The organism is Falsiroseomonas oleicola (assembly GCF_019029495.1).
Classification (GTDB): Bacteria; Pseudomonadota; Alphaproteobacteria; order Acetobacterales; family Acetobacteraceae; genus Falsiroseomonas; species Falsiroseomonas oleicola.
The window spans coordinates 367,098-591,904 of sequence record NZ_JAERQM010000003.1; the positions used below are offsets into that span (position 1 = coordinate 367,098).

205 protein-coding genes, 1 tRNA gene and 1 pseudogene (1 of these 207 only partly in view) are annotated in these 224,807 nt (G+C 70.5%); 116 read left to right on the forward strand and 91 right to left on the reverse strand.

Going from position 1 to position 224,807, the window contains the following annotated elements:
- From JJQ90_RS12595 to JJQ90_RS12610, 4 genes are all read right to left on the reverse strand, one after another.
- The coding region (locus JJQ90_RS12595) for a hypothetical protein (RefSeq protein ID WP_216875863.1) at positions 1–407 on the reverse strand (407 nt) is incomplete at its 3' end.
- A 102-nt stretch (positions 408–509) separates the two neighbouring features.
- Positions 510–1,118: a nicotinate-nucleotide adenylyltransferase gene (locus tag JJQ90_RS12600; protein ID WP_216875864.1), complete on the reverse strand. Its 609-nt coding sequence runs from the start codon at positions 1,116–1,118 to the stop codon at positions 510–512.
- Positions 1,119–1,122: 4 nt separating this feature from the next.
- Positions 1,123–1,989 (reverse strand): 2-keto-4-pentenoate hydratase, encoded by an 867-nt coding sequence (locus JJQ90_RS12605; RefSeq protein ID WP_216875865.1) that lies wholly within the window; start codon positions 1,987–1,989, stop codon positions 1,123–1,125.
- Positions 1,990–2,016: 27 nt separating this feature from the next.
- The gene (locus tag JJQ90_RS12610; RefSeq protein ID WP_216875866.1) at positions 2,017–3,282 is read right to left on the reverse strand and encodes a glutamate-5-semialdehyde dehydrogenase; all 1,266 of its coding nucleotides are present in this window, start codon (positions 3,280–3,282) and stop codon (positions 2,017–2,019) included.
- A 240-nt stretch (positions 3,283–3,522) separates the two neighbouring features.
- Between JJQ90_RS12610 and JJQ90_RS12615 the strand changes: the two genes are divergently transcribed.
- Entirely contained in the window at positions 3,523–3,882 is a 360-nt protein-coding gene (locus JJQ90_RS12615; protein WP_216875868.1) for a hypothetical protein, read from the forward strand.
- Between the two features lie 70 nt (positions 3,883–3,952).
- Positions 3,953–4,315 carry a hypothetical protein gene (locus JJQ90_RS12620; protein WP_216875870.1) on the forward strand — a complete coding sequence of 121 codons (363 nt, stop codon included), beginning with the start codon at positions 3,953–3,955 and terminating at the stop codon, positions 4,313–4,315.
- Between the two features lie 61 nt (positions 4,316–4,376).
- Here JJQ90_RS12620 and JJQ90_RS12625 read toward each other — a convergent pair whose 3' ends face one another.
- The 4 genes from JJQ90_RS12625 to mutS all read right to left on the reverse strand — a co-directional run bounded on the left by JJQ90_RS12625 (position 4,377) and on the right by mutS (position 12,326).
- On the reverse strand, positions 4,377–5,882 hold the full coding sequence (locus JJQ90_RS12625; protein WP_216875873.1) for an ABC transporter substrate-binding protein: 1,506 nt from the start codon (positions 5,880–5,882) through the stop codon (positions 4,377–4,379).
- Between the two features lie 74 nt (positions 5,883–5,956).
- Positions 5,957–6,658, reverse strand: coding sequence for a DUF4410 domain-containing protein (locus JJQ90_RS12630; protein WP_216875875.1), 702 nt, complete (start codon positions 6,656–6,658; stop codon positions 5,957–5,959).
- A gap of 149 nt (positions 6,659–6,807) precedes the next feature.
- Positions 6,808–9,597: a [protein-PII] uridylyltransferase gene (locus JJQ90_RS12635; RefSeq protein WP_216875877.1), complete on the reverse strand. Its 2,790-nt coding sequence runs from the start codon at positions 9,595–9,597 to the stop codon at positions 6,808–6,810.
- Positions 9,598–9,602: 5 nt separating this feature from the next.
- Positions 9,603–12,326 carry a DNA mismatch repair protein MutS gene (gene mutS, locus JJQ90_RS12640; RefSeq protein ID WP_216875879.1) on the reverse strand — a complete coding sequence of 908 codons (2,724 nt, stop codon included), beginning with the start codon at positions 12,324–12,326 and terminating at the stop codon, positions 9,603–9,605.
- Between the two features lie 155 nt (positions 12,327–12,481).
- Between mutS and JJQ90_RS12645 the strand changes: the two genes are divergently transcribed.
- Complete coding sequence (locus tag JJQ90_RS12645; protein ID WP_216875881.1) at positions 12,482–14,791, forward strand: NADP-dependent malic enzyme; 2,310 nt, start codon at positions 12,482–12,484, stop codon at positions 14,789–14,791.
- A gap of 2 nt (positions 14,792–14,793) precedes the next feature.
- The gene (locus JJQ90_RS12650; protein ID WP_216875882.1) at positions 14,794–15,225 is read left to right on the forward strand and encodes a DUF488 domain-containing protein; all 432 of its coding nucleotides are present in this window, start codon (positions 14,794–14,796) and stop codon (positions 15,223–15,225) included.
- 15 nt (positions 15,226–15,240) lie between these two features.
- On the opposite strand, the gene JJQ90_RS12655 is transcribed toward JJQ90_RS12650, so the two are convergent.
- The gene (locus JJQ90_RS12655) at positions 15,241–15,384 is read right to left on the reverse strand and encodes a hypothetical protein (protein WP_216875883.1); all 144 of its coding nucleotides are present in this window, start codon (positions 15,382–15,384) and stop codon (positions 15,241–15,243) included.
- Between the two features lie 296 nt (positions 15,385–15,680).
- Between JJQ90_RS12655 and JJQ90_RS12660 the strand changes: the two genes are divergently transcribed.
- Positions 15,681–16,514 carry an FkbM family methyltransferase gene (locus JJQ90_RS12660; protein ID WP_216875885.1) on the forward strand — a complete coding sequence of 278 codons (834 nt, stop codon included), beginning with the start codon at positions 15,681–15,683 and terminating at the stop codon, positions 16,512–16,514.
- A gap of 8 nt (positions 16,515–16,522) precedes the next feature.
- On the opposite strand, the gene JJQ90_RS12665 is transcribed toward JJQ90_RS12660, so the two are convergent.
- Positions 16,523–17,497, reverse strand: coding sequence for a Bug family tripartite tricarboxylate transporter substrate binding protein (locus JJQ90_RS12665; protein ID WP_216875887.1), 975 nt, complete (start codon positions 17,495–17,497; stop codon positions 16,523–16,525).
- Positions 17,498–17,714: 217 nt separating this feature from the next.
- On the opposite strand from JJQ90_RS12665, the gene JJQ90_RS12670 reads away from it, so the two are divergent.
- The 7 genes from JJQ90_RS12670 to JJQ90_RS12700 all read left to right on the forward strand — a co-directional run bounded on the left by JJQ90_RS12670 (position 17,715) and on the right by JJQ90_RS12700 (position 25,522).
- On the forward strand, positions 17,715–18,515 hold the full coding sequence (locus JJQ90_RS12670) for a gamma-glutamyl-gamma-aminobutyrate hydrolase family protein (protein ID WP_216875889.1): 801 nt from the start codon (positions 17,715–17,717) through the stop codon (positions 18,513–18,515).
- A 201-nt stretch (positions 18,516–18,716) separates the two neighbouring features.
- Entirely contained in the window at positions 18,717–19,739 is a 1,023-nt protein-coding gene (gene speB, locus JJQ90_RS12675; RefSeq protein WP_216875891.1) for an agmatinase, read from the forward strand.
- A gap of 119 nt (positions 19,740–19,858) precedes the next feature.
- Positions 19,859–20,986 (forward strand): DNA polymerase III subunit beta, encoded by a 1,128-nt coding sequence (dnaN, locus tag JJQ90_RS12680; RefSeq protein WP_216875893.1) that lies wholly within the window; start codon positions 19,859–19,861, stop codon positions 20,984–20,986.
- A 43-nt stretch (positions 20,987–21,029) separates the two neighbouring features.
- Positions 21,030–21,578: a demethoxyubiquinone hydroxylase family protein gene (locus JJQ90_RS12685; RefSeq protein ID WP_216875895.1), complete on the forward strand. Its 549-nt coding sequence runs from the start codon at positions 21,030–21,032 to the stop codon at positions 21,576–21,578.
- A 50-nt stretch (positions 21,579–21,628) separates the two neighbouring features.
- Positions 21,629–22,903: an FAD-dependent oxidoreductase gene (locus JJQ90_RS12690; RefSeq protein WP_216875897.1), complete on the forward strand. Its 1,275-nt coding sequence runs from the start codon at positions 21,629–21,631 to the stop codon at positions 22,901–22,903.
- Between the two features lie 28 nt (positions 22,904–22,931).
- Positions 22,932–23,909 (forward strand): Bug family tripartite tricarboxylate transporter substrate binding protein, encoded by a 978-nt coding sequence (locus tag JJQ90_RS12695; RefSeq protein WP_216875899.1) that lies wholly within the window; start codon positions 22,932–22,934, stop codon positions 23,907–23,909.
- A 2-nt stretch (positions 23,910–23,911) separates the two neighbouring features.
- Entirely contained in the window at positions 23,912–25,522 is a 1,611-nt protein-coding gene (locus JJQ90_RS12700; RefSeq protein WP_216875901.1) for an FAD-dependent oxidoreductase, read from the forward strand.
- Positions 25,523–25,526: 4 nt separating this feature from the next.
- Here JJQ90_RS12700 and JJQ90_RS12705 read toward each other — a convergent pair whose 3' ends face one another.
- Genes JJQ90_RS12705 through JJQ90_RS12715 form a run of 3 tightly spaced genes read right to left on the reverse strand, consistent with a single transcriptional unit; the run spans position 25,527 to position 28,319 of the window.
- Positions 25,527–26,816 carry a TRAP transporter large permease gene (locus JJQ90_RS12705; RefSeq protein WP_216875903.1) on the reverse strand — a complete coding sequence of 430 codons (1,290 nt, stop codon included), beginning with the start codon at positions 26,814–26,816 and terminating at the stop codon, positions 25,527–25,529.
- A complete protein-coding gene (locus JJQ90_RS12710) occupies positions 26,813–27,307 on the reverse strand; it encodes a TRAP transporter small permease (RefSeq protein ID WP_216875905.1) in 495 nt (164 codons plus the stop codon). The genes JJQ90_RS12705 and JJQ90_RS12710 overlap by 4 nt, the downstream gene beginning before the upstream one ends.
- Position 27,308: 1 nt before the next feature.
- Positions 27,309–28,319, reverse strand: coding sequence for a TRAP transporter substrate-binding protein (locus tag JJQ90_RS12715; RefSeq protein ID WP_216875907.1), 1,011 nt, complete (start codon positions 28,317–28,319; stop codon positions 27,309–27,311).
- A gap of 86 nt (positions 28,320–28,405) precedes the next feature.
- Here JJQ90_RS12715 and JJQ90_RS12720 point away from each other — a divergent pair, with 86 nt between their 5' ends.
- Together JJQ90_RS12720 and JJQ90_RS12725 are read left to right on the forward strand one after the other, a co-directional pair.
- Positions 28,406–29,653, forward strand: a complete 1,248-nt coding sequence (locus JJQ90_RS12720; RefSeq protein WP_216875909.1) for a M24 family metallopeptidase — start codon at positions 28,406–28,408, stop codon at positions 29,651–29,653.
- 89 nt (positions 29,654–29,742) lie between these two features.
- The gene (locus tag JJQ90_RS12725; RefSeq protein ID WP_230410608.1) at positions 29,743–30,726 is read left to right on the forward strand and encodes a Bug family tripartite tricarboxylate transporter substrate binding protein; all 984 of its coding nucleotides are present in this window, start codon (positions 29,743–29,745) and stop codon (positions 30,724–30,726) included.
- A gap of 2 nt (positions 30,727–30,728) precedes the next feature.
- Here the strand turns inward: JJQ90_RS12725 and JJQ90_RS12730 are convergent, their stop codons facing one another.
- Positions 30,729–31,508, reverse strand: a complete 780-nt coding sequence (locus JJQ90_RS12730; protein ID WP_216875911.1) for a DeoR/GlpR family DNA-binding transcription regulator — start codon at positions 31,506–31,508, stop codon at positions 30,729–30,731.
- A 73-nt stretch (positions 31,509–31,581) separates the two neighbouring features.
- Here JJQ90_RS12730 and JJQ90_RS12735 point away from each other — a divergent pair, with 73 nt between their 5' ends.
- Genes JJQ90_RS12735 through JJQ90_RS12755 form a run of 5 tightly spaced genes read left to right on the forward strand, consistent with a single transcriptional unit; the run spans position 31,582 to position 36,431 of the window.
- Complete coding sequence (locus tag JJQ90_RS12735; RefSeq protein WP_216875913.1) at positions 31,582–32,208, forward strand: TIGR00725 family protein; 627 nt, start codon at positions 31,582–31,584, stop codon at positions 32,206–32,208.
- Between the two features lie 60 nt (positions 32,209–32,268).
- Positions 32,269–33,423, forward strand: coding sequence for an ABC transporter ATP-binding protein (locus tag JJQ90_RS12740; protein ID WP_329959436.1), 1,155 nt, complete (start codon positions 32,269–32,271; stop codon positions 33,421–33,423).
- On the forward strand, positions 33,420–34,295 hold the full coding sequence (locus JJQ90_RS12745) for a carbohydrate ABC transporter permease (protein WP_216875915.1): 876 nt from the start codon (positions 33,420–33,422) through the stop codon (positions 34,293–34,295). Before JJQ90_RS12740 ends, JJQ90_RS12745 begins: the two co-directional genes overlap by 4 nt.
- A complete protein-coding gene (locus tag JJQ90_RS12750; RefSeq protein ID WP_216875917.1) occupies positions 34,292–35,122 on the forward strand; it encodes a carbohydrate ABC transporter permease in 831 nt (276 codons plus the stop codon). Before JJQ90_RS12745 ends, JJQ90_RS12750 begins: the two co-directional genes overlap by 4 nt.
- A 31-nt stretch (positions 35,123–35,153) precedes the next feature.
- Positions 35,154–36,431, forward strand: coding sequence for an extracellular solute-binding protein (locus JJQ90_RS12755; RefSeq protein ID WP_216875919.1), 1,278 nt, complete (start codon positions 35,154–35,156; stop codon positions 36,429–36,431).
- Positions 36,432–36,532: 101 nt separating this feature from the next.
- On the opposite strand, the gene JJQ90_RS12760 is transcribed toward JJQ90_RS12755, so the two are convergent.
- A complete protein-coding gene (locus JJQ90_RS12760; RefSeq protein WP_216875920.1) occupies positions 36,533–37,165 on the reverse strand; it encodes a fumarate hydratase C-terminal domain-containing protein in 633 nt (210 codons plus the stop codon).
- On the reverse strand, positions 37,162–38,031 hold the full coding sequence (locus JJQ90_RS12765) for a fumarate hydratase (RefSeq protein ID WP_216875921.1): 870 nt from the start codon (positions 38,029–38,031) through the stop codon (positions 37,162–37,164). The genes JJQ90_RS12760 and JJQ90_RS12765 overlap by 4 nt, the downstream gene beginning before the upstream one ends.
- A gap of 76 nt (positions 38,032–38,107) precedes the next feature.
- On the opposite strand from JJQ90_RS12765, the gene JJQ90_RS12770 reads away from it, so the two are divergent.
- From JJQ90_RS12770 to JJQ90_RS12815, 10 genes are all read left to right on the forward strand, one after another.
- A complete protein-coding gene (locus JJQ90_RS12770; protein ID WP_216875922.1) occupies positions 38,108–39,046 on the forward strand; it encodes a 2-hydroxyacid dehydrogenase in 939 nt (312 codons plus the stop codon).
- Between the two features lie 70 nt (positions 39,047–39,116).
- A complete protein-coding gene (locus JJQ90_RS12775) occupies positions 39,117–39,716 on the forward strand; it encodes a glutathione S-transferase family protein (RefSeq protein ID WP_216876325.1) in 600 nt (199 codons plus the stop codon).
- A 2-nt stretch (positions 39,717–39,718) separates the two neighbouring features.
- Entirely contained in the window at positions 39,719–40,936 is a 1,218-nt protein-coding gene (locus JJQ90_RS12780) for a CaiB/BaiF CoA transferase family protein (protein ID WP_216875923.1), read from the forward strand.
- The gene (locus tag JJQ90_RS12785; RefSeq protein WP_216875925.1) at positions 40,933–41,529 is read left to right on the forward strand and encodes a carboxymuconolactone decarboxylase family protein; all 597 of its coding nucleotides are present in this window, start codon (positions 40,933–40,935) and stop codon (positions 41,527–41,529) included. Before JJQ90_RS12780 ends, JJQ90_RS12785 begins: the two co-directional genes overlap by 4 nt.
- Positions 41,526–42,377 carry an amidohydrolase family protein gene (locus JJQ90_RS12790; protein ID WP_216875927.1) on the forward strand — a complete coding sequence of 284 codons (852 nt, stop codon included), beginning with the start codon at positions 41,526–41,528 and terminating at the stop codon, positions 42,375–42,377. Before JJQ90_RS12785 ends, JJQ90_RS12790 begins: the two co-directional genes overlap by 4 nt.
- A 31-nt stretch (positions 42,378–42,408) precedes the next feature.
- Positions 42,409–43,395 carry a Bug family tripartite tricarboxylate transporter substrate binding protein gene (locus JJQ90_RS12795; protein ID WP_216875928.1) on the forward strand — a complete coding sequence of 329 codons (987 nt, stop codon included), beginning with the start codon at positions 42,409–42,411 and terminating at the stop codon, positions 43,393–43,395.
- 5 nt (positions 43,396–43,400) lie between these two features.
- Entirely contained in the window at positions 43,401–44,366 is a 966-nt protein-coding gene (locus JJQ90_RS12800; protein ID WP_216875930.1) for a Bug family tripartite tricarboxylate transporter substrate binding protein, read from the forward strand.
- The gene (locus tag JJQ90_RS12805) at positions 44,363–45,331 is read left to right on the forward strand and encodes a Bug family tripartite tricarboxylate transporter substrate binding protein (protein ID WP_216875932.1); all 969 of its coding nucleotides are present in this window, start codon (positions 44,363–44,365) and stop codon (positions 45,329–45,331) included. Before JJQ90_RS12800 ends, JJQ90_RS12805 begins: the two co-directional genes overlap by 4 nt.
- Positions 45,328–46,098: an enoyl-CoA hydratase/isomerase family protein gene (locus JJQ90_RS12810; protein WP_216875934.1), complete on the forward strand. Its 771-nt coding sequence runs from the start codon at positions 45,328–45,330 to the stop codon at positions 46,096–46,098. Before JJQ90_RS12805 ends, JJQ90_RS12810 begins: the two co-directional genes overlap by 4 nt.
- A 23-nt stretch (positions 46,099–46,121) precedes the next feature.
- A complete protein-coding gene (locus JJQ90_RS12815; protein WP_216875935.1) occupies positions 46,122–47,090 on the forward strand; it encodes a Bug family tripartite tricarboxylate transporter substrate binding protein in 969 nt (322 codons plus the stop codon).
- 19 nt (positions 47,091–47,109) lie between these two features.
- Here JJQ90_RS12815 and JJQ90_RS12820 read toward each other — a convergent pair whose 3' ends face one another.
- Positions 47,110–47,847, reverse strand: a complete 738-nt coding sequence (locus JJQ90_RS12820; protein WP_216875937.1) for a class I SAM-dependent methyltransferase — start codon at positions 47,845–47,847, stop codon at positions 47,110–47,112.
- A 127-nt stretch (positions 47,848–47,974) separates the two neighbouring features.
- Between JJQ90_RS12820 and mutM the strand changes: the two genes are divergently transcribed.
- The 4 genes from mutM (at position 47,975) to dnaA (ending at position 52,016) form a co-directional block, all read left to right on the forward strand.
- A complete protein-coding gene (mutM, locus tag JJQ90_RS12825; RefSeq protein WP_216875940.1) occupies positions 47,975–48,874 on the forward strand; it encodes a bifunctional DNA-formamidopyrimidine glycosylase/DNA-(apurinic or apyrimidinic site) lyase in 900 nt (299 codons plus the stop codon).
- A 53-nt stretch (positions 48,875–48,927) separates the two neighbouring features.
- Positions 48,928–49,704: an enoyl-CoA hydratase gene (locus tag JJQ90_RS12830; RefSeq protein WP_216875941.1), complete on the forward strand. Its 777-nt coding sequence runs from the start codon at positions 48,928–48,930 to the stop codon at positions 49,702–49,704.
- Between the two features lie 118 nt (positions 49,705–49,822).
- The gene (gene rpsT, locus JJQ90_RS12835) at positions 49,823–50,101 is read left to right on the forward strand and encodes a 30S ribosomal protein S20 (RefSeq protein WP_216875943.1); all 279 of its coding nucleotides are present in this window, start codon (positions 49,823–49,825) and stop codon (positions 50,099–50,101) included.
- A 334-nt stretch (positions 50,102–50,435) separates the two neighbouring features.
- A complete protein-coding gene (gene dnaA / locus JJQ90_RS12840) occupies positions 50,436–52,016 on the forward strand; it encodes a chromosomal replication initiator protein DnaA (RefSeq protein WP_216875945.1) in 1,581 nt (526 codons plus the stop codon).
- Between the two features lie 70 nt (positions 52,017–52,086).
- Here dnaA and JJQ90_RS12845 read toward each other — a convergent pair whose 3' ends face one another.
- The 13 genes from JJQ90_RS12845 to JJQ90_RS12905 form a co-directional block, all read right to left on the reverse strand.
- The gene (locus JJQ90_RS12845) at positions 52,087–53,115 is read right to left on the reverse strand and encodes a hypothetical protein (protein ID WP_216875947.1); all 1,029 of its coding nucleotides are present in this window, start codon (positions 53,113–53,115) and stop codon (positions 52,087–52,089) included.
- Between the two features lie 3 nt (positions 53,116–53,118).
- On the reverse strand, positions 53,119–54,096 hold the full coding sequence (locus JJQ90_RS12850; protein ID WP_216875949.1) for a substrate-binding domain-containing protein: 978 nt from the start codon (positions 54,094–54,096) through the stop codon (positions 53,119–53,121).
- The gene (locus tag JJQ90_RS12855; protein ID WP_216875952.1) at positions 54,093–55,262 is read right to left on the reverse strand and encodes an amidase; all 1,170 of its coding nucleotides are present in this window, start codon (positions 55,260–55,262) and stop codon (positions 54,093–54,095) included. Before JJQ90_RS12855 ends, JJQ90_RS12850 begins: the two co-directional genes overlap by 4 nt.
- Positions 55,259–56,719, reverse strand: a complete 1,461-nt coding sequence (locus tag JJQ90_RS12860) for a 4-hydroxyphenylacetate 3-hydroxylase family protein (RefSeq protein WP_216875954.1) — start codon at positions 56,717–56,719, stop codon at positions 55,259–55,261. Before JJQ90_RS12860 ends, JJQ90_RS12855 begins: the two co-directional genes overlap by 4 nt.
- A 1-nt stretch (position 56,720) precedes the next feature.
- Positions 56,721–58,172, reverse strand: a complete 1,452-nt coding sequence (locus tag JJQ90_RS12865) for an NAD(P)-binding domain-containing protein (RefSeq protein ID WP_216875956.1) — start codon at positions 58,170–58,172, stop codon at positions 56,721–56,723.
- A 132-nt stretch (positions 58,173–58,304) separates the two neighbouring features.
- Positions 58,305–59,075: an ABC transporter substrate-binding protein gene (locus tag JJQ90_RS12870; RefSeq protein WP_216875958.1), complete on the reverse strand. Its 771-nt coding sequence runs from the start codon at positions 59,073–59,075 to the stop codon at positions 58,305–58,307.
- An 11-nt stretch (positions 59,076–59,086) separates the two neighbouring features.
- Complete coding sequence (locus JJQ90_RS12875) at positions 59,087–59,869, reverse strand: amino acid ABC transporter ATP-binding protein (protein ID WP_216875960.1); 783 nt, start codon at positions 59,867–59,869, stop codon at positions 59,087–59,089.
- Positions 59,866–61,122: an amidohydrolase family protein gene (locus tag JJQ90_RS12880; protein WP_216875962.1), complete on the reverse strand. Its 1,257-nt coding sequence runs from the start codon at positions 61,120–61,122 to the stop codon at positions 59,866–59,868. The genes JJQ90_RS12875 and JJQ90_RS12880 overlap by 4 nt, the downstream gene beginning before the upstream one ends.
- Entirely contained in the window at positions 61,119–61,772 is a 654-nt protein-coding gene (locus tag JJQ90_RS12885; protein WP_216875964.1) for an amino acid ABC transporter permease, read from the reverse strand. Before JJQ90_RS12885 ends, JJQ90_RS12880 begins: the two co-directional genes overlap by 4 nt.
- A 3-nt stretch (positions 61,773–61,775) precedes the next feature.
- Entirely contained in the window at positions 61,776–62,642 is an 867-nt protein-coding gene (locus tag JJQ90_RS12890) for a polysaccharide deacetylase family protein (protein ID WP_230410609.1), read from the reverse strand.
- A complete protein-coding gene (locus tag JJQ90_RS12895; RefSeq protein WP_216875966.1) occupies positions 62,642–63,661 on the reverse strand; it encodes an ABC transporter substrate-binding protein in 1,020 nt (339 codons plus the stop codon). The genes JJQ90_RS12890 and JJQ90_RS12895 overlap by 1 nt, the downstream gene beginning before the upstream one ends.
- Before the next feature lie 11 nt (positions 63,662–63,672).
- Positions 63,673–64,149, reverse strand: coding sequence for an ureidoglycolate lyase (locus tag JJQ90_RS12900; RefSeq protein ID WP_216875968.1), 477 nt, complete (start codon positions 64,147–64,149; stop codon positions 63,673–63,675).
- On the reverse strand, positions 64,146–65,588 hold the full coding sequence (locus tag JJQ90_RS12905; RefSeq protein WP_216875971.1) for an FAD/NAD(P)-binding protein: 1,443 nt from the start codon (positions 65,586–65,588) through the stop codon (positions 64,146–64,148). Before JJQ90_RS12905 ends, JJQ90_RS12900 begins: the two co-directional genes overlap by 4 nt.
- A gap of 415 nt (positions 65,589–66,003) precedes the next feature.
- On the opposite strand from JJQ90_RS12905, the gene JJQ90_RS12910 reads away from it, so the two are divergent.
- From JJQ90_RS12910 to JJQ90_RS12950, 9 genes are all read left to right on the forward strand, one after another.
- Positions 66,004–67,602: an ABC transporter substrate-binding protein gene (locus JJQ90_RS12910; RefSeq protein ID WP_216875973.1), complete on the forward strand. Its 1,599-nt coding sequence runs from the start codon at positions 66,004–66,006 to the stop codon at positions 67,600–67,602.
- 78 nt (positions 67,603–67,680) lie between these two features.
- A complete protein-coding gene (locus JJQ90_RS12915; RefSeq protein WP_216875975.1) occupies positions 67,681–68,220 on the forward strand; it encodes a sigma-70 family RNA polymerase sigma factor in 540 nt (179 codons plus the stop codon).
- Entirely contained in the window at positions 68,217–68,912 is a 696-nt protein-coding gene (locus JJQ90_RS12920; protein WP_216875977.1) for an anti-sigma factor, read from the forward strand. The genes JJQ90_RS12915 and JJQ90_RS12920 overlap by 4 nt, the downstream gene beginning before the upstream one ends.
- A 95-nt stretch (positions 68,913–69,007) precedes the next feature.
- Positions 69,008–69,829, forward strand: a complete 822-nt coding sequence (locus JJQ90_RS12925; protein WP_216875979.1) for a DUF4394 domain-containing protein — start codon at positions 69,008–69,010, stop codon at positions 69,827–69,829.
- 298 nt (positions 69,830–70,127) lie between these two features.
- Entirely contained in the window at positions 70,128–71,054 is a 927-nt protein-coding gene (locus JJQ90_RS12930) for a ketopantoate reductase family protein (RefSeq protein ID WP_216875981.1), read from the forward strand.
- A complete protein-coding gene (locus JJQ90_RS12935) occupies positions 71,051–71,920 on the forward strand; it encodes an aldose 1-epimerase family protein (protein ID WP_216875983.1) in 870 nt (289 codons plus the stop codon). The genes JJQ90_RS12930 and JJQ90_RS12935 overlap by 4 nt, the downstream gene beginning before the upstream one ends.
- Before the next feature lie 76 nt (positions 71,921–71,996).
- The gene (locus tag JJQ90_RS12940; RefSeq protein WP_216875985.1) at positions 71,997–72,680 is read left to right on the forward strand and encodes a fumarylacetoacetate hydrolase family protein; all 684 of its coding nucleotides are present in this window, start codon (positions 71,997–71,999) and stop codon (positions 72,678–72,680) included.
- A gap of 55 nt (positions 72,681–72,735) precedes the next feature.
- The gene (locus tag JJQ90_RS12945; RefSeq protein WP_216875987.1) at positions 72,736–73,554 is read left to right on the forward strand and encodes an exodeoxyribonuclease III; all 819 of its coding nucleotides are present in this window, start codon (positions 72,736–72,738) and stop codon (positions 73,552–73,554) included.
- A gap of 10 nt (positions 73,555–73,564) precedes the next feature.
- Positions 73,565–74,359 carry a shikimate dehydrogenase family protein gene (locus tag JJQ90_RS12950; RefSeq protein ID WP_216875989.1) on the forward strand — a complete coding sequence of 265 codons (795 nt, stop codon included), beginning with the start codon at positions 73,565–73,567 and terminating at the stop codon, positions 74,357–74,359.
- A gap of 6 nt (positions 74,360–74,365) precedes the next feature.
- On the opposite strand, the gene JJQ90_RS12955 is transcribed toward JJQ90_RS12950, so the two are convergent.
- On the reverse strand, positions 74,366–74,950 hold the full coding sequence (locus tag JJQ90_RS12955) for an HdeD family acid-resistance protein (RefSeq protein WP_216875991.1): 585 nt from the start codon (positions 74,948–74,950) through the stop codon (positions 74,366–74,368).
- A gap of 30 nt (positions 74,951–74,980) precedes the next feature.
- Positions 74,981–75,445, reverse strand: coding sequence for an Lrp/AsnC ligand binding domain-containing protein (locus JJQ90_RS12960; RefSeq protein WP_216875993.1), 465 nt, complete (start codon positions 75,443–75,445; stop codon positions 74,981–74,983).
- Between the two features lie 82 nt (positions 75,446–75,527).
- Between JJQ90_RS12960 and JJQ90_RS12965 the strand changes: the two genes are divergently transcribed.
- The 6 genes from JJQ90_RS12965 (at position 75,528) to JJQ90_RS12990 (ending at position 84,166) form a co-directional block, all read left to right on the forward strand.
- On the forward strand, positions 75,528–78,482 hold the full coding sequence (locus JJQ90_RS12965; RefSeq protein ID WP_216875995.1) for an L-glutamate gamma-semialdehyde dehydrogenase: 2,955 nt from the start codon (positions 75,528–75,530) through the stop codon (positions 78,480–78,482).
- Between the two features lie 70 nt (positions 78,483–78,552).
- Complete coding sequence (locus JJQ90_RS12970; protein ID WP_216875997.1) at positions 78,553–79,803, forward strand: sarcosine oxidase subunit beta family protein; 1,251 nt, start codon at positions 78,553–78,555, stop codon at positions 79,801–79,803.
- Positions 79,803–80,054, forward strand: a complete 252-nt coding sequence (locus tag JJQ90_RS12975; RefSeq protein ID WP_216875999.1) for a sarcosine oxidase subunit delta — start codon at positions 79,803–79,805, stop codon at positions 80,052–80,054. The genes JJQ90_RS12970 and JJQ90_RS12975 overlap by 1 nt, the downstream gene beginning before the upstream one ends.
- The gene (locus JJQ90_RS12980) at positions 80,051–82,972 is read left to right on the forward strand and encodes a sarcosine oxidase subunit alpha family protein (protein WP_216876001.1); all 2,922 of its coding nucleotides are present in this window, start codon (positions 80,051–80,053) and stop codon (positions 82,970–82,972) included. The genes JJQ90_RS12975 and JJQ90_RS12980 overlap by 4 nt, the downstream gene beginning before the upstream one ends.
- Positions 82,965–83,426, forward strand: coding sequence for an aminomethyltransferase family protein (locus JJQ90_RS12985; RefSeq protein WP_216876003.1), 462 nt, complete (start codon positions 82,965–82,967; stop codon positions 83,424–83,426). Before JJQ90_RS12980 ends, JJQ90_RS12985 begins: the two co-directional genes overlap by 8 nt.
- Complete coding sequence (locus tag JJQ90_RS12990; protein ID WP_216876005.1) at positions 83,426–84,166, forward strand: 4'-phosphopantetheinyl transferase family protein; 741 nt, start codon at positions 83,426–83,428, stop codon at positions 84,164–84,166. The genes JJQ90_RS12985 and JJQ90_RS12990 overlap by 1 nt, the downstream gene beginning before the upstream one ends.
- On the opposite strand, the gene JJQ90_RS12995 is transcribed toward JJQ90_RS12990, so the two are convergent.
- Both JJQ90_RS12995 and JJQ90_RS13000 read right to left on the reverse strand, forming a co-directional pair.
- Positions 84,075–84,800 carry a UTRA domain-containing protein gene (locus JJQ90_RS12995; RefSeq protein WP_216876006.1) on the reverse strand — a complete coding sequence of 242 codons (726 nt, stop codon included), beginning with the start codon at positions 84,798–84,800 and terminating at the stop codon, positions 84,075–84,077. The two genes, JJQ90_RS12990 and JJQ90_RS12995, sit on opposite strands and share 92 nt — an antisense overlap.
- Positions 84,797–85,753 (reverse strand): isopenicillin N synthase family dioxygenase, encoded by a 957-nt coding sequence (locus JJQ90_RS13000; RefSeq protein ID WP_216876007.1) that lies wholly within the window; start codon positions 85,751–85,753, stop codon positions 84,797–84,799. Before JJQ90_RS13000 ends, JJQ90_RS12995 begins: the two co-directional genes overlap by 4 nt.
- A 185-nt stretch (positions 85,754–85,938) precedes the next feature.
- Between JJQ90_RS13000 and JJQ90_RS13005 the strand changes: the two genes are divergently transcribed.
- From JJQ90_RS13005 to JJQ90_RS13030, 6 genes are all read left to right on the forward strand, one after another.
- On the forward strand, positions 85,939–86,775 hold the full coding sequence (locus tag JJQ90_RS13005) for a transporter substrate-binding domain-containing protein (RefSeq protein WP_230410610.1): 837 nt from the start codon (positions 85,939–85,941) through the stop codon (positions 86,773–86,775).
- An 18-nt stretch (positions 86,776–86,793) separates the two neighbouring features.
- The gene (locus JJQ90_RS13010; RefSeq protein ID WP_230410611.1) at positions 86,794–87,420 is read left to right on the forward strand and encodes an amino acid ABC transporter permease; all 627 of its coding nucleotides are present in this window, start codon (positions 86,794–86,796) and stop codon (positions 87,418–87,420) included.
- Positions 87,417–88,070 carry an amino acid ABC transporter permease gene (locus tag JJQ90_RS13015; RefSeq protein WP_230410612.1) on the forward strand — a complete coding sequence of 218 codons (654 nt, stop codon included), beginning with the start codon at positions 87,417–87,419 and terminating at the stop codon, positions 88,068–88,070. Before JJQ90_RS13010 ends, JJQ90_RS13015 begins: the two co-directional genes overlap by 4 nt.
- Positions 88,067–88,807, forward strand: coding sequence for an amino acid ABC transporter ATP-binding protein (locus tag JJQ90_RS13020; protein ID WP_216876009.1), 741 nt, complete (start codon positions 88,067–88,069; stop codon positions 88,805–88,807). Before JJQ90_RS13015 ends, JJQ90_RS13020 begins: the two co-directional genes overlap by 4 nt.
- A gap of 182 nt (positions 88,808–88,989) precedes the next feature.
- Entirely contained in the window at positions 88,990–89,916 is a 927-nt protein-coding gene (locus tag JJQ90_RS13025) for an endonuclease/exonuclease/phosphatase family protein (protein ID WP_216876010.1), read from the forward strand.
- 104 nt (positions 89,917–90,020) lie between these two features.
- On the forward strand, positions 90,021–91,541 hold the full coding sequence (locus JJQ90_RS13030; protein ID WP_216876011.1) for a phospholipase D family protein: 1,521 nt from the start codon (positions 90,021–90,023) through the stop codon (positions 91,539–91,541).
- 23 nt (positions 91,542–91,564) lie between these two features.
- On the opposite strand, the gene JJQ90_RS13035 is transcribed toward JJQ90_RS13030, so the two are convergent.
- Positions 91,565–92,293 carry a SapC family protein gene (locus JJQ90_RS13035; RefSeq protein ID WP_216876012.1) on the reverse strand — a complete coding sequence of 243 codons (729 nt, stop codon included), beginning with the start codon at positions 92,291–92,293 and terminating at the stop codon, positions 91,565–91,567.
- Positions 92,294–92,523: 230 nt separating this feature from the next.
- On the opposite strand from JJQ90_RS13035, the gene JJQ90_RS13040 reads away from it, so the two are divergent.
- The 4 genes from JJQ90_RS13040 (at position 92,524) to JJQ90_RS13055 (ending at position 106,451) form a co-directional block, all read left to right on the forward strand.
- Positions 92,524–94,290, forward strand: a complete 1,767-nt coding sequence (locus tag JJQ90_RS13040; RefSeq protein ID WP_216876014.1) for a ShlB/FhaC/HecB family hemolysin secretion/activation protein — start codon at positions 92,524–92,526, stop codon at positions 94,288–94,290.
- 12 nt (positions 94,291–94,302) lie between these two features.
- Entirely contained in the window at positions 94,303–102,618 is an 8,316-nt protein-coding gene (locus JJQ90_RS13045; RefSeq protein WP_216876016.1) for a two-partner secretion domain-containing protein, read from the forward strand.
- Between the two features lie 2 nt (positions 102,619–102,620).
- Positions 102,621–105,668 carry a CHAT domain-containing tetratricopeptide repeat protein gene (locus JJQ90_RS27310; protein WP_216876018.1) on the forward strand — a complete coding sequence of 1,016 codons (3,048 nt, stop codon included), beginning with the start codon at positions 102,621–102,623 and terminating at the stop codon, positions 105,666–105,668.
- Between the two features lie 96 nt (positions 105,669–105,764).
- Positions 105,765–106,451 (forward strand): extensin-like domain-containing protein, encoded by a 687-nt coding sequence (locus JJQ90_RS13055; RefSeq protein WP_216876020.1) that lies wholly within the window; start codon positions 105,765–105,767, stop codon positions 106,449–106,451.
- Between the two features lie 2 nt (positions 106,452–106,453).
- Here the strand turns inward: JJQ90_RS13055 and JJQ90_RS13060 are convergent, their stop codons facing one another.
- The gene (locus JJQ90_RS13060) at positions 106,454–106,666 is read right to left on the reverse strand and encodes a hypothetical protein (RefSeq protein WP_216876022.1); all 213 of its coding nucleotides are present in this window, start codon (positions 106,664–106,666) and stop codon (positions 106,454–106,456) included.
- Positions 106,659–107,531 (reverse strand): SDR family oxidoreductase, encoded by an 873-nt coding sequence (locus JJQ90_RS13065; protein WP_216876024.1) that lies wholly within the window; start codon positions 107,529–107,531, stop codon positions 106,659–106,661. The genes JJQ90_RS13060 and JJQ90_RS13065 overlap by 8 nt, the downstream gene beginning before the upstream one ends.
- A gap of 164 nt (positions 107,532–107,695) precedes the next feature.
- On the opposite strand from JJQ90_RS13065, the gene JJQ90_RS13070 reads away from it, so the two are divergent.
- The 7 genes from JJQ90_RS13070 (at position 107,696) to JJQ90_RS13100 (ending at position 116,201) form a co-directional block, all read left to right on the forward strand.
- Entirely contained in the window at positions 107,696–108,190 is a 495-nt protein-coding gene (locus JJQ90_RS13070; protein ID WP_216876026.1) for a YciE/YciF ferroxidase family protein, read from the forward strand.
- A gap of 19 nt (positions 108,191–108,209) precedes the next feature.
- A complete protein-coding gene (ku, locus tag JJQ90_RS13075) occupies positions 108,210–109,115 on the forward strand; it encodes a non-homologous end joining protein Ku (RefSeq protein WP_216876028.1) in 906 nt (301 codons plus the stop codon).
- On the forward strand, positions 109,115–111,646 hold the full coding sequence (ligD, locus tag JJQ90_RS13080) for a DNA ligase D (protein WP_216876030.1): 2,532 nt from the start codon (positions 109,115–109,117) through the stop codon (positions 111,644–111,646). Before ku ends, ligD begins: the two co-directional genes overlap by 1 nt.
- Entirely contained in the window at positions 111,643–112,236 is a 594-nt protein-coding gene (locus JJQ90_RS13085; protein ID WP_216876032.1) for a cytochrome c3 family protein, read from the forward strand. Before ligD ends, JJQ90_RS13085 begins: the two co-directional genes overlap by 4 nt.
- A gap of 67 nt (positions 112,237–112,303) precedes the next feature.
- Positions 112,304–113,281, forward strand: coding sequence for a cytochrome c oxidase subunit II (gene coxB, locus JJQ90_RS13090; RefSeq protein WP_216876034.1), 978 nt, complete (start codon positions 112,304–112,306; stop codon positions 113,279–113,281).
- Positions 113,278–115,818, forward strand: coding sequence for a cbb3-type cytochrome c oxidase subunit I (locus JJQ90_RS13095; protein WP_329959437.1), 2,541 nt, complete (start codon positions 113,278–113,280; stop codon positions 115,816–115,818). Before coxB ends, JJQ90_RS13095 begins: the two co-directional genes overlap by 4 nt.
- Positions 115,815–116,201, forward strand: a complete 387-nt coding sequence (locus JJQ90_RS13100; protein ID WP_216876036.1) for a hypothetical protein — start codon at positions 115,815–115,817, stop codon at positions 116,199–116,201. Before JJQ90_RS13095 ends, JJQ90_RS13100 begins: the two co-directional genes overlap by 4 nt.
- Here the strand turns inward: JJQ90_RS13100 and JJQ90_RS13105 are convergent.
- Entirely contained in the window at positions 116,195–116,683 is a 489-nt protein-coding gene (locus JJQ90_RS13105; protein ID WP_216876038.1) for a c-type cytochrome, read from the reverse strand. The two genes, JJQ90_RS13100 and JJQ90_RS13105, sit on opposite strands and share 7 nt — an antisense overlap.
- Positions 116,684–116,778: 95 nt before the next feature.
- On the opposite strand from JJQ90_RS13105, the gene JJQ90_RS13110 reads away from it, so the two are divergent.
- Genes JJQ90_RS13110 through JJQ90_RS13130 form a run of 5 tightly spaced genes read left to right on the forward strand, consistent with a single transcriptional unit; the run spans position 116,779 to position 122,741 of the window.
- Entirely contained in the window at positions 116,779–119,496 is a 2,718-nt protein-coding gene (locus JJQ90_RS13110; protein ID WP_216876040.1) for a 4Fe-4S dicluster domain-containing protein, read from the forward strand.
- Complete coding sequence (nrfD, locus tag JJQ90_RS13115) at positions 119,493–120,806, forward strand: NrfD/PsrC family molybdoenzyme membrane anchor subunit (RefSeq protein WP_216876042.1); 1,314 nt, start codon at positions 119,493–119,495, stop codon at positions 120,804–120,806. The genes JJQ90_RS13110 and nrfD overlap by 4 nt, the downstream gene beginning before the upstream one ends.
- Positions 120,803–121,339, forward strand: coding sequence for a DUF3341 domain-containing protein (locus JJQ90_RS13120; protein WP_216876044.1), 537 nt, complete (start codon positions 120,803–120,805; stop codon positions 121,337–121,339). The genes nrfD and JJQ90_RS13120 overlap by 4 nt, the downstream gene beginning before the upstream one ends.
- Complete coding sequence (locus tag JJQ90_RS13125) at positions 121,336–121,743, forward strand: c-type cytochrome (protein ID WP_216876045.1); 408 nt, start codon at positions 121,336–121,338, stop codon at positions 121,741–121,743. The genes JJQ90_RS13120 and JJQ90_RS13125 overlap by 4 nt, the downstream gene beginning before the upstream one ends.
- Positions 121,740–122,741: a hypothetical protein gene (locus JJQ90_RS13130; RefSeq protein ID WP_216876046.1), complete on the forward strand. Its 1,002-nt coding sequence runs from the start codon at positions 121,740–121,742 to the stop codon at positions 122,739–122,741. Before JJQ90_RS13125 ends, JJQ90_RS13130 begins: the two co-directional genes overlap by 4 nt.
- Before the next feature lie 91 nt (positions 122,742–122,832).
- On the opposite strand, the gene JJQ90_RS13135 is transcribed toward JJQ90_RS13130, so the two are convergent.
- Genes JJQ90_RS13135 through JJQ90_RS13145 form a run of 3 tightly spaced genes read right to left on the reverse strand, consistent with a single transcriptional unit; the run spans position 122,833 to position 125,036 of the window.
- Positions 122,833–123,222 (reverse strand): DUF1622 domain-containing protein, encoded by a 390-nt coding sequence (locus tag JJQ90_RS13135; RefSeq protein WP_216876048.1) that lies wholly within the window; start codon positions 123,220–123,222, stop codon positions 122,833–122,835.
- Positions 123,223–123,264: 42 nt separating this feature from the next.
- Positions 123,265–124,356, reverse strand: coding sequence for an isocitrate/isopropylmalate dehydrogenase family protein (locus JJQ90_RS13140; RefSeq protein ID WP_216876050.1), 1,092 nt, complete (start codon positions 124,354–124,356; stop codon positions 123,265–123,267).
- Positions 124,347–125,036, reverse strand: coding sequence for a GntR family transcriptional regulator (locus tag JJQ90_RS13145; protein ID WP_329959438.1), 690 nt, complete (start codon positions 125,034–125,036; stop codon positions 124,347–124,349). The genes JJQ90_RS13140 and JJQ90_RS13145 overlap by 10 nt, the downstream gene beginning before the upstream one ends.
- Positions 125,037–125,116: 80 nt before the next feature.
- Here JJQ90_RS13145 and JJQ90_RS13150 point away from each other — a divergent pair, with 80 nt between their 5' ends.
- Together JJQ90_RS13150 and JJQ90_RS13155 are read left to right on the forward strand one after the other, a co-directional pair.
- Positions 125,117–125,878, forward strand: coding sequence for an alpha/beta hydrolase (locus tag JJQ90_RS13150; RefSeq protein ID WP_216876054.1), 762 nt, complete (start codon positions 125,117–125,119; stop codon positions 125,876–125,878).
- Between the two features lie 11 nt (positions 125,879–125,889).
- A complete protein-coding gene (locus JJQ90_RS13155; RefSeq protein WP_216876056.1) occupies positions 125,890–126,273 on the forward strand; it encodes a VOC family protein in 384 nt (127 codons plus the stop codon).
- A gap of 79 nt (positions 126,274–126,352) precedes the next feature.
- Here the strand turns inward: JJQ90_RS13155 and JJQ90_RS13160 are convergent, their stop codons facing one another.
- The 3 genes from JJQ90_RS13160 to JJQ90_RS13170 form a co-directional block, all read right to left on the reverse strand.
- On the reverse strand, positions 126,353–127,558 hold the full coding sequence (locus JJQ90_RS13160; protein WP_216876058.1) for an MFS transporter: 1,206 nt from the start codon (positions 127,556–127,558) through the stop codon (positions 126,353–126,355).
- 316 nt (positions 127,559–127,874) lie between these two features.
- Complete coding sequence (gene polA, locus JJQ90_RS13165; RefSeq protein ID WP_216876060.1) at positions 127,875–130,709, reverse strand: DNA polymerase I; 2,835 nt, start codon at positions 130,707–130,709, stop codon at positions 127,875–127,877.
- Positions 130,710–130,711: 2 nt separating this feature from the next.
- Positions 130,712–130,936, reverse strand: coding sequence for a zinc-finger domain-containing protein (locus JJQ90_RS13170; RefSeq protein ID WP_216876062.1), 225 nt, complete (start codon positions 130,934–130,936; stop codon positions 130,712–130,714).
- A 154-nt stretch (positions 130,937–131,090) separates the two neighbouring features.
- On the opposite strand from JJQ90_RS13170, the gene JJQ90_RS13175 reads away from it, so the two are divergent.
- Positions 131,091–132,098, forward strand: a complete 1,008-nt coding sequence (locus JJQ90_RS13175; RefSeq protein WP_216876064.1) for an alpha/beta hydrolase — start codon at positions 131,091–131,093, stop codon at positions 132,096–132,098.
- A gap of 3 nt (positions 132,099–132,101) precedes the next feature.
- Here JJQ90_RS13175 and JJQ90_RS13180 read toward each other — a convergent pair whose 3' ends face one another.
- Positions 132,102–133,241, reverse strand: coding sequence for a 2-methylaconitate cis-trans isomerase PrpF family protein (locus JJQ90_RS13180; RefSeq protein WP_216876066.1), 1,140 nt, complete (start codon positions 133,239–133,241; stop codon positions 132,102–132,104).
- Positions 133,241–134,422 (reverse strand): enolase C-terminal domain-like protein, encoded by a 1,182-nt coding sequence (locus JJQ90_RS13185; RefSeq protein ID WP_216876068.1) that lies wholly within the window; start codon positions 134,420–134,422, stop codon positions 133,241–133,243. Before JJQ90_RS13185 ends, JJQ90_RS13180 begins: the two co-directional genes overlap by 1 nt.
- 78 nt (positions 134,423–134,500) lie before the next feature.
- Here JJQ90_RS13185 and JJQ90_RS13190 point away from each other — a divergent pair, with 78 nt between their 5' ends.
- Entirely contained in the window at positions 134,501–135,277 is a 777-nt protein-coding gene (locus JJQ90_RS13190) for an enoyl-CoA hydratase/isomerase family protein (RefSeq protein WP_216876070.1), read from the forward strand.
- 44 nt (positions 135,278–135,321) lie between these two features.
- Positions 135,322–136,302 (forward strand): Bug family tripartite tricarboxylate transporter substrate binding protein, encoded by a 981-nt coding sequence (locus JJQ90_RS13195; RefSeq protein ID WP_216876072.1) that lies wholly within the window; start codon positions 135,322–135,324, stop codon positions 136,300–136,302.
- A 161-nt stretch (positions 136,303–136,463) separates the two neighbouring features.
- On the opposite strand, the gene JJQ90_RS13200 is transcribed toward JJQ90_RS13195, so the two are convergent.
- The 4 genes from JJQ90_RS13200 to JJQ90_RS13215 are packed head-to-tail and all read right to left on the reverse strand — an operon-like array spanning position 136,464 to position 140,282.
- On the reverse strand, positions 136,464–138,137 hold the full coding sequence (locus JJQ90_RS13200; RefSeq protein ID WP_216876073.1) for a gamma-glutamyltransferase family protein: 1,674 nt from the start codon (positions 138,135–138,137) through the stop codon (positions 136,464–136,466).
- Positions 138,138–138,142: 5 nt separating this feature from the next.
- The gene (locus tag JJQ90_RS13205) at positions 138,143–139,123 is read right to left on the reverse strand and encodes an NAD(P)-dependent oxidoreductase (protein ID WP_216876075.1); all 981 of its coding nucleotides are present in this window, start codon (positions 139,121–139,123) and stop codon (positions 138,143–138,145) included.
- A gap of 10 nt (positions 139,124–139,133) precedes the next feature.
- Entirely contained in the window at positions 139,134–139,727 is a 594-nt protein-coding gene (locus JJQ90_RS13210) for a thiamine pyrophosphate-dependent enzyme (protein WP_216876077.1), read from the reverse strand.
- A gap of 3 nt (positions 139,728–139,730) precedes the next feature.
- On the reverse strand, positions 139,731–140,282 hold the full coding sequence (locus JJQ90_RS13215) for a thiamine pyrophosphate-binding protein (RefSeq protein ID WP_230410614.1): 552 nt from the start codon (positions 140,280–140,282) through the stop codon (positions 139,731–139,733).
- Between the two features lie 83 nt (positions 140,283–140,365).
- Here JJQ90_RS13215 and JJQ90_RS13220 point away from each other — a divergent pair, with 83 nt between their 5' ends.
- Together JJQ90_RS13220 and eutC are read left to right on the forward strand one after the other, a co-directional pair.
- Positions 140,366–141,724: an ethanolamine ammonia-lyase subunit EutB gene (locus JJQ90_RS13220; protein WP_216876079.1), complete on the forward strand. Its 1,359-nt coding sequence runs from the start codon at positions 140,366–140,368 to the stop codon at positions 141,722–141,724.
- Positions 141,721–142,458, forward strand: coding sequence for an ethanolamine ammonia-lyase subunit EutC (gene eutC, locus JJQ90_RS13225; RefSeq protein ID WP_216876081.1), 738 nt, complete (start codon positions 141,721–141,723; stop codon positions 142,456–142,458). Before JJQ90_RS13220 ends, eutC begins: the two co-directional genes overlap by 4 nt.
- Here the strand turns inward: eutC and JJQ90_RS13230 are convergent.
- From JJQ90_RS13230 to JJQ90_RS13240, 3 genes are all read right to left on the reverse strand, one after another.
- Positions 142,440–142,766 (reverse strand): cupin domain-containing protein, encoded by a 327-nt coding sequence (locus tag JJQ90_RS13230; RefSeq protein WP_216876083.1) that lies wholly within the window; start codon positions 142,764–142,766, stop codon positions 142,440–142,442. The genes eutC and JJQ90_RS13230 overlap by 19 nt on opposite strands.
- The gene (locus tag JJQ90_RS13235) at positions 142,763–144,112 is read right to left on the reverse strand and encodes an amidase (protein ID WP_216876085.1); all 1,350 of its coding nucleotides are present in this window, start codon (positions 144,110–144,112) and stop codon (positions 142,763–142,765) included. The genes JJQ90_RS13230 and JJQ90_RS13235 overlap by 4 nt, the downstream gene beginning before the upstream one ends.
- A gap of 177 nt (positions 144,113–144,289) precedes the next feature.
- Positions 144,290–144,445 (reverse strand): hypothetical protein, encoded by a 156-nt coding sequence (locus JJQ90_RS13240; protein ID WP_216876087.1) that lies wholly within the window; start codon positions 144,443–144,445, stop codon positions 144,290–144,292.
- Between the two features lie 151 nt (positions 144,446–144,596).
- On the opposite strand from JJQ90_RS13240, the gene JJQ90_RS13245 reads away from it, so the two are divergent.
- From JJQ90_RS13245 to JJQ90_RS13320, 16 genes are all read left to right on the forward strand, one after another.
- Positions 144,597–145,580, forward strand: a complete 984-nt coding sequence (locus tag JJQ90_RS13245; RefSeq protein ID WP_216876089.1) for a TRAP transporter substrate-binding protein — start codon at positions 144,597–144,599, stop codon at positions 145,578–145,580.
- A 71-nt stretch (positions 145,581–145,651) separates the two neighbouring features.
- Positions 145,652–146,167, forward strand: a complete 516-nt coding sequence (locus JJQ90_RS13250; RefSeq protein ID WP_216876091.1) for a TRAP transporter small permease — start codon at positions 145,652–145,654, stop codon at positions 146,165–146,167.
- A 6-nt stretch (positions 146,168–146,173) separates the two neighbouring features.
- Complete coding sequence (locus JJQ90_RS13255) at positions 146,174–147,472, forward strand: TRAP transporter large permease (protein WP_216876093.1); 1,299 nt, start codon at positions 146,174–146,176, stop codon at positions 147,470–147,472.
- 133 nt (positions 147,473–147,605) lie between these two features.
- Entirely contained in the window at positions 147,606–148,448 is an 843-nt protein-coding gene (locus tag JJQ90_RS13260) for an NAD-dependent epimerase/dehydratase family protein (protein ID WP_216876095.1), read from the forward strand.
- The gene (locus tag JJQ90_RS13265; protein WP_216876097.1) at positions 148,445–149,287 is read left to right on the forward strand and encodes an aldose epimerase family protein; all 843 of its coding nucleotides are present in this window, start codon (positions 148,445–148,447) and stop codon (positions 149,285–149,287) included. Before JJQ90_RS13260 ends, JJQ90_RS13265 begins: the two co-directional genes overlap by 4 nt.
- A 42-nt stretch (positions 149,288–149,329) precedes the next feature.
- Entirely contained in the window at positions 149,330–150,469 is a 1,140-nt protein-coding gene (locus JJQ90_RS13270) for an FAD-dependent oxidoreductase (protein ID WP_216876099.1), read from the forward strand.
- Positions 150,466–152,088: an acyl-CoA dehydrogenase gene (locus JJQ90_RS13275; RefSeq protein WP_216876101.1), complete on the forward strand. Its 1,623-nt coding sequence runs from the start codon at positions 150,466–150,468 to the stop codon at positions 152,086–152,088. Before JJQ90_RS13270 ends, JJQ90_RS13275 begins: the two co-directional genes overlap by 4 nt.
- Before the next feature lie 57 nt (positions 152,089–152,145).
- Positions 152,146–153,741, forward strand: coding sequence for a phytoene desaturase family protein (gene crtI / locus JJQ90_RS13280; protein ID WP_216876103.1), 1,596 nt, complete (start codon positions 152,146–152,148; stop codon positions 153,739–153,741).
- 281 nt (positions 153,742–154,022) lie between these two features.
- The gene (locus tag JJQ90_RS13285) at positions 154,023–155,609 is read left to right on the forward strand and encodes a phytoene desaturase family protein (protein WP_216876105.1); all 1,587 of its coding nucleotides are present in this window, start codon (positions 154,023–154,025) and stop codon (positions 155,607–155,609) included.
- A 7-nt stretch (positions 155,610–155,616) separates the two neighbouring features.
- Positions 155,617–156,441: a lysophospholipid acyltransferase family protein gene (locus JJQ90_RS13290; RefSeq protein WP_230410615.1), complete on the forward strand. Its 825-nt coding sequence runs from the start codon at positions 155,617–155,619 to the stop codon at positions 156,439–156,441.
- Positions 156,442–156,444: 3 nt separating this feature from the next.
- On the forward strand, positions 156,445–157,548 hold the full coding sequence (locus tag JJQ90_RS13295; protein WP_329959439.1) for a glycosyltransferase: 1,104 nt from the start codon (positions 156,445–156,447) through the stop codon (positions 157,546–157,548).
- 3 nt (positions 157,549–157,551) lie between these two features.
- Complete coding sequence (locus JJQ90_RS13300; protein WP_216876107.1) at positions 157,552–159,150, forward strand: squalene/phytoene synthase family protein; 1,599 nt, start codon at positions 157,552–157,554, stop codon at positions 159,148–159,150.
- Positions 159,147–160,397 carry a hydroxysqualene dehydroxylase gene (locus tag JJQ90_RS13305; RefSeq protein ID WP_216876109.1) on the forward strand — a complete coding sequence of 417 codons (1,251 nt, stop codon included), beginning with the start codon at positions 159,147–159,149 and terminating at the stop codon, positions 160,395–160,397. The genes JJQ90_RS13300 and JJQ90_RS13305 overlap by 4 nt, the downstream gene beginning before the upstream one ends.
- Positions 160,394–161,740, forward strand: a complete 1,347-nt coding sequence (locus JJQ90_RS13310; protein ID WP_216876111.1) for an aldehyde dehydrogenase family protein — start codon at positions 160,394–160,396, stop codon at positions 161,738–161,740. Before JJQ90_RS13305 ends, JJQ90_RS13310 begins: the two co-directional genes overlap by 4 nt.
- 36 nt (positions 161,741–161,776) lie before the next feature.
- On the forward strand, positions 161,777–162,400 hold the full coding sequence (locus JJQ90_RS13315; RefSeq protein WP_216876113.1) for a GNAT family N-acetyltransferase: 624 nt from the start codon (positions 161,777–161,779) through the stop codon (positions 162,398–162,400).
- A 141-nt stretch (positions 162,401–162,541) separates the two neighbouring features.
- Positions 162,542–162,623 (forward strand) — tRNA-Leu (locus JJQ90_RS13320).
- 142 nt (positions 162,624–162,765) lie between these two features.
- Here JJQ90_RS13320 and JJQ90_RS13325 read toward each other — a convergent pair.
- From JJQ90_RS13325 to JJQ90_RS13360, 8 genes are all read right to left on the reverse strand, one after another.
- Positions 162,766–163,695, reverse strand: coding sequence for an SAM-dependent methyltransferase (locus tag JJQ90_RS13325; protein ID WP_216876115.1), 930 nt, complete (start codon positions 163,693–163,695; stop codon positions 162,766–162,768).
- Positions 163,692–164,054: a DUF423 domain-containing protein gene (locus JJQ90_RS13330; protein ID WP_216876117.1), complete on the reverse strand. Its 363-nt coding sequence runs from the start codon at positions 164,052–164,054 to the stop codon at positions 163,692–163,694. The genes JJQ90_RS13325 and JJQ90_RS13330 overlap by 4 nt, the downstream gene beginning before the upstream one ends.
- Before the next feature lie 9 nt (positions 164,055–164,063).
- Positions 164,064–164,747, reverse strand: a complete 684-nt coding sequence (gene nfi / locus JJQ90_RS13335) for a deoxyribonuclease V (RefSeq protein WP_216876119.1) — start codon at positions 164,745–164,747, stop codon at positions 164,064–164,066.
- Positions 164,744–165,928 carry a CaiB/BaiF CoA transferase family protein gene (locus JJQ90_RS13340; RefSeq protein ID WP_216876121.1) on the reverse strand — a complete coding sequence of 395 codons (1,185 nt, stop codon included), beginning with the start codon at positions 165,926–165,928 and terminating at the stop codon, positions 164,744–164,746. Before JJQ90_RS13340 ends, nfi begins: the two co-directional genes overlap by 4 nt.
- The gene (locus JJQ90_RS13345) at positions 165,925–166,620 is read right to left on the reverse strand and encodes an IclR family transcriptional regulator (protein WP_216876123.1); all 696 of its coding nucleotides are present in this window, start codon (positions 166,618–166,620) and stop codon (positions 165,925–165,927) included. The genes JJQ90_RS13340 and JJQ90_RS13345 overlap by 4 nt, the downstream gene beginning before the upstream one ends.
- Positions 166,617–167,585 carry a Bug family tripartite tricarboxylate transporter substrate binding protein gene (locus JJQ90_RS13350; protein ID WP_216876125.1) on the reverse strand — a complete coding sequence of 323 codons (969 nt, stop codon included), beginning with the start codon at positions 167,583–167,585 and terminating at the stop codon, positions 166,617–166,619. Before JJQ90_RS13350 ends, JJQ90_RS13345 begins: the two co-directional genes overlap by 4 nt.
- Before the next feature lie 95 nt (positions 167,586–167,680).
- Entirely contained in the window at positions 167,681–168,205 is a 525-nt protein-coding gene (locus JJQ90_RS13355; protein WP_216876127.1) for a dihydrofolate reductase family protein, read from the reverse strand.
- Complete coding sequence (locus JJQ90_RS13360; RefSeq protein WP_216876129.1) at positions 168,202–169,092, reverse strand: SMP-30/gluconolactonase/LRE family protein; 891 nt, start codon at positions 169,090–169,092, stop codon at positions 168,202–168,204. The genes JJQ90_RS13355 and JJQ90_RS13360 overlap by 4 nt, the downstream gene beginning before the upstream one ends.
- Before the next feature lie 55 nt (positions 169,093–169,147).
- On the opposite strand from JJQ90_RS13360, the gene leuC reads away from it, so the two are divergent.
- The 5 genes from leuC (at position 169,148) to JJQ90_RS13385 (ending at position 177,988) form a co-directional block, all read left to right on the forward strand.
- Positions 169,148–170,518, forward strand: a complete 1,371-nt coding sequence (gene leuC / locus JJQ90_RS13365) for a 3-isopropylmalate dehydratase large subunit (RefSeq protein ID WP_216876131.1) — start codon at positions 169,148–169,150, stop codon at positions 170,516–170,518.
- On the forward strand, positions 170,518–171,114 hold the full coding sequence (leuD, locus tag JJQ90_RS13370) for a 3-isopropylmalate dehydratase small subunit (protein WP_216876133.1): 597 nt from the start codon (positions 170,518–170,520) through the stop codon (positions 171,112–171,114). Before leuC ends, leuD begins: the two co-directional genes overlap by 1 nt.
- Before the next feature lie 67 nt (positions 171,115–171,181).
- A complete protein-coding gene (locus tag JJQ90_RS13375; protein ID WP_216876135.1) occupies positions 171,182–172,408 on the forward strand; it encodes an efflux RND transporter periplasmic adaptor subunit in 1,227 nt (408 codons plus the stop codon).
- Positions 172,409–172,414: 6 nt separating this feature from the next.
- Entirely contained in the window at positions 172,415–175,570 is a 3,156-nt protein-coding gene (locus tag JJQ90_RS13380; RefSeq protein WP_216876137.1) for an efflux RND transporter permease subunit, read from the forward strand.
- A 90-nt stretch (positions 175,571–175,660) separates the two neighbouring features.
- Positions 175,661–177,988 (forward strand): xanthine dehydrogenase family protein molybdopterin-binding subunit, encoded by a 2,328-nt coding sequence (locus tag JJQ90_RS13385; RefSeq protein WP_216876140.1) that lies wholly within the window; start codon positions 175,661–175,663, stop codon positions 177,986–177,988.
- Between the two features lie 125 nt (positions 177,989–178,113).
- On the opposite strand, the gene JJQ90_RS13390 is transcribed toward JJQ90_RS13385, so the two are convergent.
- The 5 genes and pseudogenes from JJQ90_RS13390 to JJQ90_RS13410 all read right to left on the reverse strand — a co-directional run bounded on the left by JJQ90_RS13390 (position 178,114) and on the right by JJQ90_RS13410 (position 184,867).
- On the reverse strand, positions 178,114–179,253 hold the full coding sequence (locus tag JJQ90_RS13390) for an alginate O-acetyltransferase AlgX-related protein (protein ID WP_216876141.1): 1,140 nt from the start codon (positions 179,251–179,253) through the stop codon (positions 178,114–178,116).
- 10 nt (positions 179,254–179,263) lie between these two features.
- Positions 179,264–180,820 (reverse strand): MBOAT family O-acyltransferase, encoded by a 1,557-nt coding sequence (locus tag JJQ90_RS13395; protein WP_230410617.1) that lies wholly within the window; start codon positions 180,818–180,820, stop codon positions 179,264–179,266.
- Positions 180,821–180,913: 93 nt separating this feature from the next.
- A pseudogene (locus tag JJQ90_RS13400) lies at positions 180,914–181,258 on the reverse strand (argininosuccinate synthase); the annotation flags it as partial.
- Between the two features lie 37 nt (positions 181,259–181,295).
- Positions 181,296–183,383, reverse strand: coding sequence for a leucine-rich repeat domain-containing protein (locus tag JJQ90_RS13405; protein ID WP_216876143.1), 2,088 nt, complete (start codon positions 183,381–183,383; stop codon positions 181,296–181,298).
- A 248-nt stretch (positions 183,384–183,631) separates the two neighbouring features.
- Complete coding sequence (locus JJQ90_RS13410) at positions 183,632–184,867, reverse strand: argininosuccinate synthase (RefSeq protein WP_216876145.1); 1,236 nt, start codon at positions 184,865–184,867, stop codon at positions 183,632–183,634.
- 152 nt (positions 184,868–185,019) lie between these two features.
- Between JJQ90_RS13410 and JJQ90_RS13415 the strand changes: the two genes are divergently transcribed.
- Positions 185,020–186,057: an alpha/beta fold hydrolase gene (locus JJQ90_RS13415; RefSeq protein WP_216876147.1), complete on the forward strand. Its 1,038-nt coding sequence runs from the start codon at positions 185,020–185,022 to the stop codon at positions 186,055–186,057.
- Here JJQ90_RS13415 and JJQ90_RS13420 read toward each other — a convergent pair whose 3' ends face one another.
- From JJQ90_RS13420 to JJQ90_RS13435, 4 genes are all read right to left on the reverse strand, one after another.
- A complete protein-coding gene (locus tag JJQ90_RS13420) occupies positions 186,058–187,563 on the reverse strand; it encodes a tripartite tricarboxylate transporter permease (protein WP_230410618.1) in 1,506 nt (501 codons plus the stop codon).
- Between the two features lie 25 nt (positions 187,564–187,588).
- The gene (locus JJQ90_RS13425) at positions 187,589–188,107 is read right to left on the reverse strand and encodes a tripartite tricarboxylate transporter TctB family protein (protein ID WP_216876149.1); all 519 of its coding nucleotides are present in this window, start codon (positions 188,105–188,107) and stop codon (positions 187,589–187,591) included.
- The gene (locus JJQ90_RS13430) at positions 188,104–189,117 is read right to left on the reverse strand and encodes a Bug family tripartite tricarboxylate transporter substrate binding protein (protein WP_230410619.1); all 1,014 of its coding nucleotides are present in this window, start codon (positions 189,115–189,117) and stop codon (positions 188,104–188,106) included. Before JJQ90_RS13430 ends, JJQ90_RS13425 begins: the two co-directional genes overlap by 4 nt.
- Before the next feature lie 72 nt (positions 189,118–189,189).
- A complete protein-coding gene (locus JJQ90_RS13435; protein ID WP_216876151.1) occupies positions 189,190–190,011 on the reverse strand; it encodes a GNAT family N-acetyltransferase in 822 nt (273 codons plus the stop codon).
- A gap of 46 nt (positions 190,012–190,057) precedes the next feature.
- Between JJQ90_RS13435 and JJQ90_RS13440 the strand changes: the two genes are divergently transcribed.
- From JJQ90_RS13440 to JJQ90_RS13450, 3 genes are all read left to right on the forward strand, one after another.
- Positions 190,058–191,080 carry a Gfo/Idh/MocA family oxidoreductase gene (locus JJQ90_RS13440; RefSeq protein ID WP_216876153.1) on the forward strand — a complete coding sequence of 341 codons (1,023 nt, stop codon included), beginning with the start codon at positions 190,058–190,060 and terminating at the stop codon, positions 191,078–191,080.
- 148 nt (positions 191,081–191,228) lie between these two features.
- Positions 191,229–192,047, forward strand: coding sequence for a sugar phosphate isomerase/epimerase family protein (locus JJQ90_RS13445; RefSeq protein ID WP_216876155.1), 819 nt, complete (start codon positions 191,229–191,231; stop codon positions 192,045–192,047).
- A 58-nt stretch (positions 192,048–192,105) separates the two neighbouring features.
- The gene (locus tag JJQ90_RS13450) at positions 192,106–193,530 is read left to right on the forward strand and encodes an enolase-like domain-containing protein (RefSeq protein WP_216876157.1); all 1,425 of its coding nucleotides are present in this window, start codon (positions 192,106–192,108) and stop codon (positions 193,528–193,530) included.
- Positions 193,531–193,576: 46 nt separating this feature from the next.
- Here JJQ90_RS13450 and JJQ90_RS13455 read toward each other — a convergent pair whose 3' ends face one another.
- Together JJQ90_RS13455 and JJQ90_RS13460 are read right to left on the reverse strand one after the other, a co-directional pair.
- Positions 193,577–194,575: a Bug family tripartite tricarboxylate transporter substrate binding protein gene (locus JJQ90_RS13455; protein WP_216876159.1), complete on the reverse strand. Its 999-nt coding sequence runs from the start codon at positions 194,573–194,575 to the stop codon at positions 193,577–193,579.
- Between the two features lie 108 nt (positions 194,576–194,683).
- Positions 194,684–196,996: a DUF3604 domain-containing protein gene (locus JJQ90_RS13460; protein ID WP_216876161.1), complete on the reverse strand. Its 2,313-nt coding sequence runs from the start codon at positions 196,994–196,996 to the stop codon at positions 194,684–194,686.
- A gap of 136 nt (positions 196,997–197,132) precedes the next feature.
- On the opposite strand from JJQ90_RS13460, the gene JJQ90_RS13465 reads away from it, so the two are divergent.
- Positions 197,133–197,909, forward strand: coding sequence for a GntR family transcriptional regulator (locus tag JJQ90_RS13465; RefSeq protein WP_216876163.1), 777 nt, complete (start codon positions 197,133–197,135; stop codon positions 197,907–197,909).
- A 15-nt stretch (positions 197,910–197,924) separates the two neighbouring features.
- Here the strand turns inward: JJQ90_RS13465 and JJQ90_RS13470 are convergent, their stop codons facing one another.
- The 7 genes from JJQ90_RS13470 to JJQ90_RS13500 all read right to left on the reverse strand — a co-directional run bounded on the left by JJQ90_RS13470 (position 197,925) and on the right by JJQ90_RS13500 (position 203,138).
- Positions 197,925–198,800 (reverse strand): SirB1 family protein, encoded by an 876-nt coding sequence (locus JJQ90_RS13470; protein ID WP_216876165.1) that lies wholly within the window; start codon positions 198,798–198,800, stop codon positions 197,925–197,927.
- A gap of 3 nt (positions 198,801–198,803) precedes the next feature.
- On the reverse strand, positions 198,804–199,184 hold the full coding sequence (locus tag JJQ90_RS13475; protein ID WP_216876167.1) for a histidine triad nucleotide-binding protein: 381 nt from the start codon (positions 199,182–199,184) through the stop codon (positions 198,804–198,806).
- Between the two features lie 302 nt (positions 199,185–199,486).
- Positions 199,487–200,116 (reverse strand): phosphoribosyl-ATP diphosphatase, encoded by a 630-nt coding sequence (locus JJQ90_RS27485; protein WP_216876169.1) that lies wholly within the window; start codon positions 200,114–200,116, stop codon positions 199,487–199,489.
- Positions 200,117–200,887, reverse strand: a complete 771-nt coding sequence (hisF, locus tag JJQ90_RS13485; RefSeq protein WP_216876171.1) for an imidazole glycerol phosphate synthase subunit HisF — start codon at positions 200,885–200,887, stop codon at positions 200,117–200,119.
- A gap of 154 nt (positions 200,888–201,041) precedes the next feature.
- A complete protein-coding gene (locus tag JJQ90_RS13490) occupies positions 201,042–201,902 on the reverse strand; it encodes a GNAT family N-acetyltransferase (RefSeq protein WP_216876173.1) in 861 nt (286 codons plus the stop codon).
- Positions 201,903–202,060: 158 nt separating this feature from the next.
- Entirely contained in the window at positions 202,061–202,558 is a 498-nt protein-coding gene (locus JJQ90_RS13495) for a Fur family transcriptional regulator (protein ID WP_216876342.1), read from the reverse strand.
- A 121-nt stretch (positions 202,559–202,679) separates the two neighbouring features.
- Positions 202,680–203,138, reverse strand: coding sequence for a MucR family transcriptional regulator (locus JJQ90_RS13500; RefSeq protein WP_216876175.1), 459 nt, complete (start codon positions 203,136–203,138; stop codon positions 202,680–202,682).
- A gap of 194 nt (positions 203,139–203,332) precedes the next feature.
- Between JJQ90_RS13500 and JJQ90_RS13505 the strand changes: the two genes are divergently transcribed.
- A complete protein-coding gene (locus tag JJQ90_RS13505; protein WP_216876343.1) occupies positions 203,333–203,590 on the forward strand; it encodes a sulfurtransferase TusA family protein in 258 nt (85 codons plus the stop codon).
- 1 nt (position 203,591) lies between these two features.
- Here the strand turns inward: JJQ90_RS13505 and JJQ90_RS13510 are convergent, their stop codons facing one another.
- Entirely contained in the window at positions 203,592–203,999 is a 408-nt protein-coding gene (locus tag JJQ90_RS13510; protein WP_216876177.1) for a GNAT family N-acetyltransferase, read from the reverse strand.
- Positions 203,996–204,646, reverse strand: a complete 651-nt coding sequence (gene tsaB, locus JJQ90_RS13515; protein WP_216876179.1) for a tRNA (adenosine(37)-N6)-threonylcarbamoyltransferase complex dimerization subunit type 1 TsaB — start codon at positions 204,644–204,646, stop codon at positions 203,996–203,998. Before tsaB ends, JJQ90_RS13510 begins: the two co-directional genes overlap by 4 nt.
- Before the next feature lie 314 nt (positions 204,647–204,960).
- Here tsaB and JJQ90_RS13520 point away from each other — a divergent pair, with 314 nt between their 5' ends.
- The 6 genes from JJQ90_RS13520 to JJQ90_RS13545 all read left to right on the forward strand — a co-directional run bounded on the left by JJQ90_RS13520 (position 204,961) and on the right by JJQ90_RS13545 (position 211,019).
- Positions 204,961–206,289: an aspartate aminotransferase family protein gene (locus JJQ90_RS13520; RefSeq protein ID WP_216876181.1), complete on the forward strand. Its 1,329-nt coding sequence runs from the start codon at positions 204,961–204,963 to the stop codon at positions 206,287–206,289.
- 7 nt (positions 206,290–206,296) lie between these two features.
- The gene (locus tag JJQ90_RS13525) at positions 206,297–207,658 is read left to right on the forward strand and encodes an ATP-binding response regulator (protein ID WP_216876184.1); all 1,362 of its coding nucleotides are present in this window, start codon (positions 206,297–206,299) and stop codon (positions 207,656–207,658) included.
- 52 nt (positions 207,659–207,710) lie between these two features.
- Positions 207,711–208,682 (forward strand): CobW family GTP-binding protein, encoded by a 972-nt coding sequence (locus JJQ90_RS13530; RefSeq protein WP_216876186.1) that lies wholly within the window; start codon positions 207,711–207,713, stop codon positions 208,680–208,682.
- Complete coding sequence (locus tag JJQ90_RS13535; protein ID WP_216876188.1) at positions 208,682–209,689, forward strand: WD40 repeat domain-containing protein; 1,008 nt, start codon at positions 208,682–208,684, stop codon at positions 209,687–209,689. Before JJQ90_RS13530 ends, JJQ90_RS13535 begins: the two co-directional genes overlap by 1 nt.
- An 11-nt stretch (positions 209,690–209,700) precedes the next feature.
- A complete protein-coding gene (locus tag JJQ90_RS13540) occupies positions 209,701–210,528 on the forward strand; it encodes an aldo/keto reductase (RefSeq protein WP_216876190.1) in 828 nt (275 codons plus the stop codon).
- Positions 210,529–210,611: 83 nt separating this feature from the next.
- Positions 210,612–211,019 (forward strand): DUF3775 domain-containing protein, encoded by a 408-nt coding sequence (locus tag JJQ90_RS13545; RefSeq protein WP_216876192.1) that lies wholly within the window; start codon positions 210,612–210,614, stop codon positions 211,017–211,019.
- Between the two features lie 4 nt (positions 211,020–211,023).
- Here JJQ90_RS13545 and nth read toward each other — a convergent pair whose 3' ends face one another.
- A complete protein-coding gene (nth, locus tag JJQ90_RS13550; RefSeq protein WP_216876345.1) occupies positions 211,024–211,671 on the reverse strand; it encodes an endonuclease III in 648 nt (215 codons plus the stop codon).
- Positions 211,672–211,778: 107 nt separating this feature from the next.
- On the opposite strand from nth, the gene JJQ90_RS13555 reads away from it, so the two are divergent.
- Positions 211,779–212,282 carry a DUF2244 domain-containing protein gene (locus tag JJQ90_RS13555; protein ID WP_216876194.1) on the forward strand — a complete coding sequence of 168 codons (504 nt, stop codon included), beginning with the start codon at positions 211,779–211,781 and terminating at the stop codon, positions 212,280–212,282.
- 23 nt (positions 212,283–212,305) lie between these two features.
- On the opposite strand, the gene JJQ90_RS13560 is transcribed toward JJQ90_RS13555, so the two are convergent.
- From JJQ90_RS13560 to secB, 3 genes are all read right to left on the reverse strand, one after another.
- The gene (locus JJQ90_RS13560; RefSeq protein WP_216876347.1) at positions 212,306–212,752 is read right to left on the reverse strand and encodes a helix-turn-helix domain-containing protein; all 447 of its coding nucleotides are present in this window, start codon (positions 212,750–212,752) and stop codon (positions 212,306–212,308) included.
- A 175-nt stretch (positions 212,753–212,927) separates the two neighbouring features.
- A complete protein-coding gene (lnt, locus tag JJQ90_RS13565; protein WP_329959440.1) occupies positions 212,928–214,565 on the reverse strand; it encodes an apolipoprotein N-acyltransferase in 1,638 nt (545 codons plus the stop codon).
- Between the two features lie 14 nt (positions 214,566–214,579).
- Positions 214,580–215,095, reverse strand: coding sequence for a protein-export chaperone SecB (secB, locus tag JJQ90_RS13570; RefSeq protein WP_216876196.1), 516 nt, complete (start codon positions 215,093–215,095; stop codon positions 214,580–214,582).
- Positions 215,096–215,262: 167 nt separating this feature from the next.
- On the opposite strand from secB, the gene trpS reads away from it, so the two are divergent.
- Positions 215,263–216,276 (forward strand): tryptophan--tRNA ligase, encoded by a 1,014-nt coding sequence (gene trpS / locus JJQ90_RS13575; protein ID WP_216876198.1) that lies wholly within the window; start codon positions 215,263–215,265, stop codon positions 216,274–216,276.
- A gap of 12 nt (positions 216,277–216,288) precedes the next feature.
- Here trpS and JJQ90_RS13580 read toward each other — a convergent pair whose 3' ends face one another.
- Positions 216,289–218,226: a polysaccharide biosynthesis protein gene (locus JJQ90_RS13580; RefSeq protein WP_216876200.1), complete on the reverse strand. Its 1,938-nt coding sequence runs from the start codon at positions 218,224–218,226 to the stop codon at positions 216,289–216,291.
- 112 nt (positions 218,227–218,338) lie between these two features.
- Here JJQ90_RS13580 and JJQ90_RS13585 point away from each other — a divergent pair, with 112 nt between their 5' ends.
- From JJQ90_RS13585 to JJQ90_RS13600, 4 genes are read left to right on the forward strand one after another with little or no spacing between them, the layout of a single operon-like run.
- Positions 218,339–218,998 (forward strand): glutathione S-transferase family protein, encoded by a 660-nt coding sequence (locus JJQ90_RS13585; RefSeq protein WP_216876202.1) that lies wholly within the window; start codon positions 218,339–218,341, stop codon positions 218,996–218,998.
- Entirely contained in the window at positions 218,995–219,879 is an 885-nt protein-coding gene (locus tag JJQ90_RS13590; protein WP_216876204.1) for a VOC family protein, read from the forward strand. The genes JJQ90_RS13585 and JJQ90_RS13590 overlap by 4 nt, the downstream gene beginning before the upstream one ends.
- Positions 219,876–220,625, forward strand: coding sequence for an FkbM family methyltransferase (locus JJQ90_RS13595; RefSeq protein ID WP_216876206.1), 750 nt, complete (start codon positions 219,876–219,878; stop codon positions 220,623–220,625). Before JJQ90_RS13590 ends, JJQ90_RS13595 begins: the two co-directional genes overlap by 4 nt.
- Before the next feature lie 10 nt (positions 220,626–220,635).
- Positions 220,636–221,718, forward strand: coding sequence for a glycosyltransferase family 4 protein (locus JJQ90_RS13600; protein WP_230410621.1), 1,083 nt, complete (start codon positions 220,636–220,638; stop codon positions 221,716–221,718).
- A 4-nt stretch (positions 221,719–221,722) separates the two neighbouring features.
- On the opposite strand, the gene JJQ90_RS13605 is transcribed toward JJQ90_RS13600, so the two are convergent.
- The 5 genes from JJQ90_RS13605 to JJQ90_RS13625 all read right to left on the reverse strand — a co-directional run.
- Positions 221,723–222,331, reverse strand: coding sequence for a LysE family translocator (locus JJQ90_RS13605; RefSeq protein WP_216876208.1), 609 nt, complete (start codon positions 222,329–222,331; stop codon positions 221,723–221,725).
- A gap of 4 nt (positions 222,332–222,335) precedes the next feature.
- Positions 222,336–222,938: a PadR family transcriptional regulator gene (locus tag JJQ90_RS13610; RefSeq protein ID WP_216876210.1), complete on the reverse strand. Its 603-nt coding sequence runs from the start codon at positions 222,936–222,938 to the stop codon at positions 222,336–222,338.
- Between the two features lie 93 nt (positions 222,939–223,031).
- Entirely contained in the window at positions 223,032–223,355 is a 324-nt protein-coding gene (locus JJQ90_RS13615; protein WP_216876212.1) for a hypothetical protein, read from the reverse strand.
- Entirely contained in the window at positions 223,352–223,945 is a 594-nt protein-coding gene (locus JJQ90_RS13620; protein ID WP_216876214.1) for a YjbF family lipoprotein, read from the reverse strand. The genes JJQ90_RS13615 and JJQ90_RS13620 overlap by 4 nt, the downstream gene beginning before the upstream one ends.
- On the reverse strand, positions 223,942–224,807 hold the 3' end of the coding sequence (locus JJQ90_RS13625; protein WP_216876216.1) for a TRAP transporter permease. It continues 1,141 nt past the right edge of the window; the window shows 866 of its 2,007 coding nt (coding positions 1,142–2,007); the start codon falls outside the window, past its right edge; it ends in the stop codon at positions 223,942–223,944. Before JJQ90_RS13625 ends, JJQ90_RS13620 begins: the two co-directional genes overlap by 4 nt.

The window sequence follows — 224,807 nt, forward strand, 5'->3', positions numbered from 1 at the left end:
TTGGCGGGCGCCTTGGCCTTTGCGGCGGTCTTGGGAGCGGCCTTCGGCTTCGCGGCGGCCTTGGCGGGCGCCTTGGCCTTTGCGGCGGTCTTGGGAGCAGCCTTCGGCTTCGCGGCGGCCTTGGCGGGCGCCTTGGCCTTTGCGGCGGTCTTGGGAGCGGCCTTCGGCTTCGCGGCGGCCTTGGCGGGCGCCTTCGCCTTTGCGGCGGTCTTGGGAGCGGCCTTCGGCTTCGCGGCGGCCTTGGCGGGCGCCTTGGCCTTTGCGGCGGTCTTGGGAGCAGCCTTCGGCTTCGCGGCGGTCTTGGGCGCAGCCTTCGGCTTCGCCGCTGGCTTGGCCGCGGCCGCGGCCGTGCGGCGCGCGGGGGCGGCGGCGCGGGCGGCCATGGCGGTCGGGCGCTGCGGGGTCACGGGCTCCCCGGTCGTGGACTCGGGGGTTTTGGGCGTGCGGGGAATGGCCGCCTCCTCTTCATGGAAAATGCTGTTGCCGGCGCTGTAGCACAGAAAAGCGATTCACGCCGCGCCTGATGCGGCACGGATCGCCGTGGCGGAAGCGGCATGCTCCGTGGTGGCCACGAAACACCAGGGCGCATGCGCCACGTCGCGCGCCCCCTCCGCCAGCAACGCGCCAGGCCGCCTGCGGTGCCGTGCCAAAGCATGCGCCGCCTGTCCGGCCAAGGCCTTTCGCGTCCAGCCCGGACGCGGCAGCACCGCCACCGGCGTCTTCGCCACGATCCAGCGCCAGCCCTGCCAGCGCGGCAATTGCCACAGATTGTCGGCGCCGATCACGAAGACGAAACGCGCGCGCGGAAAGCGTCGCCGCAGCGCCTTCAACGTGTCGATGCTGTAGCGCGTGCCCATCGCCGCCTCGATCCCCGTGGCGCGGATGCGCTGGCCATCGGCGATCGCGCGCGCCGAGGCCAGCCGCGCTGCGAAGCCCGCCATGCCGCGCGCCGGCTTCAGCGGATTGCCCGGCGAGACCATCAGCCAGACCTCATCCAGCCGCAGCGCCCGCAGCACTGCCCGCGCCACATGCAGATGCCCCGCATGGGCCGGGTTGAAGCTGCCGCCGAGCAGGCCGATGCGCCGCCGCCGGCGATCCCCCCAGGGATTGAGGGTCACGGCCTCATCGCAGGCGGACGGTGACCGAGACGGGCTGCGTCAGCAGCCCCGTATAGGTCGCCGTATAGTCGCGCCCCGCCTGTGCCGGCAGCGCGGGCGAAAAACCGCCGAGCGAGACATATTCGCCCGCCCGCAGCCGCAGCCCCTGGGCGCGCAGATCCTCCACCAGCCAGGCGAGCGCCGCCAGCGGATGGCCGAGCAGGGCGCGGCCGGGGGCACGCGCCACTTCCTGCCCATCGGCGCTCAGCACCACCTGCATATCGGCCAGCGCGGCGGCGAAAGCGGGCGTCGCCTGCACCGGGATTTCATCGCCGAGAACGCCAAGCCGGGCGCCGACATTGATCGAGACCAGCAGCGGGCCGGACCAGTTGGTGCCGGCGCCATGCACCAGGTCGGGCAGCTCGATGAAGGGAATCACCACATCCAGGTGGCGCAGCAGGGCGACGGGATCGGCGCCGGCCTCGTTCACGCCCTCATCCCGCACCCGCACCAGCAGGTCGCTTTCCACGGCGGGGACGATGCCGAATCCGGCCGGGATCTCGGCGCCGGACCGTGCCCGCAGCGTGCCGTGGAAGATGGCGCCGGCCACCGGATGCGGCACGCCGAAACGCGCCTGCGCCGTGGCATTGGTCAGCCCCACCTTCCAGCCGGCACGGTCGCCCCAGGGCTGCGCGAGCGCCGCCACCAGCAGGTTGCGGGCGCAGACTGCCGCCGCCATGTCCAGCACCGGTGGGGCCGGCGGCGCGCGGCGGTCGAGGATGGCGGCGGCAAGGCGCGCCACCTCCGCCGGCTCCGGGCAGGTGGCGGCGGCCAAAGGGGCGGTGAGCGGGGTGGCGAGCACGGCGAGCATCGCGGCGGTGGCTTTCTTCATGGCGACGTTTCCCCTTGGCGGGCGTGGTCAGGGACGTGTCTGCCCCGTGCCGATCACCTGGTAGCGGAAGGTGCAGAGCTGTTCCGGCCCGACCGGCCCGCGCGCATGCAGCCGGCCCGTGGCGATGCCGATCTCCGCGCCGAAGCCGAATTCGCCGCCGTCGCAGAACTGGGTGGAGGCGTTCCACATGCCGACGGCGGAGGCGATATTGTCCAGGAAGTGGCGCGCCACGGCCTCGTCCTGGGTGATGATCGCCTCGGTATGCTCGCTGCCGAAGCGGGCGATGTGGTCCAGCGCCGCTTCCACGCCATCCACCACCTTCACGGACAGGATGGCGTCCAGCCATTCGGTGCCGAAATCCGCCTCCGTCGCCGGGGGCAGCTCGGGCAGGATGGCACGGGCGCCCGCCTCGGCGCGGAAGTCGCAGCCCAGGGCGCGCAGGTCGGCGACCAGCAGCGGCAGCAGGGTCGGCGCGATGGCGGCGTCGATCAGCAGGGTCTCGGTGGAGCCGCACACCCCCGTGCGGCGCATCTTCGCATTGGCCAGCACCTGCCGCGCCATGGCCGGGTCGGCGGCCGCATGGATATAGGTGTGGCAGAGGCCCTCGGCATGGGCGAGCACCGGCACCCGCGCCTCCGCCTGAACCCGCGTCACCAGGCCCTTGCCGCCGCGCGGGATGATGAGGTCGATCAGCCCGGCGGCGCGCAGCATGGCGCCGACGAAGCCGCGATCGGCGGTGGGCGCCACCTGCACGGCGGCGTCCGGCAGGCCGGCGGCGCGCAGCCCTTCCACCATGCAGCCATGGATGGCGGCGGCACTGCGCAGGGATTCCTTGCCGCCACGGAGGATCACGGCGCTGCCCGCCTTCAGGCAGAGCGCGGCGGCATCGGCACCGACATTGGGGCGGCTTTCATAGATCATGCCGATGACGCCGAGCGGCTGCGCCACGCGGCGGATCACCAGCCCATTGGGCCGTGTCCATTCGGCCAGCACGCGGCCGATGGGATCGGGCAGCGCCGCCACCTCCTCCACCGCCGCGGCCATCGCCTCCACCCGCGCGGGCGTCAGCGCCAGGCGGTCGCGGAAGGCGGGGGTGAGGTCGGGTGCGGCCGCCAGATCCTCGGCATTCGCCGCCAGCACCAGCGCTGCGCGCGCGCGGAGCGCCGCCGCCGCCGCCATCAGCGCCGCGTCCCGCTGCGGTCGCGGCGCCACGCTCAGGCTGCGCGCGGCCTCACGGGCGGCACGGGCAGCGGTATCGAGCAGGCGGGCGGTCTCATCGGCCAGGACGGTCATGACGGGTTTCTCCTGATGCGAGAGGTAGCGCGCGGCCGGTGGCGAGGGAAGCGCGCGCATCCTGTCGCAACAGGGGCGGGCGCAACCGTGCTCACGCGCCCGTGTCATCGCTTTCGGTGATGGCGGCGATGCGGTGTGCCGATTGGTGGTGCGAAGGGGTGCGGACTATCTCACGCTCAACGCTGAAGCGGACCGCCAATGTCGCGGAGGGCATCAGCAAGTATGACGAAGGATACGACGATGAACCCCATCAACCGCATCGCCAACGCGCTGTTCGCAGCCGGAGCCCTGAGCTTCGCCGTGCCGGCCCTGGCGAACGACGTTACTTACCCCCGCGTGGTCGGGACTGGTGAGAATGCTTCCGTGGAGTATGGCCCGGCAGCGACGCAGAACATCGTGGGCGGCGGTGCCGTGACCATCGCGACCGGCCATGACGGTGCCTGGCGCGTCACCCACACCGATCCCAGCTTCGCCCAGCGGGCGCCTGCCGGCTTGGTCCCGGTGACCGTCGGCAGTGGCGAGAGCCAGCGCACCGCCTGGGTTCCGGCCGCCGAAAGCCTCCGCCTGCTGGCGCAGGCCGGTGGCCCCACCGGCGGCTGAACCCGCATCCCTGAACAGCGACCGGGCCGCGGCGATCCCCGCCGCGACCGCACGAAGAAGGAAGAATGAGATGACCCGTTTCCATCATATCGCCGCCGCCGCCCTGGCCGCCGGCACCCTGGCCCTGGCCATCCCGGCCTCCGCCCAGACCATCGCCGAGAACAGCTACTTCCCGCAGGTGGTGGGCAGCGGCGAGAATGCCGAGGTGGTCTATGGCCCCGGCCCGGCGCGCAACATCGTCGGCGGCGGCGCCGTGACGGTGACCGAGGAGCCGAATGGCAGCGTGCATATCCGCCACACGGATAACAGCTTCGTCCAGCAGGGCCGCGAGGGCGTGCGCGCCGTGACGGTTGGCAGCGGCGAGAGCCAGCGCACCGTCTGGGTGCCGGTCGGCGCGGCGGCACAGCGCACGGATACCGGCTTCCGCGGCTGATCGAAGCCATCGCTTCGAAGCAAGGGGGCGGTCCGCAGGGACCGCCCCTTTTTCGTGGGCGCTACCTGCCCACCCGCAGCCCGGCAAAGCGGATGATGCCATCCGGGCTGGGCACGAAACCCTCCACCCCGCGCCGCATCGCCCAGAACCAGCGGTAGTGGTACAGCATCAGATAGGGCCGGTCGGCCATCCACAGCGCCGCCGCCTGGCGATACAGCGGCTGGCGCCGGGCGGTTTCCGTCACTGCGCGCGCCGCCGCGAACAGCGCATCGACCTCCGCATTCACGTATTTGCCGCGGTTGAGGAAGCCGTTGGAGGCGACCCAGGGGGCGATATTGCCATCCGGATCGGGCCGGCCGGACCAGATGTTCACCGAGGCCTCGTAGTCCCCGCGCTGCGTCGCGGCGACCAGCGCGCCGGCCTCCATCAATTCGATGCGGATATCGAAGCCGCCTTCCGCCGCCATGGACTGGATGATCTCCGCCACCTGCGCTTCGGTCGGCTGGTTCGGCACCTTCAGCGTGAAGGCCACCCGCTCATGCCCCGCCGCCCGCAGCAAGGCGCGCGCCGCGGCCGGGTCGCGCGGCGGCGCGGCGAGTTCGGGGAAATGATAGGCGGTGCCGGGCGGCTCCGCCTGGTTGTTGGCGGTGAAGCGGCCTTCCAGCGCCACCTGGTTGATGATGGCGCGGTCGATGCTGCGCTCGAAAGCCTCCCGCACCCGTGCATCGCTGCCGAGCGGCCCGGCGGCGAGCGGGCCATGCCCGACATTGATGCTGATGGTCTGGTAGGCGATGGAATCCCCCGCCACCAGCCGCAGCCGCTGGTCACGCTCGACGGAGGGCAGGTCCACCGGCGCCACGCGCTCGATCAGGTCGAGCTGGCCGGCGCGCAGGTTCAGCAGACGGACGTTGTTGTCGGGGATCGGCAGGAAGACCAGACGATCGGCATGGATGTTCGCGGCGTTCCAATGGCCGGCGAATTTTTCCATCTCGATCCGGTCCTGCGCCACGCGGCGCGTCAGCCGGAAGGGGCCGGAGCAGATGGGGTTCTCCCAGACCCGTTCGGCCAGCGGCAGCACGGCGGGGGACAGCATCATGCCCGCGCGATCCGCCAGCACGGAAAGCAGCGGCGCGAAGGGGGCGGAGAGCACGAGGCGCACCGTCCGCGCATCCGGCGTCTCCACCGATGTCACCTGCTGCAACTCCGTGCGCCGACGGCTTTCGCGCGCGGTGCGGTAGCGGTCGAGATTGGCCTTCACCGCCGCCGCGTCGATCGGCGTGCCGTCCTGGAAGCGCGCGCCCTCGCGCAGCGTCAGCGTCAGTGCGCGGCCATCCGGCGCCCATTCCCAGGCGGTGGCGAGTTCCGGGCGGAACTGCAGATCCGGCCCGATATCCACCAGCTTGTCGCACATGGCGGCGAAGACCACGCGTTCGACGAAGGAACTGGATTGCGCCGGATCGAGCATGTTCGGATCGGCGCCAATGCCGATGCGCAGCGTGGTCTGCCCGAGGACAGGCGTGGCGAACAGCGGCAACAGCAGGGCGGCGAGGTGGAGGGTGCGGCGCATCGGCGGGACCTTCGGCCTGGGGAGGGTGGTATCCTGCGCGCATCCCACCCCAGGCCGCAATTACGGCCGTCGCTTCAGCGCCAGCCCTGCGCCGTGGCGAAGGCCAGGATGCGGTCGGCGGCGCCGCGGGCCAGGGTGCCGATTTCCTGCGGGCCACGGGTCTCGCCCATCACGCCGCGGACCGCGGTGCCCGCCACCACCACCGCCGCGCCACGGCCGGCGCCGATCACGCCGCCCGGCATGCGGCCGCTATCGGCATCCAGCGCGAAGCCGTCCACCTGGCGCGGCTCGGTCGCCGGCCCGTCCTGGAAGGCCAGCACCGCATCGCCCGCCACCCGGCTGGCGCCGAGTCCGAAGCCGACGACGGTGCGGCGGGCACGGTTGCCTTCCTGCAAGGCGGTGAAGTTGCCGCGCACCAGAAGGCGGGGCGAGGCGGTGCCAGCCTCGGCGGCCGGCACGGCGACAAAACCGCGCTCGCGCAGGGCGGCGACGAGGGCAGTCTGGAAGCCGGCGATCGCTTCATCCGCCGCCGCGCGGCGGGTGGCGGTGTCGTCGCCGCCCATCGCGCGCCGCGCCCGCAGCAGCGGTGCGCTGTCCAGGGTGACGCGGCTGGGGTCGAGCCGGAAGCGCTCCACCACGATCTGCGCCGGGGCCGGCAGGCTTGTAGCGGCCTGGCCGGCGGCGGGTGCCGGCGCGGCGGCCAGCGGTTCGACCCGCGCCTGGGCGCAGGCGCCGAGCAGCAGAAGGGCGCAGAGGGCGGGAATCGGGCGGATCATGGGGCATTTCCTTCGGCTGAGGCGGCTTCATGCCACCTTTCCGATAAAGAAACCTTCCCAATACGTGCCAGATTCAATCAACGGCCCTACCGCGTGACCGCGGCGCCCATTCGGACGCTCGGACCGGTCAAGAGACCGGTCCGCCGGGATCACACGATCCGCACGGCCCCGTCATTCGGCATGTCCGGCGCGCCGAGCGCCACCAGCAGGGCGCTGCGCAGCGCCGCCAGCTTGCGTTCGTTCTCCACCTTCAGCCCGAACACGTCCTTCACATAGAAGACGTCCACCGCCCGCACGCCATAGGTGGTGATATGCGCGCTGGCGATCTGCAGCCCCTGGCCGCTGATCGCCGTCGTCACCGCATGCAGCAGCCCGGGCCGGTCGCGGCCATTCACCTCGATCACCGTGTGGGTGTTGGAGGCGTGGTTGTCGAGCACCACGCGCGGCGGAATGGTCACCGCCCGCAGCCGCGCCGGCTCGCGCCGCAGCTTGGCGATCTCCGCCTCCAGCCGCAGCCGCCCGGACAGCGCCTGTTCGATCAGTACGGAGAGCCGCGCCAGGCGATGCGGTGCGTCGAAGGCGCCGCCGGCGGCGTCCTGCACCCAGAAGGTATCCAGCGCCATGCCATTGGTCATGGTGTGGATGCGCGCATCGACGATGGAGGCACCGGCCACGGCCAGCGCACCCGCGATGCGGCTGAACAGGCCGGGATGGTCGGAGCAGTAGACGGTGACCTCGGTGACCGACCGGGCCTCGATGACGCGGGACCGGACCGTCAGCGGCGCATTCTCCGCCTCCGCCTCCCGGATCATCTCCGCATGGCGGGCATGGGTCTCGGGGTCGAAGGACAGCCAGTAGCCGGGATAGCCGAGGCCGAGGAAGAAGTCCGTCTCCGCCTGGGTCTGGTGCGTCAGCAGGCTGGCGGCGGCGGCGCGCGCGCGCGCCACGCGGGTGTCGCGTTCCGGCACCGAGAGACCGCCGGCCAGAACTTCTGCCACGCGCCAGTACAGCTCGCGCAGCAGGGTCGCCTTCCAGCCGTTCCAGACCTTTGGGCCGACCGCGCGCATATCGGCGACGGTCAGCACCAGCAGCAGGCGCAGCCGTTCGGGGGATTGGACGGTCTCGGCGATGTCCAGAATGGTCTTGGGGTCGTCGATGTCGCGCTTGAAGGCGGTCTGGCTGATCAGCAGGTGGTTCAGCACGAGCCAGGAGACGGTCTCCGTCTCCTCCGGCGAAAGGCCGAGGCGGGGACAGATCTCCTGCGCCACCTGAGCGCCGAGTTCCGAATGGTCGCCACCGCGGCCCTTGGCGATGTCGTGCAGCAGCACGGCGACATACAGCGCGCGGCGCGACTGGATCTGGCCGATCAGCTCCGAGGCGACGGGCGCGATCTCGTTCAGCGCGGAGCCTTCGAGCTGGGACAGCACGCCGATCGCCTCGATCGTGTGCTCCTCCACCGTGAAGACATGGTAGGTGTCGAACTGCATCAGCCCGACGATGCGGGCCCAATCCGGCATGAAGCGGGACAGGAAGCCCACCTCGTTCAGCACCCGCATGAAGCGCGCCGGGTCGCGGCCGGTCAGCAGGTCGAGAAACAGCGCATTGGCCGGCGGGTCGTCCCGCAGCTGCACCGCATGGCGGGCGTTGCGGATCAGGGCGCGGTGGGCGAGGGGGTGGATTTCCAGGTTGCGGTCCCGCGCCGCGCGCACCAGGCGCAGCATGATGGCGGGGTCCTCGGCGATATTGCGCTCCGGCGCGAACAGCACCTTGCCATCGGCCAGCGCCATCCCGGCCTGGGACAGGGCGGCGTCGCCTGCCGGCAGCACGGCGGGGGGGCCGAGCGCCGCGCGCTCGATCGCCGGTTCCAGCAGGCGGGTCAGGCGCACCACGTCCCGCGCCGTCAGGAACAGGTGCTTCATGAAGCGCTCGACGCCGTCCTGCACACCATGTCGTGTGTATCCCATGCGGGCCCCGACGACGGGTTGCAGGTCGAAGGTCAGGCGTTCCTCGGCACGGCCGGTCACGTAGTGAAGGTGGAAACGGACGGTCCAGAGAAAGTTCCAGGCGCGGCGCACCGCGCGGGCCTCCTGCGGCGTCAGCAGCCCGCCGCCGGGGCTGTTCGCCCCCACCAGTTCCGGCATGCGCTGCACGCCGAAGGCATGGCGCGCCAGCCAGTAGAGCGTCTGCAGGTCGCGCAGCCCGCCGCGGCCTTCCTTCACATGCGGCTCGACCAGGAAGGGACTTTCGCCATAGCGGGCGTGGCGGGCCTGGCGCTCCGCGCGTTTCGCGGCCAGGAAGGGGGCGAGGCCGCTGGCCTGGCGGGCGGCGGCGAAGGCGGCCTCGAAACGCTCGAAGGTCGGGCGTTCGCCGGCCAGGAAGCGGGCATCGATCAGCGCGGTCTGGATGGTGACGTCGCCGCGCGCATCCTCCAGGCATTCGGCGAGCGTCCGGGTGGCATGCCCCACCTTCAGCCCGAGATCCCAGAGCAGGTAGAGCAGGAATTCCACGGACCGCCGCCCCTGCGGGCCGAGCGGCTGGTCCGACAGGAACAGCAGGTCGATGTCGGAATAGGGGGCCAGGACGCCGCGGCCATAGCCCCCGGTGGCGATCAGGGCGAAGGGCGGTTCGGGCGGCGCCTCCGTCGCGCTAGTACAGCTTGCCAGCGTATAGGCGTGGATAGCGGAAACCAGCCCATCGGTCAGCGCCGCCAGCCAACGGGCGGCGCCCAGGCCGGACAGGTCATGCGCCTCGAAGGCCCGCTGCACCCGGCCCTGGATGCGGCCCAATTGTCGGCGGAGCAGGCCGAGGGCGATGTCGCGGGCGACGGGGCGACCGGCCTCGACCAGCCCTGCGATGAGGTCCGGAAGGACCTCGGGCGGTTCGGCGGGTAGCGCGAGTGCGGCCGCCTGGGTGGGCGGTTGGCCGAGGCTGGCGATCATTCCTGTCACACTACCGTGTCACCTGTCTCAGCAACAGGGTTCTCTTGCTGCGCTGCGACAACTTCCGCCGACGTATCGTCTTTTCCAGCCGCGAGCGCCTTCAGCCGGTAGAGCGCATCCTGCGCCTCTCGCGGTGAGAGCGCATCCAGGTCGATCGCGGCAAGCTCCGCGTGCAGCGGGCTGGGCGGCACGGCCTTGGCCGGGAGGGGTTGGGCGAACAGCGGCAGCTCCTCGGCCAGGGTATCGGCGCCGCCAGCCCGGGCGCGGGCCTCCAGCGCCGCCAGCACCTCCGCCGCGCGTTTCAGGACGGGGCGCGGCACGCCGGCCAGCCGCGCCACATGCACGCCCCAGCTTCGCTCGCTGGCGCCGGGGCCGACCAGGTGCTGGAACACCACCTCCCCCCGCCATTCCCGCACCTGCATCCGGGCGAGCTGCAATTCCGGCAGGCGGCCCGCGAGCGCCGTCAGTTCATGAAAATGGCTGGCAAAAATGGCGCGGCAGCGGATGCGGTCGTGCAGCGCCTCCAGCACCGACCAGGCGATGGCCAGCCCGTCCCAGGTGGCGGTGCCGCGGCCGACCTCGTCCAGCACCACCAGGGACCGGGCGGTGGCCTGGTTCAGGATGGCGGCCGTCTCCGCCATCTCCACCATGAAGGTCGATCGCCCGCCGGCGATGTCGTCGCCCCCGCCGACGCGGGAGAACAGCCGGTCCACCAGCCCCATTCTTGCGGCAGTTGCCGGCACGAAAAGCCCGGACTGCGCCAGCACCACCATCAGCGCATTCTGCCGCAGCCAGGTGGATTTGCCGGCCATGTTGGGGCCGGTCAGCAGGCACAGGCGGCGGCCGGGCGACAGGTCGCAGTCATTGGGGACGAAGGCCGGCCCCCGGGCACGCTTCTGCACCGCCTCCACCACCGGGTGCCGCCCGGCGGTGATGCAGAATTCGGCGCGCTCCGTCAGTTCGGGCCGGCACCAGCCGCCCTCGGCGGCCAGCGTCGCGGCGGCGGCGTGCAGATCCAGCTCCGCCAGGGCGCGCGCCGCTTCCGCCACCTGGCTGCCGTGCCGCAGGGCGAGGGTCTTCAGATGGGTGATGCAGGCGCGTTCGCGGGTGGTGGCGCGCTCCCCGGCCTCCGCCACCTTGCGGTCCAGCTCGGCCAGCGCGGTGCAGGTGAAGCGCATGGCATTGGCCATGGTCTGGCGATGGATCGGCGCCATGGCGCCGCTGGCGGGCGGGGCCTGCACCAGCTTCTGGCCGGCCACCGCCGGCACCTCCGCCAGGAAGCCGAACTGCTGGTGGTGGCGGATTTTCAGGCTGGCGACGCCCCAGGCCTGGGCGAGCTCCATCTGCAGGGCCGCCACCGCCTCCCGCGCCCCATCGCGCAGCCGGCGCAGGGCATCGAGCTCGCCGTCATAGCCGGCGGCGATCACCCCCCCATCCTCCAGCCGGGCCGGCATTTTTTCCAGGTTCAGCGCGCGGCCGAACTCTTCCGTCAGACCCGGATCGAGGCGCAGCGCCGCCTGTGCGGCCTCGATCAGCGGCGGGCCCGGCAGGGCGGCCTCGGCCAGTGCCGCCCGCACCGCCTCCGCCCGCGCAAATCCATGGGCGAGCGCGCCAAGGTCGCGCGGGAAGAAGCGATCCAGCGCCAGCCGGCCGAGGGCGCGGGCCATGTCGGGGGCGCCCTTCAGCGCCGCGCGCAGGGCGGCGCGCACCGCCTCCGCCTCCAGCAGGAAGGACACCGCGTCATGCCGCGCGCCGACCGCTTCCGCCTCCGCCAGTGGCGCCGAGAGACGTGCGGCCAGCTCGCGCGCGCCGGCGGCGGTCAGGGTGCGATCGACGGCCACGAACAATGTGGCCTCGGTGCCGCCGCGCTGATCCCGCAGAATCTCCAGGCTGCGCCGCGTCGCCGCATCCAGCGCCAGCGTGCCGGCCGCGCCGGCCTGCGGGCGCGGCGGGTCCAGGCGCGGCAGGGCGCCGGCCTGGGTTTCCCGCACATAGGACAAGGCGAGGGCGGCGGCGGCGAGCTCGGCCTCGGTGAAGCGACCAAAACCGTCCAGCGTGGCGACACCGAAAGCCTCCCGCAGCAAGCGCCCCGGGTCGCGCGGCGGGGCGCGTTCGGCGATGCGGCCGGGCAGGCGCTGGGCGAGGTCGGGCAGTTCGGCCAGTTCGCGCGGCGCGCAGGCCTCCACCGGTTCGATCCGCGCCAGCAGCGCGCCGAGTTCGTCGCGGGGCAGCGCCATGGTCTCGAAACCGCCGGTCGAGACATCGATCCAGGCGGCGGCGAAGCCCGACCCCACCTCGGCCAGGGCCAGCAGCCAGGCGGGGCGGGCGGCGTCGAGCAGCCCGTCCTCCGTCACCGTGGCCGGGGTGACCACGCGCACCACCTCCCGCCGCAGGGTCGTGGCCTTGCGCTTCTTCGCCTGTTCCGGCGTTTCCATCTGGTCGCAGATGGCGACCCGGTGGCCCTGGCGGATCAGCCGGGCGAGGTAGGATTCCCAGGCATGCACCGGCACGCCGCACATCGGTACCGGCTCGCCACGATGCTCGCCGCGGAAGGACAGGGCGATGTCGAGCGCATCGGCGGCGATGCGGGCATCGCCGAAGAACATCTCGAAGAAATCGCCCATGCGGAAGAAGACCAGCGCATCGGGATGCGCATTCTTCGCCACGAACCATTGGGCGAGGGCGGGGGTGGCGCCTTCGGCCAGCGGGATGTCGTCGGGGCTCGTCACCCTGCATCCCTAGACCGCCATGCCCGCGCTGCGAAGAGTGTTGTGTGCTTACGCCGCCAAAGCCCCAGAACGCAGCTGCGAAGCGGCTGTCTTCCCAGGCCAGCCCTGGGCTGCAATGAAGGGGGGAGAGACGTGAGTTGGGGAAGACACGCACCATGGATGACGCGCGCAAGGAACCGGGCGAGGCGCTGGCGGATACCCGCACCGCCCGCATCACCGACCAGGAAGCGCTGGCAATGCATGCCGAGGGCCGGCCGGGCAAGCTGGAGATCCGGCTGACCAAGCCGCTGACCACGGCGCGCGACCTGTCGCTGGCCTATAGCCCGGGCGTGGCGGCGCCCTGCCTGCACATCCACAAGGACCCCTCGCTGGCCTATGACTATACCAGCAAGGGCAATTTCGTCGCCGTCATCAGCAATGGCACGGCGGTGCTCGGCCTCGGCAATCTCGGCGCCCTGGCCAGCAAGCCGGTGATGGAGGGCAAGGTCGCGCTGTTCAAGCGCTTCGCCGATGTCGACGGCATCGACCTCTGCCTGGACACGGAGGATGTCGACGCCTTCGTCAATTGCGTCCGCTACCTCGGCCCGTCCTTCGGCGGCATCAACCTGGAGGACATCAAGGCCCCGGAATGCTTCGTCATCGAGCAGCGGCTGCGCGAGCTGATGGACATCCCGGTGTTCCACGATGACCAGCACGGCACGGCGATCGTCGCCGCCGCCGGCCTCATCAACGCCTGCCACCTGACCGGCCGCGACCTGAAAAGCGTGAAGCTGGTGATCAACGGCGCCGGCGCGGCGGCGGTGGCCTGCGCCGAGCTGGTGAAGGCCATGGGCATCCACCCGCAGCATGTGATCCTGGCCGACACCAAGGGCGTGATCTATCGCGGCCGCACCGAAGGCATGAACCAGTGGAAGTCGGCGCATGCCGCCGACACGGCCTGCCGCACCCTGTCGCAGGCCATGGAAGGCGCCGACTGCTTCATGGGCCTGTCCGTGAAGGGTGCCGTGACGCCGGAGATGGTGCGCAGCATGGCCGCGCATCCGATCATCTTCGCCATGGCGAATCCGGACCCCGAGATCACGCCGGATGAGGCCCGCGCGGTGCGGCCGGACTGCATCATCGCCACGGGCCGCAGCGACTATCCGAACCAGGTGAACAACGTCCTCGGCTTCCCTTTCATCTTCCGGGGCGCGCTGGATGTCCGGGCTTCCACGATCAACGACGCCATGAAGGTCGCCGCCGCCAATGCACTCGCCCTGCTGGCGCGTGAGCATGTGCCGGAGGAAGTGGCGGGTGCCGGCGCCGGCAAGTCGCTGCGCTTCGGACCCGAATACATCATCCCCAATGCCTTCGACCCGCGCCTGATCAGCCGCATCCCGCCCGCCGTCGCCAAGGCGGCGATGGACAGCGGCGTGGCGCGCAAACCGATCCTCGACCTGCACCGCTATGCCCGCGACCTGGCGGGGCGGATGGATTCCACCGCCCATGCGATGGAGGCGATCGCCGAGCGGGTGCAGGCCAATCCGCGCCGCGTCGTCTTCGCCGAGGGCGAGGAGGAACGGGTGATCCGCGCCGCCATCGCCTTCCGCAATGCCGGCTACGGCACCCCGGTGCTGGTGGGGCGGGAGGACCGGGTGAATGCGGTGGTGGCCGGCCTGGGCATACCGATGCCGGAGGGGATCGAGATCCACAATGCGCGGCTGTCGCATCGCAACGGCGCCTATGCCGAATGGCTCTATGCGCGGCGGCAGCGGCAAGGCTTCCTGCTGCGCGACTGCCAGCGCCTGGTCAATCTCGATCGCAACGTCTTCGCCGCCTGCATGGTGGCGGCCGGCGATGCGGATGCGATGGTCACGGGCGCGACCCGCAGCTACGCCGCTGCGCTGGAAGGCGTGCTGACCGCGATCGATCCGGCGCCGGGCACGGTGCTGTTCGGGCTTACCCTGATGCTGGCGCGGCGTTCTGGCACGGTGCTGGTGGCGGATACCGCCATCCATGAACGCCCGGATGCCGCGACTCTGGCCGAGATCGCCACCCAGGCCGCCGCCGCCGCGCGGCGCCTGGGGCATGAGCCGCGCGTCGCCTTCCTCGCCTTCTCCACCTTCGGCGATCCCAAGGGCAGCATCCCCGGCAGCGTGCGCGATGCGGTGAAGCTGCTGGACCAGCGCCAGGTGGATTTCGAATATGACGGCGAAATGGCCGCCGACGTGGCGCTGGACCCGGGGCTGCGCGCCGCGCTGTATCCCTTCTGCCGCCTGACCGGTCCTGCCAATGTGCTGGTGATGCCGGGGCTTCACGCCGCGCATATCCTGACCAAGGCGGCGCCCAGGCTGACCAGCGCGCAGACCATCGGCCCGCTGCTGATGGGCCTGTCGGCACCGGTGCAGATCGTGGGGATGGAGGCCGGGGTGAACCAGATCCTCGACCTCGCCTGCCTCGCGGCGCATGCCGCCCTGCCGAAGTAGACATGACGGGGCCGGTCTTCACCATCGGCTATGAGGAGGCGACACCGGCGCGGCTGATCGCGGCGCTGCGGGCGGCGGGCGTCACCACGCTGGTCGATGTCCGGGCGCTGGCCAACAGTCGCAAGCCCGGCTTCGCCAAGCGGGCGCTGGGCGCGGCGCTGGCGGAGGCGGGCATCGCCTATCAGCACGTGCCGGCGCTCGGCACGCCGGCGGAAGGGCGTGCGGCGGCGCGCGCCGGTCGGCCGGCGGAGATGCGGCGCATCTTCGGCGCCAGGCTCGCCGGGCTGGAAGGCCAGGCGGCGCTGGCCGCGCTCAGCGCCCAGGCAAGGGCGGAACCCGTCTGCCTGCTGTGCCTGGAGGCCGACCCGGCGCAATGCCACCGGACCCTGGTGGCGGAGGCGGTGGGGCTGCCGATCCGGCACCTGGCCCCGTGATGCGGCGCTTCTGATTCAGCGCGGCTGGCTGCGCCCACCAAGATAGCGGCGCTCCGGCCGATAGCTCAGCCAGCGGCGCAGCTTGCGCAGGAAGTCGCGTACCGGGGTGCGGGCGCGGAAGGCCCAGGTGGCAAAGGGTGTGGCGAGGGCGGCGGTCATGGCGGAGGGCTCCCGGTCTCGGGTGCGCCGTCCTGGCGTTGCGGCCATTCGTGCCGCGCTGGTCGGCGGCAGCGGCTGCCGTTCGGACGATCATGGCATGATGACGCTTAAGGCATGATGAGCGCGCGTGCGAAGGCACTGATGATCTGAATCATGCGACCCAAAAGTCCGAGCTGATGCGGGAACGAAGGTGAACGCGTCATGCTCTAACGGGCGGTTGAAGCCGCCGGGCTTGGCCGTCGCGGCGAGACCGCTATGGTGATCGGCGAAGACCTTGTACCGAAGGTGGCCCAAGCTTGTTCAGACGCATCTTCCCCCCCCGCAAGGTGCCGGTCCGGGCCGTGCCGGCGCAGCGCGACACTTATTGCTTCCTCGGCAATCGGGCGGTGGCGCTGACCCATTCGGGGCTGAAGATCTTCCTCGATGTGCGCGATATCGGCATGACGCCGCATATCGCCCTGTCCGGCGAGTGGGAACGCCATGTGGAGCGACTGCTGCGCCGCCTGTTGACGCCGGGCGCGCAGGTGGTCGAGGTCGGTGCCAGCATGGGCTATCACACCCTGGCGATGGCCCAGGCCGTTGGCCCTGGTGGCCATGTGCATTCCTTCGAGGCCAATCCGCGAGTGCTGGCCCTGCTGCGCGACAGCGTCGCGGTGAATGGCTTCAATGGCCGGGTCACGGTGCATGAGGCCGCCGCGGTGGCGGAGCCGGGCCCCATCGCCTTCGCCGTGCATCCTTCCCATATCGGCAGCGGCCATGTGGCGCTGGCGGAGAATGTGGCCGGCTATCCGGAACGCTTCGAGGCGCGGGGCGTGCGCATCGACGACGTGCTGCATGAGATGCCGGAGGCGCATCTGATGCGCCTGGATTGCGAGGGCAGCGAACCGCAGGCGCTGCGCGGGGCGGAGGCGCTGATCCGCCGCTCCCCCGACCTGATCCTGGTGACCGAATGGGACACCCATATGATGGGTGCGCGGGAGGATGTGGGGGCCTTCGAGGCCTGGCTGCACGGCCTCGGCCTGACCCATGTGCAGGAGATCACCGGGCGGGGCCTTCGCCCGGTGGCGGCGGGCGGCCTGGTCGGGCTGACTCATGCCGACCTGCTCTTCTCCCGCCGCCCGGTCGGGTAATGGTGATCCTAGCCGTCGAGGCGGATCCCCAACTCCCGGATCAGCGGCCGCCAGACCGCATTCTCCCGCTGCACGAATTCGCCAAACTGCACCGGGGTCCAGGGCTGGTACTCGATGCCGAGATCGGCGAGGCGGCGGGCGATATCAGCCGAAGTCATGGCGCGCACCATCTCCTCCGCCAGCCGGGCGATGATCGGGGCGGGGGTGCCGGCGGGCACGCTCATGCCCTGCCAGCCATAGGCGGTGGTGTCGGCGAAGCCGAGCTCCACCAGGGTCGGCACCTGCGGGAACAGGGCGCTGCGCGCTTCGCTCATCACGCATAGCGCGCGCACGCGGCCGTCGCGGATGAAGGGCGTGCCGGTGGCGGTGTCGATCACCACCACATCGACATTGCCGCCCAGCAGGTCCTGCATCGCCGCAGGCCCGCCGCGATAGGGCACATGTTCCGCCGCCAGCCCGGTGCGGCGCTTGACCAGTTCCATCGCCAGGTGGTGGGGGGAGGCGACGGCCGGCGTGCCATAGGTGGGCGCGCGGGTCTTCGACGCGGTGACCAGCCCGGCGAAATCCTGGATTGGATCGCTCGCCCGCACCACGATGTACAGCGGGAAGCGCCCGATAAAGCCGACCCCGGCGAAATCCCGGTCCGGATTATAGGGTAGCCGCGAATACAGGGCCGGATTGTAGACCAGGATGCCGTTGTCGACATGCATCCAGGTATAGCCATCGGCCGGGCTGCGGGCGACGATCTCGCTCGCCAGCACGGCGCCACCGCCCGGGCGGTTCTCCACCAGCACATTCTGGCCGAGGCGCGGCGTCATCTGCGCCGCGATCAACCGGGCGAAGGCGTCCGAGGCGCCGCCGGGCGGATAGCCGACGACCCAGCGGAGCGGCCTTTCGGGCCAGGCGGCCTGCGCCTGCGCGCCCGATGCGGCGGTCAAACCCGCCATGCCCAAACCGGCCAGAACCTCGCGACGCCTGAACATGCCCACGCCCTCCATCAGAGGGTCGCATTGTGCGGGCTGGCGTGGCGCGCGCAACAGCGACCATGGCCCGGCGAGCCTTCCCGCGCGTAATTTCGCCAGTCCTTTGGGCGCCACCCGCCGCGAAAAGTGGCAGCGAAGGTCTGCCATGCGTGCGGCGCGCCCCCATCCGGCCAAAGATTGTCTTGATCCCGCCACAGACGGGCATGACATTTCACGCATGCGCGCCATGGTCGGTATCTCCTGTTGTGTGAAAGCCTTTGGCCTGTTCGGCACGCCGAACCATGCCGCCTCGGACAGTTACGTTCGGGTCTCGCTCGGACCCATCGGCGCCGTGCCGGTGCTGCTGCCGGCGGCCGGGGAGGCGCTGGTGCCGGACATCCTGCCCCGCCTGGATGGGCTGATGCTGACCGGCAGCCGGTCCAATGTGCATCCCGACCATTATGACGGCCCCGCCCATGCCGAGGGCACGCCGGAGGATCCGCAGCGGGATTCGACCACCCTGCCGTTGATCCGCGCCGCCATCGCCGCCGGCCTGCCCGTTCTGGCGATCTGCCGCGGCTTCCAGGAACTCAACGTGGCCCTCGGCGGGTCGCTCGACCAGCGGATCCAGGACCTGCCGGGCCGGATCGACCATTCCACCCCCTCCGACCAGCAATTGCCCGGGGTGCGGACCGGCAAGGCGCATGCGGTGCGGATCGCCGCGGATGGCCAGCTCGCCCGCATCTGGGCCGCCGCCGGGCTGCGCGTGCGGCCGGAGGCGGTGCCGGTGAATTCCCTGCACAACCAGGGCGTCTGCCGCCTGGCGCCGCGCCTGGTGGCGGAGGCCTGGGCGCCCGATGGCACCGTCGAGGCGGTGCGCGTGGCCGATGCGCCGGGCTTCTGCATGGGCGTGCAATGGCACCCCGAATATGACTGGGAACAGGATGCGCGGTCCCGCGTGATCTTCGAGGCTTTTGGCGCCGCCACCGCCGCCTGGGCGGCGGGCCGACGCCCCGCTGCCGCCCAGCGTGCTGCCTGACGGGGGCGGGTCGCCGGGCGACTCACAAGTTTTTTTGCCTATCGGCCCCTGCTCGCGCTATGATGGCCGGGCCGGCCGACTATCGCCGGCGGACGCGGCCGGTTCCCCTGCCGGCTCGCCCGACCATTCCGATCGGAAGTGATGAGCGTTGGCGCCCGGTCACCCCCCTGACCGGGCGCTTCGCGTTTGGGAGGCGTGCGGATGGATGCGGAGAGGCTGGCGGCGCTGAAGGCGCGTTTCGGCGCGGGGTCGGAGAGCGAAGACCCGCTGTTCCGCCGCATCATCGAGACCCAGTTCCAGGGCGACCGCCGCGCCTGGCCCTTTGCCGGGCTTGCCACCTTCTGCGGCGCGCCCTTCCAGGCTGACCCCTTCGACAACGCACCCGAGATCGGGCTGGTCGGCGTGCCGATGGACCTCGGCGTCACCAACCGGGCCGGTGCCAGGCTCGGCCCGCGCGCGATCCGGGGGGTGGAGCGCATCGGGCCCTATGAGCCGGCCCTGCACATGGCGCCGCTGACCGAGGCGCGGGTGGCGGATATCGGCGACGTGCCCATGGCCTCCCGCTTCTCCCTCGAATCCTGCCATGCCGATATCGAAAGCCATTTTGGGGCGCTGCGGGCGGCGGGCATCCGGACCGTGGCGGCCGGCGGCGACCATTCCATCAGCCTGCCGATGCTGAAGGCGCTGGGCGCCGGGCGGCCGCTGGGCATGGTGCATATCGACGCCCATGCCGATACCGGCGGCGAGTATGAGGGCAGCCGCTTCCACCATGGCGGCCCGTTCCGGCAAGCCGTGCTGGAGGGCGTGCTGGACCCGGAGCGCACCATCCAGATCGGCATCCGCGGCGGCGCCGGCTACCTCTGGGAGTTTTCGACGGCCAGCGGCATGACATTGATTCAAATGCACGAATTTGCTCAGATGGGCGTTCCGGCGGTGCTGGAGCTGGCCCGGAAGGTGGCGACGGGCCCCATCTATGTCTCCTTCGACGTGGATGCGGTGGATCCCGGCTTCGCGCCCGGCACCGGCACGCCGGAGGTCGGCGGGCTGACGCCGCTGCAGGTGCTGCAACTGCTGCGCGGCCTGGCCGGGCTGGATGTGGTGGGCGGCGATGTGGTGGAGGTGGCGCCGCAATACGATGCCGGCACCGCCACCGCCCAGATCGGCGCCCAGGCCATGTTCCAGATCCTCTGCCTGCTGGTCCAGGCGCCTTCGTTCCGCGGATGACGGTGAAATGGGCCGGAGACCGGCCCTTCAAAGCCTGATTCCAGCCTGTTAGAATGCCCCTCCGCGCGGTGCGGGTAAGGGTCGGCCTGTCGCCGCCAGAAATCGGGAATCCAGGTGCCATGAAATTCACGGTGGACCGGGCGGTGCTGCTCAAGGCGCTCGCGCATGTGCAGAGCGTCGTGGAGCGGCGCAATACCATCCCGATCCTGGCCAATGTGCTGCTGGAAGCGCGGGAGGCCGGGCTGCGCCTGACCGCGACGGATATGGAAATCGCGGTGGTGGAGGATGTGCCCGGCGTGACCGTGGCCCGCCCCGGCCGCACCACGGCCCCGGCCGCCACCCTGTTCGAACTGGTGCGCAAGCTGCCCGACAGCGCCAAGCTGGAACTGGACCATCCGGGTGGCGATGCGCAGATGACGCTGCGCGCCGGCCGTTTCGACGCCAAGCTGTCGGTGCTGCCGGTGGAGGATTTCCCCTCCATGACCGAGGGCAAGCTGCCGCACCGCTTCGCCTTGCCGGCCGGCCAGCTTCGGGAGCTGATCGACCGCACCAAATTCGCGATCTCCACCGAGGAGACGCGCTACTATCTGAACGGCATCTACATCCACGCCACCGAAAGCGGCGGTGCCCCGGTGCTCCGCGCCGTGGCGACGGATGGCCACCGCCTGGCCCGCGTCGAGGAAGCGCTGCCGGATGGGGCGGCCGGGATGCCGGGCGTGATCGTGCCGCGCAAGACGGTGAATGAGCTGCGCAAGCTGGCCGAGGAAGTGACGGATGAGATCGCCGTCGCGCTCTCCGACACCAAGATCCGCTTCACCCTGGGCGCGGTGCAGCTCACCTCCAAGCTGATCGACGGCACCTTCCCCGAATATGAGCGGGTGATTCCGCGCGGCAACGACAAGATCCTCCGGGTCCAGAAGAAGGATTTTGCGGAAGCCGTGGGGCGCGTGGCGGGTATTTCCAGCGAGCGGTCGCGGCCGGTAAAGCTCTCGATCGATCGCAACCACCTGCTGCTTTCCGCCGCCAGCGCCGAGCTGGGCCAGGCGCAGGAGGAGCTGGATGGCGATGTGGTGAGCTACGAAAGCGGCCCGCTCGAGATCGGCTTCCAGGCCCGCTACCTGAACGACATCACCGACCAGATCGTGGAGACGGTGGAATTCCGCTTCTCCGACGGCTCCGCGCCCACCATCGTCACCGACAGCGCCAAGCCCGAGGCGCTGTATGTGCTGATGCCGATGCGCGTCTGACGCGGCTTGCGGTCGGCGCCGTCCGGACCATCTCCGGGCGGCCATGACCCATATGCCACCGCCTGTTGCCAACGCCGACCTGCCGGACTGGCTGGTCGGCGAATTGCGTTCCGACCATGCCGGGGAAACCGGCGCCGTGATGATCTATCGCGGCATTTTATCCGTCGCCCGCGACCCGGCCGTACGCGATTTCGCGCAGCGCCACGCCGCAACGGAACAGGGGCATCTCGACCTGCTGGAAGGCCTGCTGCCGCCGCGCCAGCGCAGCGTGCTGCTGCCGATCTGGCGGGTGGCGGGCTGGTTGACCGGCGCGCTGCCGGCACTGGCCGGCAATCGCGCCATCTACGCCACCATCGATGCGGTGGAGACCTTCGTCGACCACCACTACCAGGCGCAGATCGACCGGCTGGACGCGGAGCGCATTTTTCCGGAGATCCGCGCCCTGCTGGCGCATTGCCAGGCGGAGGAAGTGGAGCATCGGGACGAGGCGCGGGAGGCCGCCGATGCACCGCCCGGCGCATTGCTGCGCGGCTGGGCCTGGCTGGTCGGCAATGGCTCCGCCGCCGCCGTCCATGCAGCCCGGCGGATTTAGCGGGGCCGGCCACCCCTGACGCCGCGCGGCGGGCGGCGTAAAGACGCTGCATGGACCTTGCAGCGGATATCCTGGTCGCCGGCGGCGGCATGTCGGGCACCATGGCGGCCATCGCCGCGGCGCGCGCCGGCGCCGATGTGCTGCTGGTGGAGCGCTTCGGCTTCCTCGGCGGCGCCGCCACCGCCGCGGCGGTGGGCCAGTTCGTCGGCTGGGACACCGCGGCCGGACGCCGCGTTGTGGCGGGGCTGGCGGAGGAGGTGGTGGCGCGGCTTCAGGCGCTCGGCGCCAGCGACGGCCATTCCCACTTCACCATGTCCACCGGCCACCGCATGGACCGCGTCTGCTACGACCCGGAACTGCTGAAGCCGGTGCTGGACGCCATGGCGGCGGAAGCGGGCGTGCGGCTGCTGTTCCACACCGCCATCCTCGGCGCGGAACGCCAGGGCCGCGCCATCGCCAGCGTCGACCTGCTGACCAAGGCGGGGGTCTGCCGCGTCACGCCACGCCTCGTCATCGATGCCAGCGGCGACCTCGACCTGCTGGCGCGGGCCGGCGCGGCGTTCCTGCCGCTGCAGCCGGGCCAGGTGATGCAGCCCGCCACCGCCATGTTCCGCTTCGGCCCGATCGACCTGCCGGCCTTCGACGCCATCCCGCCCATAACCCTGGCCGCGCTGGCGCAGCAGGGCGTGGCGGAGGGCCGGCTGGCGCGCGCCGCGCTGCATGCCAGCCGGATCGAGGGCACGGCCGATGCCTGGTTCAATATCGGCCGCCTCGCCTTCGACGCGACGGACCCGCTGGCACTCTCCGCCGCCGAGGTGGAGGGGCGGCGCCAATCCCTCGCCGCCGCTGATTTCCTGCGCGATTTGGTGCCGGGCTGCGCGGCGGGGCGCATCCAGGCCTTCGCCCCGCAGGTCGGCGTGCGCGAAAGCCGCCGCATCCACGGCCTGCATGTGCTGGAGGAGGCGGAGCTGCGCGCCGGGGAGGCCTTCGCCGACCGCATCGCCTGGGGCGCCTATCCCATGGACATCCACCCGGCCAAGGGCGCCGGCCTGCATTTCGAGGGCTTTGGCGCCGACCACGCCTATGCGATTCCGCTGCGCGCGCTGCTGCCGCGCGGCTTCGACAATGTGCTGGTGGCCGGGCGCGGCATCTCGGCCAGCCACAAGGCGCATGCGGCGATCCGGGTGATGCCGATCGTCATGGCGATCGGCCAGGCGGCGGGGATCGCGGCCGCCATGGCGGCAAGGGGCAATGCGGCGCCGGCGGAGATCGACGTGGCCAGCTTGCAGGACGCGCTGCGCCAGGCCGGCGCGCATCTGCCGTGACGGATTTGGGTGGGGGAAAGGAAACGACATGACGAACAAGAAGCTCATCACGCGCCGGCTGGCGCTGGCCGCGGGCGGCGCGCTGCTGGCAGGCGGCGCCCAGGCGCAGGCGAATAGCTGGCCCACGCGGCCGGTTCGCATCATCGTGCCCTTCGCCGCCGGCGGCCCCGCCGATGCGCTGGCCCGCATGCTGGCCGAGATCTTTGGCCCGCAGCTCGGCCAGCCGGTGGTGGTGGAGAACCGCGCCGGCGCGGGCGGCATCCTGGGCACCCAGGCGGCGGCGCAGGCGAATGACGGGCACACGCTGCTGTTTGGCAGCGTCAGCATGACCATCGTGCCGCATCTGCAACCGCAGCCGCTGGCCTATGACGTGGTGCGGGATTTCGCGCCGCTTGGGCTGGTGGCCTCCACGCCCTTCGTGCTGGTCGTGCCCACGGCCTCGCCGCTGCGCAGCGTGGCGGATGTGGTGGCGGAGGCGCGGAAGGGCGGGATGGCGGCGGCCAATAGCGGCCATGGCACCATCTCCCACCTCACCGCCGAGATGTTCGGCGAGGCGGCGGGCGTGCGGATCGAGCCGGTGGTCTATCGCGGCGAGGGCGTGCTGATGCCGGACCTGCTGAACGGCGCGGTGCCCATGGGTTTTCTCACCTTGTCCACCGTGCTGCCGCAGATCCAGGCGGGGCGGCTGCGCGCTTTGGCCATTGCCGGCGCGGCGCGGCTGGCCGTGCTACCGGATGTGCCGAGTCTGGCCGAGCAGGGTTTTCCGGGCATCGAGGCAGATGGCTGGCAGGCGCTGTTCGCGCCACGCTCCGTGCCGGAGGCGGGAGTGCAACGCCTGGTGCCGCTGCTGCGCGATGCGGTGGCGAGTGCGGCGCTGCGCGAACGCATCACCGGCTTCGGCGCCATCCCCGGCACGCGGGATCGCGCCGAATTCGCGGCGATGTTCCCGCAGGAATACCAACGCTGGGGCGCGGTGGTGCGCGCACGCGGCATCCAGGCGCAGTAGGCGTGGACGACACCTATGATGCGGTGGTGCTGGGCAGCGGTGCCGCCGGGCTGACGGCGGCGCTGACCGCCGCGGTGTCCGGGCTGCGGGTGCTGGTGCTGGAGAAGACGGACCGGCTCGGCGGTACCAGCGCCATGTCCGGCGCCGGCACCTGGATTCCGGCGAACCATCATGCCGAGGCGGCCGGCATCGCCGACAGCCCGGAGGAGGCACTGGACTATATCCGCGCCGCCGCGCCGGAGGGCTGGGCGGTGACGGAGGATGCGCTGTGGCAGCGGCTGGTCACCGCCTCGCCCGCCATGCTGCGCTTCGTCGAGGCGCATTCGCCTTTGCGCTTCCGGCTGACGCCGGAGGGCGACCCGCTGCGCAACCTGCCCGGCGCCAAGCCGCGCGGGCGCATGCTGTCGCCATTGCCGCTCAGCCGGTGGCGCGCGGGGCGTTTTGCGTTTCGCATCCGGCGATCGACCATCCCCGAGATCTTCACCTATCACGAGGCGGTGGAGACGGACCTCTATCACCATCCCTATCGCACGGCGGCAAAACTCTGGCCGCGGCTGGCCTGGCGGCTGCTGGTGAACAGCCGCGGCAAGGGCACGGCGCTGGTCACCGGGCTGCTGCGCGGCTGCCTGGATGCCGGGGTGCGGATCGAACATTCGGCGCGGGCGGTCGAATTGCTGCAGGACGAGACCGGCACGGTGACTGGCGTGGTGGTGACGCAACGCGGCACGCGCCGCACCATCCAGGCGCGGCGCGGCGTGGTGATCGCGACCGGCGGTTTCGAATGGGATGCGGCGCTGCGCGAGGCGCATTTTCCGGGGAAGGTCGATTATCTCGGCAGCCCGCCGGGCAATGAAGGCGATGGCCACCGCATGGCGGAAGCCGCCGGCGCGGCGCTGGCGCATATGGACCAGGCGACGCTGACGCCGGCCGTGCCCGTGCGGCATGAGGGGCACCTCATGGCGCGCCCCGTGCCCTTCCACACCGAGCCGAATGCGATCCTGGTGAACCGCCACGCGGTTCGCTTCGTGAACGAACTGGTCTTCAATATCGGCGAGGCGATGGATGCGCGCGACGCTTCCGGCCAGCCGATCCACCTGCCCTGCTGGGTGATCGCCGATGCGCGGCTGCTGGAGCGGCTGCCGCCGGCGCGCTGGGCGGCGAAGGATGATTCGGGCTGGATGCACCGCGCCGGCAGCCTGGCCGAGCTGGCGCAGGCCATCGGCCTCGACCCTGCCGCGCTGGAGGCGACGGTGGCGCGCTACAACGCCGCCTGCGCCGCGCAGAAGGATGGCGATTTCGGCCGCCCCTCCGCCGCCGATGCCGCCGCCAGCGGCGACAAGCGGCGGCGCGGCGGGTTGCAGGCGCTCGAAAAGGCGCCGTTCCTGGCGATGCCCTTCAACCGCTCGATCCTCGGCACTAAGGGCGGCCCGCGCACGAACGATCAGGCGGAGGTGCTGCGTCCGGATGGCAGCGTGATCGCCGGGCTTTTCGCGGCGGGGGCGTCGAGCGCCAACCCGCTCGGCACCCGCGGCGTCGGCACCGGCACCACCATCGGGCCCTATATGGCCTGGGGCCATGTGGCGGGGCTGCGGCTGGCGCAGCGGAATCCGTGAGGGATCAGCCGAAGGCCAGTGACGGCAGCCAGGTGGCGATGCCGGGAAACAGGCAGAGCAGCGCCACGCCCACCAGCAACGCGATCCAATAGGGCAGCGCGGCCAGTGCCGCCTCGCCCAGCTTCACCTCGCCGCCGGTAATGCCGACGAGCACAAAAAGGTTCATGCCGACGGGCGGCGTCAGCATGCCGACCTCGATCATCAGCGTGACGACGACGCCGAGCCACACTGCGTCGAACCCCACGCCGGTCAACAGGGGAAAAACCAGCGGCAGGGTCATGATCATCATCGACAGCCCGTCGAAGAACACGCCGAGCAGCAGATAGACCGCGACGACCACCGCCAGCAGCAGCCATCGTGAAAGCCCCCATTCGCCGACGGTCGCGAGCAATTGCTGCGGCAGCCCGAGCAGGCTGATCGCCTGCGCCAGCACCAGCGCGCCGATGAACACCATGGCGATGACGGCGAAGGTCCGCACCGTGCCCATCAGCGATGCGCCAACGCCGCGCCAGTCCAGCTCGCCCATCGTGAAGCCGAGCAGCAGCGCGGCGGCGACGCCCACCCCCGCCGCCTCGGTCGGCGTGGCGAGGCCCGCAAAAAGGCTGCCGAGCACGGCGACGATCAGCACGATCAGCGGCAGAACACCGACCAGCCCGCGCAGCGCCTGCCCCAGCGCCACGCGCCTTTCGGCTGGTGCGAATTCCGGGTTGCGCAGGGCGGCCACCAGGATCCAGGCCATGAACAGCGCCGCCATCATCAGCCCCGGCAGCACCCCGGCCAGGAACAGCCGCCCGATCGAGGTATCGGTCAGCGCGCCATAGATCAGCAGCGACAGCGAGGGCGGAATCAGCAGCCCGAGCGTGCCGCCGGCCGCCAGCGTGCCCACCGTCTGCGCCCGGTCATAGCCGCGCGATTTCAACTCGGGATAGGCGACCGACCCCACCGCCGCGGCCACCGACATCGAACTGCCCGAGACCGCGCCGAACACCGCGCAGACCGCGATATTGGTGTGCAGCAGCCCGCCCGGCAGCCGCGCAAAAATCGGCGCCAAAGCGCGATAGACGCCCCGCGCGAGGCCGGAGGCCACCAGCAATTCGCCGAGCAGGATGAACAGCGGAATCGCCGTCAGCGTGAACTCGTTCAGCGTGTTCCAGACGGTCTGCACGCCGATGCGCGTGGAGCCGCCGGCGAAGAAATGCAGGATGGCGAAGCCCGTCAGCCCCAGCGCCGCGCCGAGCACCGCGCCAGACAGCACGGTCGCCGTGACCATGCCCAGAAGAAAAGTCCAGATCACAGATGCTGCGCCTTCTCCGCCGGCAGCGGCCGCAGCGCCGCCCAGGCCGCGACCAGCCCCGTAAGGGCCATCCCCGCCGGGGCCAGCGCCACCCAGGGGGCCAGCGGCAGCCGCGCCTGTTCACTCATCAGCGACAGGCGCCATGTGAACTCGGCCAGCCCGTAGCTCTCCCAGGCGAATATCGCGCAGAAGGCCACCATGATGCCCTGCCCCAGAACCCAGGCGACACGACGCCCCAATGGCGGCAGCTTATCGGTCAACAGCGTCACCCGGATATTCGCATTGCCTGCCATGGCGAAGGGCAGCGCGAGAAAGGCCAGCGCGGAGAGCAGCAGCCCGGCCAGTTCCTCGGTGAACCAGAAGGGCGCGGCGACGGCGTAGCGCATCACCACCGCCGCCACGACCAGCCCGAGAATGCCCGCGCAGGCCGCCGCCGAAAGGGCGAGCAGCGCGCGGGAAATCGCCAGCAAAGCGCGGTCGATCCGACCCAACTCAGTTGGCGCCGAGGGCCGACTGGATGCGGCTGCGCCAGGCGGGGCCCTGGCCGCCGGCCTCCCGCATCAGGGTCTCCCAGGTCGCCATGGCGGCGGTGCGGATCGCCTGCTGCTCGGCTTCGGAGAAGGTCGGGTAGAAGGTCACGCCCTGGCCGCGCAGACGCTCGCGGGAGGTTTCGTCATCCGCCGCATCCTGTTCGAAGCGGGCGCTGCGCTGCTCGATGGCGGCGGCGGAGGCCTGGAGCGCCGCGCGGTTCTCGGCCGACAGCGCCCGGAAGCGCGCCTGGTTGGCCAGGAGGATGTAGGGCGTGGGCGGGAAGGCGAAGCCGGTGCTGGTGGCGTGCTTCGCCACCTCCTGCAGGCTGATGGTGTGGACGATGCGCGGCGGGTACAGCGCGCAATCCACCACACCGGTCTGCATCGCCGCATACAACTCCTGCTGCGGCACGATCTGCGCGGCGACGCCGAGCGCGCGGAAGGTCTCCACCTGCTCCCGCGATCCGACGCGCAGCTTCACGCGCTTCAATTCCTCCAGCGTGCGGACCGGGCTGCGGCAGAAGATGGCGGCGTCCAGCAGGCCGAGCTGCATATAGCCCACCGGCTCGATGTTCCAGCGGCGGATGCCCTGGTTCAGGCTCTCCTGAAGCGCCGGCATCACCCGGTTCAGCTCCTGCGCATTGCGGATCAGGCCGAAGACCAGGATGGAGGACATGGCGGCATCGTCGCGGCCGAGGAAGGGCGGCCAGATGAAGCTCATCTCCGGCGTCGCGCCCTGCATGGTGCGCAGCATGTCGGCGTCCCGCAGGTTCATGGCATTGCCCTCGAAGACATTGAGGGTGAAGCGGCCATTGCTGCGCGTGCGCAGTTCCGTGGCGAGGTCGCGGACATGCTGGCTCTCGATGCGCGTCGGCGCGTAGCTGTTGTGGAAGCGCCATTCCACATTCTGCGCCTCGGCCGCACCGCCCAGGCCGAACAGGGCGGCCATCGCGCCCAGCATCCACTTCCGCATTGTCCCCACTCCACCAAGGTTACGCGAACGATAGGGGGCGGAGGCCGGCGTTGACAATCGCCGGCCAGGGGCAACCCTATGTAACCATGTCAGGACATATCGACCGGGCGCGCGCGGCGCGGCTGATGCAGGTGGCGGGGCTCGATGCGCTGGTGCTGGCCGCGCCCGAGAGCTTCCGCTGGGCCACCGGGGCGCCGGCCGGCGTGGCGGCGAATTGGCGGCGGCTGGGGGCGGCGCTGGCGGTGGTGCCGGCGGACCCGGCGCGGCCGGTGGGGGTGGTGGTGACCGACCTGTTCGCCGGGGCGGCGGAGGCGGCGGGCTGCGCGCCACTGCATCGCCACGCCATCTGGCCGGAAACCGGCGACCTCCGCCCCTTCCTGCCCTTCGCGGGCGATGCGGCGAGCCTGGTGGCGCGCGCCACCGCCGACCGGCCTCCGGGCTTCGCCCGCCCCGCCACCTTCGACCGCGCGACGGCGCTGGCCGCGTTGCGCGCCCTGCTCACCGACCAGGGCCTTTCGAACGCCCGGCTGGGTGTGGAGCTTTCGGCGGTGCCGGCGGCCGATCTGTCGGCGCTGGAGGCGGCCGTCACGCCGGCCCGGATGGTCGATGCCTCGCTGATGGTGGAACGGCTGCGCGCCCATAAATCGCCGGCCGAGATCGCGCTGCTGCGGGAGGCCGGGCTGATCACCGAGGCCGCCCTGCTCAGCCTGCTGCCCGAGATCCGCCAGGGCGCGACGCGGGATGCGCTGGGGCAGCGTTTCCTCGAACTGGTGCGGCGGGTGGCGCAGCAGCGCGGCACGCCCTCGGTGACGGCCTGGGAATATGTCGGCTTCGGCGCCTCCCCCTGGTCCAGCCCGGGCGGCATCGCGCCCGGCGATGTGGTGAAGGTGGATGTCGGTGCCGTGGTCGGCGGCTATTCGGCCGACCTCGCCCGCACCTTCACCTGCGGCGCGCCCGCCCCCCAGGCGCGGCAGGTGCATGCCGCGCTGCGCCAGGCTTTCGAGATCGGCCGGGCGATGTTCCGCCCCGGCGCGGCGTTGCGCGACATCCATGCCGCCTGCCTCGGCGCCATGCGGGATGCCGGCTTTCCCAGCTATGCGCGGGGCCATTTCGGCCATGGCCTCGGCGCCTCCATCTGGTCGGAGGAATTTCCCTATACCGCCGCCGACAGCGACGTGGTGCTGGAGGCGGGGATGGTGATGGCCTTCGAACTGCCCTGGTACCTGGACGGCCTCGGGGGCTTCATCGTCGAGGACGTGCTGCTGGTCACGGAGCAGGGGGCGGAGACCCTGGCCGGCGGCGGCCTGCCCCACGCCCTGGTGGAATTACCCTGAGGCGTCTTCACGCCGGTTTGTTACAGTCCAGCCTTCCTGTCGTTTTGCTGCGGTGCAATATTGGCGAAAATATACCGAAGGATGAGCTGATGATGACGGCGCGTCTGGTCAGGGGGCGGCGGCCTTTGCTGCTGACGGCTGGTGCCGGGCTGCTTGCCGCGCCCGCCTTGGCCCAGGCGCCCTGGCCGCAGCGCGCGGTGCGGCTGGTGGTGCCCTTCCCGGCCGGTGGCGGCACCGATGTGGTGGCGCGGATCTACGCGGCGAAGATGGGCGCCTTGCTCGGCCAGCCGATGGTGGTGGACAATCGTGGCGGCGCCGGCGGCAATTTCGGCATCGAGCATGTGGTCCGCTCGCCGGCCGACGGCCATGCGCTGGTGCTGTCCTCCAACGGCCCGGTGGCGGTGAACCGCTACCTGTATCGCGACCTGCCCTTCGATCCGTCGCGCGACCTGGCGCCGGTCAGCCTGACTTTCCGCATCGAACAGGCGCTGGTGGTGCGGCCCGACCTGCCGGTGGCCAGCCTGGCCGAATTCATCGCCCTGGCGCGGCGGCAGGAACTGCATTGGGGCTCCGGCGGCACCGGCAGCACGCTGCATCTGGCGGGGGAACTGTTCAACCTGCGCGCCGGGGTGAAGCTGGCGCATGTGCCCTATCGCGGCTCCGCCCCCGCAACCAACGACCTGCTTGCCGGCACGATCGATGCGATGTTCGACAGCCTGCCTTCCTGCGTGCCGCTGATCCGCGCCGGGCGCGTTCGGGTTCTGGCGCTCTGCGCCGCCCGGCGCCACCCGCTGCTGCCGGAGGTGCCGACGATGCGGGAGGCGGGGGTGGCGGATTATGCGACCGGCACCTGGGGCGCGGTCTTCGCCCCCAGCGGAACCCCCGCGCCGGTCATCGCCCGGCTGGCCGCCGCCACCCGCCAGGCGCTGGCCGATCCGGCAACGCGGGACCAGCTCGCCCGCGCCGGCGGCGATGCCGAATCCTCGACGCCGGAGGAACTGGCCGCCCTGCTGCGGACCGAGATCGCCATGTGGGGCCAGGTGGTGCGGGAGGCGGGGATCACCGCCGGCTGAACCTACGCCAGCAGGATCGTGACGCCCGCCTGTTCCAGCGCCCGGCCCAGCTTCGGCGGCGCCGCCGCATCGGTGACGAGGGTGGCGAAATCCCGGGCCGGGGCGATGCGGATCAGCGCGTCGCGGCCGAACTTCTCCGCATGGCACAGCAGCACCGTGCGCCGGGCGGCGGCCATGGCGGCGCGCTTGATGGCCACCTTCTCCGGGTCGAAATCCATCGGGCTGCCGGCGGCGTCGAAGCCCGAACAGGCGAGCACCGCCACATCCAGCGACAGCGCCGCCAGCGCGCCGGCCGTCTCCGCGCCCACCAATGATCCGTCGCCGCCGCCCAGCCGCCCGGGCAGCACATGCACCGCCGGATGCTCGGCACGGGCGAAGGCCAGGGCCGCGACCATGGAGTTGGTAAAGACGCGGTCGCCACCGCGCGCTGCCAGCGCCACCGCGGCGGCTTCGACCGTGGTGCCGACATCGAGGAAGATCGACTGGCGCGGCGGCAGATGCGCGGCCAGGGCCGCGCCGATGCGGGATTTCGCCGCCGGGTCGCGTTCCCGCTTCTCCGCATAGCCGAGCCGCACCGCGCCCACCGGCCCGGCACCGCCATGGAAGCGCTGCAACAGCCCGGCCTGGGACAGGTGGATGATATCCCGCCGCGCCGTCTGGGCGGAGATGCCGAAGCGCCGGGCCAGCGCCTCGATGGTGGCGAAACCCTGTTCGGCGACCAGGCGCAGGATGGCCTGCTGGCGGGGGTTGGGCGCGGCGTCTTGCTCGGGCGGCAGGTCCATGGAAGGTTTCTTACATTCTGTGCTTGCCTTGCGGCAAGTTCCGGTGCTGCCATCCGCCTGGGAGAGACGACCAATGGACCTTCGACTGCACGAACAGGCGGGCGATGTCACCCTGCAACACGGCGCGCGGGTCTTCGACCCCTGGCGGCTGGAATGGGCCGAGGCGACGCCGCGCCCGGGCGGGGTGGAGGTGACGCCGGAAGCGGCGCTCGCGGCCCTGTCCGCCGCCCGGAAACTGCGCGGCGTGCCGGTGGCGGTGATCGGGCCGCGGGAGGCGGGGGCGGAGGAGCTGCGCCTGGCCGAGGCGGTCGGTGCCGGTCTCGCCCGCTGCGGGCTGGTGCTGCTGTGTGGCGGCAAGAATGGCGCGATGGAGGCCGCCTGCCGCGGCGCGCAGCGGCAGGGCGGGCTGACCATCGGGCTGCTGCCGGACGAGGAATGGCCGGCCGCCAATGACCATGTGATGGTGCCGCTGGCCACCGGCATCGGCCCGGCCCGCAACGCCATCCTGGCCCGCGCGGCCGTCGCGCTGATCGCCGTCGGCGGCGCCTATGGCACCATTTCCGAAATGGCCCTGGCCATGCAGTTCAACCGCCTGGTGCTGGCCTTGCCGCCGGCGCCGGAGGTTCCCGGCGTCGTCCGCTGCCCGACGCCGGAGGATGCGCTGCGCCGCGTCGCGATGCACCTGCTGCGCATGTCATGAAACGATCATTCGCCAAGGTCATGGAAGTTTTCGTAAACGCGCCGCAGCAAAGGATGCCCCGTGCCCATTGAACGCCGCCCTCCTGCCGGTATCACCCTGCGCGGCATCACCAAGCGCTATGGCGCGGCGACGGTGCTGGACGGGGTCTCGCTGGATATCCGGCCGGGTGAGTTCCTGACGCTGGTCGGCCCCTCCGGCTGCGGCAAATCCACCCTGCTGCGCACCATCGCCGGCTTCGAGCCGCAGGATGAAGGTGAGGTCGCGATCGGCGGCCGCGTGGTGGATGCCCTGCCGCCGGCCGCGCGCGACGTCGCCATGGTGTTCCAGTCCTATGCGCTCTACCCGCATATGACCGTCGCCGGGAACATCGCCACGCCGCTGGAGATGCGGCGCCTGTCGCTCGCCGAACGCCTGCCGCTGCTGCGCCTGCTCTCGCCCCGCCGCCCGCGCATCCGGCGGGAGATCATGGCGGAGGTGGAGGTGGTGGCCCGGCAGCTCGACATCCTGAAGCTGCTGGACCGCAAGCCGGCGCAGCTTTCGGGCGGCCAGCGTCAGCGCGTGGCACTTGGCCGCGCCATGGTGCGCGACCCGGCCGCCTTCCTGATGGATGAGCCGCTGTCGAACCTCGATGCCCGGCTGCGGGTGCAGATGCGGACGGAGCTGGCGGAACTGCACCAGCGGCTGGGCGCCACCTTCGTCTATGTCACGCATGACCAGGTCGAGGCGATGACCATGTCCGACCGCGTGGCGCTGATGGAGGCCGGGCGGGTGCTTCAGCTCGGCACGCCGGCGCAGCTTTACGACACGCCGGCCAGCATCGCCGTGGCCCGCTTCATCGGCAGCCCGCCGATCAACCTGCTGCCCGCCACGGCCCAGGCGCATGGGGTGCTGCAAGCGGAGGGGCTGGTGCTGCAGGCCGATTCGACCGTGCCGCCGGGGCCGGTGACGCTCGGCATACGGCCGGAGGCCCTGGCCCTGGCGCCGGAGGGCGCGCCCGGAACCCTGGCCGTGCGGCTGCGGCGGGCCGAGAATCTCGGCGCCGAATGGCTGCTGCATGCCGAAACCCCGGCGGGCGTCGCGCTGACCGCGCGGGTGCCGGCGACGGAGCCGGTGCCGGAGCGTTTCGGCTTCACTGTCGATCCCGCGCGGCTGCATCTGTTCGGCGCGGAGGGCCAGCGGATCGAGACCCGGCTGGGCGCGATGGTGGCGGCATGAGCAACAGCAAGGCTATCGCGGGTGCTGCCTTCGCCGCCCCCGCCTTCGCGCTGATGCTGGCGCTGCTGATCGGGCCGCTGGTGGTGCTGCTGGCGCTGTCCGTCACCGACTATCGCCTCGGCGCCCTGGCGGTGAACCTCGTCGGCCTCGGCCATTACGCCGCGCTGTTCAGCGACGAGGTGTTCCAGCGGGCGCTGCGCAACACCTTTTTGTATGTCGGCTTCGTGCTGCCGGGCGCGGTGTTCGGCGGGCTCGGCATCGCACTGCTGGTGCATGCGCGGATCAGGACGCGCAGCTTCTATGAGGTGATCTACTTCCTGCCCGTCACCTCCACGCTGGTGGCCATGGCGACGGTTTGGCAGTTCATGCTGCATCCCTCGCTCGGCCCGGTCAGCGCGATTTTTTCCGCATTCGGGCTGGCGGGCGTCGATCTTTTGAACGATCCGGATCTGGCGCTCGGCACGCTGGCGATGATCGGGCTGTGGCAGCAGGTCGGCTTCAACATGGTGCTGTTCCTCGCCGGCTTGTCAGCCATTCCGCGCGATCTGTACGAGGCGGCGGCGCTGGATGGCGCGGGCGGCGGAGCGGATCGCTTCCTGCGCGTCACCTGGCCGCTGCTGGGGCCGACGACCATGTTCGTCACCATCACCAGCACCATCGCCGCCTTCAAGGTCTTCGACACGGTGGCGGTGCTGACCAAGGGCGGGCCGCTGGGCTCGACCGAGACGCTTCTCTACGTGCTGTATCTGGAAGGCTTCCAGTATTTCCGCACCGGCTATGCGGCGGCGATGACCATCGTGCTGCTCGCCTTCCTCATCATCCTCTCCGTCATCCAGGCGCGGGTGATCGACCGCAAGGTGCATTACGCATGAGGCGCCGCGGATTTCTGGGGGCGCTACTGTCCCACGCCGTGCTGCTGGCGGGTGCGGTGCTGATGGCCGCGCCCTTCCTCTGGATGCTGCTGACCTCCATCCGCCCGCCGGAGGAGGTGTTTGGCACGGTCTTCAACCTGATCCCGACGCGCTTCGCGGGGTTCGAGAACTACGCGGAGGCGCTGACCAGCAGCAACCTGCCGCGCGCCATGCTGAATGGCGTCATCGTCTGCGTCGGAATCCTGGCGGTGCAACTGCTGTTCGCGATTCCCTCGGCCTATGCATTGGCAAAGCTGAAGTTTCGTGGGCGGGAGTGGTTGTTCGGGCTGGTGCTGTTCGGCTTGTGCGTGCCGATCCAGGTGCCGGCGCTGCCGCTGTATCTGGGCCTCGCCCAGGCCGGGCTGCTCGATACCTTCTTCGCGCTCATGGCCCCTTTCGCACTCACCGTCTTCGGCATGTTCCTGTTCCGCCAGTTCTTCCGAGGCTATCCGGAGGAAGTGCTGGATGCGGCGCGGCTGGACGGCATGGGTGAATTCGAGATCGTCTGGCGGCTGGCGACCCCCGCCGCGCTGCCGGCGATCGCCGCCTTCTCGATCTTCTCGATCGTGGCGCATTGGAACGACCTCTACTGGCCGCTGATCGTCGTCACCTCCGCCGAGCGGTCGGTGCCGTCACTGGCGATCCTCGCCTTTCGCGATACCGAGACGGGCGGGAATTACGGGGCGCTGATGGCGGCGGCCGCCATCACCACCGCGCCCCTCATCCTCGGTTTCTTCGCCGCGCGCCGCGCCTTCCTGCGCGGCATCACCATGACCGGGCCGCGTTGAGGCGGCCCCAAATCCGGAGAGGACCCACCACATGACGACCCGCAGAACCCTTCTCGCCAGCGGCGCCGCATTGCTCGCCGCACCCGCCATCGGCCGCGCCCAGGGCCAGGTGACGCTGGACGTGCTCTTCGCCAACCCGTCCTTCGCGCGCTTCTTCACGCCGATCGCGGAGGCCTTCACCCGCGCCAATCCGGGCATCCGCATCGTCTTCCGCCAGCCGGCGCCGAATTACGACGAGCAGCACCAGGCGCTGCTGCGCGGCGCGCTGACCAACCAGCTTCCGGACGTGACCTTCCCCGGCTTCAACCGCCTGCCGGAACTGGCGCGCACCCTGGCGCCGCGCAACCAGATCGCCGACCTGGCGCCGCTGATCGCGGCCGAGGGCGCCGCCTGGAAGGATGCGAGTTTCAGCGGGCGCATGCTGGCGCTGGGCCAGGTGGATGGCACGCAATACGGCATGCCCTTCAACGCCTCCTCCCCCGTCGCCTATTACAATCCGGAGCTCGTGCGCCGCGCCGGTGGCGACCCCGAGAACTTCCCGAAGGACTGGGATGGCGTCGTGGCGCTCGGCGGCCGCATCAAGGCGGCGGTGCCGGAGGCGATGGGCGTGTCCTACTACATCAACTCCTTCGACAGCGACTGGCTGTGGCAGGCGCTGATCCAGCAGGGCGGCGGGCGCATGCTGAACGCCGATGGCAGCGTCGCCTTCGGCGGTGCGGCCGGGCAGGCGGCGATGGCGATGGCGCGGCGCTTCGTGACCGATTCCGGCATGGGGCTGATCGGCGCCGACCAGAACCGCCAGCAATTCGGCACCGGCGGCACCGGCGTGATCTTCGACAGCCCGGCGCGCCTCGGCGTCATCACCGGCCTGGTCGGCGGCCGCTTCCCGCTGCGCACGGCGCCCTTCCCCATCACCGATGCGGCGAATGGCGGCGTGCCGACCGGCGGCAATGCCGCGGTGATCCTGACGCGCGATGCCGCCAAGCGTGAGGCCGCCTGGAAATACGTGAAGTACAGCGCGGGGCCGGAGGCGCAGAAGGTGGCGGTGGAAATGACCGGCTACCTGCCGACCAACAAGCTGGCCGAGGGCGCCGATTTCCTCGGCCCCTGGTATGCGCAGAACCCCAATGCGCGGTCCGCCGCGATGCAGGCCGACAAGTCCCTGCCCTGGGAGGATTACGGCGCCAACGGCCCGCGCATCCACCGCATGCAGCAGGAAATCCTGACCAGCGTCATGCGCGGCGACCTGGCACCGCCGGCCGGCCTGACGCGCATGGTGCAGCAGACCACCAGCATGATGCGCGGCTGAATTTGTCAAAAAGCCCTCTCCCCCTGACAGGGGGAGAGGGTTGGGTGAGGGGGGCTCCTGAAAACAAGCGTTTCAGCGCAACGCTGAAACCCCCCGCCTCCTCACCCCACCCGTTCCCGCCCCATCTGCGCCAGGATCTCCGGCATCCTGTCCTGCGCCTGCTGTGACAGTGTCTCGAACAGGCTGTTGCCATGCGCGTCGATGCCGACGGTGACCGGCCCGAGCCCGTTCACCGCCAGCCGCACCAGCCGGTAATGCGCCACCAGGTCGTTCCAGGCGACTTCCTTCACCGCCGTGATGGCGGCGGAATGCAGCGGCGCGCCGCCGCCGAGGAAAGAGAAATAGACGCAGCCGACCTCGGCCATCGCCTCCCGGCACCCTGCATCCAGCCCGCCCTTGCCGCCCACCGCGGTCAGGCCGAAGTGGCGGATCAGGCGCGGCATCAGCGGGTTGAAGCGGGTGCTGGTGGTGGGGTTCATGTACAGAACCTCCAGCCCACCATCCGGCTTGTCCTGGCTGTAGCTGCCGAGATGCAGCAGTGACTGGCCCTGCAGCGGGATGGGCGGGTCGATCCCGTCCTCCACGCATTTCAGGATGCGGTGATGCGTGGGCAGGCCGGCGGTGATGGTGATCTCGCCATCCAGCAGCACCATGTCCCCGGCCCGCAGGGATCGCGCATCCTCGCGCGACAGCGGCATGGTGACGCGGCGGTAGTCGGCAAAGAGCTCGCTCATTCCATCCGCTCCACAGTTCCGTCCGCGTGGATGCGTGCGCGGGTGCGGCGGTTGATCCAGCAGTTGAAGCAGATGGCGACGGGCGTGTAGCCATGCCCCGCGCTGTAATCGACATGCACGGCCAGCGCGGTGGTGTCGCCACCCGTGCCCATCGGGCCGAAGCCGGTGGCGTTCACCGCGTGCAGCAGCCGTTCCTCCATCGCCGCCAGAACCGGTTCCGGATTCACGCTGCCGATGGCGCGATAGGTCGCCTTGCTGGCGATCTTCGCCGCGACATCGAAGGAACCACCGATGCCGACGCCGATGATGACCGGCGGGCAGTGCTGCGACCCCGCCTGCATCACCGCCTTCATCACATAGGCCTCGATATCCGCGAGGCTGGGGAAGCTGAAGGTCTCGGCCTGCGCCCAGCGGCCGGAGCCGAGTGCCTTGGGCTGGCAGGCGATCTCGATCCAGTCGACGCCGGATTCCACCTCCCAGGTCACCAGCGGCATGTCCTTGCCCTTGTAGCCGCGCTCATTGGTCAGCGGGTTCGTGACATGCTTCAGCAAGGGCGGCTGGATGCGGCCGACAAGTTCGTCAAACCCTTCCACGATGGCGGCCTTCAGGTCGCCCTCCCAGCGCGCATTGGCGCCGAGCGTCACCCGGAACACCGGCACGCCGGCATCGGAGCAGACGAAGCGGTCGGTCTGTTCCGCCCGCAGGGCGGAACCCAGCATGATCTCCAGCACCCGCTGGGCACCCTCATGCGTTTCCGTGGCGCGGGCGCGGCGCAGGGCGTCCTTGGTGTCGTCGGGCACGCGGCGCAGCGACCAGTCGTAGAGCTGGGCGGAGAGCGTCTTCACGGCCTCCTGGGTAATCGGCATGGCGGACAGGCTTTCCTTCCCCAAAAAGGTCATTACTCTGGCCTTTCTGGCATCATAGCCCCACAGGACACGTCCCATGCAAGCCATCCAAGGCGAATCCCTTCTGGTCATGACCGCGGTCCCCGCCGATCTGCGCCAGGCGCTGGAGGCGGCGGGGCACAGCCTGGTGGACCTTTCCACGCAACCGCCGGGGCCGGTCACCGGCTTCCGCATCGGCGTGACCAGCGCCATGGCGGGCTGCGACGCGGCCATGTTCGCCCGCATCCAGGGCATGAAGCTGCTGGCCAGCACCGGCACCGGGCTGGACCGCATCGACCTGGATGCTGCGCGCGCGCAGGGCTGCGCGGTGCTGAACACGCCGGATGTGCTGACCGAGGATACGGCGGACTTCGCCATCGCCCTGCTCTATGGCATCGCCCGGCGGGTGGTCTATGCGGACCAGTTCGTCCGCTCCGGAGCCTGGGCCAAGGGTCGGCCGGAGAGCGGCACCCGGCTGTTCGGCAAAACCTGCGGCATTTTCGGGCTGGGCCGCATCGGCGCGGCGGTGGCGCGGCGGGCACAGGGCATCGGCATGAAGGTCTTGTGGTCCGGCCCGCGCCCGAAGCCGGAGGCGCCCTGGGCCTATGTGCCGACCATCGCCGAACTCGCGGAAAAGTCGGACGTGCTGGTGATGTGCTGCCCCGGCGGCAAGGAAACCGCCGGGATCGTCGATGCCGCGTTGCTGAAAAAACTCGGCCCGGCCGGCTTCCTCATCAACATCGCCCGCGGCTCTGTGGTGAATGAGGCGGCGCTGGTCGCCGCGCTGCGGGATGGGACCATCCGGGGCGCCGGCACCGATGTGTTCCAGTCGGAACCGGTGCCCGACCCGGCCATGCTGGCAGCGCCGAACCTGGTGGTGGCGCCCCACTACGCCTCCCTCACCCGGGAGACGCGGGTGGATATCATCCGGATGATTGTGGAGGGCATCGCCGCCTTCCAGGCCGGGAGGCCGCATCACGACGCGACCCGGGGATAGACTCGTCCTGCCGATCCGGCATAAGGTCATAGAACTGACCTAAGTCGGTTCGGAGGAAACAACCGTGTCCATGTTGCTGCACTGGTCGCCGCGCTCGCCTTTCGTGCGCAAGGTGATGATCTTCGCGCATGAGACCGGCCTCGCCGACCGCATCACCACCACCCGGACGGTGGTGGCGATGAGCAAGCCGCATGCCGAGTTGATGACGGAAAACCCGCTGAGCAAGATCCCGACGCTGCGCCTGGAAGACGGCACGGTGCTCTACGACAGCTACGTCATCTGCGAATATCTCGACACGCTGCATGGTGGCCCGCGCCTGATCCCCCGCGAAGGCCCCGCGCGCTTCCTGGAACTGCGCCGCCACGCCATGGCGACCGGCTTCCTCGACCTGCTGATCCTGCTGCGGAACGAGCGGGACAAGCCGCATCCGATGCCGGAACTGCTGGCGGCCTTCGAGGCCAAGGCCCGGGCCGCGCTGGCGGCGGTGGAGGCGGAGATCGACAGCATCCCGCGCGGCCTGGCGCAATTCACCCTGGCGGTGCTCGGCAGCTACCTGGATTTCCGCTTCGCCGATATCGACTGGCGCGCCACCTGCCCGCGCTTCGCCGCCTTCCATGCCGAATTCGAGAAGCGCCCCTCGATGCAGGCGACGCTGGTGACGGAAGGTTGACCATGGCATCGCAACGCACGGGTCCGCTGTCGCATCTGCGGGTTCTCGACCTCGGCCGCATCATGGCGGCGCCCTGGTCGACGCAGATCCTGGCCGATCTCGGCGCCGACGTCATCAAGATCGAGCGCCCCGGCGTCGGCGACGATACGCGCGCCTGGGGTCCGCCCTTCCTGAAGGATGCGGCTGGCCATCCGACCAAGGAGGCCGGCTACTTCCTGGCGGTGAACCGCGGAAAGCGCTCCGTCACCATCGACATCACCAGGCCCGAGGGCCAGGCGGTGGTGCGCAGGATCGCGCAGACCGCCGATATCGTGGTGGAGAATTTCAAGGCCGGCGCGCTGGCCAAATACGGCCTGGATGCCGCCAGCCTGCGCGCCCTGAAGCCGAGCCTGATCTGCTGTTCCGTCACCGGCTTCGGCCAGGACGGGCCGCGCGCCGACCAGGCTGCCTATGACTTCATGATCCAGGCGATGGGCGGGCTGATGAGCGTGACCGGCGCGCCGGAAACGCCGCCCCAGAAGGTGGGCGTGCCGATCGTCGACCTGATGACCGGCATGTATGCCACCGTCGCCATCCTGGCCGCCGTGGCGCGGCGGGCGGAGACAGGGCAGGGCGAGACCATCGACCTCGCCATGCTCGACGTGCAGGCGGCCTTTCTGGCCAATCAGGCGATGAACCATTTTGTCGGTGGCCGCGTGCCCGCCCGCGCCGGCAACCGGCATCCGAATATCCAGCCGCAGGATGTTTTTCCGGTGGCGGATGGCTTCATCGTGCTGGCGGTCGGCAATGACGGGCAATTTTCGAAGTTGTGCGAGGCGATCGGGCGCGCGGACTGGGCGAAGGATGCGCGCTTCATCCGCAACGCCGACCGCGTGAAGAACGAATCCCTGCTGACGCCATTGCTGACTGAACGGTTCGCCGATTTCACCCGAACGGAACTGACGACGCTGCTGGATGCCGCCGGCGTGCCCTGCGGCCCGATCAACACCGTGCCGGATGTCTTCGCCGATCCGCAGATCCAGCACCGCCAGATGCTGCGGCACCTGCCGCATCCGCATGGCAGCGTGCCGCAGGTGGTCAGCCCGATCCGCCTGACCGACGCCCCCCTCAGCTACGACCGGCCGCCGCCTTTGCTCGGCCAACATACGGAGGAAGTGCTTGCCGAACTGGGATTGGACGACGCCGCCCGTGCCGCCCTCGCCGAGGGAGGCGTGACATGACCACCCCCCGCATTCCCCTGCCGAACCGCGAGGATCTGGACGAAGCGCAGCTCGCCGTCTGGGACAAGGTGGTCTCCGGCCCACGCGGCCAGGTCATCGGCCCGTTGCGCGCCGCCATCCACAATGCGGAGCTGGCCGGACGCTGGTCCGCGCTCGGCGAGTCCCTGCGCTTTTCCACCAGCCTGCCGAAGCGGCTTTCGGAACTGGCGATCTGCGTGACGGGCCGGCGCTGGAGCGCGCAGGTGGAGTGGTTCGTCCATGCCCGCACCGCCGAGCAGAACGGCATTTCCGCGAGCATTCTCGACGCCATGCGCGAAGGCCGCCCGCCGGTCTTCGACAAGGCGGACGAGAAGCTGGTCTATGAATTCGCCCGCGCCCTGCAGCAGGAAGGCCGCGTGCCGGATGCGATCTATGCCGCCGGCGTCGAGGCCTTCGGTGTGCGCGGCGTGGTCGAGCTGACGGCGCTGGTGGGCTACTACACCATGGTTTCGATGACGCTGAACGCGCATGGGATTCCGCTGCCGGAGGGAGAGGTGCCGCCGCTGACGGCGCCGGAGCAGGGGCTGTTCACCCTGCCGGAAGCGGCGGCATGACCGTCGCGGCGCCTTCCGTCTCCGGGCCAAAGCATCCCGTGCCGGCGGGCGCCTGCGACACGCATACCCATGTCTTCGACACGCGCTTCGCCGCCGGCCCCGCGCCCTATGCGCTGCCGCGCGCCGACCTCGCCACCCATGCGGCGATGCGGGCCACACTCGGCACGCCGCGCGCGGTGCTGGTGCAGCCGGCGCCCTATGGCCGTGATCCATCCTGCCTGCTGGATGCGCTGGCGCGCAGCGGCGGCACGCTGCGGGGCGTGATGATCGCGGATGCGAGCGTGACCGACGAGACCCTGCAGGCCTGGCACGCGGCCGGCGTGCGGGCGCTGCGCTTCGTGGAGATGCAGGCGCCGAATGGCAGTGGCCGCTATCCCGGCAGCATCGGCGTGGACGCGCTGCGCGCGCTGGCGCCACGTCTGCGCGCCCTGGGCTGGCAGGCGCATCTCTGGGCCAGCGCCACGCAATTTTCCGAATTGCTGCCGGCGCTGGTGCCGCTCGGCGTGCCGCTGGTGCTGGACCACCTGGCCATGCCCGATGGCGTGGCGGACCCGGCCTTCGGCGGCGTGCTGCGCCATCTGCGGGATGGCGATGTCTGGGTGAAGATCACCCTGTGCCGCGTGACGCGCGGCGCGGCGGCGGAGGCGTTGCGACCTTTGCAGGACGCTTTGGTCGCGGCCAATCCGGACCGGCTGCTCTGGGGCTCCGACTGGCCCTATGTCCGCATGGAACCGGCGCCGGATGCCGGTGCGATGCTGGACCTGTTTCTCGACTGGCTGGGCGACGATGCGCTCGCCCGCCGCATCCTGGTGGACAATCCGCGGGAGCTGTTTGCCTTCGACGACTGACCGCCAAGACCAACACAAGGAGGAATCAAGAATGAACATCACCCGCCGTTCCAGCATGGGCGCCGCATTCGGTGCCCTCGGCTTCGCCGCCCTGCCGGGCCTCGCCCGCGCCCAGGCCGCCTTCCCGGACCAGCCGATCCGCATGATCGTGCCCTTCGCCGCGGGCGGCCCCGCGGACCTCATCGCGCGTGTCACCGCGCGGGTGATGTCCGAACGCCTCGGCAAGCCCATCGTGGTGGAGGCGCGTGCCGGCGCCGGTGGGGCCATCGGCGTCGATGCGGCGGCGAAGTCGCGGCCGGATGGGCACACCATCGTCATGGCAAGCTCCGGCGCCATCGTCATCCTGCCGCATCTCCAGGCCAGCATGCCCTATGACGTGCAAAGGGACCTGGCGCCGATCACCCAGGTGCTGGCCGTGCCGCAGATCATCGCCATCGCGCCGGGCCTCGGCCCCAAGAACCTGGCGGAGCTGGTGGCGATGGCCAAGGCGCGGCCCGGGGCGCTGTCCTTCGGTTCCGCCGGCGTCGGCTCCTCGCTGCATATGGCGGGCGAGTTGCTGAAGATCCGCGCCGGCATCGACATCGTCCACATTCCCTATCGCGGCGCCGCCCCGGCGGTGACGGACCTGCTGGCGGGCCGCATCCAGGTGCTGGCGGCCGACGTGCCGGCGCTGCTGCCGCATGTGCGGGCGGGCAGCGTGCCGGCGCTGGCCGTCACCTCCGCCGAGCGGCTCAGCATTCTGCCCGACCTGCCCACCGCCATCGAGGCCGGCGTGCCGGACATGATCAGCGAGACCTGGTACGGGCTGCTCGGCCCGTCCGGCATTCCGGCCGATCGCCTGGCGACCCTGGCGCGCGCGGCGCAGGAGGCCCTGCGCGATCCGCAGACACGGGACGCGCTGATCGCCCAGGGCGGCCGCGTGGTCGGCAGCAATCCGGACGATTTCGCCGGCTTCATCCGCCAGACCTCCGCCACCTGGCGCGATGTCGTGCGCACCAACAACATCAAGCTGGATTGAGCGCCATGCAACGACGCACCCTTCTTCTCGCCGGGGCAGGCCTGGTCGCCTCCTCCGCCGCGCGGGCGCAGTCCTGGGCGCCCTCGCGCCCGATGCGCATGGTCGTGCCCTTCGCGCCCGGTGGCGCGGCGGACACGGTGGGCCGCCTGCTGGCGGAGCCGCTGGGCACCAGCCTCGGCCAGCCGGTGACGGTGGAAAACCGCCCCGGCGGCGGCACCACCATCGGCGCGCTGGCGGTGGCGCGGGCGGCGCCGGACGGGCTGACCCTGCTCTACGCCACGCCGAATGTGCAGATCCTGAACCCGCATCTGATGCGCAACCTCAGCTACGATCCGCAGGCGGACTTCACGCCGGTCATCGCCATCCTGCGCGCGCCGAAGCTGCTGGTGGTGCGCCCGGACTTCCCGGCGCAGGACGTGGCGGGGCTGATCGCGCTGGGCAAGCGCCAGGCCAATGGCCTGACCTATGCCAGTGCGGGCGTTGCCTCCTCCGGCCATCTGGCCTCGGCGATGTTCGGGCAGATGGCGGGGCTGGAGCTGCTGCACATCCCCTTCCGCGGCACCGCGCCCGCGACGCAGGATGTGATGGCGGGACGCGTCGATTTCATGATGGACAATATCGCGACGCTGCTGCCGCTGGTGCGGGATGGGCAGTTGCGCGCGCTCGGCGTCAGCACCGCCGATCCGGCCGTGGCCGCGCCCGAATTGCCGCCCATCGGCCGCACCCTGCCGGGCTTCCACGATGCCAGCTTCAACTACCTGCTGGCGCCCGCGCGCACCCCGCCGGAGATCACCGGCCGGCTGAATGCCGCGCTGAACGAGATCCTGGAATCCGACGCCCTGACCCGCCGCTTCGCGCTGATGGGCATCGAGAAGCTGGGCGGCACGCCGCAGGCGCTGGAGGCCATGGTGAAGGAGGAATACGACCGCTGGGGCCCGGTGATCGAGCGCGGCGGGATCCGGCTGCAATGAGCCCGGTCCTCACCCGCCGCACCGTCCTCGCGGCCAGCCTCGCCGTGCCATCCCTGGCCCGGGCGCAGGCCTTCCCCAGCCGTCCGCTGCGGCTGATCGTTCCCTATGCGGCGGGCGGTTCCGCCGATGCTTCCGCGCGCCAATTGGCGGAGGCGATGGCGGGGCCGCTCGGCCAGCCGGTGGTGGTGGAGAACCGCCCGGGCGGCGCCGCCACCATCGGCGCGCAGGCGGTGGCGCGCGCGGCGCCGGATGGGCACACGCTGCTCTACGGCACCCCGGCGCCGCAGATCATCAGCCCGCATCTGATGCGCAGCGTGCCCTATGACCCGATCAAGGATTTCGCGCCGGTCTCCGGCTACAAGCGCGCGCCGAACCTGTTGGTGGTGCATCCCTCCGTCCCGGCGCAGAACCTGGCGGAGCTGATCGCGCTGGCCAAGGCGCGGCCGGGTACGCTGACCTTCGCCTCCTCCGGCGTCGGCTCCTCCTCCCACCTGGCGGGGGAGTTGCTGAAGTACATGGCGCGGATCGACATCACCCATGTGCCCTATCGCGGTACCTCCGCCGCGCTGACGGACCTGCTGGGCGGCACCGTCTCCATGGCGCTGGATACGCTGTCCGTGCTGCTGCCGCAGGCGCGCGACGGCAAGCTGCGCGCGCTCGGCGTCACCATGCCCGCGCGTTCGAAGCAGGCGCCCGATGTGCCGGCCATCGCCGAGACCCTGCCGGGCTTCGACGCGGCACCCTTCAACTACATCGCGGCCACCGGCGGCACGCCCGCGCCGGTGGTGGCGAAGCTCAACGAAGTCATCGTCGCCATCCTGCGCCGCCCGGACTACCTGGCGCGGATGGAAGAGCTGGGCGAGGAGGCGACACCCTCCACCCCCGAGGCGCTGGCGGAGACCATCCGGGCGGAAAGCGCGCGGTGGAAACAGGTGATCGAGGCGGCAGGGATACGCGTGGAATGAGTTTTTCGACTTTGCGCCTGGACGTGGCGGATTTCGTCGCGACGGTGACCATCGACCGGGCGCCGGTGAATGCGCAGAACGGCGCATTCCGGGAGGAGATTGTTCGCGTTTTCGACGAGCTGCACGACCGCGACGATGTGCGCGCGATCGTGCTGACCGGCGCGGGCAAGACCTTCTCGGCCGGTGCGGACCTGAAGGACCGGCCGGACCGCAGCGCGCCGGGCGCCTTCCCGCGCCACAACCGCCTGGTGCGCGCCGGCTTCGACTGCGTGCTGGAATGCGAGAAGCCGGTGATCGCCGCGGTGAACGGCGCGGCCATCGGCGCCGGCTGCGTGCTGGCGCTGTGCTGCGACATATTGGTGGTCGCCGAGGAATCCTTCCTGTCGATGACCGAGGTCGATGTGGGGCTGGCCGGCGGCGTGAAGCATGTGCGCCGGCACCTCGGCGAATCCGATGCGCGGCTGATGATCTACACCGCGCGCCGCATCACCGGGCCGGAGCTGTACCGGATGAACGCCGCGTCGGTCTGTGTGCCGCGCGAGAAAGTGCTGGAAGCGGCGCAGGGCATCGCGGCGGAGATCGCCCAGAAGGTGCCGCTGGCGGTGCGGGCGGCGAAGCGGAGCTTCCAGGTGACGGAAGACCTGCCGCTGCATGAAGGCTATCGCTACGAGCAGTCGCAGACCGTGGCGCTGGCCGCGACGGAAGACACGCAGGAGGCGCTGCGCGCCTTTGCCGAGAAGCGGAAGCCGGTGTTCAAGGGGCGGTAGCCCTGTCTGGGGAGGAAACGACAATGCCGATCACCAAGCGCGGGCTGCTTTCCGTGGCACTGACCGCGCCCTTCGTGGCCCAGGCGCAGGAGGCCTGGCCACAGCGCCCCGTGGTGCTGGTGGTGCCCTTCGCGCCCGGCGGGCCGGTGGACAATGTGGCGCGGCCAGTGGCGGAGGGGCTGCGCCGGCAACTCGGCCAGACCGTGGTGGTGGAGAACCGGGCCGGCGGCGGCGGGCTGGTCGGCACCCGCGTGGTCGCGGCGGCGCGGCCGGATGGCTATACGATGCTGATCGGCTCCCCCGGCCCGCTGGTGATCGCCCCGGCCGCCGGCGCGGCGGATGCGCCGGACCCGCTGCGGGCGCTGGCGCCGGTGGCGCTGATCGCGGACAGCCCGCAGATCCTGGCGGTGACGAGCGACCTTCCGGCGCGGAACCTCGCGGAATTCGTGGCCCTGGCCAAGGCGCGGCCGGGCGCATTGAACATGGGCTCCGCCGGCATCGGCACCACGCCGCATCTGGCGTCCGAATTGCTGGGCCAGCTCGCGGATATCCGCACGGAACATGTGCCCTATCGGGGCACCGGCGCGGCGCTGCCGGACCTGATCGGCGGAAAGATCGAGGCGCTGTTCGGCGATATCTCCGCCCTGTTGCCCCTGGTGGAGACCGGGCGGGTGCGGGCGCTGGCGATCACCGCCGGCCAGCGCTCACCCCTGGCGCCCGCCATCCCCACCACGGCGGAGCTGGGTTTTCCGGCGCTGGTGGTGCGCAATTTCCAGGCGCTGCTGGCCCCGGCCGGCACCCCGCCCGCCGTGCTGACCCGCATGGCGGCCGCGTTGCGGGAGGCGCTGGGCGATGCCCAGGTGCGCGCCGCCCTGGACCGTATCGGCGCCTTGCCGGCGACCAGCGGCCCGGACCACCTTGCCGCCTATCTGGCGGAGGAACGCGCGACCTGGGAGCCGGTGATCCGCCGCATCGGGCTGCGGCTGGATTGAGCTTGGCGCTGGCCGGGGCCTACAGCCGCCAGCCGGAATGGATGGCCACGATGCCGCCCGAGAGGTTGCGGTGCGCCACCCGTTCCAGCCCGGCCTCGCGCATCATGCCTTCCAACGTCTCCTGGTCCGGGAAGCGGCGGATGGACTCGGCCAGGTATTCGTAGCTGTCGCGGTCCTTGGCGACGCGGGCGCCGATCTCCGGCAGGACCTTGAAGGACCAGATGTCGTAGACCTTGGCCAATGGCTCCACCGCGACCTTGGAGAATTCCAGGCAGTGGAAGCGGCCGCCTGGGCGCAGCACGCGGCGGGCTTCCCGCAGCACGGCGGATTTGTCCGTGCAGTTGCGCAGGCCGAAGGCGATGGAGACCTTTTCCACGGACCGGTCGGGCAGCGGGATGTGCTCGGCATCCACCACGGCGAAGTCGAGGCCGGTGGTGATGCCGCGGTCCAGCGCCCGCTTCTGCGCGACCTCCAGCATGGCCGGGTTCACATCGGTCAGGATGACCCGCTTCGCCCCGCGCGCCAGCGCCCCGAAGGCGATGTCCCCGGTCCCACCCGCGAGATCCAGAAGCGTTTCCCGCGGCGAGGCCGCGATGGCATTCACAAAAATGCGCTTCCAGATGCGGTGGATGCCCAGCGACATCAGGTCGTTCATCAGGTCGTAGCGGGGGGCGACGCTTTCGAACACCTCCCGCACCAGGGAGGCTTTCTGGGTGCGTGGCACCTCGCGGAAGCCGAAATCGGTTGTGTCGCTCATCGCCTCACTTTGCCCCTTTGGCGCCCGCCTTGCCAGTGCCACGCCCCGGCACGACAACAGATGGTACCGCCCCCCGCCCAGCCCAGCGCCCCGCTGTGCCACCGGACCGCGGCAGCACGAGAAAAAAATGCCGGAATTGCCGGAGGTGGAGACGGTGATGCGGGGGCTTCGGGCGGTGCTCGAGGGGCGGCGCATCGCGCGGGCGGCAACGATGCGGGAGGGGCTGCGCTGGCCGTTTCCGGAGGGGTTGGCGCGGCGGCTGACCGGGGCGACGGTCCTGGGGTTCCGGCGGCGGGGCAAGTACATGCTGGTGCGGCTGGATACGGGCGAAAGCCTGCTGATCCATCTCGGCATGTCGGGACGCATGGTGGCGCGACCCTTGGCAGGGGCGGCGATATCCTGGATGGGGCCGAATGGTGTGTTTTCCGATGCGCGGGGCCATAACCAGCCGCCGGAGGCGCATGAGCACCTGGTGATGGAGACCGAGGACGGCACGCGCGTCGGCTTCGTCGATCCGCGCCGCTTCGGCAGCGTCGACCTGCTGCCGACGGCGGTGGAGGATGCGCACAAGCTGCTGGCCGGGATGGGGCCGGAGCCGCTGGAGGATGGATTCACCGTCGCCAGCCTGTCCGGTGCCCTGGCGGGCAAGGCCACGCCGATCAAGGCGGCGCTGCTGGACCAGCGGGTGGTGGCGGGTCTCGGCAATATCTATGTGGCGGAGGCGCTGTTCCGGGCGCGGATCTCGCCCCGGCGGCTGGCCGGGACCATTCCCGGCGCGCGAGCGGTGCGGCTGGTGCCGGCGGTGAAGGCGGTGCTGGAGGAGGCGATCGGCGCCGGCGGGTCCAGCCTGCGGGATTATGTGCGGGCGGATGGCGAGCTGGGGCGGTTCCAGGACCGTTTCTCGGTGTACGACCGGGAGGGGCAGCCCTGCCCGTTGTGTCCTGGGCCTGGCAGCGGCTGCGCGGGCGTGTCCCGGATTGTGCAGTCGGGGCGCAGCACCTTCTATTGCGCGCGCACGCAGCGTTGAGGTGACGCGGCCACTGCGCTACCGCTTGCACCGCAAGCGAGGGGAGTCGGCGCATGGCCTACGAAATGATCCTGGTCGAGACCGAGGGCCGGGTCGGTGTCATCACCCTGAACCGCCCCAAGGCACTGAACGCGCTGTGCGACCAGTTGATGACCGAGCTGGGGGAGGCGCTGCGGGCCTTCGACGCGGACCCGGCCGTGGGCGCCATCGTGCTGACGGGGTCCGAAAAGGCCTTCGCGGCCGGCGCCGACATCAAGGAGATGAAGGACCGCGACTTCCCCGCGATCTATTTCGACGACTTCATCGGCAAGCGGTGGGAGGATGTGCTGCGCATCCAGAAGCCGGTGATCGCCGCGGTGGCCGGCTTCGCGCTGGGCGGTGGCTGTGAGCTGGCCATGATGTGCGACCTGATCCTGGCCGCCGACAATGCGAAATTCGGCCAGCCGGAGATCAACCTGGGCGTCATCCCCGGCGCCGGCGGCAGCCAGCGCCTGACGCGCGCCATCGGCAAGTCCAAGGCCATGGAGATGATCCTGACCGCCCGGATGATGGATGCGGCGGAGGCGGAGCGCGCCAACCTGGTGGCCCGCGTGGTGCCGCTGGCGGATTTGCGGGCGGAGGCGCTGAAAATGGGCGAGAAGATCGCCAGCCTGTCCGCCCCCTCCGTCGCCATGGCGAAGGAGGCGGTGAACGCCGCCTTCGAGACGACGCTGCGGGAGGGGGTTCGTCTCGAAAGGCGGTTGTTCCAATCTCTTTTTGGGACCGAGGACCAGAAGGAAGGCATGTCCGCCTTTGCCGAGAAGCGGAAGCCCGATTTCCGCCATCGGTGACAGTCCCGCGAAAGCCGCGCATTGACTCCCGGACGCGCCAAAGGGTAGTAACCCGGCCTTCGCCGATGGGTCACACCACCGGCCCCCGAAACTTTTGACTGGTCAGATAAAGAACGCCATGGCGAACACGGCTTCCGCGCGCAAGCGCATCCGGCAGACCGAGAAGCGCACCGAGCGCAACCGCGCGCGCCGTTCCCGCGTGCGCAGCTTCCTCCGCAAGGTGGAGCAGGCGATTTCGGGTGGCGACAAGGTCGTGGCACAGGAAGCCTTCAAGGCCGCGCAGCCTGAGATGCAGCGCGCCGCCGACAAGGGCGTGTTCCACGACAACACCGTGGCCCGCAAGCTGTCCCGGCTTTCGGCGCGGATCAAGGCCCTGGGCGCCACCGCCCAGGCCTGACCGCCAGTCGCGCCTGGCTGATCCAGGCGCCTGCTGAGTAACGGCACTTTCCGATTTCGCCATTGCTTTGAAGCAGCCTGCCGCAAGGTGGGCGGCTTCATGCTGCTTTGGAGTAGTCGGTGAATGTTGCTGTGGTGACTACTTTATTCAGCATCGTCACGATTTCCGAATCCCAGAGTAATCATTTGCGCCGGCCCAGCGCCTCGCGGTAGCCTTGGCTCAGTCGCGCTCATCCCCCAGGAGCCGCGCGCCTGTCCTTCGCGGCCGGATCCTCCGCTGCAGATCGGTCAAATGCATCGCCCGCAAGGGCCCACGAGGTTGGCAGGTGCATCATATGGAGAATGCGGTCGGCCCGTCGTCTTCGTCTTCCCCCACCCAGTTGGCGGAGGTCTGGGCGCGAATCCGTGGCAGGCTGAAGGAAGAGGTCGGAGAGGTCGAATACCGGACCTGGCTGCGGCAGATGACCCTTGCCTCCGTGCAGGGGGAAGAAGTCACCGTCCTTCTGCCAACCCGCTTCCTGCGCGACTGGGTGCGTGGCCATTACGGCGACCGCCTGCGCGCGCTGTGGCAGGCGGAGTTGCAGACGATCCGCCGGCTGGAATTCCGGGTGGCGCCGGAGGGCCGCGCCACCGATTCCCGTGCACAGTCCCTGGCGGAGCCGCGCATGTCGGCGGTCATGGAGCCTGCCGCCGCTCCGGAGCCGGAGCACAGGTCGCGACCCAACCGCATCGCCCCCCGTGTGCTGGCCGCGGAGCCCGCGGAAGCGCAGGGGCTGGCGGAGCCGCTCGGCCGACCCGCGGAGGCCCGGTCTGCTGACGCCCGGTCTGCTGAGGCCCGGTCTGCTGAGCCGCGCCCCGGCGATGCGCGCGGCGACTGGACCGCACCGCTGGACCCGCGCTTCACCTTCGACAGCTTCGTCGTCGGCAAGCCGAATGAATTCGCCTATGCCTGCGCCCGCCGCGTGTCGGAACAGCCGGCCAGCCAGGGCTTCAACCCGCTGTTCCTGTATGGCGGCGTCGGCCTGGGCAAGACCCATCTGATGCATGCCTGCGCCTGGGCGATCCGCGACCATGGCACCGCCGATGGCCGGCCGCCGCTGACCGTCGCCTATATGTCCGCCGAGAAGTTCATGTACCGCTTCATCGCGGCGCTGCGCAGCCAGAGCACGATGGAGTTCAAGGAAAGCCTGCGCAGCGTCGATGTGCTGCTGATCGACGACCTTCAGTTCCTGATCGGCAAGGACAACACCCAGGAAGAATTCTTCCACACCTTCAATGCCCTGGTGGATGCCGGCAAGCAGATCATCGTCTCCTCCGACAAGTCGCCCTCCGACCTGTCGGGCATCGAGGATCGGCTGCGCACCCGACTGGGCTGCGGCATGGTGGCTGACCTGCATGCCACCACCTACGAACTCCGCATCTCCATCCTGCAGGCCAAGGCGCAGAGCCAGGGCGTGCCGGTGCCGGCCAAGGTGATGGAATTCCTGGCCCACAAGATCACCTCCAACGTGCGGGAGCTGGAGGGCGCGCTGAACCGGCTGATCGCCCATGCCAATCTGTTCGGTCGCCCGGTGACGCTGGAAAACGCGCAGGAGGTGCTGCACGACATCCTGCGCGCCCATGACCGCCGGGTGACGATCGAGGAAATCCAGAAGCGTGTGGCGGAGCATTACAACATCCGCCTGACCGACATGTCCTCCCCCCGCCGTGCACGCGCCGTGGCGCGGCCGCGGCAGGTGGCGATGTATCTGGCGAAGCAGCTCACCAGCCGGTCCCTGCCCGAGATCGGCCGCCGCTTCGGTGGCCGCGACCACACCACGGTGATGCACGCGGTCAGCCGCGTGGCGGAGCTGATGCAGGCCGACAGCGCCTTTGCCGAGGATGTCGAGCTGCTGCGCCGGATGCTGGAGACTTAATCAGACCTCAAGGACCGAGCCCTCTCCCCCTGACAGGGGGAGAGGGTTGGGTGAGGGGGGCTGCGCCGGGCTACGCGGCCTTCGCAACCTTCGTCGGCAGCACCGCCGCCAGCAGATCCTCCAGCAATTCCGGCAGGGCCAGCGGCGTCGCATCGCCGCCGCCCCGTCCAAAATGCCCGGCCGCCTCCGCCGGCGTGCGGCCCAGGCGCTTTGCCAGGCGCAGCAGCGCCTCCGCGCATTGCGGCCGCGTCGGCAAAGCGGTGAGGGCGAGGTCCGGCGGCAGCAGGTCGTTCGCGCCGGTCAGGGCCAGCCGTTCCGCCCCCACCTGCCGCGTCGCCACGATGCCATGCGCCGGGCGCTCCGCCTTCGCCACGACGAAGCTGCGATGCGTCAGCCCGGGCGCAACCCAGGAGATGCGGCGCGCATAGAGATGGCCGAAGCGGCCCAGCGCCTCCGCCACCGCGCGTGCCATGGCGTTGTGCATTTCGACATGGGCACGCTTCTCGTTGGGCCCCCATTTCCAGCGTGAGGCGGAAACGCGCACCGCCGTGGAATCCGCGCGCCAGGGGGAAACGGCATTGCCGCGATCCTCGAACAGGCCGGGATCGTCATAGAGCACGGCAGGCGACGTGCCGCCCGGCCAGGTCAGCATATGCTCATAGGGCACCAGGCCGAGCGGCTCGCTGATGACCGCGCGATGCACCACCACGCCGCTGGGATGGGCCAGCGGCGCCAAGCTGAACAGCGCCTCCGGCTCCTCCTCGGCGCGGAAGGCCAGCAGCACCGGGTCGGCCGGCGCGCTGGGCACGAAGCCCGCGGCGATCAGCGCGGCGTTGATGCGGCGATGCTCGGTCGAGAGGATATAGGGCTTTGTTCGCGTGCAAGGCAGCAGCAGCAGCACATGCTCACGCGCATCCGGCAGCTTCGGCGTGTAGTCGCGGCCGACGAAATCCATCCAGGCGGCGATGCGCGGATGCTTCAGCGAATCCACATTGTCCTGCGGCGAATACAGCGCCAGTGACGGGTCCAGCGTGAAGGGCGCGCGGAATTTCGCGGCGGATTCGATCAGCCGCTGGGCGCGGTCATCGGTGGTGACCATGGGTCAGGTCTCCAGCAGGGAGGCGGGGAAGAGATCCTCCGGCGTCAGGTCGCGCGTCAGCAGGCCCTCCGCGCGGATGTAGCGGATGAGAGTGGCGAACATGTCGCGATTGGCGGCGAAGCCGGTGGACCAGAAGGCGGGGCCGAGCAGGCGCTCCGTTTCCTCCAGTTGCTGGGCCAGGAAGGGCAGGCCGACGGCGAGCGTCGCGCTGTCATGCAGCCGCAGCCGCGCCAGGCGCTGGGATTCCGTGAAGGCGTCGTACAGCGCGCGTGGCAGTCCCGGATTTTCGTCCACGAAGCGGCGCTTCACCGCGATCAGGTGCATCGGCGGGAATATTTTCGTGCGGGCGAAATAATCCAGTTCGGCCGCCATGGGGTCGGCGAAAAGGCGTCCCACCTTGTCGGGCGCGGTGAAAAAGCTGTCGGGCGCGCGGGCAGTGTAGAGGGCGTCGATCTCGCCCGCTTCCAGCATCTCCGACAGGCTGCGATCGGTGACGTGTTCGATGGCCACCCCGTCCGGGTATTGCTGCGGATGATCCTCGCCGGCGCGCGCCTCGTTCAGCCCGGCATTGACGTAGATCGGGGATCGCCACGGCAGGTCGTAATGTTCATCGAAAATGCCACGCAGCCAGACGGCGGCGGCCATGTCCCAGACCATGGTGCCGATGCGCCGGCCCACGAGATCGGCCGGCTTCGTCAGCCCCTTCGCCTTGTTCACGAAGACGCAGGAGAAGCGGAAATGGCGCGAGGGAAACACGGGAATGCCGACATAATCCTGTTGCGGCCTGTCAAAGTGCCGCAGCCAGGTGGCGATGGGGAATTCGCAGCAATCGAAGCGGTGATGCGTCATCTGCAGATTGAACAGCGGCTGCAGCGGCATGACGGTGGTCTCCGCCGCCACGCCGGCGATCGGCACGCGGCCTTCCGCCAAGGCGCGGGCGCGATCGCAGTCGGAGACACCGATGGTGAGGCGCAAGGTCATGCGAGGCGAGCTCCGAGCGTTTCGGCGGCGGCCAGCAGCGCCGCATCCTGATAGGGGGCGCCGACCAGCGACAGGCCGATGGGAATGCCATCGAGCGTGCCGGCGGGGATGTTCACCTGCGGCAGGCGGCACAGGCTGGCGACGCAGGTCAGTGCGAGTGTCCTGTCGCGGAAGGCGACCTGCGCGGAAACCGGCGCATCGCGCAACGGCGGCAGGTCATGCGCCGTGGGGATCACCAGGATGCCATCCCTGCCCAGCAGCGCATGCAGCCGCGCGGTCAGCCTTTCGCGTTCGCGCCAGGCCAAGGCGATGGCATCCGGCGTGACGGTGGCGGCGAGCTCGATGCGATCCGCCACGGCGGGGCTGAGCTTGCGGCCGGGCTCGCGCGCCCAGGTGCCGTGCGTGGTCCAGAGCTCGCCCAATTGCAGCGGTCGGAAGGTGTCGAGCCAATGCGCGGCGCCTTCCGCATATAGCGTGATGCCTTGGGCCGGCCCGAGGTTTTGGGCCGCATCGCGCAGGGCTGCGCCGAGCGTGGGCAGCGGAATTTCGAAGGCGTCCTCGGCGATCAGCAGGCGCGGCGTGATGTCGGGCGCGGGGCCGAAGAAGACCTCGCCGATGCGGCGCAGCAGCGCGGCATCACGGGCGAACCAGCCCACCGTGTCGATGCTCGGCGCCATCGGCATCACGCCGGCGACGGAAACGCGACCATGCGTGGTGCGGATGCCGTAGAGGCCGCAGAAGGAGGACGGCACGCGGACGGAGCCGCCGGTATCCGTGCCGAAGGCGAAGTCGCAGAGTCCGGCGGCGACCGCGGCGGCGGAGCCGGAGGAAGAACCGCCCGGCACGCGGTCCGGCGCGCGCGGATTGATTGGCGCGCCGTAATGCGGGTTCTCACCGAACAGCCCACTGGCGATCTCATCCGTATGCGTCTTGCCGATCAGCGTCGCGCCGGCATCGAGCACCGGCAGCAAGGCGGAGGCGGTGGTGAGCGAGACGGGCGCATCCCGCAGCCGGTCCGGATTGCCCCAGCCGCTGCGCGTGCCCGCCACATCGAACAGGTCTTTCACCGCGAAGGTCAGGCCGGCGAGCGGGCCGGTGGCGGCGCCTTCGATGCGGATGTCGCCATGCGCCACGAAGGCGCTGGCGCGGATCTCTTCCAGATTCATTCGGCGGCATCCCTGTGTGCGGGTCGATCGAGGCCGTAGCTGCCCATGAAGCCCTCGACAAAGGCCTTCTCCCGCGCCCAGTCGTGGAAGCGGTAGCTGTTGCCGCGCGTGACGAAGGGCGCACCGGAATAGAACATCTCGTATTGCAGATGGCGCGATCCGAATTCGGAACCGATGGCATCCCAGACCAGCTTCATCAGTTTTACGCGCCCTTCGCTATCCGTGACGGGCGAGCGTTGCGCGGCGTGGATGAGGCCCTCGATCTCGCCACCGTCGAAATCGGCGGCGGAGGACGGCACCATGATGACGCCACCGCCAGCAAGGCCGCGGATGGCTTCGATGAATTCGGGGTAGGTGGTCTGGGCGATGACCTGGGCGGTGACCAGCATCGGGCGGTTGGGCACGAAGTAGCCGTGGAATTCTTCGCCCGCCGCTTCCATGGCGACGACCAGCGCCTCGATATTACTCGACTTCGCCGCCAACAAGCCGAGCGTTTCGCGCGTCTGCGGAAACCCCAGAATGCCGTTCACCTCGGCCACCTTGTGCGCGAGGCCCAGAAGAAAACGCAGCTTCACCATCAGCCGCACGATGCACTGGTAGTTCTGCATCACATGCGCCCGCGTCTCATGCCACTGCGCCTGGGCCATGCGCAGGTCCTTATGGACGAAGACGCGGTCCCAGGGGATTTTCACATCGTCGAAGAACACAACGGCATCGTTCTCATCGAAGCGTGATGAGAGCGGGTAGTCGAAGGTGGAGGTGGCGGCGGCTTCGTAGCTGCGGCGGGAATGCAGCTTCACGCCTCTGGTCGCCATCGGCGTGACGGCGGTGAACGCAAAAGCCTCATCGCCGGCGCCGAGGGCGGCGAAGCCGGAAACCATCAGGTCATTCGCCATGATACCGCTGGTCGCCAGCATCTTGGCGCCGCGGATGGTGATGCCGTGGCTGTCCTCATCCACCACGCTGGCGACCAGCCCACCACCTGGCTGGTCCTTCGCGGACTTCGATTTGTCCGCCTGCGGATTGACGATGACGTAGGACAGGAAGCGGTCGGCATCGCGCGCCTGCCGGAAGTAGTCGGCCAGCGCTGCGGCGCGTGCAGGTTCGTAGGCGTGCAGGCCCATCATGAAACCCGCAAAAGTGGAGGCGACATGGTCCGGTGAGCGGCCGATCATGCCGCAGCTCTGTTCCGCCCAGCGTTCCATGGCGCGGCGGCGCGTGACCAGCTCGGCATGGTTGCGCGGCAACGACCAGGCGAGGTTGGCCTGCGCCCCCGTCTCCGTCGTGAATGTCATGTCGGCGGGGTGCCGCGCCTGGTAGTCGTACAGCGCGGCGGCGGAGGCGACGGCGCCGGCGAAGGCGGGATCGGTGGTGACATCCTGCACGCGCCGGCCATCGATGAAGATGGTGCGGTCATCCCGCAGGCTGCGCAGATGGGCGGCGCCATCCTTGACCATGTCAGACTCCCATTCGATCCGAGGCGAGGGTGAGGTCCACAAGCTCCGCCTCGTCATAGGCGAGCAGCGAGTCGTAATCCGCGTCCGCCTGTTCGCGGAACAGGTCCCGGGCAATGCCGCGCGCGATGCGTTCCACCGTCGGGCGCAGCGTCGAGATGCCGGCGGAGGAGGCGGTGGAGGGCATGGCGGCGAAGGAGGAGGACCGCAGCCGCGCCAACCAGGGCGCGGCACCGGGGCTGCGTTCCGTGAAAGCAAAACTGTCGGTGAGGTAGGGGTAGGCGCCGAGCAGTCTGTCTTCCACGGCCGGCGCAAAGCGGTCGCGCCACAGCGCGATGTCACTGGCAACCGCCGAAAATTCGGGACGCAGCGAAAGGTCCACCACCAGCCCGGTGCCGACGATCAGGAAGTCGGCCTCCAGCGTCGCCCGCGGCGTCTCCAAGCGGATCGCCTCGCCCGCCATGCCCAGCCCCGTCAGCGGCGCGCCCAGATGCAGGAAGAAGCGGTCATGCGCGGCGCATCTCGAAAACGTCTCCTGCGGCGGCGGCTGGTTGAGCGCGAACAGCGTCCGCATGAACCGCCACTTCTGGGAATCCGGCAGATCGACGAAATGGTGCAGGAATCCGAAGAACTCCATCCAGCGATTGGGGTTTACGGAAGGCAGCACCGGCCGCCGCGCCAGAAGATCGACGCGCGCCGCCCCGGCTTCCAGCGCTGTCGCGGCATTGTCGAAGGCGGAGGCGCCGGCGCCCAGAACGGCGACGCGCTTGCCTGCCAGTGCGGCAAAATCCACCGCCTGCGCGGTATGGGCGTAGTGGGTGGTGGGCAGCGCCTGCGCGATCATCGCCGGCACCTGCCAGCCGCCATTGCCGTCCAGCCCCGTGGCCAGCACCACCTGCCGTGCCAGCAGGCGCCGCGCCGTGCCATCCGCATGCACGGCCTGCACGGCCAGCAGCGTGTCCCCTTCGGGCGCGATGCCGGTCACGCGCCAGCCATGCCGCACCGGCAGGACCAGCACGCGTTGCAGCCAGGTGAGATAGGCGTGCCAGTCCTCCCGCCCGATCTTGTGCAGCGCGTCCCAGGCGGCCTGCCCATGCCGCGCCTCATACCAGGCGCGCACGGAAAGCGAGGGCAGGCCGAGCTCCGGCCCCGTGACGTGCTTCGGCGTGCGCAGCGTGTGCATGCGGGCGAAGCGGGTCCAGACGCCCGCCTTGCCCTCCCGCTCGGCCTCCAGCACCGCGATGTTCTCGATGCGCGCGCGCTTCAGGGCGAAGGCCGTGGCCAAGCCGCATTGCCCGCCACCGACCACCAGCACGTCCAGCACCGGCCCTTCCGGATGCGCCACCGGCCGCACCCAGGGCCGCGCAGGATAGGCCAGCGTTGCCAGTTCCCAGGCCACGCGCGATTCCAGTCGCGTGAACGCGTCGTCCAGATACGGAGGTGTGAGGCTGTCCATGGTGGCACGGAATCCTGGCGACGATGATGCGTGTTCCCCAAAGGGGTTCCGCCATTTCATGTCGCCCAGGCCCGAATCTACGGCCAACCGGGGCGACAGCAGTCTAGCATGGCGCGATGCCGCGTAAATGCCTCAGCCGGCGGGCGCGAACCATTTCGCATCGAGCGCGGCGAGAAAGCCATCGCCCTGCATGGCGGCGAGATGCCGGTTGATCTCCGCCATCAGGGAGGCGTCTTCCTTGCGCGTGTTGATGCCCACATCCCGTGCATCCCAGACCGGGGAGACACCAAGCCGCACGCGGCTGTTGCGGGCGATGTTCCAGCGCAGCACGGGCTGGGTGTTCACCACGCATTCCACGCGGCCGATCACCAGATCCTGCAGGGCCAGCGGGAACTCGTTATAGACGCGAATCTCCTTCACGGCCGTGCCGTGATTGTCGCGCACATAGCGCTCGCCGGAGGTGCCGACCTGAACGCCGACGATGCGCCCGGCCAGATCCTCCGGCCGGTCGATCACCAGGTTGGGGCGGTAGCCCGCGGCGATGCCGGTCTTGTAGTAGGGGGTGGAGAAGGCGATGCGGTCGGCGCGGTCCTGAGTCCAGGTCATCGCGGTGATGAGGGTATCGACGCGGCCGGAGGTCAGCGCCGCGATCAACCCGGCGAAGGAAATCACCTGCCACTGGATGCGCAGCCCCATGCGCTTGCCGAGTTCCTCGCCGAGATCGACGTCAAAGCCCGTCAGCGTGCCGGCCTGCATGAATTCGAATGGCGGAAAGGCGCCGCCATTGCCGACATTCAACACGCCCGCGGCGCGCACCCGCGCCAGCGTGTCGCCAGTCTGTGCCGTGGCGAGGGAGGGTGCGGCGAGGCTCGCGGCCAGCACCGCGCGGCGGGTGACGATCATGCTTGTGTCCTTCATGCGGAGATTGAATCGGGCCGCAGGACGCGGCCCAGGAAGGCGCGGGTGCGCGGCTCGCGCGGGTTGCCGAGCACCTCGGCCGGCGAGCCCTGTTCCACCACCAGCCCGCCATCCATGAAGACGACGCGGTCGGCGACATCGCGGGCAAAGCCCATCTCGTGGGTGACGACCAGCATGGTCATCCCCTCCTCCGCCAGCTTGCGCATCACGGCCAGCACCTCGCCGACCAGTTCGGGATCGAGGGCGGAGGTCACCTCGTCGAACAGCATCACCGCGGGCTGCATGGCCAGTGCCCGGGCGATGGCGACGCGCTGCTGCTGGCCGCCGGACAGGTCTGCCGGATAGGCCAGCATCTTGTGCCCCAGGCCAACGCGATCCAGCAGCGCGCGGGCCGTCGCCTCCGCCTCGGCGCGCGGGCGCCGCAACACCTGGACCGGCGCTTCCATGACGTTGCCGAGGGCGGTCATGTGCGGGAACAGGTTGAAGGCCTGGAAGACGATGCCGATGCGCCGCCGCGCCAGGGTCATCGCGCGTTCCGGCACGCGCAGCCGCGCGCCACCGCGTTCGGGACCCCAGCCGATATGCTGGCCATCGACGATCACCTCGCCGGATTCGAACGGCTCCAGCCCGTTCAGGCAGGCGAGCAGCGTGGACTTGCCGCTGCCGGAGGGGCCGATGACGCAGACCACCTCGCCCGGCGCGACATCAAGGTCCACGCCGCGCAGCACGGGCGTGGCGCCGTAGGATTTGTGCAGGTTGCGGATGCGGATGGTGCTCATCGCAGATGCGCCAGGGCGGGCGGCATCAGCGCACCGTCGCGCATCAGGAAGGCGCCATCGGCCAGCACATGCTTCAGGTCCCGCGGCCGGGCGGCCATCAGCAGGCGGGGCACGATTTCCTCCGGCTTCGCATCGGTGAAGGCGGCGGCGCGCAGGTCGAAGGCCAGAAGGTCCGCGCGGGCGCCCGTCGCCAAGCTCGCGCCATCGGTGGCGATGGTCATGATCTGCGCGGGCGTCGGCCATTCCGCATCGGGCCGGCCAGCACGCGGCAGCAGCAGCGCGAATTTCGCGGCCTCCAGCATGTCCTGCGTGTCGTTGCTGCCGGGGCCATCGGAACCGATGCCGAGCCGCACGCCGCGTGCGATGGCGCGCGCCACCGGCGCGATGCCGCTGCCGAGACGCAGATTGGCCAGCGGGTTGTGCGCCATCCGGGTGCCGGCGGCTGCCAACAGGTCAAGCTCCGCATCCGTCAGATGCACGCAATGGGCATAGTCCACATGCGGCCCAGCGAGACCGAGCCGTTCCAGATGCGTCACCGGGTCCGTGCCGAAACGCGCGCGGCAATCGGCGGCGTCCTTTGTCGTCTCGCACAGATGCAGATGCACGAAGGCGCCATGCTCGCGCGCCAGCGCGCCGATCCCCGACAGAAGCGCATCCGTGCAGCGCTGCGGGGCGGAGGGGCCGAGGCCGATCTCGGCGCCCTTCGGCGGCGCCTTCACCAGCGCAGCCGCCACGGCCAGCGCCGCCTCCGTGCTCGGCGGCGTGAAGCTGGCGGAGGGGGAGGGCAGGTCGCGCAGCATCATCGCGACGCGGGCGCGGATGCCGCCCTCGGCCCAGGCGGCGGCGGCGATGGCAACCGACTCCACATTCGGCGGGATCTGCCGGAAATGGTCCGTCACGCGCACGGCGCCGCCGCGAATCGCCTCGGCCGCCGAGATCAGGATGGCCTGGCGGATGCGCGCCTCCGGCAGGGCGTCCTGGCCATCGGCATATTCGGCGGCGAGCCATTCATCCAGCCGCGCCATGGGCGCACGGCCGCGCGCCAGGCTTTCGGGTGAATGGGTATGGGCATTGACGAAGGCGGGCAGCAGCAACAGGTGGCCGGCCTCGACAATCTCCGCATCAGTGACATCCAGCGAGGCGCCGGTATCGGCGACACAGCCATCGCGCAGCAGCACGTCCACGCCGAAGCGCGGTGCCCAGTCCCCGCCACCTGCCAGCAACGTGGCGCCGCGGAACAGCAACGGCCTCATGCGACCCTCCAGCGGGATTCCAGCCGTGCCACCAGCCAGACCAGCGGCAGCGTCATCGCCAGATACATCAGCGCCACGCCCGCGAAGGGGCTGAAGGTATTGGCCTGCCAGGTCATGATATCGGTCCCCGCGCGCAAAAGGTCGGGGATGGCGATGACGGAGACCAGGGCTGTGTTCTTCAGCAGCGTGATCGCCTCATTGCCGATCGGCGGCAGCACGCGGCGCAGTGCCTGCGGCAACACGATGCGTCGCATCGCCAGCCCCCAGCCCATGCCGAGCGATCGCGCCGCGCGCATCTGCCCGCGATCGATGGATTGGATGCCGGCGCGGATGATCTCGGTGACATAGGCGCCATTGGTCAGCGAAAGCGCCAGGATGGCCACCGCCTTCGCCTCCAGCAGCAGGCCCAGCGAGGGCAGGCCGTAATAGAGGAACAGCATCGTCACCAGCAGCGGCACGCCGCGCAGCAGCGTCACATAGAACAGCGCCACGCCATTCAGCGCCGCAAGGCCCGAAACCCGCGCCAGCCCACCCACCAAGCCGATGAGCAGCCCGATGATGATGGAGACGATGGCGAGCTGCGCCGTGGTGACGGCGCCGGCGGCCAGCGTCGGCAGGGATTCGACAAAGAGGTCCCATTCGAAATCCATGGGCTACAGAACCTTGCGGGCATGCGCCGCGATCTCACCGGGCCGGCATAGCCATATGCGCGGCCGGGCGGCGGCGATATGGGCCAGCACGCGGCGCAGATGCAGCAGGCGGAAGGGGTGGCCGACGAGGAAGGGATGCAGCGACAGGTTGAACACCAGCGGCCACTTTTGCGAAAGGCGAAGCTGTTCCTCGAACTGGTCGATCAGGATGTCGGCCCAGACGGAGGGCGGCCACTTCGCCGCATGCAGGGCCGGAATGTCGTTGGTCGGGCGGGAATAGGGCACGGTAACCAGCGTACCGGCGCGCGTTGTCAGCAGCGTCGGTTGGTCATCATGCGTCCAGTCCATGCTGTAGTCGAAGCCGGCCTCCGCCAGCAGGTCCGGCGTCACATGCGTCTGCGCCACCCAGGGGCCCATCCAGCCGCGCGGCGCGCTGCCTTCCTCCGTCGCGATGCGGTCGCGGCATTGCGCGATCATTTCGCGCTCCTCCGCTTCGTTCATCTCGGACTGACGTTCGGCATTGGTGCGCCCATGGCCCACGATTTCGTCGCCACGCGCGCGAAAGGCGGCGGCGACCTCCGGGCACAGATCGTAGATCGCGGTGTTCAGCAGCGCCGCCGCCGGAATCGCAAGCTCGTCCAGCGCGTCGAGCAGGTTCCAGACACCGACGCGGTTGCCCCAATCCCGAAAACCGTAGTTCTGGACATCCGGCTCCGGTGATGGATTCACCAGCGGAATCCCCATGCCTTCCGCGAAGGGGAAGGCCTCCAGGTTCACCGCGACATGCACGGCCAGCCGCGCCCCGCCTGGCCAGTCCCAGGCCGGGCGGTTCGTGATGGCGGAATAGGCGTAGCGGCCGTGCTGGCGCATCAGGCACCCATCGGCGGCAACATGCGGTCGGCTGCCGGCGGCAGGAACTGAGTCAGCATGAAGCTTTCGGCGGAAGGTGGGGTGGCGACGCCAAAGGCCTCGGCCATCGCCGTCACCATGGCAGCGGCGCGGGCGGGATCGACATGGCCCACGCCCTTCTCCCGCGCTGTCGGCGTCAGCACGGCTTCGCGCATGATGAAGCGCATGCGCTCCGTCTCCAGCGGCACATCGGCCAGAGGCTCCCGCGCCCGCACCGCGGCGATGGCGGCGGTGGGGTCGGTCAGCGCCTCCTTCAGCCCGGCGAGGGTGGCGCGCACGAAGCCGCGCACCATCTCCGGCTCTTTCGTCGCCAATTCTGCCGGCAGCAGCAGCGCATTGCCGAACACGTCCACGCCGTAGTCGTTGAAGCGGAACATGCGGATGTCCTGCTCCCTCTGCCCCAGGGCGCGTAGGTTGAAGAAGGCGCCGGAGACGAAGGCGGTGATGGCATCGGCCTCGCCCCGGTGCAGCATCGGCTCCCGCAACGGCGGCGCCACGGTGATCCAGGTGACATCGTCGGGCGCCAACCCGTTTGCCTTGGCGAAGACCGGGAACAGCACGCGACCGCTATCGCCCGCCGGCGCCGCGATGCGCTTGCCGCGCAGATCGGCCGGCGTCTCGATGCCCCGCCCCGCCACGGTGATGACGCTGGCCAGGGTGCGATCGAAATACTGGAACACATTGACCACGGTGCGGGCGGGGTGGTCGGCATTGTGCTTCACCACGGCGCCGGGATCGCCAAAGCCGATCTCCGCCGCGCCGGCCGCCAGCTTGGTGACGACATCGCCCGATCCGAAGCCGCGCTGAATGGTGACGTTCAGCCCCTCCCGCGCGAAATGGCCGCGCTCGGCGGCGAGGAACCAGGCGGCGTGGTAGCCCTGCGGCGTCCAGTCCAGCATCAGCCGCAGCGCGCGCGGCTGGGCCAGTGCGGGTGTTGCGAGCAGCGCGCCTGTGGCGGCCAGGAAGCTACGGCGTTGCATCTGCTTTCTCCTCAGGCGGCGATGGAGAGGGCGACACCGAATTGCGTGTCGATGCGCACGGTGTCGTGGTCGGTCTCGTTGGTGTCCGACAGTTCAAGGTTGAAGAAGTCCTGGCGCGTCGCGGTGAAGAAGGGCCCGGCATGCCAGGTGCCGCGATGCAGGCACAGCGCGGTGCCGCCGGGGATGCGGAAGCAGGTGATGCCCTCCGCCGTCAGCGGCACCTCCGCCGGCGCAAGGCCGATGAACCAGTCGGCGCCATCGGTGGAGGCCAGGCACTGCGTCACGCGCAGATGCCGCGTGATGCCGCGGATCAGCAGCGGCCGGTGCGGCAGGCGCATGATGTAGAAGCGCGGCGTGCCCTGCGTCAGGTCCAGCGTGGCGTCCTGCGCGCCGAAGGGCGTGCCGTCCTCGCCCGGCAGCACCAGTGTGCCGAAGGGGGCGATGGTCTCCGGCGTGGCGTCGACGGGGGTGGTCAGGATCGTGTTCATGCGGCGACGGTCTCCGGCAGGTCGAAGGGGGCGAGTTCGGCATGGTCGCCGTGCAGGAAATGCGCCCAGTCGCTGTCCTGCTGGTCGAGGAACAGCCGGCGCTTCACGCCTTCCACCAGGCGCGGCAGCGCGTATTTCATGCCGCTGACGCTGGCCGCGACCGGGCCGAGGCTGAGCGAGGCGGCGCCGGTGATGCTGAAGACGCGGGTGACCCAGGGCGCCGCGCCCGCCACCTTCTCCTGAAACCCGCCGAGGCGGTCGAGATAGGGTTGGCGCAGCATGCGGGGTTCCGCCGCATCGGCCGGCGGCGTGAAGCGGTCGCCCCAGACCGCGATCTCCGGCACCAGCGCCGCATATTCAGGACAGAGCGACATGTCGGAGAGGAAGCCGGTGGCGATCACCAGCCGGTCGAAGACCTGGCGGCGGCCATTGCCTTCCACCACGATCTCGCTGCCGGTCCAGCGCACGGAATCCCAGGGCATGCCGGTGGCGATGCGGAAGCCCGGCAGGGCGATGGCGGTGTCGAAGGTGGGCTGCGGCGGTGGCTGGCCGATGCGGCGCAGGCGCATCGCATAGGCCCATTTCACGGCATCCGGCAGATCGACGTAATGCGCCAGGAAGCCGGCGCTTTCCATCCAGCGGCGCGGATTGTCGCGCGGCACTTCGGGGCGACGGATGCAGATGGTGGCGGTGGCGGCGCCGGCCTGAAGCGCCGTGATGGCGACGTCGAAGGCGGTGGCGCCGGCGCCGAGCACGCCGACGCGTTCGCCCGCGAAGCCCGCCGGGTCCAGCATGTCATTGGCATGCAGCACGCGCCCTTCCGGCAGGGCGCCGGCGATCTCCGGCGGAATCACATGGCCGCCGCTGCCGCCCGATCCGGTGGCCATCACCACGCTGCGGGCGTGGCACAGCAGCGGCCCGTCCGGCGTCTCGAAACGCAGCGCCAGCAGGGTGCCACCCTCCACTGGCTCCATCGCCACCAGCCGATGGTGATTGCGCACCGGCAGGTCCATCACCCGGCGGAGCCAGTTGAGATAATCCATCCAGGCGGTGCGCGGCACGCGGTACATCGCTTCCCAGCCCTCGGCGCCGTGCTGCGCCTCCCACCAGGCCCGGAAGCTGGCGGCGGGCAGGCCGCCATCCGGGCCGGTCAGGTCCTTGGGCGTCCGCAGCATGGCCATGCGGCCGAAGGTCACCCAGGGGCCCTCGCGCCCCACCGGCGCGGCGTCGAAGATGCCGATCCGCGTCACTTGTTCGCGGCGCAGGGCGGCGGCGGTGGCCAGGCCGTACATGCCGCTGCCGATGATGGCGCAGTCCAGGATGTCGGCGCCTTTCGACGCCACCCAGGGCGCGGCGGGATAGGCGAGCAATTCCATCTGCCGCGCCAATTGGCGCTCCAGCTCGGCCAGGGATGTGGCCAGGACAGGGGGTGTGGTCACGCGGGTCTCCGCGATGGGGAAGGGGGCAGGCAGGGCGCAATGCGGCGGCCGCGCGACCCGGTACGGGGCGCGACGGCGCTGGGTCAGGCCGTTGGTCGCCACCGGCCGCGGGCGCGGGCCAGCCCATGCGCGCGCGGCGGCCGGCCCGGGCGCCTGGGGCGTCCGGCAGCGGCATTGCGGCAAGGGGGCCAGCGCTTCATGTTTTTGGGCGTCGCAAATGTCATGCCAATTGCTGGCGCTTGGCGGCGCAAGGCCTGCTTGCATCATCTGGCGCGGCTTTCGGCAATGCCGTCGCCGCTTTGCCTGAACGGCGTGCAGAACAGCGGCGATGTTCCGTGCCTGCCCGCATATTGACCGATTGCGCCGCGCGCCGCGCGCCCGATAGGCTCCCCGACCGAACAGGGAGACATCCGCCATGCAAGTTGCACGCTTCATGGGGCGCGGCCTCGGGCTGGCCCGCCGCGCCTTGCTCGGCATGGCGCTGGCATTCGGCGCCGCCTCGGCCTCGGCGCAGGACCTGACCATCGGCGTGCGCTCCGGCCCGCTGTCGATCGACCCGCATTTCTCCTCCGCCGGGCAGCACGCCTCCGCCCTGCGCAACATCTTCGATGCGCTGGTGCGCCGCAGCGCGGATATGGAGCTTCAGCCGAACCTCGCTTTGTCCTGGCGCTCCATCGACACGACCACCTGGGAATTCGCCCTGCGCCGCGATGTGCGCTGGCACGACGGCACGCCCTTCACGGCGGCCGATGTGAAGTTCTCGGTGGAACGCATCCCGACCGTGGTGGCCGGCACCGGTGGCCTCGCCGCCTATGTGCGCAGCATCAAATCCGCCGAGGTGGTGGACGACCACACCGTCCGCTTCACCACCCATGGCCCGGCACCGACTTTGGTGGCGGAGCTGGACCGCGTCTTCATCGTGCAGGCGCGCGCGGCGCAGGGGGCGGACAATGCCACCTTCCGCGCCGGGACGGCGGCCGTCGGCACCGGCCCCTATCGCTACGTTTCGTGGGAACCGCGTGGCGACCTGGTCCTGGAACGCTTCGATGGCTACTGGGGCGAGCGTCCCGCCCATGGCCGCGTGACCTTCCGCGAGATCGGCAATGACAGCGCCCGCGTCTCCGCTTTGCTGGCGGGCGATGTCGATGTCATCAACTACGTCCCGCCCTCCGCCGTCTCGACCCTCGCGCGGAATGCGCAGGTGGCGGTGGTGCAGGCGCCCTCCATCTACGTCTTCCTGCTGCATCCGGATGGCCGCGACCAGTCGCCCCTGGTGACCGACAACGAAGGCAAGCCCTTCGCGGTCAGCCCGTTCCGCGATGTGCGGGTGCGCCGTGCCCTGTCGCTGTCCATCAACCGCCAGGGCATGGCGCGGAACATCATGGAAGGCCTGGCGGAGCCGGCGAATACGCCGCTGCCGGCCAGCTTCTTCGGCGTACCCCCCAATGCCCGGACGCTGCGCTACGACCCGGCCGAGGCGCGCCGGCTGCTGGCGGAGGCCGGCTATCCGCGCGGCTTCAAGGTGCAGCTGCATTGCACGAACGACCGCTTTGCCGGCGATGCACGGGTCTGCGCCGCGCTCGGCCAGTCCCTGGCGCAGATCGGCATCACGGCGGAGGTGAATGCGCTGCCGACCTCGGTCTATTTCACCAACTACACGCGCGGCGATTTCAGCCTGGCGATGAATGGCTGGGGCACGCTGACCGGCGATGCCACCTATATGCTGGCTTCCCTGCTGCACACGCGCGGTGTCGATCCGCGCTTCGGCACCTTCAACCGCATGCGCTATTCCAACCCCGCGATCGATGCCGTGACGCGGGAGAGCCTGGCGGCGATGGAGGAGGGCCAGCGCCGCGCCATCCTGGAACGCGGCATCGGCACGATCATGGAGGAGCATGCGATCATTCCGATCGTGACGCTTTCCGCGGTCTGGGCGGTGAATGCCCGGCGGGTCAGCTTCACCGCGCGGATGGATGAGGAGACGCTGGCGGCTTCCGTCCGCCCGGCGCCCTGATCGCCGCCCCGCCTTCCCGGAGCCAAGCTTCCCAAAGTGGGTTGCCTGTGGCGCCTGGGCGTGGCCATCTGCCGGCCAATGGACGCCGAAACGGACCTCGCCCCGCTGCTTTCCGCCGTCGCCGGCGGCGATCGTACCGCTTTGCGGGCGATCTATGAGCGGCAGGCGACGCGCCTGTTCGGCGTGGCCAATGCCATTCTGCGCGACCGGGATGCGGCCGCCGATGCGATGCAGGACGCCTTCCTGCGCATCGCCGGGCGCGCCGGCCAGTTCGACCCGGAGCGTGGCACGCCGGAGGCCTGGCTCGCCGCCATCGTCCGCTACGCCGCGCTGGACCTGGCCCGGTCCCGTGGCCGCGAAATCCCCACCGACGACCCCGCCTTGGGCGACCAGCCGGTGCCGGCGGAGGCGCTGGACCGGGTGGAAAGCAGCGCCGAGGGCCGCCGCCTGCGCCAGTGCCTGGCGACGCTGGAGGAGCGCAACCGGCGCGGCATCGTGCTGGCCTTCGTGCACGGGCTGAGCCATGCGCAGATCGCGGCGCGGCTGGAACTGCCGCTGGGCACGGTCAAGGCCTGGATCCGGCGCGGCCTGTTGCGCCTGCGGGAGTGCCTGGCATGAACCTCGCCAGCCTCACCCCCGAGGAACGCGACGCCCTCGCCGCCGAATATGTGCTCGGCACGCTGGAGGCGCGGGAGGCCCGGGCGGTCGCCGCCGCGCTGCCGGGCGATGCCGCTTTGGCCGAGGCCGTGGCGATGTGGGAGGCGCGGCTGGCGCCGCTGACCATGCTCGCCCCGCCCGAGGCCCCGCCGCCCGGGCTGTGGGACCGCATCGCCGCGGCGCTGGATCCGAAGCCGGTTGTAAAGCCGAAATCCTGGCTGGCCGGGCTGCTCGACCCTTGGCGGATCGGCGCCATCGGCGGCACCGCCGTGGCGGCGACCCTCGCCGCCTTCATCCTGCTGCGGCCGGAACCCGCGCCGCGCATGATGACCGTGCTGCTGACCGATCGCGACCAACCGGCCTGGCTGGTGGAGGCCGACCAGGGCGGGCTGCGCCTCGCCTCGCTCAACCCGCGCCCGGCGCCGGAAGGCCGGGCGCTGCAGCTCTGGGCGCTGCCGCAGGGCGCCACCGCGCCGACCTCGCTGGGCCTGATCCCGGCCGAGGGGCGCATCAGCGTCGCCCCGCAGGTGATCCAGCCGAGCCCGGGCATGCTGATCGAGATCACGGTGGAACCGCCGGGCGGTTCGCCCACCGGCCGCCCGACCGGGCCGATCCTGTTCATCGGCCGCCTGGCGCCCGCCACCGGAAGCTGATTCTTTTCGCGGCCGGCTGCATCCAGCCGCGCCCGCCCTCCGTAACGCCTGCATCGGGGCCGCCAAGGCCTCGCAGCATACGGAGAGACGAATCAATGTCACCGACCCTTCGCACAGCCCTTGCCGCCGCCGCCCTTCTGACCGGCGGTGCCGTCGCTGCCGAGGCCGCGACGCTGATCGGCCTGACCGCCGACAACCGCCTGGTCCGCATCGACAGTGACACCCGCCAGGCCAGCGCGCCGGTGCGCGTGACCGGCGCCGAGGGCCGCCTGCTCGGCATAGACCAGCGGCCGCAGAACGGCATGCTCTATGGCGTGACCGATGCCGGCCAGATCGTGACCATCGACCCGATGAGCGGCCGCGCCACCCAGGTCTCCCGCCTCAACATGCCCTTCGAGAGCGGTGGCCGCGCCGTGGTGGACTTCAACCCGGCAGCCAACCGCCTGCGCCTGATGGGCATGAGCGGCGTGAATTTCCGGGTGAATGTCGAGACCGGCGAAGTGGTGCGCGACGGCCAGCTCAAATACCAGGATGGTTCGGCGCAGGCCGGCACCACGCCGCGCGTCACCGCCGGGGCCTATACCAACAGCGTGGCGCCGCCCGCCGGTGCGCCGGCCGCGGGCCAGCCCGGCGCGCCGACCACCACGCTCTATACGATCGACACGCTGCTCGGCAGCTACAACCTTCAGGCGCCGCCGAATGACGGCGTGCAGCAGGTGAAGGGCATGCTGGGCATGACCCTGCCGGTGCAGGTCGGCTTCGACATCCTGTCGAATGGCACGGGCGGCAATATGGGCTTCGTCCTGGCCGGCAATACGCTGCATTCCATCAATCTGGAGAATGGCGGCCTGACCGCCATGGGTGCCGTCACCGGCCTGCCGGATGGCGAGATCCTCGACATCGCCGCGATGCGCTGAATTCCCCTCCCGGCACATCGCAGGCGTCGCCGCCGTCGCGCATCCGCGCGGCGGCGGTGTTTTTTGCGCGCTCGATCTGGACAGCGCCGCGACTTGCGTCGATGGCTGGCTGCGAGACCGTTTGAGAACACCGGCGGGTCGGTCCTGCGGTGCTTTTCCGCCCCTGCGGCGTTCCCGTATGCGGCCGATGCAACCAGCATCGGCCGCATACGGCGCCTGGCAGGGACGAAAAATCACCTGCCGGACCTCAGCCACCGGCATTCTCAAACGGTCTCTGACAAGGGGAGATCAATCGGCCATGCGGATGCTGGTGCTGGGGGCCGGGGCGCTCGGTGGCTATTTCGGTGGGCGTGCGCTGGAACGCGGGCTGGACGTCACCTTCCTGGTCCGGCCGGGCCGCGCGGCGGTGCTGGCGCAGGACGGGCTGCGGGTGCGCAGCACCCATGGCGACATCGACCGGCCCGTGACCACGACCCAGCAGGCCGGGCCGGGCTTCGATGTCGTGCTGCTGTCCTGCAAGGCCTATGACCTGGACAGCGCCATCGCGGCCATCGCCCCGGCGGTGCAGGCCGGCGCGGCGGTGCTGCCGATCCTGAACGGCATGGCGCATCTGGACCGTCTGAACGCCGCCTTCGGCCCTGACCGCGTCTGGGGCGGGCTGGCGAAATGCGCGGCGACGCTGCGGCCGGATGGCGTGGTGCAGCATCTGGGCGATTGGCACTGGCTGACCTTCGGCGAGCAGGACGGCCGCATGGATGGCCGCGCCGCCGCCCTGGCCACCGCGCTGGGCGAGAGGCCGGGCCTGGTCGCCCAGGCGGTGCCCGACATCCAGCGGCGGATGTGGGAGAAGCTGGTGCATCTCGGCACCGTCGCTGCCGGCACCGTGCTGATGCGCGCCAGCGTCGGCGAGATTGTCCGCGCCGGCGGCGCCCCCTTCCTGCTGCAATTGCTGGAGGGCAATGCCGCCATCGCCGCCGCGAAGGGCCATGTGATGACCCCGGCCTTCATGGACGGCTACCGCGCCATGTTCGCCGACCCCGCCAGCGCCTACACCGCCTCCATGCTGCGGGACCTGGAGGCCGGCGGGCGGACCGAGGCGGACCATATTTTCGGTTATCTCGCCGCCGAGGCACAGGTGGCCGGGCTGCCGGCGGCGCTGCTGGAACTGGCGCATCTGCATGCCCGCGCCCATGACCAGCGCCGCGATGCGGAGCGGCTGGCATGAGCGACCGCGTGCGCCTGACCTCCGAACAGTTGAGCATCGAGGTGAAGGCGGAGGGCGCGGAGCTCGCCAGCCTGAAAAATGCCGCGGGCCAGGAATACCTCTGGCAGGCCGGGCCGGAATGGAAGCGCCATTCCCCGGTGCTGTTCCCCATCGTCGGCAAGCTGCGCAACGACACGCTGCATGTCGGCGCCGAGTCCTTCCCCATGGGCCAGCACGGCTTCGCCCGCGACAGCCGCTTCGAACTGGTGGAGCAAAGCGCCAGCGCCTGCCGCTTCCTGCTGGCCGACAGCGCGGCGACCCGCGCCGTCTATCCCTTCCCCTTCCGGCTGGAGATCGGCTACGCGCTGCACGGCGCCTCGGTCACCGTCAGCTACACGGTGCATAATCCGGGGGAGGGCACGCTGCCCTTCTCCCTCGGCGCGCATCCGGCCTTCCGCTGGCCGCTGCCGGGCGCGGGCAGCAAGCCGGCGCATCGCATCGAGTTCGAGCAGACGGAAGCCGGCCCGGTCTGGCGGCTGGATGGGGAAGGGCTGATCGACGCCACGCCGCAGCCGCTGCCCGTGCATGGCCGCAACCTCGGCCTGCGGGAGGATCTGTTCCGCCCCTCCGCCATGATCCTGCTGAACCTGGCCAGCCGCCGCCTGCGCTACGCCGCCGCCGGCGCCACCGGGCTGGAGATCACCTGGCAGGGTTTTGGCCATCTCGGGCTGTGGATGCTGCCGGGGGCGGAGTTCCTGTGCATCGAGCCCTGGGCCGGCTTCGCCGATCCGGCGCAGTTCCATGGCGATCTCTGGACCAAGCCGGGGATCGAGATGCTGGGGGCAGGCGAGAGCCGGCATTTCATGTGGCGGGTCGGCCTGGCCTGAGGCCCCCCCCGGCTTTGCGGCGCCATGACAGGGGGGTATGGTCCGGCGCATCGCGTGCTCGAAGGATCCACTCCGCATGGCCGATTACGTCATTCCGCCGCCCGCCCAGGCCTCCATCCCCGTCAAGGGCGGTGGGTCCTTCCCGGTCCGCCGCATCTTCTGCGTCGGCCGCAACTACGCCGAGCATGCCATCGAGATGGGCAGCGACCCGACGCGGGAGCCGCCCTTCTACTTCACCAAGCCGGCCGATGCCGTCGTCGTCAACGACGCCGATATGCCCTATCCGCCCGCCAGCAAGTCGCTGCACCATGAGATGGAGCTGGTGGTCGCCATCGGCACCGGCGGCGCCGATATCAGCCAGGCTGATGCCCTCAAGCATGTCTGGGGCTATTGCTGCGGCCTGGACATGACGCGCCGCGACCTGCAGAACGAGGCCAAGAAGACCGGCCGCCCCTGGGACATGGGCAAGGGTTTCGACAAGTCCGCCCCGATGGGCCTGCTGGTGCCGGCCGGCGATTTCGACCCCTCCAAGGGCAAGATCGAGCTGAAGGTGAACGGCAAGGTCACGCAGACCTCCGACCTGTCCAAGCTGATCTGGTCGGTGCCGGAAGTCATCGCCAACCTCTCCGGCCTGGTGCGGCTGGAACCGGGCGACCTCATCATGACCGGCACGCCGGAAGGCGTCGCTGCCGTGGTCAAGGGCGACCTGCTGGAAGGCATGGTCGAGGGCGTCGGCACGGTCACCGTCAAGATCGTTTGATGTGAGAAAGCCCTCTCCCCCCGTCGGGGGGGAGAGGGCTTCCAGGCCGGGCCACATGACCCTCCGCATCGTCACCTGGAACATCAATTCCATCCGGCTGCGCCTGCCGCTGCTGGCCGATCTCGTCGCCGCGCTGGCGCCGGACGTGATCTGCCTTCAGGAAACCAAGTGCCCCGACGAATTCTTCCCGCATGAGGGCGTGGCCGCGCTCGGCTTCGAACATCGCGCGGTGCGCGGCATGAAGGGCTACAACGGCGTCGCCATTCTTTCGAAACTGCCCTTCATGCGGCGGGACGGCGTGGACCCCGACTGGTGCGCCAAGGGCGACTGCCGGCATATCGCGGTGGAACTGGACGCCCCTGGCGGCCCGGTGGAACTGCACGATTTCTATATCCCGGCCGGCGGCGACATCCCCGACCGCGACCTCAATGTGAAATTCGCCCATAAGCTGGACTTCGTCGCGGAGGCCACGGCCTGGTCCGCATCCCGCGCGGCCGCCGGCGGCTTCAAGCGGGCGGTGCTGGTCGGCGACCTGAACATCGCGCCGCTGGAACACGATGTCTGGTCGCACAAGCAGCTTCTGAAAATCGTCTCCCACACCCCGCTCGAGACCACCGCGCTGACTGCCATGATGAAGGCGGGCGCCTGGCACGATGCGCTGCGCCACTTCGTGCCGGCGGACCAGAAGCTGTACACGTGGTGGTCCTATCGCGCCGCGGATTGGCGCGCGGCGGATCGCGGGCGGCGGCTGGACCATGTCTGGGTTTCTCCGGATCTCGCCGGGGGACTGCGCGGCATGACCGTGCTGAAGGATGCGCGCGGCTGGGCCGGGCCTTCGGACCATGTGCCGGTGCTGGTGGAGTTGGCGACCTAGGGAACGACCGATGCTGGAAAACCTCAGCGGTGCCACGCGCGTTTTCGTCATCATCGGCGACCCGATCGCGCAGGTGCAGTCGCCCGGCGCCATCACCCGGGATTTCGTGGCGCGCGGCCAGGATGCGGTGCTGGTGCCGGCGCATGTGACGGCGGCGGAGGTCGACGACTACATCCGTGGCGCGTCGAAGGCCCGCAACCTCCACGGCATCGTGGCGACGGTGCCGCATAAATTCGCCGCCTTCCGGCACTGCGCCACCACGACGGAGCGCGCGGGCTTTCTGGAGTCCGTCAATGTCCTGCGGCGCGACGCGCAGGGGCGCTGGCATGGCGACATGACCGATGGCGCGGCCTTCGTCGCCGGCCTCCGCGCTGCCGGCTGCGAGCCGAGCGGTCAGCGCGTGCTGCTGGTGGGCGCGGGCGGGGCCGGCACGGCGATCGCGCTGGCGCTGCTGGAGGCCGGGGTGGCGGAACTCGCGATCCACGACCAGGACATGGCGCGGCGCGACCGGCTGCTGGCGCGCCTGGCCGGGCGCCATCCGGCCCGGCTCGCCACCGGCAGCGACGATCCCTCGGGCTTCGACATCATCGCCCAGGCCACGCCCGCCGGGATGCAGCCGGGCGACGCCCTGCCGCTGCAGGCCGACCGCCTGACGCCGGCGATGTTCGTGGGCGATGTCATCACCAGCCCCGAAATCACGCCGCTGCTGCGCGCCGCTCGCGCCCTGGGCTGTGGCACGCAGACCGGCATCGGCATGTATGCCGCCGGCCGCGCCATGATCGTCGATTTTCTTCTGGGCGCCTGAGTCGCCTCACCCCGCCACATCCGCCGCATGCGGGTCGTTCGCCACCCGCCGCAGCCGCCAGCCCAGCGCCAGGAACAGCCCGCCGGCGATGATCGCCTGCAGGGCCACCAGCCAGATCAGCGCCAGCAGCCCCGGCCCGGGCGAGACGATCATCCAGGCGCCGACCAGCACGGCGAGCGCACCCAGCGCGCCCAGCAGCACGCTGCCGCTGCGGAAGGCCAGCACCAGCCGGATCACGCCCACCACGATCGACCAGGCGCCCACCATCACCACCAGGAACACGGCCGAGACCGCCGGCAGCAGCAGTAGCGCCACCGCCGCGGCGAGCGAGGCGACGCCATCGATCCACAGCCAGGTCTTCGACTGTTCCGGCCCGCCACCACCCCGCACCGCCTGGCTGATGGAGGATATGCCGTCGATCGCCAGGAAGGCCGCCAGGAAGCCGAGGATGAAGGCCAGCCCGATGCCCGGCATCAGCAGCGCCACCAGCCCGAACAGGATGCCCGCCACACCCCGCAGCAGGAACAGCCACCAGCCCTTGGCCAGCATCCGCACCACCGCGAAACGCCCCATCGCCTGCATATCCGACATCATCCGACTCCGAGTCCCATCGCCCCCATCTCACACCGGCAGCGGCGCCTCGGCGATCACTTCCTCGATGACGGCGTAGGTGTGGCTGGATTTGACGCCGGGCAGGCTGAGCAGCACATCGCCCAGGAAGCGGCGATAGGCCGCCATGTCCCCGACCCGCGCCTTCACCAGATAGTCGAAGCCGCCGGCCACCATGTGGCATTCCAGCACCTCCGGCACGCGCTTTACCGCCGTGGCGAAGCGGTCGAAGGCATCGGGGGTCGTGTGGTCCAGGCTGATCTCGACGAAGACCAGCAGGCCCAGCCCGATCCGCGCCGCATCCAGCCGCGCCCCCCAGCCGGTGATGACGCCCTGCGCCTGCAGCCGCCGCAGCCGTTCGGAGGCGGCGGAGGGCGACAGGCCGATGCGCGCCGCGAGTTCCGCCACCGTCGCCCGGCCTTCCCGTTGCAGCAGCGCCAGCAGGCGGCGGTCGATCCTGTCGATATCCTGGTCCATGGTCGGTTCCGCCGTTGATCCGACGGCTGATACGGCAAAAATACCGCTCCATCCACGGCCAAGCCCCCGGCATGCTGCGCGCATGTTCGAAGCCCCCTACGCCCCCTCCGAGGAAGCCGCGCGCGCCGCGCTGCTGGCCGCCGCCCCCGCTCCGCAACCCTCCGCCGCGCCCTTGGCGCTGGACCTCGCCCAGGCGGCGCGGGAGGGCGGCGGCCCCCTGGCCGTCGAGGAAATCCTGCGCGGCTGGCCGCTTTCGACGCGCGAAGGCCTGGCGCTGATGGCGCTGGCGGAGGCGCTGCTGCGCGTGCCGGACGATGCGACGGCGGATGCGCTGATCGCGGAAAAACTGGCGGAGGGCGATTGGCGCCACCACGCCGAAGGTTTCGCCAGCGCCGCCTCCGGCTGGGCGCTGGCCATGGGGGCGCGGCTGGTCGGTCGGGGGGAGACGCCAGGTGGCGTGCTGGCGCCCATGGTCAAGCGGCTCGGCGTGCCGACGGTGCGCAATGCGGCGCGGCAGGCTGTGCGGCTGATGGGCGGGCAGTTCGTGCTCGGCGAGACCATCCAGGCGGCGCTGGCCCGCGCCGCCAAGGCCCCACCGAACATCCGTCACTCCTACGACATGCTGGGGGAGGGTGCGCGCACGGCGGCGGATGCCCGCAAATACCTCGGCGCCTATCACGCCGCCTGCGAGGCCATCGGCCGCGCCGCCCAGGGCAGCCTGCCGGCCCGGCCCGGCCTGTCCGTGAAGCTGTCCGCCATTCATCCGCGCTATGAGGCGGTGTCCCGCGACCGGGTGATGGCGGAGCTGCTGCCCGCCCTGATCGGCCTGGCCCAGGCGGCGCGCGCCCATGACCTGAACCTGACCCTGGATGCGGAGGAGGCGGATCGGCTGGAGCTGTCGCTGGAGCTGTTCGACCGGCTGCTGACGGAGCCGAGCCTGTCGGGCTGGGAAGGGCTCGGACTGGCGGTCCAGGCCTATCAGAAACGCGCCGGGGCGGTGGTGTCCTGGCTGGCGGACCGGTCCGCGGCGACCGGGCGGCGGCTGATGGTGCGGCTGGTGAAGGGCGCCTATTGGGATGCGGAGATCAAGCGCACGCAGGAACGCGGACTGGACGATTTCCCGGTCTGGACCCGCAAGGCGGCGACCGACTTGGCCTGGCTGACCCATGCCGCCGCGCTTCTGGATGTGGCCAAGCAGGGCCGCATTTTTCCGCAGTTGGCCACCCATAATGCGGCGAGCATCGCGGAGGCGCTGGCGCTGGCGGAGGCCAAGGGCGTGAACCCGGAAAAATTCGAATTCCAGCGGCTGCATGGCATGGGCGGTGCGCTGTACGGAAAACTCGCGGAGAAGCGGCCGGATGTGGCGCTGCGCATCTATGCGCCGGTCGGCGTGCATGAGGATCTGCTGGCCTATCTGGTGCGGCGCCTGCTGGAGAATGGCGCGAATGGCGGCTTTGTCGCCGCCGTGGCGGACGAGTCTGTGTCGTTCGAGCGGCTGCTGCGGCATCCTTCCGTGGCCTTGGCCGAAGGGCCGCCGCGCCATCCGCGGGTGAAACGCCCGGCGGCCCTGTTCGGGGATCGGCCGAACAGCCGCGGCGTGGAATTCGGCGACCGCCGCGCGCTTGCCGCGCTGATCGCCGCGCGCGATGCGGCGCCAAGCTTGCCGCAGGTGCCGGCGCAGGACCCAGCCGCCGCCGTGGCGCGCGCCCAGGCCGCATTCCCCGCCTGGAACGCGATGCCCGTCGCGCAACGCGCGGCGGTTCTGCGCAAGGCAGCAGACGGCCTGGAGGCGAATTCCGGAAAATTCATCGCGGCGATTCAGGAGGAAGGGTTTCGCACGCTCGACGACGCCCTGTCCGAGCTGCGGGAGGCCGTCGATTTCTGCCGCTACTACGCGGATGCGGCGGAACGCCTCGGCACGCCCACGGCGCTGCCCGGCCCGGTGGGGGAGAGCAATCTGCTGAGCCTGTCCGGGCGCGGTGTGTTCCTGTGCATCTCGCCCTGGAATTTCCCGCTGGCGATCTTCCTCGGCCAGGTCACGGCGGCGCTGGTCGCCGGCAATGCGGTGGTGGCCAAGCCGGCGCCGCAGACGCCGCGCATCGCCGGCCTCGCCGCGCAGGCGCTGCGGGCGGCCGGGCTGCCGGACGGCGTGCTGGAACTGGTGCCGGGTGGGCCGGAGGTGGGCGCGGCGCTGGTGGCGCATCCCGCCATTGCCGGCATCGCCTTCACCGGCAGCACCGCGACGGCGCGCGGCATCAACCGGGTGCTGGCCGCGAAGGAGGGGCCGATCATCCCCTTCATCGCGGAAACCGGCGGGCTGAACGCCATGGTGGTGGATGCGACGGCCTTGCCGGAACAGGTCACCGACGATGTGCTGACCAGCGCCTTTCGCTCCGCCGGCCAGCGCTGCTCCGCGCTGCGGTTGTTGTGTGTGCAGGCGGAAGCGGCGGATGGGATGCTGGCGATGATCGCGGGCGCGGCGCGCGAATTGAAGCTGGGCGATCCGCGCGATCCGGCGACGCATGTCGGGCCGCTGATCGACGCGGCGGCCAAGGCGCGCATCGCGGAATGGCTGGCGAATCTGCCGCCCGGCGCGCGCGAGACGTTCCGGCATCCGGCGGAGGAGACCGGGAATTTCCTCGCGCCCCGCATCGTCGAATTGCGGCGGGTGGAGGATCTGACCCAGGAGGTCTTCGGCCCCGTGCTGCATGTGGTGCGCTGGCGGGGGGCGGAGGAAGCGGCGCTGCTGCGCGCGCTTGCCGGCACCGGCTATGGCCTGACGCTCGGCGTGCAGAGCCGGCGCGCGGGGTTCGCGGCGCGGGTGGCAGCGGCGGTGCCGGCGGGCAATGTCTATGTGAACCGCAACATGGTCGGCGCCGTGGTCGGCAGCCAGCCCTTTGGCGGCCAGGGCCTGTCCGGCACCGGCCCCAAGGCGGGCGGGCCGCATTACCTGCCGCGCTTCATGCAGGAGAGGGTGGTGACGGTGAACACCGCCGCCGCTGGCGGCGACGCGGCGCTGCTGGCGGAGGGTGAATAGCGCCGCTGTAAGGCAATTCAATGGCGCTTCAGGACAAGTGTTCATTGGCCCGCCTGCCACGCTGCCGGGCATGCGCTATTCCGCCCTGGCCCTGCTGCGCCATGCCCTGACCGGCAACCGGTCCTGGACCCCCGCCTGGCGCGATCCCGCGCCGAAGGCCGGCTATGACACGCTCATCGTCGGCGGCGGCGGGCACGGGCTGGCCACCGCGCATTACCTGGCGAAGCTGCACGGCATCACCGATGTGGCGGTGCTGGAGAAGGGCTATCTCGGTTCCGGCAATGTCGGCCGCAACACGACCATCATCCGCTCCAACTACCTGCTGCCCGGCAACACGCCCTTCTACGAGCATTCGATGAAGCTGTGGGAAGGGCTGGAGCAGGACCTGAACTACAACGCCATGGTCAGCCAGCGCGGCGTGCTGAACCTGTTCCACAGCGACAGCCAGCGCGACGCCTATGCGCGGCGCGGCAATGCCATGCGGCTGGCAGGCGTGGATGCGGAATTGCTGGATGCGGCGCAGGTCCGCGCCATGGTGCCGGGGCTGAACATGGATACCGCGCGCTTCCCCGTGAAGGGCGGGCTGCTGCAACGGCGCGGGGGCACGGCGCGGCATGATGCCGTCGCCTGGGGCTATGCCCGCGCCGCGGATCAGCGCGGCGTGGACCTGTTGCAGAACACCGAAGTCACCGGCATCCGCGTCGAGGCCGGGCGTGTCACGGGGGTGGAGACCGCGCGCGGCTTCATCGCCGCGAAGCGCGTCGGCCTCGCCGTCGCCGGCAATACCTCCCGCGTTGCGGCCATGGCGGGGCTGCGCCTGCCCATCGAAAGCCATGTGCTTCAGGCCTTCGTGTCGGAGGCGGTGAAGCCGATGATCGACACGGTCGTCACCTATGGCGCCGGCCATTTGTATGTCAGCCAGTCCGACAAGGGCGGGCTGGTTTTTGGTGGCGATATCGACGGCTACAACTCCTACGCCCAGCGCGGCAATCTGCCGGTGGTGCATGACGTGATGGAATGCGCCGTGCAGCTTTTCCCGGCCATGTCGCGGCTGCGCTATCTGCGCCAATGGGGCGGCATCATGGACATGTCGATGGATGGATCGCCGATCATCGACCGCACGCCGATCGAGGGTCTCTTCCTGAATTGCGGCTGGTGCTATGGCGGCTTCAAGGCGACGCCGGCTTCGGGCTGGTGCTTTGCCCATACCATCGCCACGGGCCAGCCGCATGCGCTGAACGCCGCCTTCCGGCTGGACCGTTTTGCGCGTGGCCAGGTGATCGATGAGAAGGGCGCCGGCGCTCAGGCGAATCTGCACTGATGCGCATTCCATGCCCCTTCTGCGGTGAACGCGACTCTTCCGAGTTTTTGACCAATGGAAGCGCGCCGCCGCCACGTCCGGACGCCGGAGCGCCCTTCGCGGCCTGGCACGATTATCTGCACCTGCGCGATAATCCGGCGGGTACGCATGCGGAGCTGTGGCAGCACATCCACGGCTGCCGGCAATGGCTGCGCGTGACGCGCAACACCCGCAATCACGCCGTGCTCGGCGCCGAGGCCTGCCGGCCATGACGCGCCTCGCCACCGGCGGGCGGATCGACCGCAGCGAATCGCTGCGCTTCAGCTTCGACGGTCGCGACCTCACCGGCCATCCGGGCGACACGCTGGCTTCCGCGCTGTTGGCGAATGGCGTGCGGCTTGTGGGGCGCTCCTTCAAATACCACCGGCCGCGCGGCATCTGGGGTTTTGGCGTTGAGGAGCCGAACGCGCTTGTGGAGTTGCGCGGCGGCGCAAGGCAGGAACCGAACACGCGCGCCACCACGGCGGAACTGTTCGAGGGGTTGCGGGCGCAAAGCCAGAACCGCTGGCCGTCGCTGCGTTTCGACCTGCGCGCGGTGAACGGGCTGTTCGGGCCGCTGCTCTCGGCGGGCTTCTACTACAAGACCTTCATGTGGCCCGCCGCCTTCTGGGAGAAGGTCTATGAACCGCTGATCCGCCGCGCCGCCGGCCTCGGCCGCGCCGCCACGGCGCCGGACCCCGACCATTACGAACGCATGCACGCCCATTGCGACGTGCTGGTGATCGGCGCCGGCCCCACCGGCCTCGCCGCCGCTTTGGCCGCGGCCCGGGGCGGCGCGCGGGTGATTGTGGCGGATGAGGATTTCGCGCCGGGCGGCCGGCTGCTGGCGGAACGGCAGGAGATCGACGGTGGCCCCGCGGCCGATTGGGCGGCGCGCATCTGGGCGGAACTCGGCGCCATGCCCGATGTCACCTTGCTGCCGCGCACCACCGTCTTCGGCGTCTTCGACCAGGGCAGCTATGGCGCCGTGCAGCGCCTGTCGGACCATTTGCCCGAAACCGCCCCCGGCCAGCCGCGCCAGCGTGGCTGGACCATCGTCGCGAAGCGCGCGGTGCTGGCCGCCGGCGCGCTGGAACGGCCCATCGCCTTTTCGGGCAATGACCGCCCCGGCGTGATGTCCGCCGCCGCCGCGCGTGGCTATGTCAACCGCTACGCCGTTCTGCCGGGTCGTCGCGCCGTGGTTTTCACCAGTGGCGACGATGGCTGGCGCAGCGCCGCCGATCTGCTGGCGGCCGGGGCGCAGGTGACGGTGGTGGAGGCGCGGGATGGCGTCGCGCCCGCCGTCGCCGCCAGCGCGGCGCAGGCGCGCCATGTGTTCGGCGCGCGCGTGGCCGGCACCGGCGGGCGACTTGGCCTGTCGGACGTGCGGCTCGCCAACGGCGAGACCATCGCCGCCGACCTGCTGGCCGTGGCCGGCGGCTGGAATCCCACATTGCATCTCGCCGGCCATCACGGCGCGCGACCACGCTGGGACGAAACCCTGCACGCCTTCCTGCCCGACACGGCCCCGCCCGGCATGATCGTCGCGGGCGCTGCCATGGGCAGAATGACGCTCGCCGCCTGCCTCGCCGATGGCGCCGCCGCCGGGCGCCAGGCGGCGGAGGAGACGGGGCATGCCGCCCCGCCGCTCGACCTGCCGCAGGCGCAGGACGAGCCTTCGGCGCTGCGCCCGCTGTTCCATGTGCCGGGCCGTACCAAGGCCTTTGTCGATTTCCAGCACGATGTCACCGCCGCCGATATCGAGCTCGCCGCGCGCGAGGGTTATCGCAGCGTCGAACATGCCAAGCGCTACACCACCCTCGGCATGGCGACCGATCAGGGCCGCACCGCCAATGTCGTGGGGCTCGCCATCCTGGCGGTGGCGACTGGGCGCGGCATCGCCGAAACCGGCACCACCCTGTTCCGCCCGCCCTATACCCCCGTGACCATCGGTGCCCTGGCGGGCCACCAGACCGGCCGCGATTTTCGCCCGACGCGCCGCACGCCGCTGCATGACTGGGCCGCGCGCCATGGCGCCAGCTTCGTCGAGACCGGCCCCTGGCTGCGCGCGCAATGGTACGCCCGCCCCGGCGAGGCCGGATGGCGCGACAGCGTGGATCGCGAGGCGCAGGCCGTGCGCGCCGATGCCGGCTTCTGCGATGTGTCGACGCTCGGAAAGATCGAGGTGGTGGGGCCGGATGCCGCCGCGCTGCTCGACCTTGCCTATGCCAATGACATCGCCAGCCTGAAGCCCGGCCGCATCCGCTACGGCATCATGCTGCGCGAGGATGGCTTTGTCTTCGATGACGGCACCTGCGCAAGGCTCGAACAGGATCGCTTCCTGTTGACCACCACCACGGCGAATGCGGCGCGCGTGTTGCAGCATCTGGAATATGTCCATCAGGTGCTGCGGCCCGAGCTGCGCCTGGTGATGCTTTCCGTGACGGACGCCTGGGCGCAGATCGCCTTGGCCGGCCCCCGCGCGCGTGATGTGCTGGCGGGGCTGGTCACGGAAACCGATGTCTCCAACACGGCCTTCCCGCACATGTCGTGCATGTCGGCAAGCCTGGTGGGCGGCATCGCGGCGCGGCTCTACCGCCTCTCCTTCTCCGGCGAACTCGGCTATGAGATCGGCGTGGCGCCGGATCATGCGCCGGTGCTGGCGGACCTCCTGCTGGCGGCCGGCGCCACGCCCTATGGGACGGAGGCCTTGGGCGTGCTGCGCATCGAGAAGGGCCATGCCGGCGGCGGCGAGCTGAACGGGCAGACCACGGCGGGCGATCTCGGCCTCGGACGCATGCTGTCCCGCCGCAAGGATTTCATCGGCCGCGTCATGGCGCAGCGGCCCGCGCTGGTCGATCCGTCACGGCCCGTCCTGGTCGGTCTGCGCGGCGCGGCGACGCTGCGCACGGGCGCGCATCTGCTGGAACCGGGCGCCGCCGCGACGACGGAAAACGACCTCGGCCATGTCACCGCCGCCTGCTGGTCGCCGCATCTGGGCGGGATGATCGGCCTCGGCCTGCTCTCCGGCGGTCAGGCGCGGATCGGCACCCGCATCCGCGTCTACGACCCGCTGCGCGGCGGCGATGCGGAGGCGGAGGTGGTGTCCCCCGTCTTCATCGATCCCGAAGGGCAGCGCAGCCGTGGGTGATTTCTCGGCCGTCCTGCGCGAAGTGCGCGGCCTCGGGCAGGTGGCGCTGCACGGCCCGAACGATCTGCTGCCCGGCCTGCCGGACCGCCCCGGCTGGGCGGCGCTGCCCGGCGGCACGGCGATCTGGACGGCGCCCGGCGTCTGGCTCTGGCTCGGCGAGGAACCGCTGGTCCCGCCCTCCCACCGCACGGAGTTGCACGGCGCCCGCTGCATCCTGGAACTGACCGGCGATGGCGCGGCGGAACTGCTGGCGACGCTGCTGCCCATCGACCTGCATCCGCGCACCTTCCCGGAAGGCGCCGCCGCGGCGACCCTGGCCGCCCATGTGCCGCTGCTGGTCTGGCGCGTGGCGGGGGGTTTTCGCCTCGCCTGCGCCAGTTCCTACGCCCAGTCCTTCACGCAATCCCTGGTCGAGGCCGGGCGTGGCCGTGGGCTGGTCTGGACCGGCGCCTGATGCGCCGTGGCGCGGTGCGGCTGCGCTGGCTGATGCCGGAGACGGCGGATGCCACGACGCTCGCCGCCTGGCACGCCACGCTGGATGCCGGGGAGCAGGCCCGCGCGGCCAGCTTCCGGGCGGAGGTCGATCGCCGCGCCTATGTCGCCGCCCATGCCCTGGCACGCGCCATGCTGGAACAGGCCGGCGGCCTGCCCGCCGCCGCCTGGCGTTTCGCGCGCGGCCCGCAGGGGCGGCCGGAGCCTGATCCGCCGAATGGCCTGCGCTTCAGCCTGTCCCATACCCGCGGCCTGGTCGCCTGCGCCGTCACCCTGACCGACGATATCGGCCTGGATGTGGAGGACCTCGCCCGGCCCCCCGCCAGCCCTGGCCTCGCCGAACGCTACTTCGCACCGCAGGAGGCCGCGCTGCTCGCCGCGCTGCCGCCGGAACAGCGCCACGAAGCCTTCCTGCGGCTCTGGACGCTGAAGGAGGCCTATGTGAAGGCGACCGGGGAGGGGATTTCGGCCGGGCTCGACCGCTTCGCCTTCACCCTGGACCCGCCGCGCCTGGCCTTCGCGCCCGGCGGCACGGTGCCCTGGCGCGTGCTGCAATGGCAGCCGACGCCGGGACATGTGCTGGCCCTGGCGCTGCGGCGAAGCCCCGCGGCTACAGCGGTGCCAGCGCTGCCCGCCCGGCAATCTCGAACCGATCCGCCGGCTGCACCAGCCGCGAAAAGGTCATCGCCACCCCCTGCGTGAAGGTGGTGCGGCGGATCACCAGGCAGGGCTGCGTGCGCGGCACGTCCAGCAGCCTTGCCAGCGCCGCATCCGGCAGGATGGCGGTGATCGCCTGCTCCATCTCATCCGCCTGTCCGGTCCGCACCAGATGCGCGAAGGTCGTGCCCTGGGTGAAATCCTGCTCCAGATAGCCCGCCGAATAGCCCGGCCGCAGCCATCGCGATTCCTGCTGGATCGGCGCGCCGTCGCCATGATGCAGGATGGCGCTGTGCGGCACCGCCTGGCCGCGCGGCAGGCTGAGCGCGGCGGCGGCTTCCGCGGGAAGCGGGTCGTTCGCCAGCTTCAGCACCTGGCAGGACCAGGCCATGCCGCGCGCGGCGATCTCCTCCGCGATGTCCTCGATGGTCACCAGGCCGAAGCGCGGCTTCGGGCGCGCCACGAAGGTGCCGACGCCCGCCACCTTGTGCAGCACCCCATCCCGCGCCAGCTCCGCGAAGGCGCGGTTGATGGTGATGCGGGAGACGCCGAGTTCCGGTCCCAGCGCATTCTCGGACGGGATGCGCGTGCCCGGCGGCCAGCTTCCGTCGCGGATATGCGCCATGACATGCGCCTTCACCACGGCGTAGAGCGGCATGGCCGCCGTCCACTGGTTCATGCCGTCTTGCGATAGGCGAAGGCCTGGGCGAAGCGGCCGAGGATATGCGCGCCGCAGGTGGTGGGCTCATAGACCGGCTGGGTGGCGCCGAGCGCGCGCGGGTCGATCGCCGCGTCGAAATTCGGGTCGTAGAAGGTGGCGATCGACATGCGCTCATGGCCCGAGCGGTTGACCACGCGATGCGGCGTGCTGGCGAAGCGGTCATTCGACCAGCGGCCGAGCAGGTCGCCCACATTCACCACCAGCGTGCCCGGCAAAGGCGGCGCCGGGATCCAGGCGCCGGACTGGCGTTCCTTCACCTCCAGCCCGCCGCTGTCATCCTGCCAGAGCAGCGTGATGCAGCCGAAATCCGTGTGTGGGGCGACGCCGAAACCATCCAGGTCGTCGGGCGCCTGGGGCGGGTAGAAGATGGCCTGGGTACGCTGCAGAGGCAGGGTGTAGCTGGGCGCGAAGAAATCCGCCGGCAGGTCCAGGCTGATCGCGACGGCGCGCAGCAGCCGCGCACCGCAGGCGCCGACCGCGGCAAAATAGGCCTCCATCGCCGGGCGCAGTTCGGGCACCGCCGCCGGCCACTGGTTCGGCCCGCGCAGCTTCTCACCCGCCAGCACCACCGGGTGGTCCTCCGGCAGGTCCAGGCCGATCGAGAAGAATTCCTTCAGGTCGGGCTTGGTGGCGCCTTCCATCACCGCGCCGCCGGCCCGGTGCCAGCCGCGATGCACCAGATTGGCGCGCGTTTCCGCCTTCACTTCCGGCGGCAGGTGGAAGAAGCGGCGGCTGGCTTCCACCGCGCCGGCGATCACCTCGGCCGGCACGCCGTGGTTCCGGACATAGAAGAAGCCAGGACCTGTGCAGGCCGCCCGGATGGCTGCCGCAACTTTGTGCAGATCGCCGCCCTCGGCGCAATCCGCGATGTCGATCACCGGAAGTCCGTGTTGGAGGAGGCCATCGGGCATGGTGCAATGGTCCGATCGATCCGGGCTTGATTGCCGGGATGGCCAAGCCTACGGTCATGACCTGTCATGTCAACCTTCGCGTGCCCGGCTCATGGTCGGGGTTCAGCTTGGGAGCGTGGCCAGACGGGGAAGTGCCGGCCCGGCCGGATGGATTCACGCAGGCCGTCAAGGCCGAGGAGAGCATGATGACGAAGCTGCTGATCTCGCGGCGCACGGCGCTCGCCGCCGCCGCCCTGGCCGCCCCCGCCTTGCTGGCCGCCCGCAGCGCCAGCGCCAACAATCTGGAAAAGGCCCAGCGCGCCGGCGAATTGCTGATCGCGACGGAGCTGCACTTCGCGCCCTTCGACTTCACCGAGGGTGGCCGCCAGGTCGGCATGAACTCCGAGCTTTTCGCCGAGGTCGGCAAGGCGCTGAATGTCCGCATCCGCTTCCAGGACCTGCCCTGGCCCGGCGTCCTGCCCGGGCTGGAGGCCGGCCGCTTCGACCTGGTCGCCGGCCCCGCCACCATCACCAAGGCCCGCATGGAGCGCTACCGCTTCACCGCCCCGGTGGCCGATGCCACCGTCGCCCTGCTGAAGCGCAGCAGCGATGCCAGCATCGCGAAGCCGGAGGATATCAACGGCAAGACGGTCGGCTGCGCCCAGGCCACCGCGCAGCTGACCCAGCTGCAGAACTTCATCCGCGACAAGTCGCTGAACGTGCAGATCCGCGAATACCAGTCCTTCAGCGAGACCTATGCCGACCTCGCAGCCGGCCGCATCGTCGCGGTCGCGAATTCGCTGCCGAACATCGCCTATGTCGCGCAGCAGCGCCGCGTCTTCGCCGTGGTCAGCCCGCCCTTCGGCGCCAAGGTCTATTTCGGCTATCTCGGCCGCAAGGATGCCGAGACGGCGCCGCTGCTGGACGCGGTGGATGCGGTGATCGACGCGATGCGCGGCGACGGCCGGCTGGCCGCCTTGCAGACCAAGTGGTTCGGCCAGTCCTTCGAGGTGCCGGCCCGCGTCGTCGAAGCCAACGCCTGATCGCGGAAAGGGCAGACCTTGGAGTTCCTGGCCGAGGCCCTGCCCTCGATGCTGGAAGCGACGGCGGCGACCATCTGGATCTCCGCCGTCGCGGTCGCCATCGGCTTCGCCCTCGGCGTGCCGATCGCGGTGGCCTGCTCGGCGGGGCGGGTCTGGGCCAATCTCTATGTCAGCTTCTTCCGCGGCGTGCCGCTGCTGATCCAGCTTCTGCTGGCCTATTACGCGCTGCCTTTCCTGGGCGTGGACCTGCCGGCCATCGTCGCCGCGGTCGGCACGCTCAGCCTGTGCTGCGCGGCCTATATGGCGGAGATCATCCGCGGCGGCTTCGCTTTGGTGCCGAAGGGCGGGCTGGAAGCCGCGCGGCTGCTGGGGCTGACGCCCCTGCAGACCCTGCTGCGCATCCGCCTGCCGATCTCCGCCCAGGCGATGCGCCCGGCGCTGATCAGCGAGGCGATCCTGATCGTGAAGGCCTCCTCCCTGATTTCGGTCGTCGGCATCCTGGAACTGACGCGCAGCGCCCAGGCGCTGGCGTCGAGCACCTTCGAGCCGCTGCCGGCCTATGCGCTCTGCGGCGCCATCTATCTGGTGATCAACCTGACCCTGACATTCCTTGCGCAAGGGCGCGGCGGGGCTCAGCGCGCATGATGGCGGCGCTGGCCGACAGCTTCCTGGCCGCGGCGCGCGGCCTGCCGCTGACCATCGCCATCTGGGGGGCCGGCGTCGCAACTGGCCTGGTGCTAGGCTTCCTGGTCGCCGCCATCCGCTTCTTCGCGCCGCTCGCCTTGTCCTGGCCACTGGCCATGGCGGTGGAGGCGGTGCGCGGCGTGCCCTTCCTGGTGCAATGTTTTCTTCTCTATTTCGGCGGCCCCTTCATCGGCATCGACCTGTCGCCGATCATGGCCGGCTGGGTCGCGCTGTCCGTCTATGGCGCGGCCTATTTCAGCGAGGTTTTCCGCGCCGGCTTCCTCTCGGTGCCGCCGGGGCAGTTGGAGGCGGCGCGCATGCTGGGCATTCCGCGCCACCAGGCGGTGCTGCGCATCATGCTGCCGATGATGGCGCTGGCGGTGCTGCCCTCGCTGGCCAATCTGGCCGTCATCCTCATCAAGGAAACCGCCATCCTGTCCATCATCACCGTGCCGGAACTCACCTTCCGGGTGCAGGGCGTGGGCTCCGCCACCTTCGCCTTCGCCGAGACCACGCTGGTGCTGGCGTTGGTCTATTGGGCGCTGGTCGAGGCCACGGCCTGGGCCTCCCGCCACACCGAACGCCGTATCGCCCGGGCGTTGGCGGCATGACGGCGCCCATTCTGTCGGTCCGCGCGCTGGAACGGCGCGTCGGCGATGTGGAGATCCTGCGCCGCATCGACCTGGATGTGATGCCCGGGGAGGCGATCGGCGTGATCGGCCCCAGCGGCTCCGGCAAATCCTCCCTGCTCCGCTGCATCGCCGGGCTGGATGCGGTCTCGGGCGGGGAGGTGATGGTGGAGGGCCGCCGCACCCAGCCCGGGGATGGCGCGGTCGGCATGGTCTTCCAGCATTTCAACCTCTGGCCGCATCTGACCGCGCGGGAAAACGTGGCGCTGGCGCTGCGGCTGGTCCGCAAGATGCCGGCCGCCGCCGCCGCCGAGAAGGCGGAAGCCGCGCTGGCCCGCGTCGGGCTGGCGGCGCTTGGCGGGCGCAAGCCGGCGGCGCTGTCCGGCGGCCAGCAGCAGCGCGTCGCCATCGCGCGCACGCTGGCGATGGAACCGCGCGTGTTGCTGTTCGACGAGCCCACCGCCGCCCTGGACCCGGAGCTGACGACGGAGGTGCTGGACGTGATCCGCGACCTGGCCGCCGCCGGCACCACCATGCTGGTGGTCAGCCACGAGATGGGCTTCATCGCCCGGCTTTCGACCCGCGTGGTCTTCCTCGACCACGGCGTGGTGGTGCAGGCAGCCCCGCCGGCGGAGCTGTTCGCCGCCCAGGCGGAACCGCGCGTGCGCAGCTTCCTGCAAACCTATCTCGACCGTGTCGCCTGGGCGCGGGATGCGTGATGCAACAATGCGCGGCATGTGGCGTTGCAACCTCGCCTTCATATCCCTGGCGTAGGATGTTCACGCTGGCGCCCCGCACCGCATCTTGGAAATGGCAGCGGCTGTGACTATTTTCGGGGCGTCGTCTTTTACCTCGGGTCGCCGGAGCGTCCCGCATACCGGATCCGGCCCGCACGCGACGCATGATCGACCCGCAACACCCATCCTCCCCCAGCACCGGTTCGGACCGGCGCCGTAGCGGCATCGCGCGGTTCAGCGTGTCCGACCGCCTGCGCCGCACCGGGGACGCCGTGCAGGGGCTTCTGGTGGAACTGCGTGGCCCGGTGCGCCCTGCCCCGGCAGCCCCGCAACCGCCGCCGCGCGGGGCCGGGCTGCTTCGCGTCGCATCCTACAACATCCACAAATGCGTCGGCATCGACCGGCGCTTCGAACCCGCGCGCACCGCCGCCGTGATCGCCGAACTCGGCGCCGACCTGGTCGCGGTGCAGGAGGCGGATCGCCGCTTCGGCCGTCGCACGGGCCTGCTGGACCTCGCCGCCCTGGAACGGGAGACGGGGCTGGCGCCGCTGCCGGTCTCCGACCTGCCCGATGGCCATGGCTGGCACGGCAATGCCCTGCTGGTGCGCCCCGGCACCCCCGCCCGCATCCGGCGGCTGGCCCTGCCGGGGGCGGAGCCGCGCGGCGCGCTGGTGGCCGATCTCGAACTGCCATCGGGCCGGCTGCGGGTGGTGGCGGCGCATCTCGGCCTGCTGCGCCGCAGCCGCGCGCAACAGGCCGCGGCCATCCTGCGGGCCCTGGCGGAAACGCCGGAGGGTGAGGAACCGCTGCCCACCCTGCTGCTCGGCGACCTGAACGAATGGCGCCCCGGCCACCGATCCTCGCTGCGCGCCTTCGAGCCCTTCTTCGGCCCGGTGACCCAGGGCCCGCCGAGCTTCCCCACCCGCCTGCCGGTGCTGGCGCTGGACCGCATCCTGGGCTGGCCACGCGGCCTGGTCAGCCATGTCGCGGCGCATGACAGCGCCCTGGCGCGCATCGCTTCCGACCATCTGCCGCTGACCGCGACGGTGCGGCTGGGCCACGCGGCGGCCGAGGCAGAAGCCGCCGCCTGACGACCCGCGCGGCCGTCGTTGCAACCGCCGCGCTGCTGGACCGTTCGCTTGCGGCGGCCCTGGCCGCGCGCCACATGCCGAGACAGGCCAGCACAAGGAACGACATGTCCGCCCCCCGGACCCAGGCCATCGCGATCCCATCCCCGCCTGCCCAGGGGGCGCCCGAGGACTCGGCGCTGCATCGCGCGGTCGCCCGGGTGCTCGCCGGCCTGGGGCATGCGGAGGCCGGCGCCGCCCTGCTGCCGGAGGGTCTGGACGCCTTCGCCGCCCGCGTCGCCACCGCCCGCGCCGCGAGCCGGACGCTCGACTTGCAATATTACATGTGGCACGCGGACGTGACCGGCACGCTGCTGGCCGGCGAGGTTCTGGCCGCGGCCGATCGCGGCGTGCGGGTGCGATTGCTGCTGGACGATGCCTATGCCATCGGCCGCGAACGCATCCTGGTGGCGCTGGAATCGCACCCGAACATCGCGGTGAAGGTGTTCAACGCCACGCGCTGGCGGCTGTTCGGCAAGTTCGGCTTCCTGCTGGAAATGGCCTTCGGCGGCTGGCACCTGAACCGCCGCATGCACAACAAGTCCTGGATCGCCGATGGCTGTGTGGCCATTGCCGGCGGCCGCAACCTGGGTGACGAGTATTTCGGCGCCAAGGCGGAGGATTTCAATTTCCGCGACCTGGACCTGGTGCTGGCCGGGGCGGCGGCGGCCGGCACGCTGCGGGTCTTCGAACGCTACTGGGCCAGCCGCCTGGCCCTGCCGGCCGACAGGGTCTGCCCGCCCGCCGGCCCCAATCGCGGCCTGCCACAGCTACGCGAGGCTCTGGCGGAGGCCGCCGCCAGCCCGGCCGCGCAGCGCTATCTCGGCCATTTCGCGCATCTGCCGGACCCGGCGGAGCGCCTGAAGCGCGGCATGGTGGCGGTGCCGCCGCGCGCGGTGCGGGTGGTGGCGGACCCGCCGGAAAAGGCCCGGCGCGGGCTGACGGCACGGCGGGAAGCCCGCGCCGCCGGCGGCATCGCCCCCGACATCGCCGATGCGCTGCGCGCGGCCAAGCGCCAGGCGCTGCTGATCTCGCCCTATTTCGTCCCCGGCCAGGCCGGCCTCGCCTTGTTGCTGGAGATGGTGGCGCGCGGCGTCGAGATTTCCGTCATCACCAATTCCCTGGCGGCGACCGATGTGGTGGCGGTGCATGGTGGCTATGCCGGCTATCGCCCAAGACTGCTGCGCGCCGGCATCCGCCTGTTCGAACTGAAGCCGAGCGGGGAGGATGAGGATACCAGCGTCTTCGGCTCCCGCGGCGCCAGCCTGCACACCAAGGCCTTCGTGGTGGATGGCGCGCAGGTCTTCGTGGGTTCCTTCAACCTGGACCCACGCTCCGCCCGGTTGAACACCGAAATGGGCGCCTTCGTGCGGCATGACGGGCTGGCTGCGGAACTGCGGGCGGAACACACCCGCCTGGCCCACCCGGCCCGAAGCTGGCGGCTGGGGCTGGAGGAGGACCGGCTGGTCTGGAGCGGCCTGGATGCCCATGGCCAGCCCTGCCGGCGGCATCACGAACCCGACGCCTCGCTCCGCCGCCGCGTGCTGGCGCGGGTGCTGTGCTGGCTGCCGATCGAATCGCAGTTGTAGCCTTTCCGATTGCGGGGAAGCCCTCAGGCCATTTCCGAAAACCCGTGGATGGAGGCCAGGTGGGCATAGATGGCCTCCAACTGCCCGGCATCCCGAAGCCCCGCCAGCGCCGCCCCATCCAGCTTCGCCAGCGCCGCGCGGTCCACGGCGCGGAAGCCTGTGATGTCGAAGGCCGGCGCCCCCGGCCGCGCCGGCTGCACCCGGGCGGTGGAGGCGCTGAGCAGGCCCAGCGCATCCAGTGCCGCGCAGAAGGCGCGGGTGCGGCGGAAGGCGGCCTCCGCATCGCGGGCCAGGGCGAAGGCCTGCTGCAGGGCCGCCGCCGGCTGGCCGTCCCCGGCATAGAGCGGCTCGCCCGCCTCCGTCGACAGGCAGGGGGCCAAAGGGTCGAGGCAGAGCACCAGTTCCTCCGCCACGCCGCTCGGCACCAGCAGGAAGGGATGGCGGCGCAGATGCGCGGGCTGGTAGCGGCCCGCCAGCCAGTGCCCGTCTGCCCCGAGGGCCGGGGAGGGTTGGTCCGGCGCCAGGCGCAGCAGCGCCACCGGCATATGCGGCGCCTGTTCGGCGAACAGGATCGGCAGGTGCCGCCCGACCAGGGCGATCTCCTCCATCGCCACGGGCAGCGCGGAAATCCTTTCCAGATCGACATGGCGCCGCGCCGGCAGCAGGCGAAGCGCGCCATGTCGGTCGGCGTGCACGACCTCCAGCGCCTGATAGAGGACTGGCAAGGTGGGTGCGGCCGGTGGCTGGGTCATGCGTCGAGGATAAGCGGCCGGCGCCAGTTGCGGGAGTTCCGGCGTGATGCTGTTTTGGTATCGAAACCGACGCGGTTCGTCAATATCGCGTTTTTGATGCGCGTCGGATGAAACCGGACACGCCGACACGAAACGTGCTCGCACCTTCTGCTCACATGTGTAACAACTCATGAAAGGCCATTTCCGGGGGGGCACGGCCGATGCACGACGAGAATGGGGGGTCATCGGCCATGCGGTATTTCCGGGTCCTGGCGCTGACGCTCATGCTGCCGCAGGTGCTGCCGTCCATGCAGGCGCAGGCCCAGACGGCGCCACCCGCGCCGCCGCCACTCACCCCCGGCCAGATCGAGCAACTGGCCCCCAGCACCGCGCCGCGCCTCGCCCCCAGCCTGCGCCCGGTCATTCCCGCGCCTGCCCAGGGACCCGGTGCCGCCATCCGGGTGCGGGTGGTCGATGCCCGCATCACCGGCAACCAGGCGCTTCCCGAGGCCCCGCTGCGCGACCTGCTGGCGCCCCTGATCGGGCAGGAGGTGCCGCTTTCCGACATCGAGGATGCGCGCATCGCGGTGATCTCCGCCTATGACCAGGCGGGCTACCCCTTCGTCACCGCCACTGCGGGGCTGGAACCCGTGGCCGACGGCAGCACGCTGGTGCTGTCGGTGATCGAGGGGCGGATCGAATCCGTGAAGCTGGACGGCGATATCGGTCCCGCCGGCACCCAGGTGCTGCGCTTCCTGGCGCCGCTGACCGGTGGCGGTCCGGTGACCGCCTCGGCGCTGGAGCGCGCGCTGCTGCTGGCGGGCGATGTGCCGGGCGTGTCGCTGCGCAGCGTCGTGCGGCCGCTGGAAGGGGGCAATCCGGGCGCGCTGGAGCTGGTGGCGCAGGTCGTCCGGCGACCCTTCAGCGGCTATCTCTCCATCGACAATCGCGGCTTCCGGCAGACCGGGCCGCTTCAGGGCCTGCTGGCCATCGGCGCCAATTCCTTCACCGATATGGGGGAGCGGGTGGAGGTGTTGCTGTTCCAGTCGCAGGATTGGGAACAGACGCTGGGCCAGGTCTCGGGCGAGGTCTTCCTCGGTGGCTCCGGCCTGCGGCTGCGCGGCTATTTCGGCACCGGCATCACCCGCCCCGGCTCCTTCCTGGCGCAGCTCGGCTATGAGGGCACCACGCATCTGGGCGGCGTCGGCGCCACCTATCCGATCATCCGCAGCCGTCCGATGAACCTGTTCGCCGGCCTGCAATTCGACTGGCTGGATACGGAGGTGGAGGTCGGCACGCCGGGCGTGCGGCAGAGCCGGGACCAGACCCGCGTGCTGCGCCTGGGGCTGGAGGGCAATCGGCGGGACACGCTGCTGCCTTTCGCCCCCGATGCCGCGACCACCAGCGCCAGCCTTCGCGTCCATAACGGCACCGCCTGGTTCGGCGCGACCCGCGCCAGCGAGGTGCCGGGCGCGGCGCGGGCCGGCAGCGATTTCGACTTCACCAAATGGACCGCCGAACTCTCCCGCACCCAGCCGCTGTTCGCGCCCAGGGATGGCATGATGGTCAGCCTGTTCGCGCAGGTCGCCGGGCAGATCACCGACGATGTGCTGCCGCTGTCGGAGAAGTTCCTGTTCGGCGGCAACCGGCTCGGCCGCGGCTTCTATGCCGGGCAGGTCACCGGCGACAATGCCTTCGGCGCCAGCATGGAACTGCAATTCAATGTGCGGCCACAGCCCTTCGCCATGCCCGGCCTGTCCGGCACCGATGTGATGGTGCAGCCCGGCGCGCAATTCTACCTGTTCCGCGACTTCGGCCGGACCTGGGAGAATGTGGTGACCGATACCAGCCGCACGGTGGAATCCTGGGGCGGCGGCGTGCGCCTGCTGCTGACCGACGACGTGCAACTCGACATCGAGGCGGTGCGCCGGCTGACGCGGCAGGTGGATGCCGCGGGCGGCAGCGTGAAGCCGCTGTCGGAGACCGCCGGTTTCTTCCGCCTGCTGACCCGTTTCTGAAGGGCGCGCGCCATGCCGATGAACCTCCGCCTCGCTGCCCGCCGCCACCTTCTGGCCAGCACCGCCCTGCTGCCGGTGATGGCCGCCGGGCCGGTCTTCGCCCAGGCCCCGAATGCGGCGCCGACGGGTGGGCAGGTGGTGGCGGGCAGCGCCGCCATCAGCCAGTCCGCCACCACCACCACGATCAACCAGGCGAGCAACCGCGCCGCGATCGACTGGCGCGGCTTCGATGTCGGCCGCAACCAGGCGGTGCAGTTCAACCAGCCCAATGCGGGGTCCTGGACGCTGAACCGGGTGACCGGCCCCGACCCCTCGCTGATCGCCGGCCGCATCACGGCCAATGGCGGGGTGGCCATCGTCAACCAGTCCGGCATCGTCTTCACGCCGGGCGCGCAGGTGAATGTCGGCAGCCTGATCGCCAGCGCTTCCAATATCACCAACGAGAACTTCATGGCCGGCCGCATGGTCTTCGACGGCCCGGCGCGCCCCGGCGCCCGGGTGGAGAACCATGGCAGCATCACCGTCGCCGATCGCGGCCTGGCCTCCCTGGTCGCGCCGGGCGTCGCCAATTCCGGGCTGATCCGCGCCCGGCTCGGCCGCGTGGCGCTGGCGGGGGCGGAGACCTTCACGCTCGATCTGGCCGGCGACGGGCTGGTCGCGCTGGATGTCACGCAATCCGTGCGGCAGGGGCCGGGCGGCGGCGTCGCGCTGGTGACCAATTCCGGCGTGGTGGAGGCGGCGGGCGGATCGGTGCTGCTGACCGCCGATGCGGCGCGGGGCGTGGTGGATACGCTGGTGCGCAATACCGGGCGGATCAGTGTGGATGCCGCCAGCGGCGCGGCGGCGGGCCAGGTGGCGATCACGGGCAGCGGCGGCGATGTGCGGCTGGAAGGCGGCCGCGTCTCCGCCACCGGCACCGCGCCGGGCGTGCGCGGTGGGCGCGTGGCCGTCGCGGCGCGGGATGGCGCGGTGGTGGTGGGTGCCGCCGCCACGGTCGATGCCTCCGGCGCCGGGGGTGGCGGCAGCGTGCAGCTTGGCGGGGCCGCGACGCGGCGTGTGGAGGTGGCCGGGCAGGTCGCGGCGCGCGGCAACGGTGCCAGCGTGCGCGGCGGGCTGGTCGCGGCGCAGGCGAAGCAGGATGTGGACGTGGCGGGCGGCGCCAAGCTCGATGCCTCCGGCACCGGCGGCGGCGGCACCGTGCTGGCCGGCACCACCGGCTTCGGCCGGGGCCAGCAGATGGCGGAGACCACGCGCATCGCCGCAGGCGCCACACTGGCAGCCGATGCGACGGAGGCCGGCACCGGCGGCACGGTCGCCGTCAACAGCACGACCCGAACGGAGATGCGGGGCGCGATCTCGGCGCGCGGCGGGGCGGCGGGCGGTGATGGCGGCTTCGTCGAAATCTCCGGCCAGGCCGCGCTTTCCATCGCCGGCACGGTGGATGTGCGCGCCCCGGCCGGGCGCGACGGCACGCTGTTCATCGATCCTGACGATATTTCCATTGTCGCCGGCGCGGATGATTCCGGCCTCGATGGCGTGGCGGGCATCGTGGTGGCGGCGGAGGCCGGGCTCGGCGAACCCGCCGTCATCACCAATGGCACCATCGCCGCCTTCGCCGGCACGGTGCGGTTGGAGGCGGCGGATACCATCACGGTCGATGCCGCCATCGCCAAGGCCAATGGCGGCCTGACGCTGGTGGCCGGCACCACCATCACCCTCAACGCCGATGTCGCGCTGACCGGCGCGGGCAGCGCCTTCACCGCGACGTCGGGGACCATCGCCGGCGCGGGTGGCGTGCAGGTGGCCGATGGCGCCACCATCATGCTGCGCAGCGATGCGCTGACCCTGGCCGGCGCGCTGGATGCGGGCGCGACCGGGCTGGTGGAGATCGGCCCCCGCACCGCCGGCGCGGCCTTCACCGCCGCCCTGCCGGCGGGTGGCGTCACCGCCGGAAGGCTGCGCCTGGGCGAGACGCGCAGCGGCGATATCGTGGATTGGGGCCAGGATGCGCTGGCGCAGGGCACGCGCACCGCGGGCGCGGTGACGGTCGCCGCCGATCTCGCCGTGGCCGGCATCAGCCTGGAGCTGATCGGTGCGAGCATCGCCGTGGATGCGGCGGTGACGGCGGCGGATATCACGCTGCGCGCCGATGCGGGCGACATCACCCAGGCGGTGGGCGGGCGGCTGACGGCGGATTCGCTGTCGGCGGTGGCGAGCGCGGGATCGGTGCTGCTGGCGACAGCCGATCCCCGCAACGCGGTGGGCGCCGTCACCGGCTCGGCCAGCGAGAACTTCCGCTTCGGCAGCAGCCAGGCGGTGACGGTGGGGCCGGTGACGGCCGGCGACGATCTTTCGATCATCGGCACGGCGGTGACGGTGACGGGCGCGCTCGATGCCGGAGCGCAATTGTCACTCGAGGCGACGGCCGGCGCGGTGGCGTTGCAGGCGGCAGTCAGCGGTGATGTCGGCATCGACCTTTCCGCCACGGCCGACATCACCCAGACACTGGCCGGCCTGCTGACCACGCCGACGCTGTCCGCCACATCCAGCACGGGATCGGTGCTGCTGGCGACAGCCGATCCGCGCAACGCGGTAGGGGCGGTGAGCGGATCGGCCAGCGACAACTTCCGCTTCGGCGGCAGTCAGGCCGTGACGGTGGGGCCGATCACCGCGGGCGACGATCTTTCGATCATCGGCACGGCGGTGACGGTGACGGGCGCGCTCCAGGCCGGGGCGCAACTGTCCTTGCAGGGGACGGCCGGCGCGGTGGCGTTGCAGGCGGCGGCCCGCGGGGATGTCGGCATCGACCTTTCCGCCACGGCCGACATCACCCAGACGCTGGCCGGCCTGCTGACCACGCCGGCGCTGTCCGCCACATCCAGCGCGGGATCGGTGCGGCTGGCGACGGCGGATCCGCGCAATGCGGTGGATGCGCTCAGCGGCTCGGCGGATGGGGATTTCCTGTTCAGCGGCGCCAATGACCTGCTGCTGGGGCCGCTGACGGCCGGCGGGGATGTGACGATTGGCGGGCCGACGATCACCGTGGACAGCGCGGTGACGGCGGGCGCGGTGCTCACGCTGACGGCGGATACCGCGCTGGTCGTGAACGGGCCGCTGGCGGGTACCGGACAGGCGGGGGTTGAGCCTGGCGTCGCGCTGACGGCCAATTCCATCAGCCTGACGCAGCAGGTGGTCAGCGGCGCCGGCACGGATATCACGCTGGTGACGGATCTGCTGACGGCGACCGGCGGCGCTCTGCTCCAGGCAGGAACGCTGGTGGATGGCGGGACGCTGTCGATCGCACCACGCACGGCGGCGCGGGATATCCGGCTGGGCGGCGGCGCGCTGGCGGATACGCTGGTGATCGGCGACGACGTGATCGGCGTGATCGCTGCGGCGACGGAGCGGCTTCTCATCGATGGCGGCACCACCTCCGCCGTGACCGGGGTGGGTGCCGATCTCGCGGCGCGGGATGTGGAACAGGTGGAGCTGCGTGGGCTGAGCATTGCCCTGACCGGCGGCCTTTCGGCTGATACCGGCATCACCTTTCTGGCACAGAACAACGTGACGCAGACGGCGGATGGCCTGCTGACCGTGCCGACGCTTTCCGCCACATCCACCGCGGGCTCGGTCCTGCTGGCCACGGCCAACCCCATCAATGCGGTGGACACGGTCGGTGGCGCGGCGAATGGGGATTTCCTATTCCGTAGCAGCAATGCGCTGACGGTGGGCGCGGTGACGGCAGGCGCGGCGGCGAGCATCACGGCGCCGTCGGTGACCGTGACGGGCGCGGTGCAGGCGGGCACGCTGGCGACGCTGGCCGCCGGGACCGCTGGCATCGCCTTGCAGGCCGGCGTCAGCGGCACCACCGGCATCACGCTGGTGGCGGTGGACGACATCACGCAGACATTGGCCGGGCGGCTGACCACACCAACGCTTTCCGCCACCTCCAGCGCGGGGGCGGTGCTGCTGGCAACCGCCGATCCGCGCAATGCGGTGGATGCGGTCGGCGGCGCTGCGGCTGGGAATTTCCTGTTCGACAGCGCGAATAACCTGGCGGCGGGGCCGATCACAGCCGGCGGGGCGGTGACCCTCACGGCGCCATCGATCACGGTCACCGACGCCGTGCAGGCGGGCACGACGGCGACGCTGACGGCCGGGACGGGCGGCATCACGCTGGAAGACAGCCTGACGGCGGTGACGGCCATCACGCTGGTGGCGGTGGACGACATCACACAGACGGCCGCCGGCCTGCTGACCGCGCCCACACTTTCGGCGACCTCCAGTGCGGGGTCGGTGCTGCTGGCAACCGCCGATCCGCGCAATGCGGTGGATGCGGTCAGCGGCGCGGCGGATGAGGACTTCCGGTTCAGCGGCGCCAATGACCTTGCGCTGGGGGCGGTGACGGCGGGCCAGGACATCGCGATCACGGGGCCGCGTATCGACCTCGGTGGCGTGGTGCAGAGTGGCGCGGGCCGCGACATCACGCTGGTGACGGATGCGTTCGGGCCGGTTGGCGGTGGCGCTTCGCTTCAGGCCGGCACAGTGGGAGATGGCGGCACGCTTGGGATCAGCCCGCTGACGGCCGGTCGCGCCATCCAACTGGGCGGCGCGGCGGCGCTGGATCCGCTGGTGGTCGGCGCCGACGTCATCGGGGTGATCGATGCAGCGCAACGGTTGTTCATCGACGGTTCCACCACCTCCGCCGTGACGGTGGACGCAGCGGGGGCTGACCTGGCGGGGCGGGGTGTCGCGCAGGTGGAACTGCGCGGGCTGAGCCTGGCGCTGGAAGGCGGGCTGACCGCGGGGACCGGCATCACCCTTCTGGCACAGAACAACGTGACCCAGACGGCGGATGGCCTGCTGACCGTGCCGACTCTTTCCGCCACCTCCACCGCAGGTTCGGTGCTGCTGGCCACGGCCAGTCCCGCCAATGCGGTGGATACGGTCGGCGGCGCGGCGGCTGTGGACTTCCTGTTCAGCAGCAGCAACCCGCTGACAGTGAATGCCGTGACGGCGGGCGCGGCTGCGGGCATCACGGCACCTTCGATCACGGTGACGGGCGCGGTGCAGGCGGGCACGGTGGCGACGCTGACCGCCGGGACCGCTGGCATCGACTTGCAGGCCGGCGTCAGCGGCACCACCGGCATCACGCTGGTGGCGGTGGACGACATCACGCAGACGGCGGCCGGGCTGCTGACCACGCCCACGCTCTCCGCCACCTCCAGCGCCGGCGCGATCGCGCTGGCCGAGGCCAATGTGGTCGCCCATGTCACGGCGGTTGCGGATGAGGGGGTGAGCTTCCGCTCGACCCAGGCGCTGACGGTGGATGGCGTGACGGCGGGCGCGGATTCGGTGCTGCGCGGCGATGTGTCGCTGGCGCTGGCCGGCGCCGTGGATGTCGCCGTGAACCGGCTCGACCTGCGCAGCAACGGCGTGGTGGGCCAGCAGGTCACGGGCCTGATCACCGCCGGGACGTTGGATGTGTTTGGCGCGAGTGGCGCCGCGAGCGGCGCGATCACGCTGGACCAGGCCAATGCGGTCGGCAGCTTCGGCGCGACGACCTCGGCCGGGGTGAATTTCCGGTCGACGCAGGCCCTGACGGTCGATGGTGTGATCGCGGCGGCGGATTCGACGCTGCGGGGCGATGTGGCGCTGGCGCTGGGCGGGGCGGTCGGGGTTGGCGCGAACCGGCTGGACCTGCGCAGCGATGGCACGGCGAGCCAGCAGGCAACGGGCCTTGTCACCGCTGGCACGCTGGATGTGCGCGGCGCCAGCGGCGGGGCGAGCGGCGCCATCACGCTGGATCAGGCCAATACGGTCGGCAGCTTCGGCGCGGCCTCCTCGGCCGGGGTGAATTTTCGATCGACTCAGGCCCTGACCGTGGACGGCGTGGCGGCGGGGGCGGATTCGACGCTGCGCGGCGATGTGGCGCTGGCGCTGGGCGGGGCAGTCGGGGTCGGCGCGAACCGGCTGGACCTGCGCAGCGATGGCACGGCCAGCCAGCAGGCGGTGGGCGTTGTGACAGCCGGGACGCTGGATGTGCGCGGCGCCAGCGGCGGGGCGAGCGGCGCGGTGACGCTGGCGGAGGCCAATGCCGTCGGCAGCTTCGGCGCGGCCTCCTCGGCCGGGGTGAATTTTCGGTCGACGCAGGCCCTGACGGTGGATGGCGTGGCGGCGGGGGCGGATTCGACGCTGCGGGGCGATGCGGCGCTGGCGCTGGGCGGGGCGGTCGGCGTTGGCGCGAACCGGCTGGATCTGCGCAGCGACGGTGCAGCCAGCCAGCAGGCGACCGGCCTTGTCACCGCTGGCACGCTGGATGTGCGGGGTGCGAGCGGCGCGGCGGCGGCCTCGGTCACGCTCGACCAGGCCAATGAGGTGGCGAACATCACGGGTGCCGCCTCCGGGGGCGTCACCTTCCGCTCGGCGCGCCTGGCGGGACTGACCGCGACGGATGTCGAGGCCGGCGCCGCGCTGGCGCTGGCGGCGGATACCAGCCTGACGGCCAGCGGCACCTTGCGCAGCACGGGCGGCGACGTGGCGCTTGTCGGCCAGACGGGGGTGACGCAGACGGCGGGCAGCATCAGCGGCAGCGGCGCGGTGGCGCTGACCTCGGCCGCGGGCGGCGTGACAACCACCACGACCGTCCAGGGCGACGCCGTGGCGCTCAGCGGCCAGTCGGGCGTCACGCAGACGGCGGGCAGCATCATCGGCAGCGGCGCGGTGACCCTCACGGCGGCCGGTGGCGCGGTGGATGCCGCGGGCACGGTGCAGTCGACCGCCTCGGGGGTGGCGCTCAGCGGCCAGGCGGGCGTCACGCAGACGGCGGGCAGCATCATCGGCAGCGGCGCGGTGACCCTCACGGCGGCCGGTGGCGCGGTGGATGCCGCGGGCACGGTGCAATCGACCTCCGCGGGGGTGACGCTCAGCGGCCTGTCGGGCAGGCTTGGCTCCGAAAGCACGGTGCGCGGTGCGGGCCCGGTGCAGGTGACGGCCAGCGTCGGCGGCGTGGCGGCGAATGGAACGTTGGTCAGCGACAGTGGCGGCGTCCAGGTCCAGGCGCAGGGCGATATCACCCAGGCCAGCGGCCTCATTGCCGGCGCCAATGTGCAGCTGGAAAGTGCCACGCGCATCCTGGCGACGGGCGGCCGGATCGAGGCCGGCCAGTTGACCGCGGTCGCCCCCGTTATCGAGATCGGCCGCTTCAGCAGCGATCCGCTCAACCCCACCCATGGCGCCATCGTCCGCGAACTGACCGAGGTGCGCGCCATCACCGGCGCTGCCGTGATCCGGCTTCAGGGCCTGTCCGATGGCACGGAGACGGTGGTGACCGGTGCGCAGAGCGGCATCGATGGGTATGACCTGCAGTCGACCGGCAGCCTGCTTTTGCGGAATGCCACGGTACAGGCCCAGACCGGCGATGCCACCATCCTTGCCGACGGCTTCCTTCGGCTCGACCCGGGCAGCAGTGTCGCGGCGCCGGGCCGGGTGCGGCTGGCGGCGGGCCAGTCGCCGGAGATGGCGCAGGCGCTGCTGCTGGATGGCGCGACGCTTCAGGGCCGGCTGGTGGAGCTGGTGGTCGGCGCGGCGGGCAGCAGCGGCGGCGAGCTCGTGGCCAATGGCAGCACGATCCGCGCCGGCACCGCCGTGCTGTTCGCGGCCGGCGGCAACATGGTCACCGGCGACGTCACGGTGACGCCGCTGGATTCGGGCCGGCTGCCCCTGGTGATCTACGACAGCCGGCGCACGGCCAGCGCGCTGCGCGCGATTCCGGGCACGGTCGCCGACGACACCACCGATCGTCCCGGCCTGCCGGGCAATGAACAGGTCTGGCAGGTGCTCACATCGGAAGTCGCCCGCAACCGTGCGGCCTTCAGGGTCTTCGGCGCGGATGACGGGCCGAGCGGCGCGGCCACCGCCGCCGCCGCCGGCACGCTGACCCTGGCGCTGGATGCCGGCGAAAGCCCTGTCTTCCTGCTGCTGGATGGCGGCACCGCCACGGGCGTGCTGCGCGCGGGGCGGCTCGGCGTGCACGGCCTGGTCGGCGAGGCGCGGGCGGAGGGCGACAATGTCGTGGCCCTGTCCGGCACGCTCAGCGGCATCTCGCTCGGCATCGCCGCGCAGTTCGGCCGCACCACGGCGGCGCTGCCGAATGACCAGGTGCGCTATCGCATCAATGAATGCGTCATCGGCTCGGTGAACTGCGTGGCACCCTCGCTCGCCCAGCCCTTCGCGGTGCCGATCGAGAACCGCATCGACATCCGCAGCGACCGGCCGCGCCTCGACCCCGATGTGCTGCTGCCCAATATCGCCGAGGAGGATTATTGAGCATGGCCGCACCCCGCGCCTTCCGCCGGCTCCCCCTGCTGGGCCTCCCGCTGCTGGGATTCATCGCCGCCTGCACCGCGCCGCCGCCGGAGGCCTATACCGCCCTCGGCACGTCGCGCGCCGCCGAATCCCGCCCGGCCGGGACGGACTCGCGGGGGGAGACCTGCATCAGCCAGGATGGCCGCAGCGTGGCGCTCGACCTGCCGCTGGCGGCAACGACGGAAGCCTATTGCGGCGGCTGGACCCAGCCGGCGGCACGCATCTTCGCCCTGCGGGGACCGGTGGATGTGGCGACGCTGGACCGCATCGCCACCGGTGGCGTCTGGCGAAGCTGGCTCGACCAGCGCCTGATCTGCGCCGCGCCGCAGGCGACCCGGCTGGGTGATGGCACCCCGGCCCGGCTGCTGCAATGCACGCGGCGCCAGGGCGGCTGGGCGCATGTGGCCATGGTCACGCAGGGTGCCGAAGGCCCGGTGCTGGCCGATGGCATTCCCACCGCGATGCCGGTGATGGAACGGGTGGCACGCGGCATGGCACCCGGTGGCGCCGTCGTGCGCTCCGCCGCGCTGGAGCTGGAAACCGTGCGTTTGGCCGCGCGGGCCTTCGGTGCCGGCGATGTGCGGGACTTCGAACGCGCCATGCAACTCGGCCAGGAACAGAACCTGGTGGAGAACTACGTCGGAGCGGAAAGCGCCTATCGCGCCGCGCTGGCGATCCAGGAACGGGTGCTGGGCGGCAACAACCCGGACACGGTCGGGCCGTTGATGCACCTGGCGCTGAACCTGTCGAACCAGCAGCGGCACCGGGAGGCGGAGGCGCTGTTCACCCGGTCCGAGGCCCTGGCGCCCCAGGCCTCCGACCCCACCGTGCCGGCACGGCTGGCGCATTACCGGGGGCTGCATGCGCTGAACCAGGGCCGGTATGCGGAGGCCGGGGTGCTGCTGGAACGGGCGGAGACGCTGTATCGCGGCTTCGTGCCGGCCAGCCTGCTGCGCGGCGGCACCAGCGTCGATCCCTTCGGCACCACCGCCGCCATCAGCCCGATCGCGCAGACCGCCATCGTCGGCCTGGCGGAGGCCCGGCGCGGCCGCGCCACGGTGCTTGCCCGCAGCGGCGCGCCGGCCGCGGCGCGCGCCCTGGTGGCGGAGGCGCGCGGCCTGCTCCAGCGGGTGGATTACGACCGCGCGGCGGTCGGCGGCCGTTCCCTCCGGACAGAGGCGGCGGCGCTGCGGGCCGGGCAGGACCCGGCCGGCGCGGGGGATCTGCTGACCCGGGCGGCGGCCCGCTTCGGCCAGGCCTCCCCGGGTGAACGTGCCGAGGCGCGAACGCTGTTCCTGCTCGGCCAGAGCCGCGCCGCGGCCGGGCAGACCGTGCCGGCGCTGGACGCCTTCCGCGCTGGGGCGGAGATCCTGCGGCTGCGGCGCATCGCGCTGGAATCCGACCAGGTGCTGGACTACCTGGAGGCGCTGGCCCGGCAGGCGCAGGCACGGCCGGCGGAGGCGGCGGCCCTGGCGCGGGAGATGTTCGGCGCGGCGCAGCTCGCCCAGCGCGGCCAGACGCAGCGCTTCCTGGCCCAGGCCGCGGCGCGGCTGGCGACCGGTGGCGGCGATGCCCGCGTGACCGCGGCGGTGCGTCGCATGCAGGATCTCGACCAGGAATTGCGCGAGCTGTTCGCGCAGCGGGACAGCCTGGGCGCGGTCGGCGCCGAGGCCCTGGCCGAGCTCGATACGCGCATCGCCGCGCGGCAGGAGGCGCGGGCGGAAGCGGAAAGCGAGGTGGCGGCGGCCGCGCCGGCCTATCGCCAATTGCTGCTGAGTGCCGCCAGCGCCGCCGATGTGGCGGGCGTGCTGGGGGAGAAGGAAGGGCTGGTGCAGATCCTGCTCGGCCCGCGCTTCGGCTATGCGCTGGCGCTGCGCGCCGATGGCGGCGTGCTGGCCCGCCGCGTGGCGCTGACCGAGGCCGAGGCCACCGCCTTGGTGGGCCGGGTGCGGGCCGGCATCGACCAGGGCGCCGCCAGCTTCGACATGGCGGCCGCCCAGGCGCTGCACGTCGCCCTGCTGGCGCCGCTGGCGGCGGCGCTGGAAGGGGCCGACAGGCTGGTGGTGGTGCCGGACGGGCCGCTGCTGTCGATCCCCTTCGGCCTGTTGCTGACCGGCCCAGCCGAGCCCGCCGATCTGCGCGGCGCGCCCTGGCTGATCCGGCAATTCGCCATCGTCCATGCCACCTCGCCGCAGGCGCTGGTCACCATCCGACGGGGCGCGCCGACCTCCGCTGCGCCGAACCCCTATATCGGCTTCGGCGATTTCGAACCGCCGAGCGCGGCGCAGCTTGCCCGAAGCTTCCCGGCGGATCGCTGCGCGGAGGATGCACGGCTCGCCTCCGGCCTCGGCCGCCTGCCCGGCACAAGGGCGGAGGTGGAGGCGGCGGCGCGCTTCCTCGGCACCCGCTCCACCCTCTTCGGCGCCAGTTTCACGGCCGCGGCGCTGCGCAATGCCGATCTCGGCAGCCATCGCGTGGTGCATCTGGCGACCCATGCGCTGCTGCCCGGCGAGCTGAGCTGCGTGACGGAGCCGGCCATCGTCGTCTCCGCCCCGCGCGGCGCGGCGGATGCCAATGCGGCGCTGCTGCGGGCGAGCGAGGTGCTGACGCTGAGGCTGGATGCCGACCTCGTCATCCTCTCCGCCTGCAACACGGCAGGGCCGGCGACCGGGGTGGCCGGTGCGGCGGGCGGCGCGGGTGAGGCGCTGTCGGGCCTCGCGCGGTCCTTCTTCTTCGCCGGCGCGCGGGGGCTGCTGGTGACGCATTGGCCGGTGGCGGACCAGGCGGCGGCCTTCACTGTGGCCTATATGATGCAGCGCCAGCAGATCGGCGGCGATTCCGCCACCGCGCTGCGTGAGTCGCAATTGGTGCTGCTGAACGAGGCGGGGGTGAACCTTCCGGCGGAATTCGCGCATCCCTTCTACTGGGCGGGCTTCGCGATGATCGGCGATGGCCGGTTGGCGCAACCCGTGCGGCGCGTGGCGGGCGGCGGCGCGGCGATCGGCGGCTGAGGTGCTCGCGGTGGTGTGAGGTGGCGCGGGGCGCGTTCGCTCCCCAGTTCAGGGGAGATGACGCGCCCCACCTCTCCCCTTCGTCGAAGCTGAACCATGCGGGCCTTGCGGTGGCTGGTCGTGCTCGGCCTTCTGGCCGGGGGGACATTCCTCGGCCTGCGGCACCTGCCGCCGGAATGGGACCCTCGCGCGCCGCTGGATGTCACCGCTTCGCCCAATCTGATGACGGGCGTGAAGCTGCGGCGGTTGGCGATCCAGCCGCAGGCCTGTTTGGCGGCGCTGGAGAGCAGCGGCCTGACGGTGCAGCGGGTGGCGGACCGGCCTTCCGATATCGGCTGCGCGCTGGAGAATGCGGTGCGGCTGCCCAATGCCAGCCGCGTCACCCCCGCGTCACCCGTAACCACCTGCCGCGTCGCCGCAGCCTGGCTGCTGTTCGAGACGCATGTCATGCAGCCGGCCGCGCGCCGACATCTGGGCAGCGAGGTCGCCGCTGTCCGGCACCTGGGCACGCAGAACTGCCGCAATGTCTATCACCGTGCCAGCGGGCGCCGCAGCCAGCACGCCACGGCGAATGCCATCGACATCGCTGGCTTCACCTTGCGGGATGGGCGCCAGGTCACCCTGCTGCGGCACTGGGGCAGCGGCGGGACGGAGGCCGCCTTCCTGCGCGAACTGCGCGATGGCGCCTGCGGCTTCTACCGCGCCGTGCTGGGGCCGGAGTACAACGCTGCCCATCGCGACCATTTCCACTTCGACATGGGGCCCTGGCGCGCCTGCCGCTGAGATCAGGAATCCCCGGGCCAGTGCCGCCCGGCGCCCGCGCCGCCGCCGGCCTCGGGGGACAGTGTTTCGCCCGGCTTCTGCTCCGCCTTCTTCAACTGGCGGCGGCCGCTGGCAGTGCCGCCGATGTCGGGGCGGGTCTCCGTGCCGTCACGCGCGGTGCCGGCCGGAATGCCGGTGCCGCTATCGCCCTCGGCGACAGGCTTTTGGTCAGGCATTGACGACGGTCCCCCCATTCGGATGCAGCACCTGGCCGGTGAAATAGGAACTGTCCTGTTCCGCGGCCAGGAACAGGAAGGCGGGTGCGACCTCATCCGGCTGGCCCGCGCGTTCCAGCAGCGTCGCCGCGCCGTGCTGCGCCGTGCGTTCCTCATCGAAGGAGGCCGGGATCAACGGCGTCCAGATCGGCCCGGGCGCCACCGCGTTCACCCGGATGCGCCGCTGCGGCCAAAGAGCCTTGGCCAGGCTGCGGGTGAAGCCAACGATGGCCCCCTTGGTGGAGGCATAGTCGATCAGCTCCGCACTGCCCTGATAGGCGGTGATGGAGGTGGTGTTGATGATCGAAGACCCCTCCCGCATATGCGGCAGCGCCGCCTTGGTCAGCCACATCATGCCGAGGATATTGGTGCGGAAGGTGCGTTCCACCTGCGCCTCGGGAATTTCGGCAAAGTCCTTGCAGGGATGCTGCTCGGCGGCGTTGTTCACCAGGATGTCGATGCGGCCACCGAGGAAGCGTGCGGCCTGTTCGACGGCATCGCGGCAGAAGGCGGCGTCGCCGATATCGCCCGCGATCACCGCGCAGCGGCGGCCGGCGGCCTCGACATGGGCGCGGGTTTCCTCGGCGTCCTGCGGTTCCTCCTTGTGCAGGATCACCACATCGGCACCCTCCTTGGCGAAGCCGATGGCCACCGCCCGACCGATGCCGGAATCGCCGCCGCTGATAAGGGCTGTGCGGCCTTCCAGCTTGCTGGCGGCACGCCAGCCTTCCATGACGGAGCGGGGGCGCGGCGTCATCTCCGTCTCCAGCCCCGGCTGGTGCGTCTGGTGCTGGGGCGGTTGCAGGGTCTTCGATTCATCGGGCATGGATCTCGCCCTCCTGGCGTGGTGCGGGATCAACCGGCGCCGCGGATCAGGGTTGCATCCGGGTCCGCAGGCGGAATCTTCGGCAGGCGGGCGAAACTCCGCGGCGCGGCGGCGTTTGGAAGCCAGCGCGGCCACAGGACGCGGCCGGCCCACGGAGATGCGCCATGAAAACGATGGATGACCTGTTCCTGCTGACGCTCAAGGACATTTACTACGCCGAGCGGCAGATTCTGAAGGCGCTGCCCAAGATGGCGCGTGCCGCCCAGAATGAGACGCTGAAGCAGGCCTTCCTGGATCACCGCGAGGAGACGGAGGGCCAGGTGGAGCGGTTGCAGGAGGTGTTCCAGATCCTCGGCAAGCGCGCCCAGGGCAAGACCTGCGAGGCCATCCAGGGCCTGATCCAGGAATGCGAGGAACTGCTGGAAGACGCGACCGAGCCGAGCGCCGTGCGCGATGCCGGGCTGATCGCCTGCGGCCAGGCCGTGGAGCATTACGAGATGGCCCGCTACGGCACGCTGATGGCCTGGGCGGAGGCGCAGAAGAAGGCGGAGATCGTCGCCCTGCTGAAGGCGACGCTGGACCAGGAAAAGGCCGCGGACAAGCTGCTGACGCAGATGGCGGTGAAGACCATCCACAAGGAAGCGCTGAAGGCGGCCTGAGCGAAAAGGGGACGGGGCGATGGCGGCGCGGCCGAGCTGGAACGGGCATCTGCGGCTGTCGCTGGTCGCCTGCCCCGTCTCGTTGTTTCCGGCGACGACCAGCGCGCATGACGTGCGCTTCCACCTCATCAACCCGGAAACGGGCAACCGCATCCGCACCAAGACCTTCGATGCGGATGGGGAGGAGGTGGAGCGCAAGGACCTCGTGCGCGGCTTCGAGATCGAGAAGGACGAATACATCCTGCTGACGGATGATGAGATCAAATCCGTCCGCCTGGAATCGACCCGCAGCATCGACATCGAACGCTTCGTCGATGCGGCGGAAATCGACCGCATCTTCTGGAATGACCCCTATTACCTGGTGCCCGATGGCAAGGCGGGCGTGGACGCCTTCGTGGTGATCCGCACGGCGATGGAGAGCGCCGGTAAGGTGGCGCTGGCCCGCGTCGTGATGGGAACCCGTGAACGTATCGTCGCCATCGAGCCACGCGAGGTCGGCATGCTGCTGACCACGCTGCGCACCCATGACGAGGTGCGCGCCTCCGACGAGCTGTTCGAGGACATTCCGAACCGCAAGGCCGATGCGGGCATGATCGAGATCGCGGAACGCATCATCGCGCAGAAGCAGGGGTCGTTCGAGCCCTCCGAGTTCACCGATCGCTACGAGGAAGCGCTGCGCGCGCTGATCGCCAGCAAGCGCGACGGCGATGGCGGCGGCACCAAATCCGCGCCACCGCGCGAGGACAATGTGATCGACCTGATGGAGGCGCTGCGGCGCAGTCTGGAAGGGTCGTCGGACAAGCCCGCGAAACGCGTCGCGGCGAAGGCGAAGCCGGCCGCGAAGGCGAAGCCCGCGCCGAAGAAGACACCGCCCAAGGCGCCCCCGAAGAAGGCGCCGCCGCGCAAGCGCGCCGCTTCTCGCTGATGGGGGCCAGCGCGCCCGATCGCCTGGCGCCCTATCGCGCCAAACGCGACTTCCGGCGGAGCCGGGAGCCGGAGGGTGCGCCGGGCGTGGCCGGCGAACGCCTGGCCTTCATCGTGCATCGCCATGACGCGCGCCGGCTGCATTACGACCTGCGGCTGGAATGGGGTGGCGTGCTGAAATCCTGGGCCGTCACCCGCGGCCCCTCCCTCGATCCCGCCGACAAGCGCCTGGCGGTGGAGGTGGAGGACCATCCGATCGACTATGGCTGTTTCGAGGGTACCATCCCGAAACCCGATTACGGTGGCGGCACGGTGCAGATCTTTGACCGGGGCTTCTGGGCGCCGCTGAACCCGGACAGCGTCGATGCCGACCTCGCCAAGGGCGAGCTGAAATTCGTGGTCGCGGGCGAAAGGCTGCGCGGCGGCTTCGTTTTGGTGCGGATGAAGCCGCGGGGGGCGAAGCCGGAGCCGCGCAACAACTGGCTGCTCATCAAGGAGAAGGACAGCATGGCGACGCCCGGCGAGGGCGATGCCGTGCTGCGGGCGGAGACCTCCATCGCCAGCGGCCGCACCCTGGCGCAGATCGCCAAGGGCGATGCGCCGCCACTCAAGACCCGGCCCAAGGCCGCCGCCAAGACCACCCCCAAGGCCCCACCCGCGGCCCCGGCCGGCACGCTGCCACGCTTCGTGGCGCCGCAGTTCTGCCGCCTGGTCTCGACCCCGCCGCGCGGCGAGAACTGGCTGCATGAGTTGAAGATCGACGGCTACCGCCTGCAACTCCGCATCGAGGGCGGCAAGGTCACGCTGCGGACCCGCACCGGCCTCGACTGGACCGAACGCTTTCCCGACATCGCCAAGGCCGCCGCCGGCCTGCCCGATGCGGTGATCGACGGGGAGGCGGCGGCGCTGGACGCGAAGGGCCAGCCGGATTTTTCGACGCTTCAGGCGGTGCTGTCGGGGATGCGGGCGGCAAAGCTGGTCTTCTTCGCCTTCGACCTGCTGCATGACGGCACCAGCGATCTGCGTGCGCGGCCGCTGGAGGCCCGCAAGCAGGCGCTGCGCAGGCTGCTGCCCGCCAGAAGCGCGGTGCTGCGGTTTCTCGACCATTTCCCGGCGCCGGGCGATGCGGTGCTGGCCTCCGCCTGCCGGCTGGACATGGAGGGCATCGTCTCCAAGCGGCGCGACGCGCCCTATGCCTCCGGCCGCGGGGATTCCTGGACCAAGGCCAAATGCCGGGGGCGGGACGAGGTGGTGATCGGCGGATACTCGGAGGGGCAGGGCCGGAACGGCCTCGGCGCGCTGCTGGTGGGCGCCTGGCGGGATGGCAAGCTGACCTATCTCGGCCGCGTCGGCACCGGCTTCCCGGCCAGGGTTGCGGCGGACCTGCTGCGGCGGATGAAGCCGCTGCACCGGCGGACCACCCCCTTCGCCGGCCGGCAGCCGGCCAAGACCAGCGATGTGGTCTGGGTGAAGCCGGCGCTGGTGGCGGAGGTCGCCTATGGCGGCTGGACCGAGGAGGGCATCCTGCGCCATGCCAGCTTCCAGGGCCTGCGCGAGGACAAGCCTGCCAAGACCGTCACGCCGCCCCCCGAACCGGCGCCACCGCCCGCCGCGCCGAAACGTGCCAAGGCGACACCGGGCCTGACCAATCCGGATCGCGTGCTGTGGCCGGCCACGGAGCACAGCCCCGCTTTGACCAAGGCAGACCTCGCCGCCTATTTTACCCGATTTGCCGATCATATCCTGGAACACGTCGCCGGCCGCCCGCTGTCCCTGCTGCGGGCGCCGGACGGAATCTCGGAAGAGCTGTTCTTCCAGCGCCATGCCATGAACGGCCAGTCGCCGCTGATCGGCGCCGTCACCATCGCCGGCCAGGCGCGGCCCTATATGCGCATCGACGATGCGGCGGGGCTGCTGGCCTTGGCACAGATATCGGCCGTGGAGTTGCACCCCTGGGGCGCGCTCGCCGACACGCCCGAAGTGCCGGAACGGCTGGTCTTCGACCTCGATCCGGATGAGGGCGTGGGCTTCGACCGGGTGCTGGACGGCGCCAGGGCCCTGCGCGAGAGGCTGCGCGCCATCGGCCTGACGCCCTTCGCCCGCGTCACCGGCGGCAAGGGCCTGCATCTGGTGGTGCCGCTGGCGCCGCCGAAGCGCGGCGAAAGCCCGGACTGGAAGGCGGCCAAGGCTTTCGCGCGCCTTGTCTGCGAGATGCTGCGGCGGGACGAGCCGGATCGCTACACCACCACCCTGGCGAAGAAGGCCCGCAAGGGGCGCATCTTCCTGGATTACCTGCGCAACGACCGGCTTTCCACCGCCGTCGCCTCCTGGTCCCCCCGCGGCCGGCCTGGTGCGCCGGTGGCCCGGCCGATCCCCTGGTCGGCGGTGAAGAAGGGGCTGGACCCCGCGGGCTGGCGCCTGGCTGACCTGATGCAGGGCAAGCTGCCGGCCGATCCCTGGGCGGACTTCAATGAGGCCGCCGGCAGCCTGCGCGACGCCATGACGCGGCTGGCCGGCAAGGATATCGCATGAAGCCCCTGTTCTCCCCCGGCGCCGACCGGAAGCTGCGCGGCATCATGGTGGTGGTCGCGGCGGCGCTGGTGCTGGCGGGCACGGTCGCCTTCGCGGTGGCGCGTTCGGATGGGACATGGGGCGTCGGCACGCCGGCGGCGCAGCCCATTCCCTTCAGCCACGCCATCCATGCCGGCCAGATCGGGCTGGATTGCCGCTTCTGCCATGCTGGCGTGGAGACTTCCGCCAATGCCGGCATGCCCTCCGCCGAGACCTGCCTCGGCTGCCACAGCCAGGTCTGGAACGTCACCGCGCAATTCGCCCCGCTGGAGACGGCGCTGACGCTGGGCACGCCCGTCACCTGGGCCTCCGTCCACCGGCTGCCGGAACATGTGCGATTCCAGCACGCCGCGCATATCGGCGCCGGCCTGACCTGCGCGCAGTGCCACGGGCCGGTCGAGACCATGGCGCGCACGGTGAAGGCCGAGACGCAGTCGATGGGCTGGTGCCTGGACTGCCACCGTGACGCGGCGCCGGAGGCGGCGGCGCGGCATGCGCAGTTGGGTGTCGAGATTTCGCCACTGACGAGCTGTTCGACCTGCCATCGGTGAACGGCCACCCTTAGGCGGAACCGTTCTGGGCACAGCGCGTTGCCCGTCCGACGGATGGGGGACTGGGATGCGTCGAACCGCGCCATATCTGGTGCTGCTGGGCCTGGGCGCGTGCAGCGGCGTGCAGACGCCGCTCCACCCCTGGGGCGACCAGGCGGCGCGCATCGCCGTGCTGAGCTGGGTGCTGTTCATCGGCGGCACGGCGATCTTCGCGCTGGTGATGGGGCTGCTGGCCTATGCGCTCTTCGCCCCGGCCCGCGCACGCCAGGCGATGGGCACGCGCGGCTTCGTCATCGGCGGCGGCATCGTCTTCCCCACCGTCACGCTGCTGGCCCTGCTGGTCTACAGCCTTGGCGTCTCTCGTGCCGTGGTGCTGCCGGGCAGCGACGACCCGCTGCGCATCGAGGTGATCGGTCGGCAATACTGGTGGGAGGTGCGCTACCCCGATGCAGGCGAAGGCGCGGTCACCGCCAATGAGCTGCACCTTCCGGTGGGGCGGGAGGTGGAGCTGCTGCTGTCCTCCGGCGACGTCATCCACAGCCTGTGGATTCCGAATCTGCACGGCAAGATGGACATGATCCCGGGCCGGGTGAACCGCCAGCGCGTGCGCGCGGATCGCCCCGGCGCCATGCGCGGCCAATGCACCGAATATTGCGGCGTGCAGCACACCTTCATGGCCTTCTGGGCGGTGGCCCAGGAACCCGCGGAATTCGATGCCTGGCTGGCGCGGCAACGCGCGCCCGTGCCGGAACCCGCGACGGAGGAACAGGCGCGCGGCCGGCAGGTCTTCGGCGAGGCCGGCTGCGGCGCCTGCCACACGGTGCGCGGCACGGAATGGCAGGGCCGGCTGGGGCCAGACCTTTCGCGCGTGGGCTCCCGGCTGAGCATCGGGGCGGGGATGATGGAAACGCATCGCGGCACGCTGGCCGGCTGGATCGCCGGCGCGCAGGACATCAAGCCGGGCAATGCCATGCCGGCCTATGGCCGCGTGCTGGAGAGCACGGATCTTCTCGCCGTTTCCATCTGGCTGGAGTCGCTGCGGTGAGCATCAGCCCGGTCGAGACCCCCAACACCCTGCCGCGTCCGGCGGGGGAGCTGGAGGCGCTGAAGCATGTCTGGCGCATGCCGAAGGGCTGGCGCCTGATCAGCGAGGTGAACAACAGCGTCGTCGGGCCGATGTTTGTCGCCACGGCGCTGCTGTTCTTCCTGCTGGCCGGCATACTGGGCCTCATCATCCGGGCGCAACTCGCCTTCCCCGGGCTGACGCTGGTGGACCCGGACACCTACAACCAGGTCTTCACCATGCATGGCACGGTGATGATGTTCCTGTTCGCCGTGCCGGCGGTGGAAGCGGTGGCGATCGCGCTGCTGCCGGGCATGATCGGCGCGCGGGAGTTGCCCTTCCCGCGGCTCGGCGCCTTTTCCTTCCTGATCTACCTGGTCGGCGGGCTGATCTTCTACGCCAGCCTGCTGTTCGGCATCGCGCCAGACGGCGGCTGGTTCATGTACCCGCCCCTGACCAGCAAGGCCTTCTCGCCCGGCATCAACACGGACATGTATCTGCTGGGCATCGGTTTCATCGAGATCTCGGCGATTGCGGGCGCCATCGAGCTGATCGTCGGCATCCTGCGCTGCCGCGCGCCGGGCATGACGCTGGGGCGCATGCCGATCTATGCCTGGGCGATTCTGATCTTCGCCACCATGGTGATCTTCGCCTTCCCCGCCGTCATCATCGCCTCCACCCTGCTGGAGCTGGAACGCGCCTTCGACTGGCCCTTCTTCCTGCCGGAACGGGGCGGCGACCCGATGCTGTGGCAGCATCTGTTCTGGTTCTTCGGCCATCCGGAAGTCTATGTGATCTTCCTGCCGGCGGCCGGCATGGTCTCCATGATCGTGCCGGCGATGGCGGGTGCGCGACTGGTTGGCTATTCGATGGTGGTGGCGGCGCTGGTGGGCACCGGCTTCCTCAGCTTCGGGCTGTGGGTCCACCACATGTACACGACAGGCATTCCGCCGCTGTCGCTGTCCTTCTTCGCCGCGGCAGGCTTCGCCGTCTCCATCCCCTCGGGCCTCCAGGTCTTCGTCTGGATCGCGACCTTCGCGCGGGCCGGCAGGCGCATCCAGTTCAGCACGCCGGCGCTGTTCATCCTGGGCTTCCTGTTCATCTTCGTCATCGGCGGGCTGACCGGCGTGATGGTTTCCGTCACCCCCTTCGACTGGCAGGCGCACGACACCTATTTCATCGTCGCGCATCTGCACTACGTGCTGATCGGCGGCATGGTCTTTCCCCTGTTCGCGGCGCTGTACTACTGGGCGCCTTCGGTCGGCAGCCAGTTGTCGGAACGGCTGGGAAAGACGGCCTTCTGGCTGCTGTTCCTCGGCACCAATGTCACCTTCTTCCCGATGCATATCAGCGGGCTGATGGGCATGCCGCGCCGCATCTACACCTATCCCACGGGCTTCGGGCTGGAGCTGCACAACCTGATCTCCTCGATCGGCGCGGCGATGTTCGCGACCGGGGCCTTCGTGCTGCTGCTGGATGTGGTGAAGAATTTTCGGATCGGCGGCAATGCGAACCGCCAGGACAACCCCTGGCGCGCCGGCACGATGGAATGGCTGTCCGGGCCGGAATACGGGCTGCGCAGCATTCCGCTGGTGCAGGACCGCTACCCGCTATGGCACAACCCTCAACTGAAGCCCCAGGTGGAGGCCGGCGCCCATTACTTCCCCTTCACCGCGACAGGTCGGCGTGAGGCACTGATCAGCAGCCCGGCCGAGGCCACGCCGCAATACATCGCCTTCGTCGGCGGGCCGGGCTGGTGGCACGTGCTGGCGGCCGGCGGCACCGCCTTCTTCTTCCTGTCGCTGGTGGCCCCCTTCCTGATCGCCGCGGCGGTCTTCGGGCTGCTGGCGCTGGTGGGCTTCATCGGCTGGCTCTGGACGGGCTCCGACTTCGGACCGGTCGGGCCGGCGGAGGCCGATATCGGCGGCGGCATCGTGCTGCCGACCCATGCGACGGGGCCGGTCACCGCCTCCTGGTGGGCGATGATCTGCGTGATGCTTGTCAGCGGCACCGCCTATGCCTGCCTGATCGGCAGCTACCTGTTCCTGTGGCTGGTGAATGGGGAGGGGATGTGGCCGCCGCCCGGCTTGGGGCTTCCCGCGCTGGAATGGGGTCTTGGTGCCTTCGCGATGTATGCCGGGGCGGGGCTGAGCGTGACGGTGGCGGCCTGGACGCTGGGCGATGGCCGCGGCTGGACGCATCGGCTGGCCCTGCTGGCCGGCGTGGCGCTGCTGGCGGGCGGGCTGATGTCCGATGGCTGGGCGCTGTGGCAGGGGCCGATCTGGCCGACCGTGCATGCCTACGGCGCTTCCGCCTGGGGGCTGTTCGTCTGGCAGGCGGCGCATGTCGCCATTGGGGTGCTGATGGGCTTCTACACCCTGGCGCGGTCCCTGACCGGCAGGCTGGGTGGCCAGCGGCGGCTGACCTTGGACAACATCCGGCTGTTCTGGCTGTACACCATCGGCCAGGGCATGGTCGGCCTGGTGTTGCTGCACGGCTTCCCGAGGCTGCTGCCATGACCACGCGTATCATCCCTCCCCCGCGCCACGCCGCCACGGTCTTCGCCGGCGCGGCCGGGCTGGTTCTGTGGGCGCTGCATTTCACCGCCATCTACGCCATCACCGCCTTTGCCTGCGAAAGGGGGCGGGAGGATGCGCTGCTGTTCGGCCTGCCCTGGGTGCCGGTGATGATCGGCCTCGCCACACTGGCGATCCTGCTGCCCCTGGCGCTGGTGCTGCGCTTCACGCTGCGCGGCCTGGGCCGGCCGGTGGTGGAGGGCGGGGAGACGGAGCCCCGCTTCACCCTGTGGTTCACCGCCGCCACCAGCTTCTACGCGGTGGCGGCCGTGCTGCTGCAGGCCGCGCCGGCGATGGTGCTGCCGGCCTGCGGCGTGGGTTATTGACCGCGCGGGCGCGGCTCGGCCAGGGCATCGCGGCGCGGGCGGATGCGCGGTTCCGGCAGCGTCCCGGCCTCCCCTTCCGCCATCGGCTGCCCGGGCGGCACCTGCTGCGCGCGGCCCAGCGTGTACAGGTAGGCTGCGGCATCCCGCGCCTCGGCCTGGCTGAGGCCCAGCGCCGGCATCGCCGTGCCGGGGGAGACGGCATTGGGGTTCCGCAGGAAGGCCGCCAGATGCGCCGGCGCATTGGGCAGGCGCCCGGCGATGTAGCTGCGCCGCGACCATTCCATCAGCGGCGGGCCGACCCAGGCGACGGCGCCGGGCACGCCCGGAATCACATGGCAGGCGCCACAGCCATACTGGACCATCACGGCCTTGCCCCGCGTCGCATCGGCCCCGGCCACCTCCAATTCGGCGGGTGGGGCGGGCTCGCCACAGGCGGCCAGCAGCAGGGTGGCGCAGGCCAGCAGGGGCGATGTCACTTTCATGCCGGGGCAACGTGGAAAGGCCCATCGCGGTTGCAGCGCCGGGGAACCGAAGCGGCGCTGCCGCGTAGGCCTGGAACGATGGAGCCGCCGCCCCCATGACCCCACCCGACGCCCTGCCGCTGCCCGACCCCGCGCGGCGCAGCGTGCTGCGCGCGGCCGGAGCCTCCCTGGCCCTGGCCGCGGCGGCGGGCTGCGATGGCGCGCCGGCGGAATTCGGCAGTCCGCTCTATGCCCCGGCGCGGGGCGCCGATGCCGGGCCACGCAGCTATGCCACGGTGCTGGACCTCGACGGGTTCGGGCGCGGCGTGATGGTGCACACGCGCGGCGGCCACGCCATCAAGATCGAGGGCAATCCGCGCCATCCGGCCAGCCTCGGCGCCACCGACATCTTTCTGGAATCGGCGGTGCTCGGGCTGCATGATCCGGCACGGTCGCGGCGGCTGCGGCGGGACGGGCAGGCGCTGCGCGATGCCGGCGTCTTCACGACCTTCCTGGCGGAACAGCGCGCGGCGCTGGCGGCGCGGGGTGGGGAGGGGTTTCGGCTGGTCACCGGCCCCATCGCCTCCCCCACCCAGCGGCGGCTGATCGCGGCGCTGCTGGCGCAATGGCCCGGCGCGCGCTGGCATGTGCACGCGCCGCTGGCCGATGCGGCGGCAGGTGTGATGCTGCCGCTGCCCGACTTTGCCCGAGTGCGCTGCGTGCTGGCGCTGGGTGCCGATCCGCTCGGGCCGGGTCCGGCGCAGCTTGCCTGGGCGCGGCAATGGGCGGAGGCGCGGCGCGCGGGGCGGGAGGCCGGGCGGCTGCCGGCGCTGCTGGTGGCCGAGACCTCCCCCTGCCTGACCGGCGCCAAGGCCGACCGCCTGCTGCCCCTGCCCCCCGCTGGCATTGCCGCCTTGGCGCGGGCCGTGGCGGCGGAGCTGGGGGTCGCGGCGGCGGCGGGCGCCACCCATCCCGAGGCGCGCGGCCTGGCCGCCGCCCTGCGCGCCGCGGGGCCGGAGGCGCTGGTGCTGGCCGGGCGCGGCCTGCCGGTGGAGGTGCATCTTCTGGCGCAGGCGATGAACGCCGCGCTCGGCGTCGAACTGCCCGCCATCCCCGACCCACGCGCGGCGCCGGAAGCTGGCACGCTGGCGGAGCTGGCGGCGGAGATCGACCGTGTCACCCATCTGCTGATCCTGGACGCCAACCCGGTCTTCGACGCCCCCGCCGATCTGGATTTTTCCGCGCTGCTGCGCCGCGTGCCGCATAGCGTGCATCTGGGCGTGCAGGTGGATGAGACGGCGCTGTCCTGCGCCTGGCATCTGCCGCTGCGCCATCCGCTGGAAAGCTGGGGCGACAGCCGCGCCTTCGACGGCACCGCCGCTTTGCGCCAGCCCGCGACCCGCCCGCTGGTGGAGCAGGCGGTGGCGGCGGAGGTGGTGCTGGCGCGGCTCGCGGGCATCCCGGGCGACGACCAGGCCCTGCTGCGCGAGACCTGGCGCGCCGGCTGGGGCGAGGCCGACTTCGAAGCGCGCTGGCTTGCGGCGCTGGAGGAAGGGGTGGTGGCGGATAGCGCGCCGGCCCCCCAGGCCCTTCGCAACGATGCCGACATGCCAACGCCTGCGCCCGTGCCGCAGGGGCTGGTGGCGGTCTTCGCGCCGGACCCGAACCTCTGGGACGGACGCTTCGCCAGCGAGGCCTGGTTGCAGGAATTGCCGCGCCAATTGGGGCAAGTCGCCTGGGGCCAGGCGGTGCTGGTGGCGCCGCAGGATGCGCGGGCGGCGGGCCTCACCGATGGGGCGGAGGTGGAGATTTTCATCAGTGGCCGGACCCTGCGGGCGCCGATGCTGGTCATGCCCGGCCAGGCGCCGGGGGCGGTGACGCTGCCGCTCGGCGGCGGGCGGCGCGCGGCGGGCGGCGTGCCGGCGGGCATCGGGCTCGACGCCTATCGCCTGCGCGAGGCGGCAAACCCCTGGGTGGCGGAGGGTGTGACGCTGCGCGCGACCTCCGGCGCCGCATGGGAGGCGCGGTTGCCGGACCAGGCCATGGCGGGCGATGCGCCGCGCGTGCGGCGGCTCGCGCCGGGCGAGGCGGTGCCGCCGCTGCCGCCGACGCGCTCGCTCTATCCCGACTGGACCTATCCCGGCGCGGCCTGGGGCATGGCGATCGACCTCGACACCTGCATCGGCTGCAATGCCTGCGTCGTCGCCTGCCAGGCGGAGAACAACACGCCGGTGGTGGGGCCGGAGGAAGCGGCGCGGGGCCGCATGATGCACTGGCTGCGAGTCGACCGCGTGCCGACTGGGCCGGAGGAGGCGCCGAGCGTCGATTTCCAGCCCGTCCCCTGCATGCATTGCGAAAAGGCGCCCTGCGAGGTGGTTTGCCCCGTCAATGCGACGGTGCATGACCATGAGGGGCTGAACCTGATGGTCTATCCGCGCTGCATCGGCACGCGCACCTGTTCCAACAACTGCCCCTACAAAGTGCGGAAATTCAACTGGGCGGGCTATGCGCGGGAGGCCGGCGCGGTGCCGGTGCGCAACCCGGACGTGCCGGTGCGGCCGCGCGGCGTGATCGAGAAATGCACCTATTGCCAGCACCGCATCAAGGGCGCGCAGGACAGTGCACGGCAGGAAGGTCGCGCATTGCGCGACGGCGAGATCGTGACGGCCTGCCAGAGCGCCTGCCCCACCCGCGCCATCCATTTTGGCGACATCAACGATCCTGACAGCGACGTTTCCCGCGCCAAGGCGGAGGCGCGCAATTACGCACTGCTCGGCAACCTCGATACGCGGCCACGCACCACCTATCTCGCGCGGCTGGTACCTGGGGCATGAGCGAGTTCAGCACGCGCCCGGTCTCCGATACGCCGCTGCGGTCGGATTTCGGCTGGCGCTTCGCCTTCGCGGTGGCCGGCGCCGGGTTCCTGACCCTGCTGCTGGCCTATGCGGTGGTGGCGCTGCTGCTGCAGGGCACGGTGCTGTGGGGCACGAACATCCCCTTCGTCTGGGGCTTCGACCTCATCAACTATGTCTGGTGGATCGGCATCGCCAATGCCGCAAGCCTGTTCGCGGTGGTGCTGGTGCTGCGCAAGCACGGGCTGCGCACCTCGGTGAACCGCTTCGCGGAGGCGGCGGCGCTGGCGGCGGTGGCAGCGGCGGCGATCTATCCGATCCTGCATCTCGGCCGGCCCTGGCTGTTCTACTGGACCTTTCCCTATCCGGCGACATTCCAGGTCTGGCCGAATTTCCGCAGCACGCTGGTCTGGGATTTCTGGGGGATCATGTCCCATGTCGTGGTCACCGGCCTGTTCTGGTACACGGGCCTGATCCCGGATCTCGGCACCATGCGCGACCGCGCCGCCGCCAAGGGGCGCCGCGGGGTCGCGCGTATCTATGGCGTGGTGGCGCTGGGCTGGCGCGGATCGGTGCGGCACTGGGCGCGGCACCAGGCGGCCTATCGCATCGTGGCCGCGATGGTGCTGCCGATGCTGGTCTCCGCACAGACCATCGTGGCGCTGGAATTCGCCACCACGCTGGTGCCGGAATGGCACCAGGCCCGCGTGCCGCTGCATATCGTGGCCACCGGCATACCCTCCGGCCTCGGGGTGGTGCTGGCGCTGGCGGCGCTGCTGCGCGGCGGGCTGGGGCTGGGCCACTACATCGATGACGAGGACATGCATCTGCTCGGCAAGCTGACCGCCGCGGCGGCGCTGGCCTGCGGCTATGTCTATGCCGAGGGCCTGCTCGTGGCGTTGCTGGAGGATCAGGTGACGCGCCAGGCCATCGCCGCGCGCGCCTTCGGCGCCTATGCCGGGCTGTATTGGGGCGGGGCGGTGCTGGTGGTGCTGGTGCCGCAACTGCTGTGGCTGCCGGCGCTGCGGCTGCGCGCGATCTGGGTGGTGCCGATCGGCATCGGCGCGGCGGCGGGGGTGTGGCTGGACCGCTTCTCCCTGGTGACGGGCGGGCTGCTGCGGGACCATCTGCCGCGCGTCGGCCCGCTTTATGCGCCGACCGTGCCGGAATGGACTCTGCTGGCCGGCAGCGTCGGGCTCTTCGCCCTGCTGATGCTGGCCTTCGCGCGCTTCGTCCCCGTGGTGTCGATGTACGAGACGCGGCACGAGGAAAGCGAGGCGGATGTGCCATGACCAGGCCTGGCCCGATCGGCGTGATCGCCACCTTCGACGATCCGGATGCGATGGTCGCGGCGCTGCGCGCGGCGCGTGAGGCCGGCTGGCGGCGGCTGGACGCCTATGCGCCCTTCCCGGTGCCGGAGGCCGCCGCGCTGCTGGGGGTGAATGGCGCGCGCGTCGCCTGGATCGCGCTGGCCGCCGGGCTGTTCGGCGCGGTGCTGGCCTATGGCACGCAATGGTGGCTCAGCGTGCAGGCCTATCCCATCAATATCGGCGGCAGGCCGCTGCATGCGCTGCCGGCCTTCCTGCCGGCCACCACCATCGTCGGTATCCTGTGGGCGGCGGCGGGCGCGCTGCTGGGCATGCTGGCGCTGAACCGCCTGCCACGTCTGCACCACCCGGTCTTCGCCGCGCCGGGCTTTGGCCGCGCCAGCGAGGATCGCTTCTTCGTCTGTCTGTTCACCGGCGATCCTGGCCTCGGCGCCTGGGAGGCGCGGCACCTGCTCAACCGGCACCAACCCTTGTCGGTGGCGGAGCTGGAGGCATGAGGCGGCTGCTGCCCCTGCTGCTGGCCCTGTCCGCCTGCGACGGGTGGACGCCGAGCGCGCCGCCCCCACCACCCATGCCGCCACCCCCGGGCGCCGTGGCGCAGGGCGATGCGGCGCGGCGGCAGGCGCTGGCCGGGCCGGGACCGGCGGCGGCGCCGGAACTGCTGGCCCATGGCGCTGACCGCTACGCCATCTACTGCGCCCCCTGCCATGGGCCGGCCGGTGCCGGAGACGGCCCCGTGGTGTCGCGCGGTTTTCCCGCCCCACCCCGCCTGCCCGCCCCGGCGGAGGCGACCATGGCCGTGATCGCCGAGAATCGCGGCCGCGCGCACCCCTTCGCCGACCGGCTGACACCCGCCGATCGCTGGGCCATTGCCCGCTTTGTCGAAGGGCTGGCGCCATGAGGCTGCTTGCAGCCCTGGCCGTGGCGCTGGGCGCCGCCGGCGTGGTGCTGCTGGGCAACCCGGCTTTGGCCGAGGCCTGGCTGCTGGCGGCGCTGTTCTGGCTGCATCTGGGGGCCGGCGCGCTCGGCGTGCTGGCGCTGGGCCATCTGCTGCGGGAGGACTGGCTGCGGCCGGTGCGCCCGCCGCTGGAAGCCGCCGCGCGCAGCCTGCCGCTGTTGGCGCTGATGCTGGCGCCCGTGCTGCTGGCGCCGCAACTGCTGTATCCCTGGGCTGGCCCCGAGACCCTGGAAGGGCCGCCCGCCGCCCTGCTGCAACCCTGGGCCTTTGGGCTGCGCGGCCTGGCCTGCCTGGCCATCTGGGTGGCGCTGGGCTGGGCGCTGACCTGGCCCGGACTGGGCAAAAGCGCGCGGCGTGGCATCTCCGCGCTGACTCTGGCGCTGCTGCTGCCGACGGCGACGCTGGCGACCTATGACCTGGTGCTGTCCCGCGACACCGCCTGGTATGCCAGCCTGCAGGGATTTTCGTTGTTCGTGCAGGGGCTGGCAGTGGGTCTTTCGGCCGCCATCCTGGCGGCGCGAAAGCATCCGGATGCGGAGGCGCTGCCGGGTCTGGAACGCGCGCTGCTGATGCTCGGCCTGGCCATGCTGTGGCTGTTCTTCACCCAGTACATCACTGTCTGGATGGCCGACCTGCCGGAGGAGGCGGATTGGTACCTGCGCCGTCTGGACAGGGCCGGTGCCGCGCAGATGTGGATCGCCCTGCCGGCGCTGCTGGCGGCCATTGCCCTGGCCGCGCCGCCCGACCATGGCCGCTGGCGCATGGTGACGGTGTGCTGGCTCCTGCTGGTGCAGTCGGGGGCGCATCTCTGGTGGGTGGTGCGGCCCGATGCGCCGCTGGGGCGGCCCGCCATCTGGCTGGATGTGATGGTTTTCGTGGGGCTCGGCCTGGCCTTCCTGACCTATGCCGGGATGGAGCGGCGGCGGGTGTTCAGGGCGTGATGCGTTCACCTTCGTTCACGCCCACGCCCTGACCTTTTGTTTGATCGCATGATTCAGACCTTCGGTGCCTTCGCAGTTGCGGTCATCATGCTCAGCCGTGCTCCTTCCGCTTCTCCGGATGCCGGTGCCAGGGCCAGCGCCCCTCGATCTCCACCTCCAGCGCCAGGCTGAGCACGGTCCGGATCAGCACGATCATGCCCAGCGTGGCCACCGTCTCGAAGGTCATCGGCGCGGCGACGGTGTGGAGGATGTCGGCGGCGACCAGCAGTTCCAGGCCGATCAGGATCGCCCGGCCCAGATGGGCGCGATAGGGCACGAAGGCCGAGGCCCAGCCCTCCCCGCTCCGCAGCCCGCGATGGATGAAGATAAGGGTGGTGGCGGTGACGCCGACGAGCAAAGCGAGGATGCCGGCCAGTTCCAGCCCGGCCGCCACCCATTCCGCGAAACCGCCCACCCAGACGCCGGGTCCATGCTGAATCATGCGGCGTTAAGTCACCGCATGGGGTGGAGTTGCGCGGCGCCCTCAGGCCGGAATGAGATCCGCCACCGCCTTGGTGACGTCCTTGGTACCCACGCCGCCGAATTCGGCGGTGCGCAGCCCGGCGGCGAAGGCGCCATCCACCGCCGCCTCCAGCTCCGTCGCCGCATCCGCCCAGGCCTGGCCGGCGCCGCGCACCGCCAGCCAGTCCAGCATCAGCGCGGCCGAGAGCAGCATGGCGGTGGGGTTGGCCACGCCCTTGCCGGCGATGTCCGGCCCCGTGCCGTGGCTCGGCTGGAACACCGCATGGGTGTCGCCGATATCGGCCGAGGGCGCATAGCCCATGCCGCCGATCAGCCCCGCGCCCAGGTCGGAGATGATGTCGCCGAACATGTTCTCCATCGGCAGCACGTCGAAGTCCCAGGGGCGGCGCACGAGGTCGAGCGCCATGGCGTCGATATAGTGGTTGGCATGCGGCACGCCGGGGAATTCGGCCGCGACCTCGCCGAAGACGCGGCGCATGAAGGCCATGCTGAGGAAGACATTCGCCTTGTCCACCAGCGTCACCGTCTGCGACCGGCCGAGCCGTTCGGCGCGGCGCTGCGCCAGGCGGAAGGAAAAGCGGGCGAGGCGTTCGGTGGTGGCGCGGGTGATGACCATGGTGTCGCGGGCTTCCGCGTCCCCGATCATCTCGCCGCGTCCGCGCGCCCAGAACAGGCCTTCCGTGCTTTCGCGTAGGATCACCATGTCGATCTTGGCCGCACGTTCGTCCCGCAGGGCGAGCGGCACGCCCGGGATCGCGCGGATGGGCCGCACGCCGGCATAGAGGCCCAGGCGAAAGCGAAGGTCGAGCTGTGGCGCGATCTCGGTCCCGTCCGGATAGCGGATGCCGGGCCAGCCCATCGCCCCGAGCAGGATGGCGTCGCAGGCCTCGGCCTTGCGAAACGTGTCCTCGGTCATCGCCGTGCCGGTTTCCTGGTACAGGAAGGCGCCGGCCTGCAGGGTTTCGGTGGTGATGCCGAGGCCGTGGCGGCGCGCCAGGCGGTCGAGGACGAAGGACGCGGCCTCCGTCACCTCCACGCCGATGCCATCCCCCGGCATCACGGCGATGCGGACGGCGTTCGAGGTCACAGCCATGCCAGGCCACTCCGTTCAATGAGGTCGATGAGTTCCGCGCCGCCGCGCTGGCGGTGCTGGCGATACAACTCGCGCGCGCCATCGGCATCACCGGCGCGGATGGCGACCAGCGTGGCGCGATGTTCGGCGGTGGAGCGTTCCGGCAGGGGACGCATGTTCAGCGTGAACATCCGCGCCCGGTGCGACTGGTCCCAGACCTGCATCACCATGGCGGAGAGCCGCCTATTGCCGCAAAGCTCGGCCAGGCCGAGATGGAATTCTTCATCCGCCCGCGCCCAGGCCACGCGGTCCCCGGTGCCGAGGGCGGCTTCCATGGCGTCGCAGGACGCCGCCAGGGGCCGCAGCGCCGCCTCCGGAAGGCGGCGGCGGGCGAGGAGTTCGGCGGCCTTGGGCTCCAGGCTTTCCAGCACGTCGTAGATGTCGCGCATGTCAGCGGCCGAGATCGGCTGCACCCGCATGCCGTGGCGCGGCGTGACCGTCACCAGCCCATCCTGCTGCAGGCGCAGCATCGCCTCCCGCACCGGGGTGCGGGACAGGCCGAGCTGCATGGCCAGCTCCGCCTCCAGCCGCTGGGTGCCGGGAGGCAGCAGGTTGTCCAGGATCAGGGCCTTGAGCCGCTGATAGGCGGTCTCCGCCGCGGTCGCGCCGCGTGGGGGCGGAAGGGGGCTTTGGGCATTCACCCATGCATTAACGCATGCGTTGTTGCATGCGGCAAGAGGGCGGGCTTTTCCGCGACGACGCGGCATGCGATCCGGGTGGCATGGACAAGGTCTGGCGGGATTACGATCAGGCGGGGCTGGATGCCGCCTATGACCAGCGGGTCTGGGCGCCGGACATGGCCGCCTGGCTGGCGCGCTACCGTGCCGATACCGCCGCCGCGCGCGCGGCGCTGAAGCCGCAGGCGCTGTCCTACGGCCCGCATGACTGCGACCTCTATCCCGCCCAGGGCGCGCCGCGCGGGGTGCATCTGCACATCCATGGCGGCGCCTGGCGGGCGCTGGGGCGGGATGATTCGGGCTTCCTGGCGCCGGCCTTCTGCGCCGCCGGCTTCCGGGTGGCGGTGCCGGATTTCAGCCTGCTGCCGGCCCGGCGCCTGCCGGATGTGGTGGCGGAGCTGCGCGCCTGCGTCGCCTGGCTGCGGCCGCGCGGGCCGATCCACCTGTCGGGCCATTCCTCCGGCGCGCATCTGGCCGCCGTGCTGGCCACGGAGATGGCGTTCGCGAGTGTCACCCTGGTGTCCGGCGTCTATGACATGGAACCGGTGCTGCTCTCCGCCCGCCGGCTGTATGTGGAGTTGACGGCGGAGGAGGCCCTGGCACTGAGTCCGATCCGCCATGCCGCCCGCATCCATGCGCCGCTGCGCCTCGCCTGGGGTACTGACGAAAGTCCGGAATTCATCCGGCAGTCGGAGGCGATGGCGGCGGCGACCGGCGCCGAGACCTTCGTGTTGCCTGGCCAGAACCATTTTGGCGCCGCCTATGCACCGGCGCAGGGCGCGCTCCATGCTGCGTTGACCGCTTGAGGACCCTCCCCATGACACCCGGCTACGCCATCACCTTCTTCTACTACCCCGACCTGTCGGCGGTGATTCCCTTCTACGAGCAGACGCTCGGCTTCGAACTGGTGCTGGATCAGGGCATGGCCCGCATCTACCGCATCGCGCCGGGCAGCTATTTCGGCATTGTCGATGGCAACAAGGGCCATCTGAAACACCAGCCGACCAGCGCCGTGCTGCTGACCATCGTGGCGGAGGATGTGGCGGGCTGGCATGCGAAGCTGGTGGCGGCGGGCGTGCCGAAGCTCGGGGCCATCCAGCGTGGGACCTATTGCGAGCACTTCTTCTTCGAGGATCCGGCGGGCTACGCGATCGAGGTGCAGCGGTTTCACGATCCGGCGGTGGCGAAGCTTTTCGGGTGATGGGGTCCGAGAGGGGCGTTGCCCCTCTCGGGCTCTCCCCACCAAGGGCCAGTGGGCCCTTGGAACCCCGGACCTGGGCTCACGCCGGGCGGCGCAGCTCCTGCACCAGGGCCATCGTCGCGGTGGCCAGCATGAAGGCGCCGCCGAGCAGGAACACGGCCTCCGGCCGCCCACTGTCCACAAGCCAGCCGAAGACCGGTGGCGCGACCATGCCGCCGATGTTGAAGCCGGTGGAAACTACGCCGAAGACCGCGCCGGACTGGCCCGGCGGGGCCGCGGCGCGCACCATCATGTCCCGCGACGGCATGCAGAGGCCGGTCATCACCCCGGCCAACCCCAGCACCCCCACCACCAGCCAGGCCGGCATGGCCAGCAATCCGACGGCAATGGTCAGAACGCCCGCAATCCCGAAGCCGCCCATCGCCACCAGCCCGTGCCGCTTCGCCCGGTCCGCCAGCACCCCGCCGAGCAGCACCCCGCCGGCCGAGCCGGAGAGCAGGGCCGTCAGCGCGATGGAGGCCATGCCGAGGCTCATGCCGCCCGCGGCCACCAGGGCCGAGATGGCGAAGGCGTTCATGCCGCCGACCGATAGCGCGATCAGCACGAAGAAGCCGGTGAGCGACAGCACGGCCGGGTTCAGCACGCGCGTCTGCTGCCCGGCGACGGGCTTCGGCGCCACGCCCTTCACCGGGTCCGCCGGGCAGGTCGCCAGCACCCAGATCGCGACCAGCCAGGCGATACCCCCCGCCACCATCAGCGCGCCGGAAAGCCCCAGCCAGGCCGCCAGCCCGAGCATCAGGAAGGGCGCCACCGCCCCGCCGGCGAAACCGGCAAAAGTGTGCAGCGAAAAGGCGCGCCCCATGCGCGGCCCGGCCATGGCGGTGTTGAGGATGGCGTAGTCCGCCGGGTGGTAGACGGCATTGGCCAGCCCGGCGAGCGCCCCCGCCAGCAGCACCATCGGATAGCTCGGCGACAGGCCCACCAGCGTGAAGGCCGCGCCCCCGACGACCAGCCCCGCCGCCAATACCCGCCGTGGCCCGATCCGATCGACGAGAAAACCCATCGGCGCCTGGGTGAAGGCGGAGACGATGCTGAACAGGGTGATGGCCAGCCCCAGCTCCACGAAGCCGACGCCAAGCTGGGCCTGCAGCAGCGGAAACAGCGGCGGCAGCACCAGGATGTGCAGATGGCTGACCGCATGGGCGGCGCCGATGGCGCCCAGGGTGCGGCGTTCCGTGGGGCTCCAGGCCGCGCCCGAAAGGCCGGTATCCGCCGTTATGCTCACTGCGCATCCACCCGCTTTTGCAGCCCGGATAGACCCGGGGACAGCCACCGACAAGGTGGGGCCGCCCCGGCGGATGTCACGGCTCCGCGCAGGTCACGGCAAGGCAGCACAACATGCGGCCCGCACAGCGGGCCGAGCGGCCGAATGGCCGCCGCCGCAAGTGCGGCGAGCCAAGCGCGCGGAGCGCGCGCCCGGCGCCTGAGGGTTTGATGTCAAAATGCGGCCCGCATCGCGGGCCGAGCGGCCGAATGGCCGCCGCCGCTTATGCGGCGAGCCAAGCCGCCGGAGGCGGCGCCCGGCGCCTGAGGGCATATACTCAATGCGCCTCGGACCAGGAGGCGCCGTGGCCGATCTCGACGGCCAGTGGCACGGAGAGGCTGGCGACGCCCTCCATGATGGATTTCACCAGCGCCGAGGTCGCCTCCACCTCCGCCGTCGGCACCTCGAACACCAATTCGTCATGCACCTGAAGCAGCATCCGCGCGCCAAGCCCGGCCTCCCGCAAGGCCAGCGGCAGGCGCACCATGGCGCGCTTGATCACCTCCGCCGCGCCGCCCTGGAAGGGGGCGTTGATGGCGGCGCGCTCCGCCCCGCCGCGACGCACGGGGTCCTTGCTGGCGATGTCGGCGATCCACAGCTTGCGGCCGAAGGGGGTCTGGACGTAGCCGGTGCTGCGCGCGTCCTCCTTCAGCTTTTCCATGCAGGCGCGGATGCCGGGATACTGGCCGAAATAGGCGTCGATGATCGCCCGCGCCTCGCCCGGCCCGATCCCGAGCCGCGCGCCCAGGCCGAAGGCGGACATGCCATAGATGATGCCGAAATTGATCGTCTTGGCGCGCCGCCGCGCTTCCTTGTCCACCGCCTCCGGCGCCAGGTGGAAGATGTCCGCCGCCGTCCGCGAATGGATGTCCTGGCCCTTGGCAAAGGCGTCCTTCAGCGCCGGCACATCGGCGACATGGGCCAGGATGCGCAGCTCGATCTGGCTGTAATCCGCCGCCAGCAGCACATGGCCGGGCTCCGCCACGAAGGCGCGACGGATGCGGGCGCCTTCCTCGGTGCGGACCGGGATGTTCTGCAGGTTCGGATCGCTGGAGGACAGGCGCCCGGTGGAGGTCAGCGCCATGGCGAAATCGGTATGCACCCGCCCCTGGGCATCCGCCGCCTGGGCCAGGGCATCGACATAGGTGGATTTCAGCTTGGCGATCTGCCGCCAGTCCAGCACCCGACGCGGCAAAGCGTGGCCCTGCACGGCCAGTTCTTCCAACACGCTGGCATCGGTGCCCCAGGCGCCGGTCAGCTTGCTGCGCTTGCCGCCAGGCAGCTTCTGTTCATCGAACAGGATTTCGCCAAGCTGCTTCGGCGAGCCGACATTGAAGGGCTTGCCCGCCAGCTCATGGATCTCGCGCTCGTACCGCGCCAGCTTCTCCGTGAAATCGACGCCGATCCGCGACAATTCGGCGGCGTCGATCTTGATGCCGGCGATTTCCATGTCACGCAGCACCGCCACCATGCGGCGTTCCACCTGCTCATACAGCGTCAGCGCCCGCGCGCCGCGCAACTCCGGCCGCAGCGCGTGCCACAGGCGCAGCGTCACATCCGCATCCTCGGCGGCGTAGGCGGTGGCCTTGTCCAGCGGCACCTTGCTGAAGGTGATGCGGTTCCGGCCGGTGCCGGTGACGCTGTCGAAGGTGATGCAGCTGTGGCCCAGATGCAGCAGCGCCAGTTCGTCCATGCCGTGCCCGTGCTTGCCGGCGCGCAGCGCGTAGGACATCAGCATGGTGTCATCCACGGGCGCCACGGCGATGCCGCCATTCTCCGCCCGCCACAGCACTTCCAGGTCGTATTTGGCGTTGTGCAGCACCTTGAGGACGGAGGGGTCCTCCAGCAGCGGCTTGATCTCGGCCAGCGCCGCTTCGGCGTCGATCTGTTCGGGATGCGCCGCGCCCATCAGGTCGCCGCTGCCCTCATGCCGCAGCGGCACGTAGCAGGCGCGGCCCGGGGCGGTGGCGAGCGAAAAGCCGACCAGTCGCGCCTTCATGGCGTTGAGGTTGTCGGTCTCCGTGTCGAAGCCCACCACGCCGGCCGCCTGGGCCGCGGTGATCCATTCGCGCAGGGCCTCGATGGTGGTGACGGTGGCGTAGTCGCCGAAGGGCGTCGCCTCGGCGGTCGCGACCGGCGCCTCGCTCGCCGGCGCGGGCGGGCGAAAACCGTTGCCGCGCGTGACCGCGCTGGCATCGCCCAGGCCGAGGCGGGCCAGCAGGCTGCGAAAACCATTTTCGCGCAGGAATTTCTCGAGCGTCGCCGGATGCGGCGCGCGGGTCAGCATCTTCTCGATCGGGCAGGGCAGCGGCGCATGGGCGTCGAGCTGCACCAGCCGCTTGCTGATCCGCGCCTTCTCCGCATTCAGCTCCAGCGCTTCCCGCCGCTTCGGCTGTTTGATCTTGGCGGTATTGGCCAGCAGCGTTTCGAGGTCGCCGTATTCGTTGATGAGCTGCGCTGCGGTCTTGATGCCGATGCCAGGGACGCCTGGCACATTGTCGGTGCTGTCACCGGCCAGGGCCTGCACCTCCACCACCTTGTCGGGTGTCACGCCGAACTTCTCAAAGACTTCCGGCTCGCGGATCGGCTTCTGCTTGATCGGGTCCAGCATCTGCACGCCGGGGCCGATGAGCTGCATCAGGTCCTTGTCGGAGGAGACGATCGAGACCTCGCCACCCTCCTCCACGAAGACGCGGGCATAGGCGGCGATCAGGTCATCCGCCTCGAAGCCCGGCTGTTCGGCCTGGCAGACGCCGAGCGCTTCCGTCGCCTCCCGGATCAGGGCGAATTGCGGGATCAGCTCGGGCGGCGGCTCGGGCCGGTGCGCCTTGTAGTCAGGGTAGAAATCATTCCGGAACGTCAGCCGCGCGCTGTCGAAGACCACCGCGATATGGGTGGCGGCGTGGCGCGACAGGAATTGCGACAACATCTGGGTGAAGCCGAAGACGGCATTCACATGCGTGCCATCCGGCCGCGTCATCGGCGGCAGGGCGTGGAAGGCGCGAAAAATGTAGCCGGAGCCGTCGACCAGGATCAGCCGCTTCTGCCCCGCCGCGACCGGCGGGACGGCTTCCTCGACGGCGGTGGCCGGGGGCAGGGCGGCTTCGGTCATGCTCAGTGTCCGCTATCCTCGCCTGCACCCTCGGCGAGGCGGTAGGTGCGGGAGCAATAGGGGCAGGTCACCTGCCGGTCCTCGATGCGCAGATAGACCAGCGGATGGCCCAGCGCGCCGCCGCCGCCATCACAGCCCGGGACGCGTGTGGTGACTTCCAGAACGTCCTCCGGCGTCACACCGGGCAGGGCGACCGGGGTGTAGCCGGTCTGTCGCGCATCGCGCATGGCGGTCCTCATGGGCTGGGGCCGGGCTGGGGCAGGCCGGCCATGGCGGGAACATAGGGGGGGCGGAGGGGCACGGCCAGCCCCGACCTTGCGGGGCGAGGCCGGTCTGCGTTAGCCGTGGGACGCTTCAGGCGGCAGAAGGGTTTGGCGCGGAATGGCTTGGCGGCGTGGTGTCCTGGCCCTGCTCGCTTTGCTGCTGGCTGCCGCCTGCACCCCCGTGGTGCTGCCCGCCGGCCCCGCCATCGTCATGCCCTTCCTGCGCGGGGAGGCGGTGGTGACCGCCGATGGCGCGGTGCTGCCGATGCGCAGCTTCGCGCCCGAAACCCCTCCGCGGGCCGTTCTGCTGGCGCTGCACGGCTTCAACGACCATTCCGGCAATTTCCTGGCCGACAGCATCGACCAGCTCACGACCGGCGGGCTGCTGGTCTATGCCTATGACCAGCGCGGCTTCGGCCGGTCCCCCAACCGGGGCTACTGGCCGGGGGCGGAGACCATGGCCGAGGATGCCATCATCGCCGCCCGCCTGCTGCGCGCCCGCCACCCCGACCTGCCGTTGTTCCTGATGGGGGAGAGCATGGGCGGCGCCGTTTCCATCCTGGCCGGCACGGCGGCGGAGGCGGCGCCGGTGGATGGCTATGTGCTGCTGGCCCCGGCGCTTTGGGGGCGGGAGAGCATGAACGCCGTGATGCGCGGCGGGCTGTGGCTGGCCGCGCGCACCATGCCGATCCTCGGCTTCCAGGGCGGGGTGGGCGGCGTGGTCGCCAGCGACAATGCGGCAGCGCTGCGCCGGCTGGGCCGCGACCCGCTGGTGATCCGCCGCACGCGGGTGGATGCGGCGGTGGGGCTGGTCGATCTGATGGACGCGGCCAGTGCGGCCCTGCCCACCTGCTGCCGCGGGGTGGGCAACCGCCCCATGCCGGTACTTTTGCTTTACGGCGACAAGGATTCGCTGATCCCGGCCCGGCCGGTGCGCGCCGCGCTGCGCCGCCTGCCGCCGGACAGCCCGGTGAGGATCGCCATCCATGAGGAAGGTTTTCATCTGCTGCTGACCGACAGCAACCGCGAGGCGGTGGTGGGCGACATTCTGGCGTTTACCGCTGATCCCCGCGCGCCCTTGCCCTCGGGCGCCGAGGATTTCGCCCGGGGCTGGCTGGCGCGGTAGGGCTCAGCCGGGAATCCAGACCCGCCCGTCGAACAGCCGCCGCGCCGTCCGGTAGAAGGACCCGGCACGGGCGACCCATTCGCCCGCCTCCTGCGCCACATCCGCGCCCACGGTCAGCACGCCGGAAGGCATGCCGATGCGGATCGGCCCCGGCGCCACGGCCCCGAGGCATTCCGCCACCACCGTCCCCGCGATACGCGCCGCCACGGCGGTACAGAGCGAGCCGGTCAGCGGCAGCGCCCGGTGCGGCTGGCCGTTGGAGATGATGCGCGCCGCCAGGTCGATCTCCCCGGCCGCGATGGTCTCCCCTGACAGGGTCGGCGCCTCGGCCGGCGGGCTGACGAAGCCGATATAGGGGACGGAGCTGATCGCCTTCGCCGCCGCCAGATCCGCGCCGATGCCCATGCGGATGGAGGCCTGGAGCCGGATGGCGTCCAGCAGCGCCAGGATATCCGGCCGCGCTTCCAGCTCCTCCGGCAATTCGCGCCCCGTCAACCCGATATCCCGCGCCCGGATGAAGGCGGAGGCATTGGCGGCATCGACCAGGGAGGCCTCGATGGGCCCGAATCCCGGCACCTCCAGCATATCCTTGACCTGCCCGCTGGGCAGCAGCCGGCCGGTGGTGGCGCCGCCGGGCTGCACGAAATCCAGCCGCACCGGCGCACCCGTGCCGCCGACGCCGGGGATGGACAGGTCGCCCAGGACCTTGGCGCGCCCATCCTCCAGCTCGAAGGTGTTGTGGATGATCTTCTTCGTATTGGTGTTGTAGATGCGGACGGTCGCGGTCTCGCCATTCGGCCGCACCAGCCCCTCATCCACCGCGAAGGGGCCGACGGCGGAGCTCATATTGCCGCAATTGCCCTTCCAATCCACGCGCGCCTCGCGGATCAGCACCTGGGCAAACGTGTAGTCGATATCGGCGTCATCCCGCTCCGACGGCGCCAGCACGCAGATTTTCGACAGGGACGATACACCGCCGCCCATGCCGTTGAGCTGCCTTCCATAGGGGTCGGGCGTGCCGAGCGCCGCCATGAAGATCGCGTCCCACTCAGCCCGATCCGCCGGCAGGTCGCGGGCGTGGAACATGATGGCCTTGCTGGTCCCGCCGCGCATGAAGACGGCGGGAATGGCGCGCTGGGCCATCAGCCGAGGCCCTTGAAGACTTCGAAAAGCTTGTTCTTCGCCTCGAAGCCCACGCCCGGGATGTCCGGCATCGCCACGCGCCCCTCCACCACCGGCACGTCATCCGCGAAGCCGCCAAACGGGGCGAAGACCTCCGGATAGCTTTCATTGCCACCCAGGCCGAGGCCGACGGCGATACTGAGGGCGAACTGGTGCCCACCATGCGGCACGCAGCGGCGGCGCGACCAGCCATGGGCGGCCAGCATGTCCAGCGTCCGCAGGTATTCGCACAGCCCATAGGACAAGGCCGGGTCCATCTGCAGGATGTCCCGATCCGGCCGCAGCCCGCCATGGCGGATCAGGTTGCGCGCATCCAGCATCGAGAACAGATTCTCCCCAGTTGCGATCGGCGGGCCGTAGTGTTCCGCCAGGGTCGCGTGCGTGGAATAATCCAGTGGGTCGAGCGGTTCCTCGTACCAGCGCAGCCCCATCGGCTCCAGCGCCGCGGCATAGGCGAGTGCCGCCGGCAGGTCGAAGCGGCCATTCACATCGACCGCCAGCTTGCTGCCATCGCCGCCCAGCAGCTTCACCACGGCCTCGATCCGCTCGATATCCTCGGCCAGCGCATCGGCGAGCGCGGTGCCGGGGGCGCCGCCGATCTTCATCTTCACCGTGGCATAGCCCATGCCGAGGTAGCGCTTCATCTCCTCGACCAGCGCATCCACCCCCTTGCCGGGGTAGTAGTAGCCGCCGGCGGCATAGACCCAGGCGGCCTCATCCGCCTGGCCGCCATTGTAGCGATCGGCCAGCAGCCGCCACAGCGGCAGGCCCTCCAGCTTCGCCGCCGCGTCCCACAGCGCCATGTCCAGCACGCCCACGGCGACGCTGCGCTCGCCATGGCCGCCAGGCTTTTCGTTCTTCATCATCGCCGCCCAGGCGCCCTGCGGGTTCAGCCGGCCGTCCGGGCCGGTGATCTGGGCCTCCGTCGCCTCCGTCAGCCGCGGCACGAAACGCTCCGCCAGCAGGCCGGGCTGGGCGTAGCGACCGTTGGAGTTGAAGCCGTAGCCGGTGGCACGCCTGCCGCCTTCCCCTTCCACCGTGACCGCGACGATGGAGGCGGTCATCTTGGAGAAGTCGATATAGGCGTTGGCGATGTCGCTCGCGATCGGGGCGATGCCCTGCTTGACGCTGACGATACGCATTCTTGTCAGTCTCCATCCGGTTGCCGGACTTGTCGCCCCGGGTGACCTGGCCGCACAAGAGGGGGAGGAGGAACCAATATGCCCGACATCCTGCACGAGACCCGCGGCCCGGTGGCCTGGACCACGCTGAACCGCCCGGAACAGCGCAATGCCATGACCTTCCCGATGTATGAGGGCCTGTTCGAACAGGCCGCCGCCGTGGCCAAGGACCCGGCGATCCGCTGCTGGGTCATCACCGGCGCCGGCGGCAAGGCCTTCGCGGCCGGCACCGACATCAGCCAGTTCCAGAATTTCTCGACCGGCCAGGACGCGCTGGACTACGAAACCCGCATCGACCGCGTGCTGTCCGCCATCGAGGATTGCCCGAAGCCGGTGATCGCCGCGGTGGCCGGGGCCTGCGTCGGCGGGGGGCTGGGGATCGCGGGCGTCTGCGACATGCGCATCGCCAGCGCCAATGCGCGCTTCGGCGTGCCGGTGGCGCGCACCTTGGGCAACACGCTGTCCACCATGAATATTTCTCGATTCGCCGCACTGATCGGCCCGGCGAAGCTGAAGGACCTGATCTTCACCGCGCGGCTGATGGACGCGCCGGAGGCGCTGGCCGCCGGCTTCATCTCCGAGATGCTGGAGACGCCGGAAGCTTTGGCGGAACGCGCCGAGAAGCTGGCCGTGGAGATCGCCGGCATGGCGCCGCTGACGCTGACCGCGACCAAGGTCGCCCTGAAGCGCCTGCGACTGGCCGCCGGCACCATCGAGGGTGACGACCTGGTGACCATGTGCTTCGGCAGCAATGACTTCCGGGAGGGTGTTCAGGCCTTCCTGGCCAAGCGGAAGCCCGTCTGGACGGGAAGCTGACCACAAGGCATCCTTCGGACCATAAGCAAAAAACCGGAGGAAACATGTTCACACGACGCAGCCTTCTGGCCGCGGCGGGCGCTGCTGCCCTGCCGCTGCCGGCCTGGGCGCAGGGCGCGGCCGGCGCCTATCCCAACCGCACCGTCGCCCTGCTGGTCGGCTTCGCCCCGGGCGGCGGCACGGACATCATCGCCCGCCTGCTGCAGCCCGCCTTGCAGGAGGATTTCGGCCAGGCCATCGCCATCGAGAATCGCGCCGGCGGGTCCGGCACCATCGCGGCGGCGACCAATGCGCGCGGCCGGCCGGATGGCTACCAGATGCTGATGACCACGGTCAGCGCCTCCGCCGTCGTGCCGCCCACCATGCGGCCGCCGCCCTTCGACATCATCGCCGACCAGACGGCGGTGGTGCTGGCCGGCACCGTGCCGCTGGTGGCGGTGGTGCCGCTGAATTCCCCGGCGCAGACATTCGAACAGTTCATCGCCCATGCGAAGGCGAATCCGGGGAAGCTGAACTACTCCTCCTCCGGCGTCGCGACGCAGCAGCATCTCGCGGCCGCCGCGCTGAGCTTCGCGGCGGGGCTGGAGATGACCCATATTCCCTTCCGCGGCACCGGCCAGGCGGTGAATGAGGTGCTGGCCGGGCGCATCGACATCGCCATCGATACCCTGCCCACCTACCTGCCGCATATCCGCGCCGGCCGGGTGCGGGCGCTGGCGACCACGCTGAAGCAGCGCGTGCCGACGCTGCCGGATGTGCCGACCATCGCCGAAAGCGGCTTCCCGGATTTCGATGCCGCCGTCTGGTACATGGTGATGGGCCCGCCCGGCCTGCCTTCCGCCATCAGCGAGCGTTGGGTTCAGGCAGTGAACAAGGCGCTGTCCGATCCGGGCCTGCGCCAGCGCGTCGCCGATGCCGGATTCATCCCCGGCGGCGGCACCAGCGCCGAAGCCTCCGCCTTGTTGCGGCGGGACGCGGCGAAATATGCCGAGGTGATCCGGCGCGCCAATATCACCTTCGACTGACGCGCGCGGGCGGCGGGGGGCTTATACCAGCGGACCGGTCTCTTGACCGGTCCGAGCGCCCGAATGGGCGCCGCCGCAAGTGCGGCGAAGCCAAGGAAACCGGAGGTTTCCGCCCGGCGTCTGAGGGGGCCCGGAGCGGTCACGCGATAGGGCCGTTGGTATTAATCCCCCGCCGCCACCCCATCCCGTCGCGGATCGGCGGCGCCTTCCAGGCGTCCGTCGGGCCGCCGGCGGATCACCTGGAGCCCGGTATTCATCACCACGACGCGCGGCGCATGGCCCAGCGCGGTCAGCGCCGGGGCCTGGGCTTCCAGCGGCGTGCCCCGTTCCAGTTCCACCGTCCCGGTCTGGGCGCCGATGCGCGGGCGGGCGGTGGCGCGTTCGGCATCGGCGCCGAAGGCCAGAACCTCGATCACCGCGGCGGCCACGGCATCCGGAATCCGCGCCCCGCCGCCGGCACCCAGCACCAGTTCCGGCCGCCCATCCGCGCCGAAGACCATGGTGGGCGCCATGGTGGTCACCGGCCGCTTGCCGGGGGCCAGGCGGTTCTGCGCCGGGCGCTCCGCGGTGCCGGGATTGGTGGCGAAGTTGGTCATGCCGTTGTTCAGCGTGATGCCCATCGCCAGCAGCTCGGCGCCGAAATTCAGGTTGTTGGTGGTGGTGAAGGACACGGCATTGCCCGCCGCATCGAGGATGACGACCTGCGTCGTCGCCGTCTCCGCCATCGGGTCGCTGGCGGGGGGCAGGGCGCCGTGGCGCTGCGGCGGGTCGCCGGCCGCGACCTCCGCCATCGCGCGACCCGGCGCGGCCAGGGCGGCACGCTGGTCGAGATAGGCGCGGTCCAGCAGGCCGGGCAGCGGGTTCGCCACCTGGTCCGGATCACCGATCCAGCGCCGGCGATCGGCGGCGGCCAGCCGGCTCGCCTCCACGAAGATATGCGCGGCTTCCGCACTGTCCCGCCCGGCGCGGGCGATGCCGAGGCGTTCAGCGATGGCGAGCGTCTGCAAGACCGCGATGCCACCGGAAGATGGCGGGGCAGCGGTGCAGATGCGGCGCGCCAGCACCTCGGCGCAGAGCGGATCGCGCTCCACCGCGCGGTAGCCGCGCAGATCTTGCAGCGTCAGCCAGCCTGGTGCCGGCTCCACCGCCACGGCTTCGACCACTGCCTGGCCGAGCGCGCCGCCATAGAGCGCGGCCGGCCCTTCGCTGGCCAGCAGGCGCAGCGCCCGGGCCTGATCCGCATTGCGGAAGGGCGCGCCGGCCGCCAGCGGCTCGCCGGCCGCGTCGAAATACAGCGCGCGGATGGCCGGCACGCGCCGCAGCTCCACCGCGCGGTTGCGGATCACCTGATGCAGATAGGGCGGCAGGGGGAAACCATCCTCAGCCAGCCGGATCGCGGGGGCGAAGAGCTCCGCCCAGGGCAGCCGCCCATGCGCCGCATGCGCCAGGGCCAGCGCGGCGATGGCGCCCGGCACGGCCACGGCGCGGCCGGACCGCGCGATGGTGGCCGGGCCGATGCCGCCGGCGGTCAGCCGGTCCGCGCTCGCCGCCGGGGCGCCGGCGATGCCCTCGTAATAGCGCAGCCGCCCCGCCGCCTGGTCCCAGGCCAGCAGGAAGCCGCCGCCGAGCAAGCCGCTGGCATGCGGCTCCGCGACGGAAAGCGCCGCCTGCGCCGCCACCGCCGCATCCACCGCGCTGCCGCCGGCACGCAGCATGGCCAGCGCCGCTTCCGTCGCATGGGGGCTGGCGGTTGCCGCCATCTGCCGCGTGGCCCGAACCGGCTCCGCGGCAAGGGGCGTGGCGAGGAGCAGGAAGGCGAGCACCAGGCGGCGCATGGTGTTTAATTCCTTCTGGGAAGGACTTCCTTGTTGACGATCACATCCGGGTCCAGCGTGCCGGTGAAGCAGGCCAAAGCGGCGGCGGCGGAATCCAGCGCCATGCGGCGCAGCCCCTCCGCCGTGCTGGCGGCGACATGCGGGGTCATGATGAGGTTCGGCGCGGAGAGCAGGCTGATCGGCGTTTCCACCGGCTCCTCCTCGAACACGTCGATGCCGGCGGCGGAAAGATGGCCGGCGCGGAGTGCGGCTTCCAGCGCATTCTGGTCCAGCACCGTGCCGCGCGCCGTGTTCACCAGCACCGCGCCCTTCTTCATCCGCGCGATGAAGGCGGCATCCGCCAGGTTGCGCGTCTCGGCGGAGGACGGCACATGCAGCGTCACGATATCCGCCCGCCCGGCCGCTTCCGCCGCATCATCCACCGGCTCGAAGCCCAGGCCGCGGATGCTGCCCTTGGCGACATTCGGGTCGCGCACCAGCACATGCATGCCGAAGGCGGCGCAGAGCTTTGCCACCCGCGTGCCGATGCGGCCAAAGCCCATCACCAGCACGGTCTTGCCGGCCAGGTCGAAGGTTGGGAGGCTCGGTTGCGAGCCCCAGACCGGGGTCGGCTGGTGCATATTGGCGTTGAAGGCCGGCAGCTTGCGGGCGCAGGCGAGCATCATCATCAGCGCATGTTCGGCGACGGAGACGGCATTCGCCTCCGGCGTGATCGCCAGCGGGATGCCGCGCTCGGTCAGGGCGGGGACATCGACGATGTCGTAGCCGACGCCGTGCCGCACCAGGATCTTCAGGTTGGGGCAGTTCGCCAGGAAGGCGCGGTCGATGCGGATGGTGCGCACGATCAGCGCATCCGCCTTGGGCAGGTTGGCGGCCATCGATTCCGGGGAGAGGTCCATCAGCACCTCCACCGTGACGCCCGGCGTCGCCCGCATCCTGGCGATGGCTTCCTCGTGGATCGGGCGGACGCAGATCACATGCGGCATGTTCGGGCCTTCAAAGCTGGTGGTGGGCGGCGGGGCCGAGCAGGGCCTCGCGGAAACGCGCCTGGAGGATGGCGCCATCGCGCGGCGGCAGCACCAGCGGCAGATTGCCCGGCGCGATCTTTGTGACCGCGAAGACGGTGCCTGTGCCGGCGTGGATTTCGGCGCGCAGGGCCGGGACCTGTTCGAGGGTCGTCAGGGTACGCGCGCTGGCGAGGCCGGCGCCGCGTGCCATGGCGGCGAGGTCCACGCCATGCCGCGTCGCCGTCTCCTGGTTGCCCGTCTCGCTGTAATGCTCATTGTCCAGCACCACGACGGACAGGTTCGCGGGTTTCTTGACCGCGATGGTGGCCATGGCGCCGAGCGCCATCAGCATCTCGCCATCCCCGGTGATGACCAGCACCTTGGCTGATGGCTGCGCCAGCGCCAGTCCTAGGCCCATCATCGCCGCGCCCCCCATGCCGCCCCACAGGGGAAGGTTGCGCGGGTGGTCGCCGATGGCGGTGATGTCCCAGGCGGAGGCGCCGAGGCCGGCGATCACCAGCAGGTCGCCACGATCTTCCAGCAAAGCGCGCACCACGTCGCGCCGGTTCGGGTATTCGGCCATGGATCAGTCCTTCCCGAAGGTCTTGGCGCCGATCAGACGCTGGCCAAGCAGGGTGGCCGCCGGCCGAAAGGTGTTGAAGGCGAGGCGCAGCGTGGCGTCCACCGTCTCCGCCACATCCTCCGGCCGATCGGCGCGGTGCACGATGGTGCCCATGGCCTCCAGCACCGTCTGCGTCGCTTGCCCCATCGGGATCTGCGCCGGATTGAACTCGGCGAAGTCGCCGCGCATGGTCACGATCATCGGCAGCGGCGTGCGGTGGATATGCGACAGCGACAGCATGTTGATGCAGTTGCCGACGCCGGAGCTCTGCATCAGCAGCACCCCCTTCACCCCGCCCAGCCAGGCGCCGCAGAGCAGGGCCACGCCCTCCTCCTCCGTCGTCAGGGTGACGACCGTCATTTCATTGTCGGCAAGGCATCGCTTGATCAACCGGCTGTGGCCGGCATCCGGGACCAGGGCGACCTGGGTGATACCATTGGCCTTCAGCGCGTCGTAGATCCGATCCGGCCAATCGGCGCCCGCATCCGGGCGCATCTCCAGCTTGTCGCGGTCCATTCCGTCCCTCCTGATTTGTGGCATCCTCCCCCTGCGCGGGCGGGCTGGCAACCCGGCGGGCGGGCGCAGGGGGAGGGGGCGGCATGGGTTTTTCCGCGACGGTCGGCGGCACGCGGCACGTCTTCGCCGACCTGCGGCAATTGCTGGCCTGCGCCACGCCCTTCCGGTCCGGCGATGCCCTGGCCGGGGTGGCCGCCGAAAGCGCGGCGCAGCGCGTGGCGGCGCAGAGGGCGCTGGCCGACCTGCCCCTGGCGCATTTCCTGACCGAGGCGGTCGTGCCCTATGAGGCGGATGAGGTCACGCGGCTGATCCTGGACAGCCACGACGCCGCCGCCTTCGCGCCGCTCGCGCACCTCACGGTCGGCGGCTTCCGGGACTGGCTGCTGGGAGAGGCGGATTCAGCCGCGCTCACCACGCTGGCCCCAGGCCTGACGCCCGAAATGGTGGCGGCACTCTCAAAAATCTGCCGGTTGCAGGATCTGGTGGCGATCGCCGCCAAATGCCGCGTCGTGACGAGGTTCCGCAACACGCTGGGCCTGCCCGGCACGCTCTCCATCCGCCTGCAGCCGAATGACCCGGTGGATGATCCGAAGGGCATCGCCGCGCAGGTGCTGGATGGGCTGCTGCTCGGCGCCGGGGATGCGGTGATCGGCGTCAATCCGGCGACGGACAATGTGGAGAACCTGTGCCGCGTGCTCGGCCTTTTGGATGCGGTGCGCGACCGCTACGCCATCCCGACGCAAAGCTGCGTGCTGGCGCATGTCACCACCACCCTGCTGGCCATGCAGCGCGGCGCGCCGGTGGACCTGGTGTTCCAATCCATCGGCGGCACGCAGGCGGTGAATGAGAGCTTCGGCGTGTCGCTCTCCCTGCTGGCGGAGGCGCATGCGGCCGCGCTGGCGCTGAAGCGCGGCACGCTCGGCGACAACTGCATGTACTTCGAAACCGGCCAGGGCAGCGCGCTCTCGGCCGATGCGCATCACGGCGTCGATCAGCAGACGCTGGAATGCCGCGCCTATGCCGTGGCGCGCCGTTTTCGCCCGCTGCTGGTCAACAGCGTCGTCGGCTTCATCGGCCCCGAATACCTGTTCGACGGCAAGCAGATCACCCGCGCCGGCCTGGAAGACCACATGTGTGGAAAACTGCTCGGCCTGCCGATGGGGGTGGATGTTTGCTACACCAACCATGCGGAAGCCGACCAGGACGACATGGATGCGCTGCTGACGCTGCTCGGCGTGGCGGGCGTCACCTATGTGATGGGGGTGCCGGGGGCGGACGACACCATGCTCGCCTATCAGTCCACCTCCTTCCATGACGGGCTCTATGTCCGCGCCGCGCTGGGCAAGACTCCGGCGCCCGAGTTTCTGGCGTGGCTGGAGCGGATGGGCCTGGCCGACCGCACGCCGGATCGCCTGCCCATGGCGGTGGCGGGGCTGCTGTGAGCGCGCCCGTCCTCTGGCGCGACCTGCGGCGCCACACGGCGGCGCGCGTCGGCCTTGGCCGCGTCGGCAACGGGCTGCCCACCGCGGCGCATCTCGATTTCCAGGAGGCGCATGCCCAGGCGCGCGATGCCGTCTGGTCCGTGCTCGACGTGCCGGCTTTGCAGGCGGCGCTGGGGGCCGAGGTGGTGGCGAGTGCCGCGCCGGATCGCCGGACCTACCTGCTGCGGCCCGATCTCGGCCGGCGCATGGCGGAAGGTCTTTCCCTCGCGCCGCGCCCGGGCTGCTTCGCCATCGTGGTGGCGGATGGCCTCTGCGCCACCGGCGTGCAGGCCCAGGCGCCGGCGCTGGCGCAGGCGCTGACCAGCGGGTTGCGGGCGGCGGGCTGGGACGTGGCACCGCCGGTCATCGCCACCCAGGCGCGCGTCGCCATCGGGGACGCCATCGGCGCGGCGCTCGGTGCCGCCATGGTCGCAGTTCTGATCGGCGAAAGGCCGGGCCTGTCCGCGCTGGACAGCATGGGCATCTACCTGACCCACGCGCCACGCCCCGGCCGCAGCGACGCCGAGCGCAACTGCATCAGCAATATCCGCCCCGGCGGGCTGAGCGTGGCGGAGGCATCCGCGAAACTGCTGTGGCTGGTTCAGGCCGCGCGCGACCTTGGCGCCACGGGTGTCGCGCTGAAGGACGAACAGCCCGTACTGCCGTTGCTGGAGGATCAGCCGGAGGGCAGGTGAACCGCCAGCCACAGCGCATCCGCGCTGGTCGCCTCCACGCGATGCCGGCAGCCCGCCGGCAGCACCGCCCAATCCCCCGCCGCCATGGCGCGCACCGTGCCGTCGGCGAAGCCGAGCGTGGCACTTCCCCGCGCCAGCAGCACGAATTCCGTGCCCGGCTGGTCGTACCAGAAACCCTCCGGGCTGGCGGCGTGGTGGGAGGCGATGCGCTCGATCACCACCCCGCCTTCCGCCAGCAGGGTGACAAGGCTTTCGGCGCCCTCGGCCGGCGCCTCGCCTTCGGACAGGGCGCCGAAGCGTGGGGTCACGCCGCCAGCGCGGCCTCCACCGCCTGCGCCACGGCGAAGAGCTTCGCGTCGCCGCCATGCTCGCCCATCAGTTGGAAGCCGACCGGCGCCTCCCCCGGCCTTTGGCAGGGCAGGCTGATGGCGCAGCGGTCGAGGAAATTGCCGACGGCGGTGTTGCGCAGCAGCAGCAGGTTGATGCGGCCATATTCCGCCTCGTCCTCGATCGCGGAAATCGCCGGCGGCACCAGCGGGCAGGTGGGCGACACCACCGCGTCGAACCCCGCCGTGCGGGCGGCGAAGGCGGCGATGATCCGCGCCCGGTCCTGGCCGAGCTGGATGTAGTCCGCCGCCGACATCTGCCCGCCGCGCAGGATTCGGGAAAGAATGCGCTGGTCATAGGCCTCGCGCTGCCGCTCGATCAGCCCGCGATGCCAGGCGAAGGCCTCGCTCGCCGCATAGCCGCCGGTGGCATTGGCCTTGGGGATATCCGCCAGTTCCGGCACCGTCAGCAACTCCACCCGCGCCCCCGCCGCCGAGAGCTTTTTCAATGCCGCCTCGAAGGCCGTGGTGACCTGCGGGTCCCAGTTCTCCGTCACATAGCCTTGCAGCACGCCGAGCCGCATGCCGGCGATGCCTTGGGCAGGGGCGGGCACCCAGCCATCCTCCCCGGCCATCAGGCTGTCCAGCACCGCGCAGCAGGCCACCGACCTGGCCAGCGGCCCGAGGCTGTCGAGCGTGGAGGACAGCGGCAGCGTGCCGGCCAGCGGCACCCGCTTCGCCGTTGGCTTCCAGCCGACAATGCCGCAGAGCGCCGCAGGAATGCGGCAGGACCCGCCGGTGTCGGAGCCGAGGCCCGCGAACCCCATCCCATCCGCCACCGCCACCCCGGCGCCGGAGGAAGAACCGCCCGGCAGCCGCCCCGTCGCCCGGTCCCAGGGGCTGCGCGGCGTGCCGTAATGCGGATTATGGCCGAGGCCGGAGAAGGCAAATTCGACCATGTTGGTGCGGCCCAGCACCACGAACCCCGCGCGCAGCAGCCGCGCGACGGCGGGTGCGGTGGCCGTGGCCGGCGCCACATCGGCCAGCGCCTTCGATCCGCCGCGGCTCCGCTGCCCGGCCTCGTCATACAGATCCTTCACGCTGATCGGGATGCCGGCCCAGGGGCTCGGTGCGCGGCCGGCGGCGCGCAGCGCGTCCATGGCATTGGCCGAGGCGCGGGCGGATTCGGCATGCACGGCGAGGAAGGCGCGCGCGCCCTCGCCACCCGGCTCGGCGATGCGGGTCAGCGCGGCCTCGGTCAGGGCGCGGGCGGTGGTGGTGCCGTCGGCCAGGGCGGCGGCGGCTTCGGCGAGGGTGGCAGGCGACATATCGGGGCGCTTCCGGCAGGGATGCCGGATGCTGCGCAGGACGGCGCCGCTTCGCAAGCCGGCGTCATGATTGGCCCAACCTGCGCCCGCCAAAGGCGGACGAGCGGCCGGATGGCCGCCGCGCCAAGTGGCGCGCAACCAAGCGCGCGGAGCGCGCGCCCGGCGCCTGAGGGCGGCTCAGTCCGTTTCCGGCATTGCCAGACGGTCATTGGCCGGCGGTGTTGCCACCACCAGCTCCAGCGCGCCAGGATAGGCGAGGAAGCCCAGCAGGGCCGCGGGCAGCATCAGCACCCCGCCAACCTCCACCTGCCCCATCGGATCGTCCGGGTCCATGCGTACCTCCTGCCAAGCCATGACAGCGCGGCGGCAGCCACCCGGTTCCTTCACAGCCCCTCCCAGGGTGAATTGACAAGGCGGCGGCTGCCAGTCGTATGATGTCGTATAACCCGCTGCCAGAAGGTGGCGGGGCCAAGGAGAGGACCCAATGAAAGCGATGCGCGCAATCCGCGCCGTGGCCCTGGCGGCCGCGGCCCTGCTGCCCTGGGCAGCCAGCCCCGCGGCCGCCCAGGAATGGCGCGGCTGGAACATCCATGCCGCCGACTACCCCAATGGCCAGGGCCTGGACCGCTTCGGCCAGTTGGTGATGCAACGCACCAACAACCGCATCCGCATGCGCACCTACCATTCCGCGCAGCTCGGCCAGCAGGATGAGGCGATCCAGCAGATGCGGCTGGGCTCCATCGACTTCGCCAATTTCAACCTCTCGCCCTTCAACAACCTGGCGCCGTCGACCAATGTGGTGACGCTGCCCTTCCTGTTCCGCAACGTGGCGCATCTGCACGCCGCGATCGACGGCGCGACCGGGGATGAGATCGCCAAGGACCTGGAGGCGATCGGCATCATCGCACTCGCCTGGTATGATGGCGGCGCGCGCAGCATGTACACCACGCGCCCCGTCCGCACGCCGGCCGACCTGCGCGGCATGAAGATCCGCGTGCAGACCAGCGACCTGTGGATCGACCTGGTGCGCGCCCTCGGCGCCAATCCGACTCCGCTGCCCTTCGGCGAGGTCTTCACCAGCCTGCAATCCGGCGTGATCGACGGGGCGGAGAACAACTACCCGTCCTATGAAAGCACGCGGCATTTCGAGGTGGCGCGCTACTACTCCACCACCGAGCATTCCAACGTGCCGGAAGTGCTCGCCGTGTCGCAGCAGCGCTGGCGCCGCCTGAATGAGCAGGAGCGGACGATCCTGCGCGACGCGGCGCGCGAAAGCGCCGCCTATCAGCGCGAGCTCTGGGCGGCGCGGGAACGCGTGTCGCGCCAGCGGGTCGAGGCCGCGGGCGTCACGGTGATCGAGATCGCCGACCGCACCCCCTGGTCGTCGCTGATGGAAGGCGTCTACGCGAAATACGCGGCGACCCCGCGCCTGGCCGGCATGGTGCAGGCGATCCGCGCCCTGCCGTGACCTGACAAGGGGTGGCCTTCGCGCCACCCCCTTTTGTCCAGCCTCCACCGCTCCCAGGAACGCACCCCGCCATGGCGCTGTTTTCCCGCCTGCTCGACGCCTTCTGCCATGTCGTCGTCATCGTTGCCGGCTTCGCGCTGGTCGGTCTCGTGGTGATGATGGGCTGGATGGTCTTCGGCCGCTATGTGCTGAACGACACGCCGACCTGGATCGAGCGCGCCGCGACCCTTTCCATCCTGGCCATCGCCCTGCCGGTCGCCGCCGTCGGCGTGCGGGAACGTTTTCACCTGTCGGTGCTGGGGTTCCGGGAGGCGCTGCCGATCGGCCCGCAGCGCTGGATCGCGGTGGGCTGCGACGCGGCGGTCGGCCTGTTCGGCCTGGCCATGGTGGTCTGGGGCTGGGAGATGGTGGGCATGGTCGCGCCCTTCCGGATCCCGCTGCTGGCGATCAGCCAGGGCTGGACCTATGCGCCGATGGTGCTCAGCGGCGCGCTGATCTGCCTGTTCTCCATCGAGCAGGTGCTGAAGGACATATTGAGCCCGGAGGGTCCCGAACAGCGCGGCGCCGCCGCGGCCTTCGTGGAGTAGCCTGACTTGGAAACCGGACTGCTCATCATCTTCGCGATCTTCGCGCTCGGCATCGTCTCCGGCATCCCGGTCGCCTTCGTCCTCGGCATCGCCGCCGTTGTGGGCTTCCTGTATGAGGGGCTGAACCCCGCGGTCGCCTTCCAGCAGATGACCTCGGGGATGAGCATCTTCTCGCTGCTCGCCATCCCCTTCTTCGTCTTCGCCGGGGAGCTGATGCTGCATGGCGGCATCGCAAGACGGCTGATCTCGGTCGCCTCCTCGTTGTTCGGCTGGATGCGCGGCGGGCTGGGGGTGGTGAATGTCTCCACCTCCATGCTGTTCGGCGGCATCTCCGGCAGCGCGGTGGCGGATGCCTCGGCGCTGGGGACGATCCTGATCCCGGCGATGAAGCAGCGGGGCTACGGCACCGATTATTCGGTCAGCGTCACCGTCACCAGCTCCATCGCCGGCATCATGATTCCGCCCAGCCACAACATGATCCTGTATTCGCTGGCGGCCGGCGGCGGCGTTTCGGTCAGCGCGCTGTTCATCGCGGGCTTCGTGCCCGGCCTCATCATGTGCCTCTGCCTCGGCATCGCGGCCTATGTGGTGGCCGTGAAGCGCGGCTATCCGGCGGAGCCGTTCCAGGGCATCCGGCACATCCTCTGGACCTTCATCGATGCGCTGCCGGGCATGCTGACCGCGGTCATCATCCTGGGCGGCGTGCTGTCCGGCATCTTCACCGTCACGGAAAGCGCGGCCTTCGGCACGATCTGGGCCATCCTGGTCACCGTGCTGGTCTATCGCAGTCTGAGCTGGGACAGCTTCAAGATCTGTGTCGCCGCCAGCGTGCGGACCTCCGCCGTGGTGTTCCTGCTGGTCGGCACCGCCACCGCCTTCGCCTATCTGCTGGCGCTGTACCGGCTGCCGGACCTGCTGACCGATGGGATGCTGGCGATCAGCTCCAACCCCATCGTCATTCTCATCATGATCAATGTCTGCCTGCTGCTGCTGGGCTGCGTGATGGACATGGCGGCGCTGATCCTGATCACCACGCCGATCTTCCTGCCGGTGGTCATGGCCATCGGCATGGATCCGGTGCAGTTCGGCATGGTGATGATGATGAACCTCGGCCTGGGCCTGACCACGCCCCCTGTGGGGGCGGTGCTGTTCGTGGGTTGCGCCATCGGCAAGATACCCATGGAGCAGATCATGAAGTCGATCCTGCCCTTCTATGCGGCGATCCTCTTCGCGCTGATGCTGACCACCTATATCCCGGCCATCTCGCTGACCCTGCCGAAGCTGCTGCTCGGCTATACGGGGTGACCGGCTGCGCTTTGGCCTTGCGGCCGGATGGGCGGAAGCTGGCGGCCCATCCGACGCTGGGTGGTCTGTTCCGCGCCGAGGGTCTGGGCCAGGCTGCGCCCATCACGCGTTTCGCTGACTGAGGAAACCCACCATGTCCGACACCAAGCCGATCCTGTTGACCGGCGCCTCCGGCAATCTGGGCCGCATGCTGACCAGGGAATTGTCGGCGGCCGGCTACACGCTGCGCCTGACCGACATCATGCCCTTCCCGGACGAACTGCCGAAGGGCACGACTTTCGTGAAGGCCGACCTGACCGAATCGCTCGCCGTCGTCCGCCAGGCGGAGGGTTGCGGCACCATCCTGCATTTCGGCGGTGTCTCGGTGGAAAAGCCCTTCGAGGAAGTGGCCGGCCCCAACCTGCACGGCCTCTACCACATCTATGAGGCCGCCCGGATGTTCGGCGCCCGCGTGGTCTTTGCCAGTTCCAACCACTCCATCGGCTTCCACGAAAGGCCGCAGGGCAACCAGGGCAAGCTGGATGCCGACTGCGCCTTCCGGCCGGATGGCTATTACGGATTGTCAAAAGTGTATGGCGAGCTGATGGGCCGCATGTACTGGGACAAGCACGGGGTGGAGAACGTGAATATCCGCATCGGCTCCTGCTTCCCGAAGCCGATCAACAAGCGGATGCTGGCCACCTGGCTGTCCTATGCCGACCTGGCGCGCCTCATCACCCGCACCATCGAGGCCGAGAAGGTCGGGCATTGCGTGGTCTGGGGCGCCTCCAAGAACCCCGACAGCTTCTGGGCCGCCGACCACCGCGACCGGCTGGGCTGGGAACCGCAGGACACCGCGGAAGACTACCGGACCGAGGTCGGCCACATCGTCTCGGACGACCCGGTGGAGGAGCGCTACCAGGGCGGGGGCTACTGCTCGATCGAATATTCCCGCAAGGACGGCTTTTCGCCGCGCGATCAGTTCGACCTGGAATGATCAGGCTGGCTTCCGGCGACTGGGACGCCACCATCCTCATCAGCCAGGGCGCCGCGATCGGCGCCCTGTCCTGGCGCGGCCTGCATATCGTGGAGCCGGTGCCGGAGGGTGAAAGCCCCAATCGCGGGCTGCACAGCGCCTTCCTGATGGCGCCCTGGACCAACCGCCTGGCGGATGGGCGGATCAGCGTCGGTGGCCGGGACCATGTCATGCCGATCAATCGCCCGCTGGAAGGCAATGCCCTGCACGGCTTTGTCCGCGAGCGGGTCTGGACCGTCGAGGCCCAGGCGCCGGACAGCGCCGTGCTGAGCTGTACGGTCGACCATCCGCCCTTCCGCTGCGCCGCTACCCTCCACATTGCCCTGGCGGCGGAAGGCCTCAGCCTGTCCCTCGCCTTGACCAATACCGGCGATGCGCCGACCCCCATGGGCATCGGCTGGCACCCCTTCTTTACCCGCCCGCCCGGCACAAGGTTGCGCTTCGCCGCCAGCACGATCTTCGGCCGCGATGCCCGCAACCTGGCCGTCGCACCCCGCCCCTGCGCCGGCCTGGAAGGCGATGAGGCGGTGCTGGAGGGGTTGGACACGCATTTCGCCGGCTGGGATGGCGTGGCGGAAATCACCCGCCCCGGCGGCCCCGACCTGCGGCTGGCAGCGACCGGCGACTGGGCGCGCAACCTTCAGGTCTATGCGCCGCGTGGCATCCCGGTGCTCTGCGTCGAGCCGGTGAGCCATGTGCCCGATGTGGTGAACCGCCCCGAACTGGCGCCGCACGGCCCGATGCACATGCTGGCGCCGGGGCAGGTGCTGCAGGGCGCGGCAACCCTGCATCTGTTGTAGCCCCCCTCCCCAAGCGGCGCGTGGCCGGGCAAGACTTGCGGCATGCAGAGCGCACTCATCCTCGGTGGCGGAATCATGGGCCTCTCGGCCGCCTGGGCGCTCGACCGCGCCGGCTGGGCGGTGCGGGTGGTGGATCAGGACGAGCTGCCCAATGCCCGCGGCAGCTCGGTCGATGACCACCGGCTGATCCGCCACGCCTATGGCGCCGCCGCCGGCTATATGCGGATGATCGACCCGGCCTATGCCGCCTGGGCGACGCTGTTCGCCGAGGTCGGGGAGGTGCTGCATGTGCCGACCGGCGTTCTGGCCCTATCCAATGCTCCCGGCGGCTGGCTGGCGGAAAGCCGCGCGGCGCTGACGGGTGACGGCCATGCCATGTCGGACCTTTCGGCCGAGGCGGTGACGGCGCGCTACCCCTTCCTCGCCCCGGACGGCATCGCCAGCGCCTTCCACATGCCGGCGGGCGGCGTGCTGCTGGCGCGCCGCATCATCGAGGCCCTGCTGCGGCGCCTCGCCACGCGCGGCATCACCCCCCATCGAGGCCGCGCCACCGCGGTGGACCCGGCGCGGGGCGCATTGACGCTGGAGGATGGCACCACCCTCCAGGCCGATCTTCTGATCGTCGCCGCCGGCCCCTGGGCGCCGCGGCTTCTGCCGGGGCTCGCGGCCCGGGTGCGGCCGACCCGACAAATCATCGTCCGCCTGGCCCCGCCACCCGAGCGCATGGCCGGCTGGCAGGCGGCGCCGATGCTGCTGGACCTGGCGGAGGATGGCGGCTTCTACGCCGTGCCGCCCGTCGCCGGCACGCCGCTGAAGATCGGCGACCACCGCTTTGCCCCCACCGGCGACCCCGAGGCACCGCGGGAGGCGACGGCGGCGGAGGCTGAGACGATCCTCGCCTTCGCCCGGCATCGCATTCGCGGCCTCGATTCCTACCGGGTGCTCTCCGCCGCGGCCTGCTACTACGATGTGCAAGCGGAGGAGCGATTCGTGATGGAGCGGCTTGGCGATCGCGGCTTTGTCCTGTCCGGCTTTTCCGGCCATGGCTTCAAGTTCGGCCCGCTGCTCGGCCTGGCCTTGGCGCGGGCCGCGAGCGACCCCGCGCTGGCCGCGGCCCTGCCGGGCTGGGCTGCCGGCATCACGCCGCCACCGCCCGGCCTGCTGGCGGAGGTTTCGACATGAGCGCGGCAGATGACCTGATCCTGGGCCTGACCAAGGTTGTCGGCCTCCCTGGCCTCACCGAGGCCGCCGGTGCGCCCCTCGGCGAGGCGGACATCGCCGCTTTGGTCGAGGAAGCCGCGCGCTTCTGCACCGAGAAGCTGGCGCCCGGCTGGCAGCAGGCCGACCGCCATGGCGCCCGCTACGCCAATGGCACCGTCACCTGCCCGCCCCACTACACCCAACTGATGCAGGATTGGATCGCCAGCGGCTGGCAGGGCGTGGCAGCGCCGGAGGCGCATGGCGGGCAGGGCCTTCCCCATGCGCTCTGGGTCGCGGTGACGGAACTGGCCTCGGCCGCCGACATGGCCTTCTTCCTCGGCCCGGTGCTGACCGCCGGCGCCATCGACCTGCTGGTGGGCCATGCCACGCCCGACCAGGCGGCGCGCTGGCTGCCCAACCTCGTCTCCGGCGCATGGACCGGCACCATGTGCCTCACCGAGCCCCAGGCCGGCTCCGACCTTTCGGCGCTGCGCTGCCGCGCCGAGCCGGTGGGCGAGGGCCGCTACGCCCTGCACGGCCAGAAGATCTACATCACCTGGGGCGAGCACGACCTCACCGACAATATCCTGCACCTGGTCCTGGCCCGCCTGCCGGGCGCGCCGGAGGGCTCGCGCGGCATCTCGCTGTTCGCCGCGCCCAAGCTGCTGCCGGATGGCCAGCGCAATGCGCTCCGCTGCGGTGGCATCGAGCACAAGCTGGGCATCCATGCCTCCCCCACCTGCATCATGCTGTTCGACGGGGCGGAGGCGGAGCTGATCGGCGAGCCCGGGCGGGGCCTCAACGCCATGTTCGCCATGATGAACGCGGCCCGCCTCGCCGTCGGCGTGCAGGGCGTGGGGCAGGGCGCCCGGGCGCTGGAGCTGGCCGAGACCTACGCCGCGCAGCGCAGCCAGAACGGCCGGGTCATCGCCGACCATCCGGACGTCGCCCGCATGCTGATGGAAATGCGCGCCACCACCCTCGCCGGCCGCCTGCTGGCCCTGGAAGCGGCCGCCGCGCTGGACCGCCACCACCTGCTGGGCGAGGAAGCGGGCGCCATCCGCCTCGCCTTGCTCACGCCCATCGTCAAGGCGTGGTGCACCGATCGCGGGGTCGAGAATGCCAGCCTCGGCATCCAGGTGCATGGCGGCATGGGCTTCGTCGAGGACAGCGGCGCCGCCCAGGTTTTCCGGGACGCCCGCATCGCGCCGATCTACGAGGGCACCAACGGCATCCAGGCCATCGACCTTCTGGTCCGCAAACTGGCCCGGGACGAGGGCGCCGCCATGCGCGGCCTGCTGGCGGAGGTCGCCGCCAGCGACCCGCGCCTCGCACCCGCAACGGCCCGCCTGTCCGCCGCCACCGACCTCATGCTGGGCCTCCAGGCGAGGGACGCCGATGCGGCGCAGTCCCTGGCGGCGGCCTATCTGGATGCCTGCGGCTGGCTGCTGGGCGGCTGGATGCTGGCCCGCGCCGCTGCAGCATCCCCGGATCACGCCAGCCTGGCGCGGTTCTATCGCACACGGCTGCTGCCCCGGGCCGAGGCGCGCTGCCTCGAAATCGAAGGGGCGGCACAGCTTCTCGTGCCGGAAGTTCATTAACCCGCAATTTATTCCCTTGCAGGTTTCCAAGGCAGTCGCATTTGCTGGCCCACTGATATGACCGCGCCCCTGTCCTCCCCCGCCCTTCACCGGGCCCGCCCGAAGGTTGCCATCATCGGCGCCGGACCGGGCGGCCTTGCCGCAGCCATGCTGCTCGCCGCCTCCGGCGCTCGCGTCACCGTCCATGAGAAGGACGCGGTGGTGGGTGGACGAACGCGCACCCTGTCATCCCCCGAGGGCTATCGCTTCGACCTCGGCCCGACCTTCTTCCTCTATCCCCGCATCCTGAAGGAGATCTTCGCCCGCTGCGGCGCCGATCTGGACCAGGAAATCGACATGCGGCGGCTGGAGCCGCAATACCGGCTGCTGTTCGAACAGGGCGGCGACGTCACCAAACTCGACGCCAGCGCCAACCTCGACCGCATGGAAGCGGAAATCGCCCGCATCTCCCCGGGCGATGCCAAGGGCCTGCGCCCCTTCATGGCGGAAAACCGCGCCAAGCTGGAAGCCTTCCGCCCGGTCCTGGAACGCGCCTTCTCCACCGCCGCCGACATGATGCGGCCGGACATGCTGAAGGCCCTGCCGCTCATGAAACCCTGGTCCACCGTGGACCGGGATCTGGCGCGCCACTTCAAGGACCCGCGCGTTCGCCTGGCCTTCTCCTTCCAGACCAAATACCTCGGGATGAGCCCGTTCAAATGCCCGGCGCTGTTCACCATCCTGTCCTTCCTGGAATATGAACACGGCGTCTTCCACCCGATCGGCGGCTGCGGCACCGTCTCCGACGCCATGGCCCGCGTCGCCGAACGCCTCGGCGCCGAAATCCGCCTGAACTCCCCGGTGGAGCGCATCGTCTTCGAAGGCCGCCGCGCCAAGGGCATCGAAGTGGGCGGCCACCGCCACGACGCGGACGCCGTGGTGGTCAATGCCGACTTCGCCCACGCCATCCCGAAGCTGATCCCGAACCACCTCCGCAAGAACTGGTCCGACAAGAAGATCGGCAAGGCGCGCTATTCCTGCTCGACCTTCATGCTCTACCTCGGCCTCGACCGGACCCTGCCCGGCGTCGCCCACCACAACGTCATCCTCTCCGAGCAGTACCGCCAGAACATCGGCCAGATCGAATCGGGCGAAATCCCGGAAATCCCCTCCCTCTACGTCCAGCACGCCGGCGCCACCGACCCGACCATGGCCCCCGAAGGCCACTCCGCCCTCTACGTGCTGGTCCCGGTCCCGAACCTGATCGTGCAACCCGGCTGGGAAGCCCAATGCGCGCGCTTCCGCGACGTGGCGCTGGACCGGCTGAAAGTGCTGGGCCTCGGCGACCTGCGCCCGCACATCAAATACGAACGCATCGTCGCCCCCCAGGACTGGGAAAACGACTTCGCCGTGGGCTACGGCGCCACCTTCAACCTGTCCCACGAACTGCCGCAAATGCTGCTGTTCCGCCCCGGCAACCGATTCCGCGACGTCGACGGCGTCTACCTGGTCGGCGGTGGCACACACCCCGGCAGCGGGTTGCCGGTGATCTACGAAGGCGCCCGCATCACCACCAACCTGATGGCCAACGACCTCGGCCTCGCCGCCACCCCCAGCCGCCCGACCGCCACCAGCGGCTTCCAGGCGGCAACCCCCGTGGCGGCGGAGCCTTAGAAGGTTCTCGTGGGTTGTTCGCAGGGAGGGCTCTGCCCTCCCTGCACCCTCCCGCGAAGGGGCAGTGGCCCCTTCGAACCCTCGACTTAGGGGTAGGCGAGAGGAGGGGCACGGCGGGAGCGTTGGGCCAGGACGTCGTTTTGTGCCCCTCCTCTCGCCTACCCCTTAAATGGGTTTCCAAAGGGACCACTGTCCCTTTGGCGGGGGTGCAGGGGGCAGCGCCCCCTGCGGAGCCACCCGCGAAAACTTGCTAGGCTACGACGACACGGAGGAACGCACGCATGGCAGACCGGGTGGTGGTGGTGGGGGGTGGCCTCGGCGGCCTGGCGGCGGCGTGTGTGGCGGCGGCGCGTGGGCACAAGGTGACGTTGCTGGACAAGAATCCCTGGTTGGGGGGGAAGGCGGCGGTTCTCACGCTGGATGCGCCGGATGGGTCGGGGTCGTTCCGCTTTGACATGGGGCCGACGATCTTGACGGTGCCGCGGGTGTTGCGGCGGATTTTTGCGGAGGCCGGGCGGGATCAGGCGGTGGAGTTGCCGTTGATCCGGTTGGACCCGCAGTGGCGGTGTTTTTTCGAGGATGGCACGCGGATCGACCTGATGGCCGATGTCGCCACCATGCAGGCCGAGATCGAGAAGTTCGCGCCGGGGCGTGGCCTGGGTGAGGGCTACCGGAAGTTCCAGGAGGAGAGCCGGCACCTGCATGGGGTGTCGGAGAAGTTTTTCTTCTGGCGGCCGGTCGAGGGGGTGACGGACACCATCGACATGAAGGCGAACATGAATCCGGGCACGATCCGGGACGTGTTGTCGCTGAAGATGGGCCAGACGGCGGCCAAGGTCATTCGCGGCCATGTGCCGGATGAACGGCTCGCGCAGATGCTGGACCATTACTGCCAGTATATCGGCTCCTCGCCCTATCTGGCGCCGGCGGTGGTGTGTTCGATCGGCGACATGCAGGCGAGCGAGGGGGTCTGGTATCCGGTGGGTGGCACCCGCGCCGTGGCGGAGGGACTTGCAAAACTGGCGGGCGAGCTGGGTGTGGAGCTGCGCACCAGCGCCGAGGTCACCGGCTTCGACATCGAGGACGGCGCCATCAAGGGCGTGCGCGTCGGCAGCGAGACCATCGCCTGCGATGCCGTGATCTCCAACATGGATGCGGTGCGGACCTATACCGAACTGGTGGGCGGCGCTCCCGGCCGGAAGTATGCGAAGCGGAAGTTCGAGCCGGCCTGCTCGGGCGTGGTGCTCTATCTCGGCCTGAACAAGCGCTACGACCATCTGGCGCATCATGACTTCGTCTTCTCCCGCGATGCGGAGGAGGAGTTCGATGCGATCTACAAGAAGGGTGAGCCGGCGCCCGACCCCACCGCCTATCTGGCCGCCACCTCCTGTTCCGACGACACCACGGCGCCGGAGGGCGGGGAGGCGCTGTATGTGCTGGTCCACACCCCCTATCTGCGGCCGCATCACGACTGGTCGAAGATTTTTCCGAAGTATCGCCAGACCATCCTGGACAAGCTGAAGCGCACCGCGGGGCTGGAGGATATCGAGGAGCGGATCGTGGTCGAAGGCAAGCTCACCCCGGTCGATATCCATGAGCGCTACAAGGTTCTGGATGGCGCCATCTACGGCCTGGCCAGCCACGGCAGCTTCACCGGTGCCTTCAAGCCGGGCAACCGGTCGAAGCTGGTGAAGGGCCTGTATCTCTGCGGCGGTGCGGCGCATCCGGGGCCGGGCATGCCGATGGTGATGATGTCCGGCTGGATCGCGGCGGATGCGCTGGACCGCGACCGTGGCGGGCGCGGCATGTCGGACTCGGCGCGGGAAGCGGGGCGGCGCGAGGCGGAACGCGCCGTCGCGGCCGAATAGCCATGCCATGACCGCCATGCCGCCGAGGCCCGGCGAGGCAGGGGAGGACCCCGTCGCGCTGTACGACCCGCGCCGCATGGCGTTCTTCCACTACATGTTCACCCGCTTCTTCCGCACCCATATGCGGGCAGCGCGGGTGGCGCTCTGGGGCCAGCCGCTGGATTACGGCGCGCGGCCGCTGGTGGTCTTCGCCAATCATCCGGGGTGGTGGGACGGCGTCGCCTTCATGCTGCTGGCGAACCGGCTGTTTCCGGGGCGGCGCATGTTCATCCCGATGGATGCCGGGGCGCTGGAGCGCTACCGCTTCATGACCCGCATCGGCGTGTTCGGGGTGGAGAATGGCAGCCCGCGCGGCGCCGTGGCCTTCCTGCGCAGCGCGCGGCTGGTGCTGGGGGCGCCCGATCGCATGCTGTGGATGAACGCGCCGGGTCGCTTCAGCGATGTGCGGGAACGCCCGGTGCCGATCGCCACGGGCATGTCCCGCCTGCCGGACATGGCGGCCGATGCGTTGTTCGTGCCGCTCGCGCTCGACTACCCCTTCTGGTCGGAGCGCAAGGCGGAGATGCTGTGTGCCTTCGGCCCGCCCATCGAGGCGGCGACCCTGGCCGCCCTGTCGCGGGAGGAACGTCTGGCGGCGCTTTCCACCGCGCTGGCCGCCACCATGGATCGTCTGGCGGAGGACGCCATCGCCCGTGATCCGGCCCGATTCACCACCCTGCTGCGGGGGCCGGAGGGGATGGGCGGCATCTATCAGCTCTGGCGACGCTTGCTTTCCGTGACGAAGGGCCAATCATTCGATCCAAGACATGACCCAAGGGGAGGGGCGGGCTAGGCGATGGATATCGACTTCACCTGGGCGTGGATCGCCCTCGCGCTTGCCATGTTCCCCGCCAGCATGGGCGTGGTGAACCTGTTCCTGGTGCGCCCGGCGCGCGGCACGCCGCCGGAGGGCACGCTGGTTTCCATCCTGATCCCGGCGCGGAACGAGGCGGCGAATATCGCTGCCTGCCTCGATGCCGTGCTCGCCTCCCGCGGTGTGGCGGTGGAGGTGGTGGTGATGGATGACGGCTCTACCGACGCCACCCCGACCATCGTCGCGGCTTATGCTGCGCGGGATGCGCGGGTGCGGCTGGAGGCGGCGCCGCCTTTGCCGGCGGGCTGGACGGGCAAGGTGCATGCCTGTGCCCGGCTGGCGGCCGCCGCGAGGGGCACGCATTTCCTGTTCATCGACGCCGATGTGCGGCTGGCGCCCGATGCGGCGGCGCAGATGGCGGGACACGCCGCACGCACCGGCACGGCGATGGTCACCGGCGTGCCGCGCCAGGTCATCGGCTCGCTGGGCGAGGCGGCGACCGTGCCGATGATCAATTTCCTCCTGTTCTGCTACCTGCCGGGCGGCGGCCGCGCCTTCACGCGGCGCTCCGGCATGGCGGCGGCCTGCGGCCAGCTTCTGCTGGTGGAGCGGGAGGGGTATTTCGCGGCCGGCGGGCATGAGGCTGTGCGCGGCGTGCTGCATGATGGCCTCGCCTTGGCGCGGCGGATGCGGGAACACGGGCTGGCGACCGAGATCGTCGAGGGCCATGGCCTCGCCACCTGCCGCATGTATGCGAATTTCCGCGATAGCTGGGCCGGCTTCATCAAGAACGCGCGGGAGGGTATGGCGACCCCGGTGGGGCTGCCGATCTGGACCGTGATGCTGGCCGGCGCCCATCTCTGGCCCTTCTTCTTCCTGCCGCGCCCGGCGGCGCTGTTGGCGCTGGCCCTGGGCTTTGCCCTGCGCGCGGCGGTGACGCTGCGGGTGCGGGAGCCCTGGTGGACCATTCCGCTGCACCCGCTGACGGTCGCCGTGGCGCTGGCGATTCAATGGGCGGCGCTGGTGCGCGGGTTGCTGGGGCGGCCGGCGGGGTGGAAGGGCCGTGCTTATCCGGGTACGGCCTAACTCATGGATCATGCCGGCATCGCCGCGAACCCGCCGAGCCGGACCGACACGACGGAGAACTTCCCCGTCGCCTCTCGCCTGTTGCCGGCCGCGCTGCGGCCGAAGGTGCTGGCCTTCTACCGCTTCGCCCGGATGGCCGATGACATCGCCGACGCGCCGGGGCTGAGCCCGGCCGAGAAGCTGGCGCGGCTGGACCACATGGAGGGCCTGCTGGACGACCCGGCCGGTCCGCTCGCCCAGGTCGGCACGGCGGAAGCGCGGACCCTGCTCTCCGCCTTCCGGCAGGATGCCGTGCAGGACCGCTACCCGGACTGGTCGGCGCTGGAAGACTACTGCGCCCGCTCCGCCGCCCCGGTCGGCCGGCTGCTGCTGCGGCTGCATGGGGAGACGCAGGCGGAGGCGCCGCGCGCGGCGGATGCGCTCTGCGCCGGTTTGCAGGTCCTGAACCACCTTCAGGATCTGGCGCCGGACCGCGCGGCGATGAACCGCATCTATTTGCCCGAACCCTGGATGGACCAGGCGGGCGGCGAGGCCGCCTTCTTCGACCCGCCCAACCCGGCCCGCCGCGCCGTGCTGGATGCGGCGCTGGACCGGGTGGAGGCGCTGCTGGAACAGGCCGCACCCCTGCCGCGCCTACTGACCTCCCGTTTGAGGTTGCAGGCTGCGGTGACGTTGGATCTCGGCTGGCGCCTTCTGGCGAAGCTGCGCGGGGCGGACCCCATCGCCGGGCGGGTGGCGCTGGGGCGGGCGGATTTCGCGGCGGCCTTCGCCGGGCTGGCGCGCGGGCCACGCAGCGATGCGGCCGTGGTGCGCGACCGGGTCGGGCGGGCCGGCAGCAGCTTTGGGCGCGGCATGGCGGTGCTGAAGGGGCAGCGTCGGCGTGGCCTCTACGCCGTCTATGGATTTTGCCGCGCGGTGGACGACATCGCCGATGGCGCGATGCCGGAGGCCGAAAAGCGCCGGCTGCTGGGGCACTGGCGCGCAAAACTCACCGCGCCGGACTGCGCTCTCTCCTGTGAACTGGCCTGGACCCGGAAAGCTTTCGCGCTGCCGCTGGCGGAATGCGAGGCCATGATCGACGGCATGGAGACGGATGCCACCCCCGGCCTGCGCCTGGCCGATGAGGCGGCGCTCGATACCTATTGCCGCCGCGTCGCCGGCAGCGTCGGCGCCATGGCCGTGCGCATCTTCGGCGCGCCGGGGGCGCAGGATTTCGGGCTGGCGCTCGGCCGCACCCTGCAACTGGTGAACATCCTGCGCGATGTGGATGAGGATGCGGCGATCGACCGCGTCTATGTCCCCGCCAGCCTGCTCGCGCGCCATGGGGTGAAACAGGACAGTGCGGAAGCGGTCGTCACGCATGCAGGCTTCGTGCCATGCTGCAACGAACTCGCGGCCCGCGCGGCGGAGGGTTTCGCGCAAGCGGAGCGGGAGCTGGAGGCGCATGACAGGCGGGCGATGAAACCGGCGCGCATCATGATGTGGGGCTACCGCCGGCTGCTCGACCGCATGCTCGCCCGCGGCTTTGCACTTCCACGCGCGCGTCCGCGCCTGACCAAAGCGGAGAAGCTGCGCATGGCCTGGCTGGCGCTGCGGCCATGACCGATCCCGGCATGGTGCATGTGGTGGGCGCCGGCGTGTCCGGCCTCGCCGCCGCCCTGGCCCTGGTGCGGGAGGGGCGGCGCGTCACCCTGCATGAGGGTGCCCCAGTCGCCGGCGGCCGCGCCCGCGCTTTGCCGGATGGCACGGACAACGGCACCCATGCGCTGCTCGGCGCCAATCGGGCGGCGCTGCGCTTCCTGGAACGGATCGGGGCGCGGGAGGGCTGGGTGGAGCCGGAGCCCGCCGGCCTGCCGGTGCTGGACCTGGAGAGCCATGTGGCGCGGCGTGTTGCGCTGTCTCCGCTCGGTTGGGGCGATGCCCGCAAGCGGCCGGAGGGGGTGACGCTGGGCAGCCTTCTGGCCCTGCTGCGACTGGCCTTGCCTGGTGCCGATCGCAGCGTCGCCCAGGCCTTCGCCGCCCATCCCGTGCTGCTGCGCGCGCTGGTGGAGCCGCTGACGGTGGCGGCGCTGAACACCCCGGTGCAGGAAGCCTCCGCACGGCTGCTGGGCGCCGTGCTGCGGCGGCTCGGCGGGCGCGGGGCGGCGCGGCTGCTGGTGGCGCGGAACGGGCTGGGGCCGGATCTGGTGGCGCCGGCGTTGGCCACCCTCGCCTGCCATGGCGCCTGGCTGCGCTGTGGCGAAAGGCTGCGCGGCCTGGTGCAGGGCGGGGGCCGCGTCCAGGCGCTGGAATTCGCCGAGATGACCCTGCCCATCGGCCCCGCCGATGCGGTGGTGCTGGCCCTGCCGCCCTGGGAAGTGGCGCGGCTGCTGCCCGGCATTCCCGTGCCGCGGCGTCATGCGCCGATCCTCAACGTGCATTTCACCCGGGTGGCGGAGGGACCGATCCGCTTCATCGGGCTGCTCGGCGGGCTGGCGCAATGGGTGCTGGTGCGGCCGGATGGCATCTCCGTCACCGTCAGCGCGGCGGATGCCGAGGTGGCGCTGACCGATGCGGAAGCCGCCGCGCGAATCTGGCCGGAGGTGCGGGAGGCTGCGCTGCGCTTCGGCCTGCCGGGCGACTGGCCGGTGACCCCGCCCCCCGCCCGCGCCGTGCGGGAACGCCGCGCCACGCCGCGCCACGGGCTGAACCCGCCCGCCGCCCCGCCCCGCCAGCCCCTGCCCAACCTGGCGCTGGCCGGGGACTGGACCCTGGCCAGCCTGCCCGCGACTCTGGAAGCCGCCGTGCGCTCGGGCGAGGCCGCCGCCGCCGCCTTGGCCCGCGCGCCGCGCCAGCCGGTGGCGGCTTGACCCCTGGGGAGGCCCTGGCGCGGCTGCGCGCGGCGCAGGACCGGGATGGCCGGCCCAGCCTCGACCTTCGGCGCGACCTGCTCGACCGCCTGGCGAAGACGCTGCTGGCGCGGGCGGAGGACATCGCCGCCGCACTGGATGCGGATTACGAGGGGCGCTCGCGGCTGGAGACGCTGCTGGCCGATGTGCTCTGCACCGTCGATGCCGCGCGCTATTCGCGCCGCCACCTGAAACGCTGGGCGAAGGCGCGCCGCGTCGCCGTGCCCTATCCCTTCTGGCCGGCCAGCGCCTGGGAGGAGCCGGTGCCGAAGGGTGTCATCGGCATCATGGCGCCCTGGAACTACCCGGTGCAACTGGCCCTGATCCCGGTGGTGGACGCGATCGCCGCCGGCAACCGGGTGGCGGTGAAGCCCAGCGAGGCGGTGCCGCGCACGGCGGCGCTGATCGCGGAGGTGCTGGAGACGGCACTCGGCCCCGAGATGGCGGCGACGGTGCAGGGCGGGCCGCTGGTGGCGGCGGATTTCGCCGCCCAGCCCTGGGACCACCTGATGTTCACCGGCGGCACCGAGACCGGCCGCAAGGTGGCCATGGCCGCCGCCCGCAACCTGGTGCCGCTGACGCTGGAACTGGGTGGCAAATGCCCGGCGGTGGTGCTGCCGGGCGCCGACCTGGCGGTGGCGGCGAAGGACATCCTGGCGGGCAAGGCGGTGAATGCCGGGCAGACCTGCATCGCGCCGGACACCGTGCTTCTGGTGGGCCACGCGCCGGAGGCCTTTGCCGAGGCCTGCCGCGCAAGTGGCATCGCCCTGCCGGAATCGGGCCTCGCCAGCCCGGCCCAGGCGGCGCGGCTGGACCGGCTGGGCGAAGGGGTGGCGTTGGAGCGGCTGGGGCCGGACGGGCCCGGGCGGCAGCGGGCCCTGGCCCTGGCGCTGCCCGAAGCCGGGTCCCCCCTGTTATGGGAGGAGATCTTCGGGCCGGTGCTGGCGGTGCAGCCGGTGCCGGATCTCGCGGCGGCCATCGGCTGGATCAGGGCCCGACCTTCGCCCCTGGCCATCTACACCTTCGGCGCCACGCCTGCGGAGCGCGCGCAGCTTGCAGCCGCCACGGCCTCCGGCGCGGTCGTCAGTGACCGGACGGTGGAATATGCGGCGTTTTCCGCGCTCGGATTCGGCGGCACCGGCGGCTCAGGATATGGGCGATACCACGGAAAAGCGGGATTTTTCGAATTTTCCGTAGTCTGTTCACATGTTCGGCATGGTCGCTGGAGTCTTTCGCGTCTCTTTGATCTTCCAAGGAAAAGATTCGCCCAGCAGTTGATCTCCCGTCTGGTAGGCGGGCGTTAACGATGCCAAAGTCGAATTATGAACGCATCAAGCGACATGGGTTGGGAGGTTTACACGCACAGGCTGTGCCTGCGCCTGCCCAGCGTTGACGACGCCTCGGCCCTGGCCGGGCTGATGGGGCCGGAAATCAGCGCCCGCCTCGCCTCCTGGCCCGTGCACCTCTCCCTCGCCGCGGCCACGCAGCGGATATGCGACGCACGCGCCGCCGCCAAAGCCGGGCTGGCACTGCCGCTTCTGATCACGCGTCGCGAGAATGGTGAGATCCTGGGCTGGATCAGCGCAGCACGTTCGGAAGGCGACCACAACCGGGCCGCGCTGACCTATTGGCTCGGCAACCATGTGCAGGGCGAAGGTGTGATGCGGGAAGCCGCGCCCGCCGCGCTCGCCGCCGCCTTCAACCGGCTCGGCGTGACGGAGATCAGGGCCGCGGTGCAGACCGACAACCTCGCCTCCCGCGCCGTCCTGCGCGGCCTCGGCATGCGACCGCTCGGCCACGGCCATATCTGGTGCGCGGCCCGGGGGCGGGAGGAGCAGTGCGAATGGTGGGGCCTGCCGCGTCCCATGGAGACCGGCCTCGGCACCGACATGTCGGATTCGCCCAAAGCCGCCCTGTCCTCCGGACACCAGGACGCCGCTGAGCGCGGCAAGCTGCTGATCTGACAGCAACGCTCGATGCCATCGACCGTTGGTATCCCTATCAGGCCCTCAGGTGCCGGGCCCGCAGGTCAGCCTTTCGGGCGTTGATATGACTCCGGGCAGCCCTGGCGAGGCGCTTCGGCTATCGCCATACTGAGGACCCAGGCGGGCGTGCCGGAACGGTAGACGGAAGGGTCTTAAAAACCCTCGGCCCTGTGCCATGCGGGTTCGATCCCCGCCGCCCGCATATATGCGGTGCCCTCAGGCGCCGGGCGCGGCCTTCGGCCGCTTGGCTCGCCGCATGGGCGGCGGCGGCCGTTCGGCCGCTCAGCCAGCAGTGCTGGCTGCATGTTATTGATCGCAGGCGCTGGGCGCCGCGCTGGTTCCCCTCAACCGCCGCTGCTGCGATCCGGCGCCAGCCGCGCGAAGGTCAGTTCGTGCTTGTTGTGGGCGCCGTGGAACAGCACGGCGCCGGGAATCGCCGCGAAGGCCTCGGCCGTGGCGTGGTCGGTTTCGCCCTGGAATTTCAGGGTGCAGACGAAATTCCGCGCCGCATCGGCGGCGATCCAGCGCTGCACCAGGGACAGCAGGCGGGACGGGTAGCAGATCACGTCGCTGAACAGCCAATCCACCTTGGGTTCGTTGCGGGGATCAAGGCCGAAGGCGCTTTCGGCGCGCATGGTCACGCCGGGCATCGCCGCCACCGCCGCATCCAGCGGCGCCTTGTCCACCGCAGCCACCTGCGCGCCCAGCTTTGCGAGAACCCAGGTCCAGCCGCCCGGCGCGGCGCCGAGGTCGAGGCAGGTCTCGCCGGGGCCGGGATGACGGCCGAGGCGGGCCAGCGCTTCCCACAGCTTGAGATAGGCGCGGGAGGGTGGGCCTTCCCGGTCCTCGACGAAGCTGACCGCGCCATTGACGAAGGGGCTGGTCTTGGTCGGGCTGGCCAGCAGCCGGTCCGGCGCCAGCAGCGTCCAGGCGCCGAGATGGCCAGTGGGCGCCGGCTCCGGAAACACCAGCGGCCGCGCTTTGACGGGTGGCAGTCTTTCGGCGATCAGCGCGCTGCGGCGATGGTGGGTGGCGGCATAGCCGGCCCAGTTGCGCTGGATGGCGCGCAGCGCGTCCGCCGCCTGCTTCACGGAGGCGACGGGGATTTCCTGCGGCGCGGTCCAGACCTCCAGCGCCCAGGCGGCCGGGCCGGGCGGATCAGGCGACAGCGCCAGAAGGCCATGCCAGGCGGAAACCCGCCGCCCCGCGCGCGACAATTCGTCAGCCAGGTCGTGCTCAAAACCCTCGGCGGCGAGATAGGCGCTGGCGATCATTTCTCGGGCGCAAGCGCCGCGGCGGCGGCCAGAATGCCCCAGCCGACCAGCAGCAGCGTGCCGCCGAGCGGCGTCACCGGCCCGAGCGACGTTTCCGTCAGCACCCGCACATAGACGCCGCCGGCAAAGCCCAGCGAGCCGAGCACGAAGCAGCCCGCCGCCAGATGCACCAGCGGCCCGCGCCGCCGTTCCGCCAGCAGCCCGCAGCCCAGCAGCGCCAGCGCGTGCCAGGCCTGAAGCGAGGCGCCCGTATTCGCCAGGCTGGCGAGCTCCGGCGGCAGCCCATGGCTCGCATAGGCGGCCATGCCCACCGCGACCAGCCCCGACAGGGCGCCCAACACCATCCACAAACGTGCCATGGCCCGCATCTACTCCGCGATGGCCGTCGCCGCCAGCCGGACGCGGCTGGCCGCCTCATGCGCCAACCGCGTCGGCTCCGGCAAGCGGCGCCCCCGGCCCAAGGCGAGCACCCAGCGCAGCGCGGTGGCCAGAGAGACGCGGTGGCCGATGGAGACGTAAAGCGGGTTGGCGCCGCGCCGCGTGCGCAGCGCCACGCCGATCTGCCGGTCCTGCCAGACCAGCGGCGCCTGGGCGCCGGCCTCGTCGGGCAGCGCGCCCTGAACCCGCCCGACCAGGATGGACTTCGCCACGCCGATGGTCGGCACATCCAGCACCACACCGAGATGGCAGGCGACGCCAAGGCCGCGCGGATGCGCCAGCCCGTGCCCGTCCACCAGGATCAGATCCGGCCGCACCGGCAGTTTCGCAAAGGCCTCTGCCAGGACAGGCACTTCCCGAAAGCCGAGCAGGCCCGGGATATAGGGCAGGCCGCCGCTGCGGCTGGCGCCGGCCTCGCCCAGCGGGGCCAGGCTTTGGGCGTCGAGCACGACCATGGCGGCATGGACCGTCCGCGTCGGGTCGAATCGCAGCGTGCTGACATCGGCGCCGCCCAGCACCCGCATCGGGCCCAGATCGTCCCGCGCCACCACCCGGGCGGCGAGTTCGGGTTGCAGCAGGCGGGCCTCGGCGGCGGTGGCGGGGTGCGGGATCACCCCGTCAGCACACCACTTTCCCGCAGCGCCGCGATCTCAGCCTCGGAATAGCCCAGTTCCGCCGCAATCGCCGCGCCATCGGCGCCCGCCGGCCGCAGGTCGCCAGTGCCACCCGGCCGCGCGCCGTCGATGGAGACGGGCAAAGCGGGCAGGTCGATGGGCGTGCCGTCCGGCAGGTGCAGCGGCACCAGCCCGCCGGAGCCCAGCAGATGCGGGTCGTCGAACAGCTCCGCTGGCTTGCCGATGGGCGCGAAGGGCAGACCCAGCGCCTCGCACTTCGCCATCAATTCGGGCTTGGTATAGGCCAGCAGCGCCTGGGCGATGCGCGGGATGGTGCGGTCGCGGGCATCGGCGCGCTGCTTCTTGTTGCTGAGCGTCGGATCATTGGCGAGGTCCTCCAGCCCGAAGGCCGTGCAGAAGGCCGGCCACTGCGTATCCGTCACCACACCCACAAAGACCTGCCCGCCGTCGGAGGTGCCAAAGATGTCGTAGACCGGCCAGGCGGGGCGGCGGACGGACATGGGCGGCGGCTCCTGCCCCGTGATCTTCGTCTGCGCCATGTGCTGGGCCATCAGCAGGGCCACCGTCTCGAACAGCCCGGCCTGGATCTCGCCGCCGAGGCCGGTGCGCTGGCGCTCCGTGATCGCGGCCAGGATGCCGATGACGCCGGACAGCCCGCCCATGATGTCGATGACGGAGGACCCGGCGCGCAGCGGCCGCCCCTCCAGCCCGGTCATATAGGCCAGCCCGCCCATCATCTGCACGACCTCGTCCAGCGCCGTGCGATGCTCATAGGGGCCGGGTAGAAAGCCCTTGCAGGAGCAATAGACCAGCCCCGGATTGATGGCGGACAATTCAGGAAAACCGAGGCCGAGCTTGGTCATGGCGCCGGGCCGGAAATTCTCGATCAGCACATCCGCCTTGGCCGCCAGTTTCTGGACCAGCGCCAGGCCCTCCGGCTTCTTCAGGTCGAGGCACAGGCTGCGCCGGCCACGGCCGAAGGCGGCGTAGAAGCCGGCACCCGAACCACCCAGGCGGCGGGTGCTGTCGCCCTCCGGCGCGGGTTCCACCTTGATGACCTCCGCCCCCAGATCGGCCAGCGTCATGCCCACCGTCGGCCCCATGACCATATGGGTGAATTCGAGCACGCGGATCCCGGCGAGGGGTGTCGGGCTGGTCATGCAAGGCCTCCGGTGGGGTGCGGCAGGTCGCCGCCGAGTCGTCGGGTGAGATCGGACGCGGCTTCCGCCATCGTCGCAAGATGCGCTTCGGATTGCGCCTGGATGCGGGATTTGGGGCCGGAGAGGCTGAGCGCCCCGGCCAGCACCCCGCTGGGGCCGAAGACCGGCGCGGCGATGGCCGCGGTATCCGGGTTGCGCTCCCCATAGGTGGCGACGACGCCGAGGCCGCGCGGATCGGCGGCGGTCAGCACCCGGCCGCCGGCGCCGGCTGGCAGCGGGATCAGGTCGCCCACTGCCAGGTCGTCGCCGATGCGGTTGGGGCTGCGGACGCGGGCGAGACACAGGCGCTGGGTGGCGTGGCGTACCCAGAAGCTGGCGGTTTCCCCGCTGCGCTGCGCCAAAGCGGTGAGGGTGGGCGGCAGATGCGCCTCCACCGGTTGCGCCCGGGCGTGCAGCGCGCCCCAGTGGAACAGCATCGGCCCCAGCGCCCAGCGCCCATCCGCCAGCCGCGCGGCGCAGCGGCCGCGTTCCAGGGAGGCGAGCAGCCGCAGGATGGTGGATTTGTAGAGGCCCGTGCGCGCCGCCAGCTCCGCCAGGGACAGGCTGGCATCGCCGGGGCGGAAGGCGCCGAGGATGGCGAGCGCGCGGTCCACCGCCGCCACGCCATCCTTCGGTTCGGCGACTTGGTTCACCCGGCGCGGACCCCGGCCTCGCGCAGGATCACCGCCCATTTCGCCATCTCGGCGGTGACGAAGGCCTGGGCCTCGGCGGGGCCGTTGCCCACCAGCCGCTCGGCGCCGAGTTCCAGCAGCCGGGCGCGGGTGGTGGGCTCGGCCAGCACCGCCGCGACCTCCGTCTGGATGCGGGCGACCAGCGGGTCCGGCGTGGTGGCGGGGGCTAGGATGGCCTGCCAGACCATGAAGGTGGCGCCGGGGAAGCCGGATTCGGCCATGGTCGGCACATCCGGCATCACCGGGCTGCGGCTGGGGCCGGAAATCGCCAGGGCCCGCGCCCGTTCCCCCCGCGCCAGGCCGAAGCCGGTCAGCCCCGCATCATACAGCATGTCCAGCGTGCCGGAGGCGAGGTCGAGCGCCGCCGGGGCGCCGCCGCGATAGGGGATCTCGGTCATCTTGATCCCCGCCTCCCGCAGGAACAGCAGGCTGACCAGCTGCAGCGCGCCGCCACCGCCGGTGCTGCCATAGCCCAGCTTGTCCGGATTGGCGCGGGCGAAGGCGACGAGATCGGCCAGCGTCCGGTGCGGGGAATTGGGGGGCACCAGCAGCACCATCGGGCTTTCCGCCACGATGCTGACGGGTTTCAGGTCGGCGGCCGGGTCGTAGTCCAGCTGCGGGTAGATGGCCTTGGTCACGGCATGGCCGATATTGTGGAACAGCAGCGTGTGACCATCGCCCGGCGCCTTGGCGACGAAGGAGCTGCCGATCGCCCCGCCCGCGCCGGTGCGGTTTTCCATCACCACCCGCTGCGGCAGGCGCTGCGACAGCCGGTCCGCCACCAGCCGGCCGATGACATCGGTGGCGCCGCCGGCGGCATAGGGCAGCACCATGCGGATGGGCCGGTCGGGCCAGGTGCCCTGCGCGCGGGCCGGCAGGGCCAGCAGAGCAGGGGCGGCGAGCAGGGCGCGGCGGGCGATGTTCATCGGCGTTCCTCTCGTGTCGTTCCGTTGGATAGAACGACGTTCTGTTTGTGGCGTATCATTGGCGCCGCTGCCCCGCCCAGGTCAAGCAGGCTTTGTCACCGGGCCGGTTCGTAGATCAGATGCAGGGCGTCGCCGACCGCCGCGTGATGGCGCAGCGCCAGCCTTGTCTCCGGCGTGCCGGGCGGAAACAGCGGAATGCCGTCGCCGAGCACCACCGGGATCACCGCCATCTCCAGCCGGTCCAGCGCGCCGATGGCGAGCATGCCGCGCAGCAACTGCCCGCCGCCCTCCACCCAGACCAGGCCGAGGCCGCGCTGGCGCAGCTCCGCGACCAGCGCCGGCAGGTCACCGGGGCGGGTCTCGACGCCGGGCGGGGCGTCGGCCAGGGGGCGGCTGGTCACCACCAGCACCGGCTTGCCGGCATAGGGCCATTCGCCCATGCGCCGCGCCGCCTCATAGGTGGTGCGGCCCATCAGGATGGTCTCGACCCGGTCGTAGAAGGCGGTGAAGCCGAAGGCCTCGGGCGGCGGCGCGCCCTGTTCCAGCCAGTCCACGCCGCCATCCGCGCGGGCGATCATGCCATCCAGCGACATGGCGATGTGGCAGTGGAACAGCGTCACGGCGCGGGAATCTCCACCGCCAGCAGGCTGCCCGACTGGCTTTCGGTAATCACCAGCGTCCGTCCATCCGGCGCGAAGGCGCAGTTGGTCGGCATGCGGCCGAAGGCGGAGCAGTCCACCCGGTGCGTCGCCAGGCCATGCGGGTCCACCACCCAGACCTGGCCATGGCCGGGATTGGCGACGAACAGCCGGTCATGCGCATCCACCGCCATGCCATCGGGGCCGGAGGTGCCGGCGGGCACGCGGAAGAACAGGTTCGCCTTGGCCACCACCGCATCCGGCCGCAGGGCGAAGCGCCAGACCTCGCAGGACCGGGTCATGGCCACCAGCAGATGCGTGCCGGCGCGGTTCAGCACCAGGCCGTTGGGGCTCGGCCCGTTGGAGATCAGCCGGTCCATCCGCCCATCCGGATGCAGCCGCCAGACCCGGCCGCTGGGGTCCTGCAGCCCGGTCTGGCCCTGGTCGGTCAGCAGGATCGAACCATCCGGATGCAGGATCAGGTCGTTGATGCCGCGAAAGCCCTCGCTGTTGATATTCTCCGCCACCGCCGTCATGGCGCCGCTGCGTGGGTCGAGGGTCAGCACGCCGTGGCGGTAGTCGGCGACCAGCAATTCGTCATCGCCGCGCGCGGCCAGGCCGTTCGGCCAGCCCTCATATTCCGCCACCGCCTCCCAATGGCTGCCGGAGACGCGGAAGACGCGGCCATGTGGGATGTCGGTGCAGAACAGGTTGCCCGCGCCGTCGAAGCAGGGGCCTTCCAGGAAGCTGTCCACCGGCGCACCGTCCCGATTCGCATCGGCCCAGGCGCTGCGGCGCGGCCGGCGCTGGGCATCGGGCAGGCGGGAGAGAAGGGTCGGGGTGAGGGCGGCGGGGGGCGTGTTCCACATGGAAAGAACCTGCCCGGGTCTTGCCGTTCCGCCAAGCCGGCGGCAGTGTCCGCCCATGGGACAGACGCTCTTCCAAAAGATCTGGGATGCACATGTTGTGCAAGCCCGCGATGACGGCCTCGCCTTGCTCTATGTGGACCGCCACTATTTCCACGAGGGCAGCTTTCATGCCTTCAACATGCTGAAGGCGCGCGGCCTGGCGGTGCGCCGGCCCGACCTGACCTTCGGCTTCGGCGACCACTACGCGCCCACCGTGGGCCGCAGCACGCCGGAGGTGAAGGACCCGGAAATCCGGGGAATCATCGAGACATTTGAAGAAAATGCCCGCGCCAACCGGATTCGCGCCTTCGAGCTGGCGGACCCCGACCAGGGCATCGTGCATGTCGCCGGGCCGGAGCAGGGGCTGACCCTGCCGGGGATGACGGTGGTCTGCGGCGACAGCCATACCTCGACGCATGGCGCGCTCGGCGCGCTGGCCTTCGGCATCGGCGCCAGCGAGGTGGCACATGTGCTGGCCACCCAGACCATCTGGCAGTCCCCGCCAAAGCAGATCCGCTGCAGCTTTGACGGCGAGCTTCCCGCTGGCAGCACCTCCAAGGACATGGCGCTGGCCCTGATCGCCCATATCGGCACCGGTGGCGGGTTGGGCGGCGCGATCGAATTTGCCGGAACCGCGGTGCGCGCGCTGTCCGTGGAAGCCCGGCTGACGCTGTGCAACATGGCGATCGAGGCCGGCGCGCGGACCGGCATGGTGGCCCCCGATGCCGTGACCGCCGCCTGGCTCGCCGGCCGTCCCTATGCGCCCGCGCAGCGCGATCCCGCCTGGGACCGCCTGTTCAGCGACCCGGACGCCCGCTTCGACTCCGAGGTGACGCTGGACGCCGCAAACATCCGCCCCATGGCCACCTGGGGCACCAGCCCGGAGGAGGCGGTGCCCCTCTCCGGCCGCGTCCCCCGCGCCGAGGAGGCACCGGACGAGGCCCGGCAAAAAGCCTGGGCGCGCAGCCTGGACTATATGGGCCTGCGGGGTGGGGAGGCGATGGCCGATGTGGCGCTGGACCGCGTCTTCCTCGGCTCCTGCACCAATGCCCGGATCGAGGATCTGCGGGATGCCGCCGCCGTGCTGCGCGGCCGCCGCATCGCCGTGCCCATGCTGGTCTCCCCCGGCTCCTCCCGCGTCAAGCGGGCGGCGGAGGCGGAGGGGCTGGACCGGATCTTCAAGGAGGCCGGTGCGCGGTGGGAGGAAAGCTCCTGCGCGCTCTGCGTCTCCATGCATGGGGAGACGGTGGGGGAGGGGGAGCGCTGCGCCTCCACCTCCAACCGCAATTTCGCGGGCCGCCAGGGGCGGGGCGCGCGGACGCATCTGGTCTCCCCGGCCTCGGCCGCCGCCTCGGCCGTGGCGGGACGTCTGGTGAGTGCCCTCTGATGGAACCCTTCACCCAGCTTACCGCCGTCGCCGCGCCGCTCGACATGGCCAATGTCGACACCGACCAGATCATGCCGGCCCGCTTCATGCGGCGCCCGCGGGATGCGCGCTATGTGGACTACGGCTTCCACGACCAGCGATTCACGCCGGAGGGGGCGAAGCGGCCCGACTTCATCCTGAACCGGCCGCCCTTCGACAAGGCCGGCATCCTGGTGGCCGGGCGCAATTTCGGCGTGGGGTCGTCGCGGGAGGCGGCGGTCTATGCGCTGCTCGCCATGGGCTTCCGCTGCGTGGTGGCGGAGAGTTTTGGCGACATCTTCTTCTCCAACAGCCTGAAGAACGGGCTGCTGCCAGTGCGGCTGCCGGAGTCGGTGGTGGCGGGGTTGCGCCAGGCCGTTGCTGCCGCGCCGGGCACAACACTTTCGGTTGACCTCCAGGCGCAGATACTGACCGCGCCGGATGGTTCCACGCATCCCTTCACCGTTCCGGGCTTCGCCCGCGACTGTCTGTTGCGCGGGCTGGACGAGATCGGCCTGACCCTGACGCTCGAATCGGAGATCACCGCCTTCGAGGCAAGGCGGGCCAACGCGGCGTAACCTTCGGGAAACTTGACGCAAGACGTCGGAATAGGATTGGGTGCGGTCCAAATAGCGGATTGCACCCATGACGTTCCTCGCCCCGGCCGCGCATCGCGCGGCCTTTTTGCCCTTGAGGCTGCCGCGCGCGGTGGCGCTGCTGGCTGTCGGCCTTGTCCTCTCCGCCCCGCCGGCCCTGGCGCAATTCGGCCCACAGGGGCCGCCCGCCGTCGGCGTGCTGGCGGTGGAACGCCGCCCCGTGACCGAAAGCACGGAATTCGTCGGGCGGGTGGAGGCGCAGGACCGTGTGGATCTCCGCGCCCGCGTCACCGGCTTCCTCCAGGAACGCCCGTTCCGCGAGGGGCAGGAGGTCACGGCCGGCCAGGTGCTGTTCCGCCTGGAACGCCCGCCCTTCGAGGCGGAGGTCGCGCGCGCCCGCGCCACCGTCGCCTCCGCCGAGGCGGAATTGCAGAACGCGAACAGCGCCCTGGCCCGCGCGCGCGACCTGGTGCGCAGCTCCGCCGGCACGCAGGTGAATGTCGAGAATGCGACCGCCGCGCAGCGCACCGCCCAGGCGACGCTGCTCGGCGCCCAGGCGCAGCTTCGCGTGGCGGAGATCAACCTCGGCTATACCGACATTGCCACCCCCTTCGCCGGCAAGGTCGGCCGCGCCACCTTCTCGGTCGGCGCCGTGGTCGGGCCGAGCACGGACCCGCTGGCCACCGTGGTCAGCCAGGACCCGATGCGCGTCGCCTTCCGCGTCAATCTGCGCACCGGGACGGAGCTGCGCGACCGCTATGCCAGCCGTGGCGGCGCCGAGGCGACCCGGGTGCGCATCCGCCTGGTGACGGGCCAGATCTACAACCAGGTCGGCCGTATCGACTTCATCGACACCCAGGTGGACCGCAACACCGACACGGTGCTGGTCCGCGCCCTGATCCCCAACCCGCCGCGCGGCGCCAATAACAGCGACGGCAGCGTGGACCGGGAATTGATCGACGGCATGTTCGTGAACGTCACCGTCGAGGGGGCGGAGCCGGTGCAGGCGGTGGTCATCCCGCGCAGCGCCGTGCTGCAGGACCAGGCGGGCAACTACGTCTGGGTGCTGGATGCGGAGAACAAGCCGGCGCGCCGCCCGCTCGTGCTCGGCCGCAGCATTGCCGACCAGGTGGTGGTGGAATCGGGGCTGGAGACCGGGGAGAGGGTGGTGGTGGAAGGCGTGCAGCGCGTCCGCCCCGGTCAGGCGGTGCAGCCCGGCCCTGCGACGGCGCCGATCCGCGCGCCGGGTGCCGCACCCGCCGGCCGGCAGGGCTGATCCGCCATGATCTCCGCCGTCTTCGTCGATCGCCCCCGGCTGGCGATCGTGCTGTCCATTCTACTGACCCTTGCGGGTGCGCTGGCGATGCTGCGCATCCCCGTGGCGCAGTTCCCGGATATCGTGCCGCCGCAGGTCTCGGTCACCACCAATTACGGCGGCGCCTCCGCCGCCGTGGTGGAATCGACGGTGGCGCAGGTGATCGAAAGCGCGGTGAATGGCGTGGAGGGCATGATCTACATGTCCTCCAACAGCGCCGATGACGGCAGCTACTCGCTCTCCGTCTCCTTCGCCCTGGGCACCGACCCGGATATCGCCACGGTCAACGTCAACAACCGCGTGCAATCGGCTCTGGCCCGGCTGCCCTCGGAGGTGCAGCGCTCCGGCGTCACGGTGCGCAAGCAGTCTTCGGCGGTGTTGCAGTTCATCACCATCACCTCGACCAATCCCGAGCACGATGCGCTGTTCATCTCCAACTACGTCACCATCAACATGCTGGACCGGCTGGCGCGCACGCCGGGCATCGGCTCGGCGCAGTTGTTCGGCGCGCGCGACTATTCCATGCGCATCTGGTTCGAGCAGGACCGGCTGATCAGCCTGAACCTGACGCCGGCCGATGTGATCGCGGCGATCCAGGCGCAGAACGTGCAGGCGGCGGTGGGGCGCATCGGCGCGCAGCCGATCTCGGACGACCAGCAATACCAGATCAACCTCCAGACCCAGGGCCGCCTGACCACGGCGGAGGAATTCGGCGATATCGTCATCCGCGCCAATGCCGAAGGGTCGCTGCTGCGGCTGCGCGATGTCGCGCGGGTGGAACTCGGCGCGGCGCGGATCGACATGGAAAGCCGGCTGAACGGCCGCCCGGCGATCACCCTGGCCACCTATCTCTCGCCCGGCGCCAATGCCGTCACCGCCGCCTCCAACCTCGGCGCGGTGCTGGAGGAAATGTCGCGGCGCTTCCCGGAGGGGATGCAGACCTCGGTCTTCTACGACACCTCCACCTTCGTCGTGGACACGATCTACGAGGTCATCAAGACGCTGCTGGAGGCCTTCGTGCTGGTGGTGCTGGTGGTGCTGCTGTTCCTCGGCAGTTTCCGTGCCACCGTCATCCCGACCATTGCCGTGCCGGTCAGCCTGATCGGCACCTTCGCGGTGCTGCTGCTGCTGGGCTTCTCGGCCAATACCGTGTCGCTGCTGGCCATGGTGCTGGCCATCGGCATCGTCGTCGATGACGCCATCGTGGTGGTGGAGAATGTCGAGCGGGTGATGTCCGAGAACCCGGAGATGTCGCCCCAGGACGCGACCAAGCAGGCGATGCGGGAAATCACGGCGCCGATCATCGCCATCACCCTGGTGCTGCTGTCCGTCTTCGTGCCGGTGGGCTTCATTCCGGGCCTGTCCGGCGTGCTGTTCAGCCAGTTCGCGGTGACGATCTCCGTCGCCATGGTGATCTCCGCCTTCAACGCGCTGACCCTGTCGCCCGCGCTCTGCGCGATGTTCCTGCGGCCGCATCCGGTCGGCCATGGGCCTCGCAAGGGCTTCCTGGCGGCGGTGATGCGCGGCATCGACTGGGTGCGGGACAAGTACGGCAATATCGTCGCGCGCCTGGTGCGCTTTTCCATCCTGTCGCTGGTGCTGGTGGCGGTGGCGGCCGGCGGCATCCTGTTCCTGGGCAGCCGCACGCCGCAGGGCTTCCTGCCGGAGGAAGACCAGGGCGCCTTCTTCGTGCAGATGCAGCTTCCCGCCGGTGCCAGCCTGTCGCGCACCCGCGCGGCGGTGGAACAGGCGGAGGCGATCATCGCCCCGGTGCCGGGGGTGGAGCGCGTGCTGTCCATCGTCGGCTTCAGCCTGATCGATGGCGGGTCGCAATCCAACGCCGCCTTCATCGTGGTGCGGATGAAGCCCTTCGCGGATCGCGGCTCGGCCCAGGAAAGCGTCTTCGCCGCCATCGGCCAGGTCTTCGGCGCGACGCAGCAGATCCGCACGGCGAATACCTTCGCCTTCAACATCCCGCCGATCATCGGGCTGGGTACGGGCGGCGGCTTCGAATACCAGATGCAGAACCTGGAAGGCCGCCCGCCGGAGGAAATGTTCTCCGCCATGCAGGGCCTGTCGGCGGCGGCGAACCAGGACCCGCGGCTGACGGCGGTGTTCTCCACCTTCACCGCCAATACCCCGTCGCTGTTCCTGGATGTGGACCGCGACAAGGCGCAGGCGCTGGGCATCCGCATCAGCGACATCTTCAACGCGCTTCAGACCACGCTGGGCGGCTTCTACGTCAACGACTTCAACCTGTATGGCCGGTCCTGGCAGGTGAACATCCAGGGCGAGGCGACGGATCGCGACGACATTCCCGACCTGTGGCGCATCCATGTGCGCAACAGCGCCGGGGAGATGGTGCCGCTGCGCTCCATCGCCGATATCCGCATCGTGCTCGGGCCGCAGACCATCAACCGCTACAACAATGTGCGGTCGGTGCGCATCGGCGGTTCGCCGCGGCCGGGGATTTCCTCCGGCGATGCGCTGGCGGCGATGGAGGCCTTGTCGGAGACCGCGCTGCCGGCCGGCTATGGCTATGAATGGACCGGCACCGCCTTCCAGGAAAAGCAGGCGAGCGGCCAGACCGGCGTCATCATGGCGCTGGCCCTGTTGTTCGCCTACCTGTTCCTGGTCGCGCTGTATGAAAGCTGGGTGATCCCGATCCCGGTGCTGCTGTCGATCTCGGTCGGCGCGCTGGGGTCCTTCGGGGCCATCGTGCTCGCCGGCCTGTCGCTCGATGTCTATGCGCAGGTCGGGCTGGTGGTGCTGATCGCGCTTGCCGCCAAGAACGGCATCCTGATCGTCGAATTCGCCAAGGAAAGGCGGGAGGCGGGGATGCCGATCCGGGAGGCGGCGGTCATGGGCGCAAGGCTGCGTTTCCGGGCCGTCATCATGACCTCGGTGGCCTTCATCCTGGGGCTGGTGCCGCTGGTGATCGCCTCCGGCGCCGCCAGTGCCTCCCGCCGCGCGGTGGGTACGCCGGTGTTTGGCGGCATGATCGCGGCCTCGCTGATCGGCATCTTCATCATCCCGATGCTCTACGTGGTGTTCCAGTCGATGCGGGAAGGGGTGAAGCGGCGCTTCGGGGGCGAGACGGCCAGGCCGGCGCCGGCGGAGTAGAAGGGGCGGGGGTCGCAACTGCGCGACCCCCCTTCACGGACGCCCCCAGGACAGCAGATACTCATCGGAACCAAGCGGGGATGTGACGCCATGGCGAAGTTCGGATTGAGCCAGTCGGTGCGACGGGTCGAGGACCCTCGGCTGCTGACCGGCCGGGGCCAGTACACGGATGACCTCGCCATGGCCGGGCAGGCGCATGGTATCGTGCTGCGCAGCCCGCAGGCGCATGCCACCATCACGAAGATCGACACTTCCGCCGCGCTCGCCGTGCCGGGCGTGCTGGCGGTGATCACGGCCGCCGACCTCAAGGCCGCCGGCATCGGCGAGTTGCCTTGCCTGATCCCGATGAAGAACCGCGACGGCAGCCCGCGCGGCAATACCCCGCGCCCGGCCCTGGCCGATGGCGTGGTGCGCCATGTCGGCGACCCGGTCGCCTTCATCGTCGCCGAAACCCCCCAGGCTGCACGCGACGGCGCCGAGGCGGTGGAGGTGGAGTACGACGCCCTGCCCGCCGCGACCGACCTCGCCACGGCCTGGGAGCCGGGCCAGCCCCTGGTCTGGCCGGATGTCGCCAACAATGTGGTCTTCGACTGGGAAGCCGGGGACAAGGCCAAGGCGGATGCCGCCTTCGCCCGCGCCGCCCATGTCACCCGCCTGACCGTGGTCAACAACCGCGTCGTCGTCGCCAGCATGGAAGCCCGCGCGGCGGTGGCGGGGTGGGAGGGTGACAGGCTGACCCTGCACACCAATACCCAGGGCTCCTGGCTGCTGAAGAACATCCTCTCCGGCAGCATCTTCAACATCCCGGCGGAGAATGTCCGGGTGGTGACGCCGGATGTCGGCGGCGGCTTCGGGATGAAGATTTTTCTCTACCCCGAGCATGTGCTGGTGGCCTTCGCGGCGCGCCAGGTGGGCCGGCCGGTGAAATGGGCCAGCGACCGCAGCGAGGCTTTTCTCTCGGACACGCATGGCCGCGACAACATCACGCTGGGTGAACTCGCGACGGATGCCGAGGGCAAATTCCTGGCCATGCGCACGCGCAATTATGCGGGCATGGGCGCCTATCTCTCCACCTTCGCACCCTTCATCCCGACCGGCGCCGGCACCAAGGTGCTGGCCAGCGTCTACGGCTTCGAGGCGATCCACGCCCATGTCATCGGCGTGCTGACCAATACCGTGCCCGTGGACGCCTATCGCGGCGCCGGACGGCCGGAGAGCAACTACCTGGTGGAGCGCCTGATCGACGCCGCTGCGCGCGAGATCGGCATCGACCGCATCGAGCTGCGCCGCCGCAACATGGTGAAGCAGGACGCCATGCCCTGGCTCTCCGCCATGGGCCAGCGCTACGACAGCGGCGATTTTGGCCAGTTGATGGATGCGGCGCTGGCCAAGATCGACTGGGAGGGCTTCCCGGCCCGGCGCGCGGAAGCCGCCCGGCGCGGCAAGCAGCGCGGCATCGGCCTCGCCTATTACCTGGAGGCCACCGGCGGCGCGGCGACGGAGAATGCCAAGGTCGTCTTCGCCGATGACGGCTTTGTCGACCTCTATGTCGGCACGCAATCCACCGGCCAGGGCCACGAAACCGCCTATGCCATGATGACCAGCCACGAGCTGGGCATTCCGATCGACAAGATCCGGGTACGGCAGGGCGATAGCGAGACGCTGCCCTCCGGCGGCGGCACCGGCGGCGCGCGCAGCCTGTATTCCGAGGGCCAGGCGATTCTCGTCACCACCGCCAGCGTGGTGGAGAAGGGCAAGCAGGCGGCGGCCGAGCAGCTTGAGACCTCCGTCGCCGATATCGAATTCTCCGCCACCGGGGGGCGGTTCGAGGTGGCGGGCACCGATCGCGGCGTCGGCATCCTCGACCTCGCCGCGATTCAGCGGAAGCGCGTGGCCTCCGGCGAAAGCGCGATCCTGTTGGATGCGATGGAGACGGCGAATATCGACAGCCACACCTTCCCCAATGGCTGCCATGTGGCGGAGGTGGAGGTGGACCCGGAGACGGGCATCGTCACCGTGCCGCGCTACATCGTGGTGGACGATGTGGGCCATGCGCTGAACCCGCTGATCGTGCGCGGCCAGGTGCATGGCGGCGTGGCCCAGGGCATTGGCCAGGCGCTGCATGAGCGGACCAGCTACGACAACGGCTCCGGCCAGCTTCTGTCGGCCTCCTTCATGGACTACGCCCTGCCGCGGGCGGAGGACCTGCCGGATATCGATGTCGACCTGATCGAGGTGACCTGCGAGACCAATCCGCTGGGCGTGAAGGGTGCGGGCGAGGCCGGCGCGGTGGGGTCGCCGCCGGCGGCGATGAATGCGCTGGTCGATGCCCTGTCCGGTGCCGGCGTCACGCATATCGACATGCCCGCCACACCCGAAATCGTCTGGAAGGCCTTGTCCGCCGCCAAGGCCGCCTGATCCCGGGGTTCCAAGGGTCCACTGACCCTTGGTGGGGAGAGTCTGAGAGGGGCAACGCCCCTCTCGGTCTTTTCACCGCATTCGCGGCCTCGGCCTGCCTTGCAGGTCGCAGGTCGGATGTTGGCCTACCGCCCCTGCGCCTCCAGCCACGCTGCCAGCGCCCGGTCATCCGCGTTCAGCGGCTGGTTCAGCACGCGTTCCGGAAATTCCCAGATCACCAGCCGGGGCGGCGTTTCCCGCCAGGCGGCGCTGCCGAAGAAGTCCTTCGCCGCCCCGGCGAAGCCGCCGCCTGCCTGGCTGAGATTGCCGACCGGGGCCGACAGCGCCTGTTGCAGCGCTCCGTCGAAATTGGCGTTGCGGGAGAAGGAACTGCCGATCAGCACCACCTCCGCCACCGGCAGGTCATCAAGGATGGAGGCTTCCTCTGCCTCCAGCGCCTCCGTCGTTTCGACGAACTGCCGGTCGGCGCGCGGCCGCCAGGTGTCCGAGACACGGTCCAGGCTCATCAGCCGCAGCAGGTCACCGATCCAGGGGGTTTCCTCCGCCGCGCGGTCGGTGCGGAAGCGGGCTTCCCGGGTCAGATCCTCGGGCGCGGCGGCGGCGACGGCCTGGGCGGCGCGGCGGGCGCCTTCCTGGTTCCAATGGGTGTCGGTGCGGTAGAACAGCGCTGCGCCGTCCGGCACCAGCACAGGGTCCAGGTCGATGACGGCCAGCCCCGTGCCCTCCAGCATCCGGCGGAAGGCCTCGCCCCGCGCGGCGGATTCGGCGGCATAGGGGGCGCCGCAGAGCATCGGCGCCACGGCCCGCGCCTTGTCCGGCACCGGCACCACCCGCAGCGCGATATCCTGCGCGGCGAGCAGCGCCGCGACGCGGGTCAGCAGCCGCGCGCGTTCGGCCATGGCGGCCTGGCCCTCAGTGCCCCAGGGGCGCAGTTCCTCCGTCAGGAACAGCCAGTTGTCGCAGCCCGGCGCCACGGTGGGGCCGCCGGAGCCGAAGACCTTCCAGCGCAGCACGCCGCCGGCGGCGCGTAGCAGCCCATCGGCCGGCAGGTCCTGCGCCATCACCTGGTTCACCGCCGCCGCCGTGCGGCCGCCGAGGAAGGCCTCCCCGTTCAGGGTAGGCGCCAGGCGCCGCGCCGCCTGCAGTGTCATCATCGCCGAGACCCCCTGCCAGAGGCCCAGCGCCAGGATGGCGGCCATGGCCGCGCCAAGGGTGGCGGAGGCGGGCCGCAGGCGGGGATCGGTGGAGGGGTCCGTCGGGTTCATCGGCGCCGCCTCAGAACTGGAAATACAGGAAGGGCACGGCGGCGCGGCTGTAGAGCAGCACCATGGCGAGCAGGAAGGCGGCCAGCGGCCAGCCGGCCCAGCACAGCCGCGCCACGGCCCCGCCCAGTCCGCCCTGGTCGATGCGCGGCAGCGCCCCCCGGCGGCGCAGCGCGGCCAGACCCAGCGGCAGGTAGATGAAGCCGGTGGCGATGACGAAGGTGGCGACGCGGTCCGGCGTCAGGTGCCAGGCCAGGGCATCGGAAAGGGCAGCGCCCTGCAGGCCCAGCATGCCGGCATAGATGGTCATGGCGCCGGCGAGGTCGGCGGCCCGGAAGATCACCCAGCCGATCATGACGCAGAGCAGCGTCAGGGCATGGCCCAGCAGCCAGGGCATCGGCCGACGCGCCGCGCGGCGGTCGCCGCCGCTGCGCCGATCCACCGTATCGGGCAAGGGCTGCGGGAAGACGTCGCGACGATCGTCGGCCCGGCGGTCCGACCGCTCGGCCCGCGCCGCCCCCTGGCCGCGCGTGCTCCAGGCCCGGTGCAGCGCCAGCAGTCCGCCATGCCAGATGCCCCAGATGAGGAAATTCCAGCTCGCCCCATGCCAGAAGCCGCCGATCGCCATGGTCAGCAGCAGGTTCACATAGGTTCGCGCCACGCCGCGCCGGTTGCCGCCGAGCGCGATGTAGAGGTAGTCGCGCAGGAAGCTCGACAGCGTCATGTGCCAGCGCTGCCAGAAGGACTGGATGGAGCCGGCGAGATAGGGGTCGTCGAAGTTGCGCGGAAAGTGGAAGCCGATCATCCGGCCGAGGCCGATGGCCATCAGCGAATAGCCGGCGAAGTCGAAGAACAGCTGCAGAGTGTAGGTGGTGGCGGCGATCCAGGCATCGGCGGCGGTCGGCGCCGGCAGGGCGAAGGCCGCATCCACCACCGGGCTCAGCGTATCCGCCAGCACCACCTTCATGGCGAAGCCGACCATGAACTGCCGCGATCCCGCGCCGAATTGCGCGAGGCTCTGCCGGCGCGACCGCAGATCGGCCGAGACATCCGAATAGCGCACGATCGGCCCGGCGATGAGCTGGCTGAACAGCGCCTTGTAGGCGGCATAGTCGACCAGGTTGTGCGTCGGCTGCACCGTGCCGCGGCGGACATCGATCAGGTAGCTGACCGCCTGCAGCACGTAGAAGGAAAGGCCGACCGGCAGCACGATCTCGGCCCAGCCCATCGGGGCATGGCCGATCATCCGCATCAGGTCGTTGAAGGTGTCCACGCCGAAATTGGCGTATTTGAAATAGGCCAGCACGCCGATATCGCCAGCGACGCCGAGCGCGGTCAGCCATCCGGCCCGGCGCGAGCCATGGCCCGCACGCTCGATGGCCAGCGCGATGAAGAAGGTGAAGACCGTGACGCCGACCAGCAGCGCCAGGAAATCCACCCGCCACCAGGCGTAGAATCCCCAGGAGAAGACGAGGATCAGCGGATTCCGCCAGCTTCCCGGCGCCAGCATATAGGCGGCGAGGAAGACCGGCAGGAACAGAAAAAGAAACTCGAAAGACGCGAAGATCATGCCAGCCCCTTCAGCATGGCCCGGATTAGTGTGGCACGGTCGTCACGCCTTCCCCAGTGGCGGATCCGTCCTTTTTTGAACTCGGCTTATTTTCTAGAGGATGCAGCCGCGCTGGCCGGCCATGGCGCCCAGCCGCAGTCGCAGCGCGTTCAATCTGACAAAACTCTGGGCGTCGAACTGGTCGTAGGCGACTTGGTCGTCCTCGAAGGTCACTTGCTTCATCGAATACAGGCTGTTGTCCGAGCGCCGGCCGGTGACAATGGTGCTGCCCTTGTAGAGCTTGAGCCGGGCGGTGCCCGTCACGCTGGCTTGGCTCTCATCGATCAGCGCCTGCAGCATCCGCCGTTCCAGGCTGAACCAGAAGGCGTTGTAGATGATCTCCGCATAGCGTGGCATCAGGCTGTCCTTGAGGTGGCAGGCCTCGCGGTCCGGCGTGATGCGCGGTGCGGTCAAGGCTGCGGGGAGCCGCCCTCCGCTATGGCTGCGCTGCCTTCATTCGGACAGAAGCGGGGGAAAGGCCGCGCGCGCGCCGTGCCGCGATGAAGGCAGCACGCGCTGCGGGTCCGACCTGAGTGCCCTCCAGGTTCAGGCGCTGCAGGGCGGTGAGGCTGGCGAGCGGCGTCAGATCGGCGACCTGAGTGTGCTGCAGGTCCATGCTCCGCAGGGCGGTGAGGCTGGCGAGCGGCGCAAGATCGGCGACCTGGGTGAATGCCAAGTCCAGGTTTAGCAGAGCGGTGAGCCGGGCGAGGGGCGTCAGGTCGGCGACCTGGGTGAATGACAGGTCCATGCTCCGCAGGGCGGTAAGGCTGGCGAGCGGCGCCAGATCGGCGACCTGGGTACTCCACAGGTTCAGGCTCTGCAGGGCGGTGAGGCTGGCGAGCGGCGCCAGATCGGCGACCTGGGTGCTCCACAGGTTCAGGCTCTGCAGGGCGGTGAGGCTGGAGAGCGGCGCCAGATCGGCGACCTTGGTGGTAGACAGGTTCAGGCTCTGCAGGGCGGTGAGGCTGGAGAGCGGCGCCAGATCGGCGACCTGGGTGTGAGACAGTTCCAGGCTCTGCAGGGCGGTGAGGCTGGAGAGCGGCGCCAGATCGGCGACCTCAGTGCGAGACAGTTCCAGGCTTTGCAGGGCGGTGAGGCTGGCGAGCGGCGTCAGATCGGCGACCTTGGTACTCCACAGATTCAGGCTCTGCAGGGCGGTGAGGCTGGAGAGCGGCGCCAGATCGGCGACCTGGGTGCTAGACAGGTTTAGGCTCTGCAGGGCGGTGAGGCTGTAGAGCGGCGCCAGATCGGCGACCTGGGTGCTATACAGGTCCAGGCTCTGCAGGGCGGTGAGGCTGGAGAGCGGCACCAGATCGGCGACCCGGGTGCCCCTCAGGTCCAGGCTCTGCAGGGCGCTGAGGTTGGCGAGCGGCGCCAGATCAGCGACCCTGGTACCACTAAGGTCCAGGCTTTGCAGGGCGGTGAGGCGGGCAAGCGGGGCTAGGTCAACGACGTCCCGACGAGAGCCGAGGCGCGCCTCGGTGATCCGGGGGGCGACCCGGGTCCACGGGCCGTCTGCGCGCGTAAAGCTCTCGACTGAGAAGGCAGCGGTTGCCTCGATGACAAGGCCACCCTGCCGCAGCTTGTCGTCACTCACGGGCAAGCCAACCCGCGCCAGTTCGGCGAGGTCCCGGGCATCCAACTCCGGTGGCGACGGGCTCGGTGCAGGCGGGGCAGGCGAGGCCTCCCGCAGGCGCCGCGCTGATTCCTGCAGGGCATCGCCCAGATCACGCGTCAGCCGCACCGTCGTTCCGACCCATTCGGTCAGGTAGTCCACCAGCCATCGGCCTAGGGGTTCCGCGGCGTTGGCACAGGCGCTCAACCCACGGCCGGCGGCCTCGATCAGATCGGGGGTCCGGTGGAAGGCGGCGGAAACGCCTTCGAACCAGCGCGCGACCGTGCTCCGCTGCCGCAGTTGGGACCGAGCGGCCAGGGCAAGGTTCTCGCTGTCGCGCAGGCGCCGGCGCAGCAGATCGCCCGGCTCCATCGCGGATACGCCACGCGCGTCGAGTTGCCCCACTCCCTGGCGCAGGCGGCCCACCACCTGTTCGGTCTGGGCCTCGACACCGGCAAGCCTGGCCGTGGCCGTGGGCACCGCCACATCGTCGGGCTGCAGCGCATCCTCAACGGCAATACCGGCTTGCGCCCGGTATTCGTCAAGTGCCGTCGTGACGGCAGCCAGCAGCACGTTCACCCGCTGATCGAGCAGCATGCCGCGGGTGAAGCGGGGCTGCTCGGCATCGTCGGGCGTGGTGGCGGCGCCTTCTCCCTCGATGCCGAAATGCTCTCGCCGGAGCTTCGGCAGAGCGTTGCGGGCCAGTTCGAGCTGCGGGCGGCAATTCTCCGCCGTGCCTTCCGGCAAGGCGGCCAGCGCCGTGCAGAGATCGTGGAGTGCGGCCTTCGGGAAATCCGGCGGGATGACGTTCAGCGTGGCCAGCGTCGCGATCACCCCACGCGCTGCATCCGCGACCTGCAGCAATTCGCGGCCGAGTGGCTCGTCCGGCGGTCCGTAGGAGAGCGGCATCGAAGGTTCCGGACGATCCGGCCACGCCGCATGGTGAACCCAGCGGCGCGACCTACGGCTTGCTTGAGGCAGATGCATACACGACGCCACTGGCGCCTACCAAGGCGAATGGTCCCGCGCGCAGGCCCCGCGGGGCGATTGAAGCCCCCCACATCCATTCCCAAAGGCGAAGACGTCAGACAAAGGCAGGCTCAGGAGCCTCAGGCTCCTGGTAGGGAGTGCGGGGGGGGGGAAGCCTCCTGCGGGCGCTACAGCGCCCCGCCGCGCCGGCCGGCCATGGCGCCGAGCCGCAGCCGCAGCGCGTTCAATTTGATGAAACCCTGGGCGTCGAACTGGTCGTAGGCGCCCTGGTCGTCCTCGAAGGTCACATGCTTCATCGAATACAGGCTGTTGGGCGACTGGCGGCCGGTGACGATGGTGTTGCCCTTGTAGAGCTTCAGCCGGACGGTGCCGGTGACGCTGTGCTGGCTTTCGTCGATCAGCGCCTGAAGCATCCGCCGCTCCGGGCTGAACCAGAAGCCGTTGTAGATGATCTCCGCATAGCGCGGCATCAGGCTTTCCTTGAGGTGCGCGGCCTCGCGGTCCAGCGTGATGGATTCCATCGCGCGATGCGCCGTGTGCAGGATGGTGCCGCCCGGCGTCTCGTAGCAGCCGCGGGACTTCATGCCGACGAAGCGGTTCTCGACCAGGTCGAGCCGGCCGATGCCGTTTTCCTTGCCGAGGGCGTTCAGCCGGGTCAGCAGCGTGGCGGGGGACATGCGTTCCCCGTTGATGCCGACGGCATCGCCACGCTCGAACTCGACGGTGATTTCGGTCACCTTGTCGGGCGCGTCCATCGGGCTGACGGTGCGCTGCCAGACCATCTCATCCGGCGCGTCCCAGGGCTCCTCGAGGATTTTGCCCTCGGAGCTGCTGTGCAGAAGGTTCGCATCCACGCTGAACGGCGATTCGCCGCGCTTGTCCTTGGCGATCGGAATCTGGTGCTGCTCGGCGAAGGCGATCAGCGCGGTGCGGCTGGTCAGCTCCCATTCCCGCCAGGGGGCGATGATCTTGATATCGGGCTTCAGCGCGTAATAGCCGATCTCGAAGCGGACCTGGTCGTTGCCCTTGCCGGTCGCGCCATGCGCCACGGCATCGGCGCCGACCTGCTCCGCGATCTGGATCTGGCGCTGGGAGATCAGCGGCCGGGCGATCGAGGTGCCGAGCAGGTAGCAGCCCTCATACAGCGCATTGGCGCGGAACATCGGGAAGACGAAGTCCTTCACGAATTCCTCGCGCAGGTCGTCGATGAAGATGTTCTCGGGCTTGATGCCGAGCAGCAGGGCCTTGTCGCGCGCCGGGCCCAGCTCCTCCCCCTGGCCGAGGTCGGCGGTGAAGGTCACCACCTCGCACTGATAGGTGGTCTGCAACCATTTCAGGATCACGCTGGTGTCGAGACCGCCGGAATAGGCGAGCACGACCTTCTTCACGTCCTTGACGCGCATCGGAGAACCCCTGGAATTCGGTCGGACGGAATCGTGAGCAGATCGTCCGGAAAGGGGGCGGAAGATGCCGGTACTGCCGCCCCACGGCAAGGGAGCGCGGCATGATTCTCGCTGGACAGGGGCATCGACCTTTGGTTCCATGACTTCACGGCATGTTGAAGATGGCCCACCGCTTCGTGCTCAGCCTCCTCGCCTCGGCGTCGATCGCCGGGGCGGACGGCCATGCGCAGACCCCGCCTTTGCTGGATTCGGCGCGGGTGCCGCATGTGGGGGAGGGTGGCAGGGCGGATTACCGCCGGTTCCTGTTGCAGGCGACGCCGCGCGCCTTCGCCCTGTCGGAGAACGGCGCCTGGGGCTGGGCCTCCGCCATCGAGCCGGACCTGGCTGCGACGGAGGCGCGGGCGCTGGGCAATTGTGCCGCCTATGGCGGCAGCAACTGCCGCATCTATGCGCGGGACCTGGATGTGCTGGGGCCGGAGCCTGCCCCGGCCCCCACTCCGCCCGCCGATCCCCTGGCCGGTGGGCCGGGCTGGGCGCTGGTGCCGGATGGGCGCTTCCTGTGGCAAGGGCCGCAGGCGGCGCGGGGCGCCTATCTCTGGGCGCATGGGCGGGCGGCGGGCGGCGCCGACAGTCGCGGCAGCCAGCCGCAGCCGCATGCCCGGGCCTTCAACAATGCCGGCTACGACGTGCTGCGCCTGGATCGGGACCCGGATAGGGATGAGACAGCAGCGGGCGCCGAACGCATGCGGGCAGCGCTCGCGGAGCTTCGGGCGCGTGGCTATGCGCGGGTGGTCGCGGCCGGGCAGTCGCGCGGTGCCTGGGATGCGCTGGCGGCACTGGATGCGCCGGGCCGCGCCGATGCGGTGATCGCCATCGCCCCGGCGGCGCATGGGCCGACCGGCAGCATCGCCCATGCCTGGGCCCTCGACGACCTGTCCCGAGTTATCACCGCGGCCCGAGCACCCACCACGCGCGTCGCGATCGCCACTTTCGCAGGGGATGAATACGCGCCCGATCCACCGGGCCGCGCCGCCGCCTTCGCCCGGCTGGCGCCGCGCACCGGCGCGCTGCTGCTGCTGGACCGGCCGGCGGGGCTGGAAGGCCATGGCGCGGGGGCCGACTGGCGCTTCACCCTGCGCTACGCCGCCTGCCTGCTGGATTTTGCCGAAGGGCGGCGGGCCACCTGCTGATCAGGCCGGCCGCCGCCGGAACACCCCCATCAGCCGGGGCATCAGCCCGGGAATGGCCCAGAGGACCGCGAGCAAAGTCAGCGCGCACAGTGCCATGCTGATCGGCCGGGTGAAGAAGGGCGAAATGTCGCCGCCCGTCAGCACCAGGCCGCGCAGCAGGTTCTTGTCCAGCAGGTCGCCCAGCACGATGCCCAGCACCAGCGGCGCCACCGGAAAGCGCAGCTCCCGCAGGACGAAGCCGACCAGCCCCGCCCCCAGCATCACCCAGATGTCGAAAAGGCGGGAGGTGATGGCGAAGGCGCCCACGGTACACAGCACGAAGACGATGGGCATCAGCCGCGCGCGGGGGATCAGCAGCACCCAGAGCAGCGGCTTCACCAGCACCAGCCCGTAGAACAGCTTCACCATGTCGGCGACCACCAGCATGGCGACGATCTGGTAGATGAATTCCGGGTTGGTGATGGCCAGCATCGGCCCCGGATTCAGCCCGTGGATCATCATCGCCGCCATCAGCACGGCAGCCGGCGCGGAGCCTGGCACCGCGAGGGTCAGCACCGGGATGATGGCGCCCGGCACGCAGGCGCTCTCGCCCGTCTCCGCCGCCATCAGCCCCTCGACGCTGCCCTTGCCGAACAGCTCCTTTTCCTTCGAGGCGCGCTTGGCGGCGGCGTAGCTGGTCCAGGCGGCGATATCCTCGCCGAGCCCCGGCATGGCGCCGATGAAGGTGCCGAGCGCGCCGGAGCGGAAGATGGTGCGCCAATACTGCGTCACGTCGCGGATGCGCGGGATGACGCTGTCGATCTTTGCGGAGACGGCGCGCGCGGCCGGGCCGCGCATGGCGTTCAGCACCTCCGCCACGCCGAAGACGCCGACCAGCACCGGCAGCAGGCCCAGCCCGCCGGCCAGGTCCGGATTGCCGAAGGCGAAGCGGGGATAGGCGTGGTTGGTCTCCTGCCCCACGGTCGCCACCAGCAGGCCGAGGAAGCCCGCCAGATAGCCCTTCAGCGGATCGCCGCCCGAGAGGCTGCCGGCGATGACGATGCCGAACAGCGCCACCCAGAACATCTCATAGCTGCCGAACTGCAGCGCGAATTCGCCGAAGCTGGGCGCGAACATCGCCAGGATCAGCGTGCCGAACAGCGTGCCGAACCAGGACCCCAGCGTGGAGATGCCCATCGCCCGCCCCGCCAGCCCCTGCTTGGCCAGGGGAAAGCCATCGAGCGTGGAGGCGGCGGAGGCCGGCGTGCCCGGGATGTTCAGCAGGATGGCGGAACGGCTGCCGCCATAGATCGCGCCGACATAGACGCAGACCAGCACCAGCATGGCCACCTGCGGCCCCATGGTGAAGGTCAGCGTGGTCAGCAGCGCCACGCCCATGGTGGCGGTCAGGCCCGGCAACGCGCCGACGATGATGCCGATCAGCACGGCCCAGAAGGCGTGGAAGGCGGCACCGCCGGCGAAGACATGGGCGAAGCCGTCGCCCAGCATCGTGATCGGGTTGTTCAAACGCCGATCCTCATGGAAGTCGTCCTCATGGCAGTCGCACCAGGAAAATCCGCTCGAAGACCAGCGTCACCACGCCGCCGGTGGCCAGGCCGAGCAGCGCCGCCTCGATCAGCCGGCGCAGCCTGCCGGTGGGGCCGAGCTGCCATTCGAAGGCGGCGGTGAAGCCGAAGACGAACAGCGCGGTGGCCAGCCAGAAGGGCAGCGTGCCCACCAGCACCCCGGCATAGAGAATGCCCAGCGCCGCGGCCGTGCCGAGCTGGCGCGCGTCGTCCTTGCCCCAGGCCGGGCGCTCCGCCCCGCCCGGCTTCAACGCGCCGCGCCTTATGGCGCGCAGGCCGAGCAGCACGGAGAGCACCGCCACCACCATGGCATGGAAGCCGGGCACGATGCCCGGCGCGGTCAGGCCGGTGCCGGATTGCTCGACGAAGGTCGGCATCCGCCAGGCCAGCGCCATCACCCCCAGCCCCAGGGCCAGCAGCACCGCCGCCGTCGCGAGGTCGACCCTCGGCGGCAGCGGCGCCTTGTCGTCAGCCCCCTCGCTCAAAGTCGGGCGATGCCCAGCGTGTCGGGGCTGACGCGGGCCTTGCCGCCGTCGAAATACAGCCAGGCGGTCTGGCGGACCATCTTCCAGGCCTCGTCATGGGCATTCTGGGCATAGAGCGGCGCGAAGACGGCGGCGCGCTGGTTGGAATAGTCCTTCAGCCGCTGGCTATTGGCGATCTTCTCCGCCCAGACCTGGTTCATGGTGGTGATGACGTTCTCCGGCACGCCCTTCGGCGTCCAGATGCCGAAGTAGTTCAGCGGCGCGGGAATGTCGGAGAGCCAGCGGCGGATGGAGGGAATCTCGCCGACGCCCTGCAGCGTCACCGGCTGTTCCGACTGCACCGCCAGCGGGATCAGCCGGCGGGCGCGGATCATCTCGGCGGCTTCCACCAGCAGCACGGCGCCGAGCGGCGTCTCGCCGCCCACCGTCGCGATCATCGCCGGATTGCCGCCGTCATAGGTGGCGTGGCGGTACTGCACCTGGGTGGCGGCGCGGATCGCCTCCATCATGTTGTGGCCGGCGGAGGAGACGCCCGCTGTGGCGACCGCGGTATTCGCCCCGCGCGCCCGGAAGGCCTCCATGGCCGCGCCGAAGTCGCGGATGCCGGCGGCGGGATTGGCCACCAGCACATTCACATTGGCCACCGCGAAATACAGGTTCCAGTCCTGCAACTGCGTGTCCAGCAGGCCGAGCACCTTGTAGCAGCCGACATCGACGGCGGCGCCGGCCGCCCAGGTCATGCCGTCCTTCGCCGCTTCCAGCGCGTTGCGCGTGCCGATGGAGCCGGAGGCGCCGGGCTGGTTCACCACGACGAAGCGCTGGCCCAGCGCCGCTTCCAGTTCCGCCGCCACGATGCGCGCCATCTGGTCGGTGGACCCGCCGGCGGCCCAGGGGACGATGACGGTGACGGGCCGGTCCGGCCGCCAGCCGCCACCTTGCGCCCGCACGATCGACGGCGCGGCCAGCGTCGCGGCCCCCGCCGCCAGAAGCGTCCTGCGTTGGATCGTCATCTTGAACCGTTCCCTTTTCTTGATGGGTAACCCACCGGTTACCTGGATGGTGAAACCGCTTCGCACCCGCCGTCAACCGAACTCCGGCCCGGCCAGCACAAAGTTTTTTTCCGGCTGGCCGGGCGGAGGGGTGCCGAAGACCATGCGGGTGAAGGGCCGCTGCGCCGCGCCGCCATGCTGGGCGAGCAGCGCGGTGAGGTCGCCGGCCGCATCCGGAAGGTCCGCCACGGCGGGGACGCCCAGCGCATCCCGGGCCGCCGCCAGCAAAGCCAGGGCGGTGGCGGCATCCTCGGCCACCAGCGGGCCGATCTGCGGGCCGCGAAGCCCATCCCGCGCCAGCACGAAGCCGCCCGGCGCGACCAGGGCCGCATTGGGGCAGCGCGCCGCGAAATCGCGCAGCAGGGCGCCGCGCGGGGCGCCGAAGGCGGCGAGGTCCTGCGCCAGGATGGCGGGCCAGTCCGCCTCCACCATGGGCCGCACCTCGATGCCGGCCGGGCGCGGCAAAGGGCTCGGCACGGTCCAGCGGGCAAACGGAAAAAAATCGTCGAAGCCGAGGGGGCCGTAGACCGCGCGCCCGGCCGGGGTCGCATCCAGCGCCAGGGCCATCTGCGGCCCGCGGGCATCCATCGCCCAGCGCAGCAGCGCGCTGGCCAGGCCCCGGCGCCGCTGGTCGGGGCGCACCAGCACCATGGAAATCCAGGCCAGCCGCGGCCCATAGGGCAGCAGCGCGGCGCTGGCGGCCAGCGCCTCCTCCGCCCCATCCTCCACCACCCGGACCTGGCCCTGGTGCAGGAAAAAGGCCCAGTCGGCGGCGACCTGGTTCCAGCCGACACGGGCGGACAGCGCGGTGGCGCGGGGCAGGTCATCCTCGATCGCGGCGCGGACATCGAACATGCAAGGAGGCTTGCGCGGGTCCCCGCATGGGTCAAGCTTGTGAACCATGACCCGGATCCTGCTGATCGGCTGCGGCGCCTTCGGGCGCATCCACCTTGCCGCCCTGGCGCGGCTGGGGCCTTCCGTCACCGTGCAGGTGCTGGAACCCGACCCGGCGATGCGCGACGCCGCCCCGGCCGGCACCCGCTTCGTGGAGGGGTTTGACGCGGCGCTGGCGGAGAGCGATGCCGTCATCATCGCCACGCCCCCCGTCACCCACGGCCCCCTGGCGGAGGCCGTGCTGCGTGCCGGCCGGGACCTGTTCCTGGAAAAGCCCGCCACCGAAACGGCCGGACAATCCGCCGCGCTGCACGCCCTGGCGCAGCAGTCGGGGCGCATCGTGCAACTCGGCCTGTTCTTCCGCTTCCACCCCAAGGCCCAGGCCGTGCAGGCGCTGGCGCAGGCGGGCGGCTTCGGCCGGCTGCATCACCTGTCGGCGCGCATGTCCGGGCTGAAGCGCGCCCGGGGCGATTCCGGCGCGCTGCTGAACGACGCGGTGCATTTCGCCGACCTGCTGCCCTGGATCGCCGGGGAGGCACCCTCCCACGTCTTCGCCACCCTGTCCGATCCGCTGGGACGGGGGCGGGAGGATCTGGCGTTGATCCAGTTGCGCTTCCCCTCCGGCGCCACCGGCTTCATCGAGGCCGGCTGCGTGCTGCCGGGGGAACATGCCGATCCGGTGGTGCCGGGGGCGGAGACGCGCAAGCTGCTCGGTCTCGCCGGCAGCCATGCGGTGGCGGAGGTGGATTTCATGGCGGAGACGCTGCGCCTGCGCCGTGGCCAGCACCTGCCCGCCCAGGGCGGCGCCTGGCTGCCGAACCATGTGCCGGCCGAGGATCTGGGCGCGGCGGCGCTCGATACGGTCGGCGTGGTGGCGGCGCAGCTCGAGGCCTTTCTCTGCGCCGTGACCACACGCATTTCTCAAGGGCCGGATCTTCACGAAGGCGGGGTGCTGCCGCTCCGCATACTGGACGCCGCAAGGCGATCCGCCCATGAGATGCGTTTGGTGGAAATGGACAAGTGGAACTGATGGTGCATCTGTGTGACCTGCGGCCGGCGTCTTTCGCCGGCCGAGCGGCCGAATGGCCGCCGCGCCCAGTGGCGCGAAGCCAAGCCGCGCGGATGCGCGGCGCCCGGCGTTTGAGGGCCGAAATGCGCCAGCATTTCGGAACACTGGCATGACGCGCATCTCACTTTGCAACGAAGTTGTGGCGGATCTTGCCTTTGCGGAACAGGCGAAGCTCGCCGCCGCGCTGGGCTATGACGGGCTGGAAGTCGCGCCCTTCACCCTGGATGCGGAAGCACCGCATCTGCTGCCCGCCGCGAAGCGCGCGGAATTGCGGCGCATCGCGCGGGAGGAAGGCGCGCCGATCACCTCGCTCCACTGGCTGCTGTTGGCGCCGGCGGGGCTTTCCATCACCAGCGCCGATGCGGCGCTGCGCCAGCGCACGCTGGATGCGATGCAGCGGCTGATCGGCCTCGCCGCCGATCTCGGCGCGACGCTGCTGGTGCATGGCTCACCGAAGCAGCGGCATGTGGCCGCCGACGGTGATGCCGGGCGGGCGGAGGAGGCGATGGCCAGGGCCGGGGCCTGGGCGGCGGAACACGGGCTGACCTATTGCCTGGAACCGCTGGATGCCGGCCAGACCAATTGGGCACGCACGGTGGCGGAGGCGGTGGAGATCGTCTCCCGCCTCAATGTGCCGGGGCTGAAGACCATGGTGGATGTCAGCGCTGTGGGGAATGGGGAGCAGGAGACGGCGGCCGCGCTGCTGCGCCGTTTCGTCCCCGGCGGCTGGATCGCCCATGTACATCTGAACGACCGCAACCGCCGGGGCCCCGGCCAGGGCGGGGACGAATTCCGCCCGGTCTGCGATGCGCTGCGCGACACGCGATATGATGGCTTCTGCGCGGTGGAACCTTTCGACTACCATCCGAATGGCGCCGCCAGCGCCGCGCGCGCCATCGGCTATCTGCGAGGAATCCTGGAGGCTTGAGTCCGGATCCCCTTTTCAGGCGCCGGCGCCGCGCAGGCCGCAATCAGGGGATCTGACCATGAGCCACCGCTTCACCCTGCTCGAAACCGAGCGTTTCGAGTGGCCCTTCACGCTGCGCCTGCCCTTCCGCTTCGGTGTCATCACCGTGACGCAGGGCCGCCAGGCCGTGCTGCGCGCGCGCATCCGGCTGGAGAACGGCAAGGAGGCCTGGGGTGTGGCGGCGGAGACGCTGGCGGCGAAGTGGTTCGACAAGGACCCGAAACTGTCCGACGCGCAGAACGAGCAGCAACTGCGCCGTGCGCTGGAACTGGCGACGGAGGCCACGCGCGCCGCCGGCGCCGACACCGCTTTCGGCCATTTCGCCAATAGCTACGCCGCCGTGACCAAGGCGGCGGCGGCGGAGGCATTGAACCCGCTGGTTGCCAGCTATGGCCGCGCGCTGCTGGACCGCGCCATGCTGGACGCACTGCTGAAGGCGCAGGGCCTGTCCTTCTGGACCGGCATGCGCGCCAATATCGGCGGCATGGTGCCGCATGCGGTGGCGCCCGACCTCGCCGGCTTCGATTTTGCGGGGATGCTGGCGGCGCAGGTGCCGCTGCAACGCCTGCATGCGCGGCATACGGTGGGCCTCGTCGACCCGATCACCGCCGCCGACCAGGACAGCCGCGTGAATGACGGGCTGCCGGAGACGCTGGAGGAGATCGTCGGCTTCTACGGCCACCGCTACTGGAAGCTGAAGGTCGGCGGCAATATCGCGGCGGATGTGGACCGCCTGTCGCGCATCGCCGCCGTTTTGGACGCGCAGGCGACGCCCTATCACGCCAGTCTCGACGGCAATGAGCAGTATGAGGATGCGGAAGGCGCCCTGGCCCTCTGGCGCGCCATGCAGGCGGAACCGCGGTTGGCACGGCTGAACGCCTCCATCCTGTATATCGAGCAGCCGGTGAAACGCGCCCGGGCGCTGGAGACGAGCATGAGCGCGCTGGCCGCCGAGCGCCCCGTCATCATCGACGAAAGCGACGGGCCGCTGGATGCCTTCGTCACCGGCCGCGCCCTGGGCTATGCGGGCGTGTCGTCGAAGGCCTGCAAGGGTGTCTGGCGATCGCTGGTGAACCTCGCCCGCTGCCGCGCCTGGAATGCCGAGGAAGGCCGCGACCGCTACTTCATGTCGGCCGAGGATCTGACGACGCTGGCCGGCGTCTGCGTGCAGCAGGACCTGGCGCTGGTCGCGCTGCTGGGTCTGGACCACGTGGAGCGCAATGGCCACCACTTCATCGACGGCTTTTCGGGCCGCCCGAAGGCGGAGGCCCATGCCTTCCTGCAGGCGCATCCGGGCCTCTATGCCGACACCTCCCGCGGCCCACGCCTGGCGATCCAGGACGGCATGCTGAACATCGCCAGCCTGGAGACACCGGGGCTGGGCGCGAGCCTGGAGCCGGATACGCGGGCGATGGACGTGATGGCGAAGGCCGTCTGGCCGTAGGCCAGCAACCGGCAGGCCCCGCGCGCGGCGGAGCCTGCCGTTGGCATCAATCCAGCCGGGCGCCGGTGGCGCGGATGATCGGGCCCCAGCGTTCATTCTCCGCCCGCACCAGGGCCGCCATCTCGGAAGGCGGCGTCAGGGGCAGGATGGGGTCGAAGCCGATCTGCCCAAGTCGCCGCAGCACCGCGGCATCGGCCATCATCGTCTGCGCCGCCGCGAAAAGCCGGTCGATGACCGGCTGGGGCGTGCCGGCAACGGTGGCGAAGCCGAGCCAGGTGCTCATCTCATAGCCCGGGACACCGCTTTCCTGCATGGTCGCCACATCCGGCAGATGCGGCGAACGCTGCGCCGAGGTGACCGCCAGGGCGCGCAACCGACCGCCCTGGATCGCGGGCAGCAGGGTCGAGATGTTGTAATAGGCGAAATCCACCTCGCCGCTTTCCACGGCCAGGATGCCCTGCGGCGCGCCGCGATAGGGCACATGCACCATGTCGAGCCCCGCCATCTGCGCGAGCATGGCGCTCGAGATGTGGTGCGTGCTGCCGACCCCGCCGGAGGAGAAGGTCAGCCGCCCGGGCTGCGCCTTCGCCGTCGCGATCAGCTCGGCCACCGATTTGATCGGGCTCGACTGCTTCACCACCAGCACATTGCTGACCGCGACCAGCCGCGTGATGAAGGCGAAATCCTTCAGCGGATCGAAACGCAGATTGGCATAGAGATACGGATTGAAGGCGACGGAGGTCTGACCCATCGTGATGATCGCATAGCCATCCGCCGGCATCCGCGAGACCTGTTCCATCGCCAGGTTGCCATTCGCCGAGGGGCGATTTTCCACCACCACAGGCTGCCCCAAGGTCCTGCCGATATTCTCGGCGATGATCCGCGAGATGATGTCGACCGAACTGCCGGCCGCGAGCGGGGCGACCAGTGTGAGCGGACGCGACGGCCAGGGTGCCGCGCTCCCTTGGGCGCTGGCCTGCCGCGCCCAAGGGAGCAGCCAGGGCGCGGCGGAGGCGGAGAGAGCGAGGACGTCACGTCGGCGCATGAGGGGGTTCCTTTGCAGGTCGTGTCGGATGCTGCGCTGAAGCCGTGTGTTCTTGTTTTTCATCCCTCGCCGCGCGACGTGGTGCGGGTCGCGCGGTCGTATTTCAGATCACGCCTGGCGGATCAGGTAGATCGGGCTCGACCAGACCACCGCGCCACCTTCGAGCGTGGCGCGCAGGAAGATCGCATTGTCCCCCTCGGCCCGCAGCGGCACCTGGCGCGTGAAGCGGAAGGCGCGATGCGGGTTCTCATCCGGCAGGCGGAAGACGCGGATGCGACGGCCGAGGCCACCGGCCTCGAAGACGCAGTCCTCGAAGCCGATGTCGCGGATCGGCAGCTCGGCCTTCACCAGCCCGGTGTCGATCTTCAGCGTGCCGCCCTGTGCCTCGTCCAGCATCGCGTCGAAGCCGCCGAAGCCGCCCGTCGTCACCGCCTGGAAGCGCACCGATGACGCATCCGCGGCGAAGGGCTTGTCGACGTTGAAGCGGTTGATCGGCGACACCCCCGACCAGCCATTGCCCTCCAGCGCGACGCTGCCGTTCCACAGCGTTTCCCGCCCCCGGCCGCGATATTCGGAGCCTTCCCAGACCACGCGAATACGGTGGCCGAGTTCCGCCGCCGTGAAGGGCCGGATCACCTCCAGTCGCTCGGTACGGTTGTGCAGCTCGATGCGCTCGATGGGCGAGGCGGCGACCAACTCGGCCTCGAAGCGGCAGGTGGCGTCGCCGACGCCGGTCAGGATGTCGCCCATCCCGGCCTCCGCCGTGCGATCGACAGGCGGGCCGCCAAGCGCGGGGTCGTCGATATGGCGGTCGGCGGCCTGGGCCAGCACCGCCTTCACATCCAGCAGGACGCGCGTGGCCGAGGTGGTCGCGTAATGCCGGCGGCGGCGCAGCGCCTCGAACAGGGCGGGGCGCGACAGTTCCTCGGCGAGAAGGCAGGTCAGCCCGCCATAGGAGCCGAACTGGGAGGCGCCGGGATGGGACGCGCCCTGGCGCCCCTTATGCCCATCCGATCCGGCGACAATGCCGACGCGGCCGCCCGCGGCGAAGGCGTCCTGAAGCAGCCAGTCGAAGGTGCCCCAGTCGCTATGCACCTCCACCGCGCGTTCCAGCATCTTGTCATGCGCATAGCCGAGATTGGCATAGCGCCCGCCGACATGCGGGATGCACAGCGCCGGCCGGCCATCCGCACGCATCGCCGCATGCAGGGCGCGCGCGTCATGGGCATCGGTCCCGGGGTCCGACAGGTCCTCGACCAGGGCGCGGCAGGACCGGCGGATGGGGCGGCCTTCCTCCGGCAGCAGCACATTGCGGTCGCCGCCGATCGCCGTATTGCCGGACCATTCATAGCCGGGGAAGAAGACGAAGCGGCCGTCCTCGTTGAATTCCGCGGTGGCGCGGTTGAGGTCCTGCCAGAAGGCGTCGGAGATCTGGAAGTCGTTGCCCTGGTGGCACATGGCATCGACGAAGGCGAGGTTGCGCGCATAGGCCGCCAATTGGCGTGCGGTGCCGGTGCCCACCGTCTCCCCCGATTGGCCATGCAGATCGGCCCAGAAGGGCAGCAGCGCCGCCTCCGCCACGCGCATCGGATTGCTGCGCGCGATCAGCCCGCCGGCCTCGTCCAGCCAATCGATGGTGAGGTCGCCGGCCTCCGCGCGCAGGCCCTCGATGCGATGCGCGCGGGCGCCCTCCGGCCAGGTGAAGGTCTCGGGCAGCCCCGCGACGGGCGCGCTGGCGCGCAGCCGGAATGTGCCGCCGAGGCGGTCGGTCGGATTGCCCCAGATATCATCCGCCCGCAGCGCCAGCGCGAAATCCTGGGCGGGACGGCGCTGCGTCGGCAGCACGGCGAGATGGGAGGCCGCATCGCCGGGGATGACGCGCAACGTCGGCTGGGCGTCGAGCAGCGCCCAGTTGGTGGTGGCGAAGACATCGGCGAGGACGAGGAAGTGGAACGCCTCCTCGCAATAGGTCTGCATCCGCAGCCCGGGCGAGCCGAAGCGGCGGTCGCCGAGCCGCACGGTGATGGTCTCTCCGGGGGCCAGGAAGCCGCGATTGACATTGACCGTCAGCGTGCGGCTCCAGGGCCGCATGGCGAGCTTCGGGTTGAAGTCGAGGCTGAGCTGCGCGCCGTTGCTGGCCTCCGCGGTGACGTAGTTCGGCGCCTTGGGGTCGGTGAATTGCGGCCGGGCCAGGTCGCTGACCTGCCGGGTGCAGATGCGGATGGAGCCGGTATCGTCCACGCCGAAGCGGCCGGCGGTGAAGACGATGGTGAATTCGGCATGGCTGCCGGCCACGACCGGATCGGTGGGCGTCATCGCGACCGTGCCGATCTCCGGCACCAGGTAGTCCGTATGGTGGGCGGTATGCCCCTTTCCATAGCCGGGAATGGTGAACTGGCGTGGTTCAGCGCGCGTCGGCATCCGGCCCCCGGAAGGTTACTCATATAGAAGACCAGCACACTTGTCCCGGACTGTGAAGTGCCCTTAATGCGGGTCGCGCGGGGCCGCTGTTCTCCGCGCGGCAAGGCAGATCGTGCGAAAGGATGGGAAAGGCGGGATGAGGGCTTCTCCACAGGCGGCACCCGCCTTGCGGGAGGGTTTGGCCGGGGCCGATCCGGGCCTGCTCTATCGCCAGATCGCGGCCTCCATCCGCAGCGATATTGGCACCGCCCAATTGCCACCCGGCGCGCGGCTGCCCTCGATCATGGCCATGGCCGAGAGCTTCGGCGTGGCCCCGGCGACCGTGCGCCAGGCGCTGGTGCTGCTGGCGGAGGAGGGGATGGTCCGCACCCGCCATGGCAGCGGCAGCTATGTGACCGAGGCGCCGCCACGCCGCCCGACGCTGGTCCTGCAGCTGGGCTGGCCCGCGCTGGCCGAACAGGTGCGCGGGAACAAGGCGCAGATCCTGGAAGCGGACGACTCAGCCCCACCGCTGGAGGCCGCCGATGGCCTGCCGGCGCAGGCCTACCGGCGGATGAAGCGCGTGCACCGCCTGGCGGCCGGGCCGCCCTATGCCCTGGCCGAGATTTATGTGGCGCGGCACTATTTCGACCAGCGGCCGGCGCAGTTCGAGACCGGGATGGTGCTGCCGCTACTGGCCGAGCTTGGCGGCGGGCACCTCACGGCCATGCGGCAGGTGTTCCGGCTGGGGGCAGCGGATGCCGTGACGGCGCGCCAACTGGGTGTGCCGCTCGGCGGCCCCGTGGGCTGGCTGAAGCGCGCTTTGCGCAGCCGCGACGGCATCGTGGCCTATTGGTCGCTCGGCTACTTCCATCCTGAATTCGTCTCCTTCGAGGCGACCTTCAGCACCGAGGCCAATGGCCCGGCTGCGTAGCGCAACCAGCCGCGATCAGTTCAGCCGCTGCCGCAACTCCTCCAGCAGCCCACGCACCCGCATCGCCTGGATCCCCTCCGGCGCCAGCCGCAGGAAGGTTTCCAGGGCGCTGATGGCGGCGGCGATGTGGTCCAGGCGCTGATGCATCAGCCCGGCCTCACGCCATAGCGGCGCGGCATCGGGGGCGAGGCGCAGCATGTCCTCCGTGCAGGCCACGGCGCCATCCAGGTCACCGTCGCGCAGGCGCCGCACCTTGATGTTGTTCTGCAGCCGCAGCAGCACCGCGCGCTTGTCCATCGGCGCCAGCGTGCTCGGCCCCAGCTCCGCCTGGTCGCCGGCAAAGCGCTTCAGCAAGGCGCGCAGCGCGCGGGCGTCCATGGCTTCGCCATTCGAGAAAACATCCACCACCACCTTGCCGCGCCCGGCGAGCGCCAGCAGGAAATGGCCGGGGAAGTCGACGCCGTGCGCCTCCCACCCCGCGGCCTCCGCCGCATGCAGCCAGAGGATGCCCAGCGTCACGGGCAGGCCGCGGCGACGCTCCATGGCGCGCAGCAGATTGGCATTGGCCAGGTCGTCGTAATTCTCGCCATCGCCGCCATAGCCGAAGCGGCCATGGATCACCTCCGCCAGCACGGCGCGACGCCGCGCGGCATCGCCGCCATCGGCCTCCGGATCGGCGGCGGCGGCCTGCACCGCTTCGCGCGCCAAGGCGGTCAGGTGCTGGGTGCCGGCGCGCCAATCGAGCTCCGGCGCATCGATCCGGGCCAGTTGCAGGGCGGCGCTGGCAATGTCGATCTCGGCATCGGGCAGGCTGCCGATCGCGGTCAGCGCGGCGCGCGCCTCAACGACGCCCGGCGAGGGGACGCCCGGCGAGGGGTCCGGCCCGCTCACGCCTCAGCCCGCCGCGACCATCCGGCCAAGCCGACGACCGCCAAAGATATGGACATGGAAATGCGGCACCTCCTGCCCCGCATCCTCGCCCATATTCGCGAGGATTCGGTATCCATTCGCCTCCAGCCCCAGCGCCCTGGCCACCTGGCCCACCGCACGCCAGAAGCCGGCAATCTCGGCATCCGAGGCCTGGGCGGAAAAATCCGCCTGGCTCACATAAGCCCCCTTCGGAATCACCAGCACATGCAACGGCGCCAGCGGATTGATGTCGTGGAAGGCCAGCGCATGCGCATCGTCATGCACGACCTTGGCCGGAATCTCGCCACGCAGGATGCGGGCGAAAATGTTCTGCGGATCATAAGGCGGCAGACCAGTCACACGCATCTCCGTCAAACTCCCCATTCCGACCCCTGTTCTGGCGAGGCCGGAACAGGGACGCAAGGCGGGCTGTGTCGTGCTGGCGGTTCGCAGGGAGGGCGCTGCCCTCCCCGCACCCCACCCGCGAAGGGGCAGTGGCCCCTTCGAACCCTCGACTTAGGGGTAGGCGAGAGGAGGGGCACGAAGCGACCGTTGGTCCCGACGCGCCCGCCATGCCCCTCCTCTCGCCTACCCCTTAAATGGGTTTCCAAAGGGACCACTGTCCCTTTGGCGGGGGTGCAGGGGGCAGCGCCCCCTGCAAACGACCATCACGGCAGCTTGGTCGTCTGCGCCGCCCGTACCAGGGCCTTCGGTCGTGCGGCTTTCTCGGCGATGCCGGAGATGCCTTGGCGGCGGGCGAGTTCGGTCCAGACTTCGGTCGGGGTGATGCCGGCGTCCACCCAGACGACGATCAGGTGGTACAGCAGGTCGGCGCTTTCCAGCACGGTGGCGGCGCGGTTGCCCAGGGTCGCCTCGATGACGCATTCCACCGCTTCCTCGCCCAGTTTCTGGGCGACTTTCGGCGTGCCGCGCGACAGCAGGCGGGCGGAGTGGGAGGTGGCGATGTCGCCGGACTGGCGGCGTGCTTCCACTGTCTGCCACAGCAGGTCGAGGATGGCCGCATCGGCGCCTGCCACGCTGAAGGGGGCCAGGGCGGTGGCGCCGGCATCCAGGGCGCGGGGGCGGGCCAGCTTCTCGGGCGCCGGGATGGAGGCGGGAATCGGCAGGGCGGCGGCGATCTTCGCGGATTTGCGCAGCGCCTTGGCGGGCTTGAGCTTGGTCGCCTTGGGCTTGGCGGACTTGAGCTTGTCCGCCCGGGGCTTCGCGGCGGCCTTCGGCTTCGGCTTGGCCTTGCTCACGGCCTTTGGGGCCGCGGCGCGCTTCACGGTCTTCGCCATCTAGATCGCCTCCGCCAGGGGCCGCACCGGCAGGCCGGCGGCTTCCAATGCCGCCTTGGCGTCCGCGATCCGCATCTGGCCGTAGTGGAACACGCTGGCTGCCAGCAGCCCGGTCGCCCCGGCCTGCGCGCCCTGCACGAAATGCGCGGCCTCGCCGACGCCGCCGGAGGCGACGATGGGCAGGCGCACCGCCGCGCGCACGGCGCGCAGCAGGTCGAGGTCGAAGCCGGATTTGGTGCCGTCGCGGTCCATCGAGGTCAGCAGGATCTCGCCGGCCCCGCGTTCCGCCGCCTGGCGGCACCATTCCACCGCGTCGATGCCGGTGCCGCGGCGGCCGCCATGGGTGAAGATCTCCCACTGCCCGGGACCACTGGCGCGGGCATCCACGGCGACGACGATCGCCTGGCTGCCGAAGGCTTCCGCCCCGCGTGTGATCAAGGCGGGGTCGGCGATGGCGGCGGAGTTGATGGAAATCTTGTCGGCGCCGGCCAGCAGCAGGCGGCGCATATCCTCCACGTTCCGCACGCCGCCGCCGACGGTCAGCGGGATGAAGACCTGCGCGGCGGTGCGGGAGACGACGTCGAGGATGGTGTCCCGCCCCTCATGGGATGCGCCGATATCGAGGAAGGTGACCTCGTCCGCGCCTTCCCGGTCATAGATGCGCGCCTGCTCGACCGGGTCGCCCGCGTCGCGCAGCTCGAGGAAATTCACGCCCTTGACGACGCGGCCATCCTTCACGTCCAGGCAGGGGATCACACGCAGGGCCAGCACCGGCAGCACTCCGGAGGGGACGGGGGACAAATTCCCGACATGTCGCTTGTCACGCCGGCCCGGCTGGAGAACGGCGCGCGCCGGGTGATTGCGACGCGCGGGCGCCGCGGTCAAGCGACCGATGGCGCGCGGCAGCCTTGCTCAGCCCCGATGTTCAGCTTGGGCCGGCGGTCCGCTCATAATGCCGGAAGTACTTGTCGGTGATGAGGTCGGTCTTCACCACGATGCAGACATCGGTGGTGTTGAACTGCCGGTCGATCACCGCGCCATCGCCGACGAAGCCGCCGAGCCGGAGGTAGCCCTTCACCAGCGGCGGCAGCGCGCCCAGCGCCGCGCGCATGTCGAGCGCCCCCGCCGGCAGCCGGTCCATCGCCACGTACCGCTCCGCCACGGCGCGGGGCCGCAGCGCGGGAGGGGCCAGGTGGTTGGCGTAGAGGTAGCTGAGCTGGGGGGCCAGCGCTTCCAGATCCGTGCCGGGGAGGGAGGCGCAGCCGAACATCAGGTCGATGCGGTGGCGGAAGACGAAGGCGGCGATGCCGCGCCACAGCAATTGCAGCGTGCCGCGGGTGCGATAGGACTCGGCCACGCAGGACCGGCCGAGTTCCAGCACCTGGCCGTCGAAGGCGAGCAGCGGCGCGATGTCGTATTCGGCGGCGGAATAGAAGCCGCCCAGCCGCTCGGCGGCCGGCCGGCGGATCAGCCGGTAGGTGCCGACCACCGCTTCCGGCCCCTGGCCGAGATCATGGTCGAGCACCAGCAGGTGGTCCGCCACGGCGTCGAATTCGTCCACGTCGCGCCGCGCCGCGCGCATGGCCGGGTCGGCCTGGGCGCCCATTTCCTCGTAGAAGACGCGGTAGCGAAGCGCCTGGGCGGCGTCGATCTCGGCGGGGGTCTCGGCGAGGCGAAGGCCGAGATTGCCGGCCCGCAATTCCTCGAAGCCCTCCGTCACCGGCGCGATGCGGGCGGGCTCGGGCGACGGGGCCGCATCTTCCGGCAGGGGACCGTCCACGCTCATGCAAATCCCTCTTCGGTCTGATGCCTTGCTGCGATCCCCCGTTTCGCATGTCTGGTGCCGATGGGCGATGCCACCCGGCCCATTGTTGCGATCTGCGCCGTGACGGTTCCATGTCGTGGGGATGCCTGGCCCCGATTCCGCGCCGCGAGGCGGCGTCGTCAGCTCCGGGGCTTGGCGGCGCGTGGGGGGCGCGGCGGCGGGTTGGCCGGGGCCTTGCGGCCGAACAATTCCAGTCGCTGCCCGACCAGGGTGAAGCCGAGCCGGCGGGCGATGGCCTGGGCCAGCTTTTCGTGCTCGGGATCCTCGAATTCCAGCACGCGTCCGGTATCGACGTCGATCAGATGATGGTGATGGCCACGATCGGTGGGGTCGTAGCGGGCGCGGCCGCCGCCGAAATCGCGGCGCTCGACGATGCCCTTCTCCTCCAGCAGCCGGACCGTGCGGTAGACGGTGGCGACGGAGATGCGGGCATCCAGCGTCACGGCGCGGCGGTAGAGTTCCTCCACATCCGGATGGTCCTCGGCCTCGCTGAGGACGCGCGCGATCAACCGGCGCTGGCCGGTCATCTTCAGGCCGCGTTCGACGCAAAGCCGCTCGATCCGCGAGGGATCGGGGCGGTCCAGGTCGGCGCGTGTCGGGGCGTCGGAACTCTGCATGTTCGGGCGCGGCACCTTCCGGCGATCCGGCCCGAATGGGCCGGCACGCTATCCATAGCGCCGACAGCGCGGCTCTGCCACCCGCTGGACGGCAGCCTGTGGTGCCACCGCGTCGGCGGTTTCAGACCTCGCGCGCGGTGCCGGCGCCTGCGGCCCGGCCACGCCCGGGCGGGCGGCCGCGCGGCTTGGTGCCGAGGCCGATCCGCTTGGCGAGGGTCGAGCGATGCTTGGTGTAGTTCGGCGCCACCATGGGGTAGTCCGAGGACAGGCCCCAGCGTTCCCGATACTGGTCCGGCGTCATGTCGAAGGACGTCTTCAGATGCCGCTTCAGCATCTTCAGCTTCTTGCCGTCTTCCAGGCAGATCAAGTATTCCGGTGTCACCGACTTCTTGATGGGAACGGCGGGCTGCGGCCGTTCCGCCACCTCCACCACCGGCTGGCCCATGCTGGACAGGGTGCGGTAGACTTCCTGGATCAGATTGGGCAGGTCGGCGACCGCCACCGAATTGTTCGAGACATGGGCTGAGACGATCTCCGCCGTCAGGCCCAGCAGGTCGGAATTTGCCGTGGTCTCAGCCATTTTTCTTGGTCTCGCTTGTACATTCGGCCGGCGAGGCCGAAAACATTCTTGTCGTTGATGACACGATCCTCGTTGGGGCCCGGTTGATGGAACCACCGTGACCAGGAACCCTACGCCTTGACGCTTGCTATTCTTATATTGCCGCGAATCGGCGCCTTGCAACGACGATTGTCAAACAAAATGAGGTTCTGGTGATGATTTTTGTCACAGGCGAAGAACAGACCCATGACGCCGACCTCGATATCACCGCCGAGACTTGTCCGATGACCTTCGTTCGTACCCGACTCGCCCTGGATCGTATGCTGCCGGGCCAGGTGCTGCGGCTGCGATTGAAGGGGGATGAGCCACGCCGCAATGTGCCGCGCACAGCCACCGAACAGGGCCACCAGCTCCTCGCCACCGCCGAACAGGCCGATGGCGCGGCGCTTCTCTGGATTCGCAAGAAGGGTTGAATCAGCCCGCGAGGTCGCGCCGCAGCACCAGCGCGTCGGACCCGTCGGGATAGTAACGTCGGCGCCGCCCGACCTCGGCGAAGCCTGCCGCCGCATAAAGCGCCCGTGCCGCGACATTGCGTTCGGAGACTTCCAGGAACATCGCCTGCGCGCCACGCAGCACCGCGCCGGCCATCGCCTCCGCCAGCAGGGCCGACCCCAGGCCGGCCCGCCGGGCCGCCGGCACCACCGCCAGGGTCAGGATTTCCGCCTCATCCGCCGCGACCCGGGCCAGCACGAAGCCCTGGCCGGGGCGCAGCACGCCGAAGCCGCCCGGCAGTTCCAGCATCAGGGCGATCGCCGCCGCGCCCCAGGCCTCGCCGGGCGGAAACGCCGCCGCATGCAGGGCGGCGGCCTCGCCGGCATTCATGCGGGCCGCCGCACCGCCGGCGGCTCGACATAAAGCGGCGTCGCATCGCGCATGGGGATGTGCCCGGCCAGCCGCTCCAGCGCCACGCGCCCGGCGGCGGCGGCCAAGGGCAGGCGCGCCTCCGTCAACAGCGCATCGGCGCCGCGCGCCAGAAGGGCCTCCGCCGCCGCCTCCGCCGCATCGCCAACCATCGCCACCGGCCCCTCCGGCAGGGGCAGGTCCTCCACCGCCATGGGCTCCGGCGGTGCCTCCGCCTGCCAGGCGCCCGGCGCCAGCCGTTCCAGCACCAGCCGGCCACGCCGCGTATCAACCACCGACCACACCGCCCGGCCGGCGCGCAACTCCTCCGGCAGCGCCGCGGCCAAGGCCTCCCCGGTCGTCACGCCAACCAGCCGCGCCCCGGCGCCGAGCGCCAGCCCCTCCGCCAGCGCGATCGCGGCGCGCAGCCCGGTGAATCCACCCGGCCCCACCACCACCGCCACCGCATCCAGCCCTGCCAGGGCGCGGGCGACACGCTGGGCCATGGGCGGCAGGTCCACCGGCTGCCGCCGCGCACCCTCCGCCACCTCCTCCGCCACCAGGACACCATCGACGAAGGCGGCGGCGGAACAACGGGCCAAAGCCCCATCCAGAACCAGAAGTTTCATCGACTGCCTGTGGCGTATAAGGGTGGCGCGGGCGGTTTGCAGGGGGACGCTGTCCCCCTGCACCCCCTGCCAAAGGCCAGTGGGCCTTTGGAAACCGGGGATTCAGGGGAGGTTGAGGGAGGGGCCGGCGGACCCGCCGATCCAGCGGGTGCTTGGTGCCCCTCCCTCAACCTCCCCTCAGTCTGGGGTTCAAAGGGCCCACTGGCCCTTTGCGGGGAGCGCGAGGGGCAGCGCCCCTCGCAGACCCACCCGCGTCACCGCTTGCCGCCACGCGCGGCGCTTGCTTTGCTGGGTGGGCAGAAGGATGTCTTCCGATGAATGAGATACAGATTCCGCGTCGCAACAACCTCGACGCGTTCTGGATGCCCTATAGCGACAACAAGTATTTCAAATCCACCCCGCGTCTTTTGGCGCGTGCCGAGGGCATGTCCTATTTCACGCAGGATGGGCAGGAGGTGCTGGATGGCACGGCCGGCCTGTGGTGCTGCAATGCCGGCCATGGGCGGCGGGAGATCGTCGAGGCGATCCAGAAGCAGGCGGCGGTGATGGATTTCGCGCCGACCTTCCAGCTCGGCCATCCCATTGCCTTCGAGGCCGCGGCCCGGGTGGCGGAGATGACGCCGGAGGGGATGGACCGCGTCTTCTTCGTCAATTCGGGGTCTGAGGCGGCGGATACCGCGCTGAAGATCGCACTCGCCTATCACAAGGCGCGCGGCGAATCGCAGCGCGTGCGGCTGGTGGGGCGGGAGCGTGGCTATCACGGGGTCGGCTTCGGCGGCATGTCGGTGGGTGGCATCGGCGGCAACCGCAAGCAGTTCGGCGCGCAGCTTCCCTATGTGGACCATCTGCCGCACACGCATCTGCCGGCGAAGAACGCCTTTTCCCGCGACCAGCCGGAGCATGGCGCCGACCTGGCGGAGGTGCTGGAGAACTTGGTGCAGCTGCATGGCGACACCATCGCGGCGGTGATCGTGGAGCCGCTGGCCGGCAGCACCGGCGTGCTGGTGCCGCCCAAGGGCTATCTGGAGAAGCTGCGCCAGCTCTGCACCAGGCATGGGATCCTGCTGATCTTCGACGAGGTCATCACCGGCTTCGGCCGCATCGGCGCGAATTTCGGCGCGGAGCGACTGGGCGTGACGCCGGACATCATGACCATGGCCAAGGGGCTGACCAACGCCGCCGTGCCGATGGGCGCGGTCGCCACCAGCAACCTGGTCTATGAGACCATTGTCGATGGTGTGCCGGCGGGGATCGAGCTGTTCCACGGCTATACCTATTCCGGCCATCCGCTGGCCTCGGCCGCGGCGATCGCCACGCTGGACCTGCACAGGGCGGAGGATCTGCCCGGCCGGTCGCGCGCGATGGAGGGGTATTTCGGCGATGCGGCGCATGCCATGCGGGATGCGCCGGGCGTGATCGACGTGCGCAATTTCGGCCTGGTCGCCGGGATCGAGCTGGAGCCGCGCGTCGGCAAGCCCGGCGCCCGCGCCATGGAGATCTTCCGCACCTGCTTCGACAAGGGCGTGCTGACGCGGGTGACCGGCGACATCGTGGCGCTGTCGCCGCCGCTGATCGTCGAGCGGCCGCATGTGGACCGCCTGTTCGGCACGCTGGCCGAGGCGATCCACGCCGTGCCGGCCTGAGAGCCGCTTGCAACCCGGCCGCGCGCAGCTCCTGCTGTTGCTGATCCCGGCCGTTGCCGGGATCGGGGTGGCGGTGCTGGTGGTTGCAGGCGTCGTGGCGCGGCCGGTGCCGGCGCTGGTCGCGCTGGTGCTGGTCCAGGCCCTGGCCGCGGTGCTGGTGGTGCTGCTGCGCAGGCGCGTGGCGGCGCCGGACGATGCTGATCGCCGTGCGGAGGCGGAAGCGCGGCGGCGCGTGGAAGTCCTGCGGCGCGACATGCTCGCCATCGCGGCGCATGAGGTGCGAACGCCGCTCGGCGGCATTGTCGGGCTGCTCGACCTGGTGCTGGAACAGCCCGGCCTGAACCAGGCCGGGCGGTTGGATGCCGCGGCCGCGCGGCAGGCGGCGGCCGACCTGATGGTGGTGCTGCGCGACCTGATCGAGGTGCCGGGCGCCGCGCCGCAGCCTTTGGCCGACCAGCCCTTCCGGGTGGATGCGCTGATGGCGGAGGTCGCGGCCTTGCTGCGGGCGCGGGCGACGCAGCAGGGCGACCGGCTTTCGGTGGCGGTCGCCGCTGGCACCCATCCCACCTGGCGCGGCGACCCGCCGCGCATCCGCCAGATCCTGATCAACATGGTGGTCAACGCCATCCGCTTCACGGAGGGCGGGGAGGTGCGGATCGAGGCGCGGGAGACGGCGGCCGGGGCGCTGGAATTGCGGGTGTCCGACACCGGGCGGGGCATCGCGCCCGACCGGCTGGATGCCCTGTTCCAGCGGTTCCAGGACAGTGATGGCGGCACCGGGCTTGGCCTGTCCATCTGCCGCGACCTGGCGGCGCGGATGGGCGGCGGGATCGAGGTGCAGAGCGCGCCGGGCCATGGCAGCGGCTTCACCGTGACCCTGCCCCTGCGGCAGGCGACGGAATCGGAGATGCCGCCGCCGCCGCCACCGCCAACGACCCCCGCCGCCCCCCGCTCCGCCCCGCCGAAGCCCGGCCTGCCGGTGCTGGTGGTGGATGACGTGGCGGTGAACCGGCGGCTGCTGACCACGCTGCTGGATCGTGCGGGCCTGGCCCATGAACAGGCCGGCGATGCCGAGGCGGCGCTGGCCCTGCTGCGCGCAAGGCCCTTCGCCGCGGTGCTGATGGATCTGGAGATGCCGGGAGTCGACGGGCTGGCGGCCACCCGGCTGCTGCGCGCCCTGCCCGGCCCCGCCGGGCGCCTGCCGGTGCTGGCGGTGACCGCGCATGACGACCCCGCCACCCGCGCGGCGGCCCGGGCGGCGGGCATGGATGGTTATCTGGTGAAGCCGGTGGCGCTGGCGGAGCTGGTGGCGGCGCTGGATGCGGCGTCGCGGGACAGGTCATCTGGGTTGCAACCGCCGCACGGGTAGCCGGCCGCCCGAATCCCATATATGCGCGCAAACCGATCCGGAGACTGCCCCCATGGCCGATGCCCCCGTTCCCGTCACCGTGCTCACCGGCTATCTCGGCGCCGGCAAGACCACGCTGCTCAACCGCATCCTGTCGGAGAACCACGGCAAGAAATTCGCCGTGGTCATCAATGAATTCGGTGAGCTGGGCGTGGACAACGACCTCGTCGTCGATGCCGACGAGGAAGTGTTCGAGATGAACAACGGCTGCATCTGCTGCACCGTGCGCGGCGACCTGATCCGCATCATCGGCGGGCTGATGAAGCGCAAGGGCAAGTTCGACGGCATCATCGTCGAAACCACGGGCCTGGCCGACCCCGCCCCGGTGGCGCAGACCTTCTTCGCGGATGAGGATGTGAAGCGCGCCACGAAGCTGGACGCCATCGTCACCGTGGTGGACGCCAAGCACCTGTTCGCGCGCCTCGATGACAGCAAGGAGGCGCAGGAGCAGATCGCCTTCGCCGACATCATCGTGCTGAACAAGATCGACCTGGTCACCGCCGAGGAGGCGGATGCGGTGGAGCGCCGCATCCGCGGCATCAACCCCTATGCCGAAATCCGCCGCGCCACGAAGTCCGACGTGCCGATCGAGGCCGTGATCGGCCGAGACGCCTTCAACCTGGAACGCATCCTGGAGCGGGACCCGGAATTTTTGTCGGGCGAGGACGACCACACCCATGACGACGCCGTCATGAGCTTGTCCTTTGAGGCGACGCGCCCGCTGGACCCGGAAAAGTTCAACGCCTGGATCAGCGATCTGCTGCAGAAGAAGGGCCAGGACCTGCTGCGCACCAAGGGCATTCTGGCCTACGCCAATGACGACCGGCGCTTCGCCTTCCAGGCGGTGCATATGATCGCCGATGGCGACTATATCGGGAATTGGAAGGACGGCGATCCGCGCCGCTCCAAGATCGTCTTCATCGGCCGCGACCTGAACCGCCCGCAGCTTCGTCGTGGCTTCGAGGCCTGCCAGGTGCCGGCCTGATGGCTGGCGTGACGGAAGCTGATTTCCTGCTGGCCCAACGCGGTGCGACGCAGGAGTTCGGCGGCTGGGTGGTGGCCGCGATCTTCGACCGGGCGGGGCGGCTGGGCTTCGCCCTGGCGGATGGCACGCTGCGGATCGGCGACATCACGGCCGAGGCGCATGATGGCGCCATCCTCTCGGCCTGCGCCGATGCCAAGGGTGGCTTCCTGACCGGCGGCGACGATGGCCGCCTGGTGCATACGGCGCCGGACGGCACGGTGACGCAGATCCAGAAATTCGGCAGCAAATGGGTGGACCATGTGGCGGCGCATGCCTCGGGCGTGCGCGCGGCCTCGGTGGGCAAGTTCGCCCATGTGCTGGACGAGTCCGGCAAGGTGATGAAATCGCTGCCGCATCCGTCCTCCGTCGGCGGGCTGGCCTTCGACGCCAAGGGCAAGCGGCTGGCGGTGAGCCATTATGGCGGTGCCTCGCTGTGGTTCGTGGCGGCGAAGGAGGACAAGCCCAAGCTGCTGGAATGGAAGGGCAGCCACCACGCCATCGCCTTCAGCCCGGACGGCACCCATGTGGTGACCGCGATGCAGGAAACCGCGCTGCATGGCTGGCGGCTGGCGGACGGCCAGCACATGCGCATGTCCGGCTATCCGGCCAAGACGCATTCCATCTCCTTCAGCAGCCGGGGCCGCTGGCTGGCGACGAGCGGGGCGGAATCCGTTGTGCTCTGGCCCTTCTTCGGCGGCGGCCCGATGGGCAAGGCGCCGACCGAGCTGGCCGGCGGGGATGAGGTGCTGTGCAGCGCCGTCGCCTGTCATCCGCAGCATGAGGTGGTGGCGGCCGGCTTCAGCGACGGCATGGTGCTGATGGCGGAAGTGGCCAGCGGCAAGGTGGTGCCGGTGGCCCCGCCGCGCGATTCCGCCATCACCACCCTGGCCTGGGACGCCGCCGGCACAAGATTGGCTTTCGGCACGGAGGCGGGCTTCGCCGGCTTCGTCGACCTTTCGCAACGCTGAGGAAGCGCCCCATGCAGATCCCCGCCATCGAGACGCCGAACATCCGCATGCCGCGCCTGGGCCTCGGCACTTGGCCGATGAAGGGCGAGGACTGCACCAAGGCGGTCGAATCGGCCCTGGCGCTCGGCTACCGCCACATCGACACGGCGGAGATGTATGGCAATGAGGATGCGGTGGGCCTCGGCCTCGCGGCTTCCGGCCTGCCGCGCGGGGAGATCTTCCTGACCACGAAGATCTGGAACGACAAGACCAACGGCGCCGCCATCCGCACCGCCTTTGACGCCAGCCTGAAGCGGCTGGCCACGCCCTATGTCGACCTGTTGCTGATCCATTGGCCGAGCCCGGAGCTGGACCTGCCGGATGCGCTGGCCGGGCTGGCGGCGATCCGGGCGGAGGGGCGCGCCAAGGCCATCGGCGTGTCCAACTTCCCGCCGAAGCTGCTGCAGCGGGCGGTGGACCAGGGCGTCGGCCTGGCCTGCCTTCAGGTCGAATGCCATGCGCTGCTCGATCAGTCGAAGCTGCTGGAGATATGCCGCGCCAACGACATGGCGCTGACCGCCTATTCCCCCCTCGGCAAGGGCAATGCCCCGAACGAGCCGGCGCTTCAGGCCATCGCCCGGAAGCATGGCGCGACGGCGGCGCAGGTGGCGCTGGCCTGGCTGCTGGCGCAGCCCGGTATCGCCATGGTGCCGAAGGCGGCAAGCCCGGCGCGGCAGGCGGAGAACCTGGCGGCGCTGGAGCTGAAGCTGGATGCGGCCGACATGGCTGCCATCGCCGCCTTGCCGAAGGATCGACGTTTCGTGAACCCGGCCATGGCCCCCGACTGGGCCAACGGCTAAGTATTTTCGGCCCGATCCGGGAACCGGACCGGGCCTCGACCTCTCATCAACACAGCAACGACACGACGAAAAGGGACAGCCTCATGGCGGAGCCTTCGGAAGACGATCTCGACCTGGGCATCAGCCTGGAAGTGGTGGCGACCCTGGTGGACCATGCCCGGGCGGTGCAGGGCACCGAGGTTGTGGACCTCGACGCCGAGCCGGATGCCGAGCCAAGCGAGGCGGAGGCGGAGGATGAGCTGGACGAGGACAGCCTCCGCGCCGCGATACTGGCGCTGAACGAGGATGAGCAGGCGTCGCTGATCGCCCTCGCCATGGTCGGCCGCGGCGACTTCACGCCCGAGGAATGGGACGAGGCGCTGGAACAGGCTGCCGAGCGCGAGGGCGCCGAGGATGCGGCGGAGCTGCTGCTCGGCATGGACAATTTCGGCGATCTGCTGGCGGAAGGCGTCGCCGCCTTCGGCCTGTCGATCGAGGACATCGAACGGTAGGCAGCTACCTCGCCGGCGGCGCCAGGACTTTCTGCGGGAAGAGGCACTGCGCGACCGCCGGGCAGCGCCAGCATTCCGGGGCGCGCGCCTTGCAGATGTAGCGGCCGTGCAGGATCAGCCAGTGATGCGCATCCCGCAGCATGTCGGGCGGGCAGCGCTTCATCAGCCCATCCTCCACCTGCCGCGGCGTTTTCCCCGGTGCCAGGCCGGTGCGGTTGCCGAGGCGGAAGATATGGGTGTCCACCGCCATCGTCTCCTGCCCGAAGGCGACGTTCAGCACCACATTGGCGGTCTTGCGGCCGACTCCGGGCAGGGCTTCCAGCGCCGCGCGGTCGTTCGGCACCTCCCCGCCATGGCGGTCCAGCAGAAGCTGCGACATCGCCACGACATTGCGGGCCTTGCCCTGCCACAGCCCGATCCGCCGGATATGCGGCGCCACCCCCTGCACCCCCAGCGCGACCATGGCGGCGGGCGTGGCGGCGGCCTCGAACAGGGTGGCGGTGGCCTTGTTCACCGCGACATCGGTGGTCTGGGCGGACAGCGCCACCGCCACCAGCAGGGTAAAGGCATCGCGGAAATGCAGCTCGGTCTCCGGCGCCGGATTGGCGGCGGCCAGGGCGCGCAGGAAGGCTTCCGCCTGCGCGCGGTTCATCGGCCGGGCCTTGCGCGGGGCGCGCGGCTTGCGGGCGGGGGGGCGGGTGGCGGGTTCTGAATTTTCGGGCATGGCGGAAGCGCAGCCCTACCCCATAGTAGGGAGGCATGTCAGCCACCGCCGAACCGATCCTGTTCGAAGCCGTCAGCACCCCGTCGCAGAGCCTGTCGGCGCGGGGCATGCGGCTGCTGTGCCTGTTCAGCGCCGCGGGTGCCGCGGTGCCCGGCGGGCTGTTCCTGGTGCTCGGCGCCTGGCCGGTGCTGGGCTTCCTGGGGGTTGAGGTGGCGCTGGTGCTGGGGCTGGTGGCGCTGCATCGCCGTTGGGCCGCGCGGTCCTGGGAGACGGTGCAACTCACCGGGCAGCATCTGCGCGTGGTCACGGCCAATGGCCGCGGCGGGATGCGGGAGGCGGTGCTTCAGCCCTACTGGACCCGGGTGATGCTGGAGGAGCAGCCGGGCGGCACGGCGCGGCTGGCCCTGGTGCAGCGCCACCGCCGGGTGGAGCTGGGCGGCTTCCTCTCAGACGCCGAGAAACGTGACCTGGGCGAGGCACTGGCAGCGGCGCTGCTGCGCTATCGCAGCCCTGACTTCGACAACCCTCAGTTGCACTGACCCATCCTCGCTCCGAGGGGGCCTCACTCCGAGGGGGTCAGGCTCTTGATCAGGTCGAAGACGCGCTTGCGGACCGAGGCATCGGTGATCCGGTAATAGGCGCGGACCAGTTCCAGCGTCTCCCGCCGATGCAGCGTATCGTCCTCGAAGCCGTCGGGCTGTTCCTGGAACCCGCCGAAGCGGCGGTTGCCGTGGCTGCCGCCGACCTCGGGTGGCATGTCGTCGAAGAAGAAGCCGATCGGCACGTCGAGGACGCGGGAAATGTCGAAAAGGCGGCTGGCGCCAATGCGATTCACGCCCCGCTCGTATTTCTGCACCTGCTGGAAGGTGAGGCCCAGCGCCTCGCCAAGCTTTTCCTGGCTCATGCCAAGTAGCGTTCGGCGGAGGCGCACGCGGCTACCGACATGCACATCAATCGGGCTGGGGCGGTGTTCACGCTCCGTGCGCTCGACGACGTCTTCGCTTGGGATGGCCAACACTCGCACTCCAATCCAGGGGCGTCCAGGTCCCACCCATTCAGGGGGCCATCCTGGCCAGGGCGGAGCCGACACACGTCCAGGTATCCCCACACGCGTGCAGCGGCGACGCCAAGGGGTATTCGTGCGGTCAGGATTTGTCAACTCTTTTGAGAAATCTCAATAAAGCTCACGCGCCCCCGGTGGCGCCTGTTCCTGGAGACAGTCGGTCGCCGCGCGCGCCGCCTCGCGGAAACGAACCGATGGTCGCGGCGATGGATACAAAGGCGAGAAGAACGACGGGAATCCACAATCCCAGATGGGCGAAGGGCGTCGCCGCCGCCGCCTTGGGCAGGGGGGCCACCACAACCCCGGTTTCGGCCAGGCCCATCCGCGCCACGGTCCGGCCGCGCGCGTCGAAGACGGTGGAAATGCCGGTCTGCGCCGCCCGCACCAGCGGCAGTCCCTCCTCCACCGCGCGCAGCCGTGCGGCGGCCAGGTGCTGGTGCGGGCCGGCGGAGACGCCGAACCAGGCGTCGTTGGTGATGTTGAGCAGGAAGCCCGGGCGGTCGGCGGGCGTCACCCGGCCGGGGAAGATCACCTCGTAGCAGATCAGCCCGCCGAAGGCGGGAAGCCCGGGCAGACGGATGTTGCGAAGGCCGGGGCCGGCCGAGAAATCCAGTGCCGAGACCACCAGCCGAATCGGCAGCAGCCCGCGCAGCGGCGTGTATTCGCCGAAGGGCACCAGATGCGCCTTGTCATAGGCATCCAGCACCGTGCCCTGGGCGTCCAGCGCCACGAGGCTGTTCCAGACCCGGATGGCGCGGCCATCGGCGCCGAATTCGGCGCGCACGCTGCCGGCCAGCAGCAGCGCGCCGGGGGGCAGGGGTGCCGTCGCCATCTCCGCCGCGCGGGTGTCGCTGGCCAGCAGGAAGGGGCTGGCGGTTTCCGGCCAGACCACGACGATGCGGTTGTCCGGCGCTTCCTGGGCCGCGGTGCGGACGCCGCCGGCGGTCAGGTCGATATAGCGCTGGAAGATCGGCAGGCGGCTTTCCTCCCGCCACTTCGCCTCCTGCGCCACATTGCCCTGCACCAGCACCATGGTGACCGGCTCCGGCTCGGGCTCGATGGGCCAGAGGCGGATCAGGCCGATGGCGGCGAAGCCGAGCAGCGCCAGGCCGCCGCCCAACCAGCCGCGCCGCCCGGCGAGCGGCGCCAGGGCCAGCAGGACGGTGGCCAGCGACAGCCCATGCACCCCGATCCAGGCGGCGGCCTGGAGGGGAAAGCTGCCAAAGGCCCAGACGGTGCCGAGCAGGTTCCAGGGAAAACCGGTGAACAGCACGCCGCGCAGCAGCTCCGCCGCCAGCCAGGCGCCCGCGAAGGCCAGGCCCTGCGGCCAGCCCGGCCGCGCCAGCCGCGTCAGCAGCGCCGGCAGCAGGTTGAAGGCGGCCAGCGGCAAAGCGAGGCCCGGCACCGCGAGCGGCACCAGCCACCAGAAGCGCTCCACCTCCGTCAATATGGCATTGGTCAGCCAATGCAGCCCGGCGATGTGGAAGCCCCAGCCCCAGGCGAGACCGATCCAGGCGGCGCGGCGCGCGGTCGGCGCCTGGGTCACCATGATGAACAGGCCGGGCAGGGAGATCAGCAGCACCGGCAGCAGATGCACCGGCGGCAGGGCCAGGGCGGCGATGGCGCCGAGGCCGAAGGCGGTGGCCAGCGCCCGCCAGAAGCCGGGGCCTTCCAGCCGCCGGGTCAGCGCATGGCGCCAGCGGCTGGGGGTCAGAAGGCGACGGGCCAGCCCGCCACCGGAGGGGGGGCGGGCGGGCACGGTGCCGGCGGCCTTCAGGCCAGGCCGACCGGCTGCTGCTGCACCGCCTGGGCACCCGGCCCACGCCGGCTCTGCCACAGCGCCACGAAGTCGATCGGCGCCAGCATCACCGGCGGGAAGCCGCCGTCACGGGTGATGTCGGCCAGGATGTTGCGGGCGAAGGGGAACAGCAGGCGGGGGCATTCCACCAGCAGAACCGGCTCCAGGTGCTGCTGCTCCACATTGATGGTGAAGACGCCGCAATAGACCAGCTCGGCGATGAAGCAGGGGGTGTCGCCCACCTTGGCATCGGCGCGGATCTGCAGCGACACCTCGAAGACATTCTGGCCTTCCTGCACCGGGCGGGCCTGCACATCCAGCGCCAGGTCGACCCGCGGCTGCTCGCGCAGCGTCACGTAGATCTCCGGCGCGCCGGGAACCTCGAAGGACAGGTCCTTGGTGTACTGGATATTGAGCTGCAGCGGCGGCAGCGGCGCCTGGCCGGCATCGCCGTTCGGGATGGGGGAGGAAGGGGCGTTCAGGTCGGACATTCGGGGGTTCCCGCTCAAGCGAAGATCGGCTGACGCCCGGCTACCACGACCCATCCCGGCGGGCCAGCCTCGGCCTGACCTGACATGTCCCGGCTTGATGGCCCTGACTTGACGTGGGCCGCCCGGCCGGCACAACGGGGGCGCCCCTGTGCAGAGTGACCTGACCGATGACCCGCGCCCAGCCCCGCGTCTTTTCCGGCATCCAGCCCTCCGGCGTGCCGACCCTCGGCAATTATCTCGGCGCCATCCGCAACTGGGTGCCGATGCAGGACACGCATGAGGCGATCTTCTGCGTGGTCGACCTGCATGCCATCACGGTCTGGCAGGACCCGAAGGAGCTGGCGCGGCAGACCCGGGAAATGGCGGCGGCGCTGATCGCCTGCGGCCTGGACCCGAAGCGCTGCACCCTGTTCCTGCAATCCCATGTCCATGCCCATACCCGGCTGGCCTGGATCATGAACTGCGTGGCGCGGCTCGGCTGGCTGAACCGGATGACCCAGTTCAAGGACAAGGCCGGCAAGGACAAGGAAGCGGCCTCGGCCGGCCTCTATGTCTATCCGAACCTGATGGCCGCCGACATCCTGACCTACCACGCCACTTTGGTGCCGGTGGGCGACGACCAGCGCCAGCACCTGGAACTGGCCAATGACATCGCCCAGAAGTTCAACCACGACTATGGCGTGGAGTTCTTCCCCAGGATCGAGCCGCTGATCCAGGGCGTCGCCGCCCGGGTGATGTCGCTGCGGGATGGCACGAAGAAGATGAGCAAGTCGGATCCCTCCGACCAGTCGCGCATCAACCTGACCGACGACCACGACTCCATCGCCCAGAAGATCCGCAAGGCCCGCACCGATGCCGAGCCGTTGCCCGGTCATGCCTCCGGCCTGGAGAACCGGCCGGAAGCGCGCAACCTGGTCGGCATCCTGGCCGCGATCACGGGCACCCTGCCGGAGAACGTGCTGCGGGAGCATGAGGGCAAGGGATTCGGCGCGTTCAAGGAGGTGCTGGTCGCCGCCCTGGTGGCGCATCTGGACCCGATCCGGAAGGAAATGGCCCGTCTGCTGGACGACCCGGCGACGCTGGACGCCCAGTTGCGCCTTGGCGCCGACCGGGCGGAGGCGGTGGCGGCGCCGATCTGCGCCCGGGCGGAGGAGATCGTGGGCTTCCTGCCGCGCAGGTAGCGGGTGGGGGGGTTAACCGCCCCCCGTCCCATCCTCATGCGCGAATTCCGGCACCAGCGCCCCCAGCCGTGCCAGCGCCGCCTTGCCATCCCCGGCGCCGGCCAGGGCGGCAATCTCGTCGATCGCCCGCCCCATCTCGGCCACATCGGTCGTCCGCGGCACCGCCACCAGCAGCCCGGCGAAATTCGTCGGCTGCGGCGGCTCCTGCCCGTGGAACAACTCCTCGAACAGTTTTTCGCCCGGGCGCAAACCCGTAAAACGGATTTCCACATCCTCCTCCGGCCGCAGCCCGGCCAGGCGGATCATGCGCCGCGCCAGATCCACGATCTTCACGGGCTCGCCCATGTCGAGGACGAAAATCCCGCCCTCGCGCAGCTCCTTCGGCTGGTCGGCGCGGTCCGTCGCGCCCACCACGCTGGCCTGAAGCACCAGTCCCACCGCCTCCCGCACCGTCATGAAGTAGCGGCGCATGTCGGGGTGGGTCACGGTCAGCGGCCCGCCGCGCTCCAACTGCCGGCGGAACAGCGGCACGACGGAGCCGGTGGAGCCCAGCACATTGCCGAAGCGCACCGTCACCAGCCGCATGCCCGTGCCGCTGGCCCGCGCCGTGCGGTCCAGCGCCTGGCAGTACATTTCCGCGAGTCGCTTGGAGGCCCCCATGACGCTGGTGGGATTCACCGCCTTGTCGGTCGAGATGAACACCATCAGCGAACAGCCGGAGGCGCGGGCCGCATCGGCCACCACGCGGGTGCCGGCGGCATTGGTCAGCAGGCCCTCCATCGGGTCGTTCTCGACCATCGGCACATGCTTCAGCGCCGCCGCATGGAAGACCAGCTCCGGCCTGATCTCGGCAAACAGCCGCCCGATCCGCTCGGCATCGCGCACATCGGCCAGCACAGCGCGACGCGGCACGGCCGGGTGCCGCTCCCGCAGCTCCAGGTCGATTTCGTAAAGCACGTATTCGCCGTGATCGAGCAGCGTCAGGCTGGCCGGACCCAGCGCCGCCACCTGCCGCGCCAGCTCGCCCCCGATGGTCCCGCCCGCGCCGGTCACCAGCACGCGGCGGCCCTGCACCAGCCGGGCCATGCCTTCGCGGTCCAGCGGCACCTGCGGGCGGTCCAGCAGGTCCTCGATCTCCACCGGGCGCAGCCGCACGCGCTGTTCCGGCTCCGCCCGCTCGCCGGGGCGGCGGCTGGCGGGGCCGAGCGCCGTCACGCGCGGGGCGCGCTTCACCGGCACGCCATGGCGATCCGCCGCATCCAGCAGCCGTTGCAGCGCCCCGCCCTGCAGATCGGGCGTCGCCAGGATGATCTGGGCCGGCAGCCGCCCTTCCTCCCGCAGCCCGTCCAGAACCGTGGCCGCATCCTCCACCGTGCCGAGGATCGGCAGGCCGTGGATGCGCCGGCCGAGCTGCCTTGCCCGCTGCGACAGAATGCCCACCACCCGATAGGCCGGGCTGCGTTCCTGGGCGAGCGCGCGGATGAACAGATCCGCCCCATCCCCCGCGCCCACCAGCAGGGCCGGCTGCGCCGGTGTCTCGCTCAGCGGTCCGGCGCGCCCCGCATGCTGCAGCCGCGCGGCAATCCGCGGCGCGGCCAGCAGCGCCGCCAGCACCAGCGCATGGATCACCGGAAAGCCGATATTCTGAGGGTGCCAGGTATCGATGAGATAGACGCCCATCCAGAACAGCACCGCGCCTCCGGCCGCCGCGGCCGAACTCGCCAGCAATTCGGGCAGCGAGGCAAAGCGCCAGTACTGCTGTGGCAGCCGCAGCGGCAGCCCGGCCAGCAGCAGCGCCCCCACCGCCCCCGGCACCGCGCCCAGCCACCACAGCCCCGGCGGCCAGTTTCCCGGCACGGCGAGCCAGACCGCCGCCGGCAGGGCGAGCGCCGCCACCAGCGCGTCCAGCCCCAGATTGAGAAGAATGCGATCCCGCGCCGATGCCGCCATTTTCCTCTATTAGCCCCGCCGGGGGCGCGCCGGAAGGCGATGCCATCCGGAGGTTCGACGGCGCCCTGTCTTCGTGCCAATTTCCCGCCACTGCAGAAGGGCGGGACAGAAGATGGCCGAAGGCAGGCTGGTGATCGGCACGAAGCGCTACTCCTCCTGGAGCCTGCGCGGCTGGCTGATGGTGCATCTGGCGCAGCTCGAGGTGGAGGAGGTGATGATTCCCCTCGCCGGCGGTGGCGGCACCCAGGCGATCAAGGCGGTCTCCCCCAACGCCCTGGTGCCGTACCTCGAACATCGCGGCGCGCGGGTCTGGGAAAGCCTGGCGATCGCGGAATACTGCGCGGAGTTCAAGGCGAACCTCTGGCCGCGGGACCGCACGGCGCGCGCCCATGCCCGCTCCATCGCTGCCGAGATGCATGCCGGCTTCCGCGGGCTGCGCATGGCCATGCCGATGAATCTCGGCCGGGAATTCCCGGGCCATGGCCGCAATCCCGACAGCCTGGCCGACATCGCCCGCATCGAGGCGATCTGGGCGGAGGCGCTGGGCCTCCATGGCGGCCCCTTCCTGATGGGGGGTGACTTCGGCCTGGCGGATGCCATGTACGCCCCCGTCGTCGCCCGCTTCCTCACCTGGAAGCCGGAGCTTTCCTCCACCAGCCACGCCTATGTGGCCGCTGTCCGCGCCCATTCTCTGGTCGATCGCTGGTACCGCGAGGCCGCTGCCGAGCCCGCGGAGTGGCTGCTGCCAAAGTACGAGAACCCTGCCCTATGAGCTTTGCCACCACCCTCGACCATGTCGGCCTCTGCACCGCCGACCTGCCGGCGCTGACCGGCGCCTGGGAACGTATGGGCTTCGCCCTTTCCCCTTTCGCCCGCCAATCCGGCAAGCGCACCCCCGAAAGCCCGGTGGAGGCCTTCGGCAGCGGCAATCGCTGCGCCTTCCTGGAACACGGCTATATCGAGCTGCTCGGCCTGATTGACAAAAGCCTGTTCGCCAACGGGTTGGATGGATTCCTCGCGCGCTACACCGGCGCCCATATTATCGCCTTCGGCATTCAGGATGCGGAGGGCAACCTCGAACGCCTGCGCCGTGGCGGCCTGCCCATCCCCGGCGTCTCCTGGCTGCAACGCCCGGTGGAGGAAGGCGGCCCCATCGCCCGCTTCGCCCGCCTGCCCTTCCCGGATGCGCCGGAAGGCCGGGTCCAGCTTGTGCAGCACCTGACCCCCGAACTGGTCTGGGACCGCCGCTGGATGGACCATCGCAACGGCGCCGTGGCGCTGGAGACCACCATTCTGGCTGTTGCCGAGCCGGCCGACACCGCCGCGCGCCTGTCGCAGCTCACCGGCCAGCCGGCGCGGCCGGACCCGCTGGGTGGCTTCGTGCTGACCCTGCCGGGGGTGGAGGGCGGCGCAGGTCCCTTCTCGCCCGCTTTGCCGACCCATCTGCGCATCCTGCCGCCGGCGGTGCTGGACCAGGTCCTGCCCGGCGTCACCGCGCCCGCCCTGCCCTTCATCGCCGGCCTGGTGATCCGCACCGGCGATGGCGGCAAGGCGGCGCGCGAGGTGTTGGCCGGGCTGCCGGTGCGGGAGGCGCCGGACGGCATCATGGTGCCGCCCGAGGCGGCCGGCGGAGCGGCCGTGGTCTTCGCGTGACCACAGCTGCCGCCATCCGCCATTCGCTGCGGACCTATTACGTCCCCGGCCGCGCCGCGGCGCTGGACGGCTTCTACGCGCGCTTCCTCGGCCCGGGGGAGCTGGGTTTCGATGTCGGCAGCCATGTCGGCGACCGCAGCGCCAGCTTCCTGCGCCTCGGCGCGCGGGCGCTGGCGGTGGAGCCGCAGCCGCGCCTCGCTCGGCTGCTGCGCCTGCTCCATGGCCGCACCCCCGGCTTCACCCTGGTCTCCGCCTTGGTTGGTGCCGAGGCCGGTACCGCCACCCTGCGGGTGAACTCGAAGAATCCCACGGTGGCCAGCGCCTCGGCCGATTTCATCGCCGCCGCCACAGGCGCGGAGGGCTGGGAGGGCCAGGTCTGGGACACCGAGCTGACCCTGCCCGTCACCACGCTCGATGCCCTGGCCGCCGAACATGGCGCGCCCGACTTCCTCAAGATCGACGTCGAGGGCTATGAGGCCGTGGCCCTCTCCGGGCTGTCCCGCCCCCCGCGCAGCCTGTCCTTCGAATTCACCACCATCCAGCGCGGCGTGGCGGCGGACTGCATGGGCCGCCTCGCCGCCCTCGGCTACCGCCATTTCAATGCCTGCCTGGGGGAGGGGATGCGCTTCGCCCATGAAACACCGCTGACCGCCGCTGCCATGGCGGATTGGATCGCCGCCTTGCCGCATGCCGCCAATTCCGGCGATGTCTATGCCAGCCTGGAGCCGGCCCGGCTGGCGCCCTGACCCTTGCCGAATGGCCCTGCAAGGGGCACAGGGCGGCGCCATGCAGTTCCGCGCCCTGATCGAGCATCTGGCCTTCGCCGTATCGCTCGCCGTGCTCTCCGCCCTGGTGGTGCGGTTGATGATCGCCTTCCCGATCCTGGACCAGCCGAATGCGCGCAGCGCGCATAGCCGGCCGACGCCGCGCGGCGGAGGGCTGGGCGTGGTGGTGGCCTTCGTCGGCGGCATGTCGGCGCTGTTCCTGACCGCCACCTATGCCCGCATCGCCGACCCGCAATTCATCGGCGTGATCCTCGCCGCGCTGGCCATTGCCGGGGTTGCGCTGGTGGATGACGTCAAATCCCTGTCGGCGCGGCTGCGGCTGGGCGCGCAGGCGGCGGCGGCACTGGTCGCGCTGGGCAGCGGGCTGGTGCTGTCGCGGCTCGCCTTGCCCTGGATCGGCGTGGTGGAGCTGGGCTGGGTCGGTGTGGCGCTGACCCTGGTCTGGATCATCGGCTGCACCAATGCGGTGAACTTCATGGACGGGCTGGACGGGCTGGTGGGCGGCACGCTGCTGCTGGCCAGCGCCGCCCTGGCGCTGATCGCGGCGCTGCAGGGCGGCTGGTTCGTCTATGCCGCGGCGCTGTTCCTGGCGGCGGGCTTTGCGGGATTTCTGCCCTTCAACCTGCATCCGGCCCGCATCTTCATGGGCGATGTCGGCAGCCAGTTCGCCGGCTTCATGTTCGCCACATTTGCCGTCGCGGCAGCGCGCTTCGATGGCCAGCAGGTCTCCTTCCTCATCGTGCCGCTGCTGATCTTCGGCCTCCTCTTCGACGCTGGCTTCACTTTGGCCCGCCGTGCCCTGATGCGCGAGAGGCTGGCCGAGGGGCACCGGACGCATCTGTACCAGCTCGCCCAGCGCAGCGGCGTGCCGACCCGCGTGGTCGCCGCCACCCATTGGGGTTTTGCGATCTTCCACGCCGCCCTGGCGCTGCTGTTCCTGCGCCTGCCGCCGGAGGCCAAGCCGCTGGTGGTGCTGCCGGCATTGGCCGTGCAGGGGCTGTGGCTGGCCTATGTGGTGCGCCGGATGCGCATGGCCGGCCTCGGCTGGCGGTGAAGCCCTACCGCGCCACGATGGTCACCGCCGTGCCGGCCATCACCGCGCCGCCGCCCCGGTTCATCAGCCGCAGGGCGCGTGGCGAGGTGAACAGTCGCCGCGCCCGCGCCGCAGCCAGCGCATAGCCCATCAGCACGCTGGTGCAGATGCCGGCCGTCACCAGCGCCAGCTCGAAAAACCCCAGCAGCGTCAGCCCGCCGAGATCCACCACCGTCGGCAGCAAAGCGAAGAAGAACATCATCGCCTTCGGATTGCCGAGATTGACCGCCAGCCCCGCCAGGAACATCCGCCCCGCATCGGCCGCCGGCGGTGGCGCCGCCAGCGGCCGGATCGGCGCCCGCCACAGCTTCCAGGCGAGATACAGAAGATAGGCCGCGCCGGCATAGCGCAGCACCTCGAACACCCCGCCCAGCGAGGCGGCGAGCAGCGCCAGGCCGGTGGCGGCGAGCGTGAACCACAGCAGCGCGGCGGTGACCACGCCGGCGACGAAGGCCGGCGCGCCGCCCAGGCCCTGCGCCAGCACCCGCGCGATCAGCGCCGTGACGCTCGGCCCCGGCAGGATCAGCACCGCCAGGTAGGAGGCCGCGAAGAGCAGCAGGGCGGAGGGCTCCATCGGCTCAGCTCCGCTCGATGGCGGTGGCGGCGGCATCCAGCGCGGCGGCGATGCCGCGCACCTGCTCCTCGGTCAGCGGGCCACGGGCGAGGCGGAGGCGCAGCGCGAGCTTCAGGTTCTCGGTGGCGCGCATCACCTCCGGCAGCGGGCCGCCACTGTTCGCGGCCTTCACCGCCTGCATGCGGGCCAGCGCCGCATCCACCGCCGGCTGGTTGGCGGCCAGCCAGGCCGTCCCTTCCGGCGTGATGGCATAGAGCTTCTTGCCGCCGCCCTCGGCCACGGTGGCGTGGCCCAGCTCCTCCAGCATCGTCAGGGTCGGGTAGATCACGCCGGGGCTGGGGCTGTAGGTGCCGGCGACGCGGTCCTCGATTTCCTTGATGAGTTCGTAGCCATGGCGCGGCTGTTCGGCGACCAGGGCCAGCACGACCAGGCGCAGCTCGCCATGGTCGAACAGCCGGCCGGATCGCCCGCCGCCGCCGCGCATGCGGCCATGCAGCCGGCCGAAGCCATGGCCGTGTTCGTGATGGCCGCCGTCGCCCGCGGGTCCCCGGGCGAAGCGCCGCTCGCCCTGGCCGTGGTGGCAACCGTGATGTCGGTGATGGTGCATGTCACTCTCTTCGTAGCGGTTTCGATCTATCGAAATTTCAGATATATCGAGACTGCCTCGCTTTCAAGTGACAGAACGTAACGGACGTGGCCCTCAGCCGCCGCAGCGGAACGGGACGAAACTGCTGGCGGTGCCGGCATTCATCGCGGCGATGGTCATGGCATCGGCCAGCGCCAATTCCTGCGGCGAGCGCGGGCAGACCTCCACCCGGGACCGGCAGCCGGAGTCGAGGAAGGTCGCGTGGCGTTCGAGAAATTCCGGGCTGAGCCCGGCGCGGCCGAAGCGCGTCAGCGCCTGCGGCCACATTTCCGCGTAGCGGGCGCATTTTTCCGAGTTCCAGTCACGGCTGGCGGGGGTCTGGGCCAGGCCCGCCACGGGCGGAAGCAGCAGCGCGGCAGTGACAAAAAAACGGATCATGGTCCCTCCACCTCCAGCACGACGTCGCCGATCCATTGCCGGCTGCGCCGGACCTGGCCGGTCGCCGCCTCCGTCACGAAGCGGTTTTCGAAGGTGAGGCCCAGGCCGGTGCAGCGCTCCGTCACCACCAGCCATCCAACTTGCGGCGCGGCGGTGAGTTCGCAGGTCAGCGCCAGGCCGAAGCGCATCCCGGCCGGGTTATCGCCGGCGCCGCGCAGGTCGATGCTGCGGCGGCTCGTGGCGGGGTCGGCCCGCAGCGCGCGGGGATCGGCCAGCGGGTCCACGCCCTCGATCCGCGTGGCGGCGAGGCCCGGGCCAAGGCCGGCGGTGGCGATGATGCGCGGCCCCTGGGTGGCCAGCGCCGCGCCGCCCTCGGCCCGCCACAGGCGCCAATCGCCCTGTTCCTGCACGAGGGCGAAGGTAAGGGGCCGCGGCCCTCCCGTCACCCGCAGCGCCGGACCCGCGATGGGTGCGGCCGCCACGGCCACCGGCCCGGCGCCCGACAGCGCCGTGGCCAGTGGCGTATCGCCACAGCCGGGGAGCAGCAGCGCCCCCAGCAGCGCCCCCGGCAGCGCCAGGCAGCGCCTCACGCCACGCGGCGGCGCCATTGCAGGGCAAGCAGCCCCAGCGCCAGCACCATGCCCATCAGATGCGGATAGGGCAGGATGCCGGGCGCGATGACCTCCAGGATCGCCGGGAAGATCATCAGAAGCCCGGCGACGACCAGCCCGGCCCGCTCCAGCCCGCTCAGCGCCCGCAGCAGGAAGCCCTGGCAGGCGGCGGCCAGCGCGGCGAGGCCGACAGTCGCCAGCACCGTCTGCCAGACCACATCGACCCAGGTCATGTCGTCCCGGAAATTCAGCAGCAGGCCGACGCCGGTCGGGTCCGTGACGAAGACGAAGGGCAGCACGAAGGCCGGCAGGGTGTATTTCCAGGCCTGGAAGGTGGTGCGGTAGGGACCGCCCCCGGTGATCGCCGCCGCCGCGAAGGGCGACAGCGCGGTGGGCGGCGAGACCTCGCTGAGGACCGCGTAGTAGAAGACGAACATATGCGCCGCGTAGTCCGGCACGCCGAGCTTGATGAGCGCCGGCGCCGCCACCACGGCGCAGATGATGTAGCTGGCCGTCACCGGCACCGCGAGGCCGATGATCCAGACGATCAGCGCCGTGTACAGCGCCGTCACCACCACCGATCCGCCCGCCGCCTGGATGGCGATGTCGCTGAATTTCAGCCCGAGCCCGGTCAGGGTGATGACGCCGACGATGATGCCCGCCGCCGCGCAGGTCGCCGCGATCCCCACCGCCTGCACGGCGCCGGAGGCCAGGGTCAGCAGCAGCTTCTTCGGCCACAGCGCCTCGCTCGGCCGGATGAAGGACAGCATCACCGCGACCACCATGGCGTAGAGCACGGCGAGCGTCGCGGAATAGCCCACCACCATGAAGGCGATGATCG

Bases quoted from the DNA above. Each gene is read 5' to 3' on its own strand.
- JJQ90_RS12605 (WP_216875865.1), bottom strand. From the start codon at position 1,989: ATGAAGAAAGCCACCGCCGCGATGCTCGCCGTGCTCGCCACCCCGCTC.
- JJQ90_RS12610 (WP_216875866.1), bottom strand. From the start codon at position 3,282: ATGACCGTCCTGGCCGATGAGACCGCCCGCCTGCTCGATACCGCTGCC.
- JJQ90_RS12615 (WP_216875868.1), top strand. From the start codon at position 3,523: ATGAACCCCATCAACCGCATCGCCAACGCGCTGTTCGCAGCCGGAGCC.
- JJQ90_RS12620 (WP_216875870.1), top strand. From the start codon at position 3,953: ATGACCCGTTTCCATCATATCGCCGCCGCCGCCCTGGCCGCCGGCACC.
- JJQ90_RS12625 (WP_216875873.1), bottom strand. From the start codon at position 5,882: ATGCGCCGCACCCTCCACCTCGCCGCCCTGCTGTTGCCGCTGTTCGCC.
- JJQ90_RS12630 (WP_216875875.1), bottom strand. From the start codon at position 6,658: ATGATCCGCCCGATTCCCGCCCTCTGCGCCCTTCTGCTGCTCGGCGCC.
- JJQ90_RS12635 (WP_216875877.1), bottom strand. From the start codon at position 9,597: ATGATCGCCAGCCTCGGCCAACCGCCCACCCAGGCGGCCGCACTCGCG.
- JJQ90_RS12645 (WP_216875881.1), top strand. From the start codon at position 12,482: ATGGATGACGCGCGCAAGGAACCGGGCGAGGCGCTGGCGGATACCCGC.
- JJQ90_RS12650 (WP_216875882.1), top strand. From the start codon at position 14,794: ATGACGGGGCCGGTCTTCACCATCGGCTATGAGGAGGCGACACCGGCG.
- JJQ90_RS12655 (WP_216875883.1), bottom strand. From the start codon at position 15,384: ATGACCGCCGCCCTCGCCACACCCTTTGCCACCTGGGCCTTCCGCGCC.
- JJQ90_RS12665 (WP_216875887.1), bottom strand. From the start codon at position 17,497: ATGTTCAGGCGTCGCGAGGTTCTGGCCGGTTTGGGCATGGCGGGTTTG.
- JJQ90_RS12670 (WP_216875889.1), top strand. From the start codon at position 17,715: ATGCGCGCCATGGTCGGTATCTCCTGTTGTGTGAAAGCCTTTGGCCTG.
- speB (WP_216875891.1), top strand. From the start codon at position 18,717: ATGGATGCGGAGAGGCTGGCGGCGCTGAAGGCGCGTTTCGGCGCGGGG.
- dnaN (WP_216875893.1), top strand. From the start codon at position 19,859: ATGAAATTCACGGTGGACCGGGCGGTGCTGCTCAAGGCGCTCGCGCAT.
- JJQ90_RS12685 (WP_216875895.1), top strand. From the start codon at position 21,030: ATGACCCATATGCCACCGCCTGTTGCCAACGCCGACCTGCCGGACTGG.
- JJQ90_RS12690 (WP_216875897.1), top strand. From the start codon at position 21,629: ATGGACCTTGCAGCGGATATCCTGGTCGCCGGCGGCGGCATGTCGGGC.
- JJQ90_RS12695 (WP_216875899.1), top strand. From the start codon at position 22,932: ATGACGAACAAGAAGCTCATCACGCGCCGGCTGGCGCTGGCCGCGGGC.
- JJQ90_RS12715 (WP_216875907.1), bottom strand. From the start codon at position 28,319: ATGCGGAAGTGGATGCTGGGCGCGATGGCCGCCCTGTTCGGCCTGGGC.
- JJQ90_RS12720 (WP_216875909.1), top strand. From the start codon at position 28,406: ATGTCAGGACATATCGACCGGGCGCGCGCGGCGCGGCTGATGCAGGTG.
- JJQ90_RS12725 (WP_230410608.1), top strand. From the start codon at position 29,743: ATGATGACGGCGCGTCTGGTCAGGGGGCGGCGGCCTTTGCTGCTGACG.
- JJQ90_RS12730 (WP_216875911.1), bottom strand. From the start codon at position 31,508: ATGGACCTGCCGCCCGAGCAAGACGCCGCGCCCAACCCCCGCCAGCAG.
- JJQ90_RS12735 (WP_216875913.1), top strand. From the start codon at position 31,582: ATGGACCTTCGACTGCACGAACAGGCGGGCGATGTCACCCTGCAACAC.
- JJQ90_RS12745 (WP_216875915.1), top strand. From the start codon at position 33,420: ATGAGCAACAGCAAGGCTATCGCGGGTGCTGCCTTCGCCGCCCCCGCC.
- JJQ90_RS12750 (WP_216875917.1), top strand. From the start codon at position 34,292: ATGAGGCGCCGCGGATTTCTGGGGGCGCTACTGTCCCACGCCGTGCTG.
- JJQ90_RS12755 (WP_216875919.1), top strand. From the start codon at position 35,154: ATGACGACCCGCAGAACCCTTCTCGCCAGCGGCGCCGCATTGCTCGCC.
- JJQ90_RS12760 (WP_216875920.1), bottom strand. From the start codon at position 37,165: ATGAGCGAGCTCTTTGCCGACTACCGCCGCGTCACCATGCCGCTGTCG.
- JJQ90_RS12765 (WP_216875921.1), bottom strand. From the start codon at position 38,031: ATGCCGATTACCCAGGAGGCCGTGAAGACGCTCTCCGCCCAGCTCTAC.
- JJQ90_RS12770 (WP_216875922.1), top strand. From the start codon at position 38,108: ATGCAAGCCATCCAAGGCGAATCCCTTCTGGTCATGACCGCGGTCCCC.
- JJQ90_RS12775 (WP_216876325.1), top strand. From the start codon at position 39,117: ATGTTGCTGCACTGGTCGCCGCGCTCGCCTTTCGTGCGCAAGGTGATG.
- JJQ90_RS12780 (WP_216875923.1), top strand. From the start codon at position 39,719: ATGGCATCGCAACGCACGGGTCCGCTGTCGCATCTGCGGGTTCTCGAC.
- JJQ90_RS12785 (WP_216875925.1), top strand. From the start codon at position 40,933: ATGACCACCCCCCGCATTCCCCTGCCGAACCGCGAGGATCTGGACGAA.
- JJQ90_RS12790 (WP_216875927.1), top strand. From the start codon at position 41,526: ATGACCGTCGCGGCGCCTTCCGTCTCCGGGCCAAAGCATCCCGTGCCG.
- JJQ90_RS12795 (WP_216875928.1), top strand. From the start codon at position 42,409: ATGAACATCACCCGCCGTTCCAGCATGGGCGCCGCATTCGGTGCCCTC.
- JJQ90_RS12800 (WP_216875930.1), top strand. From the start codon at position 43,401: ATGCAACGACGCACCCTTCTTCTCGCCGGGGCAGGCCTGGTCGCCTCC.
- JJQ90_RS12805 (WP_216875932.1), top strand. From the start codon at position 44,363: ATGAGCCCGGTCCTCACCCGCCGCACCGTCCTCGCGGCCAGCCTCGCC.
- JJQ90_RS12810 (WP_216875934.1), top strand. From the start codon at position 45,328: ATGAGTTTTTCGACTTTGCGCCTGGACGTGGCGGATTTCGTCGCGACG.
- JJQ90_RS12815 (WP_216875935.1), top strand. From the start codon at position 46,122: ATGCCGATCACCAAGCGCGGGCTGCTTTCCGTGGCACTGACCGCGCCC.
- JJQ90_RS12820 (WP_216875937.1), bottom strand. From the start codon at position 47,847: ATGAGCGACACAACCGATTTCGGCTTCCGCGAGGTGCCACGCACCCAG.
- mutM (WP_216875940.1), top strand. From the start codon at position 47,975: ATGCCGGAATTGCCGGAGGTGGAGACGGTGATGCGGGGGCTTCGGGCG.
- JJQ90_RS12830 (WP_216875941.1), top strand. From the start codon at position 48,928: ATGGCCTACGAAATGATCCTGGTCGAGACCGAGGGCCGGGTCGGTGTC.
- rpsT (WP_216875943.1), top strand. From the start codon at position 49,823: ATGGCGAACACGGCTTCCGCGCGCAAGCGCATCCGGCAGACCGAGAAG.
- dnaA (WP_216875945.1), top strand. From the start codon at position 50,436: ATGGAGAATGCGGTCGGCCCGTCGTCTTCGTCTTCCCCCACCCAGTTG.
- JJQ90_RS12845 (WP_216875947.1), bottom strand. From the start codon at position 53,115: ATGGTCACCACCGATGACCGCGCCCAGCGGCTGATCGAATCCGCCGCG.
- JJQ90_RS12850 (WP_216875949.1), bottom strand. From the start codon at position 54,096: ATGACCTTGCGCCTCACCATCGGTGTCTCCGACTGCGATCGCGCCCGC.
- JJQ90_RS12855 (WP_216875952.1), bottom strand. From the start codon at position 55,262: ATGAATCTGGAAGAGATCCGCGCCAGCGCCTTCGTGGCGCATGGCGAC.
- JJQ90_RS12860 (WP_216875954.1), bottom strand. From the start codon at position 56,719: ATGGTCAAGGATGGCGCCGCCCATCTGCGCAGCCTGCGGGATGACCGC.
- JJQ90_RS12865 (WP_216875956.1), bottom strand. From the start codon at position 58,172: ATGGACAGCCTCACACCTCCGTATCTGGACGACGCGTTCACGCGACTG.
- JJQ90_RS12870 (WP_216875958.1), bottom strand. From the start codon at position 59,075: ATGATCGTCACCCGCCGCGCGGTGCTGGCCGCGAGCCTCGCCGCACCC.
- JJQ90_RS12875 (WP_216875960.1), bottom strand. From the start codon at position 59,869: ATGAGCACCATCCGCATCCGCAACCTGCACAAATCCTACGGCGCCACG.
- JJQ90_RS12880 (WP_216875962.1), bottom strand. From the start codon at position 61,122: ATGAGGCCGTTGCTGTTCCGCGGCGCCACGTTGCTGGCAGGTGGCGGG.
- JJQ90_RS12885 (WP_216875964.1), bottom strand. From the start codon at position 61,772: ATGGATTTCGAATGGGACCTCTTTGTCGAATCCCTGCCGACGCTGGCC.
- JJQ90_RS12890 (WP_230410609.1), bottom strand. From the start codon at position 62,642: ATGCGCCAGCACGGCCGCTACGCCTATTCCGCCATCACGAACCGCCCG.
- JJQ90_RS12895 (WP_216875966.1), bottom strand. From the start codon at position 63,661: ATGCAACGCCGTAGCTTCCTGGCCGCCACAGGCGCGCTGCTCGCAACA.
- JJQ90_RS12900 (WP_216875968.1), bottom strand. From the start codon at position 64,149: ATGAACACGATCCTGACCACCCCCGTCGACGCCACGCCGGAGACCATC.
- JJQ90_RS12910 (WP_216875973.1), top strand. From the start codon at position 66,004: ATGCAAGTTGCACGCTTCATGGGGCGCGGCCTCGGGCTGGCCCGCCGC.
- JJQ90_RS12915 (WP_216875975.1), top strand. From the start codon at position 67,681: ATGGACGCCGAAACGGACCTCGCCCCGCTGCTTTCCGCCGTCGCCGGC.
- JJQ90_RS12920 (WP_216875977.1), top strand. From the start codon at position 68,217: ATGAACCTCGCCAGCCTCACCCCCGAGGAACGCGACGCCCTCGCCGCC.
- JJQ90_RS12925 (WP_216875979.1), top strand. From the start codon at position 69,008: ATGTCACCGACCCTTCGCACAGCCCTTGCCGCCGCCGCCCTTCTGACC.
- JJQ90_RS12930 (WP_216875981.1), top strand. From the start codon at position 70,128: ATGCGGATGCTGGTGCTGGGGGCCGGGGCGCTCGGTGGCTATTTCGGT.
- JJQ90_RS12935 (WP_216875983.1), top strand. From the start codon at position 71,051: ATGAGCGACCGCGTGCGCCTGACCTCCGAACAGTTGAGCATCGAGGTG.
- JJQ90_RS12940 (WP_216875985.1), top strand. From the start codon at position 71,997: ATGGCCGATTACGTCATTCCGCCGCCCGCCCAGGCCTCCATCCCCGTC.
- JJQ90_RS12945 (WP_216875987.1), top strand. From the start codon at position 72,736: ATGACCCTCCGCATCGTCACCTGGAACATCAATTCCATCCGGCTGCGC.
- JJQ90_RS12950 (WP_216875989.1), top strand. From the start codon at position 73,565: ATGCTGGAAAACCTCAGCGGTGCCACGCGCGTTTTCGTCATCATCGGC.
- JJQ90_RS12955 (WP_216875991.1), bottom strand. From the start codon at position 74,950: ATGTCGGATATGCAGGCGATGGGGCGTTTCGCGGTGGTGCGGATGCTG.
- JJQ90_RS12960 (WP_216875993.1), bottom strand. From the start codon at position 75,445: ATGGACCAGGATATCGACAGGATCGACCGCCGCCTGCTGGCGCTGCTG.
- JJQ90_RS12965 (WP_216875995.1), top strand. From the start codon at position 75,528: ATGTTCGAAGCCCCCTACGCCCCCTCCGAGGAAGCCGCGCGCGCCGCG.
- JJQ90_RS12970 (WP_216875997.1), top strand. From the start codon at position 78,553: ATGCGCTATTCCGCCCTGGCCCTGCTGCGCCATGCCCTGACCGGCAAC.
- JJQ90_RS12975 (WP_216875999.1), top strand. From the start codon at position 79,803: ATGCGCATTCCATGCCCCTTCTGCGGTGAACGCGACTCTTCCGAGTTT.
- JJQ90_RS12980 (WP_216876001.1), top strand. From the start codon at position 80,051: ATGACGCGCCTCGCCACCGGCGGGCGGATCGACCGCAGCGAATCGCTG.
- JJQ90_RS12990 (WP_216876005.1), top strand. From the start codon at position 83,426: ATGCGCCGTGGCGCGGTGCGGCTGCGCTGGCTGATGCCGGAGACGGCG.
- JJQ90_RS12995 (WP_216876006.1), bottom strand. From the start codon at position 84,800: ATGAACCAGTGGACGGCGGCCATGCCGCTCTACGCCGTGGTGAAGGCG.
- JJQ90_RS13000 (WP_216876007.1), bottom strand. From the start codon at position 85,753: ATGCCCGATGGCCTCCTCCAACACGGACTTCCGGTGATCGACATCGCG.
- JJQ90_RS13005 (WP_230410610.1), top strand. From the start codon at position 85,939: ATGACGAAGCTGCTGATCTCGCGGCGCACGGCGCTCGCCGCCGCCGCC.
- JJQ90_RS13015 (WP_230410612.1), top strand. From the start codon at position 87,417: ATGATGGCGGCGCTGGCCGACAGCTTCCTGGCCGCGGCGCGCGGCCTG.
- JJQ90_RS13020 (WP_216876009.1), top strand. From the start codon at position 88,067: ATGACGGCGCCCATTCTGTCGGTCCGCGCGCTGGAACGGCGCGTCGGC.
- JJQ90_RS13025 (WP_216876010.1), top strand. From the start codon at position 88,990: ATGATCGACCCGCAACACCCATCCTCCCCCAGCACCGGTTCGGACCGG.
- JJQ90_RS13030 (WP_216876011.1), top strand. From the start codon at position 90,021: ATGTCCGCCCCCCGGACCCAGGCCATCGCGATCCCATCCCCGCCTGCC.
- JJQ90_RS13035 (WP_216876012.1), bottom strand. From the start codon at position 92,293: ATGACCCAGCCACCGGCCGCACCCACCTTGCCAGTCCTCTATCAGGCG.
- JJQ90_RS13040 (WP_216876014.1), top strand. From the start codon at position 92,524: ATGCGGTATTTCCGGGTCCTGGCGCTGACGCTCATGCTGCCGCAGGTG.
- JJQ90_RS13045 (WP_216876016.1), top strand. From the start codon at position 94,303: ATGCCGATGAACCTCCGCCTCGCTGCCCGCCGCCACCTTCTGGCCAGC.
- JJQ90_RS27310 (WP_216876018.1), top strand. From the start codon at position 102,621: ATGGCCGCACCCCGCGCCTTCCGCCGGCTCCCCCTGCTGGGCCTCCCG.
- JJQ90_RS13055 (WP_216876020.1), top strand. From the start codon at position 105,765: ATGCGGGCCTTGCGGTGGCTGGTCGTGCTCGGCCTTCTGGCCGGGGGG.
- JJQ90_RS13060 (WP_216876022.1), bottom strand. From the start codon at position 106,666: ATGCCTGACCAAAAGCCTGTCGCCGAGGGCGATAGCGGCACCGGCATT.
- JJQ90_RS13065 (WP_216876024.1), bottom strand. From the start codon at position 107,531: ATGCCCGATGAATCGAAGACCCTGCAACCGCCCCAGCACCAGACGCAC.
- JJQ90_RS13070 (WP_216876026.1), top strand. From the start codon at position 107,696: ATGAAAACGATGGATGACCTGTTCCTGCTGACGCTCAAGGACATTTAC.
- ku (WP_216876028.1), top strand. From the start codon at position 108,210: ATGGCGGCGCGGCCGAGCTGGAACGGGCATCTGCGGCTGTCGCTGGTC.
- ligD (WP_216876030.1), top strand. From the start codon at position 109,115: ATGGGGGCCAGCGCGCCCGATCGCCTGGCGCCCTATCGCGCCAAACGC.
- JJQ90_RS13085 (WP_216876032.1), top strand. From the start codon at position 111,643: ATGAAGCCCCTGTTCTCCCCCGGCGCCGACCGGAAGCTGCGCGGCATC.
- coxB (WP_216876034.1), top strand. From the start codon at position 112,304: ATGCGTCGAACCGCGCCATATCTGGTGCTGCTGGGCCTGGGCGCGTGC.
- JJQ90_RS13100 (WP_216876036.1), top strand. From the start codon at position 115,815: ATGACCACGCGTATCATCCCTCCCCCGCGCCACGCCGCCACGGTCTTC.
- JJQ90_RS13105 (WP_216876038.1), bottom strand. From the start codon at position 116,683: ATGAAAGTGACATCGCCCCTGCTGGCCTGCGCCACCCTGCTGCTGGCC.
- JJQ90_RS13110 (WP_216876040.1), top strand. From the start codon at position 116,779: ATGACCCCACCCGACGCCCTGCCGCTGCCCGACCCCGCGCGGCGCAGC.
- nrfD (WP_216876042.1), top strand. From the start codon at position 119,493: ATGAGCGAGTTCAGCACGCGCCCGGTCTCCGATACGCCGCTGCGGTCG.
- JJQ90_RS13120 (WP_216876044.1), top strand. From the start codon at position 120,803: ATGACCAGGCCTGGCCCGATCGGCGTGATCGCCACCTTCGACGATCCG.
- JJQ90_RS13125 (WP_216876045.1), top strand. From the start codon at position 121,336: ATGAGGCGGCTGCTGCCCCTGCTGCTGGCCCTGTCCGCCTGCGACGGG.
- JJQ90_RS13130 (WP_216876046.1), top strand. From the start codon at position 121,740: ATGAGGCTGCTTGCAGCCCTGGCCGTGGCGCTGGGCGCCGCCGGCGTG.
- JJQ90_RS13135 (WP_216876048.1), bottom strand. From the start codon at position 123,222: ATGATTCAGCATGGACCCGGCGTCTGGGTGGGCGGTTTCGCGGAATGG.
- JJQ90_RS13140 (WP_216876050.1), bottom strand. From the start codon at position 124,356: ATGGCTGTGACCTCGAACGCCGTCCGCATCGCCGTGATGCCGGGGGAT.
- JJQ90_RS13150 (WP_216876054.1), top strand. From the start codon at position 125,117: ATGGACAAGGTCTGGCGGGATTACGATCAGGCGGGGCTGGATGCCGCC.
- JJQ90_RS13155 (WP_216876056.1), top strand. From the start codon at position 125,890: ATGACACCCGGCTACGCCATCACCTTCTTCTACTACCCCGACCTGTCG.
- polA (WP_216876060.1), bottom strand. From the start codon at position 130,709: ATGACCGAAGCCGCCCTGCCCCCGGCCACCGCCGTCGAGGAAGCCGTC.
- JJQ90_RS13170 (WP_216876062.1), bottom strand. From the start codon at position 130,936: ATGCGCGATGCGCGACAGACCGGCTACACCCCGGTCGCCCTGCCCGGT.
- JJQ90_RS13175 (WP_216876064.1), top strand. From the start codon at position 131,091: ATGGCTTGGCGGCGTGGTGTCCTGGCCCTGCTCGCTTTGCTGCTGGCT.
- JJQ90_RS13180 (WP_216876066.1), bottom strand. From the start codon at position 133,241: ATGGCCCAGCGCGCCATTCCCGCCGTCTTCATGCGCGGCGGGACCAGC.
- JJQ90_RS13185 (WP_216876068.1), bottom strand. From the start codon at position 134,422: ATGCGTATCGTCAGCGTCAAGCAGGGCATCGCCCCGATCGCGAGCGAC.
- JJQ90_RS13190 (WP_216876070.1), top strand. From the start codon at position 134,501: ATGCCCGACATCCTGCACGAGACCCGCGGCCCGGTGGCCTGGACCACG.
- JJQ90_RS13195 (WP_216876072.1), top strand. From the start codon at position 135,322: ATGTTCACACGACGCAGCCTTCTGGCCGCGGCGGGCGCTGCTGCCCTG.
- JJQ90_RS13200 (WP_216876073.1), bottom strand. From the start codon at position 138,137: ATGCGCCGCCTGGTGCTCGCCTTCCTGCTCCTCGCCACGCCCCTTGCC.
- JJQ90_RS13205 (WP_216876075.1), bottom strand. From the start codon at position 139,123: ATGCCGCATGTGATCTGCGTCCGCCCGATCCACGAGGAAGCCATCGCC.
- JJQ90_RS13210 (WP_216876077.1), bottom strand. From the start codon at position 139,727: ATGGCCGAATACCCGAACCGGCGCGACGTGGTGCGCGCTTTGCTGGAA.
- JJQ90_RS13215 (WP_230410614.1), bottom strand. From the start codon at position 140,282: ATGGACCGCGACAAGCTGGAGATGCGCCCGGATGCGGGCGCCGATTGG.
- JJQ90_RS13220 (WP_216876079.1), top strand. From the start codon at position 140,366: ATGGGTTTTTCCGCGACGGTCGGCGGCACGCGGCACGTCTTCGCCGAC.
- JJQ90_RS13235 (WP_216876085.1), bottom strand. From the start codon at position 144,112: ATGTCGCCTGCCACCCTCGCCGAAGCCGCCGCCGCCCTGGCCGACGGC.
- JJQ90_RS13240 (WP_216876087.1), bottom strand. From the start codon at position 144,445: ATGGACCCGGACGATCCGATGGGGCAGGTGGAGGTTGGCGGGGTGCTG.
- JJQ90_RS13245 (WP_216876089.1), top strand. From the start codon at position 144,597: ATGAAAGCGATGCGCGCAATCCGCGCCGTGGCCCTGGCGGCCGCGGCC.
- JJQ90_RS13250 (WP_216876091.1), top strand. From the start codon at position 145,652: ATGGCGCTGTTTTCCCGCCTGCTCGACGCCTTCTGCCATGTCGTCGTC.
- JJQ90_RS13260 (WP_216876095.1), top strand. From the start codon at position 147,606: ATGTCCGACACCAAGCCGATCCTGTTGACCGGCGCCTCCGGCAATCTG.
- JJQ90_RS13265 (WP_216876097.1), top strand. From the start codon at position 148,445: ATGATCAGGCTGGCTTCCGGCGACTGGGACGCCACCATCCTCATCAGC.
- JJQ90_RS13270 (WP_216876099.1), top strand. From the start codon at position 149,330: ATGCAGAGCGCACTCATCCTCGGTGGCGGAATCATGGGCCTCTCGGCC.
- JJQ90_RS13275 (WP_216876101.1), top strand. From the start codon at position 150,466: ATGAGCGCGGCAGATGACCTGATCCTGGGCCTGACCAAGGTTGTCGGC.
- crtI (WP_216876103.1), top strand. From the start codon at position 152,146: ATGACCGCGCCCCTGTCCTCCCCCGCCCTTCACCGGGCCCGCCCGAAG.
- JJQ90_RS13285 (WP_216876105.1), top strand. From the start codon at position 154,023: ATGGCAGACCGGGTGGTGGTGGTGGGGGGTGGCCTCGGCGGCCTGGCG.
- JJQ90_RS13290 (WP_230410615.1), top strand. From the start codon at position 155,617: ATGACCGCCATGCCGCCGAGGCCCGGCGAGGCAGGGGAGGACCCCGTC.
- JJQ90_RS13295 (WP_329959439.1), top strand. From the start codon at position 156,445: ATGGATATCGACTTCACCTGGGCGTGGATCGCCCTCGCGCTTGCCATG.
- JJQ90_RS13300 (WP_216876107.1), top strand. From the start codon at position 157,552: ATGGATCATGCCGGCATCGCCGCGAACCCGCCGAGCCGGACCGACACG.
- JJQ90_RS13305 (WP_216876109.1), top strand. From the start codon at position 159,147: ATGACCGATCCCGGCATGGTGCATGTGGTGGGCGCCGGCGTGTCCGGC.
- JJQ90_RS13315 (WP_216876113.1), top strand. From the start codon at position 161,777: ATGGGTTGGGAGGTTTACACGCACAGGCTGTGCCTGCGCCTGCCCAGC.
- JJQ90_RS13325 (WP_216876115.1), bottom strand. From the start codon at position 163,695: ATGATCGCCAGCGCCTATCTCGCCGCCGAGGGTTTTGAGCACGACCTG.
- JJQ90_RS13330 (WP_216876117.1), bottom strand. From the start codon at position 164,054: ATGGCACGTTTGTGGATGGTGTTGGGCGCCCTGTCGGGGCTGGTCGCG.
- JJQ90_RS13340 (WP_216876121.1), bottom strand. From the start codon at position 165,928: ATGACCAGCCCGACACCCCTCGCCGGGATCCGCGTGCTCGAATTCACC.
- JJQ90_RS13350 (WP_216876125.1), bottom strand. From the start codon at position 167,585: ATGAACATCGCCCGCCGCGCCCTGCTCGCCGCCCCTGCTCTGCTGGCC.
- JJQ90_RS13360 (WP_216876129.1), bottom strand. From the start codon at position 169,092: ATGTGGAACACGCCCCCCGCCGCCCTCACCCCGACCCTTCTCTCCCGC.
- leuC (WP_216876131.1), top strand. From the start codon at position 169,148: ATGGGACAGACGCTCTTCCAAAAGATCTGGGATGCACATGTTGTGCAA.
- leuD (WP_216876133.1), top strand. From the start codon at position 170,518: ATGGAACCCTTCACCCAGCTTACCGCCGTCGCCGCGCCGCTCGACATG.
- JJQ90_RS13375 (WP_216876135.1), top strand. From the start codon at position 171,182: ATGACGTTCCTCGCCCCGGCCGCGCATCGCGCGGCCTTTTTGCCCTTG.
- JJQ90_RS13380 (WP_216876137.1), top strand. From the start codon at position 172,415: ATGATCTCCGCCGTCTTCGTCGATCGCCCCCGGCTGGCGATCGTGCTG.
- JJQ90_RS13385 (WP_216876140.1), top strand. From the start codon at position 175,661: ATGGCGAAGTTCGGATTGAGCCAGTCGGTGCGACGGGTCGAGGACCCT.
- JJQ90_RS13390 (WP_216876141.1), bottom strand. From the start codon at position 179,253: ATGAACCCGACGGACCCCTCCACCGATCCCCGCCTGCGGCCCGCCTCC.
- JJQ90_RS13395 (WP_230410617.1), bottom strand. From the start codon at position 180,820: ATGATCTTCGCGTCTTTCGAGTTTCTTTTTCTGTTCCTGCCGGTCTTC.
- JJQ90_RS13405 (WP_216876143.1), bottom strand. From the start codon at position 183,383: ATGCCGCTCTCCTACGGACCGCCGGACGAGCCACTCGGCCGCGAATTG.
- JJQ90_RS13410 (WP_216876145.1), bottom strand. From the start codon at position 184,867: ATGCGCGTCAAGGACGTGAAGAAGGTCGTGCTCGCCTATTCCGGCGGT.
- JJQ90_RS13415 (WP_216876147.1), top strand. From the start codon at position 185,020: ATGTTGAAGATGGCCCACCGCTTCGTGCTCAGCCTCCTCGCCTCGGCG.
- JJQ90_RS13430 (WP_230410619.1), bottom strand. From the start codon at position 189,117: ATGACGATCCAACGCAGGACGCTTCTGGCGGCGGGGGCCGCGACGCTG.
- JJQ90_RS13435 (WP_216876151.1), bottom strand. From the start codon at position 190,011: ATGTTCGATGTCCGCGCCGCGATCGAGGATGACCTGCCCCGCGCCACC.
- JJQ90_RS13440 (WP_216876153.1), top strand. From the start codon at position 190,058: ATGACCCGGATCCTGCTGATCGGCTGCGGCGCCTTCGGGCGCATCCAC.
- JJQ90_RS13445 (WP_216876155.1), top strand. From the start codon at position 191,229: ATGACGCGCATCTCACTTTGCAACGAAGTTGTGGCGGATCTTGCCTTT.
- JJQ90_RS13450 (WP_216876157.1), top strand. From the start codon at position 192,106: ATGAGCCACCGCTTCACCCTGCTCGAAACCGAGCGTTTCGAGTGGCCC.
- JJQ90_RS13455 (WP_216876159.1), bottom strand. From the start codon at position 194,575: ATGCGCCGACGTGACGTCCTCGCTCTCTCCGCCTCCGCCGCGCCCTGG.
- JJQ90_RS13460 (WP_216876161.1), bottom strand. From the start codon at position 196,996: ATGCCGACGCGCGCTGAACCACGCCAGTTCACCATTCCCGGCTATGGA.
- JJQ90_RS13465 (WP_216876163.1), top strand. From the start codon at position 197,133: ATGAGGGCTTCTCCACAGGCGGCACCCGCCTTGCGGGAGGGTTTGGCC.
- JJQ90_RS13475 (WP_216876167.1), bottom strand. From the start codon at position 199,184: ATGCGTGTGACTGGTCTGCCGCCTTATGATCCGCAGAACATTTTCGCC.
- JJQ90_RS27485 (WP_216876169.1), bottom strand. From the start codon at position 200,116: ATGGCGAAGACCGTGAAGCGCGCCGCGGCCCCAAAGGCCGTGAGCAAG.
- JJQ90_RS13490 (WP_216876173.1), bottom strand. From the start codon at position 201,902: ATGAGCGTGGACGGTCCCCTGCCGGAAGATGCGGCCCCGTCGCCCGAG.
- JJQ90_RS13495 (WP_216876342.1), bottom strand. From the start codon at position 202,558: ATGCAGAGTTCCGACGCCCCGACACGCGCCGACCTGGACCGCCCCGAT.
- JJQ90_RS13500 (WP_216876175.1), bottom strand. From the start codon at position 203,138: ATGGCTGAGACCACGGCAAATTCCGACCTGCTGGGCCTGACGGCGGAG.
- JJQ90_RS13505 (WP_216876343.1), top strand. From the start codon at position 203,333: ATGATTTTTGTCACAGGCGAAGAACAGACCCATGACGCCGACCTCGAT.
- JJQ90_RS13510 (WP_216876177.1), bottom strand. From the start codon at position 203,999: ATGAATGCCGGCGAGGCCGCCGCCCTGCATGCGGCGGCGTTTCCGCCC.
- tsaB (WP_216876179.1), bottom strand. From the start codon at position 204,646: ATGAAACTTCTGGTTCTGGATGGGGCTTTGGCCCGTTGTTCCGCCGCC.
- JJQ90_RS13520 (WP_216876181.1), top strand. From the start codon at position 204,961: ATGAATGAGATACAGATTCCGCGTCGCAACAACCTCGACGCGTTCTGG.
- JJQ90_RS13530 (WP_216876186.1), top strand. From the start codon at position 207,711: ATGGCCGATGCCCCCGTTCCCGTCACCGTGCTCACCGGCTATCTCGGC.
- JJQ90_RS13535 (WP_216876188.1), top strand. From the start codon at position 208,682: ATGGCTGGCGTGACGGAAGCTGATTTCCTGCTGGCCCAACGCGGTGCG.
- JJQ90_RS13540 (WP_216876190.1), top strand. From the start codon at position 209,701: ATGCAGATCCCCGCCATCGAGACGCCGAACATCCGCATGCCGCGCCTG.
- JJQ90_RS13545 (WP_216876192.1), top strand. From the start codon at position 210,612: ATGGCGGAGCCTTCGGAAGACGATCTCGACCTGGGCATCAGCCTGGAA.
- nth (WP_216876345.1), bottom strand. From the start codon at position 211,671: ATGAACCGCGCGCAGGCGGAAGCCTTCCTGCGCGCCCTGGCCGCCGCC.
- JJQ90_RS13555 (WP_216876194.1), top strand. From the start codon at position 211,779: ATGTCAGCCACCGCCGAACCGATCCTGTTCGAAGCCGTCAGCACCCCG.
- secB (WP_216876196.1), bottom strand. From the start codon at position 215,095: ATGTCCGACCTGAACGCCCCTTCCTCCCCCATCCCGAACGGCGATGCC.
- trpS (WP_216876198.1), top strand. From the start codon at position 215,263: ATGACCCGCGCCCAGCCCCGCGTCTTTTCCGGCATCCAGCCCTCCGGC.
- JJQ90_RS13580 (WP_216876200.1), bottom strand. From the start codon at position 218,226: ATGGCGGCATCGGCGCGGGATCGCATTCTTCTCAATCTGGGGCTGGAC.
- JJQ90_RS13585 (WP_216876202.1), top strand. From the start codon at position 218,339: ATGGCCGAAGGCAGGCTGGTGATCGGCACGAAGCGCTACTCCTCCTGG.
- JJQ90_RS13590 (WP_216876204.1), top strand. From the start codon at position 218,995: ATGAGCTTTGCCACCACCCTCGACCATGTCGGCCTCTGCACCGCCGAC.
- JJQ90_RS13600 (WP_230410621.1), top strand. From the start codon at position 220,636: ATGGCCCTGCAAGGGGCACAGGGCGGCGCCATGCAGTTCCGCGCCCTG.
- JJQ90_RS13605 (WP_216876208.1), bottom strand. From the start codon at position 222,331: ATGGAGCCCTCCGCCCTGCTGCTCTTCGCGGCCTCCTACCTGGCGGTG.
- JJQ90_RS13610 (WP_216876210.1), bottom strand. From the start codon at position 222,938: ATGCACCATCACCGACATCACGGTTGCCACCACGGCCAGGGCGAGCGG.
- JJQ90_RS13615 (WP_216876212.1), bottom strand. From the start codon at position 223,355: ATGATCCGTTTTTTTGTCACTGCCGCGCTGCTGCTTCCGCCCGTGGCG.